The 207,757-nt window shown below is 41.7% G+C and carries 188 protein-coding genes, 3 tRNA genes and 1 pseudogene (1 of these 192 running past the window's edge); 120 read left to right on the plus strand and 72 right to left on the minus strand.

What is annotated here, in order from left to right:
• The 8 genes from tig to H5114_RS02715 form a co-directional block, all read left to right on the plus strand.
• Positions 1-466, plus strand: partial view of a trigger factor gene (gene tig, locus H5114_RS02680; RefSeq protein WP_124016531.1) — the final stretch only. The gene continues 839 nt to the left of window position 1, outside the view; 466 of the gene's 1,305 nt are visible here — the last part of the coding sequence; its start codon lies beyond the left edge, outside the window; it ends in the stop codon at positions 464-466.
• Positions 467-557: 91 nt separating this feature from the next.
• Positions 558-1,169: an ATP-dependent Clp endopeptidase proteolytic subunit ClpP gene (gene clpP, locus H5114_RS02685; RefSeq protein WP_124016405.1), complete on the plus strand. Its 612-nt coding sequence runs from the start codon at positions 558-560 to the stop codon at positions 1,167-1,169.
• Between the two features lie 130 nt (positions 1,170-1,299).
• Positions 1,300-2,580 carry an ATP-dependent protease ATP-binding subunit ClpX gene (clpX, locus tag H5114_RS02690; RefSeq protein WP_124016406.1) on the plus strand — a complete coding sequence of 427 codons (1,281 nt, stop codon included), beginning with the start codon at positions 1,300-1,302 and terminating at the stop codon, positions 2,578-2,580.
• A gap of 131 nt (positions 2,581-2,711) precedes the next feature.
• Positions 2,712-5,063 (plus strand): endopeptidase La, encoded by a 2,352-nt coding sequence (lon, locus tag H5114_RS02695; protein ID WP_124016407.1) that lies wholly within the window; start codon positions 2,712-2,714, stop codon positions 5,061-5,063.
• A 261-nt stretch (positions 5,064-5,324) separates the two neighbouring features.
• Positions 5,325-5,600 carry an HU family DNA-binding protein gene (locus H5114_RS02700; RefSeq protein WP_124016408.1) on the plus strand — a complete coding sequence of 92 codons (276 nt, stop codon included), beginning with the start codon at positions 5,325-5,327 and terminating at the stop codon, positions 5,598-5,600.
• Positions 5,601-5,816: 216 nt separating this feature from the next.
• A complete protein-coding gene (locus tag H5114_RS02705) occupies positions 5,817-7,694 on the plus strand; it encodes a SurA N-terminal domain-containing protein (RefSeq protein ID WP_182722128.1) in 1,878 nt (625 codons plus the stop codon).
• Between the two features lie 77 nt (positions 7,695-7,771).
• Positions 7,772-8,395 (plus strand): pentapeptide repeat-containing protein, encoded by a 624-nt coding sequence (locus tag H5114_RS02710; RefSeq protein WP_182697028.1) that lies wholly within the window; start codon positions 7,772-7,774, stop codon positions 8,393-8,395.
• Between the two features lie 125 nt (positions 8,396-8,520).
• Positions 8,521-9,450, plus strand: a complete 930-nt coding sequence (locus H5114_RS02715) for a GyrI-like domain-containing protein (RefSeq protein WP_182722129.1) — start codon at positions 8,521-8,523, stop codon at positions 9,448-9,450.
• 157 nt (positions 9,451-9,607) lie between these two features.
• On the opposite strand, the gene fabV is transcribed toward H5114_RS02715, so the two are convergent.
• The 7 genes from fabV to pspF form a co-directional block, all read right to left on the minus strand.
• Positions 9,608-10,810, minus strand: a complete 1,203-nt coding sequence (gene fabV, locus H5114_RS02720; RefSeq protein WP_182697026.1) for an enoyl-ACP reductase FabV — start codon at positions 10,808-10,810, stop codon at positions 9,608-9,610.
• Positions 10,811-10,915: 105 nt separating this feature from the next.
• Positions 10,916-11,701 (minus strand): ATP-binding cassette domain-containing protein, encoded by a 786-nt coding sequence (locus H5114_RS02725; RefSeq protein WP_124016413.1) that lies wholly within the window; start codon positions 11,699-11,701, stop codon positions 10,916-10,918.
• Positions 11,682-12,689: an oligopeptide/dipeptide ABC transporter ATP-binding protein gene (locus H5114_RS02730; RefSeq protein ID WP_182722130.1), complete on the minus strand. Its 1,008-nt coding sequence runs from the start codon at positions 12,687-12,689 to the stop codon at positions 11,682-11,684. Before H5114_RS02730 ends, H5114_RS02725 begins: the two co-directional genes overlap by 20 nt.
• 3 nt (positions 12,690-12,692) lie before the next feature.
• Positions 12,693-13,583, minus strand: coding sequence for an ABC transporter permease subunit (locus H5114_RS02735; protein ID WP_124016415.1), 891 nt, complete (start codon positions 13,581-13,583; stop codon positions 12,693-12,695).
• Positions 13,570-14,601 carry an ABC transporter permease subunit gene (locus tag H5114_RS02740; protein ID WP_124016416.1) on the minus strand — a complete coding sequence of 344 codons (1,032 nt, stop codon included), beginning with the start codon at positions 14,599-14,601 and terminating at the stop codon, positions 13,570-13,572. The genes H5114_RS02735 and H5114_RS02740 overlap by 14 nt, the downstream gene beginning before the upstream one ends.
• Complete coding sequence (locus tag H5114_RS02745; protein ID WP_182722131.1) at positions 14,602-16,227, minus strand: ABC transporter substrate-binding protein; 1,626 nt, start codon at positions 16,225-16,227, stop codon at positions 14,602-14,604. It lies immediately after the preceding gene.
• 83 nt (positions 16,228-16,310) lie between these two features.
• Positions 16,311-17,390, minus strand: a complete 1,080-nt coding sequence (gene pspF, locus H5114_RS02750) for a phage shock protein operon transcriptional activator (RefSeq protein WP_182722132.1) — start codon at positions 17,388-17,390, stop codon at positions 16,311-16,313.
• A gap of 192 nt (positions 17,391-17,582) precedes the next feature.
• On the opposite strand from pspF, the gene pspA reads away from it, so the two are divergent.
• The 6 genes from pspA to H5114_RS02780 all read left to right on the plus strand — a co-directional run bounded on the left by pspA (position 17,583) and on the right by H5114_RS02780 (position 22,013).
• Complete coding sequence (pspA, locus tag H5114_RS02755; protein WP_124016419.1) at positions 17,583-18,266, plus strand: phage shock protein PspA; 684 nt, start codon at positions 17,583-17,585, stop codon at positions 18,264-18,266.
• Between the two features lie 19 nt (positions 18,267-18,285).
• The gene (pspB, locus tag H5114_RS02760; RefSeq protein WP_124016420.1) at positions 18,286-18,525 is read left to right on the plus strand and encodes an envelope stress response membrane protein PspB; all 240 of its coding nucleotides are present in this window, start codon (positions 18,286-18,288) and stop codon (positions 18,523-18,525) included.
• Positions 18,512-18,907 carry an envelope stress response membrane protein PspC gene (gene pspC / locus H5114_RS02765; protein WP_182722133.1) on the plus strand — a complete coding sequence of 132 codons (396 nt, stop codon included), beginning with the start codon at positions 18,512-18,514 and terminating at the stop codon, positions 18,905-18,907. The genes pspB and pspC overlap by 14 nt, the downstream gene beginning before the upstream one ends.
• A 54-nt stretch (positions 18,908-18,961) precedes the next feature.
• Positions 18,962-20,404, plus strand: a complete 1,443-nt coding sequence (locus H5114_RS02770; RefSeq protein WP_182722134.1) for a YcjX family protein — start codon at positions 18,962-18,964, stop codon at positions 20,402-20,404.
• 36 nt (positions 20,405-20,440) lie between these two features.
• Entirely contained in the window at positions 20,441-21,532 is a 1,092-nt protein-coding gene (locus H5114_RS02775; protein WP_182697023.1) for a TIGR01620 family protein, read from the plus strand.
• A 145-nt stretch (positions 21,533-21,677) separates the two neighbouring features.
• Entirely contained in the window at positions 21,678-22,013 is a 336-nt protein-coding gene (locus tag H5114_RS02780; RefSeq protein ID WP_182697022.1) for a ComEA family DNA-binding protein, read from the plus strand.
• Positions 22,014-22,118: 105 nt separating this feature from the next.
• On the opposite strand, the gene H5114_RS02785 is transcribed toward H5114_RS02780, so the two are convergent.
• Entirely contained in the window at positions 22,119-22,856 is a 738-nt protein-coding gene (locus tag H5114_RS02785) for a YciK family oxidoreductase (RefSeq protein ID WP_124016425.1), read from the minus strand.
• Positions 22,857-23,118: 262 nt separating this feature from the next.
• On the opposite strand from H5114_RS02785, the gene H5114_RS02790 reads away from it, so the two are divergent.
• Together H5114_RS02790 and sohB are read left to right on the plus strand one after the other, a co-directional pair.
• On the plus strand, positions 23,119-25,596 hold the full coding sequence (locus H5114_RS02790) for a VolA/Pla-1 family phospholipase (protein ID WP_182722135.1): 2,478 nt from the start codon (positions 23,119-23,121) through the stop codon (positions 25,594-25,596).
• Positions 25,597-25,718: 122 nt separating this feature from the next.
• Positions 25,719-26,729, plus strand: coding sequence for a protease SohB (gene sohB, locus H5114_RS02795; protein WP_165870088.1), 1,011 nt, complete (start codon positions 25,719-25,721; stop codon positions 26,727-26,729).
• A gap of 90 nt (positions 26,730-26,819) precedes the next feature.
• Here sohB and H5114_RS02800 read toward each other — a convergent pair whose 3' ends face one another.
• Positions 26,820-27,890: a DUF3083 family protein gene (locus tag H5114_RS02800; protein ID WP_182722136.1), complete on the minus strand. Its 1,071-nt coding sequence runs from the start codon at positions 27,888-27,890 to the stop codon at positions 26,820-26,822.
• A gap of 173 nt (positions 27,891-28,063) precedes the next feature.
• Positions 28,064-28,621, minus strand: coding sequence for an arylesterase (locus H5114_RS02805; RefSeq protein WP_182722137.1), 558 nt, complete (start codon positions 28,619-28,621; stop codon positions 28,064-28,066).
• A gap of 61 nt (positions 28,622-28,682) precedes the next feature.
• On the opposite strand from H5114_RS02805, the gene H5114_RS02810 reads away from it, so the two are divergent.
• Both H5114_RS02810 and H5114_RS02815 read left to right on the plus strand, forming a co-directional pair.
• A complete protein-coding gene (locus tag H5114_RS02810) occupies positions 28,683-29,429 on the plus strand; it encodes an ABC transporter ATP-binding protein (protein WP_124016430.1) in 747 nt (248 codons plus the stop codon).
• Positions 29,429-31,912 (plus strand): ABC transporter permease, encoded by a 2,484-nt coding sequence (locus H5114_RS02815; RefSeq protein ID WP_182697018.1) that lies wholly within the window; start codon positions 29,429-29,431, stop codon positions 31,910-31,912. Before H5114_RS02810 ends, H5114_RS02815 begins: the two co-directional genes overlap by 1 nt.
• Before the next feature lie 81 nt (positions 31,913-31,993).
• On the opposite strand, the gene H5114_RS02820 is transcribed toward H5114_RS02815, so the two are convergent.
• A complete protein-coding gene (locus H5114_RS02820) occupies positions 31,994-32,248 on the minus strand; it encodes a TIGR03643 family protein (RefSeq protein ID WP_124016432.1) in 255 nt (84 codons plus the stop codon).
• Between the two features lie 444 nt (positions 32,249-32,692).
• On the opposite strand from H5114_RS02820, the gene H5114_RS02825 reads away from it, so the two are divergent.
• The 3 genes from H5114_RS02825 to H5114_RS02835 all read left to right on the plus strand — a co-directional run bounded on the left by H5114_RS02825 (position 32,693) and on the right by H5114_RS02835 (position 35,658).
• On the plus strand, positions 32,693-33,556 hold the full coding sequence (locus H5114_RS02825) for a DUF4010 domain-containing protein (RefSeq protein ID WP_182722138.1): 864 nt from the start codon (positions 32,693-32,695) through the stop codon (positions 33,554-33,556).
• Positions 33,557-33,664: 108 nt separating this feature from the next.
• Complete coding sequence (locus tag H5114_RS02830; RefSeq protein WP_182722139.1) at positions 33,665-34,354, plus strand: pseudouridine synthase; 690 nt, start codon at positions 33,665-33,667, stop codon at positions 34,352-34,354.
• A 407-nt stretch (positions 34,355-34,761) separates the two neighbouring features.
• On the plus strand, positions 34,762-35,658 hold the full coding sequence (locus tag H5114_RS02835; RefSeq protein ID WP_124016435.1) for a LysR family transcriptional regulator: 897 nt from the start codon (positions 34,762-34,764) through the stop codon (positions 35,656-35,658).
• 10 nt (positions 35,659-35,668) lie between these two features.
• On the opposite strand, the gene H5114_RS02840 is transcribed toward H5114_RS02835, so the two are convergent.
• Together H5114_RS02840 and folX are read right to left on the minus strand one after the other, a co-directional pair.
• Entirely contained in the window at positions 35,669-36,568 is a 900-nt protein-coding gene (locus tag H5114_RS02840) for a TIGR01777 family oxidoreductase (protein ID WP_182722140.1), read from the minus strand.
• 79 nt (positions 36,569-36,647) lie between these two features.
• A complete protein-coding gene (gene folX, locus H5114_RS02845) occupies positions 36,648-37,016 on the minus strand; it encodes a dihydroneopterin triphosphate 2'-epimerase (protein WP_124016437.1) in 369 nt (122 codons plus the stop codon).
• Between the two features lie 158 nt (positions 37,017-37,174).
• Between folX and H5114_RS02850 the strand changes: the two genes are divergently transcribed.
• The 7 genes from H5114_RS02850 to H5114_RS02880 all read left to right on the plus strand — a co-directional run bounded on the left by H5114_RS02850 (position 37,175) and on the right by H5114_RS02880 (position 43,734).
• Positions 37,175-38,371, plus strand: coding sequence for an AI-2E family transporter (locus H5114_RS02850; RefSeq protein ID WP_182722141.1), 1,197 nt, complete (start codon positions 37,175-37,177; stop codon positions 38,369-38,371).
• 40 nt (positions 38,372-38,411) lie between these two features.
• Positions 38,412-39,320, plus strand: coding sequence for a class I SAM-dependent methyltransferase (locus H5114_RS02855; protein ID WP_124016439.1), 909 nt, complete (start codon positions 38,412-38,414; stop codon positions 39,318-39,320).
• A 382-nt stretch (positions 39,321-39,702) separates the two neighbouring features.
• Positions 39,703-39,861 carry a periplasmic nitrate reductase, NapE protein gene (locus tag H5114_RS02860; RefSeq protein ID WP_124016440.1) on the plus strand — a complete coding sequence of 53 codons (159 nt, stop codon included), beginning with the start codon at positions 39,703-39,705 and terminating at the stop codon, positions 39,859-39,861.
• Between the two features lie 33 nt (positions 39,862-39,894).
• Positions 39,895-40,152 (plus strand): chaperone NapD, encoded by a 258-nt coding sequence (locus H5114_RS02865; RefSeq protein WP_182697012.1) that lies wholly within the window; start codon positions 39,895-39,897, stop codon positions 40,150-40,152.
• 2 nt (positions 40,153-40,154) lie between these two features.
• Positions 40,155-42,644 carry a nitrate reductase catalytic subunit NapA gene (gene napA / locus H5114_RS02870; RefSeq protein ID WP_124016532.1) on the plus strand — a complete coding sequence of 830 codons (2,490 nt, stop codon included), beginning with the start codon at positions 40,155-40,157 and terminating at the stop codon, positions 42,642-42,644.
• A gap of 11 nt (positions 42,645-42,655) precedes the next feature.
• Entirely contained in the window at positions 42,656-43,126 is a 471-nt protein-coding gene (locus tag H5114_RS02875) for a nitrate reductase cytochrome c-type subunit (protein WP_124016442.1), read from the plus strand.
• 8 nt (positions 43,127-43,134) lie between these two features.
• Positions 43,135-43,734 carry a cytochrome c3 family protein gene (locus H5114_RS02880; protein ID WP_124016443.1) on the plus strand — a complete coding sequence of 200 codons (600 nt, stop codon included), beginning with the start codon at positions 43,135-43,137 and terminating at the stop codon, positions 43,732-43,734.
• An 80-nt stretch (positions 43,735-43,814) separates the two neighbouring features.
• On the opposite strand, the gene H5114_RS02885 is transcribed toward H5114_RS02880, so the two are convergent.
• Complete coding sequence (locus H5114_RS02885) at positions 43,815-44,825, minus strand: D-alanine--D-alanine ligase (RefSeq protein WP_182722142.1); 1,011 nt, start codon at positions 44,823-44,825, stop codon at positions 43,815-43,817.
• Positions 44,826-45,368: 543 nt separating this feature from the next.
• Complete coding sequence (locus H5114_RS02890; RefSeq protein ID WP_182722143.1) at positions 45,369-47,474, minus strand: TonB-dependent siderophore receptor; 2,106 nt, start codon at positions 47,472-47,474, stop codon at positions 45,369-45,371.
• 260 nt (positions 47,475-47,734) lie between these two features.
• Between H5114_RS02890 and H5114_RS02895 the strand changes: the two genes are divergently transcribed.
• Both H5114_RS02895 and H5114_RS02900 read left to right on the plus strand, forming a co-directional pair.
• Positions 47,735-48,907 (plus strand): PepSY domain-containing protein, encoded by a 1,173-nt coding sequence (locus H5114_RS02895; protein WP_182697009.1) that lies wholly within the window; start codon positions 47,735-47,737, stop codon positions 48,905-48,907.
• Positions 48,907-49,383, plus strand: a complete 477-nt coding sequence (locus H5114_RS02900; protein ID WP_124016447.1) for a hypothetical protein — start codon at positions 48,907-48,909, stop codon at positions 49,381-49,383. Before H5114_RS02895 ends, H5114_RS02900 begins: the two co-directional genes overlap by 1 nt.
• A 92-nt stretch (positions 49,384-49,475) precedes the next feature.
• On the opposite strand, the gene H5114_RS02905 is transcribed toward H5114_RS02900, so the two are convergent.
• From H5114_RS02905 to H5114_RS02920, 4 genes are all read right to left on the minus strand, one after another.
• Positions 49,476-49,802, minus strand: a complete 327-nt coding sequence (locus tag H5114_RS02905; protein WP_049763595.1) for a YkgJ family cysteine cluster protein — start codon at positions 49,800-49,802, stop codon at positions 49,476-49,478.
• 510 nt (positions 49,803-50,312) lie between these two features.
• A complete protein-coding gene (locus H5114_RS02910) occupies positions 50,313-51,044 on the minus strand; it encodes a hypothetical protein (protein WP_182722144.1) in 732 nt (243 codons plus the stop codon).
• Positions 51,045-51,141: 97 nt separating this feature from the next.
• The gene (locus tag H5114_RS02915) at positions 51,142-53,061 is read right to left on the minus strand and encodes an alkaline phosphatase (protein WP_404717399.1); all 1,920 of its coding nucleotides are present in this window, start codon (positions 53,059-53,061) and stop codon (positions 51,142-51,144) included.
• A 19-nt stretch (positions 53,062-53,080) separates the two neighbouring features.
• Positions 53,081-54,685, minus strand: coding sequence for an alkaline phosphatase (locus H5114_RS02920; RefSeq protein WP_124016450.1), 1,605 nt, complete (start codon positions 54,683-54,685; stop codon positions 53,081-53,083).
• A gap of 455 nt (positions 54,686-55,140) precedes the next feature.
• Here H5114_RS02920 and H5114_RS02925 point away from each other — a divergent pair, with 455 nt between their 5' ends.
• From H5114_RS02925 to H5114_RS02935, 3 genes are all read left to right on the plus strand, one after another.
• The gene (locus H5114_RS02925) at positions 55,141-55,362 is read left to right on the plus strand and encodes a penicillin-binding protein (protein WP_182697004.1); all 222 of its coding nucleotides are present in this window, start codon (positions 55,141-55,143) and stop codon (positions 55,360-55,362) included.
• A 229-nt stretch (positions 55,363-55,591) separates the two neighbouring features.
• Complete coding sequence (locus H5114_RS02930; RefSeq protein WP_182722146.1) at positions 55,592-56,197, plus strand: hypothetical protein; 606 nt, start codon at positions 55,592-55,594, stop codon at positions 56,195-56,197.
• A 1-nt stretch (position 56,198) separates the two neighbouring features.
• Complete coding sequence (locus H5114_RS02935) at positions 56,199-56,558, plus strand: lipocalin family protein (protein WP_182722147.1); 360 nt, start codon at positions 56,199-56,201, stop codon at positions 56,556-56,558.
• Between the two features lie 664 nt (positions 56,559-57,222).
• Here the strand turns inward: H5114_RS02935 and H5114_RS02940 are convergent.
• A complete protein-coding gene (locus H5114_RS02940; protein WP_124016455.1) occupies positions 57,223-57,834 on the minus strand; it encodes a Yip1 family protein in 612 nt (203 codons plus the stop codon).
• A gap of 363 nt (positions 57,835-58,197) precedes the next feature.
• Here H5114_RS02940 and H5114_RS02945 point away from each other — a divergent pair, with 363 nt between their 5' ends.
• Entirely contained in the window at positions 58,198-59,802 is a 1,605-nt protein-coding gene (locus H5114_RS02945; RefSeq protein WP_182722148.1) for a methyl-accepting chemotaxis protein, read from the plus strand.
• A gap of 283 nt (positions 59,803-60,085) precedes the next feature.
• Here H5114_RS02945 and recD read toward each other — a convergent pair whose 3' ends face one another.
• The 8 genes from recD to rmuC form a co-directional block, all read right to left on the minus strand.
• Positions 60,086-62,131, minus strand: coding sequence for an exodeoxyribonuclease V subunit alpha (gene recD / locus H5114_RS02950; protein WP_182722149.1), 2,046 nt, complete (start codon positions 62,129-62,131; stop codon positions 60,086-60,088).
• On the minus strand, positions 62,125-65,970 hold the full coding sequence (locus H5114_RS02955) for a UvrD-helicase domain-containing protein (RefSeq protein ID WP_182722150.1): 3,846 nt from the start codon (positions 65,968-65,970) through the stop codon (positions 62,125-62,127). The genes recD and H5114_RS02955 overlap by 7 nt, the downstream gene beginning before the upstream one ends.
• On the minus strand, positions 65,970-69,716 hold the full coding sequence (gene recC / locus H5114_RS02960; RefSeq protein ID WP_182722151.1) for an exodeoxyribonuclease V subunit gamma: 3,747 nt from the start codon (positions 69,714-69,716) through the stop codon (positions 65,970-65,972). The genes H5114_RS02955 and recC overlap by 1 nt, the downstream gene beginning before the upstream one ends.
• Before the next feature lie 103 nt (positions 69,717-69,819).
• Entirely contained in the window at positions 69,820-71,871 is a 2,052-nt protein-coding gene (locus H5114_RS02965) for a DUF3488 and transglutaminase-like domain-containing protein (protein WP_182722152.1), read from the minus strand.
• Entirely contained in the window at positions 71,868-72,986 is a 1,119-nt protein-coding gene (locus tag H5114_RS02970) for a DUF58 domain-containing protein (RefSeq protein ID WP_182722153.1), read from the minus strand. Before H5114_RS02970 ends, H5114_RS02965 begins: the two co-directional genes overlap by 4 nt.
• A 14-nt stretch (positions 72,987-73,000) precedes the next feature.
• A complete protein-coding gene (locus H5114_RS02975; protein WP_182722154.1) occupies positions 73,001-73,912 on the minus strand; it encodes a MoxR family ATPase in 912 nt (303 codons plus the stop codon).
• Between the two features lie 309 nt (positions 73,913-74,221).
• Positions 74,222-76,150, minus strand: coding sequence for a transglycosylase SLT domain-containing protein (locus tag H5114_RS02980; RefSeq protein WP_182722155.1), 1,929 nt, complete (start codon positions 76,148-76,150; stop codon positions 74,222-74,224).
• A gap of 133 nt (positions 76,151-76,283) precedes the next feature.
• Positions 76,284-77,789, minus strand: coding sequence for a DNA recombination protein RmuC (gene rmuC / locus H5114_RS02985; RefSeq protein WP_182696995.1), 1,506 nt, complete (start codon positions 77,787-77,789; stop codon positions 76,284-76,286).
• Positions 77,790-78,086: 297 nt separating this feature from the next.
• On the opposite strand from rmuC, the gene msrP reads away from it, so the two are divergent.
• Both msrP and msrQ read left to right on the plus strand, forming a co-directional pair.
• Positions 78,087-79,124, plus strand: a complete 1,038-nt coding sequence (msrP, locus tag H5114_RS02990; protein ID WP_182722156.1) for a protein-methionine-sulfoxide reductase catalytic subunit MsrP — start codon at positions 78,087-78,089, stop codon at positions 79,122-79,124.
• Positions 79,124-79,729, plus strand: coding sequence for a protein-methionine-sulfoxide reductase heme-binding subunit MsrQ (msrQ, locus tag H5114_RS02995; protein ID WP_182722157.1), 606 nt, complete (start codon positions 79,124-79,126; stop codon positions 79,727-79,729). Before msrP ends, msrQ begins: the two co-directional genes overlap by 1 nt.
• 16 nt (positions 79,730-79,745) lie before the next feature.
• Here the strand turns inward: msrQ and H5114_RS03000 are convergent, their stop codons facing one another.
• Complete coding sequence (locus H5114_RS03000) at positions 79,746-80,075, minus strand: hypothetical protein (protein WP_182696994.1); 330 nt, start codon at positions 80,073-80,075, stop codon at positions 79,746-79,748.
• A gap of 242 nt (positions 80,076-80,317) precedes the next feature.
• A complete protein-coding gene (locus H5114_RS03005) occupies positions 80,318-80,785 on the minus strand; it encodes an N-acetyltransferase (RefSeq protein WP_259395219.1) in 468 nt (155 codons plus the stop codon).
• 177 nt (positions 80,786-80,962) lie between these two features.
• On the opposite strand from H5114_RS03005, the gene H5114_RS03010 reads away from it, so the two are divergent.
• On the plus strand, positions 80,963-81,391 hold the full coding sequence (locus tag H5114_RS03010; RefSeq protein WP_124016468.1) for a lysozyme inhibitor LprI family protein: 429 nt from the start codon (positions 80,963-80,965) through the stop codon (positions 81,389-81,391).
• Positions 81,392-81,436: 45 nt separating this feature from the next.
• Here H5114_RS03010 and H5114_RS03015 read toward each other — a convergent pair whose 3' ends face one another.
• The 3 genes from H5114_RS03015 to H5114_RS03025 all read right to left on the minus strand — a co-directional run bounded on the left by H5114_RS03015 (position 81,437) and on the right by H5114_RS03025 (position 83,742).
• On the minus strand, positions 81,437-81,613 hold the full coding sequence (locus tag H5114_RS03015; protein ID WP_182696992.1) for a DUF6435 family protein: 177 nt from the start codon (positions 81,611-81,613) through the stop codon (positions 81,437-81,439).
• 284 nt (positions 81,614-81,897) lie between these two features.
• Positions 81,898-82,584, minus strand: coding sequence for a glutathione S-transferase family protein (locus H5114_RS03020; RefSeq protein WP_182722158.1), 687 nt, complete (start codon positions 82,582-82,584; stop codon positions 81,898-81,900).
• A 165-nt stretch (positions 82,585-82,749) separates the two neighbouring features.
• Positions 82,750-83,742, minus strand: a complete 993-nt coding sequence (locus H5114_RS03025) for a catalase family peroxidase (protein ID WP_182722159.1) — start codon at positions 83,740-83,742, stop codon at positions 82,750-82,752.
• A gap of 398 nt (positions 83,743-84,140) precedes the next feature.
• Here H5114_RS03025 and H5114_RS20445 point away from each other — a divergent pair, with 398 nt between their 5' ends.
• A complete protein-coding gene (locus H5114_RS20445) occupies positions 84,141-84,263 on the plus strand; it encodes a hypothetical protein (protein ID WP_259395220.1) in 123 nt (40 codons plus the stop codon).
• A gap of 58 nt (positions 84,264-84,321) precedes the next feature.
• Here the strand turns inward: H5114_RS20445 and H5114_RS03030 are convergent, their stop codons facing one another.
• Positions 84,322-85,527, minus strand: coding sequence for an MFS transporter (locus H5114_RS03030; RefSeq protein WP_124016471.1), 1,206 nt, complete (start codon positions 85,525-85,527; stop codon positions 84,322-84,324).
• A gap of 581 nt (positions 85,528-86,108) precedes the next feature.
• On the opposite strand from H5114_RS03030, the gene H5114_RS03035 reads away from it, so the two are divergent.
• From H5114_RS03035 to H5114_RS03050, 4 genes are all read left to right on the plus strand, one after another.
• Complete coding sequence (locus H5114_RS03035) at positions 86,109-87,812, plus strand: AMP-binding protein (protein ID WP_182722160.1); 1,704 nt, start codon at positions 86,109-86,111, stop codon at positions 87,810-87,812.
• 717 nt (positions 87,813-88,529) lie between these two features.
• Positions 88,530-90,611: a hypothetical protein gene (locus H5114_RS03040; RefSeq protein ID WP_182722161.1), complete on the plus strand. Its 2,082-nt coding sequence runs from the start codon at positions 88,530-88,532 to the stop codon at positions 90,609-90,611.
• Between the two features lie 113 nt (positions 90,612-90,724).
• Complete coding sequence (locus tag H5114_RS03045; protein ID WP_182722162.1) at positions 90,725-92,095, plus strand: ankyrin repeat domain-containing protein; 1,371 nt, start codon at positions 90,725-90,727, stop codon at positions 92,093-92,095.
• An 887-nt stretch (positions 92,096-92,982) separates the two neighbouring features.
• The gene (locus tag H5114_RS03050) at positions 92,983-93,408 is read left to right on the plus strand and encodes an HPP family protein (RefSeq protein WP_182722163.1); all 426 of its coding nucleotides are present in this window, start codon (positions 92,983-92,985) and stop codon (positions 93,406-93,408) included.
• Between the two features lie 515 nt (positions 93,409-93,923).
• On the opposite strand, the gene H5114_RS03055 is transcribed toward H5114_RS03050, so the two are convergent.
• Genes H5114_RS03055 through H5114_RS03100 form a run of 11 tightly spaced genes read right to left on the minus strand, consistent with a single transcriptional unit; the run spans position 93,924 to position 98,084 of the window.
• Positions 93,924-95,102, minus strand: a complete 1,179-nt coding sequence (locus tag H5114_RS03055; protein WP_220492424.1) for a recombinase — start codon at positions 95,100-95,102, stop codon at positions 93,924-93,926.
• A 4-nt stretch (positions 95,103-95,106) separates the two neighbouring features.
• Positions 95,107-95,325, minus strand: a complete 219-nt coding sequence (locus H5114_RS03060; RefSeq protein ID WP_182722164.1) for a hypothetical protein — start codon at positions 95,323-95,325, stop codon at positions 95,107-95,109.
• A gap of 35 nt (positions 95,326-95,360) precedes the next feature.
• A complete protein-coding gene (locus tag H5114_RS03065; protein WP_182722165.1) occupies positions 95,361-95,654 on the minus strand; it encodes a hypothetical protein in 294 nt (97 codons plus the stop codon).
• A complete protein-coding gene (locus H5114_RS20450) occupies positions 95,654-95,779 on the minus strand; it encodes a hypothetical protein (RefSeq protein WP_259395221.1) in 126 nt (41 codons plus the stop codon). The genes H5114_RS03065 and H5114_RS20450 overlap by 1 nt, the downstream gene beginning before the upstream one ends.
• A complete protein-coding gene (locus H5114_RS03070) occupies positions 95,776-96,018 on the minus strand; it encodes a hypothetical protein (protein ID WP_182722166.1) in 243 nt (80 codons plus the stop codon). The genes H5114_RS20450 and H5114_RS03070 overlap by 4 nt, the downstream gene beginning before the upstream one ends.
• Positions 96,015-96,347, minus strand: a complete 333-nt coding sequence (locus H5114_RS03075) for a hypothetical protein (RefSeq protein WP_182722167.1) — start codon at positions 96,345-96,347, stop codon at positions 96,015-96,017. Before H5114_RS03075 ends, H5114_RS03070 begins: the two co-directional genes overlap by 4 nt.
• Positions 96,347-96,715, minus strand: coding sequence for a hypothetical protein (locus H5114_RS03080; RefSeq protein WP_182722168.1), 369 nt, complete (start codon positions 96,713-96,715; stop codon positions 96,347-96,349). The genes H5114_RS03075 and H5114_RS03080 overlap by 1 nt, the downstream gene beginning before the upstream one ends.
• The gene (locus H5114_RS03085; RefSeq protein ID WP_182722169.1) at positions 96,712-97,236 is read right to left on the minus strand and encodes a hypothetical protein; all 525 of its coding nucleotides are present in this window, start codon (positions 97,234-97,236) and stop codon (positions 96,712-96,714) included. Before H5114_RS03085 ends, H5114_RS03080 begins: the two co-directional genes overlap by 4 nt.
• Before the next feature lie 21 nt (positions 97,237-97,257).
• A complete protein-coding gene (locus H5114_RS03090; RefSeq protein ID WP_182722170.1) occupies positions 97,258-97,593 on the minus strand; it encodes a hypothetical protein in 336 nt (111 codons plus the stop codon).
• A gap of 9 nt (positions 97,594-97,602) precedes the next feature.
• The gene (locus H5114_RS03095; protein WP_182722171.1) at positions 97,603-97,764 is read right to left on the minus strand and encodes a hypothetical protein; all 162 of its coding nucleotides are present in this window, start codon (positions 97,762-97,764) and stop codon (positions 97,603-97,605) included.
• A complete protein-coding gene (locus H5114_RS03100) occupies positions 97,761-98,084 on the minus strand; it encodes a hypothetical protein (RefSeq protein ID WP_182722172.1) in 324 nt (107 codons plus the stop codon). Before H5114_RS03100 ends, H5114_RS03095 begins: the two co-directional genes overlap by 4 nt.
• Positions 98,085-98,474: 390 nt before the next feature.
• Here H5114_RS03100 and H5114_RS03105 point away from each other — a divergent pair, with 390 nt between their 5' ends.
• Together H5114_RS03105 and H5114_RS03110 are read left to right on the plus strand one after the other, a co-directional pair.
• Positions 98,475-99,584, plus strand: a complete 1,110-nt coding sequence (locus H5114_RS03105) for an AAA family ATPase (RefSeq protein ID WP_182722173.1) — start codon at positions 98,475-98,477, stop codon at positions 99,582-99,584.
• Positions 99,584-101,752 (plus strand): S8 family peptidase, encoded by a 2,169-nt coding sequence (locus tag H5114_RS03110; protein WP_182722174.1) that lies wholly within the window; start codon positions 99,584-99,586, stop codon positions 101,750-101,752. Before H5114_RS03105 ends, H5114_RS03110 begins: the two co-directional genes overlap by 1 nt.
• 40 nt (positions 101,753-101,792) lie before the next feature.
• Here H5114_RS03110 and H5114_RS03115 read toward each other — a convergent pair whose 3' ends face one another.
• Positions 101,793-102,485 carry a helix-turn-helix transcriptional regulator gene (locus H5114_RS03115; RefSeq protein ID WP_182722175.1) on the minus strand — a complete coding sequence of 231 codons (693 nt, stop codon included), beginning with the start codon at positions 102,483-102,485 and terminating at the stop codon, positions 101,793-101,795.
• 118 nt (positions 102,486-102,603) lie between these two features.
• Here H5114_RS03115 and H5114_RS03120 point away from each other — a divergent pair, with 118 nt between their 5' ends.
• From H5114_RS03120 to H5114_RS03190, 15 genes are all read left to right on the plus strand, one after another.
• Positions 102,604-102,789, plus strand: a complete 186-nt coding sequence (locus H5114_RS03120; protein ID WP_011637116.1) for a Cro/CI family transcriptional regulator — start codon at positions 102,604-102,606, stop codon at positions 102,787-102,789.
• Positions 102,790-102,816: 27 nt separating this feature from the next.
• A complete protein-coding gene (locus tag H5114_RS03125; RefSeq protein WP_182722176.1) occupies positions 102,817-103,410 on the plus strand; it encodes a hypothetical protein in 594 nt (197 codons plus the stop codon).
• Between the two features lies 1 nt (position 103,411).
• Entirely contained in the window at positions 103,412-103,615 is a 204-nt protein-coding gene (locus H5114_RS03130) for a hypothetical protein (protein ID WP_182722177.1), read from the plus strand.
• A gap of 83 nt (positions 103,616-103,698) precedes the next feature.
• Entirely contained in the window at positions 103,699-104,508 is an 810-nt protein-coding gene (locus tag H5114_RS03135) for a hypothetical protein (protein WP_182722178.1), read from the plus strand.
• Positions 104,509-104,666: 158 nt separating this feature from the next.
• On the plus strand, positions 104,667-105,422 hold the full coding sequence (locus H5114_RS03140) for a helix-turn-helix domain-containing protein (RefSeq protein WP_182722179.1): 756 nt from the start codon (positions 104,667-104,669) through the stop codon (positions 105,420-105,422).
• Complete coding sequence (locus H5114_RS03145) at positions 105,419-106,084, plus strand: replication protein P (RefSeq protein ID WP_182722180.1); 666 nt, start codon at positions 105,419-105,421, stop codon at positions 106,082-106,084. Before H5114_RS03140 ends, H5114_RS03145 begins: the two co-directional genes overlap by 4 nt.
• Entirely contained in the window at positions 106,077-106,298 is a 222-nt protein-coding gene (locus H5114_RS03150) for a hypothetical protein (RefSeq protein ID WP_182722181.1), read from the plus strand. Before H5114_RS03145 ends, H5114_RS03150 begins: the two co-directional genes overlap by 8 nt.
• Entirely contained in the window at positions 106,298-107,560 is a 1,263-nt protein-coding gene (locus H5114_RS03155; RefSeq protein ID WP_182722182.1) for a tyrosine-type recombinase/integrase, read from the plus strand. Before H5114_RS03150 ends, H5114_RS03155 begins: the two co-directional genes overlap by 1 nt.
• Before the next feature lie 27 nt (positions 107,561-107,587).
• Positions 107,588-107,830 (plus strand): helix-turn-helix domain-containing protein, encoded by a 243-nt coding sequence (locus H5114_RS03160; protein ID WP_259395222.1) that lies wholly within the window; start codon positions 107,588-107,590, stop codon positions 107,828-107,830.
• A 2-nt stretch (positions 107,831-107,832) separates the two neighbouring features.
• Positions 107,833-108,201 (plus strand): hypothetical protein, encoded by a 369-nt coding sequence (locus tag H5114_RS03165; RefSeq protein ID WP_182722183.1) that lies wholly within the window; start codon positions 107,833-107,835, stop codon positions 108,199-108,201.
• Positions 108,202-108,596: 395 nt separating this feature from the next.
• Positions 108,597-108,836, plus strand: coding sequence for a hypothetical protein (locus H5114_RS03170; RefSeq protein ID WP_182722184.1), 240 nt, complete (start codon positions 108,597-108,599; stop codon positions 108,834-108,836).
• A gap of 374 nt (positions 108,837-109,210) precedes the next feature.
• Positions 109,211-109,828: a hypothetical protein gene (locus H5114_RS03175; protein ID WP_182722185.1), complete on the plus strand. Its 618-nt coding sequence runs from the start codon at positions 109,211-109,213 to the stop codon at positions 109,826-109,828.
• Between the two features lie 35 nt (positions 109,829-109,863).
• Complete coding sequence (locus H5114_RS03180) at positions 109,864-110,328, plus strand: hypothetical protein (protein ID WP_182722186.1); 465 nt, start codon at positions 109,864-109,866, stop codon at positions 110,326-110,328.
• A 151-nt stretch (positions 110,329-110,479) separates the two neighbouring features.
• Entirely contained in the window at positions 110,480-111,094 is a 615-nt protein-coding gene (locus H5114_RS03185) for a hypothetical protein (RefSeq protein WP_182722187.1), read from the plus strand.
• A gap of 448 nt (positions 111,095-111,542) precedes the next feature.
• Positions 111,543-112,151, plus strand: a complete 609-nt coding sequence (locus H5114_RS03190) for a DUF6988 family protein (protein WP_182722188.1) — start codon at positions 111,543-111,545, stop codon at positions 112,149-112,151.
• Positions 112,152-112,310: 159 nt separating this feature from the next.
• On the opposite strand, the gene H5114_RS03195 is transcribed toward H5114_RS03190, so the two are convergent.
• Positions 112,311-112,895, minus strand: coding sequence for a Rha family transcriptional regulator (locus H5114_RS03195; protein WP_182722189.1), 585 nt, complete (start codon positions 112,893-112,895; stop codon positions 112,311-112,313).
• A 76-nt stretch (positions 112,896-112,971) separates the two neighbouring features.
• Complete coding sequence (locus H5114_RS03200; RefSeq protein WP_182722190.1) at positions 112,972-113,130, minus strand: hypothetical protein; 159 nt, start codon at positions 113,128-113,130, stop codon at positions 112,972-112,974.
• A gap of 439 nt (positions 113,131-113,569) precedes the next feature.
• On the opposite strand from H5114_RS03200, the gene H5114_RS03205 reads away from it, so the two are divergent.
• The 27 genes from H5114_RS03205 (at position 113,570) to H5114_RS03330 (ending at position 138,809) form a co-directional block, all read left to right on the plus strand.
• On the plus strand, positions 113,570-113,827 hold the full coding sequence (locus H5114_RS03205; protein ID WP_182722191.1) for a hypothetical protein: 258 nt from the start codon (positions 113,570-113,572) through the stop codon (positions 113,825-113,827).
• 333 nt (positions 113,828-114,160) lie between these two features.
• Positions 114,161-114,628, plus strand: a complete 468-nt coding sequence (locus tag H5114_RS03210; protein ID WP_220492425.1) for a deaminase — start codon at positions 114,161-114,163, stop codon at positions 114,626-114,628.
• Between the two features lie 154 nt (positions 114,629-114,782).
• Positions 114,783-115,796, plus strand: coding sequence for an adenine-specific methyltransferase EcoRI family protein (locus H5114_RS03215; RefSeq protein WP_182722192.1), 1,014 nt, complete (start codon positions 114,783-114,785; stop codon positions 115,794-115,796).
• Entirely contained in the window at positions 115,797-116,876 is a 1,080-nt protein-coding gene (locus H5114_RS03220; protein WP_182722193.1) for a DUF262 domain-containing protein, read from the plus strand.
• 443 nt (positions 116,877-117,319) lie between these two features.
• Positions 117,320-117,787, plus strand: a complete 468-nt coding sequence (locus H5114_RS03225) for a lysozyme (protein WP_182722194.1) — start codon at positions 117,320-117,322, stop codon at positions 117,785-117,787.
• On the plus strand, positions 117,787-118,224 hold the full coding sequence (locus H5114_RS20455) for a hypothetical protein (protein ID WP_182722195.1): 438 nt from the start codon (positions 117,787-117,789) through the stop codon (positions 118,222-118,224). The genes H5114_RS03225 and H5114_RS20455 overlap by 1 nt, the downstream gene beginning before the upstream one ends.
• Positions 118,145-118,378, plus strand: a complete 234-nt coding sequence (locus H5114_RS20705; RefSeq protein WP_404948339.1) for a hypothetical protein — start codon at positions 118,145-118,147, stop codon at positions 118,376-118,378. Before H5114_RS20455 ends, H5114_RS20705 begins: the two co-directional genes overlap by 80 nt.
• Positions 118,362-118,646, plus strand: a complete 285-nt coding sequence (locus tag H5114_RS03235; RefSeq protein ID WP_232772167.1) for an HP1 family phage holin — start codon at positions 118,362-118,364, stop codon at positions 118,644-118,646. Before H5114_RS20705 ends, H5114_RS03235 begins: the two co-directional genes overlap by 17 nt.
• Positions 118,647-118,649: 3 nt before the next feature.
• On the plus strand, positions 118,650-119,183 hold the full coding sequence (locus H5114_RS03240) for a terminase small subunit (RefSeq protein ID WP_182722196.1): 534 nt from the start codon (positions 118,650-118,652) through the stop codon (positions 119,181-119,183).
• Positions 119,158-121,140: a phage terminase large subunit family protein gene (locus H5114_RS03245; RefSeq protein WP_182722197.1), complete on the plus strand. Its 1,983-nt coding sequence runs from the start codon at positions 119,158-119,160 to the stop codon at positions 121,138-121,140. The genes H5114_RS03240 and H5114_RS03245 overlap by 26 nt, the downstream gene beginning before the upstream one ends.
• Complete coding sequence (locus tag H5114_RS03250) at positions 121,140-121,343, plus strand: hypothetical protein (protein WP_011637143.1); 204 nt, start codon at positions 121,140-121,142, stop codon at positions 121,341-121,343. The genes H5114_RS03245 and H5114_RS03250 overlap by 1 nt, the downstream gene beginning before the upstream one ends.
• A gap of 8 nt (positions 121,344-121,351) precedes the next feature.
• Positions 121,352-122,911 (plus strand): phage portal protein, encoded by a 1,560-nt coding sequence (locus H5114_RS03255; protein WP_182722198.1) that lies wholly within the window; start codon positions 121,352-121,354, stop codon positions 122,909-122,911.
• A complete protein-coding gene (locus H5114_RS03260; RefSeq protein ID WP_310736381.1) occupies positions 122,832-124,898 on the plus strand; it encodes a ClpP-like prohead protease/major capsid protein fusion protein in 2,067 nt (688 codons plus the stop codon). The genes H5114_RS03255 and H5114_RS03260 overlap by 80 nt, the downstream gene beginning before the upstream one ends.
• A gap of 93 nt (positions 124,899-124,991) precedes the next feature.
• Positions 124,992-125,312 (plus strand): DUF2190 family protein, encoded by a 321-nt coding sequence (locus H5114_RS03265; RefSeq protein WP_182722199.1) that lies wholly within the window; start codon positions 124,992-124,994, stop codon positions 125,310-125,312.
• The gene (locus tag H5114_RS03270; RefSeq protein WP_182722200.1) at positions 125,305-125,631 is read left to right on the plus strand and encodes a hypothetical protein; all 327 of its coding nucleotides are present in this window, start codon (positions 125,305-125,307) and stop codon (positions 125,629-125,631) included. The genes H5114_RS03265 and H5114_RS03270 overlap by 8 nt, the downstream gene beginning before the upstream one ends.
• 8 nt (positions 125,632-125,639) lie before the next feature.
• Positions 125,640-126,191 carry a hypothetical protein gene (locus H5114_RS03275; protein ID WP_182722201.1) on the plus strand — a complete coding sequence of 184 codons (552 nt, stop codon included), beginning with the start codon at positions 125,640-125,642 and terminating at the stop codon, positions 126,189-126,191.
• Between the two features lie 25 nt (positions 126,192-126,216).
• Positions 126,217-126,642 carry a hypothetical protein gene (locus H5114_RS03280; RefSeq protein ID WP_182722202.1) on the plus strand — a complete coding sequence of 142 codons (426 nt, stop codon included), beginning with the start codon at positions 126,217-126,219 and terminating at the stop codon, positions 126,640-126,642.
• Positions 126,639-127,358: a hypothetical protein gene (locus H5114_RS03285; RefSeq protein ID WP_182722203.1), complete on the plus strand. Its 720-nt coding sequence runs from the start codon at positions 126,639-126,641 to the stop codon at positions 127,356-127,358. Before H5114_RS03280 ends, H5114_RS03285 begins: the two co-directional genes overlap by 4 nt.
• Before the next feature lie 78 nt (positions 127,359-127,436).
• A complete protein-coding gene (locus tag H5114_RS03290) occupies positions 127,437-131,318 on the plus strand; it encodes a tape measure protein (protein ID WP_182722204.1) in 3,882 nt (1,293 codons plus the stop codon).
• A gap of 40 nt (positions 131,319-131,358) precedes the next feature.
• A complete protein-coding gene (locus H5114_RS03295; RefSeq protein ID WP_182722205.1) occupies positions 131,359-131,736 on the plus strand; it encodes a hypothetical protein in 378 nt (125 codons plus the stop codon).
• Positions 131,737-131,757: 21 nt separating this feature from the next.
• Positions 131,758-134,196, plus strand: a complete 2,439-nt coding sequence (locus H5114_RS03300) for a hypothetical protein (protein ID WP_182722206.1) — start codon at positions 131,758-131,760, stop codon at positions 134,194-134,196.
• 61 nt (positions 134,197-134,257) lie between these two features.
• Positions 134,258-135,268, plus strand: a complete 1,011-nt coding sequence (locus H5114_RS03305; RefSeq protein WP_182722207.1) for a hypothetical protein — start codon at positions 134,258-134,260, stop codon at positions 135,266-135,268.
• Between the two features lie 3 nt (positions 135,269-135,271).
• Complete coding sequence (locus H5114_RS03310) at positions 135,272-135,559, plus strand: hypothetical protein (RefSeq protein WP_182722208.1); 288 nt, start codon at positions 135,272-135,274, stop codon at positions 135,557-135,559.
• Positions 135,560-135,561: 2 nt separating this feature from the next.
• Positions 135,562-137,334: a hypothetical protein gene (locus H5114_RS03315; RefSeq protein WP_182722209.1), complete on the plus strand. Its 1,773-nt coding sequence runs from the start codon at positions 135,562-135,564 to the stop codon at positions 137,332-137,334.
• 33 nt (positions 137,335-137,367) lie between these two features.
• Positions 137,368-137,580 (plus strand): hypothetical protein, encoded by a 213-nt coding sequence (locus H5114_RS03320; protein WP_182722210.1) that lies wholly within the window; start codon positions 137,368-137,370, stop codon positions 137,578-137,580.
• 116 nt (positions 137,581-137,696) lie between these two features.
• Entirely contained in the window at positions 137,697-138,098 is a 402-nt protein-coding gene (locus tag H5114_RS03325) for a LexA family transcriptional regulator (protein ID WP_182722211.1), read from the plus strand.
• 297 nt (positions 138,099-138,395) lie between these two features.
• The gene (locus H5114_RS03330; RefSeq protein ID WP_182722212.1) at positions 138,396-138,809 is read left to right on the plus strand and encodes a hypothetical protein; all 414 of its coding nucleotides are present in this window, start codon (positions 138,396-138,398) and stop codon (positions 138,807-138,809) included.
• Between the two features lie 251 nt (positions 138,810-139,060).
• Here H5114_RS03330 and H5114_RS03335 read toward each other — a convergent pair.
• The 3 genes from H5114_RS03335 to H5114_RS03345 all read right to left on the minus strand — a co-directional run bounded on the left by H5114_RS03335 (position 139,061) and on the right by H5114_RS03345 (position 141,584).
• A tRNA-Pro gene (locus H5114_RS03335) sits at positions 139,061-139,137 on the minus strand.
• A gap of 359 nt (positions 139,138-139,496) precedes the next feature.
• Positions 139,497-141,287, minus strand: a complete 1,791-nt coding sequence (locus H5114_RS03340) for a DUF3413 domain-containing protein (protein ID WP_182722213.1) — start codon at positions 141,285-141,287, stop codon at positions 139,497-139,499.
• 84 nt (positions 141,288-141,371) lie between these two features.
• Positions 141,372-141,584, minus strand: coding sequence for a YejL family protein (locus tag H5114_RS03345; protein WP_124016475.1), 213 nt, complete (start codon positions 141,582-141,584; stop codon positions 141,372-141,374).
• 183 nt (positions 141,585-141,767) lie between these two features.
• On the opposite strand from H5114_RS03345, the gene yejK reads away from it, so the two are divergent.
• Both yejK and corA read left to right on the plus strand, forming a co-directional pair.
• Positions 141,768-142,796 carry a nucleoid-associated protein YejK gene (gene yejK / locus H5114_RS03350; RefSeq protein WP_124016476.1) on the plus strand — a complete coding sequence of 343 codons (1,029 nt, stop codon included), beginning with the start codon at positions 141,768-141,770 and terminating at the stop codon, positions 142,794-142,796.
• 461 nt (positions 142,797-143,257) lie between these two features.
• Complete coding sequence (gene corA, locus H5114_RS03355; protein ID WP_124016477.1) at positions 143,258-144,205, plus strand: magnesium/cobalt transporter CorA; 948 nt, start codon at positions 143,258-143,260, stop codon at positions 144,203-144,205.
• Between the two features lie 149 nt (positions 144,206-144,354).
• On the opposite strand, the gene H5114_RS03360 is transcribed toward corA, so the two are convergent.
• A complete protein-coding gene (locus H5114_RS03360; RefSeq protein WP_182722214.1) occupies positions 144,355-145,605 on the minus strand; it encodes a DUF3391 domain-containing protein in 1,251 nt (416 codons plus the stop codon).
• A 115-nt stretch (positions 145,606-145,720) separates the two neighbouring features.
• Here H5114_RS03360 and H5114_RS03365 point away from each other — a divergent pair, with 115 nt between their 5' ends.
• The gene (locus H5114_RS03365) at positions 145,721-146,419 is read left to right on the plus strand and encodes a 2OG-Fe(II) oxygenase (RefSeq protein ID WP_182722215.1); all 699 of its coding nucleotides are present in this window, start codon (positions 145,721-145,723) and stop codon (positions 146,417-146,419) included.
• Between the two features lie 76 nt (positions 146,420-146,495).
• Here the strand turns inward: H5114_RS03365 and H5114_RS03370 are convergent, their stop codons facing one another.
• Entirely contained in the window at positions 146,496-147,848 is a 1,353-nt protein-coding gene (locus H5114_RS03370; protein WP_182722216.1) for an ATP-binding protein, read from the minus strand.
• Entirely contained in the window at positions 147,839-148,513 is a 675-nt protein-coding gene (locus tag H5114_RS03375; protein WP_182722217.1) for a response regulator, read from the minus strand. Before H5114_RS03375 ends, H5114_RS03370 begins: the two co-directional genes overlap by 10 nt.
• Positions 148,514-148,754: 241 nt before the next feature.
• Here H5114_RS03375 and H5114_RS03380 point away from each other — a divergent pair, with 241 nt between their 5' ends.
• The 3 genes from H5114_RS03380 to H5114_RS03390 all read left to right on the plus strand — a co-directional run bounded on the left by H5114_RS03380 (position 148,755) and on the right by H5114_RS03390 (position 151,879).
• Positions 148,755-149,609, plus strand: coding sequence for a putative selenate ABC transporter substrate-binding protein (locus tag H5114_RS03380; RefSeq protein ID WP_182722218.1), 855 nt, complete (start codon positions 148,755-148,757; stop codon positions 149,607-149,609).
• Positions 149,609-150,286, plus strand: coding sequence for an ATP-binding cassette domain-containing protein (locus tag H5114_RS03385; protein ID WP_182696980.1), 678 nt, complete (start codon positions 149,609-149,611; stop codon positions 150,284-150,286). The genes H5114_RS03380 and H5114_RS03385 overlap by 1 nt, the downstream gene beginning before the upstream one ends.
• Positions 150,287-150,373: 87 nt before the next feature.
• Positions 150,374-151,879, plus strand: a complete 1,506-nt coding sequence (locus H5114_RS03390; protein ID WP_259395223.1) for an ABC transporter permease — start codon at positions 150,374-150,376, stop codon at positions 151,877-151,879.
• Between the two features lie 95 nt (positions 151,880-151,974).
• On the opposite strand, the gene H5114_RS03395 is transcribed toward H5114_RS03390, so the two are convergent.
• The gene (locus H5114_RS03395; RefSeq protein WP_182722220.1) at positions 151,975-152,646 is read right to left on the minus strand and encodes a LysE family translocator; all 672 of its coding nucleotides are present in this window, start codon (positions 152,644-152,646) and stop codon (positions 151,975-151,977) included.
• A 165-nt stretch (positions 152,647-152,811) separates the two neighbouring features.
• Entirely contained in the window at positions 152,812-154,122 is a 1,311-nt protein-coding gene (locus H5114_RS03400; protein WP_124016486.1) for a dicarboxylate/amino acid:cation symporter, read from the minus strand.
• 224 nt (positions 154,123-154,346) lie between these two features.
• On the opposite strand from H5114_RS03400, the gene H5114_RS03405 reads away from it, so the two are divergent.
• Entirely contained in the window at positions 154,347-156,806 is a 2,460-nt protein-coding gene (locus tag H5114_RS03405) for a hypothetical protein (RefSeq protein WP_182722221.1), read from the plus strand.
• A gap of 101 nt (positions 156,807-156,907) precedes the next feature.
• On the opposite strand, the gene trpA is transcribed toward H5114_RS03405, so the two are convergent.
• The 6 genes from trpA to H5114_RS03435 all read right to left on the minus strand — a co-directional run bounded on the left by trpA (position 156,908) and on the right by H5114_RS03435 (position 163,641).
• Positions 156,908-157,711, minus strand: a complete 804-nt coding sequence (gene trpA / locus H5114_RS03410; protein ID WP_182722222.1) for a tryptophan synthase subunit alpha — start codon at positions 157,709-157,711, stop codon at positions 156,908-156,910.
• Positions 157,704-158,915, minus strand: coding sequence for a tryptophan synthase subunit beta (trpB, locus tag H5114_RS03415; RefSeq protein ID WP_124016489.1), 1,212 nt, complete (start codon positions 158,913-158,915; stop codon positions 157,704-157,706). The genes trpA and trpB overlap by 8 nt, the downstream gene beginning before the upstream one ends.
• 71 nt (positions 158,916-158,986) lie before the next feature.
• Positions 158,987-160,390, minus strand: a complete 1,404-nt coding sequence (gene trpCF / locus H5114_RS03420; protein ID WP_182722223.1) for a bifunctional indole-3-glycerol-phosphate synthase TrpC/phosphoribosylanthranilate isomerase TrpF — start codon at positions 160,388-160,390, stop codon at positions 158,987-158,989.
• Positions 160,383-161,426 carry an anthranilate phosphoribosyltransferase gene (trpD, locus tag H5114_RS03425; RefSeq protein WP_182722224.1) on the minus strand — a complete coding sequence of 348 codons (1,044 nt, stop codon included), beginning with the start codon at positions 161,424-161,426 and terminating at the stop codon, positions 160,383-160,385. Before trpD ends, trpCF begins: the two co-directional genes overlap by 8 nt.
• Entirely contained in the window at positions 161,426-162,028 is a 603-nt protein-coding gene (locus tag H5114_RS03430; RefSeq protein ID WP_182722295.1) for an aminodeoxychorismate/anthranilate synthase component II, read from the minus strand. Before H5114_RS03430 ends, trpD begins: the two co-directional genes overlap by 1 nt.
• Positions 162,029-162,069: 41 nt before the next feature.
• Entirely contained in the window at positions 162,070-163,641 is a 1,572-nt protein-coding gene (locus H5114_RS03435) for an anthranilate synthase component 1 (protein ID WP_182722296.1), read from the minus strand.
• A 450-nt stretch (positions 163,642-164,091) separates the two neighbouring features.
• Here H5114_RS03435 and H5114_RS03440 point away from each other — a divergent pair, with 450 nt between their 5' ends.
• From H5114_RS03440 to scpB, 4 genes and pseudogenes are all read left to right on the plus strand, one after another.
• The gene (locus H5114_RS03440) at positions 164,092-164,952 is read left to right on the plus strand and encodes an RNase RNM (protein WP_124016492.1); all 861 of its coding nucleotides are present in this window, start codon (positions 164,092-164,094) and stop codon (positions 164,950-164,952) included.
• Complete coding sequence (locus H5114_RS03445) at positions 164,949-165,569, plus strand: L-threonylcarbamoyladenylate synthase (RefSeq protein ID WP_124016493.1); 621 nt, start codon at positions 164,949-164,951, stop codon at positions 165,567-165,569. Before H5114_RS03440 ends, H5114_RS03445 begins: the two co-directional genes overlap by 4 nt.
• Positions 165,570-165,608: 39 nt before the next feature.
• Positions 165,609-166,397, plus strand: a complete 789-nt coding sequence (locus tag H5114_RS03450) for a ScpA family protein (RefSeq protein WP_182722225.1) — start codon at positions 165,609-165,611, stop codon at positions 166,395-166,397.
• 126 nt (positions 166,398-166,523) lie between these two features.
• Positions 166,524-167,114 (plus strand): annotated as a pseudogene (gene scpB, locus H5114_RS03455) (SMC-Scp complex subunit ScpB); the annotation flags it as partial.
• Between the two features lie 255 nt (positions 167,115-167,369).
• Here the strand turns inward: scpB and H5114_RS03460 are convergent.
• Entirely contained in the window at positions 167,370-168,296 is a 927-nt protein-coding gene (locus tag H5114_RS03460; protein WP_182722227.1) for a LysR family transcriptional regulator, read from the minus strand.
• Between the two features lie 188 nt (positions 168,297-168,484).
• Between H5114_RS03460 and H5114_RS03465 the strand changes: the two genes are divergently transcribed.
• The 5 genes from H5114_RS03465 to H5114_RS03485 all read left to right on the plus strand — a co-directional run bounded on the left by H5114_RS03465 (position 168,485) and on the right by H5114_RS03485 (position 174,750).
• The gene (locus tag H5114_RS03465; protein WP_182722228.1) at positions 168,485-169,564 is read left to right on the plus strand and encodes an efflux RND transporter periplasmic adaptor subunit; all 1,080 of its coding nucleotides are present in this window, start codon (positions 168,485-168,487) and stop codon (positions 169,562-169,564) included.
• Positions 169,565-169,567: 3 nt separating this feature from the next.
• Positions 169,568-172,633: an efflux RND transporter permease subunit gene (locus H5114_RS03470; RefSeq protein ID WP_182722229.1), complete on the plus strand. Its 3,066-nt coding sequence runs from the start codon at positions 169,568-169,570 to the stop codon at positions 172,631-172,633.
• Between the two features lie 419 nt (positions 172,634-173,052).
• Positions 173,053-173,925, plus strand: a complete 873-nt coding sequence (gene rluB / locus H5114_RS03475) for a 23S rRNA pseudouridine(2605) synthase RluB (RefSeq protein ID WP_124016499.1) — start codon at positions 173,053-173,055, stop codon at positions 173,923-173,925.
• A 194-nt stretch (positions 173,926-174,119) separates the two neighbouring features.
• A complete protein-coding gene (locus tag H5114_RS03480; RefSeq protein ID WP_124016500.1) occupies positions 174,120-174,449 on the plus strand; it encodes a hypothetical protein in 330 nt (109 codons plus the stop codon).
• Positions 174,450-174,664: 215 nt separating this feature from the next.
• A tRNA-Leu gene (locus H5114_RS03485) sits at positions 174,665-174,750 on the plus strand.
• Positions 174,751-175,344: 594 nt separating this feature from the next.
• Here the strand turns inward: H5114_RS03485 and H5114_RS03490 are convergent.
• Complete coding sequence (locus H5114_RS03490) at positions 175,345-175,620, minus strand: HU family DNA-binding protein (protein ID WP_182722230.1); 276 nt, start codon at positions 175,618-175,620, stop codon at positions 175,345-175,347.
• A gap of 270 nt (positions 175,621-175,890) precedes the next feature.
• On the opposite strand from H5114_RS03490, the gene H5114_RS03495 reads away from it, so the two are divergent.
• From H5114_RS03495 to rplY, 3 genes are all read left to right on the plus strand, one after another.
• On the plus strand, positions 175,891-177,327 hold the full coding sequence (locus H5114_RS03495) for a murein L,D-transpeptidase (RefSeq protein ID WP_182722231.1): 1,437 nt from the start codon (positions 175,891-175,893) through the stop codon (positions 177,325-177,327).
• Between the two features lie 238 nt (positions 177,328-177,565).
• Positions 177,566-178,117, plus strand: coding sequence for a DUF882 domain-containing protein (locus H5114_RS03500; RefSeq protein ID WP_124016503.1), 552 nt, complete (start codon positions 177,566-177,568; stop codon positions 178,115-178,117).
• Positions 178,118-178,466: 349 nt separating this feature from the next.
• Complete coding sequence (gene rplY, locus H5114_RS03505; protein ID WP_124016504.1) at positions 178,467-178,754, plus strand: 50S ribosomal protein L25; 288 nt, start codon at positions 178,467-178,469, stop codon at positions 178,752-178,754.
• A gap of 71 nt (positions 178,755-178,825) precedes the next feature.
• Here the strand turns inward: rplY and H5114_RS03510 are convergent, their stop codons facing one another.
• Together H5114_RS03510 and H5114_RS03515 are read right to left on the minus strand one after the other, a co-directional pair.
• Positions 178,826-182,719: a translocation/assembly module TamB domain-containing protein gene (locus H5114_RS03510; protein WP_182722232.1), complete on the minus strand. Its 3,894-nt coding sequence runs from the start codon at positions 182,717-182,719 to the stop codon at positions 178,826-178,828.
• Positions 182,716-184,506 carry an autotransporter assembly complex family protein gene (locus tag H5114_RS03515; RefSeq protein ID WP_259395226.1) on the minus strand — a complete coding sequence of 597 codons (1,791 nt, stop codon included), beginning with the start codon at positions 184,504-184,506 and terminating at the stop codon, positions 182,716-182,718. The genes H5114_RS03510 and H5114_RS03515 overlap by 4 nt, the downstream gene beginning before the upstream one ends.
• Positions 184,507-184,694: 188 nt before the next feature.
• Between H5114_RS03515 and H5114_RS03520 the strand changes: the two genes are divergently transcribed.
• The 3 genes from H5114_RS03520 to hrpA all read left to right on the plus strand — a co-directional run bounded on the left by H5114_RS03520 (position 184,695) and on the right by hrpA (position 190,344).
• The gene (locus H5114_RS03520) at positions 184,695-185,729 is read left to right on the plus strand and encodes an isoaspartyl peptidase/L-asparaginase family protein (protein WP_182722234.1); all 1,035 of its coding nucleotides are present in this window, start codon (positions 184,695-184,697) and stop codon (positions 185,727-185,729) included.
• Between the two features lie 245 nt (positions 185,730-185,974).
• Positions 185,975-186,391 carry a CBS domain-containing protein gene (locus tag H5114_RS03525; RefSeq protein WP_124016507.1) on the plus strand — a complete coding sequence of 139 codons (417 nt, stop codon included), beginning with the start codon at positions 185,975-185,977 and terminating at the stop codon, positions 186,389-186,391.
• 77 nt (positions 186,392-186,468) lie between these two features.
• Complete coding sequence (gene hrpA / locus H5114_RS03530; protein ID WP_182722235.1) at positions 186,469-190,344, plus strand: ATP-dependent RNA helicase HrpA; 3,876 nt, start codon at positions 186,469-186,471, stop codon at positions 190,342-190,344.
• A gap of 629 nt (positions 190,345-190,973) precedes the next feature.
• On the opposite strand, the gene H5114_RS03535 is transcribed toward hrpA, so the two are convergent.
• Positions 190,974-191,408 carry a DUF4878 domain-containing protein gene (locus H5114_RS03535; RefSeq protein WP_182697080.1) on the minus strand — a complete coding sequence of 145 codons (435 nt, stop codon included), beginning with the start codon at positions 191,406-191,408 and terminating at the stop codon, positions 190,974-190,976.
• A 569-nt stretch (positions 191,409-191,977) separates the two neighbouring features.
• Complete coding sequence (locus H5114_RS03540; protein WP_182696963.1) at positions 191,978-192,757, minus strand: hypothetical protein; 780 nt, start codon at positions 192,755-192,757, stop codon at positions 191,978-191,980.
• A 388-nt stretch (positions 192,758-193,145) separates the two neighbouring features.
• Here H5114_RS03540 and cysB point away from each other — a divergent pair, with 388 nt between their 5' ends.
• Positions 193,146-194,123 (plus strand): HTH-type transcriptional regulator CysB, encoded by a 978-nt coding sequence (gene cysB / locus H5114_RS03545; protein WP_124016511.1) that lies wholly within the window; start codon positions 193,146-193,148, stop codon positions 194,121-194,123.
• A 90-nt stretch (positions 194,124-194,213) separates the two neighbouring features.
• Here the strand turns inward: cysB and purN are convergent, their stop codons facing one another.
• Both purN and purM read right to left on the minus strand, forming a co-directional pair.
• The gene (gene purN, locus H5114_RS03550) at positions 194,214-194,858 is read right to left on the minus strand and encodes a phosphoribosylglycinamide formyltransferase (protein ID WP_124016512.1); all 645 of its coding nucleotides are present in this window, start codon (positions 194,856-194,858) and stop codon (positions 194,214-194,216) included.
• Positions 194,858-195,895: a phosphoribosylformylglycinamidine cyclo-ligase gene (gene purM, locus H5114_RS03555; RefSeq protein WP_182722236.1), complete on the minus strand. Its 1,038-nt coding sequence runs from the start codon at positions 195,893-195,895 to the stop codon at positions 194,858-194,860. The genes purN and purM overlap by 1 nt, the downstream gene beginning before the upstream one ends.
• Positions 195,896-196,136: 241 nt before the next feature.
• Between purM and upp the strand changes: the two genes are divergently transcribed.
• Complete coding sequence (upp, locus tag H5114_RS03560) at positions 196,137-196,763, plus strand: uracil phosphoribosyltransferase (protein WP_124016514.1); 627 nt, start codon at positions 196,137-196,139, stop codon at positions 196,761-196,763.
• A 145-nt stretch (positions 196,764-196,908) separates the two neighbouring features.
• Here the strand turns inward: upp and H5114_RS03565 are convergent, their stop codons facing one another.
• Positions 196,909-198,231 carry a Na+/H+ antiporter family protein gene (locus H5114_RS03565; RefSeq protein WP_124016515.1) on the minus strand — a complete coding sequence of 441 codons (1,323 nt, stop codon included), beginning with the start codon at positions 198,229-198,231 and terminating at the stop codon, positions 196,909-196,911.
• A 388-nt stretch (positions 198,232-198,619) separates the two neighbouring features.
• Here H5114_RS03565 and H5114_RS03570 point away from each other — a divergent pair, with 388 nt between their 5' ends.
• Positions 198,620-199,225, plus strand: coding sequence for a peroxiredoxin (locus tag H5114_RS03570; RefSeq protein WP_124016516.1), 606 nt, complete (start codon positions 198,620-198,622; stop codon positions 199,223-199,225).
• 143 nt (positions 199,226-199,368) lie between these two features.
• On the opposite strand, the gene rnt is transcribed toward H5114_RS03570, so the two are convergent.
• Positions 199,369-200,034, minus strand: a complete 666-nt coding sequence (gene rnt, locus H5114_RS03575; protein ID WP_124016517.1) for a ribonuclease T — start codon at positions 200,032-200,034, stop codon at positions 199,369-199,371.
• 187 nt (positions 200,035-200,221) lie between these two features.
• Between rnt and H5114_RS03580 the strand changes: the two genes are divergently transcribed.
• The 9 genes from H5114_RS03580 to H5114_RS03620 all read left to right on the plus strand — a co-directional run bounded on the left by H5114_RS03580 (position 200,222) and on the right by H5114_RS03620 (position 207,757).
• Positions 200,222-201,091: an OmpA family protein gene (locus H5114_RS03580; protein ID WP_124016518.1), complete on the plus strand. Its 870-nt coding sequence runs from the start codon at positions 200,222-200,224 to the stop codon at positions 201,089-201,091.
• Between the two features lie 1,125 nt (positions 201,092-202,216).
• Positions 202,217-202,618, plus strand: coding sequence for a tol-pal system-associated acyl-CoA thioesterase (gene ybgC, locus H5114_RS03585; protein ID WP_124016519.1), 402 nt, complete (start codon positions 202,217-202,219; stop codon positions 202,616-202,618).
• Positions 202,608-203,297 (plus strand): protein TolQ, encoded by a 690-nt coding sequence (tolQ, locus tag H5114_RS03590; protein WP_124016520.1) that lies wholly within the window; start codon positions 202,608-202,610, stop codon positions 203,295-203,297. Before ybgC ends, tolQ begins: the two co-directional genes overlap by 11 nt.
• Positions 203,297-203,725: a protein TolR gene (tolR, locus tag H5114_RS03595; RefSeq protein WP_182722237.1), complete on the plus strand. Its 429-nt coding sequence runs from the start codon at positions 203,297-203,299 to the stop codon at positions 203,723-203,725. The genes tolQ and tolR overlap by 1 nt, the downstream gene beginning before the upstream one ends.
• Entirely contained in the window at positions 203,726-204,688 is a 963-nt protein-coding gene (gene tolA, locus H5114_RS03600; protein ID WP_182722238.1) for a cell envelope integrity protein TolA, read from the plus strand. It begins immediately after the preceding gene.
• A 43-nt stretch (positions 204,689-204,731) separates the two neighbouring features.
• Positions 204,732-206,060 carry a Tol-Pal system beta propeller repeat protein TolB gene (gene tolB, locus H5114_RS03605; protein ID WP_124016523.1) on the plus strand — a complete coding sequence of 443 codons (1,329 nt, stop codon included), beginning with the start codon at positions 204,732-204,734 and terminating at the stop codon, positions 206,058-206,060.
• A gap of 23 nt (positions 206,061-206,083) precedes the next feature.
• Positions 206,084-206,620, plus strand: coding sequence for a peptidoglycan-associated lipoprotein Pal (gene pal / locus H5114_RS03610; RefSeq protein WP_124016524.1), 537 nt, complete (start codon positions 206,084-206,086; stop codon positions 206,618-206,620).
• 55 nt (positions 206,621-206,675) lie between these two features.
• Positions 206,676-207,413 carry a tol-pal system protein YbgF gene (ybgF, locus tag H5114_RS03615; protein ID WP_124016525.1) on the plus strand — a complete coding sequence of 246 codons (738 nt, stop codon included), beginning with the start codon at positions 206,676-206,678 and terminating at the stop codon, positions 207,411-207,413.
• A 271-nt stretch (positions 207,414-207,684) separates the two neighbouring features.
• Positions 207,685-207,757, plus strand: a tRNA-Lys gene (locus H5114_RS03620).

Below are 207,757 nucleotides of genomic sequence, written 5' to 3' on the forward strand. Positions count from 1 at the left end.
GTTGAAAGCGAATGTGAAAGAGCAAGTTATTACTGGTTTATTAGCAGCAAATGACATCTCTATCCCTAAAGCACTTGTTGAAGGTGAAGTGAATGTACTTCGTCAACAAGCAATGCAGCGTTTTGGTGGCCAAACTGAAAATATGCCTGAACTTCCGGCTGAACTTTTCACTGAGCAAGCAGAACGTCGTGTTAAAATCGGCTTGCTACTAGGCGAAGTGATTAAGACTAACGAGCTAAAAGCTGAAGATGATCGTGTTAATGCATTGATCGAATCTATGGCTTCAGCGTATGAAGATCCATCTGAAGTTGTTTCATACTACAACTCAAATAAAGAACTCATGCAAAACATGCGCAACGTAGCGCTTGAAGAGCAAGCTGTTGAAGCATTGTTAAAATCAGCAAAAGTAACCGTCAAAGACGTTGCTTTTGAAGAATTTATGAACAAGGCTACTGGACGAGCGTAAGCTAAGCTTGACTTAACAAGTGGTTCGCCATTTATAATGGCTCGTATGAGGTTCCTCATGCGGGCCATTTTTATTTTTAGGGAAATGAATAATGCATAAAGCACCAGAATCAGTACTCAATGCTCTTGTACCTATGGTTGTTGAACAAACAGCTAAAGGTGAACGTTCTTATGATATTTACTCTCGTCTATTAAAAGAGCGAGTCATCTTCTTAGTTGGCCAAGTAGAAGAACACATGGCTAACCTTATTGTTGCTCAGTTATTATTCCTAGAGTCAGAAAGCCCAGATAAAGATATTTATTTGTACATTAACTCTCCTGGCGGTTCAGTTACAGCGGGTATGGCGATCTACGACACCATGCAGTTTATTAAGCCTAATGTCAGTACAGTGTGTATGGGGCAAGCTGCTAGTATGGGTGCATTCTTACTCGCCGGCGGCGCTAAAGGTAAACGTCATTGCTTACCTAACTCTCGTGTGATGATCCATCAGCCATTAGGTGGCTTCCAAGGTCAAGCATCAGATATCGCCATTCATGCTCAGGAAATCCTAGGCATCAAGAATAAATTAAACCAAATGTTAGCTGATCATACTGGCCAACCGTTGGAAATCATTGAACGCGATACTGACCGTGATAACTTCATGAGTGCTACTCAAGCTGTTGATTATGGTATTGTCGATTCATTACTAACAAGTCGCGGCTAAAACCGATAGCTGATTTTCTCTAATCTTTCAGGTATTCTGTACTGAAAGACGTTAAGTCATCTATGTGGTTATGATAAGTATCTACAAGCAGCGCTTAGGGTTAACCTAAGTTGGAAACAGAGGTAGAATAATGGGCGATAACAAAAATAACGGTGACAGCGGCAAATTGCTGTACTGCTCTTTTTGCGGAAAAAGTCAGCATGAAGTCAGAAAACTGATTGCTGGCCCATCAGTTTATGTATGTGATGAGTGTGTTGATTTATGTAATGACATCATCCGTGAAGAAATCAAAGAGATTTCACCTAAGCGTGATGAAGACAAGTTGCCGACACCGCATGAGCTACGCAAACATCTTGATGACTATGTAATCGGTCAGGATCAAGCCAAAAAAGTGCTTTCTGTTGCGGTATACAATCATTACAAGCGTTTACGTAATGGCGCAATAAAAGACGGTGTTGAGCTTGGTAAAAGTAATATCCTGCTATTAGGTCCAACTGGTAGTGGTAAAACATTATTAGCTGAAACACTGGCACGCTCACTCAATGTTCCTTTTGCTATGGCAGATGCAACCACGCTAACCGAAGCAGGTTATGTGGGCGAAGATGTTGAAAACATCATTCAAAAGTTACTGCAAAAGTGTGATTACGACGTTGAAAAAGCTGAACGCGGTATCGTCTATATCGATGAAATTGATAAAATCAGTCGCAAATCTGACAATCCTTCAATTACTCGCGATGTGTCGGGTGAAGGTGTTCAGCAGGCGCTACTGAAGCTAATTGAAGGCACGGTAGCTTCTGTTCCTCCACAAGGCGGACGTAAGCACCCACAGCAAGAATTTTTGCAAGTGGATACCTCTAAAATTCTGTTTATCTGTGGTGGTGCGTTCGCTGGACTTGAAAAAGTCATTGAACAACGAGCTCACACAGGAACCGGGATTGGCTTTGGTGCAGAAGTAAAAGGCGAGGCGGATAAAGCCACCATTTCACAAATACTAAGCCAAGTAGAGCCTGGTGATTTAGTGAAATTTGGTTTGATCCCTGAGTTTATTGGTCGTTTACCTGTTGTTGCTACGCTAACTGAGTTAGACGAAGCTGCACTGGTTCAAATTCTATCTGAGCCTAAAAATGCGTTAACCAAGCAATATAGCGCGTTATTTGAGATGGAAAATGTCGAACTTGAGTTCCGTGATGATGCATTACAAGCGATTGCTCAAAAAGCGATGTCACGTAAAACGGGTGCACGTGGATTACGTTCAATTGTAGAAAGCATTTTGCTTGATACCATGTACGATATTCCATCGACTCAGGGAGTGATTAAAGCGGTTGTTGATGAATCCGTTGTTAAAGGTGAATCAGCTCCAATTTTGATTTACGAAAATACAGAGACTCTGGCCGCTTCAGGCGAGCAATAATTGTACTGATAACTAGTAAGTTGAAAAATAAGGAGTCCATTGGACTCCTTTTTTCGTATTGACCATTGAAACTGATAACATCACCCCAATATAATCAGTATTAAGTCTATTTCATTAAACGGAATCGAGCCATGACTAAAGAGCGTGAAGCGCATATCGAACTCCCCGTATTACCACTGCGAGATGTGGTGGTTTACCCGCATATGGTAATTCCGCTATTCGTAGGACGGGAAAAATCAATTCGTTGCCTGGAATCGGCAATGGAACAAGACAAGCAAATTTTATTAGTTGCTCAGCGAGATGCAGATCTTGACGAACCGACCAAAGACGACATTTTTGATATTGGTACCGTTGCCTCTATTTTACAGCTTCTTAAACTTCCTGACGGCACGGTAAAAGTATTAGTTGAAGGTGGCCAACGTGCCAAAATCAAGAAATACACTCAAGAAGAAGAGTTTTTTGCTGCAACGGCTGAATACTTAGAGTCTGAGCAGTTAAGTGATAAAGAAGAAGAAGTCTTAGTACGCAGTGCTATTGGCCAGTTCGAAGGCTACATCAAGCTAAATAAAAAGATCCCACCTGAAGTATTAACCTCATTATCGGGTATTGATGAAGCGGCTCGCTTAGCTGATACCATGGCTGCACATATGCCATTAAAGCTTGAAGATAAGCAATCCGTGCTTGAGATGATCAATGTCGGTGAGCGTCTTGAATATCTGATGGCGATGATGGAATCAGAAATTGACTTGCTGCAAGTTGAAAAACGCATCCGTACCCGCGTTAAAAAGCAGATGGAAAAAAGTCAGCGCGAATACTATTTGAATGAGCAAATGAAAGCCATTCAAAAAGAATTAGGCGATATTGACGAAAGCCACGACGAATTTGAAGTATTGGCGCGTAAGATTGAAGACGCTGGTATGCCAACCGACGCGAAAGAAAAAGCCATTGCTGAATTAAACAAGCTTAAAATGATGTCGCCTATGTCTGCTGAAGCCACGGTTGTGCGCAGCTATGTTGACTGGATGACAGCTGTGCCTTGGAAACAACGCTCAAAAATTAAGCGTGACTTAGCCAAAGCACAAGAAGTACTTGATACCGATCACCACGGACTTGAAAAAGTTAAAGAACGTATTCTTGAGTATTTAGCGGTTCAAAGTCGTGTTAAACAGCTTAAAGGACCTATCTTGTGTTTAGTTGGACCACCGGGCGTAGGTAAAACCTCACTGGGGCAGTCAATTGCTAAAGCCACTGGACGTAAATATGTCCGTGTTGCACTAGGTGGCGTGCGTGATGAAGCAGAAATTCGTGGTCATCGCCGTACGTACATAGGTTCAATGCCAGGTAAAGTCATTCAAAAAATGGCCAAAGTGGGCGTTAAAAACCCATTGTTCTTGCTCGATGAAATCGACAAAATGAGTTCAGACATGCGTGGCGATCCATCGTCAGCCTTGTTAGAAGTACTTGATCCAGAGCAGAACGCAACGTTTAACGATCATTATCTTGAAGTTGATTACGACTTATCTGATGTAATGTTTGTGGCTACGTCAAACTCTATGGATATACCGGGTCCTTTACTTGACCGTATGGAAGTGATTCGCTTATCGGGTTATACCGAAGATGAAAAGCTTAATATCGCGAAGAAGCATTTACTGACCAAGCAAATTGAACGTAATGGCCTTAAAGAAAAAGAAATCATTGTCGATGACAGTGCTATTTTAGGGATTATTCGTTATTACACTCGTGAAGCGGGTGTGCGTTCATTAGAGCGTGAATTATCAAAAATTTGCCGTAAAGTAGTTAAGCATATTCTGCTTGATAAAACGGTCAAAGTGGTTGAAGTTAACCAGGATAATTTAAAGTCATTCCTTGGCGTACAACGTTTTGATTTTGGTAAAGCTGAATCGAATAACCAAATAGGCCAAGTGACCGGACTTGCATGGACTCAAGTGGGTGGTGATTTATTAACCATCGAAGCAACATCTGTAGCAGGTAAAGGTAAATTAACCTATACCGGTTCACTCGGTGATGTCATGAAAGAGTCTATTCAAGCTGCGATGACAGTCGTTCGTGCCCGCGCGGAAAATTTGGGTATTAATAACGACTTTTATGAAAAACGTGATATTCATGTCCATGTACCTGAAGGGGCAACACCAAAAGATGGCCCTTCAGCAGGCGCGGCTATGTGTACTGCGTTAGTGTCGAGCTTAACGGGCAATCCAGTTCGTAGTGATGTTGCTATGACAGGTGAAATAACCCTTCGCGGTGAAGTTCTGCCAATTGGTGGTTTAAAAGAAAAGTTATTGGCTGCACATCGTGGCGGAATCAAGCATGTATTGATCCCTCAAGAAAACGAACGCGATTTGGAAGAAATTCCAGCGAATGTGATTGCAGATTTAACCATTCATCCAGTACGTTGGATTGATGAAGTCCTGAAATTGGCGCTTGAGCGACCAGTTGAAGGCTTCGAAGTGGTCAAAAAATAGCTTGTTAGTCAAAAAATTGCTATAGAGCATAAAAAAAATCAAAAAAGGGGCTTAACAAAACGCTGACCTGTGGTAGCCTAGGTTGGTGGAGAGTCAGACGCACCAAGCCCTTGGGGCATCTGACGTTGAGCTGTATCCAATTTCATTTTTTGGTTTTCGTACTAAGTTTGGTGTGTTATCAAGCTTATAAAATAAAGCCTCCGCAGACCGCTCTAAACATAGATTTGGTTGCGGCGCGACAATAACATTCAAGGGGATGACATGAACAAATCTGAACTAATCGAGAAAATCGCATCTGGTGCTGATATTTCTAAAGCTGCTGCTGGCCGCGCACTGGATTCTTTTATCGCTGCTGTAACGGAAGGTCTTAAAGATGGCGATAAGATTTCTCTAGTTGGTTTTGGTACATTTGAAGTACGTCAACGTGCTGAACGTACTGGCCGTAACCCACAAACGGGTAATGAAATTAAAATTGCTGCTGCGAACATTCCTGCGTTCAAAGCTGGCAAAGCGCTAAAAGACGCGGTTAACTCATAGTTAATAACGTTGCCTTTGTAAGGCATTCGTAATACAAGCACTGCTTAGGCGGTGCTTTTTACGAAAAGCAATATTGTTATGTTCTGCATAATCAATATTGGGAGTATTGGGTCATACCCGTGGTAGCGTCTGATAACTCCATATAATTTACAATAAGGCGCATCCACAAGGTGATGCGCCTTTTTATTTTATTAATCGCAACAAGCGAGAATTCAGATGTTAGAAAAAATTCGTGAAGGATCACAGGGGATTGTTGCAAAAACAATTCTAGTACTTGTGATACTTTCTTTTGCTTTTGCCGGTGTGAGCAGTTATTTAGGCTCAAACACGGGTGTACCTGCTGCTGTTGTTAATGGTGACGAAATTAGTGCCAACGAGCTAGAGCAGGCTTTTCAAAATGAACGCTCTCGTATAGAGCAACAGCTCGGTGAAATGTTTACAGCATTAGCCGCTGACGAAAGTTATATGAATGGCATTAAACAAAACGTACTGGATCGTTTAATTGCTGACAAACTCATTGATCAAGCAGCCAATAAACTAGGCTTGCGTGTATCTGATGAGCAAATTAAAAAAGCCATTATTGAAGAGCCTGCATTTCAAACTGACGGTAAATTTGATAATGAGCGCTATCTAGCGGTATTGCGTCAGTTAGGCTATCAAACCACAAGTTTTAGAAACATGATGCGCGTCGACATGACCCGTCGTCAGTTATTAAATGCACTCGTGGGCAGTGAGTTTGTGTTAGACGGTGAGGCTAAGCAACTTGCTGAAGTCCAAGGTCAAACTCGTGATATACGTTATCTAGTTGTCGATTCAACTCCTTTCTTATCAACTGTTTCTGTGTCTGATGAAGAAGCGCAAAGCTATTATGATGCTAACGTGTCGCAATACATGAGCCCTGAAAAAGTTAGCCTAGAGTATGTTGAATTAAATGCTGCTGACATGGCTAAAAACAGTGACGTCTCTGACGAAGAAGTGAAAACTTATTACGACGAGAACAAAGCACAATATCAAACAGCCGAAAAACGTCTTGCTGCGCATATTTTTGTTGCCGCAACAGATGATGACAGTGCCGACAAAGCTAAAGCTGATGCAATTGAAGCTAAGTTAACCGCGGGTGAAGATTTTGCCGAAGTGGCTAAAACGGATTCTGATGATAACCTTAGCGCACAAGAAGGCGGTAAGTTAGATTGGTTTGAACAAGGTGTGATGGATCCTGCATTTGATGAAGCGCTTTTTGGATTACAAAAAGGTCAAGTTTCATCTATTGTGAAAAGTGAGTTCGGTTATCACATCATCAAGCTATTAGATGTTCAAGCAAGTCAAGCTACTGCTTTTGAAGATGTTAAAGAGAAAATTGTTGCTCAACTTCAAGAAAAGAAAGCACTTGATGTGTTTTATAGCTTACAAACCAAATTAGCTGATACCAGTTACGAAATCCCGGATACTTTAGCCGAAACAGCCCAAGCAGTTAATGCAAAAGTGCAATCAACGGCGTTATTTTCTCGTGATGATGTACCCGCTGAGTTCAATAACCCTGAGTTCATCAAAGCAGCATTTTCTGACCAAGTATTAGCGAGCGGTTTGAATAGTGATGTCATTGAGCTTGCGCCAAACCATGTTGTGGTTGTGCGCATGAAAAAACATCAGACTGCTGGCATCATGAGTTTTGCTGATGTTAAATCGGGTATTGTTGAACGTTTGAAGCAAGATAAAGCCAATGACGGTGCTCGTGATAAAGCTGCTGAGTATATGGCTCAGTTAAAAGCGGGTAATGATACCTTAACGGGCGCATCATTAACCACGTTAGCTAAGTTAGGTCGTTTTAATCAGGATATCGATCAAGCTATCACCAATAAAGCCTTTAAGATTGCTGCACCTGCTGAGAATAGTGTCACTATTGATACCGCAGCGTTAGCAACTGGTTATGCGGTGATTGTAGTTGATAAGGTCAATGAAGCCGAAGGCATTAATGACAATCTGATTAAGTCGCTTAAACAGCGTATTGCACCTCAATACAGCGAAGCTGATTACCGTGCTGTAGTTGCCTCACTTAAGGCAGATGCTCAAATTGAGTATCCTGTAGCAGACTAATTACGTTTTGTAGTCAATGAAATATTAAAGACCTAGGCTCACGTCTAGGTCTTTTTGTTTATAAGGGGATATCAACCATGAGCAAGGTAACTAGAGAACAAACGAGTAAATTGTTTGCCTTATCGCACTATAATGATGATTCATTCGAGTCCCTTAAAGGAGTGGATTTACAGTTCAACAACATTACGTTTGAGCGCTGTTACTTCATGCAATGTGATTTTAACCAGAGCGATTTCTATCATTGCCAATTTATCGATTGTACTTTTAGTCAGTGTAACTTGAGTGTGTTGTCTGTGATTGATACTGAGTTTGATGCCGTTATTTTTCGCGACTGTAAAGCTATAGGTATTGATTGGACTAAAGCCCATTGGCCACAATTTATGACCCAAACTACGATTCAGTTTGAACGATGTTTGCTCGACGGCAGTAATTTTTACTCACTTAATTTACCCGAGCTTACACTTGTTGATTGTCGTGCCCATGATGTCGACTTTAGAGAGGCTAATTTAACTAAAGCCGATTTGCGGTTAACCGATCTTAATCTAAGTCAATTTAGTCATACTAATTTAACTGGCGCCAATTTTACTGATGCGTCGAATTATCAAATTGATATTACGGCTAATACCGTTAAGCAAGCCATATTCAGTCGATTTGAGGCACTGAGTTTGCTAGAGGGTTTGGATATTCAATTAGTCGACTAGTTTACATCGTCACCTTTTTAACCCCAAAATGCGCTGATTAGACGCGCAGAAACCACAGGTTAATTTACATTTTTTTCGTTATGATAAATATTAGGCTGCGATAATTTACTTCAAAAGGAGAGGGCATGAGCCACAGACTAGATCAAGCATTTGAGCGGGCACTTGCCTATTTAGATCAACACTTAAATGAGCCAGTTGACTTCAACATGTTGGCCAATATTGCCCAGCTTCCCCAAAGCCACTTTGAAGCGTTATTTTATGCGCTGTACCACATATCAATTGAAGCTTATGTCGAACTGCTTAAAAGCTTAGAGGCCGCCCATTTATTAGGTTTTGGTAAGCAGGTACCTTTTGCCACTATAGCGGCAAAATTGGCTTATCGTAACCAACAACACTTTATCGAATCGTTCATTCGCAGTATTGGTCAAAGCCCTGAATCGTTCCAACAAGCGCCTGATTGGGGCAATTTTTTTGCTAAGCAACAACCGCTAAAATCGTTTCAAACGGAAGTTAATCAGCAAGATGAGCAATCTTATTCAGTTGAGATTGTATCGTTTGCTGCGCAAACATTAGCTGTGATGGAACATCATGGTGATCCCTCGTTATTACCTCAAACCATTGCGCGATTTATTGAATGGCGTCGCCAGCACGGTTTATCTCCTATGGGCAGTCAAACCTTTAATCTGTTTTATTCAACCTCTGAGTCAGCTGCTAAAGCGCAATATCGAATTGATATTGGTGTCTCGTTAGCTAACGAGACACTGACAAGCTTAGAGCCAGTGGCGTTAGAATCGAGCCAGATTAAACTTAAATCGATCCCACAGGGACGATGTGCCATGATCCGTTTAAGTGGCGAGCAAGCGGTCAATGATAGTGGCTTAGGTGCTGCAATAGACTACCTGTATCGCAATTGGCTTAATTTGAACGATGTCAGCTTAAGGAATTTTCCATTGTTTGTGCAGCGAGATGTGATTGCTGACAAGATGACCGAAGAGCAACAAGCCAAATCGTTAGCGGGTTCACCGCAACTGCTTATCTTTTTACCCATAGTTTAAGTTTGTGTTGCAGCGAATATATCCAACATGCAGCGTGAGTGACACAATGCTAACATGTGTTAATTCTCAGCGTGATCGCTGAAGATTAAGACAATAAAAAAGCCATAATGCACGGCATTATGGCTTTTTTGTTCACACTAGCTAAGAGCGATATTATTTATAATTCAATTACATCAAAGCTAACATTAGGATCGACTTCTGCATCATAATCGATACCATCAATACCAAAACCGAACAGTTTTAAAAACTCTTCTTTGTATTCATTGTAGTCTGTTAATTCGCTCAAGTTCTCAGTAGTGACTTGTGGCCATAAATCACGACAATGCTGCTGGATTTCTTCACGAAGTTCCCAGTCATCAAGGCGTAAACGGTTTTCACTATCCACTGCGGGTGCTTGGCCATCAACACGATACAGGCGCTCACTAAACAAACGCTGTATTTGCTCAATACAGCCCTCATGTAAGCCTTCTTGACGCATCTTTTTAAACACCATAGCAATATAAAGAGGCATGACTGGAATGGCTGAGCTTGCTTGTGTCACGACACTTTTTAGCACTGCAACGTTAGCTGAGCCGCCAGTAGCAGATAATTTGCTGTCAAGGGCGTGGGCTGCACGGTCTAAATCCATTTTGGCTTTACCTAAGGCGCCATGCCAATAAATAGGCCAAGTTAATTCAGTACCAATGTAGCTATATGCAACTGTCTTACAGTTGTCAGCTAATACGCCAGCGTCGCTTAGCGCACTCATCCATAATTCCCAATCTTGGCCGCCCATTACCGTGACGGTATCAGTAATTTCTTGCTCAGTTGCAGGCTCTACAGAAGTGTCAATAATGGTGTTTTTGTTGGTATCAACAGCCGTGGCAGTATAAGTTTGGCCAATGGGTTTCAGTGATGAACGGATAACTTCACCTGTGTCTGGCATTTTACGAACCGGTGAGGCTAACGAGTACACCACCATGTCGATTTGACCTAAATCTTGCTTGATCAATTCAATGACTTTTTGTTTCGCTTCATGGCTGAATGCATCGCAGTTGATACTTTTTGAATATAAGCCTTCTGCTTTAGCAAACTTATCAAATGCCGCTGTGTTGTACCAACCTGCTGTACCAGGTTTAGTTTCAGAGCTGGGTTTTTCGAAAAATACGCCGATGGTTGCAGCGTCGCTTCCAAATGCTGACGTGATACGAGATGCAAGGCCATAGCCACTTGAAGAGCCGACAACCAATACTTTTTTAGGGCCATTAGCAATTTTGCCTTTGGCTTTAATGAGTTCGATTTGTTCTTTAACGTTAGCTTCACAGCCAACAGGATGAGTTGTGGTACAAATAAAGCCACGAATTTTAGGTTTAATAATCATATTTAAGCTTCTTCCTTTAACATTGGCTCTAGGATAAATAGTTCGACGGCCAAATGGCACTAATTTTTACAAAAACGGCCTCTAAACCATAGTGGTTGGAGCAGTTTAGCGTTTTTGCATAAATTGACTTTGTTCTTGAATTAGTCGCTGAGTATATTCATGCTGTGGTGAAGTAAATAAGGCTTCTGTGGTTGTTTTTTCAACCATATGACCATTTTGCAACACCATGATTTTATCGCTCACATGTCGGATAATATTGAGATTATGCGAGACAAAAATATACGATAACCCCATCTCTTTTTGCAGCTTTAATAGCAGATTAATAATTTGAGATCTAACCGATAAATCTAAAGCTGTTAGTGCTTCATCTGCAATAATAATTTTAGGGTTAAGCATTAAGGCCCGCGCAACGGCGACTCGCTGTTTTTGCCCTTCTGAAATCATGTGTGGATAAAACTCTGCGTGTTCTGGTAATAAGCCCACTTTTCTTAAGGTTTCAATCACCAAGGTTTTACGCTCTTGTGAGTTTAGCTGAGTATTAAACCGTAAGGGTTCTTTAAGCAAGTTGCCAATCGATAAACGTGGGTTTAGCGAGGTCGTTGGGTCCTGGAAAATCATCCGGATCAAACGACAGCGTTGTTTTAAATTACGTGAACCTAAGGCTTCACCTTCAAAAAATATTTCGCCGCCACTGCGTTGTTCTGCGCCCACGAGAATTCTGGCTAGGGTACTTTTACCTGAACCAACAGTCCCTACAATCGCTAAGGTTTCACCACGACCCAGTTCAAATGAAACTGGAGATAATGCCTGATAGTATTGAGGTTTAAAATGCTTGTAACCAGTTAAGTATTGTTTACTTAAGTCGGTAACTTTAAGCAATGGCGTCGTCATCTTCTTGCTCACTTTGATAAGGGAAATGGCAGGCGAAATAGCGGTCTTTTATATGTTCAAGATTAGGCTGTTTTACACATTTTCTCTGCGCTTCTGGACAGCGAGGACCAAGTCGACAACCGGCTGGTAAATGTTGTAAAGACGGTGACGAGCCTTGTAATGTGGGCAAGGTTGCCTTGTGACGCATTTTTTCAGTGTGGTCAGGCAGGTTTTTTAATAATGCCCGAGTATAAGGGTGATAGGGCATTGCGACCATTTCGCTCACAGGTCCAGATTCCATCACCTGACCACTGTACAAAATCGTTAAGTTATCACACCAATGCACCATGGTTTCAAGTTCATGACTTACTAATAAAATCGACACATTTTGCAGTTGGTTGAGTTGCGATAACAATCTAAAAATTTGCGCTTGGGTATTGACCTCCATGGAGTTGGTCGGCTCATCGGCAATCAATAATTTAGGATGATTCGCTACCGCCATCGCAATCATCACTTTTTGACATTCACCTTCGGACAATTCCCATGGATAACATTTCATCAGCATTCTGGGCTTCTTTATGCCAGCTTTGTGAAGCCATTTCTGGGCATTTAAATAGGTATCATGTCCACGGCGCCAAAAAGGAATGTTTTTGTTGGGCACCATAGCTTCGATTAATTGACTACCTATGGTTTTAACTGGGTCCAAACTGCCTGACGGATCTTGGAAAATCATTGCCATTTCGCTACCCATTAGGTTACGTCTTTGTTTGGCGCTCATTTCCAATAGATTTTTTCCATCCCACATCATACGATCGGCAATAATATGCCAATTAGGACCGAGCACGCCTAATATTGCTTTGGCTAATAAACTGCGTCCCGAGCCTGATTCACCTACCAGCCCATGGATCTCTCCGGGATTGATGGTCAAACTGACTTTTTCAAGCACTTTTACTGTGCCCTCAGGGGTATCTAATTCAATGGTGAGATTACGAATATCAAGTAAAGGCATAGGTTAATTTCTTATCGGTGCAAGCGCAGAACGTAAACCATCGCCAACTAAGTTGACCGATAATACGGTAAACAAGATTGCGACACCCGGTATAGTAACCGTCCATGGGGCGAGTAACAAATTATCCAGCCCTTGTGCGACCATAGCCCCCCATTCTGGACTCGGTGCTTGAGCTCCAAGGTTTAAAAAACCCAATGCTGCGATATCTAATATTGCTGCTGATATGGCCATTGTGACCTGAATAATTACTACATCCCACACATTTGGCATAATGACATACCAAAAAATTTGCAATGAATTTGCACCATCTAATTTGGCGGCAGTAACATATTCTTTTTGTAGTTCTTCATGCACAGCGAGATGGATCGCGCGTACAAACTGCGGAACCATGGCAATTCCAACGCCCCAAAACACGTTATTAAGCCCAGGTCCCATTACGGCAACCACTAAAATAGCCATGAGCAACGAAGGGATAGACAGCAATGCATCAAATAAATGACTTAAAATACTCGATTTAATTCCGCGCATCATTCCTGAAAGCGAACCGATAATAAAGCCAATAAATAGCGATGCGGCAACAATAATTAATGACATGCCAAAGGTTAATTGTACGCCGTGTAAAATACGACTAAAAATATCACGTCCTAGATCGTCGGTGCCGAGAAAGTGTTCTACAGATCCGGCAGGATCCCAAGATGGCGGCAACAGCAGTACTTGCTGGTCCTGCATTTCGGGTGAATATGGTGCAAGCAGTGGCGCGAAAATGGTGAGTATTAATAAAAAAATCACTGCCCACAAACCTATCACGGCAAAAGGATTTGCCGAAAATGTTTGCCACATCCGCCACATAGGAGAGGCTATATGGTCTTCTTGGTATATCTTAATTCGAGGCATACAATTCCTTTCTGCTCATTGGATTGATTGCTGTATGCAGTAAATCAATTAAAATGCTTAAGAAAATAATTAATAATGAGACAGATAAAATACCCGCTTGAATCACAGTATAGTCGCGTTGATAAATGCCCGATACTAGCCAACTGCCGACTCCTGGCCATGAAAATATCACTTCAACTACAATGCCATAACTGGCAAATGAGCCTAACATTAAGCCAATACTTTTTATTACCGGAATTAAGGCATTGGGTAATACATGACGAAACAGAATTTTAGCCGTGTGTAAGCCTCGTGCTTCAGCGGCGCGAATATAGGTTTGATTCATCACATTTAAAATGGCTTGTCGAGTGATCCTCACGACCAAGGTAAAAGGCAATACTGCTAAGGTTACTGCCGGTAATATTAAGTGCAGCAATGCATCATGAAATGCAGGTATCCGATATGTCGACTCGGATAATAAGGTGTCTATCAACATAAACCCTGTGACGGGTTCTATTTCGTACAGTAAATTAATCTGTCCTGAAATAGGCAACCAGCCAAGATTGACCCCAAACCACATGGATAAGCTTAAGCCAAGCCAGAACACTGGGATAGAATAGCCGGTTAAAGTAACAGCTAAAATACTATTCTGCAGTGCTTTATTAGTGCTTAACGCGGCGAGTATGCCGATAGGAACACCAAAGAACACCGCAATAAAACCAGAAAATAACGATAATTCAAAAGAGGCTGGCAATACCGCTTCTAACTCTTCTAATACTTCTTGCTGTGAGTTACTAGAAATACCAAAGTTACCTGATAAGCGTTGGCGCAAGTAAGCGGTAAATTGCAGTAGTTGGTTATCTTGTAATTGGTAATCCTGTTCAATTTGCTGTTGTTGTTCAATCGTTGGATATTGGATGCCCGAAAGTGAATACGCTTTACTTACAGGAAACTGCCCCGATGCCATAAATAATACGGCTATCATTATCAATGATGTAGCCATAAACAGGGTTATGCGACTAAAAAGGTATCGCCACATTTATTCGCTTCCCTCTATTATTTGGGTTGTTTTAGCAAAAGATATACCGCCATAAGGCCTAATTTGCATGGTAGTGATATTGTTCTTTTTTAACACCACTTTTTTAGCATGAGCGAGCGTGACCATTGGAACTTGATCGCTAATAATGGCTTCCGCTGATTGATAAAACGCTTTACGTTCAGGTTGGGTCGACACGCTCTGAGCTTGAGTTAATAGATGTTCGAAGTCTTTTTGGCACCAGCGAGAGCGATTATTGTTTGATGCTAACGCCGCACAGCTCAGTAGCGGAGTGAAAAAATTATCAGGGTCACTATTATCGGCATTCCAACCAATGAGAACCGAATCATAATTGGAACTGGCTAGCTTCTGTGTGAACACACTCCAATCATAGCTAATGATATTCAGCTTTACCCCAACTCGGGCTAAATCTGCTTGGATGAGCTCAGCTGTCTTCAGTGCACTCGGGTTATAAATTCGCGCTACAGGCATGGCCCACACATTAATCGATAGATTAGACACGCCTGCTTGTTTAAGTAATTCTTTGGCTTTTTCAGGATTATATTCATTGGGCGATAAATTTTTACTGTAAGCCCAAGATGCTGGTGGTAACACCCCAGTCGCTTCTACTGCGGTATCATTGTACACAACGTCTAGAATGTTCTTTTTATCAATAGCATGTGCAAGGGCTCGTCTTACTCGCACATCATCCAACGGAGGTTTTTGAGTATTGAAGGCCCAAAATGCGACGTTTAGTCCAGGTTTGGCATCAACAATAATATCTTTATGTTGATCAAGCACGGCTAACTCGCCGGCTTTGGGTAGTGCTGACACACTGCAATCACCGGTAATTAATTTGGCAATACGTGCGGTGCTTCTGGGAGTGATATCAAACACTAATTGATCGATCTCAACCGTGGGGCCCCAATAAACAGGATTCTTTTTATAACGAATATATTCGTTTTTCACATATTGGCTTAGCTGAAAAGGACCCGTGCCGACCGCATAATAATCAATATCTTCAGGGGTGCCCTGGACTAAAAGCTGATAGCCATATTCAGCCGATAACACAACGGCAAAATCAGTAGCGAGATTAGATAAAAAAGATGCATCTTTACGCACTAAATGAAAGATAACTTGGTAGTCATTTACTTTTTCAATATTGTCGATTAACTCTGCAAATCCAATGCTTTGAAAAAATGGATAACCAGTTCTACTGACTAAATGGTAGGGGTGGAGCGGATCGATAATACGGTTAAATGAAAACAATACATCATCTGCATTAAAGTCTCTGCTGGGACTAAAATGGCGTGTTTTATGAAAACTCACATGTTCACGCAAGGTAAATTGATAACTTAAGCCATCGTCAGACACCTGCCATGATGTCGCCAAACCGGGTGTGATAACGGCTTTTTCTTGGCTGTAGTTAACTAAACGGCTGTAAATTTGGTGAGAAGTGGCATCAATAGTGGTTCCTGATGTCACAAGCTGAGGATTAAAGCTTTCTGGATTACCTTCGCTGCAATATACCAAGCCAGAAGGCAATTGAGCCTGTCCGCACGCAGTCAACATGATGCTGGCGAGGCATAAAGACATCAGCTGATACCAGCGTTTTACAATAACAGGCATAGTGTGATCATATTTTTTCGATTTTGAAGGTACATTTTAACAGTGTTCATTGCATTGGGGCAATGCGCATGTCCCACCTAGAATCAGCTCTTGTCGAGTAAGTTGTACTTTTTCAAAATTCCGCGCAGTTGATGATAGCTTAAACCTAGTAAATCTGCGGTTTTTTTCTGATTATACTGGCCTTCAGCTAACGCGCGTTGTAATAATTCTATTTCGCTTTTTTCAGTATATTCTTTAAAATCTATTGGAAATTCGATGCTATTGAGCAACACTGATGCATCTGTTTCAGTACTTGGCGCTTGGTGTTCTGTGATGATGTCTGCAACATGTTCAACTGGCGCCGATTGACGCTCGCGGGTTTTGATTCGATTAACCGGACGATAGGGCGATGCAAACGGGTCTAATATAATATGATCAATTTCTTGGCCATCAGCCCCTTCACGATACACACTTCGCTCAACAACGTTTTTCAATTCGCGGATATTTCCAGGCCAGCGGTGCATCATTAATTGTTCTATCGCGAGTGGACTAAATCCACCAAAATACTCTAGTGATAGTTGTCTTGCCATACTAATCGCAAAATGTTCTGCCAACGGCATAATGTCTTCGGTTCTATGCCTTAATGGGGGCAAGGTAATCACATCAAAGGCTAAACGATCGAGTAAATCTGCTCTAAACTCACCATTGTCAGCCAAGGTGGGTAAATCTTCATTGGCGGCACAAATAAGCCGAACATCAGATTGAACCGTTTTACTGCCACCGACGCGTTCAAATTCACCATATTCGATAACACGTAATAATTTTTCTTGGATTAATCCAGATGTGTTGGCTAACTCATCTAAAAACAGTGTGCCACCGTCAGCGCGCTCAAAACGGCCTTCATGTCGTCCTTTTGCACCAGTAAATGCACCAGACTCATGGCCAAACAGCTCACTTTCTAGTAAATTTTCACTCAGTGAAGAACAGTTCAATTTGATAAAGTTTTGATCCCAACGAGGCGATAAATAGTGTAATCGTTCAGCAATCAATTCTTTGCCAGTACCGCGCTCACCAATGATGAGTATAGGCTTTGATAATGGCGCAACTTTAGACACATGTTCTAATACTTCAAGCAAAGCATTAGATTGGCCGATGAGATTATCTTGCTGGAATTGTTTGCTCACAGTTAGCTTACTCGCAAAATTGTTGGTGAATTCGACTAATAATTAGTGAAAATCATGATAAATGGCTTAAGTGATAAATGAAAGAAAAAGTTAATTTTTTGTTTAAATGCTTGATATTATTGTATTTGGAAATGTTGGCACGTAATGTGTAATACCTATTGCGACATCCATGTTAACTTTGAGGAACACATTATGGGAATTTTCTCTCGCTTCGCCGATATCGTTAATTCAAATATTAGCGCAATACTTGATAAAGCAGAAGATCCAGAAAAAATGGTCCGTCTTATCATTCAAGAAATGGAAGACACACTTGTTGAAGTTCGTTCAACCTCTGCAAAAGTATTAGCTGAGAAAAAAGAATTACTTCGCCGAATTGCTCGCGTTCAAGAGCAGGTCCAAGATTGGCAAAATAAAGCTGAGTTAGCACTATCCAAAGATCGTGAAGACTTGGCAAAAGCAGCCTTAGGTGAGAAACAAAAAACGGTTGGTTTATTAACCAGTCTTGAAAACGAGCTACAAGTTGTTGAAGAACATGTTGCCCGTTTAAAAGACGAAATAGCCCAACTTCAAGAAAAACTGAACGATGCTCGAGCTCGTCAAAAAACCATCATTATGCGTAAGCAAACTGCTACTTCACGTCTTGAAGTAAAGAAGCAGCTTGATTCAAGCAAAATTGATGATGCCATGATGAAGTTTGAACAATACGAGCGTCGAGTTGAAGGACTTGAAGCACAAGTAGAATCATATGATTTAGGTAAAAAGAACGTCCTTGCTGACGAGTTTGCAGCATTAGAGGCAGAAGATTCTGTCAATGATGAATTAGCAGCATTGAAAGCAAAAATGAGTGCAAAAGCACAACCTAAATCGAAAGCGTAAATTTATTCAGAGGTGAGTTATGGATATGGATCTTCTTATTGCACCAATTATCATCTTTATGGTGGTTGTGGCACCTATCTGGTTGGTTCTTCATTATCGCAGTAAGCGACAAGTGAGCCAGGGGCTCACCGAGGAAGAATTCAATCAGCTTAATGGTCTAATCGCTAAAGCAGAAAAAATGAGCGGTCGCATCGAAACATTAGAAGCGATTTTAGATACTGAATCACCAGAATGGAGAGCAAAACATGAGCTCAGCTAATGGTCGTACCCTATACCGCAACCCAAAAAGTGGTAAAGTGGCTGGGGTGTGTTCAGGTCTTGCTGATTACTTTAACTTTGAGACATGGCTAGTAAGAGTGATTGCTGTGTCGATATTGTTACTGGGTGGGACAGGGGTCGTGTTGGTTATTTATATCGCATTATGGATGATATTAGATATTAAACCACAAGACCTAGAACACAAGGAACAGTACAAAGATATTGAAATTAAAAAGAAAGTTTGGCAAGCAGGTGAGCCTGCAAAGCAAGCATTGTTTGATGTTAATCGTCAATTTTATGGATTAGAAGTCCGATTAAGACGACTCGAGGAACATGTCACATCAGACAATTTCGATCTTAAACGCCAAATCAATAGTCTTTAATTCTTCTAATGGGCGGTTATCCGCCCTTGTTCTTTAGGGGGGCCATCAGCCATCATGAGATTTTTAGACCGTTCTTTGTTTCGTGTCACTCAAACCGCGCAATCTTTGGTTCATCGCAGTACAGATCGTCATGTCAGATTAGCCGTTACTGGGTTATCAGGAGCAGGCAAAACAGCTTTTATCAGTGGTTTAGTCAATCAGTTATTGCATGCCGGTAAAAGTGCTAAGCACAATCCGCTACCCTTGTGGCAAGTCGCACGTGAAGGTCGGTTAATTGCCGTTAATCGGGCTATGCAACCTGATTTAGACATTGCCAGTTTTGATTATCAAGGCGCAATGAATGCATTAAGCTCATCACCTCCTTATTGGCCAGCTTCGACCAAAAATATTACTGAATTACGTTTAGCGATAAAGTACCAGCCACAACAAGGTTTGTTAGCCAAATTGACCGATACAGCAACCTTGTATGTTGATATTGTTGATTATCCCGGTGAGTGGTTACTAGATTTACCTATGCTTAAACAAGATTTCAGCCAATGGTGCTTAGCACAACAAATTAATGTGTCATGTTTACGCCACTCACCTTTATTCAGTGCATTTAATCAGGCTGTAGAACAGTTAGACTTAAGTCAATTAGCTGACGAGCAGCAACTTAAACACATTGCCGATTTGTATCAAATCTTATTGGTTGATTTGGTACGACAACAGGGCTTTTATCACGCGCAGCCTGGGCGCATGTTATTACCAGGAGAGTATGAAAATACTCCATTATTGACATTCTTTCCCTTGCTTAGTTTAAGTCCTATTGAGCACACAGAATTATCAGCAAGCTCAAGTGACTCAAACTACCACGTTCTTAAACGCCGTTATGATCAGTACGTATCACAAGTGGTTAAGCCTTTTTACCGCGACTACTTTTCTCGATTTGATCGTCAACTAGTATTGGTTGACTGTTTAAACGCACTTAATCATGGTCAGGCACAATTTAATGACATGGGGCGTGCGTTAAACAGCATTATGGAAAGTTTTCAGTTTGGCCAATCGGGCTTAATTAAACGTTTATTTTCACCACGGATAGATAAAGTGTTATTTGCTGCCAGCCAAGTAGACCGAGTGACCCGTGATCAGCAAAGTCATGTGCTTAGTTTGTTAACCGCCATGCTGCAACAAAGTCAGCATTATGCCAACTTTGAAGGCAGTGAAGTTGAAACCATGGCGATAAGTGCCATTAAAGCCACTCAGCACGGGATGGTTAATATAGCGGGGGGTCAACAAGAAGTGGTAAAAGGCACTGGGCTTGATGGTAAGCAAGTCACTGTATACCCAGGAGATGTACCTACATCATTACCCGATGCTCAGTTTTGGCAACAACAAGGCTTTAGCTTTAGTGCTTTTCTACCGCCCAACTTGAGCCATATGCATGATAATAATCCGCAATTCGAACACATTCGTCTCGACCACCTGTTGGAGTTTCTATTAGGCGATAAATTATCTTAATAGTTTTTATTTTGAGAATAAATGTGAGCATTAGTTATGAATGAACCTACACGCAATTCGCCGATAAAGAAATCGCAATTATTTACCGAGTCAGACCTTATTGTGGCAGATGAAACTCATTCTGCTGAACAAACTATTAAGCCAACTAAATCGTTTGAAGAAGTTGATTTTATTTGTGAGCAATCACTAACAGAATTACCAGCATCAATGGAAGAAAGCATTCAACCTCCAAAATCAAAGCGTTGGTCGCTACTGGCCAAACTGTCAGTATTTGCTTTGGTGCTATTGGTGGTAGTGCAAACCGTGATGGGCTTAATTGATTCTTTGCAGCAAAGTCCATGGCTATTTGGTTTTTATGCCACAGTGCTGGCTATTGTGAGTTTGTGGGCATGTGTGATTACCCTCAAAGAATGGCGCAAATTAGTTAATCTTAAAAAGGTCAGCGATCATCAAGCTAAAGCTGAACGATTGTCACTAAGTATGCAAATGGGCGAGGCCAAATCATTTTTGGCACCAATATTGGCAAAATATCCTAATAACCAGGCTAAACAACAATATTTACAAGCCTGTAGCCATGAACATAATGATGCTGAGATTGTATTATTATTTGAAGATATTGTGTTGTCCGAACGTGATTTACTGGCCAAAAAACGTGTTAACCGCTTTGCTGCTGAATCGGCATTACTATTAGCCGCAAGTCCATTAGCTGCTTTGGATATGGCTATTATTTTGTGGCGAAATCAAAAAATGATTAATGAAGTTGCTGCAATTTATGCGGTGGAATTGGGGTACTGGAGCCGTATAAAACTGATCCGTAGCATTGTGACTAATATTATTTATGCTGGCAGTACCGAGGTGATTACCGATTTAGGAACCCAATTATTATCAGTAGAAATGACTGGTAAGTTATCTGCCCGAATTGCACAAGGGCTTGGTGGTGGTTTACTTACCGCACGGCTAGGTTATCAAGCGATGACCTTGTGTCGTCCCATTGCCTTTAATAAACACAATAAGCCTAAATTATCACATGTACATCAGCATTTACTGGGCGAATTAAAGCAGTTTACGTCGTCAATGATGTCTAAAAGTAAATCGAAACAAACTCAAAAAGTCGACAAGAGTGAATAAAAAATATGTATTTTTTTTGAACAATTCGATTTTATTGACTACATTTAGCCTCCGATCCGCAAACGGTAAAGCGTTGCGGATCTTTCGAGCTTGGTAATGGAGAAGGACAACATACCAGCAAATCAAGGAAAGAAAGGAGAATCGAATGAAATCATTGACTTTAACAGCAGTGTTTTTAGGGGCCTGCTGCTTGCTCAGTAGCCATACCTATGCAGCAGAAACGGCTAAGACGATGGCCGAACCCACAAAAAAAGTGACCAAAACGGTTGAGACAACATCAACCAAAATGCAAAAGATCAATATTAATAAAGCCAGCGCAGAAGAATTACAAGCGCTCAAAGGTATTGGGCAAGCCAAAGCACAAGCGATTGTGGATTATCGAACCAAAAACGGTAAATTCACCGATGTGCAACAGCTCACTTTGGTTACAGGTATTGGTGATAAGTTAGTTAGCCAGAATGCCGAGAATATGAGCTTCTAGGCTAGATGCTCATTCACACTAAAAACGGAAGCAATGGCTTCCGTTTTTTTATGCAAAGCTAAAGTCATCTCAGTAAAAACTAAAATCTAGCCTTATGTCAGCTGATTATTGAGCGTTGAATGCTTGGCCATTTGTACCAATAGATTCATTACCCATCAAAAATAAATAAGTAGGCATGATTTCTTGTGCTGTTTTCAATGTCTGTGGATCTTCACCAGGATAAGCTTTTGCGCGCATTTCAGTGCGAGTCGCACCTGGGTTAATACTATTGGCTCTTACGGAAGTGTTATCACATTCATCGGCTAAAACTTGCATCATGCCTTCGGTAGCAAATTTAGAAAAAGCATAAGGTCCCCAATAAGCACGACCTTTACGACCCACACTGCTTGAGGTAAAGATAATTGAGGCATGTTCACTTTTGCGCATAATCGGCAATAACGATTTGGTCATGATGGCTTGAGCGGTGACATTCACTTTTAAAATGGTTTCAAGAGAGGTTAAATCAATATGCTCAAATGGCCCTAATGCCCCCAATTGTGACGCATTATGCAATAAGCCATCTAAACAACCAAACTGTTCAGCAATGGTGTCTGCCATATCAATATAATTCTGTTCAGTCGCACCTTTCATATCTAAGGGCACAATAGCTGGTTTTGGATATCCAGCATTCACTATTTCATCGTATACATTTTCAAGTTTTTTGACCGTTTTACCCAGTAAGATAACGGTTGCGCCGTGTTTCGCGAACTCGATTGATGCTGCACGGCCAATACCGTCTCCAGCACCAGTAACCAAGATTGTTTTGTTATTCAGTAAATCTTTTGTCGCTTGATATTCCAACATGATTAATTATTTCCTCTACGCGCAATCGCCCGTCAAATCTAGTACCGGATAAAAAATAAACGACCGTTTGAAACAAATGATTGATAATTGTGTATGAATAGGTCATTTGCATGTAACAAACTTGTAGCTAACTCAATAATTTTACGTTAACTTGAGAATAGTTGAGGACTAACATAAGTCCTTATTTGGTCGCATGATAGGACTATTGTGACCAATTCTTGGGGAAAACAAAATTATTAAAACAAGATTTGGGGAAAAAAAGATGAAAAGACTCATTTTGGGTGTTGCAATTGCATCTGCTCTTGGCTTAACGGCATGTGGTGGTGATACTTTTAACGAAGCAAAAGATAATGTTGAACCTTTGGTGCCTTTATCACACGTTCAATTCGATCCTGCTAATGGCAAGCTACCTTTACCGAACGATTTATTGTTTAGTGGCACCACGGATGGCACGTTGACAATTCCGGGTGAAACCGGTGTCGATTATACCAATCCTCAAACTGCACTGGGTGCATTAGATGGATGGTCAACTAGCTCACCAATATCAATAACAATGGAGTTAGCAAAAGACCTTCAAGGTAATGCATTAACGATTGATGCTGACTCAGTATTCCAGCCAGGCGCGGTGCGCGTTTTTGAAGCCACAGTGGGCGGTTCATTATCTACCGATCCTGAGTGTACTTCACAGGCCTCAGTTTCAGCTTGTAAAGTGGGTGAAGAATTAACATTTGGTGTTGATTTTGTGACTAAAGCCTCAGGTAACAACGTTGTTATCGTGCCACTTAAGCCGCTTAAGCCGATCCAATCTTATTTATATGTTGCAACTGATTTAATCCACGACTCATTGGGTCGAAGTATTGCTGCATCGACGACGTATAACTTATTAAAATTAGATATTGAAACTAAGCCGCTAGAAACTGCAGCGCAGTTACAATTACAAGGTTTAGTTAATAGCTACGAAAAAGGGGCTGCAGCAGCCCATGGTGTTGATCCAGACAATATTATTTACTCTGGCTTATTTACCACTCAGTCAGTTGCTAACGTATATGAAACCACTAAGTTATTAATGGCATCTAATCCTGCCTATACACCTTCATTTGTCCAAGCGCCAACACCAGCAGGTTACACGGTTGCTCAGGCTGTTGGTTTAACGGAAGCGAGTGGTTTAGCTTACACGCTAGCCAATATTGCCGACGTGTATACGGCAAAAATTAAAGTGCCATTCTATGGTGACTGTTCTTCTGCCAGCTGTGTGATTCCTGTTGTTGATGGTAAGCCAACTGCACCAAACGGTCGCTGGTTTGCTCAAGGTGATAGTCCAGTTTCAGTATTGTTGTCACTTCAGGCGGGAACATTAAGCCAAGCTAATTTCTTCGCTCAAGCGTCTGAGCAAGGTGTTGACCCACAAGCTGCGTTAGCTAATCCTGCATTACTTGCTGGTAAGCAATGGATGCTTGACGACGGCACATCAGCTGATAAAACTAAGCACCTAACTCGTCTTAATCCAATCCCTGCTATCAAAGGTTATGAAACGATTCCAGTGCAAATTACCATACCCAACGCGGCTAAATTAGCAGCGTTTCAAGGTGATGCGTTTGTTGCACCAACCAATGGCTGGCCTGTGACAATTGCTATGCATGGTTTAGGCGGTGGTAAAGAAATGGCGCTAGCTTATGCAGGAACTTATGCAGCTGCTGGTGTAGCGACTATTTCAATCGATATGCCTTTGCATGGTGCTCGCTCGTTTGATTTAGATAAAGATGGTATCTATGAGATTTCAGCAACAGCACCTGCGTTTGGTAATGTTATTGGTACTCCTGATGCTTTCGAAAATGGTAACCCGCTAGTGTTTGTTAACATTGCCAGTACATTAACGGTGCGTGATAACTTCCGTCAGGCAACCTTAGACCATTTAGCATTACGCTTATTATTGACCGGAATGGCGCAGCAATTAGCGGCGACAAATCAACCACAAGTGTTTGATGTGTCTAAAATCAGTGCGCAAGGCTTAAGCTTAGGTGGCATTGTAGGAACAACATTTGCTACTTATGCCAGCACAGGTTTAGTTAACCCAATGACCGGCGATACTTTACCTAACGCTTATGCGATTAACGCAGCATCGTTAGTGGCTCCTGCGGGTGGTTTGGCTGGTGCATTTGCCGGCTCAGCTGCTTTTGGGCCACAATTATTTGATAATGTCACAGCTTCAAGCACGTTCGCTGCTTTATTAGCTACGGCAAATACTGCCGGTTACGAAGAAGGCACTCCTGAATATGCTGCGTTAGTACAAGCGGTGTACGCTGGATTTCTTCCATCGTTTGCATTAGCGGTACAAACTGCGATGGACTCTGCAGATCCGGTAAACCATGGTGCAATGTTAGCGGCAACAGGTTTACCTGTTCACTTAATTGAAGTTGCTGGCGATGCGACAAACTTACCAGACCAGACATTGCCTAACAGTGTTGAGGGCTTCCCATTATCTGGTACTGAGCCTTTAATTAGTGCAATTGGTTTAGGTTGTGTTGATTCAACTATGCCAGGCTCAGGTGCGGTTCGTTTCTCTAAAGGTCATCACAGTTCTATTGTGAGCCCTGGTGAAGTGGAAGGTGTCACTGACGGTATGGCTGCTGCAGCAACAGCTGAGATGCAATCTCAAGTAGCTGGATTTGCTAAGTCGGCAGGTGCTGGACAAGCAACGATAGTCGTGTCAAATAGCGATGTTATTAAGAGTTGTAACTAATACTTACTAATTAGTGTTCGTTTTTAATTAAAACCCAGCAATTTGCTGGGTTTTTTATTCTCTATTTATTGGTGATTACTGTTAAAATGTCGCCAGAATGTTTTCCTTGTATGGAGCGAGATTTGGAATTTTTATATGAATACGGCTTATTTTTAGCGAAAGCTGTGACAATAGTGCTAGCGATAGCTGCCGTGGTGATCTTGGTGCTCGCTAGCAGCATGAAGCATAAAGCTGATAAAGGTGAATTACGCCTGACCGATATTTCAGACGAGCTAATTCAACTTAAACATGAGTTGAAAGAAGAATTACTGACTAAAAAGCAATTTAAGGCCTACGAAAAGCAAGTAAAAGCAGAAGAGAAAGCCGCTGAGAAACAAGATTTAACCAAAGGGAAAGTATTTGTAATTGATTTTAAAGGCAGTATTGATGCCAGTGAGGTTGCCTCATTACGTGAAGAAGTGACGGCTATTCTAACGATTGCCGATAAAGATGATCAAGTGCTGGTTAATGTTGAAAGTGGTGGCGGTATGGTTCATGGCTATGGCCTAGCATCAAGTCAGTTAGACCGTTTACGCCAAGCCAATATCCCCTTGTCGATTTGTATTGATAAAGTGGCAGCAAGCGGTGGCTATATGATGGCGTGTGTGGCTAACAAAGTCTATGCCGCACCATTTGCTATTGTTGGATCGATAGGGGTTGTAGCGCAGGTGCCTAACTTCAATCGTTTACTTAAAAAGCATGATATTGACTATGAGCAACACACTGCCGGTGATTTTAAGCGAACGTTAACGGTATTTGGCGAAAATACTGATGAAGGTCGTGCTAAATTCCAACAAGAGTTAGAAGAGACACACGTGCTATTTAAGGCGTTCGTTGGTCGTTATCGTCCAAGTATGGACATCGCTAAAGTTGCCACTGGCGAGCATTGGTATGGTCAACAAGCGATCGATTTAGGCTTGATTGATGAAGTGTCTACCAGTGATGATGTGATTCTGAACTTTGTAAAAACTCATCAAGTCATCAAAATTAGATATCAAATGAAGAAAAAGCTGGCTGATAAAATTGCCCATGGTGCCTCGTTATCAGTTAATGCTGTCATGAATAAACTGATTGAGCGCAATCAATCGGTTTAATCTGATTATGGTAAGTAAAACGTTTTATCATAAAAAACGACAGCCTTTGCTGTCGTTTTTTATATTAAGCATCAAACTGAATGATTCAGATTATTGTGCTTTATAACTAATATGCTGGTGGAAGCGTAAGATGACATCAACGTGTTCTTTGTCGATATCAAATTCTTGCGTAAATATTCGTAACGCATCTTCAACTTGGTTCATAAAGCGACCATAGCCTTCATCTGTTTCATCACTCTTGCCAGCGACAATAACAAAACGAAATACATCGACTAGTTTATTTCTGTCCCAGTGACCGATAGGTGCTGGTGATTGGACATTTGGGTCAAAACCAATCATTTGGAATTCATCAGTGCTAGTAAGTTGCTCATATTTACTATTACGTACCAATGGCAACTTACCATTAGCAACCATAGCGACACGGCTTAATTGTTTACTTTGCGTAGCTTGGACAAACTTGTCATAAACATTTTGATAAATACTGCCAAAGTCGACATTATCATTAGCCAGTAATTGTTTTTTAATCCTGCGATCAACTGGAATATTGATGGTGACGTAGTTTAGAGTACTGACGTTTTCAGGCAGTTCACAGTGACGACGTTGGTAGCGACTATCAACCGCTCGTAATTTATACCCATAAGTTTCTTTTAAGCCTTTGGCTTTGGCAAAAAAGTCATAAGAAATGTGTTGATGGTCACGAATTTTAATCGGCACATTCTTAACGGGCAATAATGGCGCAAGTTCAGAAATAAAATGCTGAACTTTACTGTGGAAACTCGCTGAATTACTGCGTAGATCATCACCTGTGGCTAGGAACACAATACGTAATTTGCGTGCTCGAAACCCAGGGGTGCTGTGGATTCGGTTAGCTTCATGGTGGGCTGGATTATAAAAGAAACGTAATTGTTCGTTTGAACTTAAGCAGTAAGCTTCGCTATGGAAACGAACCATAGGCAGTTTGTCTGTGGTGACAACGTGGACGTTATATAATTCTTGTTTTTCGGCGAGTTGATAGACAAGTTTACTAAACTCATCATAACAAGTTTCTAAGTCAGCATACGTATTGAGGTATTCATCGGTTAATGGGAAACCAATGGTAATGTATTGATTTTTACGTGTTGCTGTTGGCAAGTATACTTTTTTTTGACGACTGACGGACATATTATTTCCTTATTGCCTTTGTTGTTGTCTAAAGTTTATCGTTATTTATTGATTGTGATTTAATCTGCTTGCTGTGTCCATTTTAAACACAGATGCTTAAATTAAAATGACTTTTGATCACTATATTAATTTTTTTTTAACATATTAAGCAAAACTCATTTAATTTTAAGTGTTTACTCGGATAATACTTGGGTGATCCAAGGTAACATCCATTGCGTAATAGTAGGTTGCGCCTGCTCACTTGGATGAATGCCATCACGCTGCATTAGAGATTTGTCTGGCGCAATATCTTGCATGAAAAAGGGTATTAGCTTAATGCTATATTCATCGGCCAATTGGTGGTAAATCTGAGTAAAAGATTTGGCGTACCTAGGGCCGTAGTTAGGTGGTACCATTATCTCGGTTAATAAAACATTGGCGCCATGTTGCTGTGATAAGGTAATGATTTGTGTAAGATTTGATTTCAGTTTGCTAGGCGGAAAACCCCGCAATCCATCGTTGCCGCCTAGCTCAATAACAACTAAGTCAGGTTGGCTTGAGGTCAGTAAACCCGGGAGTCTTCGTAATCCTCCCGCCGTGGTCTCACCACTAACAGAGCCATTTATAATTTGATGCTGTGGCAGTTCGTTGCGGAGTAATTGCACCCATCCTTGCTCTTCTGACATGCCATAGCCTGCACTTAAGCTATCACCCAATATCAAAATCGTGGCAGCATAGGTTGGTACACTCATTACTATCAGTAAAAACACACTACTAAGCACGCGTTTAAGTGACGAATAGAAGAAGGATTGTATGTCTAATAATATCGATCGAAATATCAGTGCCATTACTGTAACTAACCTCAATAAAACTGTCGTGACCCAAGAGGGAGAGTTGACTATCCTCAACGGCATTAATATAGAAGTCAAGCAAGGAGACAGTATCGCCATTTTGGGACCATCAGGTTCAGGCAAGTCGACACTGCTAGGTTTGCTTGCTGCATTAGATACTCCTAGCTCTGGTGAAATCGTGTTAGATGGTGTAGCACTATCTGGGTTAAATGAAGAACAAAAAGCCGCATTGCGTAAGAAAAAAGTCAGTTTTATCTTTCAGTCATTTATGTTGGTTGACACGTTAACGGCTTTAGAAAATGTCATGTTACCAGCAGAGCTTTCTGGTGTTAAAGATGCCAAACAAAAAGCTCAATCCATGCTCGAGCGTGTTGGTTTATCTCATCGATTAAATCACTTACCTAAACAATTATCCGGTGGCGAGCAGCAACGTGTTGCCATTGCTAGAGCCTTTATTTGCGAGCCTAAAGTATTGTTTGCAGATGAACCCACAGGCAACTTGGACAGTGTAAACGGTGACAAAATTGCCGATATGCTGTTTGCTTTAAACCAAGAAAGTGACACCACGCTGGTCTTGGTGACTCATGATTTACATCTTGCGAAGCGCTGTGGCCGGCAGTTAGTGATGGAAAATGGTCACTTATCAGAACCCAATGTAGTCAATCTCTCGAGTCAACAACACTCTGAGTTTACTGCGGAGGTTAATTAATGGAATGGCAAATTGCGTGGCGCTTGTTTAAACGTGAACTCGCTCAAGGGCAATTAATTCTTATTGTATTGGCGATTACCTTAGCAGTGTTATCAGTAACTGGGCTTGCGCGAGTCAGTGAGCGTTTACAAGTTGCTATTAACGGTGAAGCGGCCAACTTTATTGCTGCCGACCGTATTATTGACTCGCCAGTTGAGCTTGACCCACAAGTGCTGACCATAGCGGATAAGCTTGGTCTCGCCCATGTCACCAATATGCAATTTAATTCGATGGTATATTCCGGAGATAAATTTCAGTTAGTGACGGTCAAAGCTGTAGGTGATGGTTACCCATTAAAAGGCGATATCGAACTCAGTAGTGGTGTCACTCAGGAGTTGCCAAAGACAGGTCAAGCATGGTTTGAGAGTCGTCTAGGTGGTTTACTTGGTTTCCCGCAAAGCATTGAGTTAGGCAATAGTGAGCTATCACTAACCGAAGAGATTAAGCGTTTACCTGATGCTGGTTTTAATCCATTTGCATCTTCACCAGTGTTACTGATCCGCCTAGATGACGTGGCGGCGACAGGTATTATTCAGCCTGGCAGTAGGGTGACTTATTTATACCAATTTACCGGAAATGCTGATCAATTAACCGTATTTGAGCAGCAAGCTAAACCTTTACTCAATAACAGCCAAAGATGGGTAGACGTGCAGTCGGGAGATTCTCCGATAGCTTCGGCGGTGCAACGTGCAGAGCGATTCCTGCTGCTTGCCAGTTTACTCGGTATAGCCCTTGCGTGTGCGGCGATTGGTATTGCGGCGCAGCGTTATTGCCAACGCCATTATGATGTTGTTGCCATGCTCAAAACCTTTGGCGCCTCGGGTAAGCAAATTCGAGTATTATTCGGACTGCATCTGTCTTTGGTGACATTACTGGGTATTGCACTGGGTCTGCTGGGCGGAGTATTACTTGATCTTGGTATAACGGCATTTCTGCCTAAAGAAATCGCCGCTTATTCACCACCATACTTACGCCCTGTATTACTAGGCGTTAGCACGGGTTTGATTAGTGCATTTATGTTTTCGGCTTATCCATTAATGCGCTTGTTAGCTATTCCGCCCTTAAGAGTATTGCAGCGTCAATTAGAAGGTTTGCAACTGGGGATGTGGTTACATCTGCTATTAAGTTTGGCTGCCATGGCTTTGTTAGGCTATTTATATTCAAGAAGTTTAGCCTTGACCATGACAGTGGTGCTTGCAGTACTGCTATTAGGTTTGTTATTAAGCGTGCTTGGATTTGTGATGATCCGTTTTGGTCATGGTATTGGCATGAAAACCACCAATCCTTTCCAATTAGCTTTGGCTGGTCTTCGTCGCCGTGCGCGCCAAAATGCGGTGCAATTAGTCGGTTTTAGCAGTGCGTTAGTATTACTGTTAACGATTTTGGCTTTGCGCCAAGATTTACTCAATGAATGGCAAAAGCAGTTACCTGAAAATGCCCCTAACTACTTTTTAGTCAATATCGCGCCTGAAGATGCTAAACCATTGAATGACTTTTTGACGCTTAATCATATTAATGCGACTGACATTTATCCTGTGGTTCGTGGGCGTTTGACGCACATTAATGATGAAGAGTTGATTTCAGGTAAGCAGTCTGAGGACGGTGTTGAAGGGCGAGTAGGTATTTCTCGTGAACTAAACTTAACGTATCGAGAGACCTTACCACCTAATAATAAGCTCCTTGAAGGTGAGTTTAATCAGGCTAGCAATGATGTGTCGGTTGAATCTGGTGTTGCTGATCGCTTAGGTATAGTGTTGGGCGATAAGCTAACCTATAGCATAGATAATCAAGCCTTCTCGGTTAAGGTTTCCAGCATAAGGCAGGTTCAATGGGAAACTCTACAGCCTAATTTTTTCATGATTTTTACCCCAGAAGCATTGGCGCCATTTGCTTATACCTCGATGGCGAGCTTTCATCTTAATGATGCGCAATTAGCCGCGGACGGCAGCCTACTGAGCGCGAATCAAGTGGTGCTGCAATTGATCCAACAATTCCCGACGGTATCGATTATTGATGTTGGCGCTATGGTTGAACAGTTACGACAAATTATCGATCAAGTGTCATTATCCTTGTCATTAGTGTTGGTTCTAGTGTTACTGGCCAGTGCTCTAGTACTGATAGCCCAGACTGAAGCTGGTATGGCGACTCGGCAGCGAGAATTGGCGGTATTACGAACGTTTGGTGCATCGGGTTGGTTATTAAGAGCGGCTACTGGATTTGAATTTGCTTTACTTGGGGCCATCGCAGGTTTATTGGCAGTCATTGTTGCTGAGTTTGCTTTGTACATGCTTAAAACCCAAGTGTTTGAGTTGGTCGTTTATATGCATTGGCCTTGGTGGGGGATAACGCCAATTGCTGGAGCAATCATTGTGGCGATTCTTGGGGTATGGCGTTGTCGTCAGTTACTTAATAAGTCGTGCAGTGACATGTTAAAAGAGGGCTAAAGTACTTATAAATCTTAAGGGAGATGCATTGTCATCTCCCTTTTTTATGCTGCTTTTTACCTTAGTTAATCATTGATGAGATTACTTTTGAGGCATTTTATATTGCGTTGAGCAATAGGCTCTATCAATTCCTTCTGGGCGCAGTTTAAGATGTTTGGTTTTACGGCCACTAACACGGGCTCTCCACGACTTAAAGCTATTGGGTTTGAGTGATGAGCGCATGAGTTTAATCACATTTGATTCGGTTAAGCCATAAAGGTGCTCAATGGCTTCAAATGGCGTGCGGTCTTCCCATGCCATTTCAATGATCCTTGAAGTGTCTTGTGGTGATAGCATTGAGTATCATAATGTTATTGGATTTGCACTTCAGTACGTTAGTTAACTGAGTTTAGATTAGTGTTTGTATGATTTGTGCTAAGGATTAATCAATTTGTTAAAGTATGGACCTAAGTTGACTAACCCTAATGGTTAACTCGAGTATAAGTGAGTGATGTTTATGTAGCGTGAGTATATGATGCCTCTTGACCGACTGGAGTGTAAAAGTTTTTATCAACTCAATCTCAAGTCATTGATACTATAAATTAAGATAAGGTTTTATCAATACGAGTACGGGGGGCGGCGATTTAAGTTGGCTTACAGTATAATTCAGTTATATTAAATAATGTTCCGTGTCGATTTCTTGGAGTACAGTGGTTAATTTGGTGATTAAACAGTGTAAGTTCTGAATCATGTATGATTTAGTCCACCTTGATAAATCGTTGTTGGGGGAAAATATTGTCGATGGAACATAAGACACCACTCTCATATCATTTTAAAGACAAACATATATGGTTTGACATGACCATGCTGGTGGCTTTGTTCGTGGTGGCAGCCTACGTTCCTCTTTTAAAAATTGTTCCTTTAGTTGCCTGTCTTGAGTTATTCAGCTTTCTTAGTTTTCACTTGCTAGCAAAACGTCGCCGATTTCAGTTACAGGGTTTTCTGGGGGGATTTATTTCCAGCACGGCAGTTTTTATACAAATACTAAATGATAAAAAATTTGCATCAACAAGTGAGCGTGACTTGTTACTGACATTGCTGTTTGCCTTATGCTCTATGTTACTGGAATGCCTATTTATTATCTTTTTTTTGGCCGACCAATTATCCTTTATTTTTTACATCCCCTTTGTCACACAGTTAATGTTTTTTATTACGGTGATTACATATGTGCAGATCCCATCCAATTTGCTTTTTTTAAGCAACCAATCAAGGCAATCTACAGTTGATATTGAGCTATTAATTGATCATCCAATAAGCTGGAAAAATGTCGCTAAGCTATCTATTTTTATCCTCGCACTTGTTTATGGCATGAATTTTATCGGCAGTGAACTTGGTCTATCTCGAGGGATCAGTACTTTGCTAGTATCATTTTTTGAAGCTCATGCCATTCTAGTCTCTGTGATGACCGAATGGTCGATGAATCCGCAGGGTATTGATTTAATAACATTATTGTTGTTAATTTTACTTGGAAACAGCATCAGTAAATCGTACCTGGTATTTAAAGGAAGCAATTTTTCTCACAAATGGTTTTTTATTGCAATGATGTTGGTGGGGTTTGCGTTAAGTGTCGGTGTTACATATCTTTGCTCTTTATTGCTTGAGTAATCTGTTGGCTATTTCCCCTAATACCAATAGTAATAGCAATTTATGTCTGTGGCATAATATCCGCTTGAGTAGCCAATAGAAAATGATTATCCCAAGTTAAGGTTATTTATGCGTCTTGATCGATTTGTTTGTAAAAGTACTGAGTTATTAAAGTGTGACGCTATCCAACATATCCATAATGGTGAGGTGTGCGTAAATGGTGTGGCTGTTAGGAATGAAGCTGTTCAGGTTCATGAAAATAATCAAATTACCTTAAAGGGTCAAAACCTTACTGCTCGAGCGTTTCGTTATCTGTTAATCAACAAACCCGCCAATATGCTTTGTTCAAATGTCGATGGTGTCTATCCGTCGATTTTTTCATTATTGGATGTTGAACGGTTATCTGAACTCCATATTGCCGGGCGCTTAGATGCAGATACTACTGGGTTAGTTCTAATTACCGATGATGGTCGTTGGACTTTTGCGATTACCTCTCCTTCAGGCGAGTGTCATAAAGTCTACCGGGTTAAGTTAGCCAAACCGCTGGTTGATGATGCCGCAGAACGTTTTTTACAAGGCATTGCTCTTGATGGTGAGCAAGGGCTTACATTACCGGCGGTATTGCAAATCATCACAGCTAAAGAAGTCTTGCTGACATTAACTGAAGGCAAATTTCATCAAGTTAAGCGCATGTTTGCCGCAATTGGTAATAAAGTACTCTCACTTCATCGTGAAAGCATTGGTGCTGTCAACGCCGATGTGGAAGTCGGGCAGTGGCGGTATTTAACCGATGCAGAAGTTAAATCATTTAATGCTTAATTAGAAAATGTAAGTGTGTGTGATAACCATGAGCAGATCGTTCGTTACCGCAGTTTAATAATCTGCAAACGGCTCGTTATTGATTAAGTCTGTAATACGGGACTGCGCCAAAATAGCAAACAATAGCCAGTTTGATTGACATAAGCCAAATGTGGTTCTGCTGGTTTCCATATTCCTTGTTAGGCTAAGTTGCAGTAATTCTTCCCCGTTTGTGGAAATCAGTTAGCATTGCAGATATCGCTGCGCTGATTTTTAATTTATCAAAAAATAGTATAACGATAAATTTATATTATTTACTGTGTGATCGTCAGCCTAAAAATGGCTATGCTAGTGTCTTGCTTGATCGCCATTAATGAGAGTGTACATAGATGGCTGCGATCTAGTATCTGATGCAATAGAGGCTTAGTATGTTAAATCAACAATGGTTAACGACATTTATTAAACTGGTTGAAATAGGGCATTTTACTCACACAGCAGAACAGCTTTTTATGACGCAACCGGGTGTCAGTCAGCATATTAAAAAGCTTGAACAGCAGGTCGGTGTTGATTTACTCATTCGAATAGGTAAAAGCTTTGAACTGACGGAAGCGGGGATTATTTTACATCAACGGGCGTTAGTTTGGCAGCAACAACAACAGCAAGTATTATCGCAATTAGCGGTTGATGATGAGCATATTGGTGAGTGTCGTATTGCCTGCTCAGGTTCAATGGCCTTGCTGCTATATCCTCACCTTATTGACTATCAGTTGCCATATAATCAGCTACAAATCTATCTGGAAGCGGCGCCCAATAAACGTATTATTGATAGTGTTATGGCCAATACTATTGATGTGGGCATTATTACCCAGTCGATTAATATGGATGAGCTGGTGGTAACCCCATTAGCCGCACAATCATTGTGCTTAGTGTTGCCTCAGTCATACCCTCATCACTCTGTTACATTTGAACAACTCATGGCGCTTGGCATGGTGAGTCATCCTGATGCTATGCATTATTGGTCGCAAATAGCCTGTCAGTACTTCAGTGAAAAACAGGTTCTAGCATTGCAGGTGCCTATCCGCAGTTATGTTAACCAATTAAATCAAATTCTGGTACCTGTGGCTAAAGGACTGGCATTTGCTGTACTACCACAATTTGCGGTCGACCATTTTACTCAAGCACAAGATATCCGTATTGCATCGTTTGCCAATGAGCATGGCGATAATGTGGTGGTAGCAGAGCCATTATTCATTATTTATAAACAGCATCGACCACTTGCTCGACGCTATGGGCCAATTATCGATAAAATTAAACAGCTAGTTTAGGGACGGGGCCCTAGTTTGCTGAATTGACCACCTGTTGTAATGCGCTGTTGATGTCAGTGTATTGAAACGCAAATCCTGCCGCCAAAGCTCGTTTAGGTAGTACAAATTGGCCTGTAGTGAGCAACTCTGACATTTCACCCATGGCTAGTCTTAGCGCTAATGGTGGCGTAGTTATTTTGGCAGGACGGCTTAGTGCGCTACCTAGCGCTTTAGCAAATACGGCATTACTCACAGGTTGAGGTGCCGTTGCGTTATAAATGCCTTGTGAGTTCGAATTATTGAGTAAGTAGCTAAATAGTTTGATTAAATCATCAATGTGGATCCAGCTCATACCTTGTTCGCCATTGCCTATTGGGCCGCCTAAACCGAGCTTAAAGGGCGGTAACATTTTCGCCAATGCGCCGCCATTTTTACCGAGCACAATCCCAATGCGGGTGATGCACACTCGGGTCTGTTGCGATTGAGCTTGAAGCGCAAGGTTTTCCCACTCTTGACAAATATCATGACTAAATTCAGCATGAAATCCGCTGGTTTCATCCACAGGGGTATCACCCTGTCTGCCATAATACCCTACAGCTGAAGCGCTAATAAAAGTATGCGGTGGGGTGGTGCTTTTGCGGATAAGCTGAGTTAACGCCGTGGTGATATCCCAACGACTGTCACAGATCAGTTTCTTTTGCTTATTACTCCAACGTTTGTTGACTATCGGTTCGCCAGCAAGATTAATCACAGCATCTATATCGTTAAGGTCTGATTTGTCTGCCAGCGTTTGCCAGTACTGATGATGGCTGCCAAGAATGTTTTTGCTGTTATTAATATTTCTCGTCAATATTACTAGCTGGTGGTCACTCAGTGATTTGACTAACTGTTTGCCAACAAACCCTGTTGCGCCAGTGATTAATATTTTCATCTAAACTCCCCTTTACTCTATATTGCAATATACGATGGTAAACTTAAAATGTGATCACATTGTGGGCATACCATGGTGGTTACTGGGGCTTTTGATAGCATAACTCCATCGACACTGAGTCTGCAAAACGCAGTGCATGGGGTTTATCGATTTCGACGCTGGCAAATTCAACCCAGTCATGTTCACTGGCAATGGCTAGGGTTTGGTTGGTTAAGTTTTCCAGTAATGAAAAGCGATTATTTTCAATTAAAGCAATAATTTTTTTGGTGATAGTGCGATAATTCAATGCATCTTCGACACTGTGACTATTTCGGGCTTTATCGGCACAATAATGAATTACTACGTTAATGATGACATCTTGTTGGTTATTGATTTCGTCATCTTTAATGCCGATATAAGTACGTAAACGTAAGTTTTTAATGCGTATAATAGCGGTTTCTGGTTTCATATAATGTCAGTGGATCCCTGAAAGTGGTGATGTACCAATATTGCCATCAACTGATATACGAATCGACAACAAATTTTAACTTAGTTTGCAATATGTTACTGAGTTCAGCTTAGCATATAGAATCATTTTAATAAGCAATAATAAGGATTTTTCGGCCTATGAAAGGAATACAACAATCTCCAATGGCTGTGCGCAGTTTTGTGGTAATGGCTTGTGTGGTGATTATTTTAGCGGGGATAAAAACGGCCAGTCCGATAGTCGTACCTTTTGTATTATCCGCATTTTTAGCGGTTATTTGCAATCCTGCGATAGTGTTGATGACGCGTTATCATATTCCTAAATGGCTATCTATCATCTTATTAATGGGCTTTATAGTGTTAATGGGGTTATGGCTGGCCAGTTTAGTGGGCAGTTCAGTGACTGAGTTTTCAAAGGAAATGCCCAAGTATCGTGAGCAATTGATTGAACAATTCGCCTGGATCCTTGAAAAACTCAAAGACTTTAATATTCAGATTTCAAAGCAAAAGGTGCTCGACTACTTTGATCCTGGTATGGCGTTATCCATGACCACCAATATGCTCTCTGGTGTCGGTAATGTTATGGCCAATTTATTCCTGATTATTTTGACCATAGTGTTTATGTTATTTGAAGCGCAATCAATGCCTAGAAAGTTTCATTTAGCCCTCGATGCTCCAGATAAGCGTTTACAGCAAATCGACAAGTTTTTGCAGTCGGTTAATCAATATATGGTGATTAAAACCCTTGTCAGTTTAGCCACAGCAGTGGTTGTTGGTATCGGTTTGACAATCATTGGCGTTGACTATGCTTTGTTATGGGCGGTGATTGCTTTTCTGTTTAACTATATTCCAAATATTGGTTCTATTATTGCGGCCATTCCTGCTGTGCTACTGGCTTTTATTCAAATGGGTCCCGGCGCCGCAGGTATTACCGGCTTATTATATGTGGGGACCAATATGGTAATGGGCAATGTGATTGAACCCCGTTTTATGGGCCGTGGTTTAGGCTTGTCTACTTTGGTGGTTTTTTTATCATTGATTTTTTGGGGCTGGTTGCTTGGCTCTGTCGGCATGTTGTTGTCGGTTCCCTTAACCATGATTGTTAAAATTGGTCTTGAATCGAGCCAGTCTGGCAGTTGGCTAGCGACTTTATTGTCAGATAATGTCGATGAATTGCCCAGTGAATCAAGCCATAATGTTGAAACTGAAACTGAAACAGCAACCGTATCGAGTGATGCTAACAACCATCAAGCCGATAGTGATGTCACTGATGACGTTGCAAATGACCATGACGTGGAGAATGCTGCCAAAGCCAAAGCATCAACGAAAGATGCATAACCCTATTGATTGTATTTAGTTTATTGAGTTAAGAGAGTGTATGAAAGGTTTTTTACAAGCAGTTCCAAATTTGACATTCGGTGATGATGTTTGCCGTTTATTTCACGGTCGTGGTGGGTTATTCGCGGGCGATGAACACCTGTGTTTAGATTGGTACAAGCCGGTATTATTGCTTACCAGTTTTAAGATGCTCGAAAGTGAGCAACTCGATGAATTAGTTGCAGCCATAGTGGCACTTTGGCAGCAACAACGACCAACTGAAACACTTAATTTAGTCTACCAATACCGTCATGGTGGCCAAACATTGAGTGAGTTATTGCATGGTGAAGTACCAGAGCAGCATATAGTGACTGAAAACGGTGCGCGTTTCTTAGTGCATTTATTACGCGGTCAAAACCACGGCTTATTTTTAGATATGGCCAATGGTCGAGCCTGGGTGAAACAGCATGCAAAACATAAAAAGGTGCTTAATTTATTTGCCTATACCTGCGGCTTTTCTGTGGTTGCTTTGCAAGGCGGTGCAGATGAAGTTGTCAACATGGACATGAGTAAAGGTGCATTAAGCATAGGTAAGCAAAACCATGTGTTAAATGACTTACCTGCAGGGGCGCGTTATTTAGGCCACGATATTTTTAAGTCTTGGGGTAAGTTAACTAAGCTTGGACCGTATGATTTGATTGTGGCCGATCCTCCAAGTAATCAACGCGGCAGTTTTGTTGCCACTAAAGATTATGAGCGCCTACTCAAACGCCTGCCAGACTTACTGGCGCCTCAAGGCGAAGTGTTATTGTGCTTAAATGCGCCAGAACTAGGGTGTGATTTTTTGATGCAACAAGTGGCAAATACGGCGCCACAGCTTACCTATATTGAAAGAATTGCTAATCCGCATATTTTTGCCGATATCGATGAACAGAAATCATTAAAAGTATTGCGTTATCGCTTAAGCTAATCTCTTCGTGTGTTACAAAAAACCGACAGCCATTTGGCCGTCGGTTTTTTTTGTCTATAAACTCGGCTCAGTCTACCCTCCTTCAGCGTGGGTGAGGTCATTATTTGCACTATTTCATATATGAGTAATAGGATGCAATAGTCAAAATGACTGCCTCAACCATGATCTAGCCCGCATTTATTGACTACTTTTTTATGCTTAATCACTCAGTTCACGCGTTTTAGCTATTTAAAATGTTGATTTAGATCATGTTAATCCGTGTTTACCAATTTGTGAGTATATAGTTCGCTGCTGCATTAACGCTAACATTCCCCATGGACCGAATAAACAAGCAATAAAGCAATGATGATTTATTGCTTATATCCCCACTCTTGGAGGACCCATGAGTAATCAAATCAAAAGTAAAAAAGGTTTAGAGTTAAAGATTTTTATCTTTTTAACTGTATTTCTAGCCCCAATTTTATCTGTATTACTGGTTAGCGCACTAGGTTTTACTATCTGGTTTAGCCAAATTTTAACTGGGCCTCCAGGCGCAGGCTAATCCTAAAAATAATCAACAATGCGAGAGCGATGTATGAGTAATGAACTTCACGTAACCAGCCTAATTGTCCAAGTACACCCCGATAAAATGGCTGACGTAAGACAAAAAATTATGGCCATCAAGAATGCTGAATTGTCAGCTAATAATGACGTTAAGTTAGTGGTTGTCGTAGAAGGTCCTAGCCAACGATCGTTGATGGATGATATCTCAACCATTAATGCCATTCCCGGTGTGTTGACGGCCACCATGGTGTATCACCAAAGTGAAGAGCTTGAAGAAGGTGAAGTATGAACATGAATAGACGCGATTTTATGAAAGCCAATGCCGCTATCGCAGCGGCAAGTGTTGCAGGATTAGCGCTACCGACCAGTGCAAGCAACCTGATCACTAGCTCAGAACAAACCAAATTAGAATGGAACAAAGCACCTTGTCGTTTTTGCGGTACCGGTTGTTCTGTGATGGTTGCCACCCGTGAGGGTAAAGTTGTTGCCACACATGGCGATGCCAACAGTGAAGTTAACCGCGGCTTAAACTGCATTAAAGGTTATTTCCTTTCTAAAATTATGTATGGTCGTGATCGTCTGCAAACGCCTATGTTGCGTATGACTGATGGTAAATATGACAAGCATGGTGAATTCACTCCTATTACGTGGGAAAAAGCCTTCGACACTATGGCGGAGCGTTGGAAAGCCACCATAAAAGCCAAAGGCCCAACTGCGGTGGGAATGTTTGGTTCTGGTCAGTGGACCGTATGGGAAGGGTATGCCGCGGTTAAGTTAATGAAAGCTGGCTTTGGTTCAAATAACATCGACCCTAATGCGCGTCATTGTATGGCATCTGCGGTAGGTGGCTTTATGCGTACCTTCGGTATTGATGAGCCAATGGGCTGTTATGACGACATGGAAGCGGCTGACGCGTTTGTGCTTTGGGGTTCAAACATGGCAGAAATGCACCCCATTTTGTGGACTCGTATAACCGACCGTCGTTTAAGTGCACCACACGTTAAAGTTGCCGTGTTGTCGACCTTTGAACATCGTTCATTTGACTTGGCTGATTTGCCAATTGTATTCACGCCACAAACCGATTTGGCGATGCTTAACTTTATTGCCAATTACATTATCCAAAATGGCAAAGTGAATAAAGATTTTATCAAAAAGCATGTTAATTTCCGCAAGGGTACAACGGATATTGGCTATGGTTTACGGCCAACGCATCCACTGGAAATGAAAGCCAAAAACGTCGCCACAGCGGGCGACTCTACACCGATTGATTTTGACGAATTTGCTAAATTTGTGGCTGATTATGATGTTGAATCTGTCAGTAAGTTGTCTGGTGTACCAGAACATAAGCTTATTGAATTAGCTGAGCTGTATGCTGATCCCGATCGTAAAGTAACGTCATTCTGGACCATGGGCTTTAACCAACATACTCGTGGTGTGTGGTGTAATAATCTAATTTATAACATTCACTTGTTGGTCGGTAAAATTTCAACTCCAGGTAACAGTCCATTCTCATTAACGGGTCAACCGTCTGCTTGTGGTACAGCACGTGAAGTGGGCACATTCTCACATCGTTTACCTGCTGACATGGTGGTGACTAACCCTGAGCACAGAAAGCGCGCCGAAGAGATTTGGCACATTCCCAGTGGTATTATTCCCCCTAAACCTGGCTACCATGCAGTAGAGCAAAACCGTCGCTTAAAAGATGGCGATTTAAATTGCTACTGGGTTCAAGTGAACAACAATATCCAAGCTGGTGCCAATATTAACGAAGAGGGTTTACCGGGCTACCGTAATCCAGAAAACTTTATCGTAGTGTCAGACGCTTACCCAACCGTGACGACTCAAGCCGCCGATTTGATTTTACCAACAGCAATGTGGGTCGAAAAAGAAGGTGCCTATGGTAATGCTGAACGTCGGACTCAATTTTGGCATCAAATGGTCAAGGCGCCCGGCGAGTCACAGTCTGATTTATGGCAGTTAATGGAATTCTCTAAGCGTTTCACTACTGACGAAGTGTGGCCTGCAGAAGTGTTAGCTGCTAATCCTTCATTTAAAGGTAAAACCTTATATGAAGTGCTTTATCTCAATGGCAATGTCGATAAATTTCCATTGGCAGATGCTGATCCAAAATACTTAAATGATGAAGCTAAGCATTTTGGTTTTTACGTTCAAAAAGGTTTATTTGAAGAATATGCCACCTTTGGTCGCGGTCATGGTCATGATTTAGCTGACTTTGATGTGTACCACAAAGAACACGGCTTACGTTGGCCTGTGGTGAATGGCAAAGAAACCAAATGGCGTTTCCGTGAAGGATCAGATCCCTATGTTAAAGCCGGTACCGACTATGAGTTTTATGGTAAGCCAGATGGTCGCGCGGTTATCTTCGCCTTGCCTTACGAGCCTGCGGCAGAGTCGCCAGATGAAGAGTTTGATATTTGGTTATCAACAGGGCGTGTGCTTGAGCATTGGCACTCTGGTTCTATGACCCAACGTGTACCTGAACTTTATAAAGCTTTTCCTGATGCAGTGTGTTTTATGCACCCTGAAGATGCTAAAAAGCGCGGTTTACGCCGTGGTGATGAGATTAGAGTTGTGTCTCGCCGTGGTGAAATTAAAACCCGTGTTGAAACCCGTGGACGTAATAAGCCGCCTGTAGGCTTAGTGTTTGTGCCTTGGTTTGATGCCAGTCAGCTCATTAATAAAGTGACGTTAGATGCGACAGATCCTTTGTCAAAACAAACTGACTATAAAAAATGTGCAGTAAAGATTGTTAAGGCTTAAGGAGACAGACCATGAAAACAGGTAAATTATTATCGATTATCGCGTTATTAGGTTTCTCTGTCAGTGTAATGGCTACCAGCATACCTGAAGACAAAATCGATACATTACGTTTAGCGCCAATTAATATCGAACCGACACCGCCTGCAATGCAAGCGGTGATCAATACCGATGTTAAGCAGGTTCGTAATTATCCTATGCAGCCACCGGTGATCCCGCACAAGATTGATGGTTATCAAATCGATCTTAAAGTGAACAAGTGTATCCAGTGTCATGCGCGTACCAGTACCGGTCATTCACAGGCGCCAATGGTGAGCGTGACTCACTATATGGACCGTGACAATAATTTCTTGGCTGATTTATCACCCCGTCGTTATTTCTGTACTCAGTGTCATGCACCGCAGTTAGATGCCAAGTTGTTGGTTGAAAATGACTTTGTTGATATAGACCACTTAATGAAGGCGAAAGCCGCAGTTAAGCACTAGGAGTGACTATGTTTGCAAAATTATTTGAGCAACTAAAACTCGTGTGGAAAGTGCTGCGTCGTCCGAGTGTCCATTACAGTCTTGGCTTCTTAACTATTGGTGGATTTATCGCAGGAGTGATCTTCTGGGGCGGATTTAACACCGCTTTAGAGCTGACTAACCGCGAGCAATTCTGTATCGGTTGCCATGAAATGGAAAACAACGTTTATCAGGAGCTGCAAACCACCATTCACTTCACTAACCGAAGTGGTGTGCGTGCAACCTGTCCGGATTGCCATGTGCCACATAACTGGACCGACAAAATTGCCCGTAAAATGCAAGCGTCTAAAGAAGTGTGGGGTAAAGTATTCGGTACAATTAGCACGCGAGAAAAGTTTGAAGGCAAGCGTCGAGAGCTGGCGGAACATGAATGGCAACGCCTTAAAGCTAACGATTCATTAGAGTGCCGTAACTGCCATAATTTTGATTATATGGATTTCACTCGTCAGTCTAAGCGTGCATCACAAATGCATTCAACGTCTCTGGCTAGCGGCGAAAAAACCTGTATCGATTGTCATAAAGGGATTGCACACCAATTACCTGATATGGCGGGTGTAGAAGGGTTCTAAACGGGTTAATATTGTAAGCGTATAGAAAAGGCCAGCAAATTTGCTGGCCTTTTGTTTTATGCATTTCGAACTAAAGTTGTTTACGTTAAATCAAGCTGTTGCCCAATCACATCAATTAAATATTCAGTGAAATCATGACCATGATTTTGCAACATCTTCGGGAACATTGAAATAGGCGTTAACCCTGGGAAGGTATTGATTTCATTCAAAAGGATTTGATTATCATCAGTTAAAAAGAAATCGATACGCGACAAGTGACGTAATTTCATCCCTTTAAAGGCTTTTATTGCGTAATCACGGATCAGTTGACTGATCTCAGGGCTGAGGTTATCTGCAACCACGTCGGTTCGGGCCTTACTATTTTTAGCGTACTTTTCATCAAATGAATAAAAGGTATTGCTGTCACAAATAATCTCGCCCGGTAAGGTCGCGACTACTTCACCTTGATACTGGTAAACGGCGACTTCTAATTCACGCGCATGGATAGTTTGCTCAACCACAACGTAAGGGGCATAACTAAATGCGTCTTTAAGTACGTTAGCGATATTGGCTTTCACATCAACCTTATAACAACCCACAGACGATCCTTGTGAAGCAGCTTTAACGAAAACGGATCCCCAATGATCAAATGCTGTTTCAGTTTGCTTGATTGCATCATCATCTAGTTGATGTAAAAAGATGTAAGGGGTGTTTGGCACACCTAAAGCTGAAAACCACATTTTAGCGGTGATTTTGTTAAAACAATTACTTGAGGCTTCAGACTCACAGCCAAAGTAGGGCAGTTGGATTAAGTTAAAGTACGATTGAATATCGCCGGTTTCACCCGGGAAACCATGAATACACGGGATCACATAATCAACCGGCCATGCTGGCGTATTGTTATCTTCAAAACGAATCTCACGCCGATTAGTCAGGTCGCATAATTTTCCGTCTTCAGTGTGATAATGACCGTGTTTATCGAGTACTAGCTTAAGTACCGAAAATTTATCTGACTTTGCCAGTGATGACTCAAAAAAACGTGCAGACATTAATGAAATATCGTGTTCTGCACCGCCACCGCCGCACAATAGCAGCAGATTAATCTTTGGCATGTTTGCTCCTGAAAGACCAAAAAAGAATGGGCTAGATTGGATTGGATTCGCCCTAAATAAGTAATGCTTATGATAAAGACCCTTAGCCATACAGCGCAAGTAAGAGTTAATACTATTTTAGCTAATTAGGTTTATTTTCGAAGCTAAGTAGCTTAAATAAGCTCAACGAAATAATAAACAGCGGCATATCTATTCGCCTGTCAAAGTGAGGGTATTTATAAGCTTTGGCTATACTTGTTTCGATTATCACTCTTTTATAAGCGCCAAAACCAGCGGCAGATTGAATCGTCAATAAGGCGATATAGTTTAGACGACGAGCTCAACGCTATCTTTGTGTTGGGCCTGCAAATAATTTTATGTATCAGCTGTAAAAGTAAAAACCTCTTTTTATGTTTATAAAAAGAGGTTTTTTATCAATCAATATATTGCCTGTTAGCGTGGTTACCGCACCAATTATATTGATGTGGTAACCAACGCATTAAACGCAAATACTTAAATTGATGGCATAAATTCAGTCGTTACGCGTTAGCGTATTCATGCCACTTAGAAGCGATAAGTTAAGTTCACCGAACCATTCAAAGGTGCGCCGTAATAGCCTATTGTCGTCAAGCTAGTAATGTACTTTTCATCGGTGAGATTATTAATGTTCGCTCTTAGGTTTAGATCGTCAGAAATGTTCCAACTTGCAAAAGCATTAACCACTAAATAGGCATCTTGCTCTACTTTAGGATCAACGTTTTTGGTTTCTGATTGCCATCTGCCGCCTAATCCAACGCTTACTTCTGGCAATTGTGGCATGGTATAATCCATCGAAAAGTTAACAACGTTTCGGGCTGCCCACTCATTTGCTTCAGCGCCGTTGTCATCTTCTATATCAAGCAGCGTATAAGCGAATACTGCATTGAGGTTGTCTGTGATGCGTCCCGTTACTTCAACTTCAAATCCTTTCGATTCGACGTTTACACCTTTATAAAAATAGTTTCCGTTTGCATTAAGGCCGGCGTAGCTAGCGAGGTTATTTTGCTCAGCACTAAATAGTGCAAAGGTAGCCATTAAATCATTATCAAGCCACAGGGTTTTTAGCCCAAGTTCGTAATTGACGCCTTTAGTTGGGTCTAAAAAATACCCATCGTAATCATATTGCTCTTGCGGTTGGTAAATATCTGAATAACTGAAATAGGTGTTTATATTCTCTGTGATGCTGTAAACCACACCTGCATAAGGGCTTAATTCACTCTCATCGTTGTCAATATCAACACCGCTATTAATACCTTCGCGGGTATATTTAATCGCATTAAAACCAGCAACGACAAATAGGCTGTCATTGATATTGAACTTAGTCGAACCATAAGCGCGTAGTAAGCTAACATCTATGTCAGAGTACTCGATTTTATCGGCCCATTCTGGCTCAGGAATAGCATCGAGATCGTAAGGGAAGGCCGGCGTGGGCCCATATGCCGGCGTGGCAGTATAATCAAATGGGTGTTGGTACATGTATTTTTTACTTTTTGAACCGCTTAAGCCTAAGGTCAGTTCGTGATCTTGACCAAATAAGCCGTAATGACCAATTGTGGTGATATCTAATATATCGGCTGAAAATTCAGTGTCATAGCGACCTGGCGACCCCATTAACCCTAAACCCGTTTCTTTATCAATGGTACCAGAAGCATAAAATAGCTTACTTTCATCTTCTAATCCTTGATGATTATAGGCAACTTTAAGATCCCAATCGTTAGGCAGTATGTAAGTATACTCAACAAACGCGGTTGTATTAATGGTGTCCCACATGGTCCAGTCTTGACTTGTAGTCGCACTAGTATCCCACTCAGCTTGGGTACCGTCAGTATAGTTAAATACTAATCCACCCCAGGTATTACCGTCTGTGTTGGCATCTTGGTAAGAAAACCCTAACGTTAAGGTTGAGTTATCTGTTAACTGACCATCAACGACAGCGTAAAGATAACCACGGTCATTTTCTAGGCCATCTAGGTATGACCCTTTGTCTTCTACTACCGCAACAACTCTACCAGCCCAACTACCGCTTTCTGTTAATAGGGCAGAGTAATCAGCCTGTACGCGCTTAAAGTCATCTGAACCGTATGAGATGCCTACTTCACCTTCATTTTCATTCGTCGGGCGTTTACGCACATAATTAATGGTACCAGCAGAATTACCTATCCCGGTTAGTAGGCCGTTAGCGCCACGAATAACTTCAATTTTTTCATAACCATAAGCTTCCATTGCACCAGTGACTATCCCCCAGTCATTTGGCAATCCAACGCCATCAATTTGGGTACTTTTAATTTCAAAACCACGAGAAGTATATTGTGTGCGGTTGGTTTCCCATTCTTCAACATTAATACCAGTTGCAAGACGAAGTACGTCGTTAAGGTTATTAGCGCCAAAATTAGTTATTTGATCGTTGGTGACCACACTGATTGATTGAGGCGTCTCATTAATCTCCATGGTTAAGCCTGTTGCGCCTTGGCTAACGCGTTTATAACGTACACCTAAGATTTGGATTTTTTCAATATTTTGATCATTGTTGTCAGCATTTTGTTGTTGTTCGGCTGCTAGGGCGAAGGGCTGTACTACAAAGCCCATCGCCAAAACTAATGATGAAAGTGCAAATATGTGTTTCGGTTTCATGTTTTGCTTTACCTGTATCTTTTTCAAACGATGAATAATATTAACGGCCAACCATAGCGCTTATTAGATGTTAATGTTATTGCTAACGATTATCATTAGCAAATATAATTAAGGTCAGATTGATAAAAATGCGAGGATTAACCCAAAATTTACAATTGATAATAATTATCACTCAATATTTGTTGAGATTGGTTATCAATCGTATTAGCATGTGCGGGATATTCATGTATATAACGACAGCGAACAAATTTGGAAAACAGATGGCAAAACGTAGTAATCGATTTTGGTTTAAGCTTCATGGCTGGTTTTCATTACCCGTATGGATAATATTTTGTTTTGTGTGCCTTACCGGGACCATTTCAGTGATAAGTCATGAGTTAACTTGGCTGACCAATCCTGACGCTCGCGCAACTAATCCGCAAAATTTGACTGAAAAGCCGATGTCAGAACTCGTTGACATTGTGCAACAAGCGCACCCAACAGCAAACATCACCACAGTGATGAGCTTTGAGTCTTATCTGGTTAATGCTGTGATCTTTAGTGATAGCGATGTGCCTTTTGCTATCGCTTACGTCAATCAATACACAGGCCAAATACAAGCAATCAACCTTGGTATGACCTTCACTAATTTTATGCGTTCCTTACATGGCTGGTTGCTGTTTCCTTGGCACAGTAATTACAGTGTTGGCTATTACATTGTCTGTTTCATGGCCATTGTGATGTTAGGAGCGCTGGTATCTGGACTGGTGATTTATAAAAAGTTCTGGCGCGCTTTTACTCAGCCTAAATTACGAATAAACCAAGGTAAAAAAACGCTGCTTGCAGATCTCCATCGATTGGCTGGCGTGTGGTCAATGTGGTTTTTAATGTTAATGAGCATTACGGGGTTATGGTATTTAGCACAGGCGATTATGTGGCACAATCATATCGAGATTGAAGAACATCCTCCTTTAGTGGAGGTCAGTCAGCTTATAACGACAACCGATGGTGCGCCAATTAGGCCATATACTTTGGCTAATGCACTTCATCTCGCAGAGCAAACCTTCGCGGATTTTAAAAGTACTTACATTATGCTTCCTGAGCACAATCGAGATACTTACAAAGTGTATGGTCAAGGAGATCATATTTTCTATGATCAATACGCTTATGGTGTGACGGTTAATCCTTGGAGCGGCAATATTGAAAGTGAAAGATCGCCAGCGGCAATGACGACGTTACAAACGCTATCACATATCGCTAATCCCCTGCATTACGGCACAATCGGCGGTTTGTGGACCAAGGTGATTTGGTTTATTTTTGGTGTATTTCTAACGGGTATGTCTATCACAGGATTTTTAATGTGGGGAAGTCGAACCGTAAAAGCTGCCAGAACCGAACTCGACGATTCGTTGACAATGCATAACTCATCGCTAGTCGAGCAGGAAGGTAACTAATGGCCCGCATTAAAAACACCATATGGAATCGTTACAAGTATAAAATAAATGGCTTAATGCTAGTGCTAGTTGGTTATTTTCTATATCAGTCTTTATTCCCGCAATTCCCTGATGCATGGGAAACCCAAGCGGTCGGAGATTTTGAAATAACACCTATGCCGTATAATCTTGATCCGCCATATCTTCACGATGGTACCTACACTAAAGATTTTTTATTATTGTTTAGTAAGGGGCAGGTAAACCAGATCCGTCAAGCATATTTAAATATTGGCACAGAGCCCTTACCATTAGAAACACTGCAAATGGGCGATGCAGGTATCTTGCATGGAAGTCAGCATGGACAAGAAGTTCATGCTATTGCGCCAGAAATATTAACAGCAGAACACAAGGCGTGGTTAACCATTGAAAATTGGCAGGGGCAACAGCAAGTTATTAGCTGGAAGTTACCAGATGTATTTTATCAGTCATCAAACTAAAGCATTGTAGCTTTTGGGACGGCTTAATTTCATTGAGCAGTTTGTTGATGTTAACTGTAATGGCATTACAGTTAACATCAATGTCTTAGGGCTTATATCCCGAAAGCTTCGCGTTCAGAGACACATTCGTATTCGGCCATTTCAAATTCACGACAAATCAGTGGCCGAACTTCGTAAATTGAACACATCATAGTGTCTCGGTCTAGCGCGGCACACCAACCATCATCAAGACGGCGCATCACTTCTCCGCCCCAATTATCTTTGGCTATATACACTTTAGGTACACCGGTTTCGGTGATTAACATTACTTCTAAGCGGCAACAACAGGCCTGGCAATTTGAACAGGTCACAGCTGCTGGTTGCTCTACAGCGCTTATCGATGCGGGAGTCGATGATTTATCGGACGACTCAGGGAACATGGTAATGATATTGGTGGGCATTTAAGGGCTGCAGTTGAACATTTGGACTAAGGATACCGTAATTTTGCGGCGTTGACGTTATCTTAGCGCAAATAATCATGAGATTAGAATACTCGCCAAACTCACTCAAAAGCGCTTGGTGGTTGAGGATGATAAGACAACCACTTTAGCGGTTGATACATGCTCGCAATAATAATGCCGCTACCACATAGGCAAGTGTCATCGCTGCTGAGTTTATTGTCGCATGTGCCGTATTTTCATTAACCCAGCGCGACGTCTAGAAAGGTGTTGTCAATATTGAGCGAGAAGCCTTCAATCAGTCTAGTTTGCCACGGCGTTATGTTTAGTGACCCGCATTACGGGAGTAACGCTTCACTTCCCTGTGATAGCGAGACAAATAGTCTAGTTAATGTTCAGTTTACTTAATACTGGGGCGCGAAGAGCGAAGATAACTGTCACGGCTTTGATCACATAAACCCATATGTACTATGGCTCATGCCAATGCCAATGTTAATGCTGATGTGCTGACGATAATGAATTACCTTCACTGTCATAAAATCCTGATGCGCTGTGCTCAATAAAACCTAAGTTGATCATTTTTCTAAAAAATGGGTCATATTCACTATCGCCAATATCAGCAAAGTCGGTCGATTGGTACGCAGATAATGTATCTAACTGTTGTTGAATAATGTTGTTGTCGTAAGTTATGTCGCTTAATTGCCAATTTATGGCTTTATCTGCAGATTCACTTTTATCTGACAATACAGTACTAATGCGTTGTACTAATTTTTTTGCTGGAAACCACCATATATCAACGGTTTTTGTATTTGTTTGTTGTTGATAATGCTCAAGTTTGTTGCAACCTTGTCCAGTAGTTTCAATGAGTGTTGACTGGTTTTTAAATAACGGATTCAGTAATTGTGCATGATATTGCCATGCTTGATTAGATTTCGTTTTGGTCGCTTCGTATTCAATTGCACGTTTATCATCCATAAAATATGAGGTTTTTTTCATGTGATTATTTGGCAGTGTGGTCCATTGTGTTGCTACTTGTTGATTGCTGATGTGAAATACCGAGTTTTGGGCTCTTAATAATACCAGTTGGTTTTGTTTGTTTGATGCTGCATCGTGAGTTGTTTGTTCAATATTATAAGTCGCCATAAGGGTAGTTGATTGGCAGTCTTCACTTGCTGAAGCAAATAACGGCAAAGTGATAGCGGTTATTAATAATAGAGTTTTCATGTGTTTCATCTTTTTGGCTGATTAAGTATCAAGGTGGAAGCTAAACGTTAAAGAATAGGGGCAAGCCCCTATTCTTTATTGATAACGTTTTACTTCTTTACTGGGCTGTACCTGAAAGGTTGCCTGCGTAATCCATTACGTGAAATATTAAGCTTTGCTCATTAGTTCCTGTTATTAATTGGGCACCAGGTCCAACAGCAAAAACACCAACGTCTTCACCCGCATGCGTTTCACTATCGAGTGGTACTAACGACTCTTGGTGGAACCCAGCAGTTGATGTATCAACATCGGTTAAGTCAACGCGGCCTGTTACTGCTGCAGCTGCATAGCTTGCATCAGCATCGGTTTGTGCGCCTAAATTTCTAAAACCAAGGCCGTTGGCATAACCTAACGTTGTATAAGGCATGTCGTCTGAGGCTAAACTTGGCTCAGTCTCACCAATACCAACCACTTTACCTAATATTGGGTTACCACGTTTAGGGTAGCCTGCAATGGTAAATACATGGCTGTGATCTGCTGTAACAATAATTAAGGTGTCTTCTTGGCTAGTTGCATCAACCGCTACTTGTACAGCCTTAGCAAACTCAATCGCGTCATTTAGCGCGTTGTAAGCATTTCCGGCATGGTGAGCATGGTCAATTCGACCAGATTCAACCATTAAGAAGAAACCTTTGTTGTTATTATCAAGCACCTTAATGGCAGTGGCTGTCATTTCTGACAAGCTAGGTTCACCAGCAATATCATTCTTACGATCAGCTTCGTATTGCATGTGTGATTCGTTAAATAAACCAAATACGTGTGGTGTTGTTTCAGTGTCGATAGCATTAAATGAAGTCTGGTCATATACATAAGCACTTGTTGCATACTTAGCTTGCCATTCGGCGGTTAAGTCACGGCCATCAGTACGGTCACCTTCAATCGTACTGACTGCGTCATTACTATTATATGCTGCATCTTTAGGTAAAAAATGACGACGACCACCACCCATAACAACTTCAATACCATCAACATCTACACCGGTATATCGAGCTTCTAAGTTGGCTTCAAAATTGACTAACTGTAATGCAATATCTTCACAATTAGCGCGTTCAGGATTGTTGGCAATATCCATATCAGAGATATCTTCCCAGTCACGATCTGCTGACTTTGCATAAGTCGCAGCAGGTGTCGCGTGGGTAATACGTGCGGTAGAAATAACCCCCGTTGATTTACCTGCAATCTCAGCTAATTCTAAGGCCGTAATCATCTCAATGCCTTTAGTGCTAGCACAATTGCCTCGAACCACATTTTCGTCAACACCTAACACGCCAGCATCCGTTTTAATGCCCGACATCATTGCTGTCATTGTTCCTGCAGAATCTGGTGTTTGTGCATCAACGTTGTAGGTTTTTGCTAAACCAGAAAATGGGAACTTATCAAAGCTTAATTGGTTTTCTTCACCCATCATGCCTTTATTTTGACCATCTAAAATACGCGCGGCGGTTACAGTTGAAATACCCATACCGTCACCAACAAATAAAATCACGTTCTTAGCTGAGCCTTTAAGTGCTGTTATTTCAGCCGCGGTAGATGCTGTTGCAATCGATACGTTGGCATTATTTACTAATTGGCTATCTATTTTTTTCCAAACATCATCCGCCGTTTCTATTTCGGCAGCACCTTGTTTAAACCATGAGTTATTTAAACTGCTCAGCAGTTCGCTATCATTTACTGAGGTTGCGGCAGGCGAGCATACATATTGAGTGGATGTTATTTCAGACGCATCTAAAACGGTATCAGCATTGGTATCGATACCCGAGTCGATTTGCACACCACCATTGAGACAATTTTCATTACCTACCGGCAAGGGAGTTTGTGTTATTAACGCGTTGTTTCCGTTAGTACCATTCGTTCCGTTTGATCCATTTGAACCATTGATGCCGTTGCTTCCATCTGTGCCATTGTCACCGTTGTCGCCGCAAGCTGATAATGCAAAAACCAAAGAAACTGTTATTGTTGATAATATAAATTTATTCATCATAAAAACCTTATAGGGTCTATTGACCAACTAAACCAAGAGCACGATTGATTAAATGGAATACGACACTTTGTTCAACAATACCTTGAACTAAATGCGCACCTGGGCCTGATGTATGAATAGCAACATCTTCCCCCGCGTGAGTTTCGCTATCTAATGGAACAGTCACTTCTTGGTGATAACCTGGGGTTGTTGTATCGATTGCGGCAATGTCTTGACGGCCAGCGACAGCTTCAGCAGCATATGATGCGTCGCCATCTGTTTCAGCGCCTAAGTTTCTGAAACCCAGTCCATTGCTATAACCTAATGTGGTGTAAGGATTACCGTCTGAATCTTCACTAGGCTCAGAAGCACCAATACCAACAACTTTACCCAAAATAGGATTACCACGTTTAGGATAGCCAGCAATCGTAAACACATGGCTGTGATCGGCGGTGACAATAATGAGCGTTTCTTCATCATTTGTTGCATCTAATGCCGCTTGAACGGCATTTGAAAACTCAATAGCGTCATTAAGGGCTGTGCTTGCACTACCAGCATGATGTCCATGGTCAATTCGTCCAGACTCAACCATTAAAAAGTAACCTTTTGGGTTGTTATCCAATACTTTAATGGCTTTGTCGGTCATTTGAGAAAGGCTTGGTTCGCCGGCAATATCATTGCCTCGGTCAGCTTCGTATTGCATATGAGATTCATTGAATAAAGCAAAAACACGTTCAGTCGTTTCGGTATCAATGGCATCAAATCCAGCTTGGTCGATAACGTATTTACCATTTGGATACATAGCGCTCCATTCTGCGGTCAAATCACGTCCATCGGTTCGATCGCCTTCAATAGCGCTAACGGCATCAACACTATTAAATGCGGCGTCTTTAGGGAGAAAATGTCGACGTCCGCCGCCCATAACAACATCAATACCATTTACATCAACTCCGGTATAACGTTGTTCTAGATTTTTTTCAAAGTTAACCAGTTGAGATGCGATATCTTCGCAATTTGCACGTTCAGCATTATTGTCAATATCCATATCTGAGATATCTTCCCAGTCACGGTCTGCTGATTTTGCATATGTGGCGGCTGGCGTTGCGTGGGTAATACGAGCGGTTGATATCACACCCGTCGACAAGCCTTTTATTTCGGCTAACTCTAGAGCCGTTACGACTTCGTTACCTTTAACGGAAGCACAACTTCCACGAACGACGTCTTCGTCAACACCCAAAACACCAGCGTCTGATTTTAAGCCGCTCATCATGGCTGTCATGGTGCCAGCTGAATCTGGTGTTTGTGCATCTACATTGTATGTTTTAACTAGAGCTGAATAAGGAAATGTTTCAAAGCTTAAGTAACCTTCTTCACCAGAATTACCAGCTAATTGTCCTTTTAAAATCCGAGCAGCGGTAAGTGTAGAAATACCCATACCATCGCCAACAAACAAGATGACATTTTTTGCTCTTGTTGATCTTGATTGTTGTAATTTTTCGGTGATGGTTGCTTGGCCGTCTTTATACCAAGCATTATTGAGTTGTGTGTCAGTCGTTGTCGCTGCGGTTGCAGAACCAGCGTATGTTGCCGAAGACAATATACTAGCGATAACCACTGATAAGCCTTGTTTGAGCATATTCATATTACCCTACGTTGTAGTTAAGTTATTTAAGGACCTAGCCATAACATAGAGGTTTATAATGAACATAAAGTAACACCTGGGTTACAATTTGTTTACAAGTGGGTTTCAGTTTTAATTATATCTATTAAGCTATTAATTTTTATAGTTATTGAGTAATTGATACTGTCTTGTAATTTTGCAGATAAATAAACTTGCTACCTTGTCTGTACTTGAATTACCCTGAATGCAATTAACATCCAATACTATGATTAAATTAAATATTCTATAAGTAAGTGATCATAAATAACTATCGTAATCTGAGTTCAAAGAGGTTAAGTTGTTTACCTGTAAAAGAGGCACAGTTGAATTCTGGTCTCGCTTGTGCGCTTGTTGACATAATCAATTTCAACGCTACCTAGTGGCAGAATGCTGAGTTAGATGTTATCAATTCAAACTATCAGATAAGGACCTTTTATATGAGTGACAAAATAAGTGAATCGGCGCTAAACGCATTGAAAATCGCGTTTACTTACATGCCAAAATCAATTGAAGTGACTAAATATGAGTATGGTGATGATTACCAAAAGATTTTAGATCACATTGAAACAGTCAGGGAAATATTATTGATTAATGATGTCGATCCTGAAGAGGTTTATGGTGAGGTTAATCCTGAGAGTACGCCCAACTCATCATATTGATTGAGTGTAGTGCTCGATGCTGTTAAATCTGATAGCTATAAAAATGGGTTGGATGGAAGACGTTTTGTATAATACATTACAAATGATAATTGTTTGGCACTCAAGAGCTTGCTAAATTGTTAAGTATTAAAGTGTGTTGAATGTATCATTATGATATTCATTAATTGTAATGAGTATTGCATTTTCAATATTTATTCACCTTGGATAGAGATTAATAAAGGGAATTATTATGGCTGTTACGTTAGCAAGTCCGGCAAAAATAACTAGTGCAGAAAGAAAAAAATTAGAGATCAAATGCCATAATCGTTTAAATTGGTCTGATTCAGGAAATTGGATGGGCGTAGGTAAACAGCCAAATTGTTTTATAAAGGAGAACCTGAAAAGTTATTCTTCGCATACATTTAAATTTCCAACAGATGCATCTGCAACAAATTGGAATCTTGAGTGGGAAAAAGCAATACGTTATTCTGGTCACTTAGGCACAACTGTTCTTACTGTCGGAGTGACGGTTTTTACTGGGGGAATGGCTGGCATTGCTATAGGTTCTTTAGCCGCGATAATTAAGGATGAGCTTCAAGCTCAGATTCCGTATCCTAGAGTGAATAGAGGATGGAGTTACGAAGTAATATTTAAATATGACTTTAAATGGTCTCCTCATCCTTGGGGGCAGCGAGAGCTTGTTCAAACAATGGTTACTATAACTAAAGATCATAATCAAAAAGAAGTAAGTGCAACATCGAGCGAAAGAAAGTATAAATTGTCTGAACTGCCTGATGGTTTAGGTCGAATGCTTGCAAGTGCCCCATCTAAAATAACTTCAACGGATTTTTTATAAAATGAAATCTATTTTAAAAATGTTAAGTGTTACTTTTTTGTTTTTAATTTTTTCTATGGGCTGTATTCCTGAGTCTTCAGCAAATAAAGATGAAATTAATGGCAAATGGCAATTAACCGAAGTACAGTACGAAGATGATAGTTCTAACTTTTTAGACGGTGGTAACTTTGTCGTAATTGAAGATACTAGAATAATCGAAATATTCTCAAAGCAAGGTCGTAAGGCATATAGTTATTATAGAGAGGATAATATCCTTTATGTAACTTCAGGTGATGAGATTATTGAATGGAAAATACAGTCATTAGATAGTTTGAACTTGCATCTAAAAACCCCAATAGGTGTTTATGTATTAAAGCGCTAGGGGCTATGTTTTAGTGGTCAACTAATTTTTATCAATAAATTGGCTTTAGCGCCTGAATAGGTTCAACACCTTAAACCTCAGACGTTACAAGCATCCAGATATAAATCAAATCTACTATAAATACTGAGCAATCAAAAAAACTACGATCATTTTTTGAGAGATTATATTCTAAATAGACTCAACATCTCAGCTAAAAACTGGCTAAAAATCACAACTGAGTTTGGATCATTATTCAAATGTGTTGTCAGGGCATTACCTGTCTTAACAGAATACTGTGAGCATCTAGAGCGAAACGACTATAAGGTGCATCAAGGTGCATCAAACTGCAAGCGCTAGTTGTGTACTTAAGGTTTAACTTCTAAACTAGAAATAAAACCATCTCTTAGTATCGAATTAAGGATGACTACCATCTTTACTGACGAATGCAATAATAACCACTTTTTGGGGCTTTCCTTGGCTAAGTAAGATAGGCCGCGCGAAATCGCGTCCTATCCCAAGAGTTGCACAAGCCTAAAACCTCAGCGGTTTCGCTCTATCAAGTATATCATCATAAAAATGAGTAGCAGGTTTTCATCTCCTGATACTCAACTTCATGCTTAACAGCTCATGTATCTTTGGTCAAATTGTTAAGGCGTTTTCTGTCGATGTGCTCACAACATATGGTCTATCTGAATAGGTTCCAGATAATGGTATTGTCTGCACCAAGACTCCACAGCAATACAACGGCGGCTAGTAAAACCTCTAGTACTAATACACCAATGGCTAGCGTCGTGCTTGATATAATAAAGCCCTGTTGATTACTTATGCCTAAAAAGCTTGGTGTACCACGATAGAGTAAATAGCCTGTATAACAAATGCCCATAATGCAGGCGAGTGTACATAACCAAATCATAGGGTATATCGCAAACAGGCCACTTAAAAACATCGGTGTGGCAATATAACCAGCAAAGACAATACATTCATTTCTGCTTGGGCAATTAGGGTATTTACGCGCCAACCCATGGATCAAACTACCGACTATTGTCACTGCCGTTAAAATTAACACATAAAATAAAATTCCTAGGCTTAAACCGCTCTCCATTGAGACCTTGATTGTGTCTTCACCACCAAAAGTCCAGCCAAACTGTGTCGTACCAATAAAAGTACTGACCACTGGGATTGCCGCCAACCACAGTACATGACTGGTGTACAAATGACTGACCGTTTCATGCTCATTACTTATGTTGCGCCATTCTTTATCAGGATGATGTACAAGTCCCCAAACGTGATTAATCATGCTTCCTCCTCGCTTTTTTCAAGCTACAGTTTTTTATAAAAACTAAGGTTACTGGCACACTATGGTGTGTCTTAAATAACAGTATAGGAGGTAAGCGCATATTTGCTTTATTCGGCGCTATTTTTATTATCCTTTAGTGAGTGGCAACTGCAGTTAAGAGTGTTTGCGCAATCATCATAAAAATCGCTGGCTTTGTTATTTTTCTCAAATAAGAGCAATATTTTTTACCCGTTATATATTCAATGTAATGATTTAAAGACTAAACCAGTTATTGCGATGACCCCAATACTGAGACCCTAAATAGTGATCGATTAACGCTCGACTAACGTATTGACGTTGTTACTTTTTTATTAGAGATCTATTATGTGGTTTAGTTCGAAAATTAGTCGGAAAGCGCTGGCATTGCAGCTAGTTACCACGCATCAGTCAGCTGCTGTTGTGGTCGATGCTCAGCAAAATATTATTGTCGTTAATGATGCTTTTAATCAATTAAGCAAGCGCTTAAAACAAGCTGGTCATAATCAAACCTTTACTTTATTGCTTACTCGTTATGACAGTAGCAGCAAAACTATTCGCTGTGATGAAAACCTACTCCTTAGTCAGCAAGTTATCCAACTGACTTATAAAAACTTAGAGTCTTGCTCACTTTATACGTTTGATGCTGTATCAACACCGTTATTAACTGAAAGTGTGTGGCAAGAGTTATTAGCTTTCAGTGGCAAGGCCTATGTTGTATTTGATAACAATGAAAAGTTAGTAACAGCTAATTTAGATCCCGTAAATACTGACTCTATTTATTTAAATCAAGCAGATATCAATTTACAGAGAACGTTAAAAAATGGGCTTAACAATAAAGAACACCTACTTTGTTTATCTGAGCAGGATAAGGTCTATGTTCATGTGGCGCGCCATCAAATAAATTCTGGTAATCAAAAGTTCACCGCCTATGTATTATCCCATCAAGAGCAAAACCAGCACATTAAGCAATTTGAAATGTTATCAAAGGTGGTAAGTAACACTAGCACTAGTGTATTGATCACTGATAAAAATGGTTTAGTTGAATATGTAAACCCTGGTTTTGAAAAACTTTCAGGCTTGACCCTTGCAGAAGCAAAGGGCAAAAAACCCGGTATACTTTTGCAACGAGAACAAACCGACAAAGAAACGATTAAGCGCATATCTCAAAAACTCAAAGCAAAACAAGCCTTCTATGAAGAGATATTGAATTTTGATAAAAATGGAGTGCCATATTGGATTGTATTGGCAGTAAATCCGATTTTTAATGACAAGGGTGAGCACACAGGTTTTGTTGGTGTGAGCTCTGATGTGCGTGAAATTAAACGTATTGTGTTAGAACAGATTAATCAAAGAGATGCAATAAGCAGTCATTCGGCAGTGCTAGAGTTTAATCAAAGTGGTCAGTTTATTTCGGCTAATGATTATACTAAAAAGCAGTTAAATTTATACGACGATATACAAATGCAAACAGTAGTGGGGAATTTAAAAGACCACTTAGACCATTCTCGTACGCAGATGATCCAACGAGGCGAACCGACAGCAGTCATGATGAAACTGACTCATCAAGGGAATGAAGTGATTTTAGATTGTGTTATTTCTTCAATTACGGATTTGAATGGAAATATTTCTAAGTATATTGTTTTTGGTAGTAATGTTTCTTCTCGTAATAAGTTAGTGACCGAAACGCACAGTGCTATGTCTATAGTGTTGAGTAAAATTCAAAATACAGTAACGACCATTAATGCGGTCGCCGATCAAACTAACCTATTAGCCCTCAATGCAGCCATCGAAGCAGCAAGAGCTGGTGAAGCCGGACGTGGATTTGCCGTTGTTGCGGACGAAGTTCGTAATCTTGCGAAAACGTCAAATGACGCCGCGGTTCAAATAGGCCTACTCATCAATGAAACTCAATCTCATGTTGATGAGTTAGCTTCTTTTTTAAGTGAATAAGTTGAGGTAAACTCGCTCTAGCTGCCTATAAGTTGTTCAAAAGACGATAATAGAAGCCCACTTTAATGAGTGGGCTTGGAATGAGTTGGCTTATGCGTTGCTTGAATGAGCCGCTTGCTCAAATGGCCAACAAACCAGATAAGTGCACTGGCAGATTTTATTCGCTGTCACCCATAGCGCTCATCTTTAGGCCAGCTGAAGCTGTTCAAATTCGGTCCCGACGAATTTGTGATAGTGCAGATTTGCTTACTCTTGAATAGCGTTCATGTTATTTCTCTTAAAATCAGCCCCACAATCTCCAAGCTAGCCCAGATGCTCGTGATGTCGCTTGTTTGCTGGCTTTTTCAAATATCATTGCCGTGCCTAAGCAATAGAAATGGTTTTTGGCGCGGGTGATGGCGGTGTAAAGCAGTTCTTTACTGAGTAGTTGCCATTGGGCGGAGCTTGGTTTATGTGGCAATACAAAGCTGACTTTATCAAACTCGCTGCCTTGGCTTTTATGTACTGTCATGGCGTAGCAAGTGTCGTGGCTTGGTAAGCGTGCGGGCAATACTTTAAGCAGGCTGCCATCGGCCATGACAAAGTGGGCCATTAAGCGGCTTGGCTTAGTGCTGTCTTGCAAGATTAAACCAATGTCGCCATTAAATAAGCCTAAGTTGTAATCGTTACTTTGAATAATGATCGGTCGGCCTAAATAGAACTCATTTTGAGGAGTAATCAGTTTGGCGTGTTTAAGGCTGTCGGTGATGGCGATGTTCATGCCCTCAACCCCAAATTCACCTGCCCGCATGGCACACAAGACTCGATATTGATTAAAGCTGTCGATGATGGTTTGTTCAGCATGCGGCAGTGTTATGGCGCTGTCTTGCCGATCCGCTTGATCGATAATGGCCTGTTGATTCTGTAGTACCAAATTAAGGTAGTCACCATAAGCGTGTACCGATAATGCCAATAATGCTTGTTTACCTGTGTTATCTCCCTGGGCATTATGCTGATGTTCAAACCAATTCAATTCAGCATGATTATCTTGCCATACTTGGCGAATCGCATGCACATTTGATTGATTAACCGCATTGGCCAATAACCCAATACCTGCATCACCTTTAAAACGATGGCTGTGCATCAACATACACAAACTGTCACCAATTTTAGGCTGTTGATGAATAAACTGACTGACATCTTGTTGGGTTAATTGCTCAATGAGCTTTGCCTGTGCGGCGCTGTAACGCATTGACCATGGTGATGTTTGTTGCGGGTTAGCTTGTTTTAAGCCAACACAAATATCCGCGAGCACTGCGCCAGCTTCTACGGATGCGAGTTGATCTTGGTCGCCTAACAATATTAAGCGGCCATGAGACGGTAGGGCGCTGAGTAATTTATACATCATGGGTAAGTCGACCATCGACGCTTCATCGACCACCAGTAAATCTAAGCGCAACGGATTATCCTGATGGTGCCTAAATTGATATGAGTTTGGGATAACCCCCAATAGTCGATGCAATGTTGAGGCTTCTTCTGGTATTTGTTTTAGCGAATCTGTTAATACTTTCGCCAATGCTGGGTCGCTGACTTGAGTTAGCTGTTGCAGTAATCGATGTTTAGATGCCTTGATAGACTCACTTAGCCTTGCTGCCGCTTTACCTGTAGGCGCGACTAAACGGATTGTTAGCGGCGATTGGGTTAACAGTAACAATAATAGCTTGGTTACTGTGGTGGTTTTACCGGTTCCTGGGCCGCCAGTGATCACTGCTAATGCTTTGGCCAACGCTGTGGCCGTGGCAATTTTTTGCCAATTAAACTGGCTGCTATTGCTGTCTTCTGCGGTAAATAAGCATTCAATCAGTTGCGGCAGATTACTGTTAGCTAGGTCGATTTCAATTTGTTGATTGGCTAACTGGGTCAACTTAGCCGCCACTTGAGTTTCAAAGAAGTGGTATTTATTTAAATATAAGCGCCCATGTTCAAAAATCATCGGTTTGTTGTCACCGGGCTGGCCGACGGCATCAAATAGCACGATTTGTTCAATCAATTGTTGATGGTTAAGTTCAATCCGACAATTGATTTCAGCGTTGCCGCGGCTGTCCTCTGCCATGGGATTGGTTAAATCAATTTGCTCGATGACTAAACAACTGTGCTGATTAGACAATTGCTGACTGAGCATGGCGCAAACAAGCAAGAACAGTTGCGGCTGCTCGTTTATTGCGGGATCGTTATTGATGGTTTCAATATTGGCCAGCTCTAAAGCAAAATGACGATCGAGTGCGGTAATGAGCCGCTGTTCTTGCCAAAGGTGCAATAACTCAGTGATTGGATGGGTGAGTATTAGCATGATGACGTCTCCGGCGCACGATTGTCTGTATTACCTGTAAATAAGCGGTCGAGTTGTTCGATTAATGCTTGCGGTGGTTTGTCATAAAATACCCCCGCGCCAGGATGCTCAGGATGCATGCCACGTAAAAACAGGTAATAGCAGCCGCCAATATGTTGCTGATAATTGTAGTTTGGTAATCTAAGCGATAAGTAACGATGCAACGCCAAGGTATACAAGATGTATTGCAAATTATAGCGATGAGCATCAATGGCTTTAGCCATGGCTGAGCGAGTGTAGTCGCTATAGTTATCACCCAAATGGTTGGACTTATAATCGGCAATATAAAATTGGCCTTGGTGCTCGAAGGTTAAATCGATAAAGCCTTTTAACATGCCTTTTAAGGTATCAAAGTCGAGTCCGGCGACATAACCGTGTTGCTGCAAAATATGATTTAATTGCGACGCTTGTAAGGTTGAAATAGGCAAATAAAACTCCATTTCGACCATTTTTTGCTTGATGCCTAATTGGCTTAATGTCAGTGATGTGTCCTCTGACAATGTCTCGATAAACAGCGGCGCTGCCAATATTTGCTGATACCAGTCCATTAACGGCTGTTGCCACAGGGCTTCGTCAAATCCATATTGTTTCATGGCTTTCGTTAGCGCAGGTGTCAGTTCAGTGTCTGCTTGGGTAAAATCAAACAGCTCTAACACTAAATGCATAAAACTACCGGCGTTGGCGCCACGTTCAAAGGTAAAGCGATCAAGTACGGGTTCGCTGGTGAGCTCATCTTGTAACTGTAATTGGATTAACTCATCGGTGAAATCTTCATCGTCGGCACCGGGCGCGACTCTCTCGTGAGGCAGATGTTTCACTAAGCCAGAATAACTGCCCACGCGCCATGCAAGGCTCTGTACTCGAGTGACTTTTTTGGCCGCTAGCGGCTCATTATTGTCGTGGATATCGGCGAGCACAGAATCGTCAATATCGTTGCTTAAGCATTCCACACTCATCGCTGGTAAGGTGGCAATTGCATTCACTTTGGCTTGAATAAGGGCAAAGTCAGTTTTCTTGTCGGTAATGCCCAACAGATAACCGATGCCTGTTTCAGGTAATTGGCTGCTGATCCCCGCTTTTAACTGACGGCTTTGGTTGGCAATATACAAATAACACACGTAAACCGGCCGCGTTAGCGCCACATACAGTAGGCGTAAATCTTCAGCGAGGGTTTCTTGTTTGAGTTGTTCCCAGCCTTCGTCGGTGGCGTCGATATCCCAAATGAGCTGCTCATTTTTATGGTACATCATAGGTGCAGGGCGTTTTTTATTGCCACGGGCTAGGCTGACAAACGGCACAAAACATACCGGATATTCTAAGCCCTTACTTTTATGAATAGTGACAATTTGCACTAAGTTCTGTTCGCTTTCTAAGCGCAGTTGCTGCTCATCACCACCGTTGTTACCAATCAGTTGTTGCTCGTACCAATTGATAAGCGCGCTGCTACCATCGAGCTCAGTGGCCTTTTGCTGCAGTAATTCGGCTAAATGCCTAAAGTCGGTTAAGCGTCGTTCACCAGAGGCTTTAAGATCTGCTGCGTTGTCGTCATCAACATCATTAAAGCTATTGTCACTATTGTTGTCACTATTGCTGCTATAAGTGCTATCACTGTGAGCATTAGCGTTATGTTCATTAACACTATTGATGTCAGCCGTGACAGATTGCGACAGATAACGATGGATCAGTTTTGTTTCGCTGGCAAAGTTAAGCAGCGCAGGCATAACGCCGCGTTGTTGCCACAACTGATGCCAATGAGTGAATTGATCTAATACCTGTTGGCGTTGTTCTTCATCTTGGTTAAATTGATGGATCCGTTGGGCATTAAACCCGACAAGCTCAGTGGCCAGTGCGGCGCGGATAGCGCGTTCATCTTTAGGCGTGGCTAAGGCATACAATAAAATAGCCATTTCACGGGCTTCAATGGTGTTAAACACACTGTCTCGGCTTAAAAATACTGCACCAATTTTACGTGCTGATAATGCCGCTTTCATCACGGCGGCTTCGTTACGGTCGCGCACTAATATGGCTATGTCTTTGGCGATAAGCGCTTTACCTTCCTGCTCAAGGTTGGTATTCACTCGGCATAACCCTTGTTGCGCTTCGGTGAGTAAGCGCTTTATTTCGCTGGCAGCATCTGCGGCCAAGCGTTGTCTTGCGCTGGTTTTATTGAGGCCATTAACATCGTCTTCGGCTAATAATCGGATCCGCAGAGCGGCAGGATTGGTTGTGGCTTCACTCAGGTTTTTATTGGCTGCCGATGATGGGGTTTTAACAATATCATAGGGAATAGCTTGGCTAATAAACGGGTCTTGGTGCTGGCTGAACAGCTGATTAACCCCATTGACTAATTGAGTCGATGAGCGGTAATTGGTGTCAAGATTATAATGGGCCTGTGTTTGTTGGCGCGCGGCAATATAGGTATAAATGTCGGCACCACGAAAAGCATAAATCGCCTGCTTAGGATCGCCAATCATTAATAAGCTCAGCTGACCTTTACTGGCGTCGTTAGCTTTGTTGTCATTACTATTGTCTTCATTAGCTGGGCTGTGCACAGTGGTCGCTGTGGTTAAGTCCAGTTGCGATGCTAGCGGCTGTTGATATACCTGATTAAAAATGGTGAATTGCAGAGGGTCGGTGTCTTGGAATTCATCAATTAATGCGACCGGAAAACGCTTAGCAATAGCATGGGCTAGGGTGATCGGGTTTTGGCTGAGCGCCATGGCTAAGCTGAGTAATAGGTCATCGGGTGTCATTAAATTACGTTGCTGTTTTTGGCCAGCAAAGCGTTGACGAATCCCCTCGCGGGCGCGTACTAAAAAAGACGGAATAAGCTGATTAATTAACTCAAGCAAGCGCTCGATATGATCCAGCAACGGCGCTTCAGCAGCAGTGGGAATAACGCCCCCTTTATTGAGTTTAAGCTCGGATAATGCCAATTGCTCCAGCGCTTTTATTGGCGGTAATCCTTGGCCAAATTTTACCCAGTTACTAATACTATCAAACAGTTGACTTAGTTTAGGGTAGCCGTCGGCGCCTTTACCAAAACGTTGACCGTTTAATGGTAGCGATTGCAATAATTCAAGAGTGCTGTCGTGCAGGCTTTGCCACAATAAGGTAAAGCGGCTGATGCTTTGGCTTAGCTGCTGTTGTAGGGTTTCAAAGGCCAGCGGTTGCTTTGACAACACAGCTTGGCTTGCACCTAATAGCGGGCGCAGCTTTTGTGCTAACACGTCTGGTTCAGCAAACACATCACTAATGGCTTGGGCTAAAAAGGGCGGTAATGGATAACAGACTTCACGCCAGAAATCGCGCACTGCATGGTGTAAAAACTCACTGTCGTCGAGGGTAAATTCGGACTCAAATAGCAGTGACGACTCAAATGCCATGTCTGACAATACGCGTTGGCAAAAGGCGTGAATGGTAAAAATGGCCGCTTCATCTAACGACTTTAACGCTAAGTCTAAGCGTCTTAACGCAATAGGACGTTCATCTTCCAAGGTGTCTTGGTAAAGCTGTTCAATAAACTCATCATTGACGGCTAAGCCTAAAAAGCGTTTAAACGCTAAGTTAATCCGTTTACGAATACGGTCTCTGAGTTCTTCTGTGGCAGCGTTGGTAAAGGTTACCACCAAAATTTGCTCACAACTTAATGGCGCTTTACCACCGTGGCCTAACAATAAGCGTAAGTATAAACCCGAAATGGTATAGGTTTTCCCCGTACCGGCACTGGCTTCAATTAAGCTGGAACCATTAAAAGGTAAGGTGAGGGCATTAAGCGGTGTCACGGTAATAGCGTCCATTAATGCTCTCCTGGTTTAGCTGCGTTGGCAATGAGTTGCGCTTGAATATCGACTGCGGCGCCACTGACAAAGGTGTCTAATTCTGCCAGTTTATCTTTGTGATACAGGCTTAACATCGGTTGCAGTAAATGGCTGGCTAATGCGCCAAATGTCGCTTCACTAAAGTCTTCTGGGAAATGGAATAAACGCTGGTTATGTGGATCGTGGCCTTCGCCGAATTGGTTTTGGCCGTCATCCCATTTTTGCTGGGCTTTGAGTAACTTTTCTTCATGGTCGCCATCGGTTTCAACATAGGCAAAAGCCGTTTTAGGCATAAAGCACAAGGGTTGAGTTTGCCCTTGAATGAAACCACTGATAAAGCGCAGGAGTTGCGCCTGCGCTTGTTCGGCGGTGATAGGCGCAAAGGCATGAAAATGACCAATGTCGAGTAAGTAACTAAATTGATTTTTACCCATGCCCGCGGTGGACGAATTGGCCATAGCGTTGATGCATAAATGGCGTAAGTACACCCGAATAAAATCGCGTCCGTGGGCAGCGCCAGGGCGGTAATTGACTAAGCCTTTAGGCAAAATATCGTCAATACGGCCGACAAGATTGACTCGCACTGTGGACGATTGGCTTGGATCTGCTCTTGCAGGTAAATCCTGCATCGGTAGATCAAAGTTAAGATCCACATTCAGCGTGTGCATGGTTTGTTGATCTTGTAAAAACTGCACCCGATTAATCAACGGCGATATATCGCGTAAATATTGATTAATTAACAAGTCGTCGAACGGCGCCATGGGCAATTCACCGCTGGTTTTGAGCTTGCTGAGTAATTCGTGATCTGGGCTGTCGAGTTGATGTTCAATGGCATTATCGAGCATGCGTGATTGCAATAAATAACGCTCGAGTGCATTTAAGCTAAACGGCTCGTCATTGTCATCGGCTTGAATATCCAGTGATAAATCAACTTTTAAACTGCGGTTGAAAAAGAATTGCGCAGGATTGCGATAAAAACGGATTAATGCCGACAATTCGAGTTCGACCACTTTAATGCCATCGCTATTGATGTGACTATGGGCGAACACTTCATCAGCCTGTTCGGCCGACAAGGGTAATGCTTGCTCAAAAAAGTGGTTGTTAATGGTCGCATTGGCGGCTGGCGGACACCATTGGGCATTAAAACTGTGTTGCAGTTTACTGACACTATCAGCCGATTGTGGCGTTTCTCGGAAAAGTTTAGCGTCAAACGGCTGCAAAGGTTGTGCTTGAATAAGCTGTGCCAGTACGGCTTTATCAGCATCATCAAGATTGATTTCTACTTGCTGTTCAAGCTGTTGCTGTAAGGATTGCGGTAGGTAGCTGAGTTGGCAATATTCGACCAATTCAGACACTAACATTGAGGCGATACGTTCGGCATTATCGCGCTCACTGTGGCCAATATAACTGATGTAAAGCTGCTCTCTGGCAGACAGTAATGCTTCTAAAAATAGGTAGCGGTCGTCTAATCGGCGCGAACGGTCGCCTTTTTCAGGCCCAAAATGAGCCATTAAATCAAACCCGACAGGATGTTGAATCCGCGGATAGACGCCGTCATTCATGCCCAGCAAGCACACCACTTTGAAGGGGATTGATCGCATTGGCATTAAAGTACAAAAATTCACGCTACCAGCAAGGTAACGCTGGCCGACTCGAGATTCAGTTAAGCGTTGATTAAACCACTGTTTTAGGACTTCAATATCGACTTGGCCTTGATGGCCGGCGCTTTCAAGCTCGGTATCTAGGGTGACTAATGCATCTCGAATGGCTTGGATTTGTTCACGCTCGTCATCTGTGGTGTCGTAGCAATCGGTGAGTAGCTGTTGTAATTGTTCAAGGCGCTCTGCGGTGCTGTAGTCATTGGCAAATAAAGTGAAATAGGTGTCGATGGTTTCTAAGAAATTGAGCAACTTACCTAATGCCTGAGATGACTGACCTTCAATGCCTTGCACCATTAAGGTATCGCGATAAATATCGGCATCGTCGTTAAAGGCGTAACCCAGTATTAAACGCTTAATGCCAAATGCCCATGAGTTTTGCGTAAAAGGCTGCACACCCAGTTGGCTTCGAGTGTGTTCACTGCGGCCCCAACGGACATTGGCATCATCTAACCAGCGGCGGATTAACGACAATTCGTCATCATCGAGTTGGAAACGACGCAAAATAGCCGGCACTTCTAAAATACCAATCATGTCAGTGAGGCCAAAGCGACTTTGATTGATATTTAACAGGCTTAAAAAGCTATTAATCAGCGGTGACTCTTGCGCTGCGCCCCTGTCGGCAATGGCGTAGGGAATGTAGTAATCGCCTTTATGCGGATTTTTGTCGGCAAAATACTGACTGTTGGCGGTGCCAAATACCGCATCAATATACGGCGCATAGGCCGCAACATCGGGCATCATGATCACTATGTCTTTAGGGCTTAAGTCGCTGTTGTTTGATAATAATTCTAAAAGATGATCATGTAAGGTTTCAACTTCACGCAAGGCACTGTGACAACTGCGTAAGGTAATAGAGTCATCACTTGGCAATAAGGTGCGGCGAGCATCAATATCTTGATACAAACTGGCATTTGGCCCTAATGGTTGACCGAGTGTTTCCATTTGTAAAATGTCGTATTGTACCCCGTGCAGCAGATTATTCGGCTCAGGTTCAACATAACAGTCGTAACCAAAATCGGTGTGCTCTGGCGGTAACGACAGTAATAAATCCAGTAGTTCACGGCCCATTTGACCATTATTGGCCAGTATAGGATTACCTACTTCTAGCTTGTCTTCCCAGTCTTGGTCGAGTTGTTTTTTATTGGCATATTGCAACGCCATGCGGGCACGGGTTTTCGGCTCAATAATATCACCCCAATAATGCTGGCAAGGGCTGAGAGACAGCATAATCACATCAATGCGACTGGCTAAATGGTACAGCACATCGAGGGTTTGTGGCGGCATGGATGAAATACCAAACACGTATAATCGAGCCGGCAACATGGATAAGTCAGTATCTGGATTAGCCAAGGTTGCAATTAAATCGGCATGTAAATTGGCGCGATGATAATGACTTGCGTGTAAATGATGTTGGTTATAATCGATTAATGCTCGCCACAGGATCGCTTGCCATTGCTGGTTTTCATCTAACGTTAAGCGATTGTCTAGGCTCGATAATGGCTGATTTTGCTCCCACGCTAAAATCCACTCGGGACGATAAACTAAGTATTGGTCAAAAATATCGGCAATGCGGCCACACAATTGAAATAGCTTAATCGCGTCATGTGACTGATTGAGCTGCAATATGGCGTGGGTGTTTGCTGTATGAATATCAGTACCAGTATTCGCATCGATATCTGTATCAGTAATATCACTTGGAGAATCAACTTGAGGTGATAAGTACTGTTTGAGCGGGCTAAAGTCTGGGTTATCTAGCAGACTTGGCAATAAGTCCATTAATTTCCACGTCATTGCCGCTTTGGTAAAGGCATTATCTTTTGGCACATCGGGCAGCAAGTCATGGCATAATTGCCAGGTAAAGCTCGAGGGTAGTGGGAACGATAATGCGGCGGCTATACCATTGTGTTTAGCGATTTCTAAACGCAGCCAAGTCGACATCCCCGGGCTTTGAACTAACACATGCTCACAGGCTAATAAACTGACGTTATCTAAGCGAATAGCCAATAGTTTGGCCAGTTGTTCAGATAACACTTCCATCTGATTAGATTGAATTAAAGTAAGCATGGGCGACCCGCTAATTTGAGATTAATTCATTCTATGGACTCTGCCGTAAATCATCAATCAAAACCGTTAATAATCAGGATGATTGCTGCTGTAGTGCACAAGATCAGTTGCGAAAGAGTCGCAGGCGCAAGCGACGATATAACTGGCTAAAATGTTGCTGTTGTTGCTGGATTTGCGACGCTGTCAGTGGTTGATATTTAAGAGCTACATAGGCACTGCTCAAGGCCGTAAAGTCCGCTGCCACTTGAGGAGCAAGGGCACCTAAATGTGCACTGACTGCCGCAGCGTAATCGGACGGTGCTTGGCCTTGTTGGCGGGCGATGCCTTTTTTGGCTAAGCGTTGGCAAATGATTTGATAGCGTTTATTGAGTGGGTCTTGTTGGCGAACGGTACTAAATAACCCAGCATAATAAGCAATAATCAGCGCGATAATGATAAAACTAAACATCATCAATAAGGCGATTTTAGTGCTGCTGACATCCCCCAATAGCTTGGCTAATACCTGTTGTTTTCGTTGTTCATCGAAACCTAATACCCACACGCTCCAGTAATAATCGACACTGGCAAACTGTTGGCGTAATTCATTTAACCATGGGTATTGCTTCATGTGCAGCGTGCTAAACGGGCTGTCTTGTAAGTAGCTGCTTTGGCTGTCAAAGGTGGCATCAAACCCATCGAGTACCCGTTGCGGGGCAATCATTGCGGTAGGATCAAAACGTTGCCAACCTTGGCCTTCTAACCACACTTCGGTCCAAGCATGCGCCATGTATTGATACACACTGTAATAGCCCGCTTTGGCATTGTATTCTCCGCCCTGATAACCGGTAACCATCCGCGTTGGTATGCCGCTGGCGCGAGCCATAAACACCAGCGCCGAGGCGTAGTGAGCACAAAATCCGGCACGGTTCTCAAATAAAAAGTCATCAATTTGCTGCTCACCAACACTCGGCGGACTTAAAGTGTAATAGTAGGCCTGCTCAGCAAAATAATTCATCATCGCATTAATGCGCGTCTGCGGATCTGGATAATCTTTGGCAAATTGTAAACCAAGCTCAAGGGTTTTTGGGTTGCTGTTGGGCGGTAATTCAAGGTTTAGCTGTTTGGTATTGCGATCGAGTTTTTTATCCATAATCTGATCGGGATATGAGGTCACTCGATAACTCATGCGCTGATCGACAGGCCTGAGTGAATACAAACGATAATCCGCTAATTCAACCACTTGATCATTATTGCTAAACGCTTCATCTAAGCCATACAACCATTTTTGATGACTGGGTTCGCTAATCACCACATAATCGATTTTGCTATTATTGCTGTTGGCAGCAGGGGCTTGGCGATCGGGTTTTTTAAAATATGCCTGCTGTTGAATTTGTTTGATACTTGGGTCTTGGCGCCATGTTTTACCATCGTAATTTTCCAGCACTAAGGTGCGCCAATATAAGTCTTGGTTTGCCGGTCCTAGGGTACTGCCATCTGGGTTGTCAAAACCGACGCGAAAGGCTAATTCTGCTGAACGAGTGAGCTTACTTATGTCACCAAAGGAGACTTCATCGGATAATCCAGTTTTGGCGGTTTTCATATTGGGCACTAACCATAAAGGCCCGAGCCTTGGGAACACCACAAACAGTAATATGGCTAATGGTAGGCTTTGTAAGATGATTTTTAGACTAAAACTGAGGTTAGCCGCTTTGTTGGATTTGTCTTGATAAACACTGATTAACACACCGGTATTGAGCACCGCAACGGCCAATAAGTGCAAGGTATCAAGCATGCTTTGTTGATCAAGCAAGGTGAGTCCAATAAGGAAATACCCTACTAATACAATCGCTTTTACATCTCTTAGTTGGCGCATTTCGATGTATTTTAACGCATAACCTAAAATTAATAAGTTAACCAAGGCATTGAGTAAACCGATTTCAGATGACACTAAAGCAAGGGTTATCGCGGCGCCAATCGCCAAAGAAGTTACCAGTAATTTCGGTGGCGCAGCGACTTTACCGAGAAAAATGCCTACTCGCCAAACAAAGCAAATCGCACAGATGCCGATGCTCCATAAGGTGGCTTGTTGATACAAGGGGCTAAGGATGGCGACATTAGTGACCAATAGCCAAAACAAGGTATTGCGACTAATAATGGCATCAAAGTTATCGGTCATAGTGATTTACCTACCGTTGAGGAAGTCACATCACTTGGGCTAAAATCTGGGTTCATATTGGCGGGCAAACGATAAGTTGCAATCATGGTTTGGCAAGCCACTCGGTGTGCTTCGCCTGTTTGCTGGCTGATAATATGCTCATCCAGAATCAAGCCAAATACTTGCTGAGTTTGGCTGAGTTTATCAACTTGCCAAGCTAACTTACTCAGTTTGTGTTCAATGTTATTGCCCGATGTGTTGGCCAAGGTTAACCAAACAGGTAATCCTTCAGGCTCTGCAAACTCTTTGGATAACATGCCTTTGTCTTGGGCCCATTGTTTCCATGCCACTTGTTTGAGTGATTCCCCCGGAATATAAGTGCGTAAGCCTTTGTAGTCATCAACGCCTGGGCGTAATTTACCGTGCTCATATTGGCTATCATTGTCACTTATGTGGCTTGCAAGCTCAATGTCACACATTTCTGGTTTAGCGAAAATAACATGATGAATATCTAAGTCTACATAGGACCATGCACAGCATAATCCTAACGGAAAATAGGACGAGACTTTGATCCGCCCAGGGGTTAATTGACCACGCTTAGCCCCTTCAAATGGCACGATAGCAATAGTTTGCTCGTGCATTTGTTTGACGCGGACATGGCGCTGATAGGTAAATTGCAAACAAATTTGCTGGTGGGTGGTATCGGGATTTTTCTGCCGAGTATGACCAGTTAACATGATGGGAAATGGCATGCTGTCGCCAGCATAGCATTGTGGCGGCGTGACTGGATTAAAGGTTAACCCAGCGAGGTTTTTATAGCTGTATATGATGCAGGTATGAAACACACTGGCGAGTAATAAGCTTAAGCCAATCACCAAGTTATTTTGATAATTGGTGCCAAATAAATACAGTAAAACAATGAGTCCAATCCACACCAAGCCAAAACCACTGGGAAGAATAAAAATACCTTTGTGGCTGAGGGTAATTTGCTTTTGTGCTGGTAGGCGCTTACTTATCCACCTTGACCAGCGCTGGTTTAACGATGCTGGAATTAAACGACGCAACCGTGACGGCTTGATAGCACCATTGGCATAGGTTGGCGAAGAGTGCTTTTTTGCTGTCGTCGATTTAGCCATGGGTATCTGCGCCGTTAACGTATTGGGTTAACACTAGCGAGGATAGTGTCAGACAATGCTTCGCCTTGAAATTGACTACTGCTGCGAATGCGATGTTCTGCTACTGAGGCAAATACCGCTTGAATATCTTCAGGGACTACGTACTGGCGTTGATTGATAAAAGCCCATGCTTTAGCAGCTTGAAGCAGAGCAATACTGGCGCGTGGCGATAAACCGTTAGCGGTATTGTGTTGCCGAGAAAAATCGACCAAGGCAATTAAGTAATTTAGTACCGCATCAGATGCCGACACTTGCGCCACTTGTTGTTGCAGTAGCATTAGCTCTTGCGGGGTTAAGCATTGTGATAATGAAGCCGGTTTATTCGCTTGAGTGCGCGATTTTAACATGGCTAATTCCGCTTCTGCGCTAGGGTAGCCGATGGAAATTCGCATCATAAATCGATCAAGTTGCGACTCTGGTAAGGGGAAGGTGCCGGCTTGATCAACTGGGTTTTGGGTCGCAATAACAAAAAACGGTGAGTTCAGTTGATGGGTTATGCCATCGATAGTAATTTGTTGTTCTGCCATGGCTTCAAGTAAAGCACTTTGGGTTTTCGGGCTAGCGCGGTTAATTTCATCGGCCAACAACATTTGATTAAACACTGGGCCTTTGTGAAATATAAACTGTTGCTGCTCTTTACTGTAGATGGATACACCAAGAATATCAGCCGGTAACATGTCACTGGTAAATTGAATACGCTGGTAACTCATGCCTAAACTGTTGGCAATACCCTGGGATAAACTGGTTTTACCCATGCCGGGCAAGTCTTCAATCAGTAAATGGCCTTTGGCGAGGATACAAGCGACAGCAAGTTTTATTTGCTCTGGCTTACCGAGCAGAACTTGGCTGAGTTGAGCGAGTAATGTTTGAATATTTGATTGCGACACGAAAACTCCAACTTGTCTGCAATAAACCCTTATTGGTTTATTGTCGAAAGGGTTTATTGTGGGTTACGGTTTGTCGTTCAGTATTTGATCACTATCCTTGCCATTCGGGCTTATGATTACTGTGCGTTAATGGTGATAGGTGACCATTGTGATTAGCATCAATCACCACCAAGCGCTTCAACATCTATGATGCCAGCACAATACCTATATCATAGGTTATCTTGTGAACCCATGTTAGCAAAATACACCAATATTGAATGGCGATTATTGCGTCAAACCAGAGCTAAAACGGGTCACGATTTATCATTGCTAGTAACGATAGCTAAGCTCTTTACGACTAAACATACCGTCTTTAGATGATTTATTCTGTTGGAATATCATGCGATAGCTCAGTACTGCTTGAACATATTCCCGAGTTTCAGTGTACGGAATTGTTTCAATGAAGCTCATTACATCTAGGCGACCATTGGAGTCTTTTAACCAGCGTTTAACACTGCCTGGGCCAGCATTATAAGCCGCAGTTGCGAGTACTCTATTTTGATCAAATTGTTTAAGTAATTCACTGTAATACGCACTGCCCAGCATAATGTTCACTTTCGGGTCGTATAGGTCTTTTACGTTATTAAAAGGGATTTTATTTCTTTTAGCCGTTTGTTTGGCCGTAGCTGGCATTAACTGCATTAAACCTCTGGCTCCTACACCTGAGGTTGCATAGAGATAAAAGGCACTTTCGCGACGAGAAATAGCACGAATTTCATCAATATTAACGGAGAATTTTTTACTGGCGTTAACGAACTCATCGTTAGCCGCTTCCGGAAAGCGCAGTGCCAGTGAATCCCATAACTTACCTTGAATACTTGATTCAACGCTCAATGCATGCCAACCGTTTTTTAAGGCTAACAAACCGTATTGTGCCGTCATGTCACTGTTATGGCGGCGCATTAAATACAACCACTCATTACGAGCATCAATTTGCTTATCTAAAGCCATTAATTCAATCACGCGAGCAAGGCCGGGATCTTGATTTAACTTAGCTTGCAATTCTGGATTGGGTGCTAAGTTATTATTATTCATCGCCAAAGGTTTACCGAGCGCTTCTGCGGCATTAAAACCGTAAAAGTTACGTTCGCCACTTAAGGTCAACTGCAGTTGTGTTGCACGGGTTTTGTCATGGCTAGAGGTCATCTTAGCTTGCCAATATTGCCAACGAGGATCAGCTTTACCTTGGTCGCTTAATAAGGCTAAATACTTCTCTACTGTCGCAAAGTCCTGTTGACGAATGGCCCAGCGTAAGCGCATTTCATATAAATCATCAGACTTGAGTAATGGCAACATGGTGTCAATGTGTGACACTAATTTATCGTCTTGCTTTATCAGTGCTCGGCGAACTAAATAGCGATTAAGTTGGCGTCCGCCAAAGTCACTGAATCGATCTAATTTTTGATATTTTACATACAGTTTAATTGCTTGATGTAAATCCTTGTAGGCCAGTTTACGCAATCCGGCATCAACAATATCACCTATGATAGGTTTTGAGCTGGCAAATTTTTTCATGTGCCGTAAGCTATTTGGGTCGCGATACACTGACAATAATAGTTTGGCTTCGTCATCATGTTGGGTGATTTTTTGAGACAAATAGTTGAGTAAACTGGATTGGCCAGCGTCGAAACTAAGTAGCATGCGGGCCCAGATAAGTTCTTGAGTGCGATAGCCCGCTTTAGTCCATTGATTAATCACCGCATCACATTCTTTAGGACGTGAATAGCCATAAACCCATATGCGTTCTACACCTTTGTATGCCATCTCTTTATTACCCGCATCAAGTTGTGCTTGGTAGTAATAACATTGCAGACGGATATCATTAGGCGTGTCTGGTGATATCACCAGAAAGTCTTGCCAACGTTGTTTTTTACCTGCGTTAAGCAGATAGCGATAACGGGCATTATTGTACAGCGGTGTAGTATCAAATTTGTTGATAGCATTGAGTGCTATGCTACCTGGAGACTGCACTATGCTGTCGATGGTTGCGTGGTAGTCGAGGTAAACCGTTAATGGATAATCGGCTAATTTTTTGCGTAATGCTTGATACTTATCCAGCTGGTTTTTATCTAGTGCTTGGCGAGCATCAAGATAGCGTTGCTGTTGTGAGGTCAGCGCATTAGCTTGGCTTATAAAGGCCAATGATGTACTGAATAATAATGCGCTAGCCATTAACATGTTTGCCCAAGTGTTACGCATTTAAATAAGGATCTCCGCCACAGTAATTTATTTCCTAAAAAGAATGGGTGATTAATGCTTTTGCTAAACAGTCGTTGTACGTTGTTAAATCACTATTAGTCTTATTGATTAAATAAAGATTAATTATTACTTATTATTGCAATTCACTATCACTAGTGTGTTTTTCGACTGATTCATCTAGTGCCCGGTTGAGCAATTGTTTATCTAACTGCTTGCTGGTATCGACACCTAATTGCTGCATGTAATGTGCTTGTCTAATGACATTGCCTTTACCTGAGGATAATTTTGCCATGGCACTTTGATAGCTTTTGTCTGCAGTGTCTAAGGCCCGGCCAAGCTTTTCCATGTCTTCAAGGTAACCGCATAATTTATCGTAAATACGACTGGCTTGCTTAGCGATATTTTGCGCATTTTGGTTTTGGTACTCATAACGCCATATATTGTTGATGGTGCGCAAAGCTACTAATAAGTTGGTTGGACTCACCAGCATAATATTTTGCTCTAAGGCAAAGTTAACTAGGCTTGGATCATATTCAATGGCCAGTAAAAATGCTGGCTCAATCGGAATGAACATTAGTACATAGTCCAAACTCTTCAGCCCATGCAGCTTATGATAATCTTTTTGGCCAAGACCCTTAATATGTTGTCTAATTGATAACGCATGTTCTTTTATTGCTTGGTCGCGAATGTCTTTATCTTCGCTATTAAAGTAACGCTCATAGCTGACCAGCGACATTTTCGCATCAATTACCACGTCTTTTTGCTCAGGCAAATGCACGATAACATCGGGTTTAAAACGCTTGCCATTATCGTCTTTTAAATCTTGCTGTGTTTGATACTCATGGCCTTCGCGTAAACCACTTTCTTGTAATACGCGTTCTAAAATCACTTCGCCCCAATTACCTTGCTGCTTATTGTCACCTTTAAGCGCTTTGGTCAGGTTAATGGCATCTTGGCTCATTTTTAAGTTGAGATCGCGCAAATTGTCTAATTGATGCTTTAACGCGCTACGCTCAGATTGCTCATGGGTGTACGACTCTTGAATTTGACGTCGAAAGCCTTCTAATTGTTGTTTCAGCGGCCCGATAACACCGTCTATTTGCGAGACATTTTGTTGTTTAAAGTTTTCACTGCGTTCTTCGAAAATTCGATTTGCCAGGTTTTCAAATTGCAGTTTAAGGCGTTCTTCAGCCGATTCGAGTAAGGCTATTTTATCTTGTAATGATTTTTGCTCAGTTTCAGCTTTGACTAGAATCGTTTGTTGCACTGCATTCGATTTCGCTAAATTGAGCTGTGATTCCATTAAACGATGTTGAATATCAACCATTTGTTGTTCAACAAGACTAACCCGATCTGCTTTGGTTTCTGCGCTAGACAGTTGGCCAATCAGATCTTCAATTTTACTTTGCAGATGATTACTGTGATCAATTTTATCATCGAGATTATCTTGTAATCTGGACATTTCAATTTGGACTTCATTGAGTTGTTGAAGCGTTTGCTGTTCATGTTGAAGCTTAAGTTGCTCCCATCGTTTACGAGTTAATCGTTGATTGATTAGGGCGCCAATGAGAAAGGCAACAAACGCGACAGCAATCAAAGCTGCAATTTGAGGAGGAGTTAACGACACTGCAAAAGGCATAACAAAAACCGATAGAAAATAATGGTTAAGGGTCGCACGGCTAATAATCCGCTGCAAGAGGTAAACTGAGGATTTAATCAAATATTATTGTTAATGATTAAATTTAAACCTAACCCTTATATAGGTTCGTATAGCATTTACAGTGACACCATTTTGGCAATCGATAAAGGTTGACGGCCTTTTGGTTTTTTTTAGTCATGTTCTGAAATAAAAATAGGTTTTTACCTGTCTATTGAGATAAGTATGGCAGATTATGGTAATACTTTGCTGTCGAAAAATATTTTATTGAGGTGATTTATGACCGGTAAAAAACGCTTTACTCAAGGCATACAACAACGTGCGGCTTGGCATATTCCTGATAACCAAGTGACTCCCGAATCGGTATTTAATGATCGCCGTAACATTATCAAAGCACTTGGGTTAGGAGCGTTGGGAGCCAGTTTGCCTGGTCAAGTTCAAGCCGGTATTTTTGATTTATTTGGCGAGCAAAAAGCGCAACATCCTTTTGTGACTCAAGGTCTGCAATATACAACTCCCGCTAAGTTTGTGTTATCCAATCCGAAAACCCCAGAAGATAAAGTGACTCGTCATAATAACTTCTATGAATTTGGTACCAGTAAATCCGATCCCTATGACAATGGGCAAAACTTTAAGGTTGATCCTTGGACACTGACCATTGATGGCTTGGTTGATAAGCCGATTACCTTAGACCTTAATGAGTTGACGACCCGTTTCGCTCTTGAAGAGCGCACTTATCGTTTACGCTGTGTTGAGGCTTGGTCGATGGTGATACCTTGGGTGGGCTTTTCGTTAGCCAGTTTACTTAAACAAGCTGGGGTGCAAAGTAACGCGACTCACGTTGCTTTTGAGACCTTGTTTGATCCGGAGCAAATGCCCGGACAAAAGAGTCGCTTAATGGGTGGTGGGATCCATTATCCCTATGTTGAAGGCTTAACGCTTGCAGAGGCAATGAATGACTTATCGTTTTTAGCCGTCGGTTTATATGGTAAAACCTTGCCGCCACAAAATGGCGCACCTATCCGCTTAGTCGTGCCTTGGAAATACGGTTTTAAGAGCATTAAATCAGTAGTGAGAATCCGCGTGATGGATAAGCAGCCACCAACGAGTTGGAATCAATTAGCTTCGAGTGAGTATGGTTTTTATGCCAATGTCAATCCAGAGGTTGATCATCCACGTTGGTCACAAGCATCTGAGCGCAGTATTGGGGAGGGTGGACTTTTCTCCGCGAAACGTATTCCGACGCAAATGTTCAATGGTTATGGCGATTCAGTCGCCGAGCTGTATAAAAATATCGACCTGAGGAAGTTTTACTAATGCGCATAAGTGCTCGGGGGCTGTTTTGGCTAAAGGTGTTGTTACATATTAGCTTTTTATTGCCAGCCTTTTATCTCGTGGCGCTAGTGTTAACTGACAATGCGGGCGGCGATCCTGTGCAGTATATTATTCATTATACGGGCATGGGAGCGCTTAATAGCTTGTTAGCTACTTTGCTTATTTCACCTATCGCTAAACGTTTTAAGATAGCCGCGCTAATCCAAACTCGCCGCTTGGTGGGCTTGTATGTGTGTGCCTATGCACTGTTACATATTAGTGCTTTTATCAGTTTAGACTTACTGTTTGCGTGGGGATTATTGTTTGAAGAGGTGATTAAGCGGCCTTATATTTTAGTTGGCGCAGCGGCATTACTAATCATTTTATTACTGGCGCTAACGTCACCTAATAGCATCAAACGCCGCATGGGAAAGCGCTGGCAGTCATTACATAATTGGATTTATCTGGCTGCGATTTTGGCACCTATCCATTTTTATTGGTCGGTAAAGTCTGAAATTATTGAGCCGAGTATTTATATTGTGCTGTTTGCGGCGTTATTGCTGTACCGTAAAGATACTATTTATAAATGGATTAAACCGAAAAAATAAGCTTATTTTTTATTAACTAACGTCTCAATTTTTGATTGAGGCCGTTAGTTGAAAAGGCGGCAAACACAGTAAATACCATCACAGACAGCATAATAATGGCCAATCTTAACCAAGGTTGTTGCAGTGCAATGCGCATATCAATAAAATTAAATGCGCTGACCGACCAGACAAATACTACGCTTACCAGTAAACCTATCTTGAGTAATGTGTGGGTAAATGAATGCCGAATAAGCATGAGTAATGGTAAGGTCATGGCAATAATGGCTAAGACGTGCTGATCAAAACGTAAAAAATGCGCGCCTAATAACAGGTAAGCTAAACTAATTATGGTTACTCGCCACCACATACCATTCTTCCTCATTAATACGCCACAACGAATGCCAATAGTGCCACTACAAAAGTGTTATAAGTGTGTATATCGTTGGCGATGAATAATGCAGCATAGCGTTAAATGATGGCTGATTGTTGGCTGTGGTTCACAAATTACTTATTTGTCAGCTTAATGATTCTCGATAATCAGTGATTAACTTAGGGTTATTTCAAGGGTATTATTTATCGGCGCGATGATTAGCTAGGCGCAGGCTTAAATTACAATTTGAGCGCCAGTATTAACCTTGCTTCACCAGGGGAAAAATAATCACTTTCGTTAGTCAGAATAATAAATTCCATTGATTGATATAAAGACAAAGCGACAAGATTGTTAGGCGCAACTGTGAGTAATAAACGTTTAATTGCCCCATTGGATTCACCGCGGGCAGTAGCGATAGCGTGATTGATTAGTCCACGAGCAATTCCTTTACCACGAGCTTGTGTTGCAACGGCCAATGATAAAATCCAAGCATCACCAGTTTGAGCGTTCGACTCAACCCATAATAAATAGCCTAATAATGAGCTATCCTGTTTGGCAACTAATAGTCCTTTAGGCCAGCAATCAAAAGCTTGTCTAAAGAAAAAGGCAGGGTAACAAGGTTCACCAAATATCGTCTTTTCAAGTTGATGGATATCAGCTAAATCAGTTTTTTGGGCGAAATGGATCGGCAGTTGATCAAGAGGCAAAATATAATATCCTTATTATCTAACTTAGATTAGCGATGACTGATAAAGTGATTTTAGTGATTATCTCTTATGGATACAAAGCACTTATTAGCAAGATTAATACAATAGCATTAATCTCACTATCAATAAGCTACAAATGATTGTTGAATTAAGGTAAACACCACAGGAGTGTTGGCAATGAAGGCATATATGGCTGTAGGGTTACTCAGCTTCACATTAATCATAAGTGGTGCCAGCAGGGCACAAGAAACTGAACATGATATCGATTGCGATGCAGCAATGAGTACGGTTGATATTAATCAATGCGCTAGACAGGAATTTGAAGTGGCGCAAGTTAGGTTAGATGAATATATTGCTAAGGCTAGTGACACTTTTCATGATGATCCTGTAGTGCTTGAAGCACTCCAGCTATCGCAAAGAGACTGGCTGACTTATCGAGAGTCTTATTGCCATGCGATATACCAATTATGGCGAGATGGCACAATAAGAGGGGTTATGTATCAAGGATGTATGCTGCAACTTACTGTGCAGCGTACTCATAATATTTGGCAAAACTATTTAACCTACATGGATTCAAGTGAACCTATATTACCCGAGCCACAATGATGACTTTCATTGATCTCTTACTCATTGTATTGGCTCAGTATAGGATTATTTACTCGCTGCTTCCAAACTGACTATTTTAGCCCAAATTTGTTCCGATTCAGCCGTCAGTAAAGAGTAGGTTTTAATATCGCCTTTTCGCTGCGCTTGCATGGCTTGCTCTAGTATTGCATCGTAGCTTTTGCGCAATTTTTTTACTGGATCTGGCTTTAAAAATGAAAACATTATAGTGCTCTTTGTGATGACGATTGTTATTAAATACGAAGCGACTGAGGTTTCAGCTCAATGTGAATAAGGTTTTTGTCTATTTTAGCATTTATTCAAATATGCTTGGTTGTTTGGCCTATTGATAAAATCAAAAGACTGGGTAAACCGCTTGCCATTATTTAGTCGACAAAGAAGGTTTACAGACTATTTTTCGTAAGATAACCAATTAATATCATGAAAAATAATCGGTGCAAGGGAGATTTTTTGCATGACTCATTGCGTTGTCATCACACCTTTATTGATTAGATTTCAAATGACGCTTGCTTTGATGTGGCTTTTTTTAATGAAGATAATATTTTTTGCTCACCTTGTAATAAATCCGCCATTGATGCTCGGGCCTTGATCCGCGTATAAAGCGCTGAAAGATTCGGCCAACGCTGTGCATCTAGTTGCTCTCCTGCGTGCTCCATATTGACCATTTGAGAAGCAAACGCTAAATCGGCGAGGCTTAAGGTGTGTGCCACAAAGAATTTAGCATTACCTAAGGTGTGTTCTAAGTAATCAAAGTGGATGGGGAGTTTTTCATTTAAGGCTGACATTACCGAAGGTTCATCGCAAAGATGGCCCATACTGGGATTAATTATACGCTGTTGAAATAGGGTAAAGGTGACCAGTGGGGCCAACTCATAATCAGCATATTTTTCTAACCAACGTACCTTGGCATGTTGCTCTGCGGTTTGTCCTAGTAAAGGAGTAAGCTCACAATATTTATCTTCAAGGTATTGGCAGATCACGCTTGAATCAGCCAAGGTTAAGTCACCATCCTTCATAGCTGGAATACGCCCCAGAGGATTGAGTTTTTTAAACCAAGCCGGTTGGTCAAAAGGCAATACAATGACCAACTGATAATCGAGCTGTTTTTCGGCCAGACATAAACGCAGTTTACGTACATAAGGAGAAAGTGGCACGCCATAGACAATTAGGCTCATTATAGATCCTTGTTAGTTAACAAATTCATAAGCTAGGTAGGTTAATTACTAGTGAGCAGCCATCACGATTTCATTTAGCGTAATGCAAATATCGCTGGCTGATTGAACCTCACAGCATGATCCTGCTAAAGATGTAATGGATCATGCTGTGTCGGTCAGGGGCTATTACTGACGTCTAATAAACGATTCAATATAAGCCGGAGTCCGTGCATTTAAAATAGGATCCGCTGACGGTGTAATCCCTTTTGGTAACAACACAGGGTTAAAAATACCATTGCCACATGTTTGGATCGTTGATTCGTTATCTCTTTCGCCGTTAATGATAACTTGGCCAACTAATAAACGCTGTCTGTCTTCAGGCCAAAGTACCGTTGGGTTATTAATTTCATCATCTTTTTCTGCAAGCTTAATGAATAAATTCCAGACTGCGGGTTGATGTTTAATTCGTGTTAATAACTCTTCTTTTAAAAAGTCATCTGGAAGCTCTGCAAGTTGAGCTTGAGATAAATTAACGACGCCGTCTGCAGGTTCAAAAATCCAACGACCAGGAACTATGTCGTTATTTTTGGTTGTGAATAGGAAGCTATTAACACCGAAATACGGGCTATTGGCAAAACTTGCACTGGGTGGCAACTGTTTAACGAAGTCAAAAAATGCCTTGGCATCAGGTTTGTTATCGATTAACCATTGTTTGCCTTCAGGCCCTTGTTTTACTTTAACTTGAAAAGTAAAAAAATCATCTAGGTTACCAGCAAAAAATACCGGTGAGTTTGTGGTGACAAAATTGAGATTTTCTTTGTCACCATCAATTTTAAGTGACATAAAGCGTCCGGCAGTTTTATCTGAAGCGTGTGGATTTGTGCCACCCATTGAAAAACGCGCGGTGACATTAATCTTTGATTGATCAAAGAAAGGAATCGCTAATTCATCATTTAATTTAGGGTTAGGTGCAAAATATCCAGAGGTACAGAATCCTTTAGCATGATTGCGCAGTTTGACTTTTTTACCTGCTTCTCGACTCGCCATATCAGGTGTGCCATTAACAGCATCAACGATTTCTTGCATGGTTTTTTCTGATGCATAAAGTGACGTTGATAGAATAGAAAGACTAGAGAGTAAACAGATTTTTGACAGTAATTGATATCGACGAATTGTCATTTTTATTATTCCTAGTGGGGTAATGTAATCAGTATAGACAGGCAGAACCCGTGAAATATTTCACCGCTAAGGTATTTATTTTATATTTACGCTTAAATAGATTAAAAATCTCAATGTAACGTATATCAATGACAGCCATTATTTGAACCGTTGATCATTTTTTAGGTCAACGAGATAATTGTGTTATTAATAAAAGATGGCTTAAAAATAATCCCTAGATAATTTTACCAATGGTGTTTTAAAGTTGTACCCTTAATTAGATAGTGTATTTTTCTCTAGTTATTTTTAGGGGCATTGAGAAAGTTTTGAAGGCTGCTTATAGCTAAACCATAACATTATCTGTTGCGGTATTTTTATAATGCATCTCATGCTTATCAAGCAGAGGCCATGAAGTATTAATGGGACAAACTTCTGGCCATTTGGAAATTAACCTAACCCGTCAAGGTGAAGGCGTATTATTTGATTGGGTAGTCGGTTCGGCAGCTCGTCAGTCACTTCCTGCTAAAATTCGCAGAAGTTAATATTGGCACCTAGTTTGAAGCTAACAACGCTTTCCATAAAATGGAAAGCGTTGTTAATTTATGCTGAACACTGTTCCAGTTGAGTATTTTTCTTGTTCATTTGCAGATAACTTAACAGCCACATGATTAAGCCGCCGGCAAATAGCACTGCCGCCACATAACCGGTCTCGTTAGGCATGGCACCTTGTGCGATAAACATACCACCCACCCAAGGGCCGATAGCATTGGCGGTGTTAAATGAACATTGCACTAATGCACCTATCATGGCGTGACCATTTGGCGATACGTCCATCAGTAAGGTTTGAATTAATGTGGCTAAACCCACACTGCAACCAATAAAGAAAATCACCGCATACAATAGCCAAATATTATGGCTGGCGCTGACATAGGCCACAGAAAATATAATCGTACACACTAATGCGATACCTGTGGTTTTTAAGGCGGCGCGATCGGCCGCTTTGCCTAATACATAGTTACCTAAGGTACAACCAATACCAAACATCACCATGGCAATTGAAATCGTGTAGGCCGGGGTTTGTGTCACCACTAAGATGGTGTCGGCGATATAAGTGTAAATACAAAACACACCGCCAAAGCCAATAATCACAATGCCTAAAATTGACCACACCAATTTATTTTTCAACACACTAAATTCATTAATTAAATTAGATGGTTGGCTATTTTCTATTTTTGGAATTACCACATAGACGCACACAAGTGCGATTAAAGCGAGAGCCGATGCACCTGCTAAACAATAGCGCCAGCTTAAGTTTTGGCCGACTAAAGTGACAATTGGAACCCCAACAATGGTCGCTATGGTTAAGCCCATAAACACTTTAGACATATAGCTGGCACGTTTATGTTGTGGGGCAATATCGGCAGCCAATAAAATTGCGGCACCAAAATAAGCGCCGTGAGGTAGACCGCTTAAAAAGCGAAATACAATAAGCTGTTCAAGTGAAGTGGCCATGGCACTTAAGCCATTTGAGATAAACATTAATGTCAGAAATATCGCCAATGCATGACGTTTTTTCATATTGGCAGTTGTCAGCATCAAAATCGGTGCACCGACAACAACCCCTATCGCATAAGCACTAATAGCATAACCGCTTTGAGATGGCGTAGAGGCAAATGTCTCGCTAATTAATGGCAGCATTGGCATCATCGAAAATTCAGATAATCCCAAAATAAAGGTGCCTAGCGCTAACACGAGTAAAATGGCGGTAGTGTTTAGTTGGCTTGGTGATGTTGCCGCCGGTGTCATATGTAATCCTGTTATTGATAAGAGACGAATAGTGGTGAGTTTTATTTTTAAGCTTATGATAGTCATGTTATGTAAAGACATTATTACGGTTTAGATCTGGCAACAAGCAACAAGCTTTAATGTGCCAAAGACATAATGGTTAAACATGACTGCATCGACAGTGAATTCGCTATTATTAGGGGAAACTTAGCGACTGCGACATCATAAAGCACCACAGTTTATTAGATTTTTAATAAAAGGCCGCAATAAATTAAATTTTTATTATAAACAGGCTATTATGATTATTTAATGTGTCCTTTTATTGTCCAAGTCGTAAATGCGATGTAATCATGCGGTTAATCTGAACGGTTAATCTTAGCTGTTAACTTGAACAGGTAACTTAAGCGGTCAATCTCAGCCAACATTGATTCTTGATTCTTGATTCTTGAAATATTGATTTTTGGGTGCCTAAATTCCTTTCGTCTACGTTAATCTTTAGTCTAATACACCCCTTTTTTACTTGTGAGTGACCCCATGCATTGGTTAGTTTGAATAAGACGAATAACATTATTCATTATAATAATAAATGCACGGAGGCTTTAATGGTCAAACAACACCAAGCGCAACTTCCTCTTACTCTGAGTGAATACCATGGTGCCACTTCAATAACGCTTATCAATAAAACCATTGGTCAATATTTTGATGATATTGCTAACACCTATCCAGATAATCTTGCCGTTGTCGTTTACCATCAACATATCCGCTGGAACTATCGCCAGTATCAAGAAAAAATAGACTCCCTTGCCACAGGTTTGTTGCAGCTAGGCATTCAAGCAGGAGATAGAGTAGGGATCTGGTCGCCTAACAACATTGAGTGGTGTTTAACGCAATTTGCGACCGCTAAAATTGGCGCCATTATGGTGTGTATCAATCCCGCTTATCGACCTGAAGAGCTGGAATACTCCTTGAGCAATGTTGGTTGCCGTGCCGTGATTTGTGCTGATAGGTTTAAGTCCAGCGATTATCTACAAATGTTGAATGAGTTATTGCCAGAATTGAGCAGTAATCAGGGCCGTTTATCCGCTCGCGCACTGCCAAAACTTGAATTTGTTATCCGCATGGGTACAGACAAAACCCCTGGTATGCTTAATTTTAATGATTTGCTGGTGGAGGTTAACGCTGATGATCAACATGTGTTGGCTAGCATTGCTGACTCTCTTAATACACATGATTCGATTAATATTCAATTTACCTCTGGTACTACTGGCAGCCCCAAAGGCGCGACATTATCGCATCATAATATTTTAAATAATGCTTATTTAGTGGCTGAGGCGATGAAACTTACTCCGGTCGATAAATTGTGTATTCCTGTGCCGCTATATCATTGTTTTGGCATGGTATTAGGCAGTTTATGTTCAATTATAAATGCCTCCGCAGCTGTATACCCGGGAGAGTCTTTTGATCCGCTAACTACGTTAACCGTGGCTGCACAAGAGCGTTGTACTGCACTACATGGTGTACCGACCATGTTTATTGCTGAATTAGAGCATCCGCAATTTAGCGAGTTTGACCTTAGTTCATTGCGCACTGGTGTAATGGCGGGCGCCACTTGCCCCGAAGAAGTGATGCGCCGCGTTCAAAATGTAATGTATATGAAACAAGTATTAATAGGTTACGGACAAACCGAGTGCAGCCCGTTGAATCATATTACTGAGATTGATTCTTCCATCGAAAAGCAAGTGCTCACAGTTGGTCGTGCATTGCCGCACACTGAAGTGAAAATCATCAATGAATTTGGTGATGTGGTGGCTGTTGGACAACCCGGTGAAGTGTGCAGCCGAGGTTACTGCATTATGCAAGGTTACTGGAATGATCCGGTGAAAACTGCCGCAACCATTGACAGTGTAGGCTGGCTGCATTCAGGAGATATCGGTCAAATGGATGAACTTGGCTACGTACAAATTGTCGGCCGAATTAAAGACATGATCATTCGCGGCGGCGAGAATATTTATCCTCGTGAAATTGAAGAAAAGCTCTATAGCCACAAAGATGTGCAGGACGCAGCCGTCTTTGGCGTTCAAAGTGACAAATATGGCGAGGAGGTGTGCGCATGGATTAAAGTGCGCGCCAATGCCGATATTACTGAAGACGATATTCGTCATTTTCTCACTGAGAAATTTGCCTATTTCAAAGTGCCGCGCTATATCAAATTTGTCGATCAATACCCCATGACAGTGACAGGTAAAATCCAGAAGTTTAAGATGCGTGAGTTAATGTATCAGGAGCTACACGAAGCGATAAATTAGTCTTTGAGCATTGAGTTTATACAACACCCAGTATTGCGTCATTGATACTGGGTTTTTTAATGGGTTCAAGGCTGTTGTACCGAAGCAATACCACACTTAACTTCAAAGAGATAAACCGTTGAGTTAGTCGGTTTAAACCAAAGTATTTTAACGACTCCGCATATCTCCATAGGACCAGCTAAATGAGCGGGTTTTATTCTCTGGCTTGAACTGCATACATCAACTACAGCGTTTATTTTTATGCGAGTAAATGCAAGCTCTGTTGAGATAACCGTAATATTTAAAAAGCTAAAATGTGTAGTTGTCATTCGAAAGAATGAGAACGCCAACTCCTTGATCAGCATAGTCAAAAATATCACTTTTTATTGATCTGACCCCGTATTTTTTAATTAATTGAAATTAAATATTTTTCAAGTCAAAAAGCGCATTTTGATGGATTAAGGGCTATTTTACCCTCTTGAATATTTCCACATTTTTTGTATGGTTAACGGTATGTTTAATAGGTTTCTTTTTGGTAATAAAAAGGTGGTTTAAATGTTATCTGTCGGTGCCGGTTGTTTAAGGTTTTGACTGTTGGATCGACTGGCGAACAAGGTTTACAGAGTGCATAAACCTTGTCGAGTTTTAATACCGCCCCAACTTAGTTACATAAAAATAAAATATAGGAGGTTGTTATGGTTGATTAATTTAATCCCAAAATAATTACAGGAGGTTGTTATGTTATTTGTTAAATATTTTAATAAAAAACCGCTTGCCCTTGCTATTTCTATAGCATTGCTTGCCTCAATAGGGAGTGCTACGGCTTATGAATCGCCAGTGCACGTTTTTTCAGTTAAGGATGTTCTGGGGGGACTTAATGGTGTGACTTTCTCTGAAGATCCATCAATTATTTGTGATATTGGAGAAATCAGTTGTCCTAGTGATAATCTTCCATTTCTTGATAAGTCGGGGGTGATGTTATATCCCGTCGATAGTGAATTTGGATTTTACGTTGTAGATTTTCTTGGCGCCCAACCCAAAGCGCGCAATGGTGACTACCTAGAAGGATTCGTTGGTAATATTCTCGATGGAGGAGAGATTATCGGTATTCAAGTTGCTAATGCTGCCACCGAAAAATATAAGGTGAAACCTCCATTAGGTACTTGGTGTCAAGGGTTAGGTGGCACCTCGGTAAAATGTGAAACGGAACATTATACCGTTATGGAGCATGCCCTTAGTTGTTATGAAACCATCCCATACTTTTTTGCCAGTCCAGATGGTACCCAAGCGATTTTATCAACACCAGACGGCAGTCTCTCGTTTGACTGTGCAAATGCACCACTGGATGATAATGTCCAAGTTTTAGTCGGTGGGAAAGCATATGAACGCTTGATCAAGGCAACACCTTGTGTGGCAGATAATGATCCAATTGGCTGTCAGATGTTCCCTAATGATAAGACCAATATGTTAGATAATATTGCCTTAAGTACTGATTATTCAATACAGCTCAAAGATGATGGTAAGCCACTTTATGGTTGGGGAGGAATACATAAACGGCCTAATGATATTCGCATGTATGCTCAGCTGGCATTGCCGGCAGAATGGAAAGATCCAGCAGCAAACTTTGTGGTTACTCGAGCAGAGTTGGTGGTTAATCATTGGATCACTAATAATCCTAATGACCAACTTCGTCCTGAAGACTTGGAGAATGAGGCGGCAACAGGTCGTAAACCATCTTATAGAATTGAAGGTGAAGGTGACACTGCTATTTGGAAAAGTACTGTTCCTTGTTATGAAGGTGATAGTGACATAATTGATACCGATGAAGGGTCTTTAGAACCGTCTTTTATCGGAATCGGTACCGTACTAAAAAATTCCCCTAAAGCGCTAGACCCTGTAGCTTCTCCTGGTTCAGAACCCTCCGATCATCCTTATGCCTTCTCATCGGATCTTGTTGGTGGTTATTCTAACGCCTACTATACCACCCTTAATCGAGACCCATTTGAATGGTCTTATGATACAAATCCAGATCCAAATATTCAGGACTTCATCGGTAGTGCATTGCCCGATGCTTCGCTTGGGGAGCTGGTTTCTGGGCCACGCTGGAGACTTAAACCTAATAAGTTTGGTCAAGACCTTCCTGGAATGGAAATCCCCTTGATTGAATGTAGTGCGCCGCCTTTTGCCAAAGATAACGTGAAATATACTGTGGGTATACCGACAACAACAGTGATCAATTTACTCGATTGGGCTGAGGGCGAAACCTCTCCACTCGCAACGAGTAAAGGCTGGGTAGATGTAACTGCAAATGAGTATGTCACAATTGTTTCTGACTCAGGTGAACCGCCTGTCACCAGCAATGGTTTGCCGATGACGTCGGACTTTGATCTTGCGGTCTATATTAAAGGCGATAGTAAATCGACGGCTTTATATAACGCGCAGCTTATCATCGAATATGAGGGTGAAGTACCTGTGGTGAATACTGAGGTAGATGTCGCATTGACGGCCTTTGCTGCATCAGCACAAGCTAAGTTTGGTGACACTGTGGCTATGGTTGTCGAAGTGGCCAATCTGAAAGAGAGTAGTGTTAGTGGCGAGGTAAGTGTGAGTGGCGTAACCAATAGAGGATTAGTTATTCACCTGCCTAGCTTGGCTTTTAGTGACTTAGCTGGCGGGGCTGCTACATCTTTAAACTTCAGCTGGCCAGTCAATATCCTAAAAAACGAGAAAATTATCTGGACGGCGACAGTGTTTGCCGAAGGCGATCTTAATAATGATAACAATACTGGTACTGCAATAACCAAAATCCGTAGATTTTAATTAAGGATTGACTGGTGAATCAAAGGGGGAGAGCGCTGTTCTCTCCTTTTCACTCAAGCTAAATAGAAACTGTTATTAGCCGTTTTTATAGACCGAAAGGATAGGAATAGCAGATGCGCATTATACAAATTGTCTTCATTGCGATTATTATTTTATCTTCGGCAATTATCACTTTGTCAGCTGAAGATAATCGTGATCCAACCCAATTAGAGACACCTGTTACTTCAGCTACGCCTGCTGAAACAAGCACGAAACCGTCACAAGTAACAGTAAAGCCAACTAAAGTAGTTCAAATAACAGTCACCCCAACAGCTAAACAAAGTGCTAAAAAACCGGCAATGGGCCACGATTACCAGAAAAATATGCCTAAGCTTGGTAAAGGTGAAGCTAATTATCGTGGTGGAAAGGAAACAACATCAGAAGAACAAGCTAAGGATAGCCCATTAAAACAATCACCAATCATAGATGAACAGCATATAAATAGTGCTAATGTTGGTTATCCTGGATATCGAGAACAAGGAGGTTCTGCTTACTTTCAGCATCAACAATATGCTAATCCACCCCGCTCTTCAGCAAGCCAAGCTGACCCCAAACGATTAGACCAACGCAATGATTTGCAACATAATCCGTTATTGATTGATGCTCAGGATAATAATGCTAAACCCCTGAAACCCTCTCACGAGCAACGCAGAGCATTACTTCATGCAGCCGCTTTTGGCGATGTGCAAGCGGTGAATAAACTTCTTAAAGAGGGAGCAAGTCCTGATGCCAGAGCAAAAGACAGAATAGGGCGTACAGCCTTAATGCTCGCTGCGTTGAGTGGGCATACCGACGTCGTTAATACTCTGCTTAAGCAAGGGGCGAGCGTAAATATAAAAGATAAAACAGGGCATACAGCGCTGAACTGGGCGGCAAATCGTTCAGATATAAATATCGTGACGATATTGCTCAGCTACGGAGCCGACATTAATACTCAAGATAATGCTGGAACATCTCCTTTGTTGTATGCCATTGGAACACACAATATTGCAATGGTCCGTTTATTGTTATCTCATGGCGCCGCGACTGAAATAGAAAGCGATGAAAGTAAGATGACCCCCTTGCTACTTGCCATCGAGCACAATGATCTGGAATCGATTAATCTTTTGTTAGATAACCGAGTCAATGTTAATGGAAAAAACAGTGATAATTTTCGGCCATTAATGGCTGCGGCAGAACAAGGTCAACTCAATACTGTGCAACAACTTATCTTTCATGGTGCAGAGGTTAATCAGTATGATAATAAGCATTTTTCTGCATTGATCTATGCCGCGAATAAGCAACATATTGCTGTAATGGAGTTTTTATTGGCCAAAGGGGCAGATATTAATGCTCTTGATGGTAAAGGGTTGTCCATTGTGATGCGTGCCAGACAGCAGGGTCATACTGAAGTGATAAAGTTACTATGTGGAAATGGAGCTAAGCTTAACGCCGACGACTGCTGATATAAAGGGTGCTATCAATCTTTTATTATTCTGAATTATCATCTGCAGTACATATGCCGAAAGTCACGCTGATAATCAACGTATTGGCCGTTATAGTGAATATTAACTAAGGTTAGAAACCATCTCTTTACGGCTTCTCAGTGCAATATTGTAAAGCAATTTAAGCAGGACATGACTCAGTATATTGGTCTTTGTAGGATTTAAATGAAGGTTGAAATACGACATTATTTCGTTGTGCAGTGAATATCAATACAGGTACTAATGTTACTGCTTTTAATCGTCGCACCTTGTCATACAGATGCTGCAGAAAAATGTGTGTGAAAGTTCAATTCATGCCATTCAATTTTGTAAATTACAGAAAAAGGCCCACAAGCTTTATGTCGTGGCTTAGATGACGTAAAAGTCAGCATTGATATTGAGTTTATAGACAGTCAGTTCTTTTATGAAACGATCCGTGTGGCTGATTTTTATATTGCATTAAATAACTCACTTTCTTATAAACAGACATACGACGGATGAATACTTCTGATGATAATGCTTTGGTATTTACTCTTAGGCATCAAGAAGACTTATTTGTGAGTGTCACGACAGTATTTTAGGTGTAAAGGGAGGCGGGAGCTCTAGATCACCGCGAAATGCTTAAAGACATGGGATATCACTTAGCCTAAGGATATGGTATTGCTAGACATATACCATAAAAAATTAATCAATTGGATAAAGCATTGAGTCCTTTAAGAGGAGTTGCTTAAGGCTATTTAGTCTCTGGCTCAATGTCGATATGAAGGTTACTGTTATGCCTATTTATTTTGCTACCCGCGGCATTCTGTATTCGATATAGTCTTCATTCGGAGTGAATTATGTTATGACAGCTGTAAAGGAGTAATACCATGAAAGTATGCGACATTATGACCCCAAATCCGGTGTGCATTAGTCATGAAGCCAGCCTTAAAGATGCTCACCAATTGATGCAAAGCCGTAATGTGCGTCATCTACCGGTTATTTCTGAGCAAAATGGACAACTCATCGGCATGTTGACTCACAAAAAGATGATCGCCAGTGTATTGAATATGCTTAATAAATATGGTCAAGGAGCGTTAGACAGAAAAGAGCGATATACTCCTATTGCCGATATTATGGACACGAAAGTACAAAAGTTAGGCTTAGATGAACCGCTGACCATAGTCGTACAATATTTTATTGATAATAAACTGGGTTGTTTGCCGGTTGTTGATGAGCAAAATAATGTTCTTGGTATCGTTACATCTTCAGACTTTGTCAAATTGTGTCAGCGCTTATTACTGGCACAAAAGTAATAACGTTAAAACTAAGCTAACAATTTGATCAATCTCCATAGCGACCATTTCGCTTTTTAACAGTGTTGCCGGAACTCTCAGGCAGTGATTTAGTGTTTGATTTTTATGTGGCGAAGTCTACTGTGTCACAGGCTAAAGGCTATAAAAGAATTAACTGGATTGCTCAACACAAACTAGAAAAATAAAACCCCGTTTCAGTGTTGCTGAAACGGGGTTTTGTTTAGGTCAATTTCGATAATATATCGAAATAAAACACCTGATTTGGTCGGTATGAGAGGATTCGAACCTCCGACCCCTGACACCCCATGATAAACACTCTAATAATATTAACCTATTGAAATTGAATGCTATTATAAATATTTTTCTGGTGATTTTACTACTGAGATTTTCGACATATTTTGCAATTCTGCGATATTTGCGGCTATATATTTCAATAGGTTAAGTTGAGTTTGACCGTACTTTTTAGAAATTTTTTTATAAATGCAGTCAACTATAAATATTAGTTATAGTAATGACTACTTAGATTGGATTTCTGCATGGGGTACTTCAGTCCATTCTAAGTGATCACGCACATATATTTTTGTTGATTTGGCGTCTGTGTGCGCCATTCTACCTTGTGGATCTACACCCATATCGTTGAACAGTCGGGCGCTTAAAGCGCGTATTTCATGAAATGTGGGGCGTTGTGACATTTCTAAATGATCGAATAAGTTTAGTGAGTCTCTTACTGCAGAGAACGTCCGACTTATATAGTTTGGGTCCACTTGATAACGATGATCTGTTAATTCACTTTGTTTGTTTTGGCGAATGGGTCTTCGGTGTACGACATATGGACACAGCATTCCATTTCTACTGTTGTCGATAATCTGTTTAATGGCTTCCCCAATAGGTATGGCAATATGGCTGGCTTCTTTTTCTTCAACTTTTTGTCTATGTATGAATAATTTACCGTAAATACCATCTTGAGGTTTGTCGAACCAAACACAGCCACATATACCTTCTTTTGGCTTTTTTATACTGTATTTGATGCGTGATACTTCTAGTCTCGCTTGGGCTGTTTGCAAGGCTAAGTCCATTGCGGTTTGCAACCAAAGTGGCGCAGCTGCATGAACCTGTTGAAATGCATCTAAGCTAAGGCGAGTTCGTTCTTTGTTTTTTGTTTTACGTTTTTTCATTTTGCGCGATGCGGGATTATCGAGCATTAGTGATTGATCTATAGCGTAAGCAAACAGTTTTTCTAGAAAACCCAATTTACGGTTGTACACGTTAGCACTGACATTCGCGTGATAGGTATTCAGGTAGTCATTTACCTGTTCTAGGCCGATGTTATTAGTGTCGATATCAGAAAAAAATAACTTCACGCGTTCAGCATCATTTTTCATGGTTTCTTTAAGCTGCTTGCTGGGTTGCTCTTCGGATGTGATTATTTGCATTAATCTATCAACATGAGCAGCAAACGGCTTGAAAGGTATGCCTGTATCACATGATTCATCTATCAACGAATCAACAGTGTTGCCAGTGTTTGGCCGCATAATTCTGTTGTATTCGTTGGCAATTTGAATCGCTATGTCTTTATTTTTACCAAGAGACTTTCTCACACCATTGATTAGTGTAAAGCGATAATCTTTTGAATCTGCTTCGTATCGAACAAATTGAGGCAGATGCCTGTTGGCATGATTCTTCGGCCTGGCCATAATGTTATACCGATGCCTCCAGTAATTTCGCTACACTGTTACTTATGGTTTGAGCAACGCCAAATCGTTGGTCTTCATATACATATATTTTACGATCAATAATGGCTCCCCGTATTTGTTTACGGAGTATCCAGTGCTTAATGGTACGATTTTGTGGCGCAGAGTTATTGGTAAACTCTCTATTGGCCCACTCGCTTGCTTTCATTAATTTTGAATTTTTCATTGTCTATTCACCAAAAGTTAAATTATAAATAGCGTCTAGTTAGATACACGCTTGTGTATTAAAGATAATGTTTTTGAATATGTCCGAGACTCTCTTTGCTCCTGCAGGTCATAAGCGCTTAATGCGTTATTGGCTGCCTTTTGCCTCATTGTCCTTGCTGCTTTAGATGTTGCTTCCTTACGGTTTCTGGCTATGCCGTTCTCCCGTAAATACTTTTTTACGTTGTATGGACTTAGGCCAAGCTTGGCAGCCACCTGATCACCGCTCATGTACTGGTTAATGTAATAATGTTCAATTAGGTCTGATTGACTTTTTATTGCTGCACTCATTACTTACCTTCCTTAGCTAGCTTTTCTGCTAGTGTTTTCATGAACTGTTGGCATGAGCCGACCTGATCACGCGGATGGGCATACCATTGTTTTAATGCTTCTTTGATAACGTCTGACTTTTTCATGCTGCGTAACCCTGTATGCGTAGTTTTGAATCGGCAGTGCTGGCAAATAGCTCGGCATCAGCTTGGGTAAAGTCGCTAACTTCAATGGCGTTGTAGGTTTTACACATACCCCAGCCGCTATAGTTGTTTGGCTTATATGTCACTTCAATTTGAGGTTGATCGGCCATAAGCGTGAAGAACGGATCTGATAACGTGACAACCCCTTGTTTGGTACTGAACGTTTTGGTTACCTTATTCATGCTGCACCGCCATTACCGCTTTTAGTTGATGCCTGGGCTTTATTCCATATAGCCATAAAGTCACTAAAAAAAGCTTCAGGATCATCTTCATAACCCCATGTAGTGATATTTTTGCCATTGACGTAAATCTCAAGTAACCCATCATCAGGTGTAGCAACCCAAGTTAACTTGTTGCCATAATCATCAGTGAAAGAACCTTGGTTGTTTTCAGTTTCGATTAAATCGTGGCACTCTTCGCAAACCATAGATTTAAATTCATTAGGGTGACTAACCATGTCGTTTAGTTCAACGACATTCCCGCAATGCGGGCAGGGTGTTGGCATATCCATTACGCTAAATCCTCAATGCTAATACCAAACTCTAGGGCTAGTTTGATGTCTTCAGAACGGCGTCTTGCTGCGGCTTTTGCTTTAGCTTGATCACTAATGGCTTTATTGATTGCTTTGCGGTCGCGGTATTCAGTGTCGTCGTTGATGATGCCATTGAAGCCATTGCGACTTTTTAACTGGCCATCCCATTCAATGTCTGCTTTGGTCACTGTTGGTTGTTGCACAGCAGGTTTTGAGTTAGTGACTTTCAACACAGCAGGCTTTTTATGTTTAGGCTGATAGGTTCCGCGCTTTTGCTCGAGGATCCGCTCACGGTTTGCCTGGTAGTAGGCTCGCGCTGCTATTTGCTTTTGAGTGAGTTGGCTCATGCTGCCACCTGAACTTTAGCTGCTTCATGATCGCGTTTAGCTGCATCGTACTCACTGCCAAAAATCTCAGTTGCATCTATAAGGTTAAGACGGGTATTAAGATAAATAACGTCATTGTGAAGAAACAGCGAAAGAGGAGTGAACAAACAGTTGCCCCAGTCAGTACCAATCGCTTTTAGAAGCGGTTCGCGTGAAACTTCTTCTGGCATCATTTCGTTATATTTAGCTTTGATAGCCTCTAGCGCTTCGCGGTCTGCTGCTTTCGGTTTACCGTATTTAGGTGATGAAGCAAAACAATTTGCCGCTTTAGGCTTCATCCATAGATGATTATTTTCAAGTTTATTGAAGTTATGAAAATTGATTCCTGCAAATGAAACACAATCAGTTCTACTGCTAAAAATAGGTGCCCCGCCAAAGTGAGCTGCCAATTTAGTTGCTTGTTCAATCAACTCAGCTTTGCTTGCTTCAAATGATTTGAATGTTTGTACTGCTTTATCGTTGGTAATTTTAAAGTAACTCATAATCGCTGCTCTCTTCGATTGTTAGCCTATGTAGGTTGACCATTCCAAAACTTCTTTCTTCGTTTTTGGGTTAATGGCGCCAGTTGGTTTTCGGTATCTAATTTCAATATCTCGGCACTGTTCTTGTGCTTTGGTTAACTCTGCGTATTGCCTGGCTAAACTAGGTGTCGATAAGCTGTGACTTAGCTTTTGTGCTTTCATTTTGGCAAACAGTTCATCACGGGTTTGGGCTGGCTTTTGTTGGTATTCATCAATAGTGAGTTCTCGTCTATTTGGATAAGTACCAGTGAACCTGCTGCACTTTTTATCAGCTGCTTTCTTAACTAATGTTTCACTTACTCCGAATACAAAAAACATAGAACACCCCTACAAAACCTTTTCGACCGTTGAACTTTGCTTTAATTGCTGCTTAGTGCGTTGCCAGCCTTTAATTAAGCGCTTAAGGCATGGTGCTTCGTGGGGCCAAGTGCGGATCATGTCTTTGCACTTGGCTATTTCACGGTCGCAGTATTCGTTTGCGGCACTCATACATTTGCCCTTAGTTGGAACACTTTGCCGCTTTGATGTAATGGGGTATTGCGCCAGATGGTAATGCGGCCAGTGTGGTGGTTGTAACGCATAGCGAGGTTATCGCCCAATTCACCAGCTTGGCTTTCAAATTGGCTGCTGAACAGTTGGCTTGGGTTGCTGTGCATTAATTGGCGTTCAAGTTTTGCAACACGCAAAGCAACACGTTCACAGTCCATTGGGTCTTGTTTGGTGGTGAGCAGACAGGCAAAACGGATACTGACCAGGTGGAAATGTTCAGCACGTTGTTTGTCTGTTGCAGGAGTATTTGTCAGTATCATTTTGCCGTCCTCAGTTATTGGGTACGACTCAAATATAACCAAGGTTAATTAACCGGTCAATAACTTTGGTTAATTATTTCTTCGGTTGATTTTTTTAAATGATTTTTTGTTCACAGTGAACTATGAATTAATTCAAGTCCTGAACACTGGGAATTGAGTGACTTAGCAGGTTCTATCGTGAGTAATAATGTTATTTTTTTAAAAGTCTTATGTGTATTCATAAAATGCTTGTGCGTTATCCTTCTCTAAGGATAATTACTTTGTGTTGAAATAAGTGAATTGTTATCAATTTTTATTCAAGTAAATTTTTTTCTTGATAGGTAATAAAACTAGTTGATATGGTGAATTTAATGCTAAGATCTTGACATAAAGTGCAAGTATGAGTGAATTATGAAGTACTATCCTGAAATGTACAAAATTGTTAGCGGTGCTCTTTCTGGTGACCGAAAGTTGGTTGTTTCTTATACAGAGTTACTATGCGAAAAACTGCAAATTGATGGTGAACACATTGCTTTACGTGGGTTTAAAGAAAAATTATCATCTCTCAATTCAAGTCTATTAAATACTCAATCTGCTTTCTCTCGACCTGTTCCTGTGGAAAAAGATAATCGTTTTTCTTTAGCAGATCGGACTTTTCCTTCTTTAGATGATCAAGTTATATTTCTACAGCAGCATGATCAAGACGTTATCAATTCTTTTGTTACTTATATTCAAAAGAAAGAGCAGCTTCATTTGATGGATATACCAATAAACTCTACGTTATTGTTACATGGTCTTCCAGGTACAGGTAAAAGCAAGCTAGCTGCCAATTTAGCTGCGCGTTTGGGGTTACCTTTGGTCACAGCAAGAGCAGATGCCTTAATTTCATCTTATCTTGGTTCAACCTCAAAAAATATTCGCTCTCTATTAGAATATGCAAGCTCAGAGCCGTGCGTTTTATTTTTGGATGAGTTTGATGCAATAGCAAAAGCCAGAGATGATAAAAATGAAATTGGTGAGCTAAAACGTGTGGTTGTTAGTTTACTTCAAAATATTGATAATTTGGGAGAAACAATACTTGTAGCGGCTACCAATCATGTTCATCTACTTGATCCTGCAATTGGTAGGCGTTTCCACTACAAAATGGAACTAAAAGCACCAATATCAGAAGTGCGTCATAAACTATTTAGAAAGCTTATTTATAAATTTCCATTTGATGATACTGAAATCGAACATTTTGTAACACTCAGTGAAGGGCTTACTGGTGCCGAAATAGAGATGGTGACATTTGATTATTTGAGACAAACGATTGTAAACGATGATAATGTAGATGCTATTGAATTGATGCGTAAAATATTATTATGCCGATTTAATTGGTTAAGCTTCCAGACTGAGGAACGGTCCTGGTGCATGAAGAGATTGTTCTCAATAAACAATAAGCTATTTAGTAAAAAGTTTATTAGTCAACTTTGGAGTACGTCTCAGAGCAATGTGTCAAAGATATTTAAGGAAAATAATTAATGGCTAACAATCGAAACCCAATAAAACATGTTAAGTTTTCTGATATTGACTATTATAAACCAGTCGTAATAGGAAGAAGTGATAACACACCGCTTAAGGAAGTCACTGATGAATTTCGGTCTGAGCTATTGGGATCGATAGAGTCGCTTAAGAATGTTGAAGGTTTTGCTGATTCAGTAACTGTTGCTGTCGTTGAGATTGAAGCTAATGCTATTGCAAAAAGTCACCGTCCAACAGATATTTTTAATGAGAGGACGTGCCCATTCTTCGGTGATATTGGCTATTCAAAACTCCTTATCCAAATAACCCCAGCAGGACTAAGCAAACTAAGTGCTAGAATATCAAAAAGCAAAGCTAAAACTACAATAAAAGCACTTTCAACAATAAAATCAATTGAGAAATACCAATTAAATCTGGATGTTCGTGAAGATGTAGATTCTTTAAGTGTTCGTCTATTTCGTTATAATTCAGCTCTTTTAAATAAAAAACTTGATACAGACTTTGAGTATTTTCTGGATAGCAAAGGATGTGAATGGAAAAAACATTCATCAAATGCTGTAAGATTATATAAAGTATCGAATACTTCCAACTCAATACTTAAATTATTACCAACATTTGCTGGAATACAAAGTGTTATGTCTAGTAAGTGTATACAGCTGAAACCCATGGTTAAGGCGGCGGTAGGTTTAAACCCTCCTAATTTTTTACCTCCTATTCAAGACGTGACATATCCTGTTGTAGCAGTTGTCGATAGTGGTGTTAGTGCTAATTTTATTCCTCTGTCACATTGGGTAGTTGGGCGTGAAAGCTGTATCGCACCAAATTATAAAATAGACGAACATGGCACTTTTGTAAGTGGTTTAATTTCAAACTCGTTCAATTTAAATGGCTATGATCCTCGTTTCCCAAACTGCCAATCTAAAATTTTTAGTGTTGAAGTTTTGGGTTCTGATGGTGGAGATTTATATAGCATAATACAAACTATGCATAATGTAGCCAAAGTGCATCCTGAAATTAAGGTATGGAATTTATCGTTAGGTGGTAACAGTCCAGTTTCGAAATCTGAAATTTCAACAATGGCTATAATGCTCGACGAGTTTCAAGATATATATAGCTGTTTATGTGTTGTTGCAGCAGGGAATTATGTACAAACTAATCGGGCGTGGCCACCTATTGGTTGCTTAGATGATGGTATTTCTACTCCTGGTGACTCAGTGAGAGCCCTGACAGTAGGTTCCGTTGCACATATTGACGGATTCGTTAAAAATACCGAGCCTTCTAGTTTTAGTCGAAAGGGTCCTGTGTCTAATTATGTTCAAAAGCCTGAAGTAGTTCATTTTGGCGGGAATGTGTTAATTAACGGTGGACAGTCAATCGTCCTTGGCGTTAATTCTATTGATGTTGATGGTAACTCACATCACGATATTGGAACCAGTTTTTCTACTCCTATAGTTTCATCAATAGCAGCTAATTTATTTAGTAAAATTGGAGATAGAGCTACACCTAGCTTGATAAAAGCCCTCTTAATTCATAGTGCAAATTTGAATCAAGAAATAGCTGATGAGCATAAGTCTTACTATGGATGGGGTAAGCCACAAGGTAGCGAAGATATCTTATCTGTAAAGGATTATGAAAGCACTATGGTTTTTGAAGGGAAAGCACAAAAAAGCTTTGAAATCCGAAAATTGCCATTTCCCATACCTGAGTGTTTAAGAACCCCGGAAGGTAAAGTTCGTGCTGAATTTTTTATAACTTTAGTTTACCAACCTGAATTAGATCCCCAAAAAGCATTTGAGTATTGTCAGATGGATGTAAAAGTTGGCTTTGGGAAAGTTATTGGTGAGAAGTTTACATCCCAAGTACCAGTCCAAAATGAATTATATTTATTTGAAAGTGATTTAGTTAAGAATGGTGATAAATGGTCACCCGTTAAAGTTTATAAGAATAGATTCCCGAAGGGTGCAGATATAAAAGATTGGAAGCTAAGAGTTTCAGTAATGGACAGGGATGGATATGAAGCAGAAGGTGTATTAATCCCGTTTTCGATTATATTGACCATAAGGGATATTGATAAGCAACAACCTGTATACAATGAAATGGCGATGTTAATGGACCAATATAACTGGGAAGTATCAAACCTAGAGGTAGATAACCAGCTCCAAGTTTAATATCGCACTAGTAAAAGCCTATTTATTTAGGCTTTTACTGTTAAATTAAAACCGAATACCAAAACACTTTGCCAATAACTTTGATTTGTTTGATAACTTCACCTTCGTAGCGTTCATCTGGCCACTCGTCGATGTTATAGCTGCGAAGGCGTAAACCGCCACCTGGTAACTTGTATAAAGTTTTTACCCGCAACATACCATCGTGATTTATAGCGTACATTTTACCGTCGATCACATCTGTTTGAGATGTGTCTACACCAACGGTTGAACCGTTTGGTAATACTGGTTCCATGCTATTGCCGCTAACACGCACGCAAGCTGCATTGGTTGGATCAACACTCGATTTCCGCAGCGTTGACTTCGCAAAACGTAATTTAGGCCCACGATACTCACTTGCTTCAGCTATTCCGTGTCCTGCGGCGAGTTCTACTTCCATATAAAACGGTATCTCTATTTCATCATCACCTAACGGTGTGCCGCTATCCCATGTTTCCATTGGGCCAGCCCATTCTGCATTGCTGGTTGGTTTTGATTTACTAGAACCAAACATCAATTCTTCTGCGGTGCAACCTAACACAGCACCAATCGCAACTAGTTTTGACGACTCTTTAGCTTTTCCGGAAATGAGTTTATGCACCATCACTTGAGAGATGTTGGCGCGTTCTGCTAATTCCTTTTGGGTTATCCCAGCGGATTTAAGCTTTTCTTGAAGGTTTTGGGCAAGTGTTTTCATGGGTTAATTATATTACTTAGGTTATAACCTTGGATACTAACCAAAGTTAATATTATTGTTGAGTTTAATTAACTTTGGTTATAATATGATTTTGGTTAATTAAAATTTTGGAGTTTTTATGAAGACAGCTGATGTTATTGCTCACTTTGGAGGTCAAGGGCGCTTAGCTAAGGTTCTTGATGTTTCACAGCCTGCAATTTCAAAGTGGGGGGATACAGTCCCATTACTTCGAGCTTATCAAATTCAAGTGATCACAAACGGTAAGCTCAAAGTTGGTAACCCGCAGATCAAGCAAGCAGTTTAATTTTAGTCGTAAGCATGGAGAAAAAGCATGAAACAAAGATCACGTTTGGAACTATTGATGAAAGCCATTAATGCGTGGCTTGAATTACCTAAGGTCAGTCGTTCGGCGTTGGCCACTGCGGTAGTGCAGGCGGTTGATGACTTAAAGCTGGCGACGGTGTTGGCTAAAGAGGGGATTACGTTTACCTACTCGGATGATATTTACAACAATGCGCGAGTGAATGCGCAAAAGATTTTCCGCTGGCTTGGGCAGTATGAAGGGCAGCATGCAGTGCCAGAACGCTTGTTTCATGTTGAACAGGCGATATTGGCCGCGATGCCAGTTGAGTTACGCATTGGATATTTAAACGATGTTTACGGCATGGTTGGCGTGACAGTTGTTGTTGATCATATGGGTGATGCTATGTCGTTAAGTGCAGATGATATGGCGGCAACGTTAACCAAAGAAAACTGTGATGCCCAAGTGGCGGTTATTCGTTTGGGGATTAATCCGAGTCGTCATCTGGTTGAAACCGCTTATCGAGAACTGCGTGAATCTCGTGCTGTGGCTTCATTGACACTTGATGTACTTGAAAGGCATTACCCTTATTTGACCAAATCAAATTTAAAGTCGGCTGGTTAGCATGGCAGATAACGTTGATGAAGCTAACAAAATAGCCGAACTGCATTTAGCCAGCGAGTTAACCAAGGCTAAACCGATTTTACCGCCATTAACTGGACGTTGTTTTTATTGCGAGTCACCGACGGCAGAACGCTTTTGTGATGCCGATTGTCGTGATGATTATGAACGCTTACAGCGCAGTGTGCTGATGCGTAAACGAGGTTGATATGTGGTCATTTATTTTAGTTTGGCTTGTGTTGGCTGTGATATTAACCGTTGGTTTTTGTTTGATGTTTAAGGGGGCAGGTAATGACTCAGTTAAGTGATAACAGTGTGATGAATAATGATTTTTCAGATGCACCAACAGATGCGCAGGCTTATGACAAAAACCCACTGGGAAAACTTTTTTGGATAAAGGATATTACTGCCACTACATACAAATACGTGTTTGCAGATGAAATAAACGAGGGCTTTGAGGTCAATTGGATGCGATGCGGTATCACAGACAGTCATCTAGCAACATTAGTTTATCGCCCTATTGATATGGTCGAGTCACCAGAAGAAAAAGAAGCATTTGAACGCATAAGCCGTCAGCAGCAAATTAATGCTATGGCTGCGGTGATAAGAACGTGCCCAACCAATAGCTCTTCTGGTATTGCGACTTTACTGCATGAAGCCGGTTGCAGTATGGAAACTGTTTCTGAATTGAACAAACATACTTCACCAATGTGTGAAGTCAAATTTAAGGATGATGTGGCGTGTTTTTATGGTTTTACTGCGTTTGATAATTTTAGGCGTTCACAGGTAGGCAGAATTATTGAGTTGTTAAAGCGTGAACCCGAATTGATTGAGGTTAAGGCAGACCGTTTGGAGGCTATTGCGGAAAAGTTGGTGAGTAAAGCGATATTAGGTGGTTCAAATACGTTGTTGTTACCACAAGCGAGTGTGGATTGGTTTATGGGTTATTTGCTGATGCAAGAAAAACGCGCCGAGCGTTCGATTGAGATAACAAGAATAGACCCAGTTAATCAAGCCAAACATATGAAGCGGCGCGATATTTATTACCAGTTACGGACTAACTTGGCGCGGGATATTTATATTGAAAACAGAAACGAATGATCAACTCTTTTGTATGTGTGTTTTGGAAATAAGAAACCCCGCTTAAGTTTGGCGACCGAACGGGGTTAATACCTAAAGAGAGGCAATATTATGTTACTCAAGCATTTGTGTTTCGTCAATTTAGCTATTGCTAGATTGAGTGCGTGGGAGTGCCCCGCATGAGTATGGAACTGATGGTTAAGGCCATGAAAACGAAAGTGGGCAATCCACTGCGTAAATTGGTGTTATTGAAATTGGCGGATAACGCGAACGACCAGGGCGAGTGCTGGCCAAGTTATAGTTACATTGCTGAACAGTGCGAAATTAGCCGTCGTAGTGTGATGGACCACGTTAAAAAACTTGAGGCGGCGGGGTTATTACGTCGTGAATATCGCAAGGGTGTTAAGGGTAATTCATCTAATGTTTTTCACCTAAATTTTGATGAAAAAAGCGCTTTAGGTGGTGAATCTGCTGCACTAGGTAGTGAATCTGTCGCACTACCCCCTAGTGAATCTCCTGCACTACCTAGTGAATCTGCTGCACTACCCCTAGTGAATCTCCTGCACCCAGAACCAGTCACTTTAGAACCAGTCAATGAATCTTTAAAAGATGTAGTCACCACATCGAAAAAATCAGCTTTGGATTTTTCTCTGTGGCCTGATTTGCCAAGCGACCAAGTTTTTAAAGACTGGTTAGCCGTTCGCAAACAGAAAAAAGCCAAATTGACCCAAACAGCGGTTAATCGCCTGGCACCGCATTTGATGAAAGCCGTTGCTGCGGGTTGTTCGGTTGATGATGTTTTTGCGTTATGCGCTTCACGTTGCTGGATTGGTTTTGAGTTCGATTGGCTGGTTAACGCTGGCCTAGTAGCTAAGCAAGCGGTTAAGGCCGATTGGTCTCATGCCGTTTTTGACCCAGAGGACCCGTTGATATGAAGTCGATTCAAACATTGGTTAATACAGGTTCAATTGTTGGCGCTATGCAGGGTAATGGCTCAGGCCGTCAGCTGTCTGAAATGGATGTGGCGATTGTCGATAGTGTGTTTGCAAAGCTGCGCGTGTTGTTTCCGGTTGGTGCGCCCAAGGATGATGTTGAGTCGTTGCACAAAGCCGAGTGGGTTAAAACGCTAGCAGCTCAGGGCGTGAGTAGCCGTGATCAAGTGCAAATGGGATTAACTCGAGCAAGACGCGAGCAGGGCGATCGCCAGTTTTGGCCAACACCACGCCAGTTTGCATTGTGGTGTCAGCCAACGGCTTTTGATTATGGTTTGCCTGATTTAGATTCGGCTTATCAAGAGGCTAAGCGCCATTATCATCATTTAGAACGGCATAAATGGAGCCATGACGTTGTTGGCTTGGCTGTGCGCCAATGTGGTACCTGGTTGTTTGCTACCGGCATAGAAAAAGACGTACTCGCCATGTTTACCCGCCAGTACGAAATTTTATGTCGTAAATACGGCAATGGTGAGTTGGTTGATGTTGAGTTGCCTAAAGCGTTACCCACTCGTGCTACCCGCCGCATTGAACCTGCTGAGGGTAAAGCGTTGGTGGCAAAGTTTAGGCGTCAACTTGGTTTAAGGAGTGCTAACGATGAGTAATCAATCTTTGACTCAAAAAGAGCGTTTGCTGCGAGTGTTAAGCAGTGGCCGTTTTCTCACCTTGTACGAAATCCAACAACAGTGTTTTGACCAGTTTGGGGTGCACGATAGCGAAACAGCGCTAAGTGCCCGTTGGCGCGAGTTGCCCAATTCGGTTAAGCAAAAGCGCCGCCGTGAACAGTGCACCGCTTGGGAATATAGGTTGGTGGCCTGATGATGGTAAAGGCGGCATCTGGTGTTGAGGTTGGTAAGTTAAACGATGCGGCGTTAAGGCGTTGGTTAAACGGTGGTGTTATTCGTGATTATCGTGATCCGCAGTTTCCTGAAATTCGGTTACGTGCTGCAGCTGGCCGAACGCGGGCGAGTGTTCATTTGGTGTTGAATGAAAACGGTAAGACAGTTTGGCAAAAGGTGGGTACTTGGCCAAGCATGTGTATTAAGACTTTGTGCGCTGATTTGCCGGTGATGTTGGCTAAACGCAATGTGGGCGGCATGGTGACAGGCCAGTTTGATTCGGTTGGCAGTTTGCTTGAGTGGTACCAGGAACATATTGCCAATAACACCACTTATAGCAAGAGTTGGCGCAGCAATATTAAGTCGATGATCAAGTGTCATTTGTTGCCGAGGTTGGCTGATGTTCGTTTGCATGATGTGAGCTTTATGACGGTTGACGTGAGTTTAGTTAAGCCGATGTTGGTTGACGGGTTTTCACCTAAGTACATTCGTGAAGCCGTTAATAAGCTTAAATCGGTGTTTGCTGCGGCTTCAAAGCTTCGTTTGATTAACGCCAATCCGCTTGCTGGTTATCGGGTGACGTATTCCATTAAAGTGAATGATGCCTTGGATACGCGCTTGTTTGAGTCGGATTTGGCTGAGTTGTTTACTCGTTTAGGTGCAGTGGTGATGCCGGTGCAAATGTTGTTTGTATTGATGATGATGTTTGGTACGCGCATTAACGAAACTCGTTTGGCTCGTTGGGAGCATTTTGCTGGTGATTATTGGGTTATTCCGGCCAGTAATGCCAAGAACAAACAAGAGCATCGAGTACCGATGACGGAGTCGGCTAAAGCACTTATTCAGCATTATAAATGTTGGCAGCTTAAGCATGTTGGCAAACGCGCGTATTTGTTCCCTGGCACCAGTGGGGCTATTTCCATTCGTTGTGCTCATGATTGGCACACTCAAATTCGTTTTAAACATTTCACTAGCCATGATTTACGTCGATTGTTCAGGACCATTGTTGCGGACTTAGGTGTCGATACCATGATTGGTGAACGTTTGTTGAATCATGCCTTGCCTGTGTTGCTGCGTAAGTACGTTAAATCGACCTTGGATAAGGGCATGAGTTTAGCGTTAGAGCAATATCATCAATATTTAATTTATCGTGGGTTTTCTTCTGTTGCGCCCGAGATATTGCCTAGATCGTCTGTGGAAGTTGAGAACGGTCAAACCATGACTGCCAGTGGGTGGCTGTGATGATCACTGCATCATTATTAGAAGAATATGCAATTAGAGGTTTTTGGGGGCGAAATGGCATTACGCGGGTTTGATTTTTTGAAAACAGGCAGGAATATTCGCGGGCTAACCCAGACCGAAGTGGCCGAGATTTACGGGGTAAGTGAACGGACTTATCAGCGTTGGGAACGGGGTGATGTGAGAGTGCCGTTTGATGATGTGTCGGCAATATGCGCCCAGGTGTTTAAGTTAGGGATTGATGAAATAAGGGCGATTATTAATGGTGAATAATAATGGTGAAGATTAATGTGCAGCAGCTGCAGCATCAACAAGTGACGCTGAACATGAAGGCGTTGCGTCATGGGTTAACGCGCTGGGGTAACTATTGGGCCCATCAAGAATTTGGCCAAGGGTTCGCAAGCCGAAGCCAGTGCGACAAGTTAGGCGAGGTGATTGTTTACGGTAGTTCGGCAGTAGTCGAGATAACACCCCCTCGTGAGGTTAGGCACTTCGATATGATGATTGAACGGTTAGCACCGCAATGTATACGGGCCATTAGAGCTCACTACATCTGCAAAGGGCAGTGGGCCTTGATGGGATTTGATAGTAAGAAGTCCTATGTGTACTGGTTGAGAAGGGCAGAGATTGAAATAGTTGAGTGATATATGTCGATAATTCAAGGTGTTGGGTTGACTTAACTCAAATGAGAGCGATTCTCATTTGGGGTTAAAATTAAATGGGTCCTTCTGGCTCGGTGCACTGCGGGGGCGGAGAAGCGCAGTGCTTCACTACATATGAAAAATTTAGGGGGTTGCGTTGTTGTTTTATAGGCTTGATCTCTGCTATTCAATTTCACCTAAAAAATAAACTCATTAAGTTAATGAATTAATAGTGTTTTACCCTACATTTGATGATGCACAATTTCACTCAACTTTTGATCGTCTTAAACCGCAACTTTTGATCGCCTAAAACTTTGTTTCTATCACTTCAGTTTGATGTTATTTTTAATGGACTGGTTAAATTGATGTAAATACTAGTTCACTAGTTAAGGATGACTATGAGTAACACTGCAGAATTGTATTGTATTGAATCGACCTCTGAGACGTCGATCATCGAAGAGATAATTCAAAATGAGTTGAAAAGGGCCGACGGCTTACCCCAAGAGTTAGCGGTAAATGTTTTTACCAAAGACAATAGTATATGTTGGGATTACGATCCTTCTATTGCCATTTCTTTCGAGCAAGAAAAAAAATTAGTCAAAATCGTGCACTCTGCATTTTACTCAGTAAAGCGATAACTTACTAAATATATTAAAAATACAGACCCATTCCTTGCTAACTCATTGCTACTCACTCTGATTGGCTACTAACAAAAACGGCTGCTTAATGTAGCCATTTTTATGGGCGTTTCACTGTGGCTTTTTTGCAGCCTAAAGGACTATGTTGAGAAAAATAGGGCTGCTCTAATGTATTGATATTATTTGGTTTATTTTTTTACATTTGACGTTGACACTTTTAACGTGCAATTTGAGTTTTTTATTTGAGCGTAAGAGTCATTAAATTGCTTTACTTCAAAGATATAGAAAACGTAGGATGATATTAATCAATAACTTAAACGGTCGGCTTTATCGGTCGAGCCGTTGAATAAGCTGTTATGTCACAGGAGGTTGTATTGAATATTGACACGCTCTTATTGATTTTTGGTGGGCAAACAGTTGTTCTTGGTGCTTTGTTTGCGTATTTAGGGACAATATGGATTAATCGAATAAAAACTAATGAGGTAAGTCAATCTAATCGATTGCTTGCAAAATTGCAGTCTGAACTTAAAAAAAACCTATCTAGGCTGTCTGATAGAAACGAAAGTGTTGTTCATACACATAAATATCTAGTCGAGGTTGAGTATAATCATTATCAGAAAATTTGGGATGCACTAACCAGAGTTTCGCCTTTATTCGACTCAGTCGAAAAAAACCTGACAAATGAAGACGATATTTCTGTAACAGCAACTGAATTGCATGAAGCTAGGGTAGCTTTAGGTAATACGCTCAGCTCAGCGTATCCATTTATTAATAAGGCCATATACGACATGGCTTATTTAGCTCTAGCTTATTCTACGAAAGCATCCGCATGCTTATGGTCATCAGACACAACAATTAAGCCTCAAAATGAAATCGTTGAAGAATTAAGTCAATTTAAACTTTATGCCGAAAAATTCTATGCCTATAACCGAAATACTGGTGATGGAATTCATACTCGTACAGCCGCTATGGTATCTTTTCATGATCAATAGCATCGTGACATAATAAGCTGTTAAACAAGGACAATATGCAATCAGTGATACTCGAATTAATTAAACTAGGCTCAGTAGGGATCATTGCAGGGTTGTTCGCATCTTTTATGGCAAATCGAGACTTTCGCCATAAGAAATGGTGGGAACTCCGTGTTACGGCATATCAAAATGCAATAGAAGCCCTTTCTGATATCGTGCATTACTACGAAACTCATAAAAACGCTTGGGAAACTAATAACTTAACAGATGAACAGAAGCAATTGTTGAATGTTATGATTGGTGAAGCTAGACCCAAAATAAGAAAGCTAGCAGATACTGGTTCATTCCTATTTTCAGAGGATGCAAATACTGCTTTGCGAGCATTTATAGATTTTAGAGTTGGCGAAATTATCGATCCTGATGACTATTATGGACCGCTAAAGATTGAAGCTAGCAAATGTCTTAAAAAATTAGTTACTTTGTCAAAAAAAGATCTGAAAGTACGTAATGTATGGTTATAGCAAGGCGTTTTAACGGAACAAAATAACAGCGGGTTACGTTTCGCTTCGCTACACATTATAACCCACAATTTTTGTCCGCTTAACGCGGGCGTTAGGTTTCAAATCGCTTTTTCGCTTGCTCAGTGTATTTTAATTTTTAGAAGGAATAAGAATGGATTTAATGTCTAACTCTTTCACGATGGTAATTGAGTGGTTTAAATCACTTGAACGTACAGAAATAATGCTTATGACCAGTGCCATTATGTTACTTGGAGTTTGTATAAACTACTTCTGGAGTTCAATAAATTTTAGGCTTACTAAGAAGCACAAAGATCAAGATAGGGAGGCCCTTAAAAAAGATAAAGAAGAAGTGAAAGAAAAGTCATTTAATGCTGATTTACAGGTGCAGCTAAAATCAGCGATTCAGTTAGAAGAATTTTGCAATATCGAAACAAGCATCATTATCACTCAGTTTAGCGATCCCAACAAAAAGTTAGAGGAGGATGTTTCTTTACATTTGCAGAATATGAACGACCTGGTAGTGTTTTTCTCTGAATATGATGAAAAGTCGTGTAGCTATCCCAAAAAAGTTAAGGGTCATTTACACAATTATAAAATGCAAATATTAGATTATTTAATGTATAAGAAGAGCCTAGGTGACCAAACTGATTCAAGCTCTTATAAAGGAGCTACAATACTTGGAAAAGCAAATGCAGAATTAAAGGAAATTAGGAGTGTCGTATATGATTTTAAAAAAGTGCTAAAAGCAATGAAGTTCAGTTCATAATCTTTCCAATGTATTGATAATTCCATTAGATGCAGATGAAATCTAACAAGTTACTTAAACGGATAAAAAACAGTTGGCTTTTGCTCGTTCCTCGCTAACATTAGCCAACTATTTTCTTGCCGTTTAGCAAAGCGTTGAACTAAGCCGCTGGGCGGAGCCAAATGACGACTCAATCGAGTATATTAACTTCATTGAATCAGCTAGACTTAAAAAAGATGTGATGGAACACCATAATGACAAGGGAATTTCAATGAAATACGTACAAACCAAGCCATATTATCAGTTCAACATTGCTCTACAGCCCAGTGCTAGCTTCAAAAAAAGCAAATCCCTATAGCATAAAGCGTACCCATTAACCTGGACTCGGCAACGGCCAAGTTCAACAAGCGGTTTGTGCCATGCAAACAGCGCAACGCATAAATACTAAAACGTTAAAGGCCCATTGAATATGGAGTGTATTTTCAAGCTCAGAGATCAATTAAAAATTATATGGCAAGAGTCTGAAAAATGTTCTGTGAAAGGAACAAATGAAAATAGATTTATTTCTGCGATGCTTTTTGTTTCTCTTAATCATTGTGATGCTATACAGCTTTTAATTCAAAAAAGAAATTTTGCTTCATCATATGCGCTCTTAAGACCTCTGCTAGAAACAACATATAGGTCAGTATGGCTTAATAGGTGTGCGAGCAAAGAACAAATAAATGAATGTATTGATAAAGACAAGTGGAAAAGTACTTGGGATCTTGTTCAAGAAATAGAAGAATATTCTGGTAACGCGCCTATATTGTCTAAGGTTTGGGAAGAGTTGCGCCCGTTAATGCATAGTTATGCTCATGGCGGCAACCAGAATGCCTTCCGACAATTGGGCGATGGTAATTATATAACTCCTAATATAGATGACAAAGAAGTTGTTCAGCTAATTCAGGTAGTAGCTTTAATGTCGTTTGTTGTTTTAGCTGAGTTAATTGACTTGTCTGAAAATACTGAATCTCTTGTATTAGAAAAAATGTCTGAAAGTATGCAGCAGTGGGCCCTTAAAAAGCCAATAAGGAACTAAAAACAGTTTGCTGTTTTCTTTCCTCAACATTTTAGTAAACAATTTTTAGCCCCTTATTGCGGCGTTGAGACTATAGAATTTCTCCAAAAAGATGTTTTGAAAAACAAACAAAAATGGCTACTTGATGTAGCCATTTTTATGGGCGTTTAACTGTGGTTTTTAGCGTAAACGAGCTTTTTTCTCTGCCAATCTTGCTAGTGTCGCGATTTGTTGGTTTGCGGCTTCACTGATTTCTAGCAATTGCTCAAGCGATAAAAAGCGGGGTTCGCGCATGTACTGCACTAATTTATCGCGGCTGGTGACAAACTGGTCATCATCTATCGGTTGCGAGCTCACTATTTTGCCGCCTTCCCATGTAAACATCATGCGCTGACGCTCAAACGGATGTTGAGTGCGGCTAAGTCGCTTTTGGGCTTCGTTGAAGGCATTAATGAAGTTGATCTTAAGTTCGGCAGCTTTGGCACCGGTAAAGCCCATCACTAAAAACATAAAACCGTCTTTGGTCATTTCGTAAATTTTAGAATCACGATTTACAGCCCCAGCTCGCAGTTTTACTGCGTGAACTCGAAAATGAGTTGACGTGAATTCAATGGGCGCATCGGTGATTATTTCGTCAATTTTACGTAAGACGTTGTAATGCTTTTTGCCAAAATAATCGGCCACAACCTGTGAGTTGGTAATGGTTTGTTTGTCGTTAATAAAAACGAGTTGCGTTGGGTGATTTTGATTTGTTAATGCATGCATGATGAAACTCCTTGGTTCGTGAGTTCTCATCAACCAAGAAGGCTAAACTTGGGTGATGAGCTGAACAGGGTTAGCCTTACCGCCCCAAGGAAGCGGCGCACCGAAGTGCCCCCATCCAGCCCACCATAGTAGTGGTGCGCTGAATCACGCAATAAAAAACCAGCTCTGGGCTGGCGACTATTGCGCCTTGGGTATTGCGAGAGGCTAATCCCGGCATTGGATTTTGCCAATGCATGATTAGTATCGCCCCACTTAGGCGCATTTGTCAATTTGTTATCAGTTAAGTGAGTTAGCGATAACCCTTCAGCCATTTTATAAAGCTAACATAGTGTCATCGAGAACCTTTGATCACACAGCTATTTGCTGCCTAAAGCAAAGCGTATGTGTTTTAGAGACTTAGCAACAAATGGGGCAATATTAAGCTAACCGTTTGGCAGATTTAACGCCTTACTCTAATGTATTGATATTGTTTGGTTTATTGTTTAAATTTGACGTTGACACTTTTAACGCGCAATTTAAGTTTTTTATTTGAGTGTAAGAGACATTAAATAGCTTTACTTCAAAGACATATAAAATGTAAGGTTATACTCATCAATAACTTAAACGTTCGGCTTTATCGGTCGAGCCGTTCAATAAGCTGTTAGGCAAAGCACCTCAATAGAAGGAGTATCCGTATGCTAGAAGCAAGTAAATTTCGCTATCTGCCAATATCTGAAGGCAATCATTTAGTTTCAACAGGCTCTAAAAGCTCTCAGCGTAAAGGTATGGACAACGATGATGATTATTATGATGAAGTGACGCCTGATGGAGATGTAGTTGCGAAATATCATACTTGGCATCACATGAGTATTTATCCTCCACAGCGTGTGAGTGAAGGTTGGGAAAAGCTTGATTTAGATGGGAAAAAAATTGATTCTGGCTCATGTAAATAGAGCCGCTGCGCGGAGCTAAGTAGTGAGTCAATCGAGTATATAATCCTCATTGAATCAGTTAGACATTAAAAAATGTGATGGAACACCACAATGACAAGGGAATTGCAATTGAACACATACAAATCAAGCCTCATAATCAATTCAACATTAATTTGCTGCCCAGAGCTCGCATCAAAAAAAGAAAATTCCTATAGCATAAAGTGTAGCCATTAACCTGGACTCGGCATCGGCTAAGTCTAAAAAGCGGTTTTTGTCATGCAAACAGCGCGACGCACAAATACTAAAACGCTAGAAAATCTAATCAACCTCAGCGTAATAATTTCAGGATGAAGAATGAATTTTTTAATTGAATCAAAAGAAATGAATAAGTGGGATATCCGTTTTTGTTTATTAGCTAAACATGTATCAGAATGGTCTAAAGATCCTAATGCTCAAGTTGGAGCTGCATTATCATCAAAAAAAGGTGGTGATATATCTATTGGTTACAATGGTTTTCCTATGGGTGTTGAAGATTCAGCGGAGCGGCTTACGGATAAGGCCGTTAAGTTAGAGTTAGTCGTACATGCAGAGGTAAATGCTTTAATTGCTGCGGGCTCAAGATCTTTTGGTTCTACTCTTTATGTTTGGGGGAAGCCTATTTGTGCAAGGTGCGCAGGCCCGATTATTCAAGCAGGGGTAAAAAGAGTTGTTGCGTTAAAGCCTGATACTAATGGAAAAACATGGGACTTAAGTGGTCAAACAGCATATGAAATGTTTCTTGAAGCGGGTATTAAAGTTGATTTTTACTCGGTAGAAGATTAAATATATATTTTTGTGTAAAGGTAATTTAATTTGGCTATTAGAGTTATTCTACCGCTTCGTTAGAGGGCTGAGCGATACTGGAAGTTCATCAATAACTCCCCGTGTGGAATAATGCGCTGAAATATAATTTAAGTAAGAAGGTAGTTTAAGATAGATGGCAAACGAAAATAGCGGTCTGCAATCTGCAAAACGCAACAAAAAAGATGAGTTCTACACTCAATTAGTCGATGTCGAACGGGAGTTACGCCATTACCGTAATCACTTCAAAGACAAAGTGGTTTATTGTAATTGTGATGATCCATATGTCAGTGCATTTTTTGAGTACTTCACGAAAAATTTTGAGTTTCTAGGCCTTAAAAAACTAATTACTACTTGTTATAGAAGCCAGAGTGTTGATCTTTTCAGTCAGGGGGAATCAGAACAAGCTACGAAGCTTGAATATCTAGGCGGCGTCACAAACAATCTGCCAACGCCGGATGATATTGAAGTGACGCTACTTAATGGAGACGGAGATTTTCGCAGCCAAGAGTGCATAGAAATTTTAAAAGAAGCGGATATTGTTGTTACCAACCCGCCTTTTTCCTTATTCAGCGAGTACGTGGCTCAATTAGCTAGCCTCGATAAAAAGTTTATAATTATCGGCCATCAGAATGCAATCACCTATAAAGATGTTTTCCCGGTAATCAAAGACAACAAAATGTGGTTAGGTTACGGGTTTAAAAGAAATATGGCTCATTTTATAGCACCGCACTACGAGGATACAGCTTCTGATGCCGATCATAAGGAAGGCATGATTCGAGTATCCGGAGTAGTTTGGTATACAAGCCTTGACCATAATAAACGGCACGAAGAAATGATCTTAGTGCAGCGTTACTATGGCAACGAAGCTGCTTATCCGCGCTATGATAATTACGATGCAATTGAAGTTTCTAGGACACAAAATATTCCTATGGATTACAAGGGGGAAATGGGAGTACCTATTACCTTCCTTACAAAGTATAACCCAGAGCAATTCGAGATAATCGGTGCTACAGAGAGTGAAGGCAAAGGTTTTTCACGAGGACTTTGGAAGCCTGAAAGTGGAGTTGCACAAGCAATGATCGATGGAAAAAAAGTCTACAAACGTCTCTTTATTCGCAATCGTAATCCTTTAACACAAGAGGCATAAATGGATATTAATCTAAAAAAAATAACCATCAGAGAGCTGATCGATAGCTACCAAGATAATGATGAAGCTGGGGTAGTAGGTTTTAATGGATTACTAAATATCCGTCCACCTTACCAGCGCGAGTTTGTTTACAATGACAAGCAGCGTGAAGCAGTGATTGACACTGTTACTCGAGGGTTTCCTCTTAATACAATGTATTGGGCGGTAACTGAAAATGGCTTTGAAATTATCGACGGTCAACAGCGTACTATTTCTCTCTGCCAATATGTAGATGGAGTCTTTTCATATAAGGATCGTTATTTTCATAACCTCTATGGAGATGAAAAAGATTCAATACTCAACTACGAGTTAACGGTTTATCAGTGTAGCGGTGTAGATAGTGAAAAATTGGATTGGTTTCGCACAATCAACATCGCAGGCGAAAAGTTAACAGATCAAGAACTAAGAAATGCAGTTTATGCAGGTTCGTGGACATCAGACGTTAAGCGTTATTTTTCTAAGACACAGTGTGCAGCGTCACAAATTGCTGACAAGTACATGACAGGGTCAGCTATTCGCCAAGATTACCTTGAAACCACTATCTCATGGATCAATGGGGGTGATATAGAGGCCTATATGGCAGAACATCAGCATGATCAAAATGCCAATCAGTTATGGTTATATTTTCAATCTGTTATTAATTGGGTCAAGGCTACTTTTCCAAAGTACCGTAAGGAAATGAAGGGTATTTCTTGGGGGGAACTTTACAATACTCATAAAGATGACAACCTCGATCCGAATAGTTTAGAAGCTGAAATAGTTCAGTTGATGAGTGATGATGAAGTTACCAAAAAGAAAGGTGTGTACGAGTATTTACTTACGAGAAACGAAAAATATTTGAGTATAAGAGCCTTTACGGATAGTCAAAAAAGAATCTTATATGAGCGACAAAAAGGTATTTGCTCCGCCTGTTCGGAACACTTTGAGATCGTTCAGATGGAGGCTGATCATATTACCCCGTGGTCACAAGGTGGGAAAACAGATTTGGATAACGGGCAAATGCTCTGTCGTGAATGTAACCGTAGGAAATCCAACAAATAATAGACTGGTGCACTTACCTGCAGCCCTTTAACAAGGGGCTGCTGTCAGACAAATTTTACGCTGTGCTTCAAATTTGCCACTTAAAACGGCGCTAAACTCAATCCACCATAGTTAACATAATTTGATTCAGTGTGTTAAAGCCTATTACCGTATTCTTACTTGCAGAAACTCACTTAACCGATAACTTTTAAATCAAATTTAAAAATTATCGGTTTTACATATCACACAAAGCCAATTCGACCAACGCCATATGTGGCGTAAAACACGCCATATATGGCGTGTTTTTACCCCTAAAAACAGCTACAGTTTATATAAGCTTGATACCACTGCGTAACTGGCTTTGCTTCCTCTCTGGTTCCTTTTTTCAACAACTCTCGTTACATCATCGCCGTTGGGCTCCTGTATTGGAGCCCTTTTTTTTGCTCATATTTACCAGGTGCAGCATGAATATTAAAACAAGGCTTTTGGCGCTGGGGTTTACTGGTGCCATTCTTACTGGAGGTGTGTTAGTTGCTACGGGTGAAGGTGAAGTATTACGCACCTATGTTGACCCTGCCGGTATTGAAACGGCCTGCTTTGGCCAAACTGGCCACAACATTAAGCTTGGCATGGTGTTCACCAACCAGCAGTGCTTAGACATGCTGGCTAGCAGCCTTAACACCTTTGACCGTGAATTGGTGAAACTTACCCCGCCATTAAGCGAGGGTGAACACATTGCTTACCTGAGTTTTATCTACAACGTTGGGGCCGAGGCTTTTGGGGCTTCGACGCTGCGTAAAAAGTTGTGGGCAGGTGATCGCGTTGGCGCATGTAACGAGTTGCCGAGGTGGGTTTACGCCAAGAAGAAAAAGTTACCTGGCTTAATTAAACGCCGCTCAAATGAGCGGCGTTATTGTTTGAGGGATTTGTAATGTTTAACGACTTTAAAACCACAGTGCTGCTATGCATTGTCATCATTTTAGCCACGGTAGTTGGTTTTGGCGCGTTAGGCATTACCTCACTTAAAGCTAAAAACGGAACATTAAGCCATGACTTGCTGCAATCGCAAGTTAGCGTGGATGCGTTATTGAGCAGCAACGCTAACAAAGATGAACGCATCAAAACGCTTGAACGTGATCACCGCATTATCACCGAGCTAAATACTTCGCACCGCAAGCAAGTAGCCGATCTCCAATCGACGTTAGATCACAAACTAGAACGTGCTAATCAGCTAAGGACATCAAACCATGAGCCAACTAAAACATGGGCTAATACTGATTTGCCTAGTGATGCTGTGCAGCTGCTCAAGCAAACCGATTGTGAAAGTGGTGACACAGACCAAAACGGTTTATGTGTTACCGCCCCCTGATTGGCTTGAGCTTTGTGATAACCCACGTTTTATCGGGTTCTCAAATCTGGATTTACTGAATCATTCCCTTACTCAAACCAATGCGCTAGCAAGTTGTAATGCAAACATGCTGCGCCTACAACAATGGCGGCAGCAATATGAGCATAACGACTGACCTAAGTGCAAAACTCACCTCGTTATTGTCTTACATTGCTTCGTTTTTTACCGCTGCAGGCAGTTATGTGAACGATATGGATATTGGGGTGTTAGTCGGCGTGTTGTGTGCTGTGTTTACCGCGTTTATTAACTGGTTTTATCAGGCCCGTAAGAGACAGGGTGAAAAACACATACAAACGTTGCAAGCACAATTACTCGCCAAACAATTACAGCATATTGAACAAGAACGATGTAGCCATGTGTTAGACGATATTCACAAGGACTAGCTAATGGCACGTATTCAAACACCCGACGCCGAGCCAGTGCTACTGAATAAAACCGACCTGTGCAAAAGTTTGGGCATTAGTACTCAGGCGTTCGATAAGTGGGATGTGCCGATACACAGTAAAAAAGGCCGTGAGTGTTTATACACCATGAGCGACGTGGTGGGTAACCGCGTGGCTAATGAGCGTAAAAAACATGTAAGCAATCCAACGCCCGAAGATAACGAAAAACCCAATATCGACTTTGAGCGTTACCGCTTAATCAAAGCGCAAGCCTACGGCCAAGAGCTTAAAAACGAAAAAGACGGCAAAGAAGTGGTTGAGGTGACGTTTTGCTCGTTTGTGCTTAGCCGTATTGCCGCGCAAATATCGCCGGTGCTGGACCAAATACACATTCGTGTAAAACGTAAATTCCCCGACATGCCTGAACGCACCATAGACGCTATTCGCGCCGAAGTGATTAAAAGCCAAAACACCGCCGCTGAACTGGCCAACGGCATTGAGGATTTATTAGATGAATATATCAGAAGCACAGATTAAAAATTTGAAAGCTGCTGTCGCTGCTGGCCTTAAATCGTTTTATCGTCCACCTATGTTGACCTGTAGTGAATACGCCGACACGCATTTTTATATGTCGTCTGAATCATCGTACACCGAAGGCAAATGGGAAAGCTTACCGTTTCAAATCGGTATATTAAATGCTATGGGTAACGACCAAATCACCACGCTGAACATTATGAAGTCTGCGCGTGTGGGTTACACCAAAATGCTGATGGCCAATGCTGGCTACAAGATAGAACACAAAAAGCGTAACGTGCTGATATACCAGCCACGTGACGGTGCCGCCAAAACGTTTATGAAAAAACACGTTGAAACCGCAATACGTGATATGCCGATTTGGAAAGCCCTAGCGCCGTGGATTGGCCGCAAGCATAAAGACAGCACCTTAGAAGATAAAATTTTTACCAACGGTAAAACCTTAATGGTGCGTGGTGGTACCGCCGCGGCTAACTATCGTGAAATATCAACCGATGACGTTATTTACGATGAGTTAGCCGGTTTTGATGAGTCAATCGAACACGAAGGTAATGCCACATCGTTGGGTGACACCCGTGTTGAACTGTCGTTGTTTCCTAAATCGATACGGGGTTCAACGCCTAAAGTATTAGGGACCTGCCAAATTGAAAAGGCCTGTAGCGAAAGCCAGTACCAATTTAGATTCAACTTGCCTTGCCCACATTGTGATGAATTGCAGCATTTAAAGTGGGGCGGTAAAACTGAACCCTTTGGTATTAAGTGGCAAGGTAGCGAGCCAAAAACAGCCTATTACGTTTGCGAGCACTGCGGTTGTTGCATTGAAAACAATCAACTGCATGACATGGAAGAACACCCAAGCGCTTTATGGATATGCGACAAAACGGGTGTTTACACCTCAGACTTTATTTCTTTTTTTGATAAAGACGGCGACGACTTTTTAACGCCCGAAAATATCTCGATTTATATCTGGTCGGCCTATAACACGCTTAACAGTTGGGCCAAGTTAGTCACTGAGTTTTACAAAGCTAAAGGTGATAAAGAAAAGTTACAAACCTTTGTTAACACAAAATTGGGCCAGCCATGGGACAACGACAACGGCGAACGCATCGAGTGGGAAGACTTAGGCCGTCGCCGCGAAATGTACCCCAACGGCAAAATGCCCGATTGGGTTGTGTATGTCACCGCGGGTGTTGATACCCAAGACGACCGATACGAAGGCCGTGTTTGGGGGTGGGGTGCAGGTAAAGAGTGCGGCTTAATCGATAGGTTTATTTTGTATGGCGACCCAGCCAGCCAAGTGCTACTCGATAAAGTCGCGCAGCGCTTAAACCAAAGTTACCCCCGTAACGACGGCATTGTGTTGAGTATTGGCACAACGTGTTGGGATTCGGGCGGCCACTACTCCGATACCGTTTACTCAATGAGTAAAAAGTTGGGTTTGTTTCGCGTGGTACCCATTAAAGGCGCCAATATGTACGGCAAGCCAATTGCCAATTTCCCGCGTAAGCGAAGCAACAAAGGTGTGTATTTAACCGAGGTGGGTACCGACAACGCCAAAGAGTTGATCATGGCCATGATGCGCACTCAACCCAGTGTTGATACGCGTACACCTGGTGCAATCCATTTGCCACTGAACGACAGCATTTGTGATGACACCGAACTGCAACAGTTAACGTCTGAACGCAAATTGCCGACACGCCGCGACGGTCGCATTGTTTATCGCTGGGAAGCTGGCGGCAGACGTAACGAAGCGCTGGACTGTTTTGTGTATGCCTTGGCTGCGCTGTATATCGCCATTGACAGGTTTGGCATTAATCTCGACTCGCTCAGTAAAGTGATAACCAATAAAGACGAAAACCCATCATCAACCGATGAATCCCCCAAACCCAAAAAACCGAAAAAGAGCCAAGCCAATAACTGGCTAAATGGTGGTTCGGTTAAATCAGGAGGCTGGCTGTAATGTCAAAGCAAGAAGCGGCAGACATGGTCGCGCTGTATATCGAAGCCGAAAAAGATGTACTGGCGGGTAAGTCCGTTAGCATCAACGGCAAGATGATGAGTACAGAAGACCTGGAACAAATTCGTAAAGGCCGCATGGAATGGCAGCGCACCTTAAGCATGTACACCCGCCCACGGGGTACCACACTCGCCCGATTTAACTAGGAATCAATATGAGCATTATTAACGATGCACTATCGTATTTATCCCCTGGCTGGGCGCTAAAACGACAGGCGGCCGCGATGAGTTATCGCAACCTTAAAGGTTACGAAGCTGCTAGCCCAAGCCGAACCCATAAAGCCAACAAAGAAGGGCGCGGTGCCAACCAAGCGGTGTTTGCTGCAGGTAAAAGCTTGCGCGAACAAGCGCGTTGGTTAGACGAAAACCACGACCTGAGTATTGGTATTTTAGATCGCATGGAAGAGCGGGTAATTGGTGCCCAAGGCATTGTGGTTGAGCCACAGCCCCGCAGTATTAGTGGTGAAATACTGGATGATTTGGCCAATGATATTCAGCGTCGTTTTGCTGCATGGTCATTAAAGCCTGATGTAACAGGGCGCTACACACGGCCAGAGCTTGAACGCTTAGTGTTACGTACCGCATTGCGCGATGGTGAAGTATTCGGCCATCAAGTGCGTGGCAAGGTGGCTAAGTTTGGTCATCTCAACCCGCAAGGCACGCAATACAGTATTGAGGCGTTAGAGCCTGATTACATTCCGTTTGAACTTAACGATGTATCCACCCGCGTTCGACAAGGGTTAGAGGTTAATGGTTGGGGGCAGGTGGTTAATTACCATGTTTTGTTTGATCACCCGTCTGACCAAATTGGCTTTCGCTACAAAACTAAAGCCGTACCCGCCAGTAACATGCTGCACCTTGGCATGTTTAAGCGTTTGCACCAGCTGCGCGGTATCAGTATTTTTCACGGCATTTTAACCCGCCTTGGCGACATTAAAGACTATGAGGAATCTGAACGGGTAGCCGCTCGTATTGCTGCAGCGTTAGCGTTTTACATCAAACGCGGTGACGCCAGTATGTTTGGCCTAGATGGTGATGCTAAGGCTGACCGCGAAATAAACATTGCACCAGGCATGACCTTTGACGATCTTGCTGTTGGTGAAGATGTCGGCATGATTGAGTCAAATCGCCCCAACGTGCATTTAGTCGATTTTCGTAATGGCCAGTTAAAAGCCTGTGCTGCGGGTACCCGAGGCAGTTACTCGAGCATTGCCCGTGACTATCAAGGTAGCTACTCAAGCCAACGCCAAGAGCTGGTTGAGCAAGATGAGTCTAACCGCATTATGCAGCAATGGTTTTGTGCCGGTTGGGCGCGGCCTGCGTTTCGTAACTGGTTGGAAATGGAGTTAATGAACAAGCAAGACCCATTAACCCTGCCGCCAGACATCGACACCCGCACCTTGTTTGATGCCGTTTATTACGGCCCCACCATGCCATGGATAGACCCCCGCAAAGAAGCCCAAGGGTGGGAAATGATGCTGGCGGGAAACGTTGCCACCGAGGCTGACTGGGCGCGAGCTCGTGGCCGTAATCCAAGCGAAGTTAAACGCCAACGTCAACGTGAGGTGAAGTTTAACCGCGAAAACGACATGGTCACGGGTAACGACCCAGAGCCACAAGACGGAGTAACCCCAAGTGAAAAAGACAAAACTGCATCTGGCGCTAACCGCCGCAATGATAATGCCAAGCGCATCAGTGAGCTTGACCGAGAGTAAAGAGAAACGCGGTTTCTACAGCATGAAAGGTGCTGCCAATGGCGTGGTCGAATTAATTTTATATGGCGATGTTGGTTGGGACTTTACCGCCAAACAAATCGCCACTGACCTACGCGCAATGGGCAAAGTGTCGCAGATTAAAGCCTACATTCAATCGGGTGGCGGCGATGTGATGGACGGCATGGCCATTTATAACATTCTTGCTCGCTGGCCTTGCCAAAAGTCGATTTGTATTGAGTCGGTTGCAGCGTCTATGGCCAGTGTTATTTGCATGGCATTCGATACCGTGATTATGCCCTCCAATGCCTTTTTGATGATCCATAGCAATTGGGGCGGTGCCGTTGGTACTGCTGATGATTTACGTGAATACGCAGACTTGCTCGATAAGTGGCGCTCAAGCATGGGCAAGGCTTATCAAGATAAAGCCGGCGGTAAGTTAAGTGATGAACAGCTAGGACAATTTTTTAAAGAAGACACTTGGTTGTCTGCACAAGAAGCGGTTGCTCTTGGGCTAGCAGATGAAGTGATAGAACCGATGCAAATGGCTGCATCAATTAATTTTAAACGACTGAAGGACTTTAATAATATGCCTAAAGCATTACAAACCCTGCTAGCACAACAGGGCAATATCGGTGCTACCACCCCAAACCCGCCTGCGCCAGCAGCTAATCCACCAACACCCGCTGCATCGGTACCAGCACCCGCGGCACCGTCGCAAGCTGATATTCAAGCTGCAGCTAAGGCAATGAACAAGGCGCGTATCGACGGTATTAACAGTGCATTTGTTCATTTCCCGCAATTAGCTGAACTTAAAAATAGCTGTATTGCCAATGATGATGTTGACGCAGAAAAAGCCAAAGACATGATTTTGGCTAAGTTGGGTGAAGACACTACGCCGTGTGCTGTGCTGCCTCGCACGACGATTCACTCGAGCAACGGTAACATTGTGGGTGACTCAATTCGTGCCCAGCTATTAACCCGTGCAGGCCACGCAGAGCGTGAGGCATCAAATGCTTATGCTAGTTATAACTTGCGCGATCTTGCCCGTGCCTCATTAACGGATCGTGGTATTGGGGTGTCTGGCATGAACCCTTTGCAAATGGTGGGGTTAGCGTTTACTCATTCATCATCTGACTTTGGCAACATCTTGTTAGATATCGCTAATAAGTCAGTATTAATGGGTTGGGAAACTGCCGAAGAAACGTTTGAACGCTGGACTAAAAAAGGTCAGTTAGGTGATTTTAAGATTGCCCAGCGTGTCGGACTAGGTGACTTCAACAGCTTGCGTCAAGTGCGTGAAGGTGCTGAATACAAGTACGTGACAGTGGGTGATCATGCACAACAAATTGCACTGGCCACATACGGCGAACTGTTCTCTATTACTCGCCAAGCTATCATCAATGATGATATGAGCATGCTAACCGACATTCCAATGAAAATGGGCTTTGCAGCTAAAGGCACCATTGGTGATTTGGTTTATGCGGTGCTTACGCAAAACCCCAAAATGGCAGACGGAAAAGCCTTGTTCCATGCCGACCACGGCAACTTAGGTTCTGGTGCGCCAAGTGTGGCGGCGATTGATGCTAACCGCATGTTAATGCGTAAGCAAAAATCGGGTAATCGTAGTCTGAATATTCGTCCTGAATTTGTGTTGTGTCCTGTAGGGCTCGAAACCACAATGAACCAGATCATCAAGTCTAGTTCGGTTAAAGGCGCTGATGTTAATGCGGGTATTGCTAACCCTATCCAAAACTTTGCTGAAGTGATTGCTGAACCTCGTTTAGATGATAGCAGTGCAACACAATGGTTCCTTGCCGCTGGTAAAGGACGCGACACCATTGAAGTGGCTTATCTTGATGGTATCGACACGCCTTATATTGAACAGCAACAAGGTTTCACCATTGATGGTGTTGCAACCAAAGTGCGTATTGATGCGGGTGTTGCACCACTTGATCACCGTGGATTGGTTAAATCAACAGGTGTGTAACACGCATCCATTTCAAACAAAAGCGGCCGCTAACTCGATTGAGTCAGCGGCCTTTTTAATGGCAAATTGTTAACGTAATTGGGAAAAAACCTTATGAAAAATTGTGTAGCAGATGGTAATACCATCGACTTTATCGCCACGGCAGCCGTTGCCAGTGGTGACCCAGTATTATTAGGTAAAGTGGTTGCCGTGTCGCTTGGCAATGTTGCTATTGGTGAACCAGGTGTGGGTGCAACTGAAGGCGTGTATGAATTGCCAAAAGTGACCGCCGATGACATTACCCAAGGTGGGCAGGTGTATATCAAGGCTGATGGCATGATCACTAGTGTTGCATCGGGCAATACCTTAGCAGGGAAAGCTTGGGCAGATGCGGCTAACCCGAGTGATAGCGTTTGGGTAAAAATTAATGCCTAGCTTGGGGGCGGTATTTGCTGATCGGGTAAATGCCAAAATAGTACGGGTGTTTCAACGCTTGGCTGACCCGTGCGACTTTGCCCCAGTGGACGGGGCAACACCCTACACCCGTTTGGTATCGTTAGACGATAATGGCAGCGAAATTGCCGCATCGGCTAATGAGTATGTGCCCGAGTTAGTCATGCGTGCTGAGTTTCTACTTAGTGAGGGTGATGTTAACTCAGGTGATATTTTCACTATTGGCGCTACTGAATGCCGATTAACGCAAAAGGTTAGCACCGATTCAGTGTGTGTGACCTATGTGTATTTACAAATGTAGGTGTTGTTATGGCATTAACAAGCACAGGATTTGATGCAGTTGATCGCGAGCTAAAACGCATGCGTGATGCACAATCACCCGCAATTGCTAAGGCTATAGACGATGCAGCTAAATTTGGTAACCAACTTGCTGTAAATGGAATATTCACAAAATACGGCTTTAAGTCTAAGTCGTATGTTGAACAGCATTTCAGTATCAGCATTAACCCCAAAACCCTAACCGCATCAATTAGCGCAAGGATGCGCCCCAGCACCTTAACCCGCTTTGCTAGTCCCCGATATAAAGTGGGTAAGCGAGCGGCAAGGGTCGCCGGTGGCTTTAGCATAAACGTTATTCGCAATAAGCCTGTGTGGTTTAGTGGTGCGTTTACTGTCATTGGCCGCAACGGCAATCAACTAATGTTCAGTCGCAAAAAGGGTGATAACTCTTGGCGCAGCTTGAGTGGACAAAAAGCGTTATACGGCCCTTCAGTGGCAGGCAGTTTTGGCTTTATGCGTGACGATTTAGAGCCACCCATTATTGCCCATCTGCGTAAAAAATACGGCCAATACGCTAACTAGTCTTTTACCAGGCATCGAGGTACCCATGATCCAAACCCTGATAGACCGACTCAAGTTGGTTGACGGCGCAACTGTGCGTGAAGGCTTTTATGCCCAAGGCCTTGCAAAAGAACAGCAGTTTATCTTTTTGCAACCTTACACCGACTTGTTCGGCGCTAAAAACGGCATCAACCCTTACCGTGACGATCTCGCATTGCAAGTTGTTGCTGGTATCAACTTAAGCAAATCGACTGCCCCAACTGCAGAACTAATCAATTTAGTTCGCGACATTCGCAGCGCATTCTTTAAAGACGAACGTAATACCGAAAAACCGTCATGGCTACCCAAAGCTATTACGTTTAAAGAATCTGAGCCCTGTAAATACATCATGCCCGAAGCCCACGAAAAACATGGTCTGGCGGTCATCACTTTAACCTTAATTCATACAGTACCATTCGGAGAAAAACTATGAGCGAGACAGTAGTTGAAAGCTACATCGGATCGGCGATTCTTTATATCGACGGCCGTGATTGTGGCAACGTTAGCGGTGTAAAGCTTGCTATTGAACAAGAAACAAAGTCTTTACCTAATTACCGTGGTGGCGGCGGTTATATCGATGAAGTCACCCTAATTAAATCAGTTAGCTTAAGTGCTACATTTTATGACTTTAACAACGAAAACTTAGCCTTAGCGATGCGCGGTAAAATTGACATATTAACCGCCGCGCCAGTAGCTGATGAAGATATCATCGCAGTGCTAGACGGGTTAGCGCAAACCGCCCAAATGATTGATACCACGATAGCGCCTGTTGTTAAAAACACTGCTGGCGATGTTACCTATACGTTGGATGAAGATTATGTGGTGAGCGCTGCTGGAATTCGCGCGTTATCTGCAGGAACCATTACTGCAGGGCAGGCATTAACCGTGAGCTACACCAGCCAAGCGGGTAACGCTTTGCAGGCATTAACGGAATCAGGCAAAACGGTTGGTGTGGTAATTGACGGTATTAACGATTCAACCGGCAAACCGTGGGTGCTTAAGTTTTATAAGTGGAAGCCTACACCAACATCAGGTTTAGACTTGATCGGCGACGATTATGGTTCGTTTGACATCGAAGGTGGCGTATTGGCCAACACGGCAATTGTTGCTGCAGGTAAGTCTAAGTTCTTTGTGCGTAGCGCAGCGTAAAAACGTTTTACCTCAACAACCCACAGCAGCAATGTTGTGGGTTTTTTATTTTATTTTTTAACGCTAATTTGGTGATGTATGAGTTTCAAAGACCAAGTCATTAACCTGATCATTCAGGGCAAAGATTTATTTTCAAGCGAAGCCAAAAAGTCTGAAAAGGCCGTGGCCGAGTTAGCGGCAGAAAGTGAAATTTTAAATGCACGCTTAAAAGAGTTAGAAGATCTTCAAGCGGCCGCCAATTCAATTGATGGTTTAACTGCATCAATCAGTAAAGGCGAACGTGCCTATAAAGATAACTCGGTTGCACTCGACAAGTTAGTCACTGAACAAAAGGCAGCCGTTAAAGAATTAAAACAACTAGAGGCTGCTCAAAAGGCGGCTGAAGGTTCCACTAATCAACTTGAGCAAGAATACAATCAAGCTCAAGCGGCATTAGTTAAATACGAAACCGAGCTACAACAAGCTCGAGTTGAAGTGGCAAAACTTAGTACCGAACAGCAGCAAGGTGCCACGGCCAGTAAAGAGCAAGCAACCGCATTAACCAAAGCCAGTGCTGATTTACAAAAATTAACTAATGAGCAAAGCAGTGCAAAAAATGCGGCCAACGAACTTGCCACAGCATTAGATAAACAGCGACGAGATCTGCTTGAGGTTAGTACAGCCACCGAAGCGGCTAGTCGCAATAAAGCTGATTACACATTAAAGGTTAAAACTGCTCGCACCGAGGTAAACCAGTTAGCGAGCAGCATTAATAAGAATAAAACCGAGTTAGACAAAAATACTGCCAGTTTAAAAACGGCTGGTATCAGCATGGAGAATCTTGCTGATGCCACCAAGGATTTAAAGCAGCAACAAGCCGCTGCAGAAACCGCATTAAGCGGCGTTAACACCAAGCTTGAAAAGCACAATAAATTATTAAACGAGTCGCAAAAGCAAGCCGGTGATTTTGGTGGCAGCATTAAAAGTGCAACTTCCTCACTGGTTGCCATGGCTGGTGCCTACATTGGTATCGATAAACTTTGGGAAAGTCTTAAGTCGGTACTTACTGCAGGTGATGAAGCCAAAGCCTTTGGTGTGCAAATGACCGCTATGATGGGCAGCATTGCCAGCGGTGAGCAGGCAACCCAGTGGATTAAAGACTTTGCTAACAATACGGGTACCCGTTTAGATACCGCTAAGCAAGCCTTTGCATCGTTAAAAACATTTGGCATTGATCCAATGAATGGATCATTACAGTCAATGGTCGATTACAACGCACGCTTAGGTGGAAGCCAAGAAAAATTAGAGGGAATTATTCTCGCGGTTGGACAAGCATGGGCTAAGCAAAAACTGCAAGGTGAGGAAATATTACAGCTGGTTGAGCGCGGCGTTCCTGTGTGGGACTTGCTTGAAAAAGTTACGGGTAAAAACGTGACTCAGTTGCAAAAAATGAGTGCGGCAGGCGAGTTGGGCCGCGATGTAATGAAGCAACTGTTTGACGAAATGGGCAAGCAAGCCAACGGCCAAGCATCAAAAAGCTTAGACCTGTTGGGTGGTCAGATTAATTTAATCTCAAACAAGTGGACCGAGTTTAAGCAAATTATTGCTGACTCAGGTGCATACCAGGTGGCGGTTGATTTACTTAAAGACATTAACGCAAGGTTTGATGAGTTAAATAAAAGCGGAAAGATAAAGGAAGCCGCACAGGATATCAGTGATTTTTTTACCACCATACTTAAGGATGGTGGCGATAGCATTAAGGGCACACTAGAAAATATTACTGCATTCACAACGGGTTTAAATGTTGTATCTGGTAGTTTGCGTGCGTTGTTCAATGGTTTGTCGTTAATGGTATCCGCTTTTGGTGCTGCGGTTGCTGGTGCGTTTGCTATGTTCCCATTGGGTATGGCAAAGGCGCTTAGTGTTTTTGGTACCAATACGCTTTCAAATAAGTTTCAAGAGACTGCTGATGCGCTACTTTCAATATCTAAAGCATATGTTGATCAAGTTAAACAGGATGCTGAAGATGTTGCGGCAGCGCTTAAACAAGCAGGTGTAGACATCAAAATTGATTCTGATGAAACGACAAAAACACAGGTTGAGAATGCAGCAAAAGTTAAAGAAGCCATGCAATCTCAAGCCGAGGCACGCTATAGCGCTTACCAAAAGGATGTTGCAACCAGTGAGAAATTATCAGACCTAGCTCAAAAAGAAGTTGATGATTGGAAGGCTCGACAAAAGGCAGCAGAAGATCATTACAAGAACTTAAAAAATAGCGGTACCGCAACGTTAGAGGAAATCGAAGCCGCCGAAACAAGGTATGGTAATGCCACCTTAAAAGTAACTGATTTGTTGATTGCTCAATATTCTGCCCAGCGTGATTTAACCGATTCACAATTAAAGCTAAACGCTGCGACTGTCGTTTTTCTATCTGCTCAAAGCGAGCTTGCCGACAGAGAGTTAAGCAAGGTTCGCGATGCTTACATCGAGGGCACTGCATCAGTTGAGGACTACGAGACAGCCCAAACCAAAGCAAAATCGGCAGCAGAAGCATTAGCGAAAGCACAAGGTGAATTAGCTGACTCAACCGACGCACAAACAAGGGCTGTTAATGATTATGAAGCAGCGATGGAGCAAGCTAATGTCACAACATTAAAGTCACTGCAAGATTTAGCGGCCAAAGCAAAAATAGCTTATAACCAGACTAGTGAAGCCATTAAAAATGGAGTTGGCTCAACTTATGACGCTGAGCAGGCATTTTTAAAATATGCAGAAGCATCGATAAAAGCCGCTGCTGCAGGTGATAAGCAAGTTGATGCTAGCATTCGCCAACAAGCTGCCAACCTTGGCTTAAGCGATAATATTGAGGGTTTAATCAAGCAGTATTATCGACTTAAAGACTCGCAAAAGGACTTGGTTGATGATGTTAATGATACTGAAGAGCAAATAAATACTGCGAACCAAGACATTGGCACTACCATGGAAAACACCATGGGTGTTGTGGTTAAAAGTGCGCAACAAGCAGGTTCTACATTAGCTAGTGTTGCTAAGTTTTTCACTGACTATTTAAAAAGTGTTACCGCTGAAGTCGCCGAGCTCAGCACGGGTGCTGTCGCTTACTTTAAGTCGATACTCTATGGCCAAAGGTTATTAACTGACTCAAGCAGTGAGCTAGATAAAACCATTGAAGTTTATAAAAAACTAAGTGGTGAGATTGGTGATCTGCTCGATGTGCAAGCCAAGTCAGTCGATTTTACCGGCATTACTAATTTTGCCCGTAAAGCCGAGATAGCCGGTAAACAAGCGCAGGCTGCATATTATGGCCAGCGCATTGAACTGCTTAAAATGGTTGATGCACTCGACGCTGCTGAAAGTGGCAATGTTGGCTTAATCAACAGTGCAGAACGTGCCGCTAATTCAATGAACTTGATGAATGATCAAGACTTGGGTTTGCTGCGCACAGCTATTGATTCGGCTAAATCGAGCATGGACTCATTGCGTGAAAGTGCGCAATCAACTCTCGACACTTTGCAAGATGAACTTGACGGCTACCTAGGCCGACAAGATGAAATCGAAAAGCGCCGTTATCAGCAAGAGCTTGCCGACATTAAAACCCAGTTAGCCAAGGCTGAATCTACGGGTGATAAAACACTGATCACCCAACTGAGGGAAGCCGAAAAAACGCTAAACAAGGTTTACGCTTACCGCACTGCCGAAATAAAAGCCCAGCAAGACGCTAGCGAAAAGCAAGCCATTAGCGACGCTGCTACCGCTAAACAACAAACCAATGCCGCCAGTTCGGTGCAAACCAATGTGACCACTCAAACTAAGCCAAACACGGCTACCACAACGACAACTAGCAGCGACACTGTCGTGTTGCAGTTACAAGTGGGTAACCGCACGTTTGATGCGCAAACCAAGCGCAGCATTGTGAATGAGTTAGTTGCTGAAATTAAGCGTTTGCAGTCGGTGGGTGGTTAGTTTGGCTTGGCCACTTTTCGTAAATTAAAAACGAGGCGCTATGTATAACACCACTATCGACACCATTGTGTTGACCGAGCCATTGCATTGGATCAATCGCAACAATACCCAGCGAGTATCCGCCAATATGAAGCGGGCACTTAACGGTGCCCCGCATATTCAACAAACGGTAATCCCTGCAGGTATTACGTTAGAGCTTGGCAGTAAAGATGGTTGGATGCTCCGCAGTGAGTTTGAACAACTACAAGCCCATGCAGCGATAACCCTCAATGAGTTCACCATCAACCAAGACGGCAGTGACATTAATGTGGTGTGGGATAACACGCAAACCAGTGTGATTACTGGTGATGATGTTGACGACCAATTGGGCGGCTATCCGTTACTGACCAACGTGGTATTACGATTTTTAACGCTGTAACTCAACACACACAGGTGGCCCATGAGCATTACCCGTAATGATTTAAAGATATTTAAACCCGAGCAGTTGGGTACCAGTGACGATGCAGGTGGTCAACGCACCCGTAATGCGGTGCAGTCTGGCAAGTTAAATGAGTTGTTTACTGCTATTTCTGACATTGACCATGCGCAATCGTCGCTCGATATTATGAAGTGTTATCCAGCATTAGACACCACCGACACTGGTACCTTGCTCGATGCTCATGTCTTTATTAGTCAACCGCCAACCGATCCGCTTGTGTCTATGCTGTTGGTTGAGGCTGATGCATTAGATGACGAAGACCGTATGGTCGAAATGAAAGAGATTTTAGAATCGTCAGTTACTGCTGGTTCATTAATCCGTGAAGGCGCACCTGGCTTCTTACCTAATCAAAACAGTTTTAGTCGCGAGTATTTACAGTCTACGTATATGTTCGACGGCAAAGAGTATCGCAAAACCACCAGTTTACGAGTGGGCCAAGTGATTGCGATTGCAGTTGAGTACCCGGGCATTGAAGATGCTGATTGGCCACGCAAGATACATTACGCCATGGTGACCGATACTAATGCACCAGGTAACAGCGAGGGCAATATAGTATTTGATCCACCAATCGATTTTGCTACACCTGAATATAATGTCACCGTAAATGCTACAAGTAACTGCACTAAGCTTCGCTTAACCAACGAAGCCAGCCCATTAACGTTTCATGGTGTGAGCAAGTTAACTGCCGCAAGTAGCAACAAGAATCTAGCCGTGCAAGCAGTGCAGCAAAACCTATTGCCAGTAGTGTTAAGTGAACAAGTTAAAACAGGGCAAGCAATTAGCGACGGCGATATAGTGCGTAAAACCGTATCGCAAATGGCATCGACTGCGCAAAGCTATCAGTTCGCCTTGGTTGATGTGTTGCAGGGTACCAACATTGCCGTTGATTACACTCCAATCACCAGTTACACATCGGGTGGTATTCAGTACGGTAGTGATGATGCCATTGTGGTTGTTAGTAGCGACACGGTAAGTGTGACGTTATCACGCAAGCCTGACTTAAATACCCCAGTGTCGTTGCAATACATCTCGGGTGTGTCATATCAAAACTATGATAATGCTGATGCATTTCCTGCCGATCGTGAGTTGGTACCCAACACGTTAACAGGCAAGGTGACTTATCAGGGAAGTGCATTGCCGTTTACTGAACGTGATGGTGCGTTATATATTTCGACCGTATCGGGAGTGGGCTCGCTTGTGGTTCGTGAAGAAATACGCGCGGCGATTGTGGATTATCAAACTGGCAGCATCACATTAGAGTCTGGCATGACTGACTTAATCTATGTTGGATTAGTGATTGCGCCAGAGTCAGCCAATATGGCCACGTTTGTACTGAATGCCAGTGATGCATTGTTAGATACCTTTTACCTGCAAGTATTTACCGTGGGTGATGTGTTAATCAGCGCCAGCTGTGACAGTAACGGCACGGTAACGGGTACAGGCATAAGCGGCAGTATTGTGAATAACTTGGTGCAGTTATCGTTTACTCAAAACGTTAAGTTAAGCACCTTGCGTTACGATATTACCGAGCAAGTGCGCAACTTACCGCCTGCTGATATTTATGGCCTAAACCCATTGCGCATCCCCAATGCGGGTATTGTCGATATTTATCGTGCCTGGGGCACTATCGCGGTGTCACACACTGACTATCAAAATGTTGTTAGTCCAAGTAATGGTGCGGTAATTACCATTCGCACTGGCAGTAACTTTGTTGATATTACCGACTCAACCGGCGCCAGTTTGTGGACCGCAACCAGTGATCACTTTAGCGTTGATAGCGTAGCCGGCACGGTTACGTTAAACAGTGACTTTAGCGGATTTACTGCGCCGTTTATTTTAAGTGACACCATTAGCGAGTTAGCTTTGGTCACTGCGGTTAGTGTCAATACAGTCACGATTTCAACGGCGTTATCGCGTGAGTATCCCATTGGCTCAAGTGTGGCCAGTGTGCAAATACTTGGAGACTTACAAGCGCGAGTCGGTAAGGTGCGCGACATGACCAGCTGGGCCAACAACTGGGACTTAGACGGTGACGCAGCCCAAGGCACGTTAAACACAGTAGATTACCCGATTGAGGTAACTAATGCGGCGGCAGTGAATGAGGATTGGGCCTTAGTGTTTACGTCTTCAACATCGTTCCGCTGTGTGGGTAAGCGTATTGGCCAAATTGCCATAGGCGATACGTTAAACGACTTTGCCCCAATTAATGCGCTAACCAATCAACCTTACTTTGTTATTCGCTCTGGTGCGTTCGGTGCTGGTTGGAATCCTGGTGAAGCCATTCGCTTTGCCACGATAGCCAGCGCTAAACCCGTAATGCCCATTCGTACTGTGCAAGCAGGCCACAGCCAAATCAACACCGACCGCGCTGTATTAGCGTTTCGCGGTAACGAAGCTTAATCATTTTAATAGCAATAGTGCCGACAGTAATGTCGGTACCGCTTTCGCGTGAGGAAAAATCATGGGATTACCTGTTACAGTTTATCGAAGCACAGATGCAGGTGCACCAAGCATAGGTACATGTAAACCGTCTGAAATTATTAATATTCTCAAGAAATGTCTAGTATCTGGGTATGGCTCAACAGCTCCATTAGGTTGGACCATTGTTGCAGAGAATACTGGCACCAGAAATATTATGTTTTCAAACAATATATCTGGTGGGGGATCTGGCGGTTGTGTGAACGTGAAATCACATAATGGTGCAGATACTGATGGTAACGGCATGTGGTATCAACCATGTCGTTCAGCAACAAGTGTTACCTCAATGACTAATAAAGGGTATATATGCTCAACTCAATGTGAAAGTTATTTGGGATTCGATGTGTGGGTTGTGGTAGGTACGGCTGTTGGCTTTTTCTTGATTATGGGTAAGAGTGTCAATTCATCAGGATATTCAACTTGGGTTAATTCTGATGAGAGAGTTGTTTACTGCGGTGATTACAATAGTGGCCTCAGTGGTGACGTAAGTAGAATGATTTCATTTTCTGATTTCTATGCTGCAAAAAATGCCTCTAATGCTAGCACTGCACCGTCATGGCCTGAACTATTCGGCTCAAATCGTATGAACCCAACATCAAGTCAGATTTTTAGAATATATGATACAGATGGTGCAGCTAATAAATATGCTGAATATTGTGTAAATTGTAGCTTTAATTCTTTGGGTACAGAAAGTTTAGATCATGCCGATCCAGTGTTTGATGAGCGAATAGGTGAGTGGTGGATTCAGGCATATGGTTTTCAAATCGGATACCCAAGTTCAGCTGGCTACAATGATAGAATTGGTGTTCCTAGAACTACTTCTGGTTTAAGTCCATATATAAGAGGGAGATTATATGGTTTGCTTGAGGTTGAACTAGCACGCTGGTCAACTCAAACTTGGCCTTTTTATAAAGATTTTAATAATCAACAACACCTTGCATTACGAAGCTCAACAGGTGGTGTAAGTACATTTCTAAATCTAGTGGAGTGGTAATATATGGCTACTCTAGGTTTGTTTTCTATATTACCTACGATTCAACAAGTGCCTGTTGGATTAATCGAAATCGATACTGACCCTGATGCAGAAATAATTTTGATTATTTCAAGAGAATCATCAGAGGTTTTATTTGCTGGGGTAGCAATGTCATTGACAAAAGTTGTCATGCCGATTGAGTACGCAACAAAGAATGAGCTTTTGGTGATGATTTTAGATAATGACAAGCAGTACAACGCAGCTGTTTTAGATGGCGTTAGAGCATCAGTTATAAACTTGTCTGAGACTTAAATATGATTGAATTACGCTTTAGTCAGCCATGGCCTAATGCCACCTCACCAATAACGATTCGGTTCATTGGTGAGGTGGTACCAGAGCCGCCAATCCGTCCACCATCTTTGGGTATTGATTTAGGCGTAACTTGGCAACCGCCATTACTCGCTGCCAATGATTATCAACTCACAAGCGCTAGTGAACGCATTGGTAATCAAGTTAATTTAGGTGTGTTATCAAATGCTGCAACCGACTTCTATGTAATATTGCCATGGCAAAGTAAACCACTAACCCAGAATCAAACCACAATATCTTATTCGGCTAATCCATTAACTGAGTTAACCATAAACTGGCAATGGTTTGTTGCGCCTGGTGTTGAGCAATATTTTACATTGGAGTGGTTGGTACCGAATCAACACATCACCGTTATGTCTGTCGATTGGCAAGTGGCACCAAGGCTAAATACGCTGCAGGCTGATATCAATTGGTGTGATGGCGCACCATTAGTTAATGATATCACCACCGCTTACAGCTATGGCAATGTTAGACTAATTCAGCCAAGCATTGCTTGGGGCCCACATACCGCCAGTTGGATTTGTTCAACTCGCTATCGACCTCCTACGGGTAAGGTGACGATTCGGTTTAGCGAACCTTGGTCAAGTTCAAGCAGTCCATTGCTGCTGCGTTTTACCGCATCAGCAAACTATTGCTACTTTGACGACGGTGGCGGTTTAGTTGACGCCAACCCAAGCTTACCCAGCCTTGATTTTGAAACCCCCATTGAACCACAACTGCGCAGGTATTATTTAATGCAGCCAACCATTACGTGTGTGCGTGTGTCTGATGACGTACCGATTGTGATTAGCAATATCAGTATCAGCCGCAGCCGTGGCCAGTGGGCCAGTTCGGTGAGTATCGATTTTTCAAGTCGCATCGATGCCAGCCGTGCTGAAAACCAACTGCTTAAAGTCGGCATTAACGGCTATGAGTTCTTTACCTTGGTTGAACAAACCAGTGTAAGCAAAGTGTTTGGTAACGAAACCTATCGTGGAACAGGCCGCAGCCGCAGCGCCGAACTTGCTACGCCATATGTATTGCCGATCAGTTATACCAATGCAACATCACGCAGTTTTGCGGGTTTACTTAATGACATGCTGCAATTCACTGGTTGGACAATCGCGCTTAATGGCATCGTTGATTTTAACGTACCTGCAGGCGCGTTTAGCGTTGGCAATAAATCGCCCATCGATGCAGTGCAAGAAGCTGTTGCTCAATTGGGTTGCATGTTGCTATCGAATGATGAAACCAAAGCGTTAACCGTGGTTCCACGTTGGCCAACAGTACCGTGGTTAATGGAAGGTGTAACACCAGACTTAACCGTGCATGATGCGGTGATCACCAGTTACAGCGAGTCAAAAGAAATCGGTACCGAGTGTAATGTGGTTTGGCTTCGTGGTGAGCAGCAGGGCATTAGCGCAAAAGTAAAACGCGCTGGAACTGCAGGTAACATCGCAACCGATGACATAAGTGCTCAATTGATTGTTGATAATCAAGCTGCACGAACAGCCGGTACCAACGCACTGGCCGACACGGGCAACAAGCTTAATATCAATATGAGCTTACCGATTATGGCCGACTTACCACCTGCAACACCTGGTATGTTGATTGGTATTCGTGAAGGTGTCGATGTGTTCAAAGGTACGTGCGACTCGGTGACGATCAATGCATCGGTTAGCGATACAGGCGACATCGATGTAGAGCAAACCATCACCGTCGTTCGTCACGTTGCATAAGCTGTTGTATCAAAATCAGCATAAGGAGTCGTAATGTTAAAGCAGTTACAACAAAGCCTAAGCGCCCCGCGAACTATCATGACGATTAACGCGGTAAACACCGACGGCACCGTCACCGCCAGCACTGCCAGTAATCATACTCAACGAGTTATCGGTTCTGGTAGTGTTGGCGATCACATCTATGTTCAAGACGGCAGGGTGCTAGGGACAGCCCCTGCATTGGCGTTTGTAGAGATAGAGGTTTAGGACATTGCTTTATTTATCAACTCATTCAAACAAGGATTATTTCACCGTGTATATAAATTGCAAAATTTACAAAATAGCATACACTTTAACTGTGTTTTTATACAGTGTTGTTGTCTATGAAAGTTATTCCAATCTATGCTCGTGCCGGCATTACAGGATTTGAAAGCCCTGCGGCTGAGTACTTACAACAATCGCTGCAGCTTGATGAAATATTGATTGAACATCCAAGTGCCACCTTAATTGTTCAAGCCGAAGGTGATTCTATGCAAGGTGTTGGTATTTTTGATGGTGACATATTGGTTGTTGATAGGGATTTAACGGTTAAAAATCATGATATTGTCGTAGCGTATTTTAATGGTGAATTTGTTTGTAAGATACTAGACTTAAAAAATCGCCGACTACTTTCAGCAAATGAAGATAACAAACCGGTTTCGATCACATGCAACGAAATGTTTACCGTAGAAGGTGTAGTCTCTAAGTCGATACGCTGTCACTATCCATCAAAATTTTTCGGTTAGCGTTTACTGCTCAACAGCACTAATGAATAAGGATATCATTAATGAAACCATTGGCTTATTACTTGGAAAAGTATGACTGTAAACCCAAACGATTAATGCTTTACATCATCATCACGGCTCCACTTTCGTATTTTGGTACTATAGCGTTCTATTATTTTCAGACTGAGTGTGCTGATGATCTTCCAGAGCTAATACTGAGAGATGTTAGTAAGATGACACCAGCCGAGTTGGATGGTTATGAAGTGTGGTTCGACGAAGAGTTGAATCAGTGGTGTATGTTCGAGATACAGATCTAATATGAAACTAATTATACAAATAGCACTTGGTATTCTTTTGGCTTTTTCTGTTATGGGGTTAGGTTTTATGGCTTTTACGGCTTATCTTGAGCATGAAGCCAAATTGCAAATTCAAGAAGCCTTAATGGAAATTAAAGCAAAACAGGCTATCCAGCTTCGTAATGTTCAACTATCCAAGCAAGAAAAAATTGAGCAGCATAAGCAAGAAATCATTGCCGAACGAAACAGAAAACAACGAGCAATCAAAAAAGCTGAAGATGAAAAGTTCAAGCAGGAAGCTTGGTTAAAAATTTATAAGCCGCGCCCTGACTGTGAGACCTACACCAGCGACGAACACATGGTTGCATGTGTCGAATACCGAAGTGAACAACGCAGAAAGTTTGAAGCGGCTTATAGAAAACTAAACATCAATTAAGCTAATAGCGATAGTAATTAGTACTGATTGTGTTGCGGGTCGCGAGGTTTTAGAAATGAAATAGGGTGGTTTGAGACAAGCGACACATTAGAAAACCTTATTATGAAAATAACGTAAGTTGTAATTGTAGAGCTGAGGGTTTGACCGGAGTTTGACCGGAGTTTGACCGGATTAATAAAATTCACGTTTTGTATTTAGACACAAAAAAGCCTGTAAACAGTTGATGTATACAGGCTTTTTTATTTTAGATTTGGTCGGTATGAGAGGATTCGAACCTCCGACCCCTGACACCCCATGACAGTGCGCTACCGGGCTGCGCTACATACCGAGTTTTTAGTACTTTATCACACTAGCGGTCAATAGTTAGTATCAAGCTGGTTGGTAAAGTATCACTTAGTGCGCCTAATGGCTTTGGGGTAACTCAGCTGAGTTCACTAAGCGGGTAAGCACTTTATCAACAGTAATTAACGAGTGCAAGCAGTTAGTTAAGCGCTATTTATCGATTGACTATAAACTGCCCAATTACGATAACGAATATTGGATAAGCGGCTAGAATATAGCCTTTTGCATAAGCGTTGCTCATGGATATAGGTCGATATTGACTTAGATGCTGAAGGTAATATTTATTGTATTACCTTCAGCACTTTTGAAGCATAACTTACACCAATGAATGGTACTTTGGTTGGTTTATTGGTTGTATAGCCTTCTGCCTTCGCGCATCACTTGAATGAGTTCAGGTGCACTCATTTTTTTATCTAAGCGATTTTTGTAGTCCAAATCATAGATACGGTACTTGCCGAAGCGATCTAACACGGTAATTTCAGATTTTTGATAGATAGCAAAACGGCGACTATCTCCAATGTAGACCCAGGTTTCATTATTAGGCTCTAGCAAGCTTCGTCCCGAGCTGTAATCAGTACTTGGGTTTGTGCAGCCTAAGACATGGCTTAGCAAGGTTGGTGCTATACCATAATGGCTAGTGCGGTAATTGACTTTATTACCACTGCTGTTTGGCCAATGAATGATCAGTGGCACTTCAACGTTACCGGGTGATAAATCGCTGCGTGCATCACTGGCGTTACTGGTGAAGACTTGACCGTATGTGCCGGTAATAAGCACCACAGTGTCATCACTGACATTATTGAGTAACGTAGCGAGTTGCTGGTCAATAAAGTTAAGCGACTGACGATATTGGTTAAACAATACTTTCTGTGCTGGCTTTAATGGCATTTGCGGTTTTACGGTTTGCACGCCTAAAAAACCAACAGGAGTATCGTAGTCTTTCGGTGCAGTCAGATTGACTAAGCTGAACCAAGGTTGTGTTTGATTCTGTTGCCATTGATTGACTGCGCTAATGGTATTGATGTCGGCATCTGCACTGCCATTTTGACTTTCGCTGATGTGCATGGTCATGCCGTTAAACATTGCGCTATTGGCAGCGTATTGTTCATTTTCGGGGGCAAACATGGCTAATTGATAACCTTGCTGCTTAAGGATGTTGGTTAAGATTGGGCTAGTACTGTCAAACTCTTTGCGGTCACTATAATTACCTTGTAGACCATACATGAGAGTAAACATACTGGTTTCAAAGTCAGAACCACCAGCATAGTGATTCGTAAAACGCTGATTTTGGATTCGATATTGGCTTAAAAACGGCATAGTGACGTTATCGACCATGTCTGCTCGAAGGCTGTCTATGGTGATCAGCATAATATTAGGTTGGCTATCAGCACTGCATTGCATCGGATTGATGGGGTAGCTTAACTTTCGCGATTTAGTGTTGCGTGATTCTGTTGACTGCATGCTGCTGTCAATGCCGTGATTTTCCATAAACGATCGCGCTGTTGCTGGGTATGACACTGGATAAGCGTCATCAAAACGAGTGACTTCAGTCATGTTAGTGGCATCGGCCCAAATATGAAATAAATGGCTGCTGACGAAACAAATTCCGACAAACAATACCACTTTATTACCCCATTGTTTTTTCTGGATTTTGTCGATGCGTTTCCACAAATAATTGGCCGCGGTAAGTTCAACAATCACAATGACGATAGGGGTGACTATGTATGAGGTACTGTGCAATAGCGCGTTGAGGTCTTGCCAAGCTAAATCAAAGGCAAAAGGACTTAAATGAATACCATAGTCGTCATAAATAATGGTGTCATACAGTAGGGCATATAATCCAATTGAGGCAATAAATGCAGCAAAACCGCGTAAAATTTTAGAGTAAGGTAGGAGTAAGGTAATCGGGAAGATAAAAACTAAGTAACCGATAAAAGCCAAAAAAGTAAAATGGCCAATGGTACTGATAGTAAGATATGCCCAGCCAATAATGGATTCTGGATAGCCGACACTGCCGATATACCGAGCGCCAATTAACATCGCCAATATGCCATTAAAGAAGGCAAACCAGTGACCCCAATTAACTAAGCGTGACACTTTATCACGCGTCATTTGCTGCTTTTTGCGCTCGATCATGTTAACTCGTATTCCTACGTTATTATCACGGCTTTTTTTCAGTGTAACTGATTGTTAGCATTCGTGATAAATTTTATTTAGTCGTTACTTAATCGACTGTGTTAAAGCTTTGGCAAATTGCTCTGCTACTTTTTGACGAGACTCATTTGGGACTTTTTTGTCAAGCAAATGGGTCACGCAGTTACCTAGTACCATCAGGCTTAAATCGGTAGGTGCTTGATGCTTTGCTAGCACAGCAAGCAGCTCACTGATAAGTGCCTCAACTTGAGTGTTTGTGTATTTAGATTGAATTGCCATAGTCAGAAAACTTCAATAAAGAATGAATTAGCTGCACATAATAACGGATTTAGCCGGCGCTCGCCTCAAGTTTTATTCGCTCTATGTGAGGAATATCGTAAACCCTTGTTCGATTTATACGGTTGGTCTGATATCATTCTTTTTAAAATTATCATCTGTGACTGACTAGGATTAACAAGGCTTATGGGCATTAGTATTGAGCAAGCAATTATTCACGAAATATCTCAAGACAGTCAGGGGCAAATGCGTTGTCGTTTACGCCCGCAACCGTTGTTGAATACTCACGCCGTTGAAACCATGTTAGAAGAGTTACATCAGACCTATTCGGGCAAAGCGGGAAAAGGTTTTGGCTTTTTTGGTACCCATGACGATGATGGCGAAGCCAATAGTGCATTTTCTGATGCTCTGACAGGCTATCGCAAAGGCGATTTAGGCTTTGTAGAATTTAGCGGCCAAGCAAGCCAACTATTGCAGCAAGAATTGTCTAAGTACGACTTTAGCCAAGGCGGATTTTTATTGATGTCTTGCTATACCAGTATGACAAGCGACTATTTATTTGTGGCGTTATTAAGCGCTAAGTCGTCGATGACAGTCTTAGATGACATGGAATTGTCGCAAAATAATCACTTAGATTTAAACAATATTCAACTGGCCGCCCGCATTGATTTAACTGAGTGGCAGGCCGATAAAAGCTCGCGTAAATATATTTCGTTTATTCGTGGTCGTGCGGGCCGTAAAGTTGCCGACTTCTTTTTAGATTTTATGGGCTGTGTTGAAGGGGTTAACATCAAAGCGCAAAACAAAACCTTGATCCATGCGGTTGAAGACTTTGTTGCGGGCAGCGAGTTAACCAAAGATGAACGTCAAGAGTGCCGTAACAAGGTCTTTGACTATTGTTCTGAGCGCGCGGGCTCTGGTGATGTGATTGAAGTTAAAGATTTAGCTGACGAGTTAGCTGATTCCGGCATGGATTCATTTTATGATTTCGCCTGTGGTGGCAGTTATGAGTTGGATGATGAGTTTCCGGCAGATAAAGCCAGTTTACGCAGTTTGAAGAAGTTTTCAGGCACTGGCGGTGGAGTAACATTGAGTTTTGATGGTGGCCATTTAGGTGAACGGGTTATTTATGATCCTATTTCTGACACTATTTTGATAAAAGGTGTGCCGGCCAATTTGAAAGATCAATTGGATCGTCGTTTAAAAGGTGAGTAACTTAAGCTGAACTCAAGCTGAGCTAACTCAATCTGCGTAGTGTGTTGCTATAGCGTCCTATCTGGGCGCTTTTTTATGTGTGCTGAAAACATTAATGAAGGTTTAGCGCGTGTTATGCTGTTGTGAGTTAGCAGCTGAAGTCACTTTATGTGATGTTACACATTGGTTTTTTATGGGAATGTTATGTTGAATATCGTGATCGTTGACGCGAATATTAATGATGAAAATAGCCATTTTTTACATCAGTATCCAGATAATTAAATAGCCTAAGTGGCGCTTAATTCAGCACAGTCTAGTCTAGACTTATCTCATGTCTTATTTCACGAATGATGTCTCTGGTACGATCTTTGGCGCAGTTGAATATTTTACTTTTCATTCATTTGTAGTTGAGTAAACTAGCGCCACTTTTTGAGTGTTTTTTGTTTGTTGTGCTTTATAGCCTAATGAACTTTGGGGGAGCGATGATTACTGCATACGCCTATCAAAATAGAGAGTTAATCACCACCGAATTGAAAGTGGGCGATAAAGTGCCCGAATCGACCTTATGGTTAGATTTATTGAAACCCGATGACGAAGAACGTCAGTGGTTGAGCTTGTTTTCAGCTGAAGAAGTACCCGACGAAGAAGATATTAAAGAAATTGAGGCATCAGCACGTTTTTATCAAAACCAAGATGGTTTACATATTAACTCGTTGTTTCCTCAACGGGTGAGTTCAGATGTGCGTGCAGTGAACGTGTCGTTCAACCTACGTGAAAATTTTTTGCTGACAATGCGTGAGGAAGACGTTGGTCTTATCCGTTTATTGCGTAACTACTTGCGTTTAGGTCGTTTAGATATTACCACCCCACAAGGGTTATTATTAGAGTTATTTACCCTAAAAGTAGATTATCTATCTGACTTAATTGAAGATGTTTACAGTGTATTAGAAAATGTTAGCGAGCAAGTGTTTAATGATGAAGAGCTTGATGACGTATTTAAACTGATCACCTTGCAAGAAGACTCTAACGGTAAAATTCGATTAAGTTTATTGGATACCCAGCGCTCCTTGCGTTATATGCAACGTTATTATCGTGATCGTTTGTCGGATGAAAACTTGAAGGATATTCGAGAGATGTTATCGGATATTGAATCATTGATGCCACACAGCCAATTTATTTTCGACAAGTTACAATTCTTGCTTGATGCAGCGATGGGATTCAGTGGCTTGCAACAAAACAAAATTATTAAGATATTTTCGGTATCGGCGGTGGTTTTTTTACCTCCCACGCTCATTGCCAGTAGTTATGGGATGAATTTTCATATTATGCCTGAACTCGATTGGCGATTTGGCTATCCCATGGCGGTCGGATTAATGCTTGCCAGCGCAGCGGGAACTTACTTTTTCTTTAAACGAAAAGGCTGGTTATAACCGCAAATTGCGCTATAAGAAAGCCATCAATTGTTGCCAATTGATGGCTTTTTTGTTTCTCAACAAGGGTGTATCAATTTGTGAATAAGGTCGTTGAATTTTATCATTATTGACATGACGACAACCCAAAAACAGTGTCATTTAGCTGGCTAGCTTTGACCGATACCTAAGCTGATTTGTTCTCGAGGATTTAGGTATTTATGAATTTTCTCTGGCAATGCGGCGGCAGGTAAACTACGGACAATGGTGAGGCCTTCTTGTTGTAAACTAATGATAGGCGCCAAATCTTTAGGTACTAACTGATCGTATACCACAATATTAGGACACAATAAGTGTTGTAAGTTTACTGACATCACCAAGGCAAATTGGCCACTGGATAACTCGATAATACTTCCAGGAGGATAAACACCTAATAGTTTGATTAGTTTACTAATATACTCAGCATTTAGTTTATTTTTATAATTTTTATATAATAAACCTAAAGCGATACTGGGCGGCTTAGGTTTGATTTGATTAGTACCATTACATAGATTGTCATATTCATTGATCACCGCGATCAATTGCGACAACTTGTCTATCTTGTCTGCTTTAAGGCCTTGTGGATAACCACTCCCATCTAAAAATTCGTGATGATTAGCAATTAATGGTTTAGCCTCTTCTGGGAAATTATCTGCAAGTTTGAGAAAGTTAATGCTCATTAAAGGGTGTTGTTTAATAAAGTTTTCTTCTGGTGTGGTCAGAGGTACCCGCTTATTGAGAATATTACTTGGAATTTTGAGCTTACCTATATCGTGAAATAGCGCCCCTATACCAATAGTCTCCACCTCTTGGCGATTCCAGCCCAGCTCTTTTGCCATCAGCATACACAGCATGGAGACGTTAAGTGAATGATGGTAAATATGTTCATCATTTTTAGCATCGGCCATTAAATGCAAGGCTAAGTTATCACTGTTGAGTAGCATGGTGGTCATGTTACTAATGAGATCTTTAGCCTCGATAACCGAGTTAAGAGGTCTGCTGCCGATTTTAGCGACCATGGAATGCATCATTGACACTGAACGATTAAATTGTTGTTCGGTTTTCTTTAAATCGCGTTTGAGTTTTTGTTGTTCATCTATCTGCGCTGATTTTTGACTGAGCATTTGCTCTTTACGTGCATCGAGTGTTTGCTGGTCAGGTGCTGTAACGTCAGCCGTGTCAGATGTTACCGGTTCAATGTCGCTTTTATCAGGATCGAAAAAAACATCCTTTAGCCCTAATCCTTTGATGAGCTCTATTTGTACTGTGTCTTTAATTTTAAAACTGCTGAACAAAAAAGGATGGTCTTTCCAAGAAATAGGCAAGCGGATAAAAGTACCCACTTCTAATTGATCTACAGATATTTTTTGATTTTTTTTCATATTCAATCGATAGTTACTTTGAAGAACAAAGAGGTATGTTGTGCATTGCGCTTTACAGATGCTTTATAGGCATGGCAGCATACTACTATACATTTATTAACAATAGTTACTCCCTATGGATTTTATTGAAGTATATCCCAATGCGATAAGTAATGACCTATGTGATCGTTTAATGGCAGCATTTAATGCTCATCCGAGTGTGGGGCCTGGTCATACTGGTTTTGGCATTGATACCGACAAAAAGCGCAGTCGTGACTTAATGTTAGACGCTTTTGATGATTTAGCTGAATTGAAAAAGGAGCTATTAGCGGCAACATTCACTCACATTAGTGATTATTTCACCCAATACTCATTAACCCTAATGGGGGCCGTGTCAGTGCAAGTTGCTGATGAAAATGGTCAAGCTCAAACCCTGACCCCTGATAATTTTGAAACACTAGGTCGGCCAAGGGCTGCAGCGTTAACTAAGTACTTGTACCGCAGTGGTAGTATCAACGTGCAGCACTATCAGCAAGGTGTCGGTGGCTATCCGCATTGGCATTCAGAGCAATTTCCACAAAATGGCCATAATGAGGCGCTTCATCGGGTAGTGTTTTACATGTTTTATCTTAACGATGTAGAAGAGGGCGGTGAAACGGAGTTTTATTATCAGCAGCGTAAAATAAGTCCTAGAAAAGGTACTATGGTTATAGCTCCCGCCGGCTTTACTCACAGTCATCGTGGTAATGTGCCTATTAGCAACGACAAGTATATTGCCACTTCTTGGGCAATGTTTAATCGTGCAGAGCAGCTTTATGCGCCATTAAGTAAGTGATCACTGTCGAGTAAAGCGTGTTGTTGCTGTATTTACTGCCCTGATAGCTTGCTTAGGTACTTATGTTTTAATGATATTACGTCGTTGCGGAGAGCTGGAGCACAAAGGCTGCTCCGCCTAACTCACTGGTCGTAATGGTCATGGTGCCGCCATAACTGCTAACGATTTCATGACATACTGCTAAACCAATGCCTTGTCCCGAGGATTGGGTATCTGCTCTCATTCCGCGTTGAATGATTTTTTGTTTAATGGCGTCATCAACCCCAGGGCCATCATCTTCGACACTAAGCTGAATCATGTTGCCATCAAGATGCTGGGCGGTAACTTGTACCTTGTTACTACACAAGCGAAACGCATTTTCCATTAAGTTACCCAATAACTCCATTACATCCCCTTTGCTGAGCGGTAAGTATAATGACGCCGATACTTGCAGTGTGAATATAACGTGTTTGTCCCGATAAATCTTATCAAGCATTTGTGCCACTTGTTGGGCAATAGGTGCGACCTTTGTTTGTTGTTGACGTAAGCCTTGCTGGCCTAACATGGCACGTTTGAGCTGATACTGCACCAGATGATCCATATCATTGATTTGTTCTAGTATCTTTTGCTGTTGCTGCTGACGATCTAAAGAGTCATCGTCAATGATGGCAATGCTGGCAGCAAGACGTGTCTTTAAACTATGAGCCAAATCATTCATCGCATTTTGATAGCGAGTCTGACGTTGATCCGTTTGGTCCATAAGCTGATTTAACGCCATCGTAATACCGTATAATTCAACGGGATAATCCTGTGAAAGGCTTTTCTTATGTCCTTGTTGTAGTTGTAATAGTTCTTGTTTTAATTGTGTTAACGGCCGCATGCCCCAATAGGCTGCACTGACTAACAGTAGTAATGCAATAGCCATGACGATGGCTAATCTAAAATAAGTTAATCGGTTAAATTTTTTAAGTTCCGTTTTTAATGCCGTCGCGTCTTTTAAAATTAATAGATGATACATTTGATCTTCAACATCAATACTGAGCAAATAAGCAAAGTAGCTTTGCTGGGCGTCAAAATTAAGATAAAACGGCGGTAAATCTTCTTTTATTTGAAGATATTTTTCACAGATGTTATTCAATTTTAAGTTAATCGCGAAATCAGAACGCCATAAAGTGTGATAAGCACTATTACAAGTCGCCATAATATATTGTGTATCAACGTCATCACCTTCACGTGCTTGGGTGATGGGGATTAAATTGTTTTCGCGAAACTCCGCAGCAATGATAGGTAATTTAGCGATTAACGCGCTGGTGGTTTGGTTATAACGGTTTTGGGCATGGAGCAGGGTAATTAACCAAGCCAGACCAAATCCCACTAATGTGATAATGGCCAAGGAAGTAACAAACATTCTTGTTAGCAGGCGTTTTTGAGGTCGGGGAATTAGTCGCATGGGTGATTAAATTTATATCCTTGACCGCGAAGAGTCACAATCGCCTCTGCTATTCCGCCCTGAGCCAGTTTTTTTCTTAATCTACTGATTATTACTTCAATGGTATTGGGATCGCCTTCCTTGTCTGCATATACCACATCAAGTAAACGCTGCTTAGCGATAACTTCATGGCTATGGCGCATTAAGTATTCCAAAATAAGGTATTCAAAGGCCGTGATGTCTAATGGTGTTTGATTCAGTGTCACGTTTTTTGCTGCCATATCAATTTGCAGCGCCCCACTGGTGATAGTTGAACTCACAAAACCACAGCTGCGGCGTACGATGGCGTCAAGCCTAGCGATGAGTTCTTCTTTTTGAAATGGTTTAACTAAATAGTCATCGGCGCCAGCATTAAGCCCTTCGACTTTGTCTTGCCACATGAGTCGTGCGGTTAAAATGAGAATCGGGGCTTTGATATCGGCACTACGGAGCATTTTGATTAAGCTTATTCCGTCTTGATCGGGTAAACCTAAATCAATAATAGCAGCATCTATCGGATAGTTAGTCGCTTGATAAAATCCCTCTTTTGCGTTTAACGCGACTTGTACTTGGTTACCTTGCGCAGATAACTGAACCTGTAAGTGATGTGACAAAATAGGATCGTCTTCAATAACTAATATGCGCATAATTTATCCTTGTTGAGCCGTTGCCTTAGGTAAAATGAGCTCGATTAGTATTACCTTATCAATCTTTTAGGTTAAATATTAAATAGGCTTTGGGTGTCGATATAATTAAGTTTATAACAATAATACTAATATTTTTTATTTGTTTTTACTCACATTTTTTATATTGAGTCGCTTTGGCTATGTAATCGAGCAGCAGGTAAGTTAGAATAGCGTTAACAACCGACTAACTTATAAGATTAAGATGAAACTAACACATTTATTAGCAGCCAGCTTTTTAAGTTTATTTTCGACGTTTGCATTAAGTGCAACCTTTACCTTTACTGCTATCCCTGATGAAGATGAAAGTCAGCTTCGTACTCGATTTGATAAAGTGGCTGATTATTTATCTGAGCAATTGGGCGTGGAAGTAAAATATATTCCAGTAAAGTCTTATTCAGCTGCGGTAACGGCGTTCCGTAACAATCAAGTTCAGCTTGCTTGGTTTGGCGGTTTATCTGGGGTGCAGGCTCGTCGCTTAGTGCCTGGTTCTGAAGCTATCGCTCAAGGTTTTGAAGATCAGTACTTTAAGAGTTATTTGATAGCCCATCAATCTACTGAAATTGTCCCTTCCAGTAATTTCCCGCTACTAAATGATTATACTTTTACGTTTGGTTCTAAAGATTCAACGTCTGGACGGTTAATGCCGCAGTTTTTTATTGAGCGAAACTTAGGTAAGCCGATCGAACAGATTTTTAAACGAATTGGTTTCTCTGGTGATCATAGCCGCACCATTAGCCAAGTCGAAGCGGGTGTATACCAAGTTGGCGCGGTTAATTATAAAGTGTGGGACACTGCTGTTGAAAAAGGCGAGGTTGATACCAGTAAAGTGAAAGTCATTTGGGAAAGTCCTAGCTACCCTGACTATCAATGGACAGTACGAGCTGGCGTTGATGACTCTTTTGGTGCAGGTTTTAAACAAAAACTGACTAAAACATTAATTGGTATGACGGATAAAGATTTATTAGCCAGTTTTCCTCGTGAGTCATTTGTACCTGCCCATAATAACGACTATGAGCCGATTGAGCGCGTCGCAAAAACCATTGGAATGCTTGATTAATGTTGTCTTTGGTTGATGTTGATTTAGGTTATAGTCAGAACATTGTTTTATCTAAGGTTAATTTGTCATTTAAGCCCAATGAACATGTGGCTATTTTAGGTCCTTCAGGCGTGGGTAAAACCACGTTATTGCATCATCTATATCTACAATTGGCTCAGCAAACCTGTTTGTGTTCTCAAGCACAAGGGTTGGTTGATAACTTGTCGATATATCATAATGTATTTATTGGTGGATTAGCGCGTTACTCTCGTTGGTACAATATGGCTAATTTATTATTGCCATTTAATAAGCCACAACAACAAATAGCCGCTATTTGTCAGCAGTTAGAGCTCACCATGCCATTAACTCAAAAGGTCAGTGAGCTGTCTGGTGGACAACGTCAACGTGTCGCATTAGCCAGAGCATTATTTCAACAGCAATCCATTTTTATGGGTGATGAGCCCTTTTCTGCATTAGATCCATTAATGGGCTTACGGCTATTAAATTTGATTAAACAAGCACATCAAAGTGTGATTTGTGTGCTGCATGATGCTGAGTTAGCCTTAGCGCATTTTGATCGCATTATCGTGATTAGCGAGGGCAAAGTGGTGCTAGATGATGGCGCCGATAAGTTATCTCTGGCCCGTTTATCACAGCATTATGCTTTGGCCGATATGCCAAAGCAGGTTATGGCGTGAATATGATCACATCGCTGCAGCTCATTATATTGCTTATCACAGCTCTATCTGTGTGCCGTTACTGTCTTTTCTATTATGTCTGACGCCATGATTTTTCGTGGACGCGCTTTTGTGGGCCACTGGCAGAAAATCACTTTACTACTTTTAGTTACGGTATCTGTGTGTTGGTTTTTTGCCGATACCGAAGTGATAGCACTCGATCCTTGGTCCGAACTCGGCCGTATGTGGCAGGGTTTTGTGCATCCCGATTTTTTTGCGACAGAGAATCTGTTTGATGCACTGTGGCAAACTATCAGTTTTGCCTTGCTTGGGATCACGGTTGGATTGCTAGTGGGATTTCCATTAGCCTTGTGGTATCAGCATCCCTTAATTGCGGCCTTGTGTGCCTTTATCCGTGCGATCCATGAGATTTTCTGGGCGCTGATATTTTTACAGATCTTTGGTCTATCAGCCATTACCGGTATCTTAGCCATTGCACTACCTTATGCTGCCACATTTGCCCGAGTTTTTGCGGATATATTACAACAAGCCCCTATCCATACTCTGTTTTCACTGCCCAAAGGTACTGATAAGTTATCGGCATTTATCTATGGACGTTGGATGCACATGTATCCACAGATTATTGATTATATTCGTTATCGTTTTGAATGTGCATTGCGCAGTAGTGCGGTATTGGGTTTTATTGGTATGCCGACATTAGGCTTTTATTTAGAATCCGCTTTTCGTCAAGGGCGTTATGAGCAAGGTGGGGCATTACTGATTTTATTTGTGTTATTAATTGGCAGCATACGCTTTTGGGCTAAACCGATTTTGCTGTGGCTATATTTACCGCTTGCGGTGTATTTTTTACCACCAATACCTGTGATTGACTCGCAACTTATTTGGCGCTTTATCAGTGTTGATATCTTACCGCCAATGCTCCAAGGGCAGGCTTTTTTTACCTGGTTTGATGCAGATAATCTATCAAAGTTGTTTGACTGGGTTTATGAATTAATAAGCCAACAAGTATTTCCGGGAATGATTGCCACTTTAGTATTGGCTTTTTGTGCCTTAGGATTAACTCACTTATTCACCATGATATTGTTGCCGCTAAACACGCGTTTAATGATGCCAAACCTGATCATCTTGTTCATGCGTGCGGTTAATTTAATATTACGTTCACTGCCAGAGTATTTATTGGCTTTTGTGTTTATGATGTTGCTGGGGCCTTCTATGTTACCCGCTATTATCGCGCTAGCATTACACAATGCCGGTCTTATGGTGTTTTTAATGGCGCGCCAAGCTGACAACGTGAGTGTTCCGCTCACATATCTGCCAAGAATTGACCAATATAGTTATTTGGTTGTGCCTACGCTATATCCACATTTTATGGGATTACTATTTTATCGTTTTGAAGTGATTATTCGTGAAACGGCTATTTTGGGTATGCTTGGCGTGATGACGTTAGGCTTTTATGTTGACAGTAACTTTTCTGAAATCCGCTTTAGCGGTGCCTTATTGTTATTGGTGTTCACTGCGGGTTTAAATGTTGCCGTGGATTATTTAGCGCGTCGATTACTCCATTATCCTCGACATCGTGTACAGGTTTGCTAAAGCAGCCTTAAGATTAATCCTCGGATTAATCTTGGCCACGAATTACTTATAAGGCTTAAAACTCAGGCCGCTTTAAATGAGTATATCTATGTCAATTAGCTGATAATTTGTTGGATAATATTACTTGCAATAGTCAGCGCAACGGCAATAAAAATAATCCCTACCAGTAAATCAATAATGGTATTCGCTGCGAGTAATTTCTGCTGAACTCGAGGTTTAGATAATACTAATGCTAGTAAGCTAAACCATGTTAATGACAACACAAACAATAATACTGTCGCGGCTATTTTGGTTGAATGATTGACTTGTGGCGTAATTAATACTGAAAATAAAGTAATAAAAAAGATCAGCGCTTTAGGGTTGAGTAGATTGGTATAAAGACCCACCTTAAACCCTTTTAACGACGAGACTACAGCCACCTGGGTGAGATTTTGCTGAACTGAAGGGATGTCTTCAGTCCGGCGTTTGCTGATAATACTCGTCATCGCTGATTTAAGCGCCCCGTATCCCATCCAAGCTAAGTAGCTGCTACCAATGAGTTGTACAGCCATGAACGCTATATGAGATTGTTGGATCATCACACTGATCCCCATCAAAGATAGAAAGGTATGTATCAAGATGGCCACCGCAATACCTAAGGCACAATAAAGTGCGGTTAAGCGTGTTTGTTGTGTGGCCATTTTTACAATAATGGCGAAATCGGGTCCAGGGCTCATCAATGCCACTATGTGAATAACCGCTAAACTTGCCAATAAAGTAAGGTCCATATTTATTCCGTTTTTTTTAAGCTATGACGAGTCATTTACCCATGAGTTTTAATGATAATGAAAGCCTATATCAATGTAAGTTGATGATAATGACATATTTATGCAGAAAAAAGATAATAAAAAAGCGCTAAATTAGCGCTTTTTTATATAAGGTGATGTTAAGTGTTAATTTTTGGAATTAAGCACTTGATCTTCAAAGTTTTTAGCGACTTTACCCGCTTGTGAGTCATTGAATATTTGTTCATTGAATTCACCCTCTGATTTAGCAATAATCACTGTCGCTACCGCATCACCGGTTACGTTCACCGCGGTGCGGATCATGTCGAGCATTCTGTCGACACCAATAATTAATGCAATCCCCTCTACAGGTAAGCCAACTTGGTTTAACACCATGGCGAGCATGATTAAGCCTACGCCTGGCACCCCCGCAGTGCCAATGGAGGCTAACGTTGCTGTGACCACCACAGTAGCGTAATCCATTATGCTCAGTTCAATACCAAACACTTGGGCAATAAATACCGTGGCGACACCTTGCATAATGGCGGTACCATCCATGTTAAGTGTTGCACCCAGTGGTAAAGTGAATGAGGCAATTTTATTGTCAACCCCCATTCGGTGTTCAGCTGTTTCAATGGTGACAGGTAATGTGGCATTTGAACTGGCTGTACTAAAGGCAAACAGTTGCACATCACGAATTTTACGCAAAAACATCAGCGGACTCAGGCCTGAGAATAACTTTAATAACGTCGGGTATACCACTAAGCCTTGAATAAATAATACTGCAACGACCAGGAAGAAGTATTTTACTACACTACCGAAGGTTTCTAAGCCTAACGTTAAGCTGAGAGTCGCCATCAGTGCAAACACACCATAAGGCGCGAGCTGCATAATCAAGGTAACTACACGCATAATCACATCATTTAAATCGTTAAAAAATGACGCTATACGCGTACCGCGTTCACCAATATGTGAGATGGCAAAGCCAAAAACAACTGCAAATAGGATAATCTGCAGCATATTGCCTTCACTCATGGCTTGCATAGGGTTTGTCGGTACAATATTAATAATGACTTCAGAAAGGCTAGGTGCGTCTTTTGCTGAGTATTCTAATGCGTTACCGGCCAAACTAGCATTACCAGGATGGATCAACACTGCGGCTAGAATCGCAATCGTGAGCGCAATAGCGGTAGTGAATAAATAGAAGGATATGGTCTTGCCACCAAGACGCCCCAGTTTAGATGGATCGCTAAGGGAGCAAGTACCGCACACTAATGAGATAAATACTAAAGGTACGACAAGCATTTTTAAGCTTGAGATGAAGATAGTGCCAATGACATGCAAGAATCCATCGGTAATGTACTCTTGAATAAATTGGCTATCAGGAAAAGAGTTTCTCAATACTAGGCCAAATATAATGCCTAATGCCATGCCAAATAAAATTTTGCTCGTGAGTCCGAGCTTGTATTGTTTACTCACAGAGTGTTCCTTTTCATCATATTATTTTATTTCTTTATTGAATGCGCTAAAGACTAGCAGGAATCGTTAACTTAGGAAATGGCCTAAAAGTGAAAGTTTTAGCCGATAAATAGCAAAGAAATTATTATAGTTATGCTAAAGTTATAGGATGTTTGTGTATTGTTTAAATATAAGTAACTATAATAATTCTTAAGTTTTATTTCAATGTAACAGGGAGCCTGACAATGAGGTCAGCATATAAAGTTTATTTCGCACTTTTATGTACTTTTTTTCTCGTCGCATGTGGTGGCGGCGGCGCTATAACAGATGATGGCACTGGAGGAGGAACAACTCCCGATCCAACAGTCTCTATTACGTTAAGTATTGATAACGATCAAATTTCTGTTGCAGAACCTGCAACTATTACTGCGACTGTCAAAGACTCAACGGGGGCTGCAGTCAGTACCCTGGTTTCTTTTTCATTAAATAATGCTCAATACGGCACTTTTGCTCCTGGTACAGGTGAAGTTGCTACTAATGCTGATGGTATTGCTACTGTTCAGTTAAATTCCGCCGCAATCAACACTGGTGCGACCGTCACGGCAACCACTTCATCTGGCGAGACAAGTTCACTCAATGTGACTATGGCCGGTGATGGTGGTGTAGCAGGCGGTGGCGCGCAAGTTTCATTGGTATTAACTGATGCAGCTGGTAATGCCATTGAATCAATCAACACATTATCTCCTGGTAAATTAACGGCTACGGTTAGTGGGCTTTCTAAGTCTGTTATTGTCACTTTTGATAGTCCAATAGGTGATTTGCCGGTTAAAACAGCAGTGACTAATGCACAAGGAAAGGCGACCGTCGATATTTATGCGGGTAGCTCTTTAGGTGCCGGCGAAGCAACCGCTTCGTTATCAACTAATGAAACGGGTTCGACGATTGTTGTCGTCGGTGCCACCAATGTTGTGATGGGCAGCGGAACACCGTTTGTTCAAGGTGTAGCATCGGTAAGTACAGCCGATCTTTCGGCGGGCGGTACTGCAACGGTTTCAGTTTTGATTCAAGATGATCAAGGTAATCCTTTTACTCAGCCAGTTGATGTGAATTTCTCGTCAACCTGTGCGACAAAAAGCCCTGCTCAGGCGGTGATCAGCTCTCCTGTTTCATCAAGTAATGGCGTTGCAACATCAACTTATCGGGCTCAAGGTTGTGTTGGTGAAGATCAAATTAACGTCACAGCAAACGCCGGTGGCATTAGTTTATCAGCAGTTGGGACTATTAATGTACTGCAGGCGGATGTAGGTAGTATCGTATTTGTATCTGCAACACCTGAGAATGTTAGTATTTTGGGTACCGGTGGTGTTGAATCATCTGTGGTTAAATTTAAAGTACTAGATAAAAATAATAACGTTGTGACTAATCAAAATGTATTATTTGAACTCAATACCGAAATTGGTGGAGTGAAAATTGATCCTTTACAAGCCACAACCGACAACAGTGGTTTAGTTCAAACGGTAGTCACTACAGGTACAGTGGCTACCTCGCTGCGAGTCACTGCGACGGTAGACAATGGCTCAATCCCTGCAATATCGAGTCAGTCTAGCCAGTTAATTGTTTCAACAGGCATTCCTGATCAAGACAGTTTCTCATTATCTGCGACAATATTAAATGCTGAAGGTTGGGATGTTGATGGAACTGAAGTTACGGTCGTAGCCCGTATGGCTGATGCGTTTAATAACCCTGTACCTGATGGAACCACGGTATCTTTTACTACCGAAGGTGGCTCTATTGAAGATGCATGTCAAACGCTTAATGGAGCTTGTTCAGTAAAATGGACCAGTCAGTTGCCAAGACCAGAAGGTGAGACGATTCTCAATGGCGCGGGGCAGATGTTCCGTAATCCTAATGCTGATTTAGCTTTTGATTCAACGTTGGGTATTTATGGCAATATATATGGTCAAAAATACGGTGGTCGTGCAACGGTTACTGCAACCGCAATTGGTGAAGAGTCTTTTCCTGATTTAAACGGTAATGGTCGTTTTGATGCTGCAGAAGCATCTGAATTTCTTTCTGGTACAGACGTCACTGGGCAAGCATTTGATTTAAATGATGCCTTTAATGATTATAACGAAGATGGAATATTCAACCCGCAACAAGCAGGTGGTCAGTCAGGTGGTTCATTAGAAAAGCTAGTTGATTTTAATTCAAATGGTGTATTTGATTTAAAAGACGGCAAATACAATGGGGTACTTTGCTCGGACCCTGTTCACAGTGCATGTGCTGATGGTACAAGTGATTCTAAATCTTTGTTTGTGCGTCGAAGTCTTGTCATAGTGATGTCTGGTAGTACTGCTTATGCTACTGAGTCAAATAACATTGTTATAGCAGACAGTACAGGTACTCATACTGGCGGTAGTATTCAAATTATCGGAAAAGGTTCTGCGACTGCAACATTTACTATTTCTGATTTACACAATCAGCAAATGCCAGCAGGGACTATTGTTAGATTTGCAACCTCCGCAGGTTCTGTGGTAAGTACCAGCGAATATACTTGGCCAAGCACTAACTATAATGGTGGCCGTCAGTTCACGGCTACTCTAAAAGGTGAAGACCAACCTAACACTGGAGTGTTCATTGTTGAAGTTGAGTCACCAGGCGGGTTAATTACTCAAGTGGTTTCAATTGGTGTAGCGATTTTATAATCACTTGATACACCCCTAAGCAGAACGTTAGGGGCATCCATTAAAAAAGGCGCTTTAAGCGCCTTTTTTGTTTTTACTTTTCTATTTAAAATATAACGTTTCTAGGTTGCCGCTTTCATTGCTGCGGTAAATTGAGCAAGTTTTGTCAGTAATGTGACTTCATCATGTTGATGAGCTTCGATAATTTTAACCACGGCAGAACCTGATATCGCGCCTGCGGCACCGGCTTTGATGGCCGCGCGCACTTGTTCTGGTTCGGCAATACCAAAACCCAATAGTGGCGGTGGGGCATTAAATTCGACCAACTGTGCCAGAATATTCTCAATTGGCACACCGGCTTTTGATTCAGTACCCGTAACGCCGGCTCGTGATAATAGATAGGTATAACCTTCACCTTGTGCGCTGACCATTTTTAAGGTGTCAGCATCAGCATTAGGCGGTGCGATAAAGATAGGTGCGATACCATGTGCTTTTGCGGCCAAGCTAAAAGGTTTTGACTCTTCAACTGGCACATCGGCAATCAATACCGAATCTACACCTGCAGTTTGTGCTTTTGCGTAAAACTCATCAATACCATTGGCAAATACTAAATTGGCATACAGTAATAGTCCGATAGGCAGATCAGGATATTGCGCGCGTATTTTAGCGATAATGTCAAAGCAATCGCTTTGTTTAGTTCCAGCGGCTAATGAGCGTAAGTTAGCACCTTGTATTACTGGGCCATCAGCTAATGGATCTGAAAAAGGAAAACCTAATTCAAGTGCATCAGCACCATTATCAACTAAGGTTTGAATGATCTTTAACGATAATTCAGGGCTCGGATCGCCAATGGTGACAAAAGGAACAAACGCACCTTGATTTTGTGCCTTAAGTGCAGCAAATTTTGCTTGATAACGGTTACTCATTGCCGCTCTCCTGTTGTTTTTGTTTCGCTTCTAAAATATCTGCCACAGTGAAAATATCTTTGTCACCACGGCCTGATAAATTAACCACTAAAATGGTCTCTTTAGTCGCTTCTTTTGCCATGCGAACTGCGTAAGCAAGTGCATGCGCTGATTCTAATGCCGGAATGATACCTTCACAGCGAGCGAGGGTTTGGAACATCTCTAACGCTTCATCATCGGTTGCTGATTCATATCGTGCACGACCAATGGCATTTAAATGTGCATGTTGCGGGCCTACCGAGGGGAAATCAAGCCCGGCAGAAACAGAATACGACTCTTCAATTTGACCATCACTGTTTTGCATTAACGGTGATTTCATGCCAAAGAATATACCGGTTTTACCGTGTTTAAGCGGCGCGCCGTGCATTGCCGTATCAAGTCCTTTTCCTGCCGGTTCAACACCAATTAATTCAACTGATGGTTCGTCAATAAAGTCGGCAAACATACCAATAGCATTTGAGCCTCCGCCAACACAGGCGATGACAGCGTCAGGTAAACGGCCTTCTTTTTCAAGAATTTGTTTTTTGGTTTCTTCCCCAATAATACGCTGAAATTCGCGCACAATTGTCGGGAACGGATGTGGCCCAGCAGCGGTGCCGAGTAAGTAGTGAGCTTTATCATAACTTGCTGACCAGTCGCGCATGGCTTCGTTACAGGCATCTTTTAGGGTCGATGAACCTGAAGTCACCGGAATCACTTCAGCACCCATTAATTTCATTCGAAACACATTTGGCGATTGACGTTCAATGTCTTTAGCACCCATGTAAACTCGACATTTTAAGCCTAAAAGCGCACAGGCTAGGGCAGTGGCTACGCCATGTTGACCAGCACCTGTTTCTGCGATGATTTCTTTTTTACCCATACGTCTCGCTAACAACGCTTGACCTAACACTTGGTTGGTTTTGTGGGCGCCACCATGGAGTAAGTCTTCACGTTTTAGGTAAATTTTTACCATTGGATTTGGACTTAAATTACGGGTAAGTGTTAGCGCTGTTGGGCGGCCGGCATAGTTTTTCAGCAGGTCGGTAAATTCAGCGATAAAGCTTTCATCTTGTTGCGCGTCAATAAAGGCTGTTTCGAGTTGTTTTAATGCAGGCACTAAAATTTGTGGTACATACATACCACCGTATTCGCCGAAATAAGGGTTAAGCTTGAGCTCGGTCATAAATGTTCCCTTTGAGTAATCGTATATTCATGTTGATTCGTTATTCGTTGTTCGTTGTTCGTTATTCAATGTTAATTGCGGCGTAACTGGGCAAATGCAGCGTTCAGTTTTTGATGGTCTTTATGGCCAGGAGCTGATTCTACTCCTGAATTTAAGTCGACCCCATAAAATCCCTGTTGGCTGGCAAGATAAACATTCTCTGCGGTTAACCCGCCGGCTAAGATGGCGTCTTGTTTATTACCAATATTGGCTTGCCAGTTGAATGTTTTTCCGGTGCCACCAAATTGCTGTGCAGATTTGCTGTCGTACAAATAACGATCGGCCCCGGCAGGTTTTGGACTCACTTCACCGCTCTGACTGTCAATTGCAATGGCTTTCCAAATCTCGGTGCTAAGTTGCTGCTCAGTCAGTAATGTTTTTAACTCTTTAATTTCAAGTTCTGTTTCATCGCCATGTAGTTGCACTGCAAAAAGATCCAGTGTTTTGGCTAAAGCTGCGATATCAGTAACGGCATGATTAACAAACACGCCGACCATGTTTAATCCAATATGACGTTGCTGCATTTGGGCGACTAAGTCACTTGCTTGTGCTGGCGTTACAGCTCTGGGTGATTTAGGATGAAATATTAATCCTCCAAATACTGCACCAGCTTGTGCCACTGCTGCAATATCGTCAATTTGAGTCAAGCCGCAAACTTTATTATTACCATAAATCAATTGTCTACAGGCTAAATCAATATCGTCTTGCGCCATTATTGAGCTACCGACAAGGTAACCGTCAACTAATGGGTTTAAGCGACACACTTGCTGATGATAATAAATCCCTGACTCACTGATCACCACTCTGTCAGCGGGGATTTGCGGTGCTAATAATTCTGTGGTGGCAAGGTCGGTACTCAAGTCGCGTAAATTACGGTTATTAATACCAATAATCGGCGCGTTTAGATCAATCGCTCTAACTAATTCTGCTTCGTTACTGACTTCAGTTAAGCAATCTAAGTGATACTTTGCCGCTTCGTTTGCTAACAATCGATATTGTTGATCATCAAGCACTGACAGCATCAGTAAAATGGCATCAGCGCCTTGGTGAGCCGCTAATTTAACTTGGTAAGGGTCGACAAAGAAGTCTTTACAAATAATCGGCTGAGTCACTCTAGCGCGCACTTTAGGAATGTAGTCCATGTCACCTTGGAAAAATTCTTCGTCGGTTAACACTGAGATGCCTGCAGCATATCGAGTATAAATATCAGCTATAGCTTCTACATCAAAGTCGGCGCGGATCAGTCCTTTTGAAGGGCTGGCTTTTTTACATTCAAAAATAAACTGAGCATTCGGCGCTTTCAACGCATCAAATAAGCTACGATCTGATATTTTAGGTTGTAAGCTAGCTTCGGGGAAACGCAATTTAAGTGCGCTAATATGCGCGACTTTAGTTGCAACGATGCGGGTTAATACATTATTTTCTGGCTTACTCATGGTGTTCTCCTGCTTGGCTCACGGCAGCTAAATCGGTTAATAAGATGAAGGCAGCGCCACTGGCAAGGGTTGCTAATGCTAGCTGTGTACCGGCTTGAACTGAGTCGCACACACCACTGATATACAAAGCACAACCTGCGTTAATGGCCACAGCATCTCGGTGAGCAGGGAGGCCATTACCTTGTAAAATAGCTTGCGTTATGAGGGCATTGTCTGCCGGTTCGCCGCCGGTGAGTTGTTCGATACTCGCGCGCTTAACCCCTAGATCTTCAGGGCTAAGTTGGTAAGTACGCACCGCACCGTCTTTTAGTTCTGCCACATAGGTATTGTCATGCAATGCCACTTCATCTAAACCACTACCATGTACCACCATGGCGCGTTTTACCCCCAAAGCATGGAGCACATGTGCGATAGGCTCGATCAGTTCAAGTGTGTAAACACCTAGAAGCATAAATTCTGGGCTTGCAGGGTTTATTAACGGTCCTAGCACATTAAAAATGGTCCGGGTTTTTAACGCTTGTCTAACCGGCACAGCATGTTTTACTCCGCCATGGTAATGCGGCGCAAATAAGAAACATAAACCCAGTTTATCTAAACACTGGCTTGCGGCATCTGGTGTCATGGTGAGTGCAATACCGAAATGGGATAATAAGTCAGATGAACCAGACTTACTCGATACACTGCGATTACCATGTTTTGCGACTTTAGCGCCAGCTGCAGCGGCAACAAAAGCGGCTGTAGTGGAAATATTGATGGTGTTATGTCCATCACCACCGGTACCGACAATATCAACAATGCCGCTTTGTTTTGAGGCATCACTGCGTGGGAAGGGTTTAGCGGCTTGCCGTAATGCGTCTGCCGCTCCGGCTATTTCATCAATGGTTTCGCCACGCATTTTTAGCGCCACTAACATCCCCGCCATGGTGGCAGGTTGCATATCCCCTTGAATAATCGCGCTAAAAACTTGTGCCATTTGTTCACGAGTTAACGCAGTACCTTGATAAAGGCGGTCGAATAAAGCTTGCAGATTATCCATTATTCTCCTCCAGTAAAGGCGTGGTCTTGGGTTAAATACGCTAATGTTTGCGTCAGTAGTTGGCTACCTAAGGTGGTTAAAATCGATTCTGGATGAAACTGAAAGCCTATTGCTTGATGTTGTGGATGCAATATTGCCATCGGCATATCATCGGTAGTGGCAATGATTTCTAAGCAGTCAGGTACCTTTGTCGCCACCAAACTGTGGTAGCGCGCAACCGGTAATGGTGAGGGCAAATTGGCAAATACGCCTTGACCATTATGGAGGGTGGGGCTGGCTTTACCGTGAACCACAAATGGTGCTCGTTCTACTTTACCGCCATAATATTCGACCATAGCTTGATGACCTAAACAAATGCCCAACATTGGAACTTTGCCGGCTACTTTACCAATCAGTTCCATCATGCAGCCCGCTTCATGAGGGGCCCCTGGGCCTGGTGATAATACCAAGGCTGCTTTTGAGGTTTCATTGATAAGCTTTTGTGCAACATAATCGGCGCTGACATCATTACGGTAAATGATGACTTCACAACCAAGGCTGCGGAATTGATCGACTAAGTTGTAGGTGAATGAGTCAAAGTTATCCAGTAAGTACAGTTTCATGCGGTTAGTCGCTTGGTTACTGGCTTGTGTGGTTGCAGTGCTCATAGGCCACCTCCCATTTTTATTGCTGAGATAACCGCTTGGGCTTTTTGACGAGTTTCATCGGCTTCGGCTTGTGGGTCTGAATCAAACACCACGCCAGCACCTGCTTGTATATGAGCAACCCCATTTTTAACAAAGGCTGAACGGATAACAATGCAGGTATCCATGTCGCCAAGACCATTGAGGTAACCTACAGCGCCACCATAACTGCCGCGACGAGCTTGCTCTGCTTGGCGAACTAATTGCGATGCACGTACTTTTGGCGCGCCCACTAAAGTTCCCATGTTCATGCAGGCTTGATAAGCGTGCAGGGCATCTAAATCTGAGCGTAATTGACCGGTGACGCGACTGACTAAATGCATCACGTGTGAATAACGATCAACTTTTAACAGTTCGGCCACTTTACGGCTACCGCTTTGGCTGATGCGAGCAATGTCATTGCGGGCTAAATCGACTAGCATTAAATGTTCAGACAATTCTTTCTTATCCAAACGCAGCTCGAGCTCTATACGACTGTCTAGGTCAAAATCAATCTCACCTTGGGCATTTTTACCGCGCTTTCGGGTGCCAGCAATGGGATACACTTCAACTTGGTTACTGGCCGCATCGTATTTCAGGGCACTTTCTGGCGATGCGCCAAATAAGGTGAAATCAGGACCTCTGAAATAGAACATATACGGACTAGGATTGGTTAAGCGCAAAGCCCGATACGCCCCAAGGGTATTTGGACAAGGTAGACTGAAACAACGTGATGGCACCACTTGGAAAATATCACCGGCGACAATATGTTCTTTTAAATCAATCACGGTCTGCTTAAATTGCTCGTCGGTGATGTTAACTTCTTCGTCGGTTGTCACTGGCGTTAATTGAGCAATATCACCTAGTTCAGCGCATTGTTCGGTAACGTGTTGCAGTTGCAAGGCTAATTGCTCTGCAATGATGTTATCTTGACCGAATTGGTGGCTGACAATCTCAGCTTGCTGAGTTTGATGGTCAATTAAAATAAGTGTCTCAGCTAGATAAAATAAATAGTCAGGGCAATCATTATGCGCATTGGGCGCAGCAGGGAGTGGCTCGACGGTATCAATTAAGTCATATGCTAATACACCACCTAAAAATAAATCTTCAAATTTAAGCGGATTATTAGTTTGTATGTGCTTGATAAACATTCTTAAGCCATCAAGAGGCGATGTTGACTTTAACCGTGCATCTTCATCTTGTAACTCGGTGGCTTTTTGCAGCGTCACGATGAGAGTATCATTATCTCGTTGTTGCTGTGCATCACTGAAGAAGTTCGCTATTGGCGCTAACAACGCGGCACCATTTTGAGTTAATGCGCTGAAGCTAAGCTGATAACCGTCGCAACGAATCATCATTGCCGCATGGGTGAGGACGATACTTTTTAAATGGTCTTTACTTTCGACCTCCGCAGACTCTAACAGCATGGTATGCGGCGCGTTATTAGTCACTTGCTGATACAGTTTTAGCGGATCTGTATGGTAGGTTAGTGCCTGCTTTTGCGTGGTAACCTGAGCGAGTTGATTTGGTGTAGTCACTGTTGTCGTCACTATGTCGCCGCTCCTTGTATCATGTTTATTTATCATCTATTGGCCTCTAATATTGTGTAACCCGAGTGACTAATTTTGCATGGGCCAGATAACAAGAAAGCCCACATTTCTGCGGGCTTTTTGGTAAAATCTTGTCTCTTAAAAATGAGCACAACGCTTCACACCACCCGTTAATTTGGGAAGTGCCACCACCAAGTAATGTGTAATGAAGCTAAAGAATGTGTCATTGTTAATCGCTATGTTATGTCTTTGTTTAATGCCTATAGGAAAACCCAGCTGGAGAGTAATGTCAATTGAATATTTCTCAAAAGCCATTAAAAAATGACAACCAGGATAACGAGAGGCTAATTATTGAGCGCTTTAGGTGGCTTGTGTATAAATAATTCATCAATTGCCATCATTTATTCATAAATCCAAGCAGTATTTTTATCGCTACTCTTGTACAATAAGCACATGATTACAGAGACTCTCCTGGCCGATCTTCATAGCCACACGACCGCATCAGACGGTCAATTAACACCAACCGAATTATTAACTCGCGCTATTGAAAAAGGCGTCGAGATGTTTGCTATTACTGACCACGACACAGTCGGAGGGTTAGCAGAAGCGCATCTTGCCAATCAAGCGCACGCCACACCATTAGTGTTAATTAATGGTTGTGAGATTTCAACGCGTTGGAACAGTTTTGATATTCATATTGTCGGTTTAAACTTAGATATCGGCCATATTGAATTATTAGACTTTTTAACTCACCAACGCCAATTGCGTGAAGTGCGTGCCCAAGAAATTGGTGAGCGTTTAGCTAAGGCCGGGATTGAGGGGGCTTATGACGGCGCAAAAGCAATTGCTGGCGACGCCGCACTGAGCCGTGGCCATTATGCAAGATGGCTAGCTGATAATGGTCATGCGACAGATATGCCTAGCGTGTTCAAACGTTACTTAGCGCGCGGAAAAACCGGTTATGTGCCTAATAATTGGGGCGACATGGCCAATGCGATAAACCACATTCATCAAGCGGGTGGCGTTGCAGTCTTGGCTCACCCTAGTGGTTATAAATTATCGGCTAAATGGCTTAAGCGCTTAGTACGTGAATTTGCAGAGGCCGGTGGCGATGCGATGGAAGTTATTCTAGGCCAGCAAACATTGGATGATCGTAATAATCTTATCGCATTAAGTAAGCAAAATAACCTACTTGCTTCTGTGGGGAGCGATTTCCACTTCCCCAGTAATTGGATCGAGCTAGGTAAAAACTTATTCCAACCTCAAGGTGTGGAATGGGTTTGGCAATCACAACATTGGACGGAAAGAGCATGAGTCAATTTTGGTATATTCATGATGAAAACCCACAAGCAAGGTTAATAAACCAAGCGGTGGCGATTCTTAAACAAGGTGGAGTCATTGTTTACCCAACAGACTCTGGTTATGCATTAGGCTGTATGATTGGCGAAAAAAATGCCATGACGCGCATGGCGCGTATTCGCCAGATTGAAAACGACACCAATTTTTCATTAATGTGTCGTGATTTATCTGAACTGGCTAATTTTGCCCGGGTTGATAATCAAGCATATCGTTTATTAAAAAGCTGTATGCCTGGGCCATATACGTTTATTTTCAAAGCCACTAAAGAAGTGCCGCGGCGGTTACAATGCGATAAAAAACGCACCATAGGTATCCGCGTGCCGAATAATGTTATTGCATTGGCGTTACTTGAAGCATTGGGTGAGCCGATGATGACCACCAGTTTGGTAATGCCAAATGAGCAATTTGCTGAGTCAGACCCTGAGCATATTCGCGACATTCTCGATCACCTAGTCGAAGGTATTATTCATGGCGGCTATTTGCCTGAAAATCAAACGACTGTGATTGATATGTCTGAAGATGAGATGGTGATATTACGTCATGGTGCTGGCGATACCAGTGCATTTGAATAACCACAGGTGACCATGGTTGATGAACCGTCAAGGATAAATATGCAAGGTAGCCAGCAGAGCCTGCCATTGGCAGTGGTTCGTGGCCAAGTACTTGATAGCATGCCACTAGACTTGTTTATTCCGCCTGAGGCCTTAGAAGTGTTTCTTGAAACCTTCGAGGGCCCGCTGGATTTATTGCTGTATCTTATTCGCAAACAAAAATTGGATGTGGTTGATTTACCCATTCAACAAATTACCCAGCAATATTTACTCTATATTGAGATCCTGACTGAAGCACGGATTGAGCTGGCGGCTGATTATTTAGTGATGGCCGCAACCTTAGCTGAAATTAAGTCACGTCTGCTTTTGCCTAAAATGGCCAGTGAAAATGATGAGGAAGAAGACCCTCGCGTGGTACTGATCCGGCAATTAAAAGCCTATGAAGTGATAAAGCAAGCTGCTGCAGATATCGATGCATTACCACGGATTGAGCGAGATGTATTACAAGCATCTGTGAGTGCAGCTCCAGACATTAAACCTGTCACTGTGCCTCCTGAAGTGTCGCTGGTGGATATTGCCCGCGCGTTTGGTGAAGTACTGAAACGCATTGATGCCAATGAAGATCATCATGTTAAGCGCGAACAGTTATCAACCCGCGAGCGTATGAGCCAAATTTTAGCCAAGTTATCCAGTACCGAATTCATTGGTTTTGAGTGTTTGTTTGATGTTAGTGAAGGCCGAGCTGGTGTGGTCGTGAGCTTTTTGGCACTTATGGAGCTGGTTAAAGAGTTATTGGTTGAATTAGTACAAAATGAACCTTTCTCGCCCATTTATGTAAAAGCCTATTAATCAAGCTCAACGCAGTGAGCAAAACACATGACAAGTTTGATATTACGGACGTAACATAACGCAAATATTAACGATTTATCCCTCTCTTTTATTCAAAGTTGAGGTTAACGATATTCGAAGAGATCCATGAAGCCAATTAATCCTACACAGCTAAAGCAACTTATCGAAGCCAGTTTATTTGTCTTAGCTAAGCCATTGTCAGTTAACGCTATCAAAGAAACTGTGTTGGCTGACTTTAGTGTGTCGCGCTCGCGCATTCAGGAAGTGCTTGATGAATTACAACTAGATTATCAAGAGCGTGGGGTGCAACTAGTGAAAGTTGCCAGTGGTTATCGCTTCCAAACTCAGGAAATGCTCAGTCCTTACTTGCAACCTCTGTGGCAAGAGAAATCTCCTAAGTATTCACGTGCAACCCTAGAGACCTTAGCGGTTATTGCTTATCGACAACCGGTAACACGTGGCGATATTGAATACATCAGAGGCGTGGCTATTAGCAGCCATATCATAAAAAGCTTAGTCGATCGCCAGTGGATTAAAGTAGTGGGCCATAAAGAGGTACCTGGTAGGCCTGCGTTATTTGCCACCAGCAGTGTATTTCTCGATTACTTTAATCTTACCAAGCTAGCCGACTTGCCAGCCTTAACTGATGCCGACTCTTTACATGCTTTATTTGAAAAAGCTCAGCTAGGCATGGACAATCAATCTGAGCTTGAAACCGTCGTTGATCCAGATAACGATGACGTCGTTACCCTTGATGAGGTATCTGAGCCAGATGGAGCTATTAAGTTTGATGAACAAGATGGCGCGGTTAACAATGACATTGATCCTGACAATCAAAACGATAATAACCCTTCGCATCAGCCACATGATTAATTAAGCATGAGATATAACCCTTATCGGTAACATCTTGGTGCACCCTCTAGCGCTATTCGTTTTCCTCATCAATATCTAAGAGTTGGTCCAGTCGCTTTATCACATCCACACTTTTACATGTGTCGACGGCGATTGATAATGGCCATTTTGAGGCAGGTTGGCTAACATGTAATCGATAAAGCGTTGGCTGGCAAGACTTAAAAAACGCCTCGAAGGGTAAACTAAAAAGACTACCGCCATATAAGGTGGGAGTTCATCAAACAATCGCACTAATTTGCCATGCTTAAAATCCTCCTGACAAATTCGCAAAGGTAAATAACCTATGCCGCGGCCAGAAAGCGTTGCTTCATATGCGAGTTGGATACTATTGGTACACAAATTGCCTTTGACCGCTTGCATCGCATCATTTGCCAAAGGCACTTCGCTGAAGGTTTTACCATTAGGGAAGCGAAATAAAATCGAATTATATTGCTCTATGTCCTCTGGTGAATGCGGTGTTCCGGCGTTAGCCAGATATTGTGGACTGGCAACAAAATATAACTCTTCGCGAATAATCGGTTTTGCCACCATGTCTATTTCGCTAAACGTTTCTTGGACCATAAATGCAATATCGATATTGTGTCTGACCATATCGAGGGGTTCTGTGCTGCTAATAATTTCAACTGACAGCTTTGGATTTGCGTCCATAAAATTAAAAATTTTGCTGACAATGTCCATCATCTCTGGGATAGGGAAGATTAATATCCGCAGATGGCCATTGAGTTCAGCTTTGTTATCGGTGATTTCATCTAATGTCTGTGCTAAATCAGCTAGCATAGTTAAGGTTTTTTGGTAGAAATGACTGCCTGCGGAGGTGAGGGTGATGGCGCGGCTTTGACGGTGAAACAGCTTTAAATTTAATGACTCCTCTAACGATTGCAAGCGTCTACTGACGGTTGACTTAGGCAAATTCAATAAGTTAGCCGCTTCAAGAATGCTGCCGGTTTCGACGATGCGGTGGAATAATGCAATGTCTTCAGTTTTCATATTGTTTGCTCTAATAATGCTTGATAAGTCAAACTCAAATAATGGGATTGATATTCCCAAATAAACCCATTTATTGCAACTATAATTCAGCGTATTGTTCGAACCAATTGTAAATTAACTGTCATCTCAAAAAGAGATGATGTTGTCATTACGTCAGTTTAAATCTCTGTTACCAAGGAACATAATCGATGAAATATCGCTCAACATTGCCGTTGGCATTGCTTATTTCTACTATTCTAGCTGGTTGTACGCCTGTCGAAAGCGCCGTACAAGAAGAGCTTGTACGCCCCGTTAAATTGTTTGAGGTCGCGCAATCTTCAGGCAATACTATTCGCCAATTTCCTGCCAGAGTTGAAGCCAACAGTCGAGCACAATTATCATTTCGGATTTCAGGTCAGCTTGTCAGACTGGATCTTGTGGAAGGGCAGCAGGTTAAACAAGGTTTTTTACTGGCTCAATTAGACGATCGCGATGCGCGTAATAATTTAATGACGCGTGAAGCTGAGTACGATTTGTTGCTGGCCGATTTTAGCCGTAATCAAACGCTACTCGATCGTAAACTGATTTCCCAAGCACTATTTGACAGCAGTAAAGCCCAACTTAAGTCGGCCAAAGCCGCGCTAGCAGCAGCCAATGACCAAGTGAGTTATACCCGTTTAGAAGCACCATTCAATGGCACCATTGCTAAGCGACTAGTGGATAATCACCAAATTGTTCAGGCAAACCAAGGGGTAATGACCCTGCAAAATAATCATTTGCTTGATGTCACTATTCAAGTGCCTGAAGCTATGGCAGCAGTCTTAACTCAAGATATTGCCAATGGCTTAGCGGCAAAAGTACGTTTTAGCGCAGTAGAAGGCATGTCGTTTGATGCCAAATTTAAAGAATACTCAACCCAAGTGACGCCGGGCACCCAAGCCTATGAAGTGGTGTTTTCATTACCACAACCTGACAATGTGCAATTACTGCCAGGCATGAGTGCTGAATTAACCTTAGCTACGCTTAACGAATCACCACAAGGCTTTAGTGCGATTGTGCCTATTTCTGCTGTAGACAAACAAGATCAAACTGGTGAGGTGACGGTATGGCGCTATCAGCCAGATAGCGGTGACATTAATCCGCTGAAAGTGACGCTTGGTCGCGTAAGCACTGATGGTGTTGAAGTGTTGAGTGGTTTGCAAAAAGGCGACGTTATTGTTGCTGCTGGATTGTCGCAATTATCTGCAGGCATGAAAGTGAAGCCATTACGCTGGCAACGGGGAGTGTAGTTGATGAATGTTGCTGAATATTCCATTAATCATAAAGTGATTAGCTGGATGTTTGTATTTTTACTGCTTATTGGTGGCAGTGTGGCTTTTACGGGACTAGGACAATTAGAGTTTCCAGAATTTACCATTAAACAAGCGCTAGTGATCACCGCCTATCCTGGTGCATCACCCGAGCAAGTGGAAGAAGAAGTGACCTTGCCGCTTGAAGATGCGTTGCAGCAGCTTGATGGCATTAAACATATCACTTCTATCAACAGTGCAGGGTTATCACAAATTCAGGTTGAGATTAAAGACAATTATGACAAACATCGCTTACCCCAAGTGTGGGATGAGGTGCGTCGAAAAGTAAATGACACCACAGGGGGCTTACCACCTGGTACCGCTAAGCCACAAGTGATTGATGACTTTGGTGATGTATACGGTATTTTATTGAACTTGTCAGGCAACGATTTTAGTAATCGAGAACTGAGCAACTATTCCGACTATTTACGCCGTGAGTTGGTGCTTGTTCCCGGGGTAAAAAAAGTCTCTGTGGTAGGTGATGTGACAGAGCAAGTGGTGATTGAGATTTCACAGCAAAAACTGTCAGCGCTTGGTTTAGACCAAAGTTACATCTATGGATTAGTGAACAATCAAAATGTGGTGTCTAATGCTGGCAGCATTGTGATTGGTGATAATCGTATCCGTTTACATCCCACTGGTGAGTTTAGTTCTGTAGAGGAGTTGTCTCGTTTAGTCGTCAGTTCACCAGGCAGTACTGAACTTATTTACCTTGGGGATATTGCCAATATTGAAAAAGACTATGACGAGACCCCTAATGTGCTTTATCACAATAGTGGTGAGGCGGCATTATCGTTAGGTATTGCGTTTTCAGGCGGCGTAAACGTTGTTGATGTGGGCAAGCGTGTGAGTGAGCGTTTAGTTGAGCTTGAATCGCAACGGCCGTTAGGGATGAGCCTTGATACGGTTTATAACCAAAGCTCTGCGGTTGATCATACCGTACAAGGTTTTTTGATTAACCTTTTAGAGTCGATTGCGATTGTCATCGCAGTATTATTATTATTTATGGGCCTGCGTTCTGGACTATTGATGGGCCTAATTCTGCTGTTAACTATTTTAGGTACTTTCATTGTAATGAAGGTATTAGACATTGAATTGCAGTTGATATCTCTGGGGGCGCTGATCATTGCCTTAGGTATGTTAGTCGACAACGCGATTGTGGTCACCGAAGGTATTTTGATTGGCTTACAGCGTGGTAAAACTCGTCTTGAAGCAGCCAAGCAAGTGGTATCGCAAACTCAGTGGCCATTATTAGGCGCAACTGTGATTGCCATTATTGCCTTTGCGCCAATTGGTTTGTCACAAAATGCGGCCGGTGAATTTTGTCGTTCATTGTTTCAAGTGTTAATGATTTCTTTGTTTATTAGTTGGATTACAGCAATCACCTTAACGCCATTTTTCTGTAATTTGTTATTCAAAGAGGCTTCACCACAAGCTGAACAGGTAGACCCTTATAAAGGCTGGTTGTTTACCACTTATCGTCGTTTTCTGTATTTTGTATTACGTTTTCGTCTAGTGACATTGTCAGTGGTGTTGGCGATGTTAGTCACCGCAGTGATAGGCTTTGGTCACATTAAGAACGTGTTTTTTCCCGCATCAAATACGCCAATATTTTTTGTTGATGTATGGATGCCAGAAGGGACAGACATTAAAGCCACGGAACGATTTACTGGCGAAATAGAGAAAAAGCTTCTGCAAGAAAGTGAGCTTAATGACTCCGGGTTAGTGCACCTGACATCTGTCATCGGTCAGGGTGCCCAGCGTTTTGTGTTACCTTATCAGCCTGAAAAAGGCTATCCAGCCTTTGCTCAACTTATCGTAGAAATGCGCGACCTAGCAGCCGTTAAGGCTTATATGCCCCAAGTTGAACAGTTGTTAAATAGCCATTTTCCCCAAGCACAATACCGTTTAAAAAATATGGAGAATGGTCCATCACCAGCGGCGAAAATTGAAGCGCGTTTCTATGGCGAAGATCCTCAAGTGCTGCGCAGTTTAGCCGCGCAAGCGGAAAGTATTTTTAGAAACGAACCGACAATGGACGGTGTTCGCCACAATTGGCGCAACCAAGTGCCACTCATCCGTCCACAATTACAAAATGCTCAAGCACGTGAAACCGGCATCAGTAAACAAGATTTAGATAATGCCTTATTGGTTAACTTTAGCGGTAAACAAATTGGCTTGTACCGTGAAACCAGCCATCTGTTACCGATTGTTGCTCGTGCACCAGCAGCAGAACGGCTTCAAGCGGATAGTTTATGGAAGATGCAAATCTGGAGTACAGAGAACAATACCTTTGTCCCAGCAACGCAAGTCGTCAGTGAGTTCAGCACTGAATGGGAAAACCCTTTGGTGATGCGCCGTGATCGTATTCGTATGTTGGCAGTATTGGGCGATCCTAAACTGGGCTCTAACGAAACTGCAGACTCAGTGCACAAAAAAGTTAGACATAAAATAGAGGCAATTAAACTGCCTTCCGGTTATCGCTTGGAGTGGGGCGGGGAGTTTGAATCAGCAGGCGAAGCGCAAACAGCTGTTTTTAGCTCAATTCCCATGGGTTATTTAGCGATGTTTTTAATCACAGTGTTTCTGTTTAACTCTGTACGACAACCCTTGGTCATTTGGTTTACGGTACCGTTGGCGGTTATTGGTGTATCAGCAGGGTTGTTGATATTTGATGCTCCGTTTAGCTTTATGGCATTACTTGGATTGTTGAGCCTGTCTGGGATGGTGATCAAAAACGGCATAGTGTTGGTTGATCAAATCAATCTTGAACTTGAAGAGGGGAAAGAGGCTGGATTTGCACTGGTTGATTCGTGTGTGAGTCGTGTTCGCCCTGTTATGATGGCTGCGATTACCACCATGTTGGGCATGATCCCTTTAATTAGTGATGCTTTTTTTGGTTCTATGGCGATTACCATCATCTTTGGTTTAGGTTTTGCTTCACTATTAACTTTAGTGGTGTTGCCCGTTATGTATAGCCTAGTGTTTAACCTTAAAGTGACTCGCTGATCGATCAATAATGCTATTTGATTGATTAAGGCTGCTGATACAATTGTGCCAGCAGCCTTTTTGAAGGCATTAATCTATCTTTAGCGTCGTTGTACATTAGGCTGCTTAATGTATTTCTGTTATCAACAATGGCTGACTCAAAATCGGTCAGCTTTTACGCCTCCATTGGTCTTGTTCGCAAACCAATCGCCAGCTTGATATTGATGACATAGCATAGACTGATTTTGCTGCGTTTCAGTTATCTCTTATCCTTAGTTGAATGTAACTGTGGTATTTTTTGCTCACCAGCCCCATTCAGCGTATAATCTACGCACTTTTCTAATTGTATGCGCTATAGGCGGGTACAATCCTAAAAAGACAATAAAACAAGAGTAATTAACCTTTTGTTTTTTATAAAACTTCTTTAAAGAGTCCCGCTAATGAGTGAAAAATTGCAGAAAGTCTTGGCCCGTGCAGGCCATGGCTCCCGTCGTGAGATGGAGGCATGGATTGCTGCAGGCCGAGTTAGTGTTGACGGTGAAATTTCTGGTTTAGGTGATCGTGTTGAGGCAGATGCCAAAATACGTATTGATGGCCGTGCTGTTTCATTAAAATCAGCTGACGACATTATTTGTCGTGTACTGGCATACCATAAACCTGAAGGTGAAATTTGCTCGCGCAAAGATCCTGAAGGTCGTACTACCGTGTTCGAACGTTTACCTAAAGTGCGTGATGCTCGTTGGGTTGCGGTAGGGCGTTTAGATATTAATACTTCAGGGTTACTATTATTTACCTGTGATGGTGAATTAGCTAATCGTTTAATGCATCCGTCTAATGAAGTAGAGCGTGAATACGCTGTGCGTACTTTTGGTGAAGTGCCAGAGGCTGCAGTGCAGCGTTTACGTACCGGTGTGACCTTAGAAGATGGCCCAGCCCAGTTTGATACCATCAAAGCTGCGGGCGGCGAAGGCATCAATCAATGGTGGCATGTTACCCTTCGCGAAGGACGTAATCGTGAAGTGCGTCGTTTGTGGGAGTCTCAAGACGTACAAGTTAGCCGTTTAATCCGCGTGCGTTATGGTCAAGTTGAATTGCCAAAAACATTGCCTCGTGGTGGCTGGATTGAACTGCCAATTGACCAAGTGAACTACTTACGTCAACTTGCTGGTTTAGAACCTGAGACACGTTCAATTTTAGGCTCGGACAAACACAGTGTTGCCCGTTCTAAAGTGAAAAGTGCTAAAATTCGCCGTGCAGTTCATAAGCATAAAGTGGTGGGTAATCACGGCAAACCAACGCGTCAGCGTAGCTAATACATCAGTTTTGCTTTGTTTATAGGAGGTCGCGAAAGCGGCCTTTTTTGTTAATTTTTATTGATAAAAATTATATATTGCTCACCTACTTGTCAAAAGTTTTTTCTCAGATATGATTCTCAAAATTTACGGCCTATTGAGCTGTTATTCGACAATTTATGCGCTGCGGCGTTAATACTAATGATTAGGAATGTATGAAAAAAGTATTGGTTGGTTTATTGGTCTTGTTACTAGTAGCTTGCGCATCTGCACCGAGTTGGCAAGGTATGTCTGAGCGTGAGATCAGTCAATGGAAAGCGATAGGGTTTGATTCAACCCAAGCGCAAAATTGGCGTGTCAGAGGGTTTGGACCTGCAGAATCTGATGGTTGGATAAAAGCAAACTTCACGTTAGATACGGCAACGATTTGGGCCAAAGAAGCTTTTAATGTTGAAGAAGCTCAAGTGTGGAGTGAAGCCGGTTTTGAGATTGAAGAAGCGGTAACTAATCGCAGTAAAGGCTTAACACCAGTAAGAGCAAATTAATTATTTATTGTGCTAAGCACTTTGTTTTGTTGGATTTTACATCGGATTGACGTTTTTTAAAGCGTTCAGTTTGATGTAATGAAAATTTTAGTTGCTTGGCTCAAAAAAATCAGTAAAGTGTGCCCCAAGTTAAGCCGGACGCGAAAGCAGCTTGGTTTACCTTATGTAATAACAAATTAAGTGAGTTGATATTTTTATCAAAACACGCTCAGTTTGCCCGAGTGGTGGAATCGGTAGACACAAGGGATTTAAAATCCCTCGCTGAATAAGCGTGCCAGTTCAAGTCTGGCCTCGGGTACCATTATAATCTCTAGTAATAGAGAGTGGTGTAAAAAAGCCTCAACTTATGTTGGGGCTTTTTTACGTCTGTAATTTGGTGGTTAAGGGTAACAAACGCAAAAGAAGGTGAGGGCGATAAGAGCGAACGAGCCTAGATGCTAGGGCGGACTTCATCCTACTAGTTCGCTACGTGGCTATAAGAGCGTTTGAGGTCTGAATACTACAGAGTTATAGCCTATAGCTGCTAAACACTCTAGTACTTAGACTTTTAAGGTTTAACGCTGACTTCAGTGACATTCGCATTTAACAGCCTGCATATCGCCCTTTAGCTACTTCAGTTACAGTCTCTAGCTTCGAAGCGTTTTAGCATCTCGGCTTTTAAGGTTTAACGCTGACTTCAGTGACCTAGCATTCAACAGCCTGCAAATCACCCTTTAGCTACTGCAGTTATAGCCTCTAGCTTCGAAGCGTTCTAGTACCTCGGCTTTTAAGGTTCAACGCTGACTTCAGTGACATTCGCATTCAACAGCCTGCATATCGCCCTTTAGCTACTTCAGTTATAGCCTCTAGCTTCGAAGCATTCTAGCACCTCGGCTTTTAATCTCTAGTGCCTCAGTTAATTGTTGATTAGCGCTTTTAATGTTGGCGACGCTTTAAAGCTGGGTTGATTAAATCCGTCAATCTCTATGGCTGCACCCGTTTGTGGATTACGGCCTACTCTAGGTAAGTAAAAACGCAATTCAAACGTGCCAAATTGTGGAATGTAGATTTTCTCACCTTCAGCTAAACCTTGATGAATAATGGCTAGGATCTGTTCAAGTTGTTGCTTTGTTTGAGCTTGAGGTTGGTCCATTTTATTGGCCATTGATTGGATGAGTTGCTTTTTATTCATGAGAGTCTCTATAACTTAAGTACTTCAAAACCCTCTTATAACAATTCAATATCGACCTTCCTAGTTGTGTATTCATAAATTAATGTTAAGTGGCTACTTTTTATATTTACGATTAACTTTTATACAAAGAGGTAATATTTTAGTATTCACTTTTGTTGCTTAAATGTTTCGTTCATTCAAAGCGCGTTATTATTTGCCATAATGACTATACCCATTTCACTTATGTCATAAACATGACAGTATCGTGGGGTGTCGTTAATGGGGAAGAGTATGTTCAGTAAACATAAACTGTCTATAAATGTGAGCATAGTAGCCATATTGCTTTGGAGTATATCGTCATTTGTTTTGGCCGATACTGATGATATATATCCTAACTTAACTCAAAATCTGCAATTACAGTATTTGGCTGAACCTAATGCGCAGCGAGCACACTATTTAGCAATATTACAATCAGAGTCAGCTGCAAAGTCATTAGAATATATCGATCTCATTCAGCAAAGTGTTGCCACTTTTTGGCGTAATAAAAAGGTGCCTATCGCATTTGATGCAATCGAAAGTTCGGCCTCGTTGCTTGAAAAAAATATCGCACTTGAACCTGCCGTCGATGATTACCTGAGCGTCATAAATGCGCTACGCAAGTTAATATGGTTATCGCAAACTCAAGATTGGCAAGCTATCACAGTTGATGCCTTGCTTCGCCCTGGCGATAGCGATCCCAATATTAAGTTAATCAACCAACGTTTGTGGCTATTAGGTGATGCCAGCGAATTACTTGCTGATGAAGTTGTGTATCAACCCGCTTCAGCGGAAAGTGTTAAACGTTTTCAGTCTCGCCATGGGCTAAAACCTGACGCCGTGATTGGTCCAAAGACCTTATTTTGGTTAAATCAAACTCCGCTTCAACTGGCTTCTTTATTAGCAAAGAGCTTTGTTGAAAAAACAGCATATTTAAGTCAATTGCCTCAACCTTATTTGTTAATTAATATTCCTGCTTTTCAAATGGTATTGGTGGATGATAATCAGGTCGTATTGTCATCGAAAGTTATCGTGGGTAAACCGTACCGGCCGACTCCGCTGATGACAGGGCAAATTTCAAATATCATCATCAATCCTACTTGGACGGTACCTCGACAGATTTTACGCCAAGATATTTTGCCGCAAATAAGACTCTATGGTGACTATTTTGCCGACAAGCATTTTGATGTGTTTGATTATGAAGGCAATCGAGTTAATAAAACTGCGGAGCAATGGCAGCAAGCAGCAATAGGGCGCTTTCCTTATCGAGTCGTGCAGCGTCCTGGAGGTGATAATGCTTTAGGTCGATATAAATTCCATTTCAATAATGATCAAAGTATCTATTTGCATGACACCCCCAATCGAACGCTATTTTCAAAATCACAAAGAGATTTATCATCAGGTTGTGTCCGCATTGAAAAGGTACAGCAATTAGCCGACTGGTTTGTCAACCATTTGGTTATCGATAAACGAACCTGGAATCGCTTACAGTCTAATTATACGCAAACCCAATGGTTTGCCTTATCAGCACCTTTACCCGTGCACATGGTCTATTGGCGTGCTTGGGTGGATGAGCAATATATTATTCAGTATCGTGATGACATTTATCAGTTAACTCCAAAGGCAGCGGTCAATTTATTAAGCCATCAAGGCGCCAGCAAAGATATTGTGCAGGGATTATCAGTTAATTAAGTAAAGTTAATGGCTGCTCACTTTGCTCCTAAGCACTTGAGCAATATCACACTCTTATATTAGCGTGCGTGTTTTTAATCTCACGCAACAGCGCCAGACTTGCATTTATGAGCATTAATGGTTAATTTATTCGCCAGCTGGATAAAAAAGCAACAACTAGTTCGATCTTGTTGTGAAGATTAAATTATGCCTCAAAGGCTGATAAGTCCTGAATTTAGATAATTAAAGTGGTGTATAAATGACAATTGAGTGCCTAACTCGTCGGCAGGTATTATTAGGCTTAAGCGGTGCCGCAGTGGTGACTCTGTTACCTAATACCGCCCAAGCAAGTCGTGCAACTATTGGGGTTAAAGATTTACGTTTTTATAATCTACATACCGGTGAAAGAAGTCAGGGAAGCTTTTGGGTTGATGGTCAATATCAATCAGCGACACTGACTGAGTTTGATCATGTATTACGTGATCATCGTCAAAATGTAGCCGCACCAATTGATAAACGATTATTTGAATATTTGTATAAATTGCAGGCTACGTTAGATAATCAAGATGAAATCCATGTTATCTCCGCTTATCGTTCACCGAAAACGAACCAAATGCTCGCATCTCGTAGTAATGGCGTAGCGAAGAAAAGTTATCACATGAAAGGCATGGCAATGGATATTGCTTTACCTGGGGTAAAAACCAAACATTTGCGTGATGCAGCCGAGTCTCTTAAGTTGGGCGGTGTTGGGTTTTATCCTCGCGATGGCTTTGTACACATTGATTGTGGTCCAGTGAGACGATGGGGTTAATAAGACAAATCTCATTAAATATCTGGTCAGTTCAGAGTCTCTCAGGTTTCAAAGTCCTTTAGGCATCTTTAGACGCTTTAAAAATAAGACATTCCCACCATCCATTGCGGTCAGATGCTGGAGGGTGAGTTACCCAGGAGCTTGTTACCGAGAGTCACTGTTTGTTTCAATCATCTGTCTTGCCTATAGCACTTTGAACTCTCGCTGAAAGATCACATATTTAATAGGATTAGTATATCTTCTTGTGGCTTGATAATGGCTGTGGTAATATCCGCGCGCTTTATTTGAGTCATCGTTGGTCGAGAATGATGACGCCTTCATACTTTATTAATTATTAAGTGAGTGACTAATGTCTTACACAATCAACGCAGTAACCCGCACAGAAATCGGGAAAGGTTCGAGCCGCCGCCTACGTCATGCCGGTAAAGTTCCTGCAGTAATTTATGGTCCAGGTAAAGAGCCTGTATCAATCACGTTCGAACACAAAGACATCATTAACATCCAGTTAAATGAAAACTTTTACACAACTGATTTAACTATCGTTGTCGATGGTAAAGAAGTTAAAGTTCGTGCAAAGGCTATCCAACGTCACGCATTCAAGCAATTAGTTGAACATATTGACTTCATGTTTGTCTAACTTTTGCTTTGAAAAAAGCGCCTAAGGGCGCTTTTTTTGTGTCTGTTTTTTACAACCCTAAACCCTAAAGTTTAATCAATTTCGAAGCTATAGTAGATATCCAGTGATTGACTTAAGGTACTCGATACACTTTCTAAATATAATTGTGAAAATAAGTAATAGCGCACGGTCATTTCATACCCTGGGTTAAATACGCCCACACCATATTTAATCATTAAGTCTTCGCCAATATAGCCACTCACAGCTACTTTTCCATCATCATTGGTATCAAGTTGTACATTAGAAAAACCAAATTTTTCAATGAGCCCTGTCGCTGTACTGCCAATACTATTCATTGCGCCACCATCAAGTTGTGAGCCTAAACTCAGCGCTGCCCCCATCATTAATGAGTTGCTTTGTTGGTTACTTGAACTGGTAAAGCCTTTACCCGTTAAAATATACGATAATATCTCAGCTTGTTCTTTTGCCGGATTAGAAAATAAGGTTACAACAGGGCGCATTGGTGTCCCCGTAACTCTGACACCTGCGGTTATATCGCTTTCCTTAATCTCTCTGGTTGCCTCTATATTAAGATTTGGTGATGCAGTTGGTCCAATAAATTGCACTTCACCGGTATTGATCGTTAGGGTTTGCCCCATAAACTTATAGGTACCTTTATTGACTCTAATATCGCCAAACAACATCGGTGGTTTAAATGCTTGTTGCTGAAGTACAAGGTCACCTTCTAGCTTACCCTTGAGGCCCATGCCATCAATAGTGAGGTTTTTACCTACATTGATATTTAAGTCGGCTGTGATGGCGTAAGGGCTGGTTTTAACCGTTTGTTGAGACACTGAATCATTGAATACCACATCATTTGATACGGCTATGCCTCCTTCAGCCAATGGGGTGATTTTTATTTGTCCTGAGGGAACATTCACTTTGCCTTTTATTGCGAACAGTTGGTCATCAAAGGTCATATTAATATCTGGAGAGACATTTAAGATTGCCATTGGCGGTTGAATAACAGCTAAGTTACTGCCTTTAATGTCAATATCACCACTAAATTTACCTTGTGGCCACGCTAAGGTACCTTGGGTGGTGACTTGGCCATCTCCCATATGCCACTGGCCATTGAGCTGCCCTTGCTGACCTTCAAGTGAGAGTGATAAATAGAGTTTATCAATTAATGTCGGGTTAGTTGATAAGGCCAATGCTGCATCATTGAGTTTAATATTACCTGATAGACTAGGGTCCATAAGGGTACCGGATAACATTAATCGGCTCGATAGCATACCTTCTAAGGTTTCAAGTCTTGGGAAAAATTCTCCAAAGGGAGCGAGATTGAGCTCATTCACATTAATCGTTCCTTGTAAGGTACGATCGGGAGTGATATTAACACTTAGCTGACTTTGCCAACTGGCGATTCCGGATGAATCGAAACTTAATGAACTGGTCACTTTTTTCTCATCAAGTGACGCTTGTAATAGCAGCTGCTGATAGTCGATGCTAATGGTGTTGTTTTTAGTACGGCTTAGCTTAATATTACCGGGCAGGAGTGTAAATTGAAGATTGGCCGTAGGCTTTTTAGCTTTAGCCCAATTAACTTGACTGGTTAACGCTGCTTCACCGCTCCAGTTGATTTTTTTAGATAAAATGGGCTCCAAGGTTTTACCTGGGTTACCCGTAAGCGTGATATTGGCTTGGCCAGTGTGGCCCAAATTAACATCATTGATCAAACATAATTTATTGTGTGGGTGCACTAAACAGAAGCTGCTGATGCTACCTCTATGGTTAAGTTGATCCCAGTTTGCTGTAATGGGTTTATCTTGTTGCCATTGTCCAAGGACATTACTGATACTGAACTCGGTTAAGGTGGCATTAAATTGTTGTTTATCAATATTGCTACTACTGCTAATTTGAGTATTGACGACCAAATCACCTTGAGTATTCAGTTTACTTTGTTGTTTGCTTTGGTTGCCTTCACTGATAAAAGAAATATCTGTCAGTTTATAGCTACTCCATACAAGATTGTTATTATGCAGTTCTATTCGATATTGGTGTTGTAAATAAGGACGATAGTTAGCGAGTAAATTGAGGTTATCAATTTTACTACCTTGGTAGCTCAACTTGTTAATTTGTGCGTTCACATCAACGATAGGGTCTGCACTATTGCCGCTGACATCTACTTTAGCGAAGATACTACCGCGAGCGCCTGTTAGCCACTGGCTGACATCTGGCACACTCAGTTCAGCATTGATGTCCCAGATTTTATCTGCTTGACCGTTGACGATTAATTGGGCGCCGAGAGCATTGGCTTGTAAGTTAGACGCGTTAACTGCAAAATCTTGATTTAATGAAATATCGCCCTGTAAATTCAATGGATAACCATTTAAACGTCCTGTTAAATTAGCCTGTTCAATTGCCACTTGCCATTGTTTATCCGCAAGGCTGCCCGAACTATTAAAATGACCACTGAATTTACTTTTGACTGGATTTTGCTGATTAATATAATCAATGTATTGCAACTGGATATTGTCGCTAAACACCTTAGCTTGCCATGTTATGTTATCTTGATATGACAGTTCTCCCGTTAGCTCCACATTGCCAGCCAGCGACTGCACCTTCAGCTTATTAACCGTCAGTTTTTGCTTAACGTTAACAATATCAGCACTTACCGTTAAAGGTGGATGGTAAGGCGTGGTGATCTTCCCTTCAAACTGTGCCACTTGATCTTTACTATCGCCTTTGCTGGTAAAACGGCTAATGTTGCTGGTGTACAAGGGGTTACTCAGTGGCCACTGTAAAGCTGCGTCGGTCAGTGTTACTTGGTAGTCAAGCGTAGGAGACGTGAGATCGACTTTAGCTGTGAGGTTAAAATGGCTATCACCCTTAGCAATGGCGTCGATGTGTAACTGGCTTAAGTCTTCGCTAAGTTCAAGGCTAAGTTGTTGCTGTTTAAGCCCCGGGAATTCAGGCAGATTATCGACATTTGCTGTTAGTGTTAATGCGAGCGGATAGTGGTCATGCAAAGCAATGTCACCACTAACACTGACATTACCATCATCATGCTGAATGTCGAGTTGGCTTATTCCAAGTTGAAATTGACGAAAACTGGCCGCCAATGCGATATGGCTAAAATGGTCAGTTCGTTCACCCAATTTGAGCAGACTGTCTGTTGCATTAAATTGCCTAACATCGATAGGAAAAGGCATAAACACTTGTGGTAAATTCGCCAGTGGCCATGCTGTCGCTTTTGCATCAACCGTTTGTGCAGTTTGTGTACTCTCCACTGGAACATTGATTGGCTTGGTTGATGCTGGTGCAGAAGGGATATCAACTATCAGGCCTTGGCTGGTAAATGATTCAACCATCAGGCCTGCGCTGTTCCAAATAGCTTGAGTCGACAGCTCATCGGCATGAAATGTCATGCTATTGACCGCAATATCAACCTGGGTTAATTTTGCTTGGCTGAGGCTAATGTTTATCGGTAATTCAAACTCAGTAAAAGGGGCTGGTAACTCAGTGGATTGATCCGCATCTTTTGCAGCAGGAATATTATCACTGACAATATTCACTCCTATGCTCGAAGCCATTAGGTTTGTCACACACAGCTGTTTATTCATCAGACAGGTTGGCACCCATTCCAATGTTACATTTTGAGCATTAACGCTAATGCCAGGCATTGACCATGACATGCTATGAAGGGTGAGATCGCCATTTAAGGTGCCAGAAGCGTATTCAACTTCAACATCGCTGACTAATTGGTTAACCAAGAACACCGCTGTTTTGCTGCCAAATGGCGTGCCTATGAGGACGGCAAACAACATCAATAATGCTAAAGGCACATAAATTAAGATCCGAGTATAAAACTTAATTTGGCGCCAAATGCGTGCAGGTAAGCTAGTTGCACGGTTAGTTTTGGTATTATTATTGGCAGCGGTCGCTTGTGGCTGCTGACCTTGTTCAGAATGCTCATCTGTCATAAATCAGTCCCCATGGTTAAATGGAAACGAAACGAGCGTGCAACGGTCTCAGTTTCTTTTAAGCCAAACCCTAAGTCCATTCGGATTGGACCAATCGGTGATATCCAATGTAAACCACCGCCAACCGATACCACGGGTTCAAACTTCTGTGTATCAAAGGCATTACCCGCATCGACAAAGGTAGCAACGCGCCAAGTAGGGGTGAGATAGTACTGATATTCTACGCTGCCGACGGCCAAAAAACGGCCACCAACCACTTGTCTCGATAAGCCGCCTTCACTGTTGGTGTAGTCAATATAGGGCCCTAATTCTTGGTAACTGTAACCCCGTATACTTTGGTCGCCACCAGCAAAATAACGCAGTGATGGGGGAATGTTGGCAATATCGTTATCATTAGCAATATTTGCGCCTAAGTCAACGCGAGCAACAAACCGATGCTTATCAAATAAGGTTTCTATCCATTTAAATCGTGCTTGTAAGCGAGTGAGACGAATAGTCGATCCTGCAGATGGATCTGCATATTCAATGCTGTATGTTTGACGATAGCCAGATTTAGGATCGAGGGTGTTGTCACCTCGAACCGTTTTAGTGAGGTTGTAACCTAATAAATAAAATCGCGGATCGTAATCAGTATCGAGTTGATTATAAAACTCTCTCGTGGATTCAAGGGAATAACCATGCAGCCAATTACTTTTGGACCGTCGTTGACGCGTTAAGCCAATGATGTATTTTTCAGACTCTAACTGGCCAGTATTATTAAATTGACGGTTATCTGGATCATAATCTTGAGTGACACCATAGGTGTCGCGTAATAATCCTAGTTTTATTTTTAGTTGATCATCTAAAGGATGCGTTAATGGAATCGTATAGGTAGTTAAAATTTTCGGCCGTTCAGGCGACCACTCCATACTGGTTTCTTGATAATGCCCATAGCGGTTTATTTGTGGGGTACGCCAAGTCACTCGCACGCGAGGATCGATACTTTTTTCGGTACTATTACCAATATCAGCACCTAAACCGACCTCAATAAGATGGCTCGGACGAGGACTTAGTTCAACTTTAATTGGCACAACACCGGTTTCAATCTTGTCTAATTGAGGCAATACTTTGATATTACTAAAGTAACCAGTATCTAACAAATTACGATTAAACTCAGTCAAAAGTTGCGTGGCATAAGGCGCATCAGCACCAAAAGGGATTAATGCTTCGACAATATCGTCATTAAGCGTTGAACCTTCAAAGTCAACATCACCAAATAAATATCGCTTACCTGAATCAAATTCGAGGTTAATTTGGGCGCTATTTAAGTCACGATTAATGCTGATTTCTGATTTTGTGTATTGACCATCAAAATATCCTCTTGCCATTGCCAGAGTGACTAATTGTGATTTAATTGAATCGTAAACCCCGTGGTTTAAGGTGTCACCAGGTTTGATTTTTAGGCTATTAAGCCATAGCGAAAAAGTATTGTCTTCAAGCATCTCTCCCTGAAAATGAATATCAACCCACTGAATAATCACTGGTTCCCCAAGGGTGATATCGAGCTTTAGCTCCCAAGGCCCATTGTCTTTTTCGTTAACGTCAATATCTAAAATAGCGTGATAGTAGCCCATAGATTCAAGCGCATCATGGGTGTTATCGTCAACTGTGAATAAAAAAGCTCGGCGTTGAACATCATTATCTGGCAAGGTACCTAAGTGAGCTGAAATATTATTTTCAATTTGTTTGTTAACGCCATTAACGTTAATCGTTAGCCAATTATTATCAGCCAGCACAAAGCCTGACATCAATAAGGTCAACGAAAGTAATAGAAACTGACTAAATTTAAGGCGTTTTGTCGGCAAATTAAGCTAATTTTTCCAAAAGTGATCATGATGACTATTGTCGCTACAAAGTCTAAAAGTCGCAAGGATATGATTGAAATTACAACCACAAATGGTTACAAAGATAAACCACTTTCAAGGACTTGCCTAACATGAATAAATTATATTTAACGATTGCAGTGTGTTTATGCTTAACCGCAAATATCTGTGCAGCCACAGATGATAAGCCTTTTTCAATTGCCATCCATGGCGGCGCGGGAACCATTTTAGCTGCCAGTTTAAGTCCTCAACAAGAAAAAGCTATTCGCGATAAACTCAAACAGGCTGTTGATACAGGCTATAAGGTGCTAGATAAAGGCGGTAATAGTCTTGATGCGGTTCAAGCGGCAATTAATGTGTTAGAAAATAGTCCATTTTTTAATGCTGGTGTTGGCGCGGTTTATACTTTTGACGGCGGCCATGAACTAGATGCCTCGGTAATGGATGGTAACACAATGAATGCTGGAGCCGTTGCGGGGGTTAAACACATTAAAAACCCAATTGATTTAGCTCGAAAAGTGATGGAAAAATCACCTCATGTGATGCTATATGGCCAAGGGGCAGAGGAGTTTGCATTAACGCAACAATTTAGGTTGGTGTCTAATAGCCATTTCGACACGCCTCATCGTTATGCACAATTGCTGGATGCCAAAGCGAGCATCATTGAAGCTGAGCGCGTAAATGGTGGTGATCACCAGGCGTCAGTTGCCCAGTTACCTGCTAACTACAAATACGGCACAGTCGGCGCAGTGGCGCTTGATAAACAAGGCAACCTTGCCGCCGGAACATCAACTGGCGGCATGACGGCAAAACGTTTTGGCCGCATTGGTGACTCACCGGTTATTGGTGCTGGAACCTATGCTGAAAATGGTGTTTGCGCCATATCAGCGACGGGTCATGGCGAATATTTTATTCGCTATCAAGTGGCAGGCGACATATGCGCTAAAGTCAAATACCAACAGAAATCTATTATTCAAGCGGCCGATGAGGTCATCAATCAACGCTTGCTCTCGGCAGGGGGAACTGGAGGAGTGATAGCGATTGATCAACGTGGCAATATCGCGACACCATTTAATACCGAAGGGATGTATCGCGCCACACGAAGTAAAGGCCAAGCTGCAACCGTTATGATTTGGCGTGACAAGTAAGTATTACTGCGCTGAATTGACTTAGGTATATCAAATAGATTCATCAAGTCAGTTCATCACGTGGTTAATGCAGTGGGCTAATACCATTGATTAGTAAACCGATTAGTGCAATCGGTTATATTTTCTATCTCCTGAGCCATTATTGACTAAACTTAATCAAGTTAGTACCCGAGAGTTGATTCCTTATGAGTTGCTTGACGGGGTTTATTAAACACGTAGTCAATTAGCGTGTAATAGGGGGCAATATGGATTCAATAAAAATTAAAGATTATATGGATAAGCATCCAGTATTATTAACTGCAGATATGTCACTGGCTATTGCGGTTGAAAAACTACTCGCCAGTAATAAAAATGGTGCTCCGGTTGTTGATCATATCGGTCAATTAGTGGGCTTTCTATCTCAACAAGATTGTTTATCTGTGATGCTAAAAAGCAGTTACCATTGCGATATGACTAGTACAGTAAAAGATTGCATGAAAAGCCCTGTATTGTCGGTGACGCCCGATGAAAGCATATTGGAATTAGCGGATCAAATGTTAGGCGCTAAACCGAAGATTTATCCTGTAGTGAGTGCAGGAAAAGTCATTGGAACGATTAATCGGACGAATGTACTTAAGGCGATGAATATTTATATGCAACAGTGTTACTTATCTCCAATATAACAATCGTTGAAATCAATACCATTCTGCTGTTTTCCTTGCTAGGATCGCTTTTTTTGATGTAAGCAAGGGAATCAGATTTGAATTCGGACCTTCACCCGCTATCTAAGGCGTATCTCAATCTTTGTTATCAAACCGATGCCGCTAAAATTCGACGTCGTTTGTATCGTGTCAATAAAGAAGCCGAGTCTGAAAAAAAATCCCAAACGTTAGCGCAGTTAACTGAAGCTGCGCAGCAAGCCTATGCCAAAGCGCAGTTGCGCTTACAGTCTCGACCGGTTATTCATTACCCAGACGAACTGCCTGTGTCACAAAAACGTGATGATATCGCTTCTGCCATTGCCAATAACCAAGTGGTCATTGTCGCGGGTGAGACGGGATCGGGTAAAACGACTCAGTTACCTAAAATTTGTCTTGAACTTGGCTTAGGCACTCGTGGCTTAATTGGCCATACTCAACCTCGTCGTCTAGCCGCTCGAAGTGTTGCCAACCGTATTGCTGATGAACTTAATAGCCCTTTAGGTGATATTGTTGGTTTTAAAGTTCGCTTTGCAGATGCTCTGAGCGACAACAGTTATATCAAACTGATGACCGATGGTATTTTGTTAGCGGAACTCACTTCAGACCGATTTTTAAACCAGTACGATGCGATTATTATCGATGAAGCGCATGAACGCAGTTTAAACATTGATTTTATTTTAGGGTACCTAAAGCAAGTATTAAAAAAACGTCCTGATTTAAAAGTCATTATTACTTCCGCAACCATCGATGTAGACCGTTTCTCAAAACATTTCAATAACGCGCCAGTTATTGAAGTATCAGGGCGTACCTTTGACGTTGAAACGCGTTACCGTCCTCTAGTTCGCGATAGCGATGAAGATTTAGATGTCAGCGATGGTATTTTTGCTGCTGTTGAAGAGCTCATGGCGGCAGGGCCCGGCGACATTTTAATTTTTATGAATGGTGAGCGCGAGATCCGTGATACAGCTGATTTACTCAATAAACAGCAATATCGCGATACTGAAGTATTACCACTATATGCGCGCCTTTCTTACGGTGAGCAATCTAAAGTGTTTAAAAGTCACATTGGTAGGCGCATTGTACTGGCCACTAACGTTGCTGAAACCTCATTAACTGTTCCAGGGATCCGTTATGTTATCGATCCTGGAACCGCTCGCATAAGCCGATATAGTTACCGGACTAAAGTACAACGTTTGCCGATAGAACCTATTTCCCAAGCCAGTGCTAATCAACGTCAAGGACGTTGCGGTCGTGTAGGCCCTGGTATTTGTATTCGACTTTACGATGAAATGGATTTTATTCAGCGCCCAGAATTTACCGATCCTGAAATTTTGCGGACTAATCTTGCCTCGGTGATTTTACACATGTTGGCGATTGGTTTGGGTGACATTGGCGGATTTCCATTTATTCAGCCACCGGATCAAAAACATATTCGTGATGGTTTTTTATTGCTTGAAGAGTTACAAGCAGTGAAGAAATCAGGTAATGATTTAGTGTTAACCCCGTTGGGCAAAGATTTAGCTAAAATTCCACTTGATCCTCGTTTAGCTCGAATGGTTATTGAAGCGAACAAATTAGGCTGTTTGCATGAAGCATTAGTGATTACCTCTGGTTTATCTATCCAAGATCCGCGTGAACGTCCTGTGGATAAAAAACAAGCAGCTGATGAATGTCATCGTCGCTATGCCGATAAAGACTCTGATTTTGCCAGTTGGGTTAAGTTATGGGACCACGTTAAAGATCAAAAGCATGAGTTGTCAGCCAGTCAGTTTAGAAAACAATGTCGCGATGAATATCTCGCCTATCTACGCGTGCGTGAATGGCAAGATTTATATACTCAAGTGAAACAAGCTGTTCATGAATTGAAATGGCGTATTAATGACAGTGCAGCCAGTTATGAACAGTTACATCGAGCATTATTATCGGGCTTGTTAAGTCATGTTGGTTTTAAAGGCGAGAACAACGAGTATCTAGGGGCGCGTAACCGTAAGTTCTTTGTGTTTCCGGGTTCGCCTTTAGCCAAAAAAGGTCCTAAGTGGATTATGGCCGCAGAGTTGACTGAAACGTCACGATTGTTTGCCCGTTGTTGCGCTAAAATTGATCCTGAATGGTTGGAATCGCTTGCGAGCCATTTAGTGAAAAAGAATTATCTTGAACCGCATTTTGAAGCTAAAGCAGCAAGTGTTATCGCACTTGAGAACCAAGTGCTTTATGGCTTAACTATCGTTAATCGCCGTCGAGTGCAATATGGGCCTATTGAGCCTATTGAGGCTCGAGAGATTTTTATTCGTAGCGCCTTAGCAGAAGGGCAGTTACAGACTAAAGAAGCTTTTTTTGTAAATAACCAGCAGCTACTCAATGACATTGAAACACTAGAGCATAAGTCTCGTCGTCGAGATATTTTAGTCGATGAGCAAGTGCTGGTGGATTTTTATGAACCCTTGATCCCTGCAGGTATTTTTAACGGGCCGTTGTTTTTTGCGTGGTGGAAAAAAGCTCGCCAACAAACCCCTGATTTACTTGATTACAGCCAAGCCTTGTTAATGCAGCGAAGTGCCGAGCATATATCGGCGCTTGATTTCCCTGATATATGGCACAAAGGGAATTTAGCCTTAACTGTGAGCTATCATTTTGAACCTGCTAGCGCTGATGACGGAGTCTCTGTACATATTCCGGTTGCACTGATCAACCAAATTGACGACAGTGATTTTGATTGGCTTGTACCGGGATTACGACAAGAGAAACTCATTGCGTTGATCAAGTCACTGCCGAAAAATTTACGCCGTAATTTTGTGCCTGCTCCAGACTATGCCCGAGCATGTTATCAAGCGATGAAACCGTTTGAGTTATCGATGCTCGATTCTATGTGTAAACAGTTACTGCGTATGAGTGGTGTACGCATATCGGCTGATGATTTTGATTTAACGCAACTAACAGAACATCTTAAGATGAACTTTAAGATTGAAGATGATCAAAGTCGTTTAGTCGCCCAAGGCCGTGATTTAGAAGCGTTAAAAGGTCAGTTACAAGGGGTAGTTGCCAAAGCTATTCGTAAAGTGGCTGATAAAGGCATTGAACAACAAGCTTTAACTAGCTGGTCGTTTGGTGATTTACCGGTTCAATATCAGCAGCGTAAAGGCAATTACGAAGTAAAAGCGTATCCTGCCTTAATAGACAATAAAACGGATGTGGCGATCAAGCTATTTGATGATGAACACGAAGCTAAGCGCCATCATCGAGTAGGCCTGCGTCGGTTGTTATTGATTAATATCCCTTCGCCAGTGAAGCACTTACAGCAAGCATTACCTAATAAAGCTAAGCTTGCAATGTACTTTAATCCCTTCGGCCAAGTGCAGATATTAATTGAAGATATTATTAATGCCGCGGTGCAGCAGTTATTAGATAAAAAGCAACTCGATATTCGCAATGAACAGCAGTTCGAGCAAGCAAAAGATTGGGTTCGCCAAGAGCTTAACCCAACTGCTGAGCAAATAGCATTAAATGTTGAGCAAATATTAACTATTTATCAACGTGTTAAGAAGCGTTTAAAAGGTAAAATTAGCCTGGATATTGCCTTTGCGATGAGTGATATTCAAACTCAGCTTGATAGTCTGGTTTATAAAGGCTTTGTTGAGGATTGTGGTTGGCAACGCTTAACCGATGTGAGCCGTTATCTCAGAGCCATTGAAAATAGACTCGATAAGCTACCTGTTGACCCAACACGCGATCGATTACACATGCATAGCATTGCTAAAGTACAAGAGGCGTTAACGGCGCAATTAGCTAAAGTGCCGCGTTCACAAGCAATACCTGAAGCATTGATTGAAGCTCGCTGGATGATTGAGGAGTATCGAGTATCATGTTTTGCCCAAGTGCTAGGCACTGCTTATCCTATTTCAGAAAAGCGAGTATTGAACCATATTAGCCAAATATAATTGTTGAGAATAATATTATCGCCGATGCCATGCATCGGCTTTTTTATGTAAAACTGAAAGTGTTTCATTTATTTTTGCTAAAAATGGGGTTTTTATAGGTTATATCAATAAAAAACCTACAAAACTGAAAGTTTTTCGTAATTTTGATTTGATTGTGATCTGACTATTGTTATACTCCACGGCATGAAGAATGTGATTGTCAGTCTTCTCTCTGTAAGGCAAATGTCATCCCCTCAGCATTAACAAGATGTTGTCTATATTAAAGATTTATCATCTTGTTGCTGTAAATAAAAAGACAGGCCTACACCTACAAAACGACCTAAAAGATTGGAGTTATTATGGAAGTTCATGAATACGAAAATGCTTACTATCAAGTGAAAGATGACGTGTTAGAGTCTTTACCTTCTGACGAAGAATAAGACGATTGAACGAGCATATTGATGTACTGACACTTGGTTCACTACATTAAAAAAACTCCGACACTAAAAATAAAAATAGCAGCCTAGGCTGCTATTTTTATTACTGATTACACTACTTTAATATGGCTAAGTATTTATTGAATGACAATTTAATAGCTATTCTATCCAATAGTGCAATGAAGCGAAGACAATACTTAAGCCTATTCAATATCAACCTTCAATACGACCTTTTTCAGTTAATATTTCAACAATAACCCAAGTATTACCTATTTTATGTAGACGGATAGTTCGATCATCAATCCAATTTCTGCCACCTTTCAATCCTTGCATTTTAACCACCACTGTTACGTCATCGGTGAATTTACGGAAGAAATCGATATCAATCTCATCGATAGACATAGTTACTTGCTTCATGGATAAGCCTAAGACATGTCGTTGTACCGCAGATGCAATATGGTAGTGATCCATGATCTCTTGGATATCAGCAGAGACAAACTTTTTTGCTTTATCTACATCACGATCGACATAAATTGCTTCGAAGAAGCCCAAGGATACTTGTTCTGGCGTGAGTTGGGCTTCGCCAAATTCATCTGATTGACCACAGGCACTGAGAATGAGTAGCAGGAAAAAAGGTAAAACTCTTATCAAATTCATATTTAACATCATATTCTAATACAGTTGTTTTTATAATTTTAACCAGTATCTCGATTTATGTCATGGCTTACAAGGATAGGAGTGATATAAACCATCCTTTTATAGATCGCCATCATGTTAACCATTGCTTACCGGGACGAATAAGTGAGATTTTGTATATTGGAAATATAGAAGCAGATAATAAATGAGTGGATAAACTATTATTTGTTCAATTGACAGCATAAGAGAGTACTTTTGATCTTAATGGCTTGACGCGCTCTATATGACATGTCATAAATCAATATAGTAACTTTACGCGAGTTGTACACAGCCAGCTATGCCGTATCAGCGTACAGATGAATTATTACTTATTAATCCAGTAATAATAACTGATTAAAATGTTATCCACAGAATCTGTGGACAACTTTGTTGACGAATGTTGTTTATATCACTAAGCCTTTGTATTAAGTGATGTTTTGTGTGTGGTTAAAAAGTAACGACGACTTTACTTAAAATCAATTTCGCCTATAAAAAAAGCCTCATAACGAGGCTTTTTTTATAGCAAAATTAAAGCAAGACCATCACCATTTCTTTTTCGGTTGAAATAGCATATCAAGATCATCACCTTCTTTTTTCTGTTTTGGTGCACTTGGTTCACTATGCTTTTGAGCACCCATTATTTCATCGAGTAGTTGCTTGGCTTCATCGACTTTACGAGCAATAAAAGGATCATTCGGCGTTTGTCCCTTGATCGTGTGCAAAGTGTTTAAAGCTTTAGTGACCATCTGTTTACTTGAACCGTACTGTTTCATAAAGCAAGCGGCACGTGCTCGAGTAATCATAGATTCAACATTAATTCTTAATTGAAGGTTATCAATACGCATTTCTTCTTGACTAAAAATAGACGGATCAACTTTTCCCTTGTTATGTTCAGCTCGTAAAATCGCTTTAAGTTTTTTGAGTGTTTTGACTAACTCTAAAACTTGTCTGTCATTATCAGGTAGGCGGAAGCCCTCAATCGCAGGGACTTGGCTTGCTGAGCTAGATACACTAGATACTTGTGCTTTTATGTCGTTTAAGCGACGTTCGTAATCAGATTTTAATTGCCCTGATGCATGTAATAATGACTGTTCTAAAGCATCTTGAATGCGGCGATAAAGGATTAACATGATATGGCTAGAAGATGGTGTCATACCTGTGTTAGATAAGACGGCATCGGTTTCATCTATGATGGCGCGCTGACGAGCAATTTCTATGCGACGCTCGGCTTCTGCACGCTCTTTTTGTTGTTGGACAATACTAAAGCCAATAATCAGCAGTAGCAGTGCACCAATAAGAATTAATACCAAAATTAAGGACATAAAGGTTCCATTTTATCTTTCATATCACATGGTAAGTATAGCCAAACAACGATGGCTAGAAGTAAATTTGATGTTGGAATAAGCTGTGCTAATAAAATTTCATCAAAAAGATTCTATATCTTAGCGTATGTTATCGTGGCTGTCGTTGAATAATAAGTCGTTTTGTTGATAAATCATTAAACAGACTAACCAAGATGTTTATAAAAAAGCTAAGTCGATTCAATAACCGCTATTTTTACTTGCTCGTTATTCCTATTTATATTACATTTCAAGTGTCATATAACGTTTTATTATAGTTGAACAATTGTTCTTGTTATGTAAAACAACGACCGATTTTTTCTTATTTGCATATTTGCTGATGAGTGCCGGTTAAATCAAGGATAAAACCATGAAGCTGCAACAACTTAGATATATTGCAGAGGTTGTTAAACACAACCTAAATGTGTCATCAACGGCTGAGAATCTCTATACTTCACAACCCGGTATTAGTAAGCAAGTTAGAATGCTAGAAGATGAATTAGGCATTCAAATATTTGGTCGAAGTGGTAAACACTTGACTCACGTGACCCCTGCAGGTCAGCAAGTTATTGATATTGCAAATGATATACTTGGCAAGGTCGATAGTATTAAGAAGGTGTCTGAAGAATATACCAAGCCCAATCAGGGGGAATTGAATATTGCTACGACAGATACTCAAGCTCGCTATGCTCTGCCACAAATAATTCGTGAGTTCATTAAACGATATCCAAAAGTTAATTTACATATGCATCAGGGCACGCCTTCACAAATCAGTGAGCAAGCAGTCAGAGGCGATGCGGACTTTGCCATTGCGACAGAAGCGATGCATCTATATACCGATCTCATTATGTTGCCTTGTTACCATTGGAATCGTTCAATTGTCGTCACACGGGATCACCCGCTAGCTTCTCAATCGGCAAAAATCAGTATCGAAGACTTAGCGACGTTTCCATTGGTCACTTATGTGTTTGGTTTTGATAAAGCATCTGAAATTGAAAAGTCGTTTAAGCGTGCAGATCTTGATCCGCGCGTGGTGTTTAGTGCAACCAGTGCTGACGTCCTTAAGACTTATGTTCGTTTGGGGCTTGGTGTAGGGGTGATTGCTTCAATGGCAATTGATCCTGCGGTTGATAAAGATTTAGTGGCAATTGATGCAAGTCATCTGTTTGCCCATAGTACAACCAAAATCGGCTTTAGACGTGGTAGCTTTTTACGTAGCTATATGTATGATTTTATGCGTCATTTTGCACCGCATTTAACCCGAGATGTTGTTGAAAAAGCCGTGGCTCTTCGTGACCAACAATTGATTGATGAAATGTTTTCTAATATTGACCTACCAGTACGTTAGTACTTAATATCATTTTTGTTTGTTACATAAAAAACCTCGCATGTCAGCGAGGTTTTTTTATGAGCAGCTTGTTAAAAGCTGAGTGACAGATTAGTCCGGCGCATACCCTGATTCACCGATTAATAGGCCATCTAAATAAGCTTTACCATCAGTCATAGTCAAACGACCCAGACTGAACCATTTTACCACCAGTGGATAAATAGCATGTTCTTGTTCGTGAACACGCTCTGCTAATGTTTCAGCATCATCTTCAGGGTAAATCGGCACTTTAGCTTGCAATATAGCAGGTCCAGCATCGAGTTCTGGTATCACAAAATGTACACTGGCGCCGTGTTCGGTATCGCCAGCATCAATAGCACGCTGATGTGTGTGTAATCCTGGATATTTAGGCAATAACGATGGATGGATGTTAATCATCTTTCCAAGGAAATGGCTAACAAAATCATCAGTTAAAATACGCATAAATCCGGCTAGAACGATCAGGTCTGGCTGATACTTTTCTATTGCCTTTAATAAACGCGCATCATATTCACTGCGTATTTCATTGGCATAAGGAATAACACAACTGGTATCAATTTCGCTTTGATGGGCGCGTATTAATCCATAAGCATCCGGCTTGTTACTGATCACTCCAACAATGTTAGCTTTTAAATTATCATCACAACCATCAATGATAGCTTGAAGATTACTGCCATTACCGGAAATCAGTACCACAACACGACAGCTTTGGCTCATTAGATGATCTCCACTTGCTCTTCGTCACCTTGACGAGAAGCAATTTCACCTATTAACCAAGCATTTTCGCCTTCGGCGGTTAATAATGCTAATGCGGCATCGACTTTATCTGCTGGCAGTGCAATCACCATACCGACACCACAGTTAAATGTTAGGAACATTTCGTGTTGTGCAATATTGCCGTTTGTCATTAGCCAATCAAACACCACTGGCCACTGCCAAGAGTCACCTTTGACGACAGCTTTGCAATCATCAGGCAGCACGCGTGGGATATTTTCCCAGAATCCACCACCGGTAATGTGTGCCATTGCATGAATGTCTGATTGTTCAATCAGCTTCAATAAAGGCTTAACATAAATTCTTGTTGGTTCAAGTAAATGGTCTATTAATGGCTTACCAGCAAGATCTTGCTGCGGGTCTGCTTGACTCACTTCTAATACTTTGCGGATTAACGAGTAACCATTTGAATGAGGACCACTAGAACCTAGAGCGATAAGTGAGTCACCCGCTTTGACTTTGGTACCATCAATGATGTCTGCTTTTTCAACAACACCAACACAAAATCCAGCTAGATCGTAATCTTCGCCTTCATACATGCCTGGCATTTCAGCAGTTTCGCCACCAATTAAAGCACAACCTGATTGGAAACAACCTTCAGCGATACCTGTAACAACAGAGGTAGCTGTTTCAACGTCAAGCTTACCTGTTGCATAATAATCGAGGAAGAAAAGTGGTTCAGCACCAGAAACAATCAGATCGTTGACACACATTGCAACTAAATCAACACCCACGGTGTCATGCTTTTTGTAATCAATAGCTAATCTTAATTTAGTGCCAACACCATCTGTGCCGGAAACCAGTACAGGGTGTTTATATTTAGTTGGTAATTCGCATAATGCGCCAAAACCACCTAAATTGCCCATAACCTCTGGACGGCGAGTGCGTTTTACCGCAGATTTAATGTTGTTTACTAACGCATTACCTGCATCGATATCAACGCCGGCGTCTTTGTAACTTAGGGGGGTTGGAGTGGTCACGGAGGATCCTCTAGGGTACATCGTTTTATGGAATTTTATGCGCCGATATTCTACCAGTTTGTCGTGCGAGTCGGAAGCCATCTTTTTACTTTATCCTATAAAGAAAACGATGATTTGCCTATTTTTTATTGGTTTAGCTCACGATTTACAGCAATTTTGAAACTTTATGTTTTATAGAGAGGATAAATCGTCTAACATTTATCAAATTTGCCTGAAATAGTCAGAAATCTAGGAGAAATAAATGAAAGTCGTTGAAGTAAAGCATCCTCTGGTTCGTCATAAAGTCGGTTTGATGCGTGAAGCAGATATCAGCACCAAACGATTTCGCGAACTTGCCACTGAAGTTGGCAGTTTATTAACCTATGAAGCAACAGCTGATTTTGAAACTGAAACGGTTACCATAGAGGGGTGGAATGGCCCTGTTACTATTGATCAACTTAAAGGTAAGAAAGTCACTGTCGTGCCTATTTTACGTGCGGGTTTAGGAATGATGGATGGTGTGCTTGAGCACTTACCTAGTGCTCGTATTTCTGTTGTCGGTATTTATCGTGATGAAGAAACATTACAGCCTGTGCCTTACTTTGAAAAAATAGTCAGTAATGTCGAAGAGCGTATCGCATTAGTGGTTGACCCTATGTTAGCCACCGGTGGTTCGATGATTGCGACTATCGATTTACTGAAAAAACGTGGCTGTACTTCGATCAAAGCACTGGTTTTGGTTGCCGCGCCAGAAGGTATCAAAGCGCTTGAACTTGCGCATCCTGATATTGAACTTTATACCGCAGCAATTGATGATTGTTTAAACGAGCAAGGTTATATTTTGCCTGGTTTAGGTGATGCTGGTGACAAGATATTCGGTACTAAGTAATATTAACTGAGTGATTTTTATGCTCAATGTTAAAGACCATTGTTAGATGGCTTGATGCTTTAATACCAGACAATAAAAAACGGGAGCCTTTGTTAGGCTCCCGTTTTTTATTATATCAAGACAGCTCGTCAGTATTTAGCCTATTTTACAATACCATCGCTGCAATCCAGCCAAATATCAGTAATGGGATATTATAGTGAATAAACGTTGGGATAACGCTGTCTCGAATATGGTCATGTTGCCCATCGGCATTGAGACCAGCAGTGGGGCCCAGAGTGGAGTCCGATGCTGGCGATCCTGCGTCACCAAGTGCGGCGGCTGTGCCGACGAGTGCAATGGTTGCCGCAATCGAGAAACCAAAACTGAGAGCTAATGGCACATAAATGGTGGCGATAATAGGAATCGTTGAGAATGAAGAGCCAATTCCCATTGTAATTAACAGTCCAACAATCAGCATCAATAGCGCAGCTAATGCCTTGTTGTCACCAATGATGTCACCTAAAGAGGTTACCAGTGTGCTAACTTCACCAGTTGACTTAACTACTGCTGCAAAGCCTGCCGCTGCAATCATAATAAAGCCAATATTAGCCATCATGTGCACGCCCTGATTAAACAAGTCTTTGCTGACTTCGTGCTTGATTATTCCTGAAAACCGAAAAATGATAAATCCACTTAATGCGCCAAATATCATCGAGTCAGTTTGTAATTGAACAATTAGCGTCGCCAAAATGGCAGAGAGTGAGACCAACAAACTTTTTCGGCTAATGGTGGTTGAAATACTGTCACTGATCACAGGTTGTTCAATCATGTATTCTCTAGGTTTGCGATAACTAATAAATATCGCCGTAAGCAGACCAACAACCATACCTATTGCTGGTAGTAACATTGCCTTAGGTATTTGTTCGGCTACTGCATTTAAGCCATTAGTGTTTAAATTTGCTAACAGGATGTCATTGAGGAAAATGCCACCAAAACCGATAGGTAATATCATATAAGTGGTGACCAAACCGAATGTCAGAATACAGGCAATAAGACGTCGGTCGATATGGAGCTTAGAAATCACATGCAATAGTGGCGGAATAAGGATAGGAATAAAGGCGATATGAATAGGCAAAATATTTTGCGATGATATTGCCATTAACAGTATCGTGATCAATAACAACCACCGTACAACTTGGGTATTACCACTATTAGGTTCTTTACCCAGTTTTTTTATAATTGAATGAGAAATTAACGTTGTTAAACCTGAATGCGATAATGCTGCGGCGAAGGCACCGAGTAATGCATAACTTAATGCGATTTGAGCACCGCCGCCTAAGCCGTCATTAAATGCTGCTATTGTTTGATGAATATCTAATCCACCAACGATACCTGCGACAACAGCACTAATGGTCAATGACACCACAACGTTAATTCGAATAAAGCTTAAAAACAACATTAAGCAAACCGCGATGACAACCGCATTCATAATCATTTTTCTTAAAAGTAAGTGAGGCGGCTATTCTTGACTGCCAATAGTCTATTTGTCCAGCGTATATCGCTTTTTTGATTGTTTATGCTGATTTTTTAGCAATATTGACTAACGTTCATCAGTTGCTGCAAGTAAGGCATCAGTGAAATCTTCTCAACAAATCATCTTGTCATATTGGAAAGATATTATTCAAAGCGTCATGATGTTTTATTTTTCAGCAGGTAAACCAATTTTCATCTGAAATAACTTATAAGTCCGTTGAATTAGATGTATGGTATACAACTGATATATGTCCCAACGTTATAGTTAATTGTTTGCTAGATCACTATTTAGTAAGAACCTTATAACGTTGTCGAGTGTTTAAGCCATTAAATGGAGATAGATAATGAGCGTATTAGTAGGCCGTCCAGCCCCAGATTTTACAGCAGCAGCCGTTCTTGGTTCTGGTGAGATTGTTGACACATTTAACCTCACTACCGCAATTAAAGGTAAGCCTGCGGTTATTTTCTTCTACCCACTTGATTTCACTTTTGTGTGTCCATCTGAGCTAATTGCTTTTGATCACCGCATGGAAGAGTTCACTAAGCGTGGTGTTGAAGTGATAGGTGTTTCTATTGACTCACAGTTCACTCATAACGCATGGCGTAACACTCCAGTAGACAAGGGTGGTATTGGCCAAGTTAAATACACTCTAGTTGCTGACGTTAAGCACGAAATTTGTAAAGCATACGATGTTGAACATCCTGAAGCGGGTGTGGCTTTCCGTGGTTCATTCTTAGTAGATAAAGAAGGCCAGGTTCGTCATCAAGTGGTTAACGATTTACCACTAGGTCGTAACGTTGATGAAATGATCCGTATGATTGACGCACTTCAGTTCCATGAAGAGCACGGCGAAGTTTGTCCAGCGGGCTGGTCAAAAGGCGAAAAGGGTATGACTGCAAGCACTGAAGGTGTAGCGGCATACTTAAAAGACAACTCTGATAAGCTATAATTTGGCGTATTAGAGACAATAAAAAAGCTGCTTCGGCAGCTTTTTTATTGGATCAAACTCATGGTTTAGTATTGAGTTTGTCGATGTAAATAAATAGTTGGCCATTAATAGCCGGCGAAAAGTGGTAAAAATACTGGGCTTAACTATTCGTTTGCAAGATCCTTGCTATCATCTTGGTCCACTAACGGCCAACCGCCGAGCGCCTTCCAACGGTTAACGATTAGGCAAAATAATTCGGCCGTGCGTTCAGTATCGTATAAAGCTGAATGCGCCTCGTTATTATCGAAAGCTATTCCAGCCATTTTACATGCTTTAGCTAACACTGTATGGCCAATCGCAAGACCTGCTAGTGTTGCAGTATCAAAACTTGCGAAAGGATGAAATGGAGAACGCTTTAAGCCATTTCGTTCAATCGCTTGGTTAACAAAACCTAAGTCAAAAGCGGCATTATGAGCAACAATAATACTGCGATGGCAATCAGCTGCTTTTTGAGCCTTTTTGACTTCTTTGAATATTTCTAAAAAAGCGACTTTTTCGTCAACGGCTCCACGAAGTGGGTTGGTGGGGTCAATACCATTAAACGCCAGTGCTGCAGGTTCTAAGTTTGCCCCTTCAAAAGGTTCAATATGAAAGTGAAGCGTTTTATCAAGTTCAATAATCCCATCGCTATTCATTTTTAATAAGCTGACTGCAATTTCAAGCAACGCATCGGTATTGGCATTAAACCCTGCTGTTTCGACATCGATAACCACAGGGAAATAGCCACGAAAGCGGTGTTTAAACTTGTTAGCGTCGCAAATATCAGTCATTACAGTCTTTATCCTCAATAGCTATCATTTATCGGTGCAAATGATGTAGGCCGAGTATTATGCGCAAACTCAAGCGCAGTGTCATGTTTGATTGTGGTTTTTATCATCGATTAACCATGATTGTTTTCTAAAGGAACAGACTTTGGGGCCGATAGTAAGAATGTAACTAGGTATAAAGGGTGTTTTTATGTGGCGAAAACTGATCGTTCTCACAAGTTTGTGTCTTTGCTCAACAGCCCATGCTGATTTGAGGCACTACGTTGCATCACTTGAAAACTCAGCATGGCGTGTTGGCGAGAATAATCCAATAGAGTGTCGCTTGGAGCATGATATTCCTGATTATGGCCGTGCAATATTTACCAGTAGAGCCGGGAAAAGTTTAAATTTAAGTTTCACCTTAGATATGTGGCTCAAGCCTGATGCTGTGACTAAAGCAACGTTAATTAGCCGAGCCCCTAGCTGGCGTCCAGGGCATAATGCTAAAGAAATTACTGAGTTAACTTACAGTAAGCAGTTTAATGGTGAAGTGCCTAAAAAAGCTGCCTGGTCAATGTTAAATGAGTTGAGTCAGGGGATGGAGCCGACGTTTTATTATGCTGATTGGTACAATAACGATACTAAAATTGCAGTGGGCATCTCTTCAGCTAATTTCGGTGGAAAATATCGTGAGTTTCGCGCTTGCTTAGCAAATTTACTGCCTTATAGTTTTGATGATATCGCTTTTACAGTATTAAATTATCAAGAAGGTGGGGTAGAACTGACGCGTTTTTCTACCCAGCAATTACAAAAAATACAGCGTTACTTGTCTTTTGATCCAGACGTTGAGCTGATTTTAGTTGATGCATACACAGACAGTTACGGTGGGCGCTCTATTAATCAGAGGGTGTCAGATAAACGAGCTGCCTCAGTGAAAGATATTTTAATTGCTAGCGGTATCCCTAAAGATCGTATTCATACATCCGGTCATGGTGAAAAACGCCATGTTGCAGGCAATGATCTTGCCGAAGAACGTAAGCTAAATCGCCGAGTTGTAATTAAAATAACCAAGCCTATCTAATTCCTCTCATTTATTTTTTAACTGCGCTACTTAGCGCAGTTAAACTCAGTTGTTTATTTATCACTATCTCTTTGGCCTTGAGCTAACATAAATACCTTTTGATTGAATGCCGAAGTGTAAAAAGCTTACTAACTTTTTATTAACGGGTTCGATGCTGAAGGTTGAATACCAAGATGTATACTCATATGAGATTAATGTTGATTGCTGCGGCAAAAAAAAGACAAAAAAAACCCACTTAATCCAAGTGGGCTAAATAATTTGCAATCAACAAATCTAAGGAAGGAAGTCAAACATAAGAACTAAAGAAAACTGAGGTATTGGGTTACATCAGTTTGGAGTTCTTGATTTTCAATATCTGAATCACATGTCTTGAAAACAAGATCATAATAGAATTAATACACTAAACTGACAAACTAGAAAAATTACTCTTTACGATTAGTAAAACTAATCCTTTTTAATGGTCTTATATTTTTATATATGGCCTAATCGGCTTATATAGCGGTTTTCTAAGTTGTTATTTACATTTTTTGCATAAGTATTCGGATTAGATAATTGTGTAATAATATTATTTAACAAATAGAACATATTTGCGTAAATCATAAAGCCTAATAATGTTCCACAATGTGATTAATATTGCTCTTAATCGTTATTAATAGACTTCAGTTACTGCGATGAAAATACTTCAGGTCAGTTTCTTTTGATCCTGTCCCAGAATAGTGTGATAAATAAGCCGCACTTTACCTCGCTCAAAACCATATTTAAGTGGAGTGTATTTTTAGCTTAACTTTTATTAACGTTTACGTTTATGTGGACGTGCGATAATGGGACTGCAGCGATTATTTTATATTCATTTGTGGTTACATTTTTTACTTTCGCAAGGGCTAATTGTCGGCTGTCAGCGCCAAGTAATATACTATCTTGATGGCATACTTTAGTTAACCGCTTGTTAATTATTAGGTGGAATACATTAATAAAGCTTCATCTCTTGCTGTTCCTGAGGTTTTTCGAGTGTTTCAGTTCATTTTGAGCAAAATAAAGTCTGTTTTTACCTTGGTACATTATTCACAAGCGTGTTGGTACTCGGTATAGTAAGCCAACTTTTACAACCTAAAAATTGATGTTCAAATTATGTTTGTTTGGCCCATTTCTGTCTATTACGAAGATACCGATGCTGGCGGTGTTGTGTACCATTCGAATTACCTAAAATTTTTCGAACGAGCTCGTACTCAATGGTTAAAAGCGATGGGTGTTAGTCAAGCGGAACTGTTGACAGAAGACATTGCTTTTGTCGTTAAACATGCTGCATTAGATTTTTGTAAAGCAGCGAAGTTTGAACAGGATTTAGTCGTTGAATCCAAGGTTATAGAATTAAAAAAAGTGTCGTTGGTGTTTCACCAGCGCCTAGTTGATCATCAGGGTGATTGCTATTGTGAAGCGACAGTGGTTGTCGCGTGTATATCTTTATCACGTATGCGTCCCCGCGCTATTCCCCTAAATATTGTTCAGGAGTTTGACAGTGCACGCTGAAATTTCATTTATTGGTTTGTTTTTAGAAGCCAGTGTGTTGGTAAAGTTAGTTATGCTGACCTTGTTGGCATTATCGATTGCCTCATGGGCTGTGATCCTTCAACGCAACAAATTATTAAGCTCAGCAAGAGTCAAGTCATTACGTTTTGAAGATACTTTCTGGTCTGGAGTGGACTTAAATCGACTTTATAAAGAACTGATAGCCAGAGGAAGTGCGATTTCTGGCTTAGAATCGATGTTTGTTGCTGGTTTTAAAGAATATACCCGTTTGAGTAAAGTAAACAGTAAAGCACCTGAAGCGGTTATGGATGGCACCTCTAGAGCGATGCGAGTGAGTTTGTCACGTGAAATGGAAAAACTTGAAAACCATTTACCGTTATTGGCAACCATTGGTTCAACGAGCCCATACATTGGTTTGTTCGGAACTGTTTGGGGGATTATGAATTCCTTTATTGCGCTAGGTGCGGTAGAAAACGCAACTCTTGCAATGGTTGCTCCTGGTATTGCAGAGGCATTGATTGCCACGGCAATGGGTCTGTTTGCCGCTATCCCTGCTGTTATTGGTTATAACCGTTTTACAACGCAAGTTGATAAAATTGAAATGACTTATGCTAACTTTATGGAAGAATTCTCCAACATATTGCAACGTCAAGCATATAGCGAGAAGGAAGCTGTTTAATGTATCAGCGTAAACGTCGTCGCCCAGTTGCAGAAATCAACGTTGTGCCTTACATCGACGTTATGTTGGTGTTGTTGATTATTTTTATGGTGACAGCGCCTATTGTATCCCAAGGGGTCAAAGTAGAATTACCGCAAGGTAATGCGGAATCTTTACCACCGGACAGTAAGCCTCCTATCGTTGCTTCAATTGACGCTGATGGGCAATATTTCTTGAATACAGGTAGTAGCTCAAATTCTCAGGTAATGGACTTAGAGCAGGTATCAACTGAAGTTGGCGCGTTAATCCTACTTGAACCGTTAAGGCCTGTAGTCGTAAAGGCCGATCGTGCAATACCTTACGAAAGTGTTATTCAATTAATGATTAGCTTGCAAGGCGCTGGTGTACCAGCAGTAGGGTTAATGACCGATTCACCAAAGGAGAAATAGGTGGCTGGCAAATCAGATTTAACTGTACCGATGTCTATTTCTGCTGGTATTCACATTGGGTTTATCATCATCTTGGCTTTAGGCATTAGTTTTGACGATAAGCCGAAGGTAATGCAAACGGCTGCTGCAAGTGCGCCAGCTTTGAAAGCGATCGTGATTGATCAACAGAAAGTGAATGATAGAGTTGAGCAGTTAAAGAAGCAAAAACAAGATGTGGCTCAGCAAGAAAAGGCTCGTCAAGCAGAATTAGAACGTAAAGCATTAGAAGCCCGTCGCGAGCGTGAACGCGAGCAGGAAAAAATTAAAACCTTAGAGATCCAGCGTAAACAAAAAGAGCAGGAAACTCAAAAGGCCAATGATGCCGCTAAAGCTGCTCAAGCAAAGCAGGTACTAGAAAAAGAGCGCGCAGATAAAGCTGAAGTGGTTCGCAAACAGAAAGAACAGGAACAAAAAGCTGCAGAAGATGCTGCTAAGAAAGCAGCTGAAAAGCGTAAGCAAGAAGAAGCTGCTGCGAAAAAAGCTCAAGAAGAACGTCAACGTGCTGAAGATGAACGTAAACGGAAGGAAGATGCTGAGCGTAAACGTAAAGCTGAAGCTGATAATAAAGCGCGTCAAGAGCGTGAAATGGCTGAAGCTATGGCTGCAGAGCAAGACTCACTTTCTAAAACGCGCAATAAGCAGGTGTTGTCAGAGGTTGATAAATATAAGGCTATGATTATTGCCACTATTCAACGAAATCTAGTGGTTGATGAGTCAATGCGTGGTAAAAGCTGTCGGGTATTTATTCGTCTAGCTGCAGATGGTTTTGTAACAACAAGCCAAACGTTAGACGGTGATCAGGTTGTTTGTCGAGCAGCGAAAGCCTCAATAAATAAAGCAGGGCGGTTACCTGTGTCACCTGAACCGGCTGTTTATCAGCAATTAAAAGAAATTAATTTAACCGTTTCACCGGAATTTAATTAATATTAATCGTATTTAATGATGGAATTGAGTTAAAAGGAGTCGCATGAAAAATTTGGCTAAATGGCTAACGCTGGTATTGATAGTGTTAACTACACCCGCTCGCGCAGCGTTAGATATTGTGATTACAGAAGGGGTTGATGCAGCAAGACCTATAGCTGTGGTGCCTTTTGTATGGCAAGGGCAAGGTCCTGCTCCAGCATCTATTTCTGATGTTGTGGTATCTGATTTGGCTCGTAGCGGTACCTTTAAAACTCTCGATGTACGTGCATTACCACAGTCATCTATTGCGTCAGTGAATGATTTTACTGCTCAGAATTGGACTAATGTTGAAGCTGAAGCACTTGTTGTTGGCTCGATTAAGCCCTATGGGGCCGATCAGTATTTAGTGAGTTTTGAACTCATTGATTTAGTTAAAGCACAGCTTCAAGCTGGCAAAGGACCTCAGAATAACAGTGAGTTATTGCTTGAAAGCCGTGAAACCGTTATCAGTGCAAACCAATTTAGACAATATGGTCACCGGATCAGTGATATTGTTTATGAAAAGCTGACAGGAATTCGTGGTGCATTTTTAACCCGTATTGCATATGTTGTGGTAAAACAAGGTCAAAAAGCACCTTACCATCTAATGATTGCTGACTATGATGGCTATAATGAGCAAATGTTATTGCGCTCACCTGAGCCATTGATGTCACCGACTTGGTCTCCTGATGGTCGTCGTTTAGCGTATGTGAGTTTTGAAAATAGAAAAGCCGAAATTTTTGTGCAAGACATTTATAGTCAAACACGCACTTTAGTGAGTAGTTTTGATGGCATAAATGGTGCGCCAGCATTTTCACCAGATGGTAAAAAACTCGCTGTCACTTTGTCAAAAGACGGTCAACCAGATATTTATATAATTGATATAACAACTAAAGCTGCTCGACGTATCACAGACCATTACGCAATTGATACCGAGCCTTCTTGGTTCCCAGATGGTAAGTCTATTTTGTTTACGTCTGAACGAGGTGGCAAGCCACAGTTATATCGAGTAAATTTAGATACAAATAAAGTCTCGCGCATGACTTTTGAAGGAGAATGGAACCTCGGTGGTTCAATTACCCCAGACGGTCGTAGTATGATTTTTGTAAACCGTACTAACGGTAAGTACCATATTGCTAGAATGGATCTTGCAACACGTTTTATGCAGGTGCTTTCATCAACTCAACTTGATGAATCGCCAAGTGTTGCCCCTAATGGCACTATGGTTATCTACGGTACAACCCATCAAGGTAAGCAAGTATTAGCTGCTGTTTCTATGGATGGCAGATTTAAAGCAAGATTGCCTGTCGGCCAAGGCGAGGTGAAATCACCAGCATGGTCTCCGTTTCTCTAAATAGATATTGATAAGGATTTAAAATGGATCTGAATAAGTTGTTTAAAGCTATGTTGGTTGCAGTTCCGCTTATGGCACTGAGTGCCTGTAGCTCAACTTCAGACTCTGAAACTGACGCTAACGGTTCTATGAGTGGTACAGGTAGTGAATATGGTGTTGGTGGTATTGAAACAGGTGGTGTCGCTCCTGTGTTAAGCCCAACAGAGCAGCAACGTTTAAAAGAACAGGAATTACGTCGTCAAAATATCATTTATTTTGATTTTGACCGTAGTGAAGTTCAAAGCGAAAATGCTGAAATACTTCAAGCTCATGGTAACTATTTAGTTGAGCATCCAAATGTTCGCGTATTGATTGAAGGTCATGCTGACGAACGTGGTACTCCTGAATACAACATTGCACTAGGTGAGCGTCGTGCTAAAGCGATTGCTAAGTATTTACAAGGTATGGGCGTTCAGGCTGGCCAAATGAGCATAGTCAGTTATGGCGAAGAAAAGCCATTGGATTTTTCTCGTAACGATACTGGTTTTGCTAAAAACCGTCGTGGTGTGTTAGTTTACTAAGTAAAAGAAGTACAAGGCCAACCTTTATCGGTTGGCCTTTTTTTAGGAGATAAAAATGAAACAAGCCATATTAGTTGCGGCAATGTTTTTCACAACGGCTTCAGCTTTTGCTGCTCCAGCCCCTGTTGAAGATGTTGCAGGTGGTTCTAATAATGACAGAGTGTCAAGATTAGAACGCATCATTAAAGCAAAGCAGCAAGGCGAGTTTGATATGCAGCGCCGTATGGACTCGTTGCAAAATGAAGTGTTAGAGTTAAGAGGTATTACTGAGCAACAAAATTATCAAATGAATCAGATATTGCAGCGTCAACGACAGCTGTATGAAGAAATTGCTAATCTTACTGCTAAGTCATCAACTCCAGCAGTGCCAGCTCAAGCTGACGCGACAACAGTGGCGGCTGCCAGTTCAACGTTGGATGAAACCGGAAGCTATGAGGCTGCAGTGAATTTAGTCCTCAAAGAACGTAAATACGATGAAGCAATTCCTGCTTTTCGTACCTTCATATCAACATACCCTGAATCTAATTATGCCGCTAATGCAAACTATTGGTTAGGTCAGTTATTGTATAATAAAAGTGAATACAATGACGCGAAACAAGCTTTTAGTACCGTTGTCAGTAAGTTTGCTGATTCAAATAAGCGTGCTGACAGTTTAGTTAAACTGGGCATGATTGCCGAAAAAGAAAATGATTCAGCCGGCGCCAGATCGCTTTATAATAAAGTATTAAAAGAGTATGCAGATAGTGCATCTGCACGCCTTGCACAGCAGCAATTATCGGCATTGAAAGGCTAATCAAGACAAAAAACAGCCTCTTAGTCTGTTTTTCATGCAAACAACAAGAAATTATAAATTTGCGCTTGCATGAGAAATTGAAAAAGGTATTATAGGCGCCCTCAGAACGGCATAGCCTTCTGGGGGTGTTAAGAGCCATAACTTATTCTATCGTTACTGTCTAAGTTAGTGTTTCTTAGTTACCAAGATGGGTCGTTAGCTCAGTTGGTCTTGAAAGAAAGACAGTTGGCTTTTTCCCCAGTAAGAATAGATGTTCTTGCAAAACCAAGATGGGTCGTTAGCTCAGTTGGTAGAGCAGTTGGCTTTTAACCAATTGGTCGAAGGTTCGAATCCTTCACGACCCA

Origin of the sequence: Shewanella sp. SR43-8 (genome assembly GCF_014163775.1) — a bacterium.
Lineage (GTDB): Bacteria > Pseudomonadota > Gammaproteobacteria > Enterobacterales > Shewanellaceae > Shewanella > Shewanella vesiculosa.

What these genes read in the sequence shown, in the direction of transcription:
- H5114_RS03405 (WP_182722221.1), top strand. Translation starts at nt 154,347, where the DNA reads ATGAGGTCAGCATATAAAGTTTATTTCGCACTTTTATGTACTTTTTTT.
- corA (WP_124016477.1), top strand. Translation starts at nt 143,258, where the DNA reads ATGATTACTGCATACGCCTATCAAAATAGAGAGTTAATCACCACCGAA.
- H5114_RS03255 (WP_182722198.1), top strand. Translation starts at nt 121,352, where the DNA reads ATGAGCATTATTAACGATGCACTATCGTATTTATCCCCTGGCTGGGCG.
- H5114_RS03185 (WP_182722187.1), top strand. Translation starts at nt 110,480, where the DNA reads ATGGATTTAATGTCTAACTCTTTCACGATGGTAATTGAGTGGTTTAAA.
- H5114_RS02900 (WP_124016447.1), top strand. Translation starts at nt 48,907, where the DNA reads ATGGCCCGCATTAAAAACACCATATGGAATCGTTACAAGTATAAAATA.
- H5114_RS02860 (WP_124016440.1), top strand. Translation starts at nt 39,703, where the DNA reads ATGAGTAATCAAATCAAAAGTAAAAAAGGTTTAGAGTTAAAGATTTTT.
- H5114_RS03055 (WP_220492424.1), bottom strand. Translation starts at nt 95,102, where the DNA reads ATGGCCAGGCCGAAGAATCATGCCAACAGGCATCTGCCTCAATTTGTT.
- H5114_RS03135 (WP_182722178.1), top strand. Translation starts at nt 103,699, where the DNA reads ATGACTCAGTTAAGTGATAACAGTGTGATGAATAATGATTTTTCAGAT.
- H5114_RS03380 (WP_182722218.1), top strand. Translation starts at nt 148,755, where the DNA reads ATGAAACTAACACATTTATTAGCAGCCAGCTTTTTAAGTTTATTTTCG.
- H5114_RS02810 (WP_124016430.1), top strand. Translation starts at nt 28,683, where the DNA reads ATGTCTAATAATATCGATCGAAATATCAGTGCCATTACTGTAACTAAC.
- rnt (WP_124016517.1), bottom strand. Translation starts at nt 200,034, where the DNA reads ATGACTGATATTTGCGACGCTAACAAGTTTAAACACCGCTTTCGTGGC.
- H5114_RS03375 (WP_182722217.1), bottom strand. Translation starts at nt 148,513, where the DNA reads ATGCGCATATTAGTTATTGAAGACGATCCTATTTTGTCACATCACTTA.
- H5114_RS03075 (WP_182722167.1), bottom strand. Translation starts at nt 96,347, where the DNA reads ATGGATATGCCAACACCCTGCCCGCATTGCGGGAATGTCGTTGAACTA.
- H5114_RS02865 (WP_182697012.1), top strand. Translation starts at nt 39,895, where the DNA reads ATGAGTAATGAACTTCACGTAACCAGCCTAATTGTCCAAGTACACCCC.
- H5114_RS03235 (WP_232772167.1), top strand. Translation starts at nt 118,362, where the DNA reads ATGAGCATAACGACTGACCTAAGTGCAAAACTCACCTCGTTATTGTCT.
- H5114_RS03510 (WP_182722232.1), bottom strand. Translation starts at nt 182,719, where the DNA reads ATGACAGATGAGCATTCTGAACAAGGTCAGCAGCCACAAGCGACCGCT.
- H5114_RS02745 (WP_182722131.1), bottom strand. Translation starts at nt 16,227, where the DNA reads ATGCCTGTTATTGTAAAACGCTGGTATCAGCTGATGTCTTTATGCCTC.
- H5114_RS02850 (WP_182722141.1), top strand. Translation starts at nt 37,175, where the DNA reads ATGAAAGGAATACAACAATCTCCAATGGCTGTGCGCAGTTTTGTGGTA.
- H5114_RS02800 (WP_182722136.1), bottom strand. Translation starts at nt 27,890, where the DNA reads ATGTCCGTCAGTCGTCAAAAAAAAGTATACTTGCCAACAGCAACACGT.
- H5114_RS03020 (WP_182722158.1), bottom strand. Translation starts at nt 82,584, where the DNA reads ATGAGCCTAATTGTCTATGGCGTGCCACTTTCTCCTTATGTACGTAAA.
- tolB (WP_124016523.1), top strand. Translation starts at nt 204,732, where the DNA reads ATGAAAAATTTGGCTAAATGGCTAACGCTGGTATTGATAGTGTTAACT.
- H5114_RS03085 (WP_182722169.1), bottom strand. Translation starts at nt 97,236, where the DNA reads ATGAGTTACTTTAAAATTACCAACGATAAAGCAGTACAAACATTCAAA.
- recC (WP_182722151.1), bottom strand. Translation starts at nt 69,716, where the DNA reads ATGCTTACTTTAATTCAATCTAATCAGATGGAAGTGTTATCTGAACAA.
- H5114_RS03360 (WP_182722214.1), bottom strand. Translation starts at nt 145,605, where the DNA reads ATGAAAAAAAATCAAAAAATATCTGTAGATCAATTAGAAGTGGGTACT.
- H5114_RS02895 (WP_182697009.1), top strand. Translation starts at nt 47,735, where the DNA reads ATGGCAAAACGTAGTAATCGATTTTGGTTTAAGCTTCATGGCTGGTTT.
- napA (WP_124016532.1), top strand. Translation starts at nt 40,155, where the DNA reads ATGAATAGACGCGATTTTATGAAAGCCAATGCCGCTATCGCAGCGGCA.
- tolR (WP_182722237.1), top strand. Translation starts at nt 203,297, where the DNA reads ATGTATCAGCGTAAACGTCGTCGCCCAGTTGCAGAAATCAACGTTGTG.
- H5114_RS02780 (WP_182697022.1), top strand. Translation starts at nt 21,678, where the DNA reads ATGAAATCATTGACTTTAACAGCAGTGTTTTTAGGGGCCTGCTGCTTG.
- H5114_RS03030 (WP_124016471.1), bottom strand. Translation starts at nt 85,527, where the DNA reads ATGACACCGGCGGCAACATCACCAAGCCAACTAAACACTACCGCCATT.
- H5114_RS03470 (WP_182722229.1), top strand. Translation starts at nt 169,568, where the DNA reads ATGAATGTTGCTGAATATTCCATTAATCATAAAGTGATTAGCTGGATG.
- H5114_RS03110 (WP_182722174.1), top strand. Translation starts at nt 99,584, where the DNA reads ATGGCTAACAATCGAAACCCAATAAAACATGTTAAGTTTTCTGATATT.
- H5114_RS03310 (WP_182722208.1), top strand. Translation starts at nt 135,272, where the DNA reads ATGGCTACTCTAGGTTTGTTTTCTATATTACCTACGATTCAACAAGTG.
- H5114_RS03080 (WP_182722168.1), bottom strand. Translation starts at nt 96,715, where the DNA reads ATGAGCCAACTCACTCAAAAGCAAATAGCAGCGCGAGCCTACTACCAG.
- H5114_RS03000 (WP_182696994.1), bottom strand. Translation starts at nt 80,075, where the DNA reads ATGTGGTGGCGAGTAACCATAATTAGTTTAGCTTACCTGTTATTAGGC.
- H5114_RS03215 (WP_182722192.1), top strand. Translation starts at nt 114,783, where the DNA reads ATGGCAAACGAAAATAGCGGTCTGCAATCTGCAAAACGCAACAAAAAA.
- H5114_RS02775 (WP_182697023.1), top strand. Translation starts at nt 20,441, where the DNA reads ATGAATGAACCTACACGCAATTCGCCGATAAAGAAATCGCAATTATTT.
- H5114_RS03525 (WP_124016507.1), top strand. Translation starts at nt 185,975, where the DNA reads ATGGATTCAATAAAAATTAAAGATTATATGGATAAGCATCCAGTATTA.
- pspC (WP_182722133.1), top strand. Translation starts at nt 18,512, where the DNA reads ATGAGCTCAGCTAATGGTCGTACCCTATACCGCAACCCAAAAAGTGGT.
- ybgF (WP_124016525.1), top strand. Translation starts at nt 206,676, where the DNA reads ATGAAACAAGCCATATTAGTTGCGGCAATGTTTTTCACAACGGCTTCA.
- H5114_RS03305 (WP_182722207.1), top strand. Translation starts at nt 134,258, where the DNA reads ATGGGATTACCTGTTACAGTTTATCGAAGCACAGATGCAGGTGCACCA.
- H5114_RS03130 (WP_182722177.1), top strand. Translation starts at nt 103,412, where the DNA reads ATGGCAGATAACGTTGATGAAGCTAACAAAATAGCCGAACTGCATTTA.
- H5114_RS03180 (WP_182722186.1), top strand. Translation starts at nt 109,864, where the DNA reads ATGCAATCAGTGATACTCGAATTAATTAAACTAGGCTCAGTAGGGATC.
- H5114_RS02910 (WP_182722144.1), bottom strand. Translation starts at nt 51,044, where the DNA reads ATGAAAACTCTATTATTAATAACCGCTATCACTTTGCCGTTATTTGCT.
- H5114_RS03105 (WP_182722173.1), top strand. Translation starts at nt 98,475, where the DNA reads ATGAAGTACTATCCTGAAATGTACAAAATTGTTAGCGGTGCTCTTTCT.
- H5114_RS03035 (WP_182722160.1), top strand. Translation starts at nt 86,109, where the DNA reads ATGGTCAAACAACACCAAGCGCAACTTCCTCTTACTCTGAGTGAATAC.
- H5114_RS03395 (WP_182722220.1), bottom strand. Translation starts at nt 152,646, where the DNA reads ATGGACCTTACTTTATTGGCAAGTTTAGCGGTTATTCACATAGTGGCA.
- H5114_RS03240 (WP_182722196.1), top strand. Translation starts at nt 118,650, where the DNA reads ATGGCACGTATTCAAACACCCGACGCCGAGCCAGTGCTACTGAATAAA.
- H5114_RS02730 (WP_182722130.1), bottom strand. Translation starts at nt 12,689, where the DNA reads ATGCCTTTACTTGATATTCGTAATCTCACCATTGAATTAGATACCCCT.
- H5114_RS02930 (WP_182722146.1), top strand. Translation starts at nt 55,592, where the DNA reads ATGGCTGTTACGTTAGCAAGTCCGGCAAAAATAACTAGTGCAGAAAGA.
- H5114_RS03430 (WP_182722295.1), bottom strand. Translation starts at nt 162,028, where the DNA reads ATGAAACTGTACTTACTGGATAACTTTGACTCATTCACCTACAACTTA.
- H5114_RS02920 (WP_124016450.1), bottom strand. Translation starts at nt 54,685, where the DNA reads ATGAATATGCTCAAACAAGGCTTATCAGTGGTTATCGCTAGTATATTG.
- purN (WP_124016512.1), bottom strand. Translation starts at nt 194,858, where the DNA reads ATGAGCCAAAGCTGTCGTGTTGTGGTACTGATTTCCGGTAATGGCAGT.
- pal (WP_124016524.1), top strand. Translation starts at nt 206,084, where the DNA reads ATGGATCTGAATAAGTTGTTTAAAGCTATGTTGGTTGCAGTTCCGCTT.
- trpA (WP_182722222.1), bottom strand. Translation starts at nt 157,711, where the DNA reads ATGAGTAACCGTTATCAAGCAAAATTTGCTGCACTTAAGGCACAAAAT.
- H5114_RS03015 (WP_182696992.1), bottom strand. Translation starts at nt 81,613, where the DNA reads ATGTTTTCATTTTTAAAGCCAGATCCAGTAAAAAAATTGCGCAAAAGC.
- H5114_RS03050 (WP_182722163.1), top strand. Translation starts at nt 92,983, where the DNA reads ATGAAAGTATGCGACATTATGACCCCAAATCCGGTGTGCATTAGTCAT.
- H5114_RS02980 (WP_182722155.1), bottom strand. Translation starts at nt 76,150, where the DNA reads ATGCGTAACACTTGGGCAAACATGTTAATGGCTAGCGCATTATTATTC.
- H5114_RS03070 (WP_182722166.1), bottom strand. Translation starts at nt 96,018, where the DNA reads ATGAATAAGGTAACCAAAACGTTCAGTACCAAACAAGGGGTTGTCACG.
- H5114_RS03370 (WP_182722216.1), bottom strand. Translation starts at nt 147,848, where the DNA reads ATGCGACTAATTCCCCGACCTCAAAAACGCCTGCTAACAAGAATGTTT.
- H5114_RS03125 (WP_182722176.1), top strand. Translation starts at nt 102,817, where the DNA reads ATGAAACAAAGATCACGTTTGGAACTATTGATGAAAGCCATTAATGCG.
- H5114_RS02790 (WP_182722135.1), top strand. Translation starts at nt 23,119, where the DNA reads ATGAAAAGACTCATTTTGGGTGTTGCAATTGCATCTGCTCTTGGCTTA.
- H5114_RS03205 (WP_182722191.1), top strand. Translation starts at nt 113,570, where the DNA reads ATGCTAGAAGCAAGTAAATTTCGCTATCTGCCAATATCTGAAGGCAAT.
- H5114_RS02715 (WP_182722129.1), top strand. Translation starts at nt 8,521, where the DNA reads ATGAGCCACAGACTAGATCAAGCATTTGAGCGGGCACTTGCCTATTTA.
- H5114_RS02875 (WP_124016442.1), top strand. Translation starts at nt 42,656, where the DNA reads ATGAAAACAGGTAAATTATTATCGATTATCGCGTTATTAGGTTTCTCT.
- H5114_RS03155 (WP_182722182.1), top strand. Translation starts at nt 106,298, where the DNA reads ATGATGGTAAAGGCGGCATCTGGTGTTGAGGTTGGTAAGTTAAACGAT.
- H5114_RS02935 (WP_182722147.1), top strand. Translation starts at nt 56,199, where the DNA reads ATGAAATCTATTTTAAAAATGTTAAGTGTTACTTTTTTGTTTTTAATT.
- msrQ (WP_182722157.1), top strand. Translation starts at nt 79,124, where the DNA reads ATGCGCATAAGTGCTCGGGGGCTGTTTTGGCTAAAGGTGTTGTTACAT.
- trpB (WP_124016489.1), bottom strand. Translation starts at nt 158,915, where the DNA reads ATGACCGAGCTCAAGCTTAACCCTTATTTCGGCGAATACGGTGGTATG.
- H5114_RS02725 (WP_124016413.1), bottom strand. Translation starts at nt 11,701, where the DNA reads ATGACGACGCCATTGCTTAAAGTTACCGACTTAAGTAAACAATACTTA.
- H5114_RS02945 (WP_182722148.1), top strand. Translation starts at nt 58,198, where the DNA reads ATGTGGTTTAGTTCGAAAATTAGTCGGAAAGCGCTGGCATTGCAGCTA.
- H5114_RS03365 (WP_182722215.1), top strand. Translation starts at nt 145,721, where the DNA reads ATGGATTTTATTGAAGTATATCCCAATGCGATAAGTAATGACCTATGT.
- H5114_RS03165 (WP_182722183.1), top strand. Translation starts at nt 107,833, where the DNA reads ATGGTGAAGATTAATGTGCAGCAGCTGCAGCATCAACAAGTGACGCTG.
- H5114_RS02855 (WP_124016439.1), top strand. Translation starts at nt 38,412, where the DNA reads ATGAAAGGTTTTTTACAAGCAGTTCCAAATTTGACATTCGGTGATGAT.
- rluB (WP_124016499.1), top strand. Translation starts at nt 173,053, where the DNA reads ATGAGTGAAAAATTGCAGAAAGTCTTGGCCCGTGCAGGCCATGGCTCC.
- H5114_RS03440 (WP_124016492.1), top strand. Translation starts at nt 164,092, where the DNA reads ATGATTACAGAGACTCTCCTGGCCGATCTTCATAGCCACACGACCGCA.
- clpP (WP_124016405.1), top strand. Translation starts at nt 558, where the DNA reads ATGCATAAAGCACCAGAATCAGTACTCAATGCTCTTGTACCTATGGTT.
- H5114_RS03570 (WP_124016516.1), top strand. Translation starts at nt 198,620, where the DNA reads ATGAGCGTATTAGTAGGCCGTCCAGCCCCAGATTTTACAGCAGCAGCC.
- H5114_RS03040 (WP_182722161.1), top strand. Translation starts at nt 88,530, where the DNA reads ATGTTATTTGTTAAATATTTTAATAAAAAACCGCTTGCCCTTGCTATT.
- H5114_RS03170 (WP_182722184.1), top strand. Translation starts at nt 108,597, where the DNA reads ATGAGTAACACTGCAGAATTGTATTGTATTGAATCGACCTCTGAGACG.
- H5114_RS02840 (WP_182722140.1), bottom strand. Translation starts at nt 36,568, where the DNA reads ATGAAAATATTAATCACTGGCGCAACAGGGTTTGTTGGCAAACAGTTA.
- H5114_RS03300 (WP_182722206.1), top strand. Translation starts at nt 131,758, where the DNA reads ATGAGCATTACCCGTAATGATTTAAAGATATTTAAACCCGAGCAGTTG.
- H5114_RS02915 (WP_404717399.1), bottom strand. Translation starts at nt 53,061, where the DNA reads ATGAATAAATTTATATTATCAACAATAACAGTTTCTTTGGTTTTTGCA.
- H5114_RS03285 (WP_182722203.1), top strand. Translation starts at nt 126,639, where the DNA reads ATGAGCGAGACAGTAGTTGAAAGCTACATCGGATCGGCGATTCTTTAT.
- H5114_RS03270 (WP_182722200.1), top strand. Translation starts at nt 125,305, where the DNA reads ATGCCTAGCTTGGGGGCGGTATTTGCTGATCGGGTAAATGCCAAAATA.
- H5114_RS03095 (WP_182722171.1), bottom strand. Translation starts at nt 97,764, where the DNA reads ATGAGTGCCGCAAACGAATACTGCGACCGTGAAATAGCCAAGTGCAAA.
- H5114_RS02890 (WP_182722143.1), bottom strand. Translation starts at nt 47,474, where the DNA reads ATGAAACCGAAACACATATTTGCACTTTCATCATTAGTTTTGGCGATG.
- H5114_RS03145 (WP_182722180.1), top strand. Translation starts at nt 105,419, where the DNA reads ATGAAGTCGATTCAAACATTGGTTAATACAGGTTCAATTGTTGGCGCT.
- H5114_RS02970 (WP_182722153.1), bottom strand. Translation starts at nt 72,986, where the DNA reads ATGGCTAAATCGACGACAGCAAAAAAGCACTCTTCGCCAACCTATGCC.
- upp (WP_124016514.1), top strand. Translation starts at nt 196,137, where the DNA reads ATGAAAGTCGTTGAAGTAAAGCATCCTCTGGTTCGTCATAAAGTCGGT.
- H5114_RS02735 (WP_124016415.1), bottom strand. Translation starts at nt 13,583, where the DNA reads ATGCCTCGAATTAAGATATACCAAGAAGACCATATAGCCTCTCCTATG.
- H5114_RS03220 (WP_182722193.1), top strand. Translation starts at nt 115,797, where the DNA reads ATGGATATTAATCTAAAAAAAATAACCATCAGAGAGCTGATCGATAGC.
- H5114_RS03065 (WP_182722165.1), bottom strand. Translation starts at nt 95,654, where the DNA reads ATGAGTGCAGCAATAAAAAGTCAATCAGACCTAATTGAACATTATTAC.
- H5114_RS03315 (WP_182722209.1), top strand. Translation starts at nt 135,562, where the DNA reads ATGATTGAATTACGCTTTAGTCAGCCATGGCCTAATGCCACCTCACCA.
- H5114_RS03225 (WP_182722194.1), top strand. Translation starts at nt 117,320, where the DNA reads ATGAATATTAAAACAAGGCTTTTGGCGCTGGGGTTTACTGGTGCCATT.
- H5114_RS03265 (WP_182722199.1), top strand. Translation starts at nt 124,992, where the DNA reads ATGAAAAATTGTGTAGCAGATGGTAATACCATCGACTTTATCGCCACG.
- lon (WP_124016407.1), top strand. Translation starts at nt 2,712, where the DNA reads ATGACTAAAGAGCGTGAAGCGCATATCGAACTCCCCGTATTACCACTG.
- H5114_RS03060 (WP_182722164.1), bottom strand. Translation starts at nt 95,325, where the DNA reads ATGAAAAATTCAAAATTAATGAAAGCAAGCGAGTGGGCCAATAGAGAG.
- H5114_RS03275 (WP_182722201.1), top strand. Translation starts at nt 125,640, where the DNA reads ATGGCATTAACAAGCACAGGATTTGATGCAGTTGATCGCGAGCTAAAA.
- H5114_RS03025 (WP_182722159.1), bottom strand. Translation starts at nt 83,742, where the DNA reads ATGACAATTCGTCGATATCAATTACTGTCAAAAATCTGTTTACTCTCT.
- H5114_RS20445 (WP_259395220.1), top strand. Translation starts at nt 84,141, where the DNA reads ATGGGACAAACTTCTGGCCATTTGGAAATTAACCTAACCCGTCAAGGT.
- clpX (WP_124016406.1), top strand. Translation starts at nt 1,300, where the DNA reads ATGGGCGATAACAAAAATAACGGTGACAGCGGCAAATTGCTGTACTGC.
- H5114_RS03340 (WP_182722213.1), bottom strand. Translation starts at nt 141,287, where the DNA reads ATGATCGAGCGCAAAAAGCAGCAAATGACGCGTGATAAAGTGTCACGC.
- H5114_RS02825 (WP_182722138.1), top strand. Translation starts at nt 32,693, where the DNA reads ATGGAACATAAGACACCACTCTCATATCATTTTAAAGACAAACATATA.
- H5114_RS02905 (WP_049763595.1), bottom strand. Translation starts at nt 49,802, where the DNA reads ATGTTCCCTGAGTCGTCCGATAAATCATCGACTCCCGCATCGATAAGC.
- H5114_RS20705 (WP_404948339.1), top strand. Translation starts at nt 118,145, where the DNA reads ATGCTGTGCAGCTGCTCAAGCAAACCGATTGTGAAAGTGGTGACACAG.
- H5114_RS03540 (WP_182696963.1), bottom strand. Translation starts at nt 192,757, where the DNA reads ATGTCCTTAATTTTGGTATTAATTCTTATTGGTGCACTGCTACTGCTG.
- H5114_RS03445 (WP_124016493.1), top strand. Translation starts at nt 164,949, where the DNA reads ATGAGTCAATTTTGGTATATTCATGATGAAAACCCACAAGCAAGGTTA.
- pspA (WP_124016419.1), top strand. Translation starts at nt 17,583, where the DNA reads ATGGGAATTTTCTCTCGCTTCGCCGATATCGTTAATTCAAATATTAGC.
- H5114_RS03115 (WP_182722175.1), bottom strand. Translation starts at nt 102,485, where the DNA reads ATGAAAACACTTGCCCAAAACCTTCAAGAAAAGCTTAAATCCGCTGGG.
- H5114_RS03010 (WP_124016468.1), top strand. Translation starts at nt 80,963, where the DNA reads ATGAAGGCATATATGGCTGTAGGGTTACTCAGCTTCACATTAATCATA.
- H5114_RS03150 (WP_182722181.1), top strand. Translation starts at nt 106,077, where the DNA reads ATGAGTAATCAATCTTTGACTCAAAAAGAGCGTTTGCTGCGAGTGTTA.
- H5114_RS02805 (WP_182722137.1), bottom strand. Translation starts at nt 28,621, where the DNA reads ATGAGTGTACCAACCTATGCTGCCACGATTTTGATATTGGGTGATAGC.
- H5114_RS03245 (WP_182722197.1), top strand. Translation starts at nt 119,158, where the DNA reads ATGAATATATCAGAAGCACAGATTAAAAATTTGAAAGCTGCTGTCGCT.
- H5114_RS03565 (WP_124016515.1), bottom strand. Translation starts at nt 198,231, where the DNA reads ATGAATGCGGTTGTCATCGCGGTTTGCTTAATGTTGTTTTTAAGCTTT.
- yejK (WP_124016476.1), top strand. Translation starts at nt 141,768, where the DNA reads ATGGGCATTAGTATTGAGCAAGCAATTATTCACGAAATATCTCAAGAC.
- H5114_RS02740 (WP_124016416.1), bottom strand. Translation starts at nt 14,601, where the DNA reads ATGTGGCGATACCTTTTTAGTCGCATAACCCTGTTTATGGCTACATCA.
- H5114_RS02705 (WP_182722128.1), top strand. Translation starts at nt 5,817, where the DNA reads ATGTTAGAAAAAATTCGTGAAGGATCACAGGGGATTGTTGCAAAAACA.
- recD (WP_182722149.1), bottom strand. Translation starts at nt 62,131, where the DNA reads ATGCTAATACTCACCCATCCAATCACTGAGTTATTGCACCTTTGGCAA.
- msrP (WP_182722156.1), top strand. Translation starts at nt 78,087, where the DNA reads ATGACCGGTAAAAAACGCTTTACTCAAGGCATACAACAACGTGCGGCT.
- H5114_RS03325 (WP_182722211.1), top strand. Translation starts at nt 137,697, where the DNA reads ATGAAAGTTATTCCAATCTATGCTCGTGCCGGCATTACAGGATTTGAA.
- H5114_RS03465 (WP_182722228.1), top strand. Translation starts at nt 168,485, where the DNA reads ATGAAATATCGCTCAACATTGCCGTTGGCATTGCTTATTTCTACTATT.
- H5114_RS03195 (WP_182722189.1), bottom strand. Translation starts at nt 112,895, where the DNA reads ATGCATGCATTAACAAATCAAAATCACCCAACGCAACTCGTTTTTATT.
- H5114_RS20455 (WP_182722195.1), top strand. Translation starts at nt 117,787, where the DNA reads ATGTTTAACGACTTTAAAACCACAGTGCTGCTATGCATTGTCATCATT.
- H5114_RS02925 (WP_182697004.1), top strand. Translation starts at nt 55,141, where the DNA reads ATGAGTGACAAAATAAGTGAATCGGCGCTAAACGCATTGAAAATCGCG.
- H5114_RS03520 (WP_182722234.1), top strand. Translation starts at nt 184,695, where the DNA reads ATGAATAAATTATATTTAACGATTGCAGTGTGTTTATGCTTAACCGCA.
- H5114_RS03450 (WP_182722225.1), top strand. Translation starts at nt 165,609, where the DNA reads ATGCAAGGTAGCCAGCAGAGCCTGCCATTGGCAGTGGTTCGTGGCCAA.
- H5114_RS02700 (WP_124016408.1), top strand. Translation starts at nt 5,325, where the DNA reads ATGAACAAATCTGAACTAATCGAGAAAATCGCATCTGGTGCTGATATT.
- H5114_RS03320 (WP_182722210.1), top strand. Translation starts at nt 137,368, where the DNA reads ATGTTAAAGCAGTTACAACAAAGCCTAAGCGCCCCGCGAACTATCATG.
- H5114_RS03200 (WP_182722190.1), bottom strand. Translation starts at nt 113,130, where the DNA reads ATGCATTGGCAAAATCCAATGCCGGGATTAGCCTCTCGCAATACCCAA.
- H5114_RS03290 (WP_182722204.1), top strand. Translation starts at nt 127,437, where the DNA reads ATGAGTTTCAAAGACCAAGTCATTAACCTGATCATTCAGGGCAAAGAT.
- H5114_RS02965 (WP_182722152.1), bottom strand. Translation starts at nt 71,871, where the DNA reads ATGACCGATAACTTTGATGCCATTATTAGTCGCAATACCTTGTTTTGG.
- H5114_RS03580 (WP_124016518.1), top strand. Translation starts at nt 200,222, where the DNA reads ATGTGGCGAAAACTGATCGTTCTCACAAGTTTGTGTCTTTGCTCAACA.
- H5114_RS03160 (WP_259395222.1), top strand. Translation starts at nt 107,588, where the DNA reads ATGCAATTAGAGGTTTTTGGGGGCGAAATGGCATTACGCGGGTTTGAT.
- H5114_RS20450 (WP_259395221.1), bottom strand. Translation starts at nt 95,779, where the DNA reads ATGAAAAAGTCAGACGTTATCAAAGAAGCATTAAAACAATGGTATGCC.
- H5114_RS03250 (WP_011637143.1), top strand. Translation starts at nt 121,140, where the DNA reads ATGTCAAAGCAAGAAGCGGCAGACATGGTCGCGCTGTATATCGAAGCC.
- H5114_RS02770 (WP_182722134.1), top strand. Translation starts at nt 18,962, where the DNA reads ATGAGATTTTTAGACCGTTCTTTGTTTCGTGTCACTCAAACCGCGCAA.
- H5114_RS03190 (WP_182722188.1), top strand. Translation starts at nt 111,543, where the DNA reads ATGGAGTGTATTTTCAAGCTCAGAGATCAATTAAAAATTATATGGCAA.
- H5114_RS02830 (WP_182722139.1), top strand. Translation starts at nt 33,665, where the DNA reads ATGCGTCTTGATCGATTTGTTTGTAAAAGTACTGAGTTATTAAAGTGT.
- H5114_RS03385 (WP_182696980.1), top strand. Translation starts at nt 149,609, where the DNA reads ATGTTGTCTTTGGTTGATGTTGATTTAGGTTATAGTCAGAACATTGTT.
- rmuC (WP_182696995.1), bottom strand. Translation starts at nt 77,789, where the DNA reads ATGCCTTTTGCAGTGTCGTTAACTCCTCCTCAAATTGCAGCTTTGATT.
- H5114_RS02710 (WP_182697028.1), top strand. Translation starts at nt 7,772, where the DNA reads ATGAGCAAGGTAACTAGAGAACAAACGAGTAAATTGTTTGCCTTATCG.
- cysB (WP_124016511.1), top strand. Translation starts at nt 193,146, where the DNA reads ATGAAGCTGCAACAACTTAGATATATTGCAGAGGTTGTTAAACACAAC.
- fabV (WP_182697026.1), bottom strand. Translation starts at nt 10,810, where the DNA reads ATGATTATTAAACCTAAAATTCGTGGCTTTATTTGTACCACAACTCAT.
- H5114_RS02880 (WP_124016443.1), top strand. Translation starts at nt 43,135, where the DNA reads ATGTTTGCAAAATTATTTGAGCAACTAAAACTCGTGTGGAAAGTGCTG.
- H5114_RS03495 (WP_182722231.1), top strand. Translation starts at nt 175,891, where the DNA reads ATGTTCAGTAAACATAAACTGTCTATAAATGTGAGCATAGTAGCCATA.
- H5114_RS03045 (WP_182722162.1), top strand. Translation starts at nt 90,725, where the DNA reads ATGCGCATTATACAAATTGTCTTCATTGCGATTATTATTTTATCTTCG.
- H5114_RS03210 (WP_220492425.1), top strand. Translation starts at nt 114,161, where the DNA reads ATGAATTTTTTAATTGAATCAAAAGAAATGAATAAGTGGGATATCCGT.
- H5114_RS03345 (WP_124016475.1), bottom strand. Translation starts at nt 141,584, where the DNA reads ATGGCAATTCAATCTAAATACACAAACACTCAAGTTGAGGCACTTATC.
- H5114_RS02835 (WP_124016435.1), top strand. Translation starts at nt 34,762, where the DNA reads ATGTTAAATCAACAATGGTTAACGACATTTATTAAACTGGTTGAAATA.
- H5114_RS03480 (WP_124016500.1), top strand. Translation starts at nt 174,120, where the DNA reads ATGAAAAAAGTATTGGTTGGTTTATTGGTCTTGTTACTAGTAGCTTGC.
- H5114_RS02785 (WP_124016425.1), bottom strand. Translation starts at nt 22,856, where the DNA reads ATGTTGGAATATCAAGCGACAAAAGATTTACTGAATAACAAAACAATC.
- H5114_RS02820 (WP_124016432.1), bottom strand. Translation starts at nt 32,248, where the DNA reads ATGCTATCACCACAAGACACTTCAAGGATCATTGAAATGGCATGGGAA.
- H5114_RS03490 (WP_182722230.1), bottom strand. Translation starts at nt 175,620, where the DNA reads ATGAATAAAAAGCAACTCATCCAATCAATGGCCAATAAAATGGACCAA.
- H5114_RS03140 (WP_182722179.1), top strand. Translation starts at nt 104,667, where the DNA reads ATGAGTATGGAACTGATGGTTAAGGCCATGAAAACGAAAGTGGGCAAT.
- H5114_RS03100 (WP_182722172.1), bottom strand. Translation starts at nt 98,084, where the DNA reads ATGATACTGACAAATACTCCTGCAACAGACAAACAACGTGCTGAACAT.
- rplY (WP_124016504.1), top strand. Translation starts at nt 178,467, where the DNA reads ATGTCTTACACAATCAACGCAGTAACCCGCACAGAAATCGGGAAAGGT.
- H5114_RS03295 (WP_182722205.1), top strand. Translation starts at nt 131,359, where the DNA reads ATGTATAACACCACTATCGACACCATTGTGTTGACCGAGCCATTGCAT.
- H5114_RS03120 (WP_011637116.1), top strand. Translation starts at nt 102,604, where the DNA reads ATGAAGACAGCTGATGTTATTGCTCACTTTGGAGGTCAAGGGCGCTTA.
- pspB (WP_124016420.1), top strand. Translation starts at nt 18,286, where the DNA reads ATGGATATGGATCTTCTTATTGCACCAATTATCATCTTTATGGTGGTT.
- H5114_RS03460 (WP_182722227.1), bottom strand. Translation starts at nt 168,296, where the DNA reads ATGAAAACTGAAGACATTGCATTATTCCACCGCATCGTCGAAACCGGC.
- H5114_RS03090 (WP_182722170.1), bottom strand. Translation starts at nt 97,593, where the DNA reads ATGTTTTTTGTATTCGGAGTAAGTGAAACATTAGTTAAGAAAGCAGCT.
- trpD (WP_182722224.1), bottom strand. Translation starts at nt 161,426, where the DNA reads ATGGATAATCTGCAAGCTTTATTCGACCGCCTTTATCAAGGTACTGCG.
- H5114_RS02885 (WP_182722142.1), bottom strand. Translation starts at nt 44,825, where the DNA reads ATGCCAAAGATTAATCTGCTGCTATTGTGCGGCGGTGGCGGTGCAGAA.
- H5114_RS03515 (WP_259395226.1), bottom strand. Translation starts at nt 184,506, where the DNA reads ATGTCAGGCTTTGTGCTGGCTGATAATAATTGGCTAACGATTAACGTT.
- folX (WP_124016437.1), bottom strand. Translation starts at nt 37,016, where the DNA reads ATGAAACCAGAAACCGCTATTATACGCATTAAAAACTTACGTTTACGT.
- H5114_RS03280 (WP_182722202.1), top strand. Translation starts at nt 126,217, where the DNA reads ATGATCCAAACCCTGATAGACCGACTCAAGTTGGTTGACGGCGCAACT.
- H5114_RS02815 (WP_182697018.1), top strand. Translation starts at nt 29,429, where the DNA reads ATGGAATGGCAAATTGCGTGGCGCTTGTTTAAACGTGAACTCGCTCAA.
- H5114_RS02940 (WP_124016455.1), bottom strand. Translation starts at nt 57,834, where the DNA reads ATGATTAATCACGTTTGGGGACTTGTACATCATCCTGATAAAGAATGG.
- H5114_RS03390 (WP_259395223.1), top strand. Translation starts at nt 150,374, where the DNA reads ATGATTTTTCGTGGACGCGCTTTTGTGGGCCACTGGCAGAAAATCACT.
- H5114_RS03500 (WP_124016503.1), top strand. Translation starts at nt 177,566, where the DNA reads ATGACAATTGAGTGCCTAACTCGTCGGCAGGTATTATTAGGCTTAAGC.
- H5114_RS02955 (WP_182722150.1), bottom strand. Translation starts at nt 65,970, where the DNA reads ATGGACGCTATTACCGTGACACCGCTTAATGCCCTCACCTTACCTTTT.
- trpCF (WP_182722223.1), bottom strand. Translation starts at nt 160,390, where the DNA reads ATGAGTAAGCCAGAAAATAATGTATTAACCCGCATCGTTGCAACTAAA.
- H5114_RS03330 (WP_182722212.1), top strand. Translation starts at nt 138,396, where the DNA reads ATGAAACTAATTATACAAATAGCACTTGGTATTCTTTTGGCTTTTTCT.